This window comes from Paraburkholderia sp. RL18-085-BIA-A (genome assembly GCF_046027075.1).
GTDB lineage: Bacteria > Pseudomonadota > Gammaproteobacteria > Burkholderiales > Burkholderiaceae > Paraburkholderia.
Genome location: NZ_JARESU010000006.1, coordinates 1 through 193,005, shown reverse-complemented (window position 1 = coordinate 193,005; position 193,005 = coordinate 1). Strand labels below are relative to the sequence as shown.

The 193,005-nt window shown below is 63.2% G+C and carries 168 protein-coding genes and 9 pseudogenes; 86 read left to right on the top strand and 91 right to left on the bottom strand.

The annotated features are described in order from the left end of the window. Positions 1-146: 146 nt before the first annotated feature. A complete protein-coding gene (locus P0D89_RS06605; RefSeq protein ID WP_408355560.1) occupies positions 147-395 on the bottom strand; it encodes a hypothetical protein in 249 nt (82 codons plus the stop codon). A gap of 767 nt (positions 396-1,162) precedes the next feature. Between P0D89_RS06605 and P0D89_RS06600 the strand changes: the two are divergent. Beyond that, a pseudogene (locus tag P0D89_RS06600) lies at positions 1,163-1,475 on the top strand (OB-fold nucleic acid binding domain-containing protein); the annotation flags it as partial. A 356-nt stretch (positions 1,476-1,831) separates the two neighbouring features. On the opposite strand, the gene P0D89_RS06595 reads toward P0D89_RS06600, so the two are convergent. The 6 genes and pseudogenes from P0D89_RS06595 to P0D89_RS06570 form a co-directional block, all read right to left on the bottom strand. Continuing rightward, a complete protein-coding gene (locus P0D89_RS06595) occupies positions 1,832-2,512 on the bottom strand; it encodes a Cap15 family cyclic dinucleotide receptor domain-containing protein (protein ID WP_408355562.1) in 681 nt (226 codons plus the stop codon). Between the two features lie 127 nt (positions 2,513-2,639). After that, positions 2,640-4,046, bottom strand: coding sequence for an MFS transporter (locus tag P0D89_RS06590; protein WP_408355564.1), 1,407 nt, complete (start codon positions 4,044-4,046; stop codon positions 2,640-2,642). 228 nt (positions 4,047-4,274) lie between these two features. Further along, positions 4,275-4,793: pseudogene (locus P0D89_RS06585) on the bottom strand (MFS transporter); the annotation flags it as partial. 233 nt (positions 4,794-5,026) lie between these two features. Beyond that, positions 5,027-6,979, bottom strand: coding sequence for an aconitase family protein (locus P0D89_RS06580; RefSeq protein ID WP_408355566.1), 1,953 nt, complete (start codon positions 6,977-6,979; stop codon positions 5,027-5,029). A gap of 144 nt (positions 6,980-7,123) precedes the next feature. Beyond that, a complete protein-coding gene (locus P0D89_RS06575; protein ID WP_408355568.1) occupies positions 7,124-8,026 on the bottom strand; it encodes a LysR family transcriptional regulator in 903 nt (300 codons plus the stop codon). 214 nt (positions 8,027-8,240) lie between these two features. Continuing rightward, on the bottom strand, positions 8,241-8,990 hold the full coding sequence (locus P0D89_RS06570) for a 2OG-Fe(II) oxygenase (protein WP_408355570.1): 750 nt from the start codon (positions 8,988-8,990) through the stop codon (positions 8,241-8,243). A gap of 236 nt (positions 8,991-9,226) precedes the next feature. Between P0D89_RS06570 and P0D89_RS06565 the strand changes: the two genes are divergently transcribed. From P0D89_RS06565 to P0D89_RS06555, 3 genes are all read left to right on the top strand, one after another. Further along, positions 9,227-9,868, top strand: a complete 642-nt coding sequence (locus tag P0D89_RS06565; RefSeq protein ID WP_408355572.1) for a DsbA family oxidoreductase — start codon at positions 9,227-9,229, stop codon at positions 9,866-9,868. Between the two features lie 122 nt (positions 9,869-9,990). Continuing rightward, positions 9,991-10,761, top strand: coding sequence for a bestrophin-like domain (locus P0D89_RS06560; RefSeq protein WP_408355574.1), 771 nt, complete (start codon positions 9,991-9,993; stop codon positions 10,759-10,761). A gap of 314 nt (positions 10,762-11,075) precedes the next feature. Beyond that, positions 11,076-11,465 (top strand): BON domain-containing protein, encoded by a 390-nt coding sequence (locus P0D89_RS06555; RefSeq protein ID WP_408376229.1) that lies wholly within the window; start codon positions 11,076-11,078, stop codon positions 11,463-11,465. A gap of 168 nt (positions 11,466-11,633) precedes the next feature. On the opposite strand, the gene P0D89_RS06550 is transcribed toward P0D89_RS06555, so the two are convergent. Both P0D89_RS06550 and P0D89_RS06545 read right to left on the bottom strand, forming a co-directional pair. Next, on the bottom strand, positions 11,634-12,425 hold the full coding sequence (locus tag P0D89_RS06550) for a hypothetical protein (protein ID WP_408355576.1): 792 nt from the start codon (positions 12,423-12,425) through the stop codon (positions 11,634-11,636). Between the two features lie 559 nt (positions 12,426-12,984). Next, positions 12,985-15,252: a beta-glucosidase family protein gene (locus P0D89_RS06545; RefSeq protein ID WP_408376228.1), complete on the bottom strand. Its 2,268-nt coding sequence runs from the start codon at positions 15,250-15,252 to the stop codon at positions 12,985-12,987. Positions 15,253-15,644: 392 nt separating this feature from the next. Here P0D89_RS06545 and P0D89_RS06540 point away from each other — a divergent pair, with 392 nt between their 5' ends. Further along, positions 15,645-16,730 carry an AraC family transcriptional regulator gene (locus tag P0D89_RS06540; RefSeq protein WP_408355580.1) on the top strand — a complete coding sequence of 362 codons (1,086 nt, stop codon included), beginning with the start codon at positions 15,645-15,647 and terminating at the stop codon, positions 16,728-16,730. 66 nt (positions 16,731-16,796) lie between these two features. Here the strand turns inward: P0D89_RS06540 and P0D89_RS06535 are convergent, their stop codons facing one another. Further along, on the bottom strand, positions 16,797-17,495 hold the full coding sequence (locus P0D89_RS06535) for a GntR family transcriptional regulator (RefSeq protein ID WP_408355582.1): 699 nt from the start codon (positions 17,493-17,495) through the stop codon (positions 16,797-16,799). Positions 17,496-17,723: 228 nt separating this feature from the next. On the opposite strand from P0D89_RS06535, the gene P0D89_RS06530 reads away from it, so the two are divergent. Genes P0D89_RS06530 through P0D89_RS06515 form a run of 4 tightly spaced genes read left to right on the top strand, consistent with a single transcriptional unit; the run spans position 17,724 to position 21,984 of the window. Next, positions 17,724-19,019, top strand: coding sequence for an MFS transporter (locus tag P0D89_RS06530; protein ID WP_408355584.1), 1,296 nt, complete (start codon positions 17,724-17,726; stop codon positions 19,017-19,019). A 43-nt stretch (positions 19,020-19,062) separates the two neighbouring features. Next, positions 19,063-19,791 (top strand): maleate cis-trans isomerase family protein, encoded by a 729-nt coding sequence (locus P0D89_RS06525; RefSeq protein WP_408355586.1) that lies wholly within the window; start codon positions 19,063-19,065, stop codon positions 19,789-19,791. A gap of 10 nt (positions 19,792-19,801) precedes the next feature. Further along, positions 19,802-21,217: a dihydropyrimidinase gene (gene hydA, locus P0D89_RS06520; RefSeq protein WP_408355588.1), complete on the top strand. Its 1,416-nt coding sequence runs from the start codon at positions 19,802-19,804 to the stop codon at positions 21,215-21,217. Positions 21,218-21,231: 14 nt separating this feature from the next. Continuing rightward, positions 21,232-21,984, top strand: a complete 753-nt coding sequence (locus P0D89_RS06515) for an aspartate/glutamate racemase family protein (RefSeq protein WP_408355590.1) — start codon at positions 21,232-21,234, stop codon at positions 21,982-21,984. A 300-nt stretch (positions 21,985-22,284) separates the two neighbouring features. Here the strand turns inward: P0D89_RS06515 and P0D89_RS06510 are convergent, their stop codons facing one another. From P0D89_RS06510 to P0D89_RS06475, 8 genes are all read right to left on the bottom strand, one after another. Then, positions 22,285-23,259, bottom strand: a complete 975-nt coding sequence (locus P0D89_RS06510) for an alpha/beta hydrolase family protein (protein ID WP_408355592.1) — start codon at positions 23,257-23,259, stop codon at positions 22,285-22,287. Positions 23,260-23,608: 349 nt separating this feature from the next. After that, a complete protein-coding gene (locus P0D89_RS06505) occupies positions 23,609-24,466 on the bottom strand; it encodes a helix-turn-helix domain-containing protein (RefSeq protein WP_408355594.1) in 858 nt (285 codons plus the stop codon). 126 nt (positions 24,467-24,592) lie between these two features. Next, positions 24,593-25,141 (bottom strand): carboxymuconolactone decarboxylase family protein, encoded by a 549-nt coding sequence (locus P0D89_RS06500; protein ID WP_408355596.1) that lies wholly within the window; start codon positions 25,139-25,141, stop codon positions 24,593-24,595. Positions 25,142-25,353: 212 nt separating this feature from the next. Further along, a complete protein-coding gene (locus P0D89_RS06495; protein ID WP_408355598.1) occupies positions 25,354-26,574 on the bottom strand; it encodes a porin in 1,221 nt (406 codons plus the stop codon). A gap of 80 nt (positions 26,575-26,654) precedes the next feature. Then, a complete protein-coding gene (locus P0D89_RS06490; protein ID WP_408355600.1) occupies positions 26,655-27,197 on the bottom strand; it encodes a hypothetical protein in 543 nt (180 codons plus the stop codon). 89 nt (positions 27,198-27,286) lie between these two features. Further along, a complete protein-coding gene (locus P0D89_RS06485) occupies positions 27,287-27,448 on the bottom strand; it encodes a hypothetical protein (protein ID WP_408355602.1) in 162 nt (53 codons plus the stop codon). A 107-nt stretch (positions 27,449-27,555) separates the two neighbouring features. Continuing rightward, positions 27,556-27,915: a protocatechuate 3,4-dioxygenase gene (locus P0D89_RS06480; protein WP_408355604.1), complete on the bottom strand. Its 360-nt coding sequence runs from the start codon at positions 27,913-27,915 to the stop codon at positions 27,556-27,558. Beyond that, positions 27,912-28,757: a gallate dioxygenase gene (locus P0D89_RS06475; protein ID WP_408355606.1), complete on the bottom strand. Its 846-nt coding sequence runs from the start codon at positions 28,755-28,757 to the stop codon at positions 27,912-27,914. Before P0D89_RS06475 ends, P0D89_RS06480 begins: the two co-directional genes overlap by 4 nt. A gap of 389 nt (positions 28,758-29,146) precedes the next feature. Between P0D89_RS06475 and P0D89_RS06470 the strand changes: the two genes are divergently transcribed. After that, complete coding sequence (locus P0D89_RS06470; protein WP_408355608.1) at positions 29,147-29,848, top strand: GntR family transcriptional regulator; 702 nt, start codon at positions 29,147-29,149, stop codon at positions 29,846-29,848. Further along, complete coding sequence (locus P0D89_RS06465; RefSeq protein WP_408355610.1) at positions 29,845-31,152, top strand: LysR family transcriptional regulator; 1,308 nt, start codon at positions 29,845-29,847, stop codon at positions 31,150-31,152. Before P0D89_RS06470 ends, P0D89_RS06465 begins: the two co-directional genes overlap by 4 nt. A gap of 18 nt (positions 31,153-31,170) precedes the next feature. On the opposite strand, the gene P0D89_RS06460 is transcribed toward P0D89_RS06465, so the two are convergent. Further along, complete coding sequence (locus tag P0D89_RS06460; protein WP_408355612.1) at positions 31,171-32,055, bottom strand: NAD(P)-dependent oxidoreductase; 885 nt, start codon at positions 32,053-32,055, stop codon at positions 31,171-31,173. A gap of 293 nt (positions 32,056-32,348) precedes the next feature. On the opposite strand from P0D89_RS06460, the gene P0D89_RS06455 reads away from it, so the two are divergent. Further along, positions 32,349-33,017, top strand: coding sequence for an O-methyltransferase (locus tag P0D89_RS06455; RefSeq protein WP_408355614.1), 669 nt, complete (start codon positions 32,349-32,351; stop codon positions 33,015-33,017). 214 nt (positions 33,018-33,231) lie between these two features. Continuing rightward, positions 33,232-33,828 carry a putative pterin-binding protein gene (locus P0D89_RS06450; RefSeq protein ID WP_408355616.1) on the top strand — a complete coding sequence of 199 codons (597 nt, stop codon included), beginning with the start codon at positions 33,232-33,234 and terminating at the stop codon, positions 33,826-33,828. On the opposite strand, the gene P0D89_RS06445 is transcribed toward P0D89_RS06450, so the two are convergent. Next, the gene (locus P0D89_RS06445) at positions 33,767-35,956 is read right to left on the bottom strand and encodes a tetratricopeptide repeat protein (RefSeq protein WP_408355618.1); all 2,190 of its coding nucleotides are present in this window, start codon (positions 35,954-35,956) and stop codon (positions 33,767-33,769) included. The genes P0D89_RS06450 and P0D89_RS06445 overlap by 62 nt on opposite strands. 190 nt (positions 35,957-36,146) lie before the next feature. Here P0D89_RS06445 and P0D89_RS06440 point away from each other — a divergent pair, with 190 nt between their 5' ends. From P0D89_RS06440 to P0D89_RS06420, 5 genes are all read left to right on the top strand, one after another. After that, complete coding sequence (locus P0D89_RS06440; RefSeq protein ID WP_408355620.1) at positions 36,147-36,548, top strand: DUF2946 domain-containing protein; 402 nt, start codon at positions 36,147-36,149, stop codon at positions 36,546-36,548. Positions 36,549-36,630: 82 nt separating this feature from the next. After that, entirely contained in the window at positions 36,631-39,015 is a 2,385-nt protein-coding gene (locus tag P0D89_RS06435; RefSeq protein WP_408355622.1) for a TonB-dependent receptor, read from the top strand. A 68-nt stretch (positions 39,016-39,083) separates the two neighbouring features. Continuing rightward, positions 39,084-40,601 carry a PepSY-associated TM helix domain-containing protein gene (locus P0D89_RS06430; RefSeq protein ID WP_408355624.1) on the top strand — a complete coding sequence of 506 codons (1,518 nt, stop codon included), beginning with the start codon at positions 39,084-39,086 and terminating at the stop codon, positions 40,599-40,601. Between the two features lie 211 nt (positions 40,602-40,812). Continuing rightward, entirely contained in the window at positions 40,813-41,607 is a 795-nt protein-coding gene (locus tag P0D89_RS06425) for a DeoR/GlpR family DNA-binding transcription regulator (protein WP_408355626.1), read from the top strand. Further along, positions 41,604-42,770 carry an MFS transporter gene (locus tag P0D89_RS06420; RefSeq protein WP_408355628.1) on the top strand — a complete coding sequence of 389 codons (1,167 nt, stop codon included), beginning with the start codon at positions 41,604-41,606 and terminating at the stop codon, positions 42,768-42,770. The genes P0D89_RS06425 and P0D89_RS06420 overlap by 4 nt, the downstream gene beginning before the upstream one ends. 58 nt (positions 42,771-42,828) lie before the next feature. Here P0D89_RS06420 and P0D89_RS06415 read toward each other — a convergent pair whose 3' ends face one another. The 5 genes from P0D89_RS06415 to P0D89_RS06395 form a co-directional block, all read right to left on the bottom strand. Continuing rightward, positions 42,829-43,695: a sterol desaturase family protein gene (locus P0D89_RS06415; protein WP_408355630.1), complete on the bottom strand. Its 867-nt coding sequence runs from the start codon at positions 43,693-43,695 to the stop codon at positions 42,829-42,831. A gap of 882 nt (positions 43,696-44,577) precedes the next feature. Beyond that, a complete protein-coding gene (locus tag P0D89_RS06410; RefSeq protein WP_408376227.1) occupies positions 44,578-45,462 on the bottom strand; it encodes a M23 family metallopeptidase in 885 nt (294 codons plus the stop codon). 514 nt (positions 45,463-45,976) lie between these two features. Then, positions 45,977-46,204 (bottom strand): hypothetical protein, encoded by a 228-nt coding sequence (locus P0D89_RS06405; RefSeq protein ID WP_094780641.1) that lies wholly within the window; start codon positions 46,202-46,204, stop codon positions 45,977-45,979. Positions 46,205-46,555: 351 nt separating this feature from the next. Beyond that, positions 46,556-46,846 carry a hypothetical protein gene (locus tag P0D89_RS06400; RefSeq protein ID WP_408355634.1) on the bottom strand — a complete coding sequence of 97 codons (291 nt, stop codon included), beginning with the start codon at positions 46,844-46,846 and terminating at the stop codon, positions 46,556-46,558. A 288-nt stretch (positions 46,847-47,134) separates the two neighbouring features. Further along, positions 47,135-47,467 (bottom strand): DUF2322 family protein, encoded by a 333-nt coding sequence (locus P0D89_RS06395; protein WP_408355636.1) that lies wholly within the window; start codon positions 47,465-47,467, stop codon positions 47,135-47,137. A 928-nt stretch (positions 47,468-48,395) separates the two neighbouring features. On the opposite strand from P0D89_RS06395, the gene P0D89_RS06390 reads away from it, so the two are divergent. Continuing rightward, positions 48,396-50,588: a hypothetical protein gene (locus P0D89_RS06390; RefSeq protein ID WP_408355638.1), complete on the top strand. Its 2,193-nt coding sequence runs from the start codon at positions 48,396-48,398 to the stop codon at positions 50,586-50,588. 192 nt (positions 50,589-50,780) lie between these two features. Further along, entirely contained in the window at positions 50,781-51,437 is a 657-nt protein-coding gene (locus tag P0D89_RS06385; RefSeq protein ID WP_408355640.1) for an arylsulfatase, read from the top strand. A 44-nt stretch (positions 51,438-51,481) separates the two neighbouring features. Here the strand turns inward: P0D89_RS06385 and P0D89_RS06380 are convergent, their stop codons facing one another. The 6 genes from P0D89_RS06380 to P0D89_RS06355 all read right to left on the bottom strand — a co-directional run bounded on the left by P0D89_RS06380 (position 51,482) and on the right by P0D89_RS06355 (position 59,227). Beyond that, on the bottom strand, positions 51,482-52,396 hold the full coding sequence (locus tag P0D89_RS06380) for a PhzF family phenazine biosynthesis protein (protein WP_408355642.1): 915 nt from the start codon (positions 52,394-52,396) through the stop codon (positions 51,482-51,484). Positions 52,397-52,631: 235 nt separating this feature from the next. Beyond that, positions 52,632-53,483 carry a carbohydrate ABC transporter permease gene (locus tag P0D89_RS06375; protein ID WP_408355644.1) on the bottom strand — a complete coding sequence of 284 codons (852 nt, stop codon included), beginning with the start codon at positions 53,481-53,483 and terminating at the stop codon, positions 52,632-52,634. A gap of 11 nt (positions 53,484-53,494) precedes the next feature. Then, the gene (locus P0D89_RS06370; RefSeq protein WP_408355646.1) at positions 53,495-54,484 is read right to left on the bottom strand and encodes a carbohydrate ABC transporter permease; all 990 of its coding nucleotides are present in this window, start codon (positions 54,482-54,484) and stop codon (positions 53,495-53,497) included. Between the two features lie 253 nt (positions 54,485-54,737). After that, positions 54,738-55,994, bottom strand: coding sequence for an ABC transporter substrate-binding protein (locus P0D89_RS06365; protein WP_408355648.1), 1,257 nt, complete (start codon positions 55,992-55,994; stop codon positions 54,738-54,740). A 71-nt stretch (positions 55,995-56,065) separates the two neighbouring features. Beyond that, entirely contained in the window at positions 56,066-58,051 is a 1,986-nt protein-coding gene (locus P0D89_RS06360; RefSeq protein ID WP_408355650.1) for a beta-galactosidase, read from the bottom strand. A gap of 21 nt (positions 58,052-58,072) precedes the next feature. Further along, positions 58,073-59,227, bottom strand: coding sequence for an ABC transporter ATP-binding protein (locus P0D89_RS06355; protein ID WP_408355652.1), 1,155 nt, complete (start codon positions 59,225-59,227; stop codon positions 58,073-58,075). 193 nt (positions 59,228-59,420) lie between these two features. Here P0D89_RS06355 and P0D89_RS06350 point away from each other — a divergent pair, with 193 nt between their 5' ends. The 5 genes from P0D89_RS06350 (at position 59,421) to P0D89_RS06330 (ending at position 65,345) form a co-directional block, all read left to right on the top strand. Next, the gene (locus tag P0D89_RS06350) at positions 59,421-60,452 is read left to right on the top strand and encodes a LacI family DNA-binding transcriptional regulator (RefSeq protein WP_408355654.1); all 1,032 of its coding nucleotides are present in this window, start codon (positions 59,421-59,423) and stop codon (positions 60,450-60,452) included. A 569-nt stretch (positions 60,453-61,021) separates the two neighbouring features. After that, on the top strand, positions 61,022-62,026 hold the full coding sequence (locus tag P0D89_RS06345) for a sugar ABC transporter substrate-binding protein (RefSeq protein ID WP_408355656.1): 1,005 nt from the start codon (positions 61,022-61,024) through the stop codon (positions 62,024-62,026). An 89-nt stretch (positions 62,027-62,115) separates the two neighbouring features. Further along, positions 62,116-63,102: an ABC transporter permease gene (locus P0D89_RS06340; RefSeq protein WP_149672292.1), complete on the top strand. Its 987-nt coding sequence runs from the start codon at positions 62,116-62,118 to the stop codon at positions 63,100-63,102. A gap of 184 nt (positions 63,103-63,286) precedes the next feature. After that, positions 63,287-64,084, top strand: a complete 798-nt coding sequence (locus P0D89_RS06335) for an ATP-binding cassette domain-containing protein (RefSeq protein ID WP_408355659.1) — start codon at positions 63,287-63,289, stop codon at positions 64,082-64,084. A gap of 31 nt (positions 64,085-64,115) precedes the next feature. Then, complete coding sequence (locus tag P0D89_RS06330; RefSeq protein ID WP_408355661.1) at positions 64,116-65,345, top strand: ROK family transcriptional regulator; 1,230 nt, start codon at positions 64,116-64,118, stop codon at positions 65,343-65,345. Positions 65,346-65,402: 57 nt separating this feature from the next. Here P0D89_RS06330 and P0D89_RS06325 read toward each other — a convergent pair whose 3' ends face one another. Further along, complete coding sequence (locus tag P0D89_RS06325; RefSeq protein ID WP_408355663.1) at positions 65,403-68,486, bottom strand: transglycosylase domain-containing protein; 3,084 nt, start codon at positions 68,484-68,486, stop codon at positions 65,403-65,405. A 195-nt stretch (positions 68,487-68,681) separates the two neighbouring features. Continuing rightward, positions 68,682-69,665 (bottom strand): LysR family transcriptional regulator, encoded by a 984-nt coding sequence (locus P0D89_RS06320; protein ID WP_408355665.1) that lies wholly within the window; start codon positions 69,663-69,665, stop codon positions 68,682-68,684. A 192-nt stretch (positions 69,666-69,857) separates the two neighbouring features. On the opposite strand from P0D89_RS06320, the gene P0D89_RS06315 reads away from it, so the two are divergent. From P0D89_RS06315 to P0D89_RS06295, 5 genes are all read left to right on the top strand, one after another. Beyond that, positions 69,858-70,790 carry a dihydrodipicolinate synthase family protein gene (locus P0D89_RS06315; RefSeq protein WP_408355667.1) on the top strand — a complete coding sequence of 311 codons (933 nt, stop codon included), beginning with the start codon at positions 69,858-69,860 and terminating at the stop codon, positions 70,788-70,790. Positions 70,791-71,274: 484 nt separating this feature from the next. Further along, positions 71,275-71,844: an RNA polymerase sigma factor gene (locus P0D89_RS06310; RefSeq protein WP_408355669.1), complete on the top strand. Its 570-nt coding sequence runs from the start codon at positions 71,275-71,277 to the stop codon at positions 71,842-71,844. Further along, entirely contained in the window at positions 71,841-72,626 is a 786-nt protein-coding gene (locus P0D89_RS06305; RefSeq protein WP_408376226.1) for an anti-sigma factor, read from the top strand. Before P0D89_RS06310 ends, P0D89_RS06305 begins: the two co-directional genes overlap by 4 nt. Positions 72,627-72,790: 164 nt before the next feature. Beyond that, entirely contained in the window at positions 72,791-74,080 is a 1,290-nt protein-coding gene (locus tag P0D89_RS06300) for an NAD(P)/FAD-dependent oxidoreductase (RefSeq protein ID WP_408355673.1), read from the top strand. A 94-nt stretch (positions 74,081-74,174) separates the two neighbouring features. Further along, on the top strand, positions 74,175-74,870 hold the full coding sequence (locus P0D89_RS06295) for a TetR/AcrR family transcriptional regulator (protein ID WP_408225381.1): 696 nt from the start codon (positions 74,175-74,177) through the stop codon (positions 74,868-74,870). Positions 74,871-74,958: 88 nt separating this feature from the next. Here P0D89_RS06295 and P0D89_RS06290 read toward each other — a convergent pair whose 3' ends face one another. The 3 genes from P0D89_RS06290 to aroQ all read right to left on the bottom strand — a co-directional run bounded on the left by P0D89_RS06290 (position 74,959) and on the right by aroQ (position 77,762). Continuing rightward, the gene (locus P0D89_RS06290; RefSeq protein ID WP_408355675.1) at positions 74,959-76,320 is read right to left on the bottom strand and encodes an MFS transporter; all 1,362 of its coding nucleotides are present in this window, start codon (positions 76,318-76,320) and stop codon (positions 74,959-74,961) included. A gap of 84 nt (positions 76,321-76,404) precedes the next feature. Continuing rightward, a complete protein-coding gene (locus P0D89_RS06285) occupies positions 76,405-77,310 on the bottom strand; it encodes a shikimate dehydrogenase (RefSeq protein ID WP_408355677.1) in 906 nt (301 codons plus the stop codon). After that, the gene (gene aroQ, locus P0D89_RS06280) at positions 77,307-77,762 is read right to left on the bottom strand and encodes a type II 3-dehydroquinate dehydratase (protein WP_408355679.1); all 456 of its coding nucleotides are present in this window, start codon (positions 77,760-77,762) and stop codon (positions 77,307-77,309) included. The genes P0D89_RS06285 and aroQ overlap by 4 nt, the downstream gene beginning before the upstream one ends. Positions 77,763-78,075: 313 nt before the next feature. On the opposite strand from aroQ, the gene P0D89_RS06275 reads away from it, so the two are divergent. The 3 genes from P0D89_RS06275 to P0D89_RS06265 all read left to right on the top strand — a co-directional run bounded on the left by P0D89_RS06275 (position 78,076) and on the right by P0D89_RS06265 (position 80,989). Next, positions 78,076-79,959 carry a bifunctional sugar phosphate isomerase/epimerase/4-hydroxyphenylpyruvate dioxygenase family protein gene (locus tag P0D89_RS06275; RefSeq protein WP_408355681.1) on the top strand — a complete coding sequence of 628 codons (1,884 nt, stop codon included), beginning with the start codon at positions 78,076-78,078 and terminating at the stop codon, positions 79,957-79,959. A gap of 282 nt (positions 79,960-80,241) precedes the next feature. Beyond that, positions 80,242-80,574: a hypothetical protein gene (locus P0D89_RS06270; protein ID WP_408225363.1), complete on the top strand. Its 333-nt coding sequence runs from the start codon at positions 80,242-80,244 to the stop codon at positions 80,572-80,574. Between the two features lie 154 nt (positions 80,575-80,728). After that, positions 80,729-80,989, top strand: a complete 261-nt coding sequence (locus P0D89_RS06265) for a hypothetical protein (protein ID WP_408355683.1) — start codon at positions 80,729-80,731, stop codon at positions 80,987-80,989. 144 nt (positions 80,990-81,133) lie between these two features. Here the strand turns inward: P0D89_RS06265 and P0D89_RS06260 are convergent, their stop codons facing one another. From P0D89_RS06260 to P0D89_RS06235, 6 genes are all read right to left on the bottom strand, one after another. Further along, positions 81,134-81,463 (bottom strand): hypothetical protein, encoded by a 330-nt coding sequence (locus P0D89_RS06260; protein WP_408355685.1) that lies wholly within the window; start codon positions 81,461-81,463, stop codon positions 81,134-81,136. Positions 81,464-81,473: 10 nt separating this feature from the next. Next, positions 81,474-82,241 carry an AraC family transcriptional regulator gene (locus P0D89_RS06255; protein ID WP_408355687.1) on the bottom strand — a complete coding sequence of 256 codons (768 nt, stop codon included), beginning with the start codon at positions 82,239-82,241 and terminating at the stop codon, positions 81,474-81,476. Between the two features lie 142 nt (positions 82,242-82,383). Further along, entirely contained in the window at positions 82,384-83,676 is a 1,293-nt protein-coding gene (locus tag P0D89_RS06250) for an FAD-dependent oxidoreductase (protein ID WP_408355689.1), read from the bottom strand. Continuing rightward, entirely contained in the window at positions 83,673-83,948 is a 276-nt protein-coding gene (locus P0D89_RS06245; protein WP_408355691.1) for a 2Fe-2S iron-sulfur cluster-binding protein, read from the bottom strand. Before P0D89_RS06245 ends, P0D89_RS06250 begins: the two co-directional genes overlap by 4 nt. Further along, positions 83,935-85,071, bottom strand: a complete 1,137-nt coding sequence (locus tag P0D89_RS06240; RefSeq protein WP_408355874.1) for an NAD(P)/FAD-dependent oxidoreductase — start codon at positions 85,069-85,071, stop codon at positions 83,935-83,937. The genes P0D89_RS06245 and P0D89_RS06240 overlap by 14 nt, the downstream gene beginning before the upstream one ends. Next, positions 85,068-86,024 carry a 4-hydroxyproline epimerase gene (locus P0D89_RS06235; RefSeq protein WP_408355693.1) on the bottom strand — a complete coding sequence of 319 codons (957 nt, stop codon included), beginning with the start codon at positions 86,022-86,024 and terminating at the stop codon, positions 85,068-85,070. Before P0D89_RS06235 ends, P0D89_RS06240 begins: the two co-directional genes overlap by 4 nt. 347 nt (positions 86,025-86,371) lie before the next feature. Between P0D89_RS06235 and P0D89_RS06230 the strand changes: the two genes are divergently transcribed. Further along, on the top strand, positions 86,372-87,277 hold the full coding sequence (locus P0D89_RS06230) for a dihydrodipicolinate synthase family protein (protein WP_408355695.1): 906 nt from the start codon (positions 86,372-86,374) through the stop codon (positions 87,275-87,277). Positions 87,278-87,311: 34 nt separating this feature from the next. Here the strand turns inward: P0D89_RS06230 and P0D89_RS06225 are convergent, their stop codons facing one another. After that, positions 87,312-87,968, bottom strand: a complete 657-nt coding sequence (locus P0D89_RS06225) for a response regulator transcription factor (RefSeq protein WP_408355697.1) — start codon at positions 87,966-87,968, stop codon at positions 87,312-87,314. 11 nt (positions 87,969-87,979) lie between these two features. Here P0D89_RS06225 and P0D89_RS06220 point away from each other — a divergent pair. After that, positions 87,980-89,290: pseudogene (locus P0D89_RS06220) on the top strand (MFS transporter); the annotation flags it as partial. A 123-nt stretch (positions 89,291-89,413) separates the two neighbouring features. Here P0D89_RS06220 and P0D89_RS06215 read toward each other — a convergent pair. From P0D89_RS06215 to P0D89_RS06190, 6 genes are all read right to left on the bottom strand, one after another. Next, the gene (locus P0D89_RS06215) at positions 89,414-89,686 is read right to left on the bottom strand and encodes a hypothetical protein (RefSeq protein ID WP_408355699.1); all 273 of its coding nucleotides are present in this window, start codon (positions 89,684-89,686) and stop codon (positions 89,414-89,416) included. 48 nt (positions 89,687-89,734) lie between these two features. Further along, entirely contained in the window at positions 89,735-90,166 is a 432-nt protein-coding gene (locus P0D89_RS06210; RefSeq protein ID WP_408355701.1) for a DoxX family protein, read from the bottom strand. Positions 90,167-90,355: 189 nt separating this feature from the next. Then, positions 90,356-90,763, bottom strand: a complete 408-nt coding sequence (locus P0D89_RS06205; protein WP_408355703.1) for a VOC family protein — start codon at positions 90,761-90,763, stop codon at positions 90,356-90,358. A gap of 113 nt (positions 90,764-90,876) precedes the next feature. Then, on the bottom strand, positions 90,877-91,341 hold the full coding sequence (locus P0D89_RS06200; RefSeq protein WP_408355705.1) for an RbsD/FucU family protein: 465 nt from the start codon (positions 91,339-91,341) through the stop codon (positions 90,877-90,879). A gap of 78 nt (positions 91,342-91,419) precedes the next feature. Continuing rightward, positions 91,420-91,857 carry a hypothetical protein gene (locus P0D89_RS06195; RefSeq protein ID WP_408355707.1) on the bottom strand — a complete coding sequence of 146 codons (438 nt, stop codon included), beginning with the start codon at positions 91,855-91,857 and terminating at the stop codon, positions 91,420-91,422. 28 nt (positions 91,858-91,885) lie between these two features. After that, positions 91,886-92,254, bottom strand: coding sequence for a nuclear transport factor 2 family protein (locus tag P0D89_RS06190; protein WP_408355709.1), 369 nt, complete (start codon positions 92,252-92,254; stop codon positions 91,886-91,888). Positions 92,255-92,567: 313 nt separating this feature from the next. Here P0D89_RS06190 and P0D89_RS06185 point away from each other — a divergent pair, with 313 nt between their 5' ends. From P0D89_RS06185 to flhC, 7 genes are all read left to right on the top strand, one after another. Next, positions 92,568-92,939: a type II toxin-antitoxin system RelE/ParE family toxin gene (locus P0D89_RS06185; RefSeq protein WP_408355711.1), complete on the top strand. Its 372-nt coding sequence runs from the start codon at positions 92,568-92,570 to the stop codon at positions 92,937-92,939. Further along, positions 92,936-93,238: an addiction module antidote protein gene (locus P0D89_RS06180; RefSeq protein ID WP_149676623.1), complete on the top strand. Its 303-nt coding sequence runs from the start codon at positions 92,936-92,938 to the stop codon at positions 93,236-93,238. Before P0D89_RS06185 ends, P0D89_RS06180 begins: the two co-directional genes overlap by 4 nt. Positions 93,239-93,379: 141 nt before the next feature. Then, entirely contained in the window at positions 93,380-94,240 is an 861-nt protein-coding gene (locus P0D89_RS06175) for a helix-turn-helix domain-containing protein (protein ID WP_459252669.1), read from the top strand. 119 nt (positions 94,241-94,359) lie between these two features. Continuing rightward, positions 94,360-94,890, top strand: a complete 531-nt coding sequence (locus P0D89_RS06170) for a GNAT family N-acetyltransferase (protein ID WP_408355716.1) — start codon at positions 94,360-94,362, stop codon at positions 94,888-94,890. A 395-nt stretch (positions 94,891-95,285) separates the two neighbouring features. Beyond that, on the top strand, positions 95,286-96,509 hold the full coding sequence (locus P0D89_RS06165) for a YeeE/YedE family protein (RefSeq protein WP_408376225.1): 1,224 nt from the start codon (positions 95,286-95,288) through the stop codon (positions 96,507-96,509). A gap of 531 nt (positions 96,510-97,040) precedes the next feature. Beyond that, positions 97,041-97,361: a flagellar transcriptional regulator FlhD gene (gene flhD / locus P0D89_RS06160; protein WP_028194930.1), complete on the top strand. Its 321-nt coding sequence runs from the start codon at positions 97,041-97,043 to the stop codon at positions 97,359-97,361. 14 nt (positions 97,362-97,375) lie between these two features. Next, a complete protein-coding gene (gene flhC, locus P0D89_RS06155) occupies positions 97,376-97,945 on the top strand; it encodes a flagellar transcriptional regulator FlhC (RefSeq protein ID WP_281001627.1) in 570 nt (189 codons plus the stop codon). 95 nt (positions 97,946-98,040) lie between these two features. On the opposite strand, the gene P0D89_RS06150 is transcribed toward flhC, so the two are convergent. The 6 genes and pseudogenes from P0D89_RS06150 to P0D89_RS06125 form a co-directional block, all read right to left on the bottom strand. Beyond that, the gene (locus P0D89_RS06150; protein WP_408355720.1) at positions 98,041-99,369 is read right to left on the bottom strand and encodes an Nramp family divalent metal transporter; all 1,329 of its coding nucleotides are present in this window, start codon (positions 99,367-99,369) and stop codon (positions 98,041-98,043) included. Between the two features lie 477 nt (positions 99,370-99,846). Then, a pseudogene (locus P0D89_RS06145) lies at positions 99,847-100,058 on the bottom strand (ABC transporter permease); the annotation flags it as partial. A gap of 149 nt (positions 100,059-100,207) precedes the next feature. Continuing rightward, a complete protein-coding gene (locus P0D89_RS06140) occupies positions 100,208-101,785 on the bottom strand; it encodes an efflux transporter outer membrane subunit (protein WP_408355722.1) in 1,578 nt (525 codons plus the stop codon). A 13-nt stretch (positions 101,786-101,798) separates the two neighbouring features. Then, positions 101,799-104,984 carry an efflux RND transporter permease subunit gene (locus tag P0D89_RS06135; protein WP_408355724.1) on the bottom strand — a complete coding sequence of 1,062 codons (3,186 nt, stop codon included), beginning with the start codon at positions 104,982-104,984 and terminating at the stop codon, positions 101,799-101,801. Positions 104,985-105,040: 56 nt separating this feature from the next. Then, on the bottom strand, positions 105,041-106,249 hold the full coding sequence (locus tag P0D89_RS06130) for an efflux RND transporter periplasmic adaptor subunit (RefSeq protein WP_408355726.1): 1,209 nt from the start codon (positions 106,247-106,249) through the stop codon (positions 105,041-105,043). Between the two features lie 34 nt (positions 106,250-106,283). Continuing rightward, positions 106,284-107,138: an alpha/beta hydrolase gene (locus P0D89_RS06125; protein WP_408355728.1), complete on the bottom strand. Its 855-nt coding sequence runs from the start codon at positions 107,136-107,138 to the stop codon at positions 106,284-106,286. Between the two features lie 459 nt (positions 107,139-107,597). On the opposite strand from P0D89_RS06125, the gene P0D89_RS06120 reads away from it, so the two are divergent. Next, positions 107,598-108,077, top strand: coding sequence for a tyrosine-type recombinase/integrase (locus P0D89_RS06120; protein ID WP_408355876.1), 480 nt, complete (start codon positions 107,598-107,600; stop codon positions 108,075-108,077). Positions 108,078-108,199: 122 nt separating this feature from the next. On the opposite strand, the gene P0D89_RS06115 is transcribed toward P0D89_RS06120, so the two are convergent. The 4 genes and pseudogenes from P0D89_RS06115 to P0D89_RS06100 all read right to left on the bottom strand — a co-directional run bounded on the left by P0D89_RS06115 (position 108,200) and on the right by P0D89_RS06100 (position 111,635). After that, positions 108,200-108,460 (bottom strand): hypothetical protein, encoded by a 261-nt coding sequence (locus P0D89_RS06115; RefSeq protein ID WP_408355730.1) that lies wholly within the window; start codon positions 108,458-108,460, stop codon positions 108,200-108,202. 138 nt (positions 108,461-108,598) lie between these two features. Beyond that, a pseudogene (locus P0D89_RS06110) lies at positions 108,599-108,842 on the bottom strand (LysR family transcriptional regulator); the annotation flags it as partial. Positions 108,843-108,987: 145 nt separating this feature from the next. Next, entirely contained in the window at positions 108,988-109,263 is a 276-nt protein-coding gene (locus P0D89_RS06105) for a hypothetical protein (protein ID WP_408355732.1), read from the bottom strand. Then, positions 109,263-111,635 (bottom strand): DUF6531 domain-containing protein, encoded by a 2,373-nt coding sequence (locus tag P0D89_RS06100; protein ID WP_408355734.1) that lies wholly within the window; start codon positions 111,633-111,635, stop codon positions 109,263-109,265. The genes P0D89_RS06105 and P0D89_RS06100 overlap by 1 nt, the downstream gene beginning before the upstream one ends. Before the next feature lie 878 nt (positions 111,636-112,513). Between P0D89_RS06100 and P0D89_RS06095 the strand changes: the two genes are divergently transcribed. Further along, positions 112,514-113,518: a LysR family transcriptional regulator gene (locus P0D89_RS06095; protein ID WP_408355736.1), complete on the top strand. Its 1,005-nt coding sequence runs from the start codon at positions 112,514-112,516 to the stop codon at positions 113,516-113,518. A 255-nt stretch (positions 113,519-113,773) separates the two neighbouring features. Continuing rightward, positions 113,774-114,085: a DUF4148 domain-containing protein gene (locus P0D89_RS06090; protein ID WP_408355738.1), complete on the top strand. Its 312-nt coding sequence runs from the start codon at positions 113,774-113,776 to the stop codon at positions 114,083-114,085. Positions 114,086-114,419: 334 nt separating this feature from the next. Here P0D89_RS06090 and P0D89_RS06085 read toward each other — a convergent pair whose 3' ends face one another. Next, complete coding sequence (locus P0D89_RS06085) at positions 114,420-115,493, bottom strand: purine-nucleoside phosphorylase (RefSeq protein ID WP_408355740.1); 1,074 nt, start codon at positions 115,491-115,493, stop codon at positions 114,420-114,422. 237 nt (positions 115,494-115,730) lie between these two features. Between P0D89_RS06085 and P0D89_RS06080 the strand changes: the two genes are divergently transcribed. Further along, positions 115,731-116,711, top strand: a complete 981-nt coding sequence (locus P0D89_RS06080) for an aldo/keto reductase (RefSeq protein ID WP_408355742.1) — start codon at positions 115,731-115,733, stop codon at positions 116,709-116,711. A gap of 56 nt (positions 116,712-116,767) precedes the next feature. Here the strand turns inward: P0D89_RS06080 and P0D89_RS06075 are convergent, their stop codons facing one another. The 4 genes from P0D89_RS06075 to P0D89_RS06060 form a co-directional block, all read right to left on the bottom strand. Then, complete coding sequence (locus P0D89_RS06075; RefSeq protein ID WP_408355744.1) at positions 116,768-117,685, bottom strand: cation diffusion facilitator family transporter; 918 nt, start codon at positions 117,683-117,685, stop codon at positions 116,768-116,770. 154 nt (positions 117,686-117,839) lie between these two features. Continuing rightward, positions 117,840-122,675 (bottom strand): NAD-glutamate dehydrogenase, encoded by a 4,836-nt coding sequence (locus P0D89_RS06070; RefSeq protein WP_408355746.1) that lies wholly within the window; start codon positions 122,673-122,675, stop codon positions 117,840-117,842. 157 nt (positions 122,676-122,832) lie between these two features. Next, complete coding sequence (locus P0D89_RS06065) at positions 122,833-123,657, bottom strand: alpha/beta fold hydrolase (RefSeq protein WP_408355748.1); 825 nt, start codon at positions 123,655-123,657, stop codon at positions 122,833-122,835. Continuing rightward, positions 123,654-124,691, bottom strand: coding sequence for a M14 family zinc carboxypeptidase (locus tag P0D89_RS06060; protein WP_408355750.1), 1,038 nt, complete (start codon positions 124,689-124,691; stop codon positions 123,654-123,656). The genes P0D89_RS06065 and P0D89_RS06060 overlap by 4 nt, the downstream gene beginning before the upstream one ends. Positions 124,692-124,980: 289 nt before the next feature. On the opposite strand from P0D89_RS06060, the gene phnC reads away from it, so the two are divergent. From phnC to P0D89_RS06040, 4 genes are all read left to right on the top strand, one after another. After that, positions 124,981-125,883, top strand: coding sequence for a phosphonate ABC transporter ATP-binding protein (gene phnC, locus P0D89_RS06055; RefSeq protein WP_408355752.1), 903 nt, complete (start codon positions 124,981-124,983; stop codon positions 125,881-125,883). 41 nt (positions 125,884-125,924) lie between these two features. After that, entirely contained in the window at positions 125,925-126,902 is a 978-nt protein-coding gene (gene phnD, locus P0D89_RS06050) for a phosphonate ABC transporter substrate-binding protein (protein ID WP_408355754.1), read from the top strand. Beyond that, complete coding sequence (gene phnE, locus P0D89_RS06045; RefSeq protein ID WP_408355756.1) at positions 126,899-127,762, top strand: phosphonate ABC transporter, permease protein PhnE; 864 nt, start codon at positions 126,899-126,901, stop codon at positions 127,760-127,762. Before phnD ends, phnE begins: the two co-directional genes overlap by 4 nt. Before the next feature lie 276 nt (positions 127,763-128,038). After that, positions 128,039-128,875, top strand: coding sequence for an EamA family transporter (locus tag P0D89_RS06040; protein ID WP_408355758.1), 837 nt, complete (start codon positions 128,039-128,041; stop codon positions 128,873-128,875). A 77-nt stretch (positions 128,876-128,952) separates the two neighbouring features. Here P0D89_RS06040 and pdxR read toward each other — a convergent pair whose 3' ends face one another. Next, positions 128,953-130,497, bottom strand: coding sequence for a MocR-like pyridoxine biosynthesis transcription factor PdxR (gene pdxR / locus P0D89_RS06035; RefSeq protein ID WP_408355760.1), 1,545 nt, complete (start codon positions 130,495-130,497; stop codon positions 128,953-128,955). A 122-nt stretch (positions 130,498-130,619) separates the two neighbouring features. Here pdxR and P0D89_RS06030 point away from each other — a divergent pair, with 122 nt between their 5' ends. Together P0D89_RS06030 and P0D89_RS06025 are read left to right on the top strand one after the other, a co-directional pair. After that, a complete protein-coding gene (locus P0D89_RS06030; RefSeq protein WP_408355762.1) occupies positions 130,620-131,903 on the top strand; it encodes a 4-aminobutyrate--2-oxoglutarate transaminase in 1,284 nt (427 codons plus the stop codon). 103 nt (positions 131,904-132,006) lie between these two features. Continuing rightward, positions 132,007-133,467 (top strand): annotated as a pseudogene (locus tag P0D89_RS06025) (NAD-dependent succinate-semialdehyde dehydrogenase). A 7-nt stretch (positions 133,468-133,474) separates the two neighbouring features. Here P0D89_RS06025 and P0D89_RS06020 read toward each other — a convergent pair. Both P0D89_RS06020 and P0D89_RS06015 read right to left on the bottom strand, forming a co-directional pair. Further along, a complete protein-coding gene (locus P0D89_RS06020; RefSeq protein ID WP_408355764.1) occupies positions 133,475-134,968 on the bottom strand; it encodes a sensor histidine kinase in 1,494 nt (497 codons plus the stop codon). Further along, a complete protein-coding gene (locus P0D89_RS06015) occupies positions 134,965-135,714 on the bottom strand; it encodes a response regulator transcription factor (protein ID WP_408355766.1) in 750 nt (249 codons plus the stop codon). Before P0D89_RS06015 ends, P0D89_RS06020 begins: the two co-directional genes overlap by 4 nt. A 230-nt stretch (positions 135,715-135,944) precedes the next feature. Here P0D89_RS06015 and msrB point away from each other — a divergent pair, with 230 nt between their 5' ends. The 4 genes from msrB to P0D89_RS05995 all read left to right on the top strand — a co-directional run bounded on the left by msrB (position 135,945) and on the right by P0D89_RS05995 (position 139,400). Continuing rightward, positions 135,945-136,427 carry a peptide-methionine (R)-S-oxide reductase MsrB gene (gene msrB, locus P0D89_RS06010; protein ID WP_408355768.1) on the top strand — a complete coding sequence of 161 codons (483 nt, stop codon included), beginning with the start codon at positions 135,945-135,947 and terminating at the stop codon, positions 136,425-136,427. Between the two features lie 49 nt (positions 136,428-136,476). Then, complete coding sequence (locus P0D89_RS06005) at positions 136,477-138,342, top strand: cytochrome c biogenesis protein DipZ (RefSeq protein ID WP_408355770.1); 1,866 nt, start codon at positions 136,477-136,479, stop codon at positions 138,340-138,342. A 57-nt stretch (positions 138,343-138,399) separates the two neighbouring features. Continuing rightward, positions 138,400-139,143, top strand: coding sequence for a peptide-methionine (S)-S-oxide reductase MsrA (gene msrA / locus P0D89_RS06000; RefSeq protein WP_408355772.1), 744 nt, complete (start codon positions 138,400-138,402; stop codon positions 139,141-139,143). Positions 139,144-139,214: 71 nt separating this feature from the next. Next, positions 139,215-139,400: a hypothetical protein gene (locus P0D89_RS05995; RefSeq protein ID WP_408355774.1), complete on the top strand. Its 186-nt coding sequence runs from the start codon at positions 139,215-139,217 to the stop codon at positions 139,398-139,400. Here the strand turns inward: P0D89_RS05995 and P0D89_RS05990 are convergent. Further along, positions 139,389-140,669 carry an MFS transporter gene (locus P0D89_RS05990; protein ID WP_408355776.1) on the bottom strand — a complete coding sequence of 427 codons (1,281 nt, stop codon included), beginning with the start codon at positions 140,667-140,669 and terminating at the stop codon, positions 139,389-139,391. The two genes, P0D89_RS05995 and P0D89_RS05990, sit on opposite strands and share 12 nt — an antisense overlap. Positions 140,670-140,930: 261 nt before the next feature. After that, on the bottom strand, positions 140,931-141,614 hold the full coding sequence (locus P0D89_RS05985) for a GntR family transcriptional regulator (RefSeq protein ID WP_408355778.1): 684 nt from the start codon (positions 141,612-141,614) through the stop codon (positions 140,931-140,933). Positions 141,615-141,839: 225 nt separating this feature from the next. Here P0D89_RS05985 and P0D89_RS05980 point away from each other — a divergent pair, with 225 nt between their 5' ends. From P0D89_RS05980 to P0D89_RS05965, 4 genes are all read left to right on the top strand, one after another. Further along, the gene (locus tag P0D89_RS05980; protein WP_408376224.1) at positions 141,840-143,252 is read left to right on the top strand and encodes an MFS transporter; all 1,413 of its coding nucleotides are present in this window, start codon (positions 141,840-141,842) and stop codon (positions 143,250-143,252) included. Continuing rightward, a complete protein-coding gene (locus P0D89_RS05975; RefSeq protein ID WP_408355780.1) occupies positions 143,249-144,604 on the top strand; it encodes an MmgE/PrpD family protein in 1,356 nt (451 codons plus the stop codon). The genes P0D89_RS05980 and P0D89_RS05975 overlap by 4 nt, the downstream gene beginning before the upstream one ends. Further along, entirely contained in the window at positions 144,597-145,343 is a 747-nt protein-coding gene (locus tag P0D89_RS05970) for an MmgE/PrpD family protein (protein WP_408355782.1), read from the top strand. Before P0D89_RS05975 ends, P0D89_RS05970 begins: the two co-directional genes overlap by 8 nt. A gap of 98 nt (positions 145,344-145,441) precedes the next feature. Next, positions 145,442-146,893, top strand: coding sequence for an MmgE/PrpD family protein (locus P0D89_RS05965; RefSeq protein ID WP_408355784.1), 1,452 nt, complete (start codon positions 145,442-145,444; stop codon positions 146,891-146,893). Between the two features lie 423 nt (positions 146,894-147,316). On the opposite strand, the gene P0D89_RS05960 is transcribed toward P0D89_RS05965, so the two are convergent. Further along, positions 147,317-147,577 (bottom strand): hypothetical protein, encoded by a 261-nt coding sequence (locus tag P0D89_RS05960; RefSeq protein ID WP_408355786.1) that lies wholly within the window; start codon positions 147,575-147,577, stop codon positions 147,317-147,319. Between the two features lie 632 nt (positions 147,578-148,209). Between P0D89_RS05960 and P0D89_RS05955 the strand changes: the two genes are divergently transcribed. After that, positions 148,210-148,623 carry a hypothetical protein gene (locus tag P0D89_RS05955; protein WP_408376223.1) on the top strand — a complete coding sequence of 138 codons (414 nt, stop codon included), beginning with the start codon at positions 148,210-148,212 and terminating at the stop codon, positions 148,621-148,623. Between the two features lie 333 nt (positions 148,624-148,956). Here the strand turns inward: P0D89_RS05955 and P0D89_RS05950 are convergent. Beyond that, positions 148,957-149,145: pseudogene (locus P0D89_RS05950) on the bottom strand (IS6 family transposase); the annotation flags it as partial. Between the two features lie 274 nt (positions 149,146-149,419). Between P0D89_RS05950 and P0D89_RS05945 the strand changes: the two are divergent. The 3 genes and pseudogenes from P0D89_RS05945 to P0D89_RS05935 all read left to right on the top strand — a co-directional run. After that, the gene (locus tag P0D89_RS05945; protein ID WP_408355790.1) at positions 149,420-149,887 is read left to right on the top strand and encodes a hypothetical protein; all 468 of its coding nucleotides are present in this window, start codon (positions 149,420-149,422) and stop codon (positions 149,885-149,887) included. 133 nt (positions 149,888-150,020) lie between these two features. Beyond that, the gene (locus P0D89_RS05940) at positions 150,021-150,758 is read left to right on the top strand and encodes a DUF2968 domain-containing protein (protein WP_408355792.1); all 738 of its coding nucleotides are present in this window, start codon (positions 150,021-150,023) and stop codon (positions 150,756-150,758) included. Between the two features lie 88 nt (positions 150,759-150,846). Then, positions 150,847-151,004: pseudogene (locus P0D89_RS05935) on the top strand (IS6 family transposase); the annotation flags it as partial. Positions 151,005-151,189: 185 nt separating this feature from the next. Here P0D89_RS05935 and P0D89_RS05930 read toward each other — a convergent pair. Beyond that, entirely contained in the window at positions 151,190-152,152 is a 963-nt protein-coding gene (locus P0D89_RS05930; RefSeq protein WP_408355794.1) for a response regulator, read from the bottom strand. A gap of 537 nt (positions 152,153-152,689) precedes the next feature. On the opposite strand from P0D89_RS05930, the gene P0D89_RS05925 reads away from it, so the two are divergent. Continuing rightward, entirely contained in the window at positions 152,690-153,409 is a 720-nt protein-coding gene (locus P0D89_RS05925) for a hypothetical protein (RefSeq protein ID WP_408376222.1), read from the top strand. An 88-nt stretch (positions 153,410-153,497) separates the two neighbouring features. Here the strand turns inward: P0D89_RS05925 and P0D89_RS05920 are convergent, their stop codons facing one another. Next, a complete protein-coding gene (locus tag P0D89_RS05920; RefSeq protein ID WP_408355798.1) occupies positions 153,498-154,172 on the bottom strand; it encodes an HAD family hydrolase in 675 nt (224 codons plus the stop codon). Positions 154,173-154,806: 634 nt separating this feature from the next. Between P0D89_RS05920 and P0D89_RS05915 the strand changes: the two genes are divergently transcribed. After that, entirely contained in the window at positions 154,807-155,967 is a 1,161-nt protein-coding gene (locus tag P0D89_RS05915) for a porin (protein WP_408355800.1), read from the top strand. 68 nt (positions 155,968-156,035) lie between these two features. On the opposite strand, the gene P0D89_RS05910 is transcribed toward P0D89_RS05915, so the two are convergent. Continuing rightward, complete coding sequence (locus P0D89_RS05910; RefSeq protein WP_408355802.1) at positions 156,036-156,236, bottom strand: hypothetical protein; 201 nt, start codon at positions 156,234-156,236, stop codon at positions 156,036-156,038. A 178-nt stretch (positions 156,237-156,414) separates the two neighbouring features. Between P0D89_RS05910 and P0D89_RS05905 the strand changes: the two genes are divergently transcribed. Continuing rightward, the gene (locus P0D89_RS05905; protein WP_408355804.1) at positions 156,415-156,822 is read left to right on the top strand and encodes a TerB family tellurite resistance protein; all 408 of its coding nucleotides are present in this window, start codon (positions 156,415-156,417) and stop codon (positions 156,820-156,822) included. A gap of 23 nt (positions 156,823-156,845) precedes the next feature. On the opposite strand, the gene P0D89_RS05900 is transcribed toward P0D89_RS05905, so the two are convergent. Then, entirely contained in the window at positions 156,846-157,727 is an 882-nt protein-coding gene (locus tag P0D89_RS05900; protein WP_408355806.1) for a LysR family transcriptional regulator, read from the bottom strand. A gap of 121 nt (positions 157,728-157,848) precedes the next feature. On the opposite strand from P0D89_RS05900, the gene P0D89_RS05895 reads away from it, so the two are divergent. After that, entirely contained in the window at positions 157,849-158,598 is a 750-nt protein-coding gene (locus P0D89_RS05895) for a TerC family protein (RefSeq protein WP_408355808.1), read from the top strand. Between the two features lie 25 nt (positions 158,599-158,623). After that, a complete protein-coding gene (locus tag P0D89_RS05890) occupies positions 158,624-158,923 on the top strand; it encodes a TFIIB-type zinc ribbon-containing protein (protein ID WP_408355810.1) in 300 nt (99 codons plus the stop codon). An 11-nt stretch (positions 158,924-158,934) separates the two neighbouring features. Here P0D89_RS05890 and P0D89_RS05885 read toward each other — a convergent pair whose 3' ends face one another. The 4 genes from P0D89_RS05885 to P0D89_RS05870 are packed head-to-tail and all read right to left on the bottom strand — an operon-like array spanning position 158,935 to position 163,654. Further along, a complete protein-coding gene (locus P0D89_RS05885; RefSeq protein ID WP_408355812.1) occupies positions 158,935-159,600 on the bottom strand; it encodes a DUF2894 domain-containing protein in 666 nt (221 codons plus the stop codon). Continuing rightward, entirely contained in the window at positions 159,593-160,240 is a 648-nt protein-coding gene (locus P0D89_RS05880) for an OmpA family protein (RefSeq protein WP_408355814.1), read from the bottom strand. The genes P0D89_RS05885 and P0D89_RS05880 overlap by 8 nt, the downstream gene beginning before the upstream one ends. Continuing rightward, positions 160,237-162,855, bottom strand: a complete 2,619-nt coding sequence (locus P0D89_RS05875) for a DUF802 domain-containing protein (RefSeq protein WP_408355816.1) — start codon at positions 162,853-162,855, stop codon at positions 160,237-160,239. The genes P0D89_RS05880 and P0D89_RS05875 overlap by 4 nt, the downstream gene beginning before the upstream one ends. A 10-nt stretch (positions 162,856-162,865) precedes the next feature. Beyond that, a complete protein-coding gene (locus P0D89_RS05870) occupies positions 162,866-163,654 on the bottom strand; it encodes a DUF3348 domain-containing protein (RefSeq protein WP_408376221.1) in 789 nt (262 codons plus the stop codon). A gap of 462 nt (positions 163,655-164,116) precedes the next feature. On the opposite strand from P0D89_RS05870, the gene P0D89_RS05865 reads away from it, so the two are divergent. From P0D89_RS05865 to P0D89_RS05850, 4 genes are all read left to right on the top strand, one after another. Beyond that, positions 164,117-165,349: an NAD(P)/FAD-dependent oxidoreductase gene (locus P0D89_RS05865; RefSeq protein ID WP_408355820.1), complete on the top strand. Its 1,233-nt coding sequence runs from the start codon at positions 164,117-164,119 to the stop codon at positions 165,347-165,349. 500 nt (positions 165,350-165,849) lie between these two features. Then, a complete protein-coding gene (locus P0D89_RS05860; RefSeq protein WP_408355822.1) occupies positions 165,850-168,099 on the top strand; it encodes a TonB-dependent receptor in 2,250 nt (749 codons plus the stop codon). 11 nt (positions 168,100-168,110) lie between these two features. Beyond that, positions 168,111-168,911 carry a tetratricopeptide repeat protein gene (locus P0D89_RS05855; RefSeq protein ID WP_408355824.1) on the top strand — a complete coding sequence of 267 codons (801 nt, stop codon included), beginning with the start codon at positions 168,111-168,113 and terminating at the stop codon, positions 168,909-168,911. Beyond that, positions 168,908-169,591, top strand: coding sequence for a Fe2+-dependent dioxygenase (locus P0D89_RS05850; RefSeq protein WP_408355826.1), 684 nt, complete (start codon positions 168,908-168,910; stop codon positions 169,589-169,591). The genes P0D89_RS05855 and P0D89_RS05850 overlap by 4 nt, the downstream gene beginning before the upstream one ends. A 78-nt stretch (positions 169,592-169,669) precedes the next feature. Here the strand turns inward: P0D89_RS05850 and mctP are convergent, their stop codons facing one another. Together mctP and P0D89_RS05840 are read right to left on the bottom strand one after the other, a co-directional pair. Next, a complete protein-coding gene (gene mctP / locus P0D89_RS05845; protein ID WP_408355828.1) occupies positions 169,670-171,151 on the bottom strand; it encodes a monocarboxylate uptake permease MctP in 1,482 nt (493 codons plus the stop codon). Next, positions 171,148-171,345 carry a DUF3311 domain-containing protein gene (locus P0D89_RS05840; RefSeq protein WP_042329644.1) on the bottom strand — a complete coding sequence of 66 codons (198 nt, stop codon included), beginning with the start codon at positions 171,343-171,345 and terminating at the stop codon, positions 171,148-171,150. Before P0D89_RS05840 ends, mctP begins: the two co-directional genes overlap by 4 nt. 291 nt (positions 171,346-171,636) lie before the next feature. On the opposite strand from P0D89_RS05840, the gene P0D89_RS05835 reads away from it, so the two are divergent. The 7 genes from P0D89_RS05835 to P0D89_RS05805 all read left to right on the top strand — a co-directional run bounded on the left by P0D89_RS05835 (position 171,637) and on the right by P0D89_RS05805 (position 179,378). Continuing rightward, entirely contained in the window at positions 171,637-173,052 is a 1,416-nt protein-coding gene (locus P0D89_RS05835) for a cache domain-containing protein (RefSeq protein ID WP_408355830.1), read from the top strand. Next, a complete protein-coding gene (locus tag P0D89_RS05830) occupies positions 173,049-173,696 on the top strand; it encodes a response regulator (protein WP_408355832.1) in 648 nt (215 codons plus the stop codon). Before P0D89_RS05835 ends, P0D89_RS05830 begins: the two co-directional genes overlap by 4 nt. Positions 173,697-173,820: 124 nt before the next feature. Then, positions 173,821-174,363: a hypothetical protein gene (locus tag P0D89_RS05825; protein WP_408355834.1), complete on the top strand. Its 543-nt coding sequence runs from the start codon at positions 173,821-173,823 to the stop codon at positions 174,361-174,363. A gap of 168 nt (positions 174,364-174,531) precedes the next feature. Continuing rightward, positions 174,532-176,481 carry an arylsulfatase gene (locus P0D89_RS05820; RefSeq protein ID WP_408355836.1) on the top strand — a complete coding sequence of 650 codons (1,950 nt, stop codon included), beginning with the start codon at positions 174,532-174,534 and terminating at the stop codon, positions 176,479-176,481. 7 nt (positions 176,482-176,488) lie between these two features. Beyond that, positions 176,489-177,574 (top strand): formylglycine-generating enzyme family protein, encoded by a 1,086-nt coding sequence (locus P0D89_RS05815; protein WP_408355838.1) that lies wholly within the window; start codon positions 176,489-176,491, stop codon positions 177,572-177,574. Then, the gene (locus P0D89_RS05810) at positions 177,571-178,374 is read left to right on the top strand and encodes a MetQ/NlpA family lipoprotein (protein WP_408355840.1); all 804 of its coding nucleotides are present in this window, start codon (positions 177,571-177,573) and stop codon (positions 178,372-178,374) included. The genes P0D89_RS05815 and P0D89_RS05810 overlap by 4 nt, the downstream gene beginning before the upstream one ends. Further along, positions 178,368-179,378 carry a hypothetical protein gene (locus P0D89_RS05805; protein ID WP_408355842.1) on the top strand — a complete coding sequence of 337 codons (1,011 nt, stop codon included), beginning with the start codon at positions 178,368-178,370 and terminating at the stop codon, positions 179,376-179,378. The genes P0D89_RS05810 and P0D89_RS05805 overlap by 7 nt, the downstream gene beginning before the upstream one ends. Here the strand turns inward: P0D89_RS05805 and P0D89_RS05800 are convergent. Continuing rightward, positions 179,332-179,520: pseudogene (locus P0D89_RS05800) on the bottom strand (IS5/IS1182 family transposase); the annotation flags it as partial. The gene P0D89_RS05805 and the pseudogene P0D89_RS05800 sit on opposite strands and share 47 nt — an antisense overlap. Positions 179,521-179,756: 236 nt before the next feature. Here P0D89_RS05800 and P0D89_RS05795 point away from each other — a divergent pair. Both P0D89_RS05795 and P0D89_RS05790 read left to right on the top strand, forming a co-directional pair. Then, the gene (locus P0D89_RS05795) at positions 179,757-180,512 is read left to right on the top strand and encodes a COG4705 family protein (RefSeq protein ID WP_408355844.1); all 756 of its coding nucleotides are present in this window, start codon (positions 179,757-179,759) and stop codon (positions 180,510-180,512) included. 78 nt (positions 180,513-180,590) lie between these two features. Then, positions 180,591-181,010, top strand: coding sequence for a histidine kinase (locus tag P0D89_RS05790; RefSeq protein ID WP_408355846.1), 420 nt, complete (start codon positions 180,591-180,593; stop codon positions 181,008-181,010). A gap of 314 nt (positions 181,011-181,324) precedes the next feature. Here P0D89_RS05790 and cls read toward each other — a convergent pair whose 3' ends face one another. The 4 genes from cls to P0D89_RS05770 form a co-directional block, all read right to left on the bottom strand. Beyond that, complete coding sequence (gene cls, locus P0D89_RS05785; protein ID WP_408355848.1) at positions 181,325-182,587, bottom strand: cardiolipin synthase; 1,263 nt, start codon at positions 182,585-182,587, stop codon at positions 181,325-181,327. 161 nt (positions 182,588-182,748) lie between these two features. Further along, the gene (locus P0D89_RS05780) at positions 182,749-183,234 is read right to left on the bottom strand and encodes a hypothetical protein (RefSeq protein WP_408355850.1); all 486 of its coding nucleotides are present in this window, start codon (positions 183,232-183,234) and stop codon (positions 182,749-182,751) included. 22 nt (positions 183,235-183,256) lie between these two features. Further along, on the bottom strand, positions 183,257-184,156 hold the full coding sequence (locus tag P0D89_RS05775) for an H-NS histone family protein (protein WP_408355852.1): 900 nt from the start codon (positions 184,154-184,156) through the stop codon (positions 183,257-183,259). A gap of 208 nt (positions 184,157-184,364) precedes the next feature. Then, a complete protein-coding gene (locus P0D89_RS05770; RefSeq protein ID WP_408355854.1) occupies positions 184,365-184,703 on the bottom strand; it encodes a hypothetical protein in 339 nt (112 codons plus the stop codon). A 358-nt stretch (positions 184,704-185,061) separates the two neighbouring features. On the opposite strand from P0D89_RS05770, the gene P0D89_RS05765 reads away from it, so the two are divergent. Together P0D89_RS05765 and P0D89_RS05760 are read left to right on the top strand one after the other, a co-directional pair. Further along, the gene (locus tag P0D89_RS05765) at positions 185,062-185,367 is read left to right on the top strand and encodes a hypothetical protein (RefSeq protein ID WP_408355856.1); all 306 of its coding nucleotides are present in this window, start codon (positions 185,062-185,064) and stop codon (positions 185,365-185,367) included. Between the two features lie 53 nt (positions 185,368-185,420). Beyond that, entirely contained in the window at positions 185,421-185,657 is a 237-nt protein-coding gene (locus P0D89_RS05760; protein WP_408355858.1) for a hypothetical protein, read from the top strand. Between the two features lie 106 nt (positions 185,658-185,763). Here the strand turns inward: P0D89_RS05760 and P0D89_RS05755 are convergent, their stop codons facing one another. From P0D89_RS05755 to P0D89_RS05740, 4 genes are all read right to left on the bottom strand, one after another. Continuing rightward, entirely contained in the window at positions 185,764-186,837 is a 1,074-nt protein-coding gene (locus P0D89_RS05755; RefSeq protein WP_408355860.1) for a DUF6765 family protein, read from the bottom strand. Positions 186,838-187,141: 304 nt separating this feature from the next. Further along, positions 187,142-187,603: a DUF488 domain-containing protein gene (locus P0D89_RS05750; protein WP_408376220.1), complete on the bottom strand. Its 462-nt coding sequence runs from the start codon at positions 187,601-187,603 to the stop codon at positions 187,142-187,144. Positions 187,604-187,702: 99 nt separating this feature from the next. Then, positions 187,703-188,050: an FKBP-type peptidyl-prolyl cis-trans isomerase gene (locus P0D89_RS05745; RefSeq protein WP_408355878.1), complete on the bottom strand. Its 348-nt coding sequence runs from the start codon at positions 188,048-188,050 to the stop codon at positions 187,703-187,705. Positions 188,051-188,216: 166 nt separating this feature from the next. Further along, on the bottom strand, positions 188,217-189,089 hold the full coding sequence (locus tag P0D89_RS05740) for a carbon-nitrogen hydrolase family protein (RefSeq protein WP_408355864.1): 873 nt from the start codon (positions 189,087-189,089) through the stop codon (positions 188,217-188,219). Positions 189,090-189,309: 220 nt separating this feature from the next. Between P0D89_RS05740 and P0D89_RS05735 the strand changes: the two genes are divergently transcribed. Together P0D89_RS05735 and pdeM are read left to right on the top strand one after the other, a co-directional pair. Continuing rightward, entirely contained in the window at positions 189,310-191,955 is a 2,646-nt protein-coding gene (locus P0D89_RS05735; RefSeq protein ID WP_408355866.1) for a ligase-associated DNA damage response DEXH box helicase, read from the top strand. Continuing rightward, positions 191,952-192,623 carry a ligase-associated DNA damage response endonuclease PdeM gene (pdeM, locus tag P0D89_RS05730; protein ID WP_408355868.1) on the top strand — a complete coding sequence of 224 codons (672 nt, stop codon included), beginning with the start codon at positions 191,952-191,954 and terminating at the stop codon, positions 192,621-192,623. Before P0D89_RS05735 ends, pdeM begins: the two co-directional genes overlap by 4 nt. 105 nt (positions 192,624-192,728) lie before the next feature. Here the strand turns inward: pdeM and P0D89_RS05725 are convergent. Continuing rightward, positions 192,729-193,005 (bottom strand): hypothetical protein (locus P0D89_RS05725; RefSeq protein WP_408376219.1); only part of this gene is annotated, 277 nt, incomplete at its 5' end.

The following is a 193,005-nucleotide window of genomic DNA, read 5'->3' as shown; positions in this document are numbered from 1 at the left end:
TGTCTGCTTAGGGCCGTCGTTGTTATAAATTGGGACGACCCTCAGGGGCTTCCCGCCGACACGATAACCGCTGGTGCTTCAGGCAGCCGGCGGCCGGGAGCACCTACAGGTCTACTTGAGGAGACGATGCACAGCGCAGAAATCGCTCAGCTACCGAAGAAGATATTGCATTGCGGGTCCAACCTGCACTTCTCTGCGGCGCGCCTGCCGCTTTGTGTGTTTGTGGCGGGCACTCCACCATACGACTGCGAGTTCATGTCAGAGGACGCGGCCGGCGTAGCGGGGTTCTGCTGCTGCTGGGCCTGCGGCGCCGGCATCGTGTCCTGGGCGTTTGCGAGACCCGGCATGACCAGCAATCCGCCAGCAGCAAGCACGACCATCAACCGTGATTTCATGATTCACTCCTTGTAACCATCTTCTGTATTCCCCGAGGGTTTGCGCTATTCGCACACCTTTCCGCCAGATTCGCGCCCCTGGGAGGGCGACGACTACGGGCAGGTGCGGGCACTATTGGGTAGCTGATGCTGATGCGCAGTGCGCCGAGCCGAGGTACGGAGCGCAGTTCATCGGGGCGCGAAATCGCGATATCGACGGGGCTTGTGAACTCGCCGACGCGTCTCGCCCCTGCAGGTTTGTTATAGGGGGTGGGGCTGACAAACCGCCTGCTACACCAGGTGTAATGCGCAAATACCTTTGCACTGCCCCGGCCCGCACGACGGCGGGATAACCGAGCCGGAACCGATATGTAACTGGTTACCGGCTACCTGCGGCTGAAAGGTGCCTCAAAAATGGCGCCACATTTATATGATGTATCGAGGCCTCTGCTGTCGCCGGAACGAAGTTCCGGTAGTTGGCTTTTGAGTGCTGGTTTTTCTCTGCAGTACTGATGGAACGTGGCGCCCCCTTGCCCGTCCGCCCTAGTCACCGAACTCAAACCAGGGAGCCCGGAATGCCACTTGCTGCGGGTCGGCTCCCGGCAACTTTTAAGGAGAAGACGATGGCAGGCGACAACTCATATAAGCCCGGCGAAATTGTGAAGGTTTCGGGAATTTACTCGGTCGTTCATGACGATGGGAAGAACACGTTCGAGGTAACCTGCGTTGACGGCGAGCACTTTCCCCCGACGCGTAGCGGCAAGGGCGCGCACTTCGAACTGAAGTATGCGGCGACACACTCAAGCTATCGGGACGGGCGGCTCGCACGGGGTTGCGGGCTGGTTACCGTGCGTCAGCGCCCGGGCACAGCAAAGGGCGTGCTTTTTGTTACCCGTGGAAGACGAGACAGATAACGTCAATGTCATCATCTGGCCACGCCTCTTTGAGAAACAACGGAAGGAAGCGCTGGGTACGGCTCTGCTTGCCGTGTATGGGACATGGCAGTGCCAAGGCGAGGTTCGCCACCTAGTTGCCCAGCACCTTGTCGACATGTCGCATCTGCTTGGTGGTCTGACAACCGCAAGTCGGAATTTCTGTTGAGATGCAACGTCGCTGACCCGCCTGATGTGGACGTCCAGTGGCACGGAGCCCTGCAGTTTGAATTCGGCCTTGACGCCGGCGGTGTCTTGGCGATCACGCAGTTGATCCGCCACTCGGTCGGCAGTGACTACTGCTGACCTTGGTGTACGTCTTGCCTACCGCCTCCATCGCGCCGATCGCATACTTCGTCCAGCGTTGACTCGATGTTCCGCGTGTCTCCCAAGACTCGGGGCCCGCCGCATCTTCGGCAATACCGGCGTGGACCGAGTCCGCGCGAGAAAGAGACTCCGTCGTAATGGAGCTACCGGTACGCCGTTGCCGGAGTTGCGAAAGACGCTTGTCGATATCGGTGGTCATCAGTTCCTCTTCGTCCAGGTCATCGTGCCGAAGGTCATACGACCACGGCCAGTGAAATACTCGCCGGTTGCGGACTTAAGATCCTTGGCGACCGTCATGACGGAGCATCCGGTGTGGGCTTTCAATTCTGCGGCCTCCGGCTGGGGGTCGTTCCGGTAGTGATATAACAGCGCGACGCCGTCAACGCTGTCGTGAGCGAGTGCGGCGGAGATGCTGTTCGACCCGGAGGTTTTGGTGGTCAAGCGGATCCGGAGCTTGTCCCAGGACTGGACAATCTGCACTTCGGCAAGCCAGTCGAACTTGGTCGTTCCATCCGGAGCGAGCGTTTTGCCCAAGCAATCCCAGGTGCCCGACAGGTCGGGGACCTTCAGCCATATGTCGACGCCGTACCATTTCCAAGCCCACTTGCTCAGCACCCAGTACAGGGCGCCGAAGACGGTGCCGGCCCCAGCCAGCGACAGCAAGGTCGGAGGAACGTTGACGTTCCACCCCAGCTTCTTGGCAAGATCTACAAAGTGCAAGATAGAGAAGACCAAAGCGCGCGAAATCGCGCTCGCGGCAAAGCTTAGGAGCCGGCCGCCAGCCATTCGCAGGGCCGTGCTAAGTCCGCTGACTGAGCTCGCTATGTTGATGGTCCAGCCAGATAGCAGCCACTCGAACGATTTCTGTTGGTTTTGCATCGACCATGATCGGCGATGGTATGAACCGGGTGTAGTTCAATTGTTTCGCGGAGACTGCGCTGTCAATTACTGGGAGCGATTATTACGGCCGCTGTAAGCAGCCTTCTCACAGACTCGTCTCTCCAAGTTACTGAGATATTTTTTCCAGCTCAATACCCTTCGTACGCGGCCCCATCAACCCGATTGCCAGCATTACGATCAGCATCGCCCCAGCGATAAAGACGAAAACACCAGTGGTGCCAAACTGCTTCAAGACAGAGGCAATCAGAAAAGCTGTGAAGATCGCCGAAAAACGGCTCCATGAATAAACGAACCCTACCGCGCGCGCGCGAATGCTGGTTGGAAAGAGTTCGGTCTGGTAGGCATGGAAGCTGTAGGAAATGATATTGCCGGCAAGCGTCAGACACACCCCGAGGCTCACCAGCAGCACCGCGCCCGATGCCTGGCTGAACCACAGCCCGCAGACAATATTCACGGCAGCCATCACCACAATCACAGTCTTGCGCTCGAAGCGGTCGCCGATGAAAAGCCCAATAACCGGACCTACTGGCGCAGCCAAGGCGATCACACTCGAGTACATCAGGCTCGTCGTAATCGTGATGCCCTGCTTGATGAGCAGTGTCGGTACCCAGTTCGCAAATCCGTAGAAGCCCACCGTCTGGAAGATGTTGAAGAGGGTCATCATCACCGTGCGGCTGCGGTACGGCGGCACCCACATATCGCGGAAGCTGCCGCGCGGCGCAACCGGCACCGGCGGCGCGGGCGGCGGCAGCTCGCGGCCGTATTCGCTGCGCACTTTCGCTTCAAGTTCGGTCATCACGCGATCCGCATCTGCCAGACGTCCCTGCTGTGCGAGCCAACGCGGGCTTTCCGGCAATGCTCGACGAATCCACCAGACAAAGACTGCACCGTGCGCGCCGATCAACACGACCCAGCGCCAGCCGTCCAGGCCGAGGAATGTACGCGGCACGAGCAGGTAAGACAAAAATGCCACCACCGGCACTGCCGTAAATCCGACTGCCTGCTCGCACGCAAACGCGCGTCCGCGAATATCCTTGGGCACCAGTTCGGAGATGTATGTGCCGATCGTCACCAGTTCCACGCCGATGCCAACTCCTGCAACGAAGCGCCAGAAATTCAGACCGGTAGCTGATTGCTGAAACGCCATAATGACGTTTGCTGCGACGTACCAAAGCAACGAATAGGTAAAGACTGAGCGCCGTCCGAACCTGTCAGCGAGGAATCCGCACGCGATGGTGCCAACGAACAAGCCTGCAAACAATGCAGCAATAAAGCTCGCGATTCCGGTGGTACCGAAAAGGCCGTGAGTCGTGGCTGTCAGGAGGCCACTCTTAACCAACCCCGGCGCCACGTAACCGGTGTAGAGCAGGTCGTAGAGTTCAAAGAAAAATCCCAGACTCAAGAGGATAACTAACTTCCAAATGGTCCGGGTAGGCGGCAATCTATCTAACCGTGCCGAAATTGCACCTGCATCGACGATGCAGGTGCTTGGATCTAAATTTGTTGTGCTCATAAATGATCAGCTTCCAGATAGTCGGATGTCCGACGCTATTCACGGCTTGTGAACTGCTATTGAGCTTGGGAAATCACTGCCGCTCTTCTTAGACTTTCATTTAGAAGTGCGGTGCAGCATAGCATCGAATTTCACACTATGAAATCACAAAGCTTGAATTCCCCGAAACAACGAGGGGTTAAAAATTCTGTTTTTTCCCCCGACGTGGCCGACAGCAAAGGTAGAGGGTCCAGTATTAACCCCCCTAATTCCACACGCACAGGCAACGAAGCGCCAGAAGTTAAGACCGGTGGCAGTTTCCTGAAAGGCCATCACGACGTTGGCCGCCGTGTACCCCAGCAGCGAATAGGTGAACACGGCGCGGCGTCCGAAGCGATCCGCCAGGAAGCCGCACGCGATCGTGCCGATAAAGAGCCCGCTGAACAACGCGGCGATGAAGCTCACCACGCCGGTCGAGCCGAACAGACCGTGTGTGGTCGCGGTCAGCAGCCCGCTTTTGACGAGGCCCGGCGCGACATAACCGGAATACAGCAGGTCATAGAGTTCGAAGAAGAAGCCGAGGCTCAGCAGCACCACCAGCTTCCAGATGGAGCGCGTGGCGGGCAGCCGGTCGAGGCGTGCCGAAATGCTGCCGGCGTCGAGTGAGGCGGTGTTGGCCGCGCCGGCTGCCGAATTGGCTGTCGTGGCCGGGTACGCCGCGTCGCGGCCGCCGCGCGCGACGGAGCCCGCGTGATCTGGGGATGCCATGTTGTCTGTCTCCTGTGTCGACCGGAGTTAGCGCTTTAGCGCTTACTCCGGTCCCATGCAACCCGTATGTCGACCGGAGTTAGCGCTTTAGCGCTTACTCCAGCCCCATGCAAGCCACTTGCTCGTAATGCCGGCGAAAACTGAGCCTCGCCGAGGCCGGTCGGGTGCCGGCCTTTGGTACTTTCGCGCGACGCACGCACCACCATGCCGGCCCCCAGGGTCCGGCCAGCATTCTAGCCGCGAGCGCGCTTCAATTGTTCGAAGGTGGTGATTTTTCCGACCAGCGCGCTCGCCGCCACCGTGTACGGACTCGCGAGCCAGACATTGCCCGGCCCCGAACGGCCCGGGAAATTACGGTTGATCGCACTGATCGTCACGTCGCTCGCGTCGGCGGATTGACCAGGCCCGCAATTCGCGCACGACCCGCAGCCCGGCATCACGAGCGTCACGCCCGCACGCTCGAACACCGGCAAATAGCCTTGTTCCTCGCAATACGCGCGCACCGCCATGGTCCCGAATTGCAGGTAAAGACGTGTGCCGTCGGCCACACGCATGCCCTGCCCGACGCCCCAGCGCAGCACCTCGTGATAGAAATCGAAGTCCTCGCGCTTGCCCGCCGTGCACGAGCCGCCGTACGCGATATTGATCGCCACGTCTTCTTCCAGTTGCGGTGCCGGCACGCCGTTGCCGGGGTCGCCCGGACGCGCGAGCATCGGTTCGATCGCGCCGGCGTCGATACGGATCGTGTCGTGATAGGCGGCTCCCGGGTCGCTTTTCATCCAGCTTTCCAGCGTGAAATCGACGCCGCGCCGCTCCTTCAGAAACGCCACCGTGCGCTCGTCCGGCTCCACGATGCCGGTGAAGCCGCCCAGCTCCGCGACCATGTTGGTCAAGGTCGCGCGCTCGTCGATCGACATCGCGCGCACCGCCGCGCCGCCGTATTCGAACACGAGGCCGATCGCGCCGCCCGAGCGGATCGCGTCCATGTGCAGCAGATGCAACACCACGTCCTTCGCGGTCACGCCGTCGCGCAAGCTGCCGTCGATCTCGATGCGTAGCGTCTGCGGCACCTTGCAACGCACGTAGCCCGTCACCCAGCTATTGGCGATGTCGGTCGCACCCGCGCCGAACGCGAGGCAGCCGAGCGCGCCCGAATGCGGCGTATGCGAATCGGTGCCGCACGCGACCTCGCCCGGCAACACATACTGCTCGGCCATCAGCGCGTGACAGATGCCTTCGGAACCCGGCATCGTGTCGAGCGCGCCGTGCGAGCGCACCGGGTAGTCGCGCGAGAACGACGCGTGACCTTCCATCAGATTCGCGACGCCCGGCAACAGGCCGTCGCGCGCGTGCGGAATGCTCTGCGGCGCCAGCACCAGGTGATCCTGAAACGCGATGATGTGATCCGGCGCGTGCAACGGCGCGGGCTTGCCGAACGCGCGATGCATCAGATGCGCGCACATGCCGGTGAAGTAATCGTGGCTGAAGCGCCAGTCGGCGGCGATGAACACGCCATCGCCGCGCTGCGCGTGCGCGATGCCGGGGTGCAAGTGGCGCTCGATGATCTTCTCGACCAGCGTCCTGGGCTCGGCGGCTTGCGCGTCATTGTCTGCACGATCGCGCACACGCGGCGCGGGCCAGTCCGCGAAGCGGCTGTACGCCAGCAACCCGCCGCTGCGAATGATCTGCTGCGTGAGCGCGTCGCGGCCTTTGAGAAACTCGTCGATCGGCACCGCTTCGCCTGCGATCAGACGATCGAGCACGGAGAAATCGGTGGTCGTGAGAATGCCGATGTTGTCGCAGTTCTGCTGATAGATCCGCTCGAAGCTCTCCGCGACGATCAGCCGGATGCCCGCCGACAGTTCCGCGAGCGGACTCGATTCACGCGACGAGCCCTTGCCGTAGCGCTTGCCCGCCACCGTCACCTGGAAGCCGCCGTCCTTCACCGCATTGCGGCCGATCGGCATGCGCTCGCCCGTCTTGAAGCCGACATACGGATACTGGCCGAGGCGCTCGTCATAGGTGAGCATCACGGTGACCGGCGTGATCTCGTCGGTGGACACGTTATCGCGCAGCGGGCCCGCCGTGGCGCGCGTGAAATTACTGCCGGCGAGTTGCGCGTCGATCACTGCGGGGTCTTGGGACAGGTACAGCACGCGGCCGTCCAGACGAATCGTGTCGCTCATCAATGCATCCTCCTTCGCGCTTACTATACGGCGCGCAAGGCCGATGCCGAAGTGCCGGTGCGGCAACGCTGCCGTCTCGTTTGGCGAATGCCCGGGAGCCTAGGGGATGCGATGAGTTGCGATGCGCCGCCTCGCGGGTGCGCGCTACGGCTGATTGCCGAGAAACCCGACCAACGCCGCCGCGCTCGCGCTCAACTGCTCACGCGCCTTGAAGATCATGATGAGGCGGCGCACGGCCCATGCATCGGTCAACGACAGCAGCCGCACGTCGAGCGCATTCACGTACAGCAGCCCGACCTGCTCGGGCACGATCGCGATGCCGAGCCCGGCGTGCACCATCCGGCACAGCGCGTCGAGACTGCTGACGCGCATCCTCACGTCGAGCTGCCGCCCCGCACTACCCGCCTCCTGCTCGAGCAGACGCGTGAGCGCGCTCTCGCTGCGCAGTCCGACGAAGCGGTCTTCGAGCAACTCGCCGAACGCCACACGCGGCGCGCCGGCGAGCCGGTGGCCGCCCGGCACCAACACCGCGAGCCGGTCCTGCCGGTACGGCACCTGCTCGAACGCTTCGCTGCCGGCGACCGGATTGCAGATGCCGAAGTCCGCGCCGTGCTCGTCGACGATACGCAGCACGTCGGCGCTGTTCTCCTCTTCCAGTTCGATCGACACCTCGGGGAACGCTCGCCCGAACGCGGCCACGTCTTCCGGCAGAAACTGCACGATCGACGACAGATTCGCGACCACCAGCACGCGTCCTTTCGCGCCCGACGAAAAGCGCGACAACTCCGCGCTCATCTGCTCGATGTTGCCGATGATCGCCAGCGCGTAGCGCAACACGGTCTCGCCGACCGGCGTCACGGTGATGCCGCGCGACTGGCGCTGGATCACCGGCAAGCCGATCATCGCCTCGATCTCGGCGATGCGCCGGCTCACGGCGGACGACGCGATGAACTCGCGCTCGGCCGCCCGCGCGATGTTGCGCTCCTGGCAGACGGCGACGAACAGGCGCAGCGAAGTGAGGTCGAGTTTCTTGAGAAGGTTTTCCATGATGTCGGTCGGCGCTCGGTTACCCGATTGTGACGCGGGTTGCGGAATTCGCCAAAGCCGGCGGCGGGGGCTGGCGAACGAGATGCCGCCCATGCGGCTCATGTCACTCGTCCCACATCAAGCAACGCAGACGATGGCGGCCCGCAATCGCTCGCGTCCTGACGCGTCGATTTTCGCCGTCACGCAGGTTCAGCGTGACGGCGTTGCGACCAACTTACAGCGCGTCATGGAAAATGACACCCACCGTATACCGCCGTCCCGAGCGCAACCGGCTCACGCCGTGCCGCAGCTTCACGCGATATGGGCCTCGCGTTCCCTCTACCGGCCGGCTGTTCACCGTGAACACCACCGCATCACCCTTCGTGAGCGGCACCACCTCGGCGCGCGACTGCATCCGCGGACGCTGCTCCGTCATGACGAACTCGCCGCCGGTAAAATCCCGCCCCGGCTCCGACAGCAAAATGGCGACCTGAAGCGGAAACACATGTTCGCCGTAGAGATCCTGGTGCAGGCAGTTGTAATCGCCCTCGCCGTATTGCAGGATCAGCGGGGTCGGACGGACCTGTCCGGCGTCATGGCAACGCTCGATGAAATCCGCGTGCTTCGGCGGATAACGCACATCGATGCCCATCACGTCGTTCCACCGGTTCGCCACCGGCACCAGATGCGGATACATGGCCGTGCGCAATCGGCCAATCATGTCGGGCAACGGATAGTCGAAGTACTTGTATTCGCCGCGCCCAAAGCCGTGACGCGCCATGACGACCCGGCTTCGAAACAGATCGTCGCGTGAATAGAGCGCTGCCAGCGCGTCGCATTCGGGCAGCGTCACGAGTTGCGGCACGGCGGCGCATCCGTACAGGTCGAGATCCTGTTCGATGCCCGGCCAGTCCAACGCGTCGATGCGTTGCGCGATCGTCCCGGGCATCGTGGCGACGGGGGTCTTCGCTATAGATGAACTCATACTTGCGTGGCGGCTGCACTCGCAGCCGGCTCCTGGAATGTGGTTGGATGGAACCAGTGTACGGGCGCGGTGCAAACAAAACACTCCGGCTCTTGCGGTCCAATTCAGTGGTCCTTGCACCCAATCAGCAAGAAACATGCGATCCTGCAGGAGTTGCCGATTCAGGCTACGCTGTCGGCCTCTGCTGCGCCCGCCTCATGCGGGTCGCGCAACGTGTCATTCCCGTAAGGACAGCAATGAAACAAGCGCTCACCATTGATTTTGTCTCCGATATCGCGTGCCCGTGGTGCGCTGTCGGCCTCTCTTCGCTGCAACTCGCGCTAGCGCGTCTTGCAGACAGCGTCGACGCCCGGATCACCGTGCATCCGTTCGAGCTGAACCCGCAGATGGGTCCGGACGGCGAGGCCATTGTCGACTATCTCGGCAAGAAGTACGGCCGCACGCCGGCGCAAATCGCGGAGACGCAGGCCATGATCCGCGAGCGCGGCGCGAGCGTCGGTTTCGACTTCGGCCCGCGCACGCGGGTCTACAACACGTTCGATGCGCACCGCCTGCTGCATTGGGCCGGCATCAAAAACATGCAGTTGCCGCTCAAGCTCGCCCTGCTGCGGGCTTATCATTCCGAGGGCAAAGACCCGAGCAATCACGATGTGCTGATCGAAGCCGCGCAATCCGTGGGACTCGACGCCGCCGAAGCACGTGACGTACTAACGAGCGGCGCGTATGCCGACGAGGTGCGCGCGGAAGAACACAACAATCAGGAAATGGGCATCCAGTCCGTGCCCGCCATCATCTTCAACCGTCGATATCTCGTGACCGGCGGGCAACCGGTGGAGCAATTCGTCAAGGTTATCGAGCAGGTTCTAAGCGAGCAATAGCGTGTCACGGCGGTGGTTTTGCGTATGCCATCGGCGACCGGGCTGCGGACACGTTTGCGTCCGCCGCGCCGGCCGCAGGCCGACGCGGCTGGTCGAGGAAACTCTATCAATGGAGGCAACGCATGGCAGTAATTGTCGACTACCCGACCGTTCTGTTTATCTCGCTTCTCGTGCTTCTGGTCGCCGCAATGGCCATTGGCGCATTTATTCTCCGACACCGAGCGCCACTGCCCGAAGAAGAACGCGACGATTTCAGCGTGGTGCAAACATCGACGTTGACATTGCTCGCTCTGCTGATCGGCTTCAGTCTTTCGATGGCGGTCAACCGCTACGACCAGCGCAAAAGTCTCGAGGAAAGCGAAGCCAACGCTATCGGCACCCAATATGCGCGAGCCGATCTGACGGACGCTCCCATCAGTGCGCAGATGAAGGCAGCTTTGGTCCGCTATACGCAATTGAGACTGGCCGACTATTACACGCGCAATCCCGATGAGCTTACGCGCATCGGCCGCGAGACGGCACAAGTGCAAGCCGAGCTTTGGCGGCTGGCGACTCAGGTGGCGAAAGACAAACCGACACCCATCGCCGCCCTCGTCACAAGCGGGATGAACGATGTACTCAATTCTCAGGACTACTCCGAGGCCGCGCGCATCAACCGCATTCCGATCGGAGCCTGGGTACTGATGATCGTGATCGCCCTGCTCGGCTGCACCGTGCAGGGTTACGGCGCCAAGGGAAGACTGCGCCGAGGCTTGTTCGTCCTTCCAGTGACGGTCTCGCTCTCGCTCGCCCTCATAGCGGACATTGATAGTCCACGCGGCGGGATCATCCACATTCAGCCGCAGAATCTGGCGAGGCTTCTGCAATCGCTCGGGCATCCCACTGGGACCTGACGCTCATCGCAAGCCACCGCGCAGCGCGTTCGCGGTGGTGTCGTGGGCAGCCCGCGCCGGCCAACCGGGCCGCGGCTTCGCGGTGGCGGCTCGTCCATTCCGCGCCGTCTGCGACAAACAACGGCCACTCGGCAAAACCGCGAAGCCCCCGTTGATGCCGCCATCGCGGCATATAATCACAGCGGCGATCGAATACGCTTCTCGAGGCGGCATCGTGTTTCGTTGCCTCGCCCTCGCTGGCACCACGCAGCTTGAACGGCAAACGCCGGAAACCCGGCAAAGGAGGAACAGTGAAGACAAACGGCGCGAGAAGAATGATCGGCGCGATGGCCGCCGTGGCCATTGCGATTTGCGCAACCTACGCTGATGCGCAGACCGCCGGTGGCATGCAGAACGATGCGCCTACGCAAAGCCCGCCAATGAAGGCGGCGTCGCCGTCGTCGTCGCCGTCATCATCGTCATCGTCGCGAGCGAGATCCGACAGCCAGATTCTTCGCGACGTTCGCCGTGCGTTCACACGTACAACGGGGCTGAATTCGTCGGCTATTCATGTGCAGGTGCGCCACGGCGTCGTGACGTTGACCGGCCGCGTGCCCCAGCGCTCGCAGATCCAGCGGGCTGGCAACGCCGCAAGGTCGGTTCGAGGAGTCAGGTCGGTATCGAACAGGCTGACGGTGCAGACGAGGAGCAGCAGCGGCGCTTGATCCCCAGCACGCCGCCACCGATTCGATTCATGACCCGGCGGCATCGCTTCACGAGGAGCGTTGCCGCCTGGCATATTCGAAATCCGCAAATTGTTTTCCGCGTTTTCCGGCCGGCGCCTTCCCTGCCGACGCCGCCTCCTTAGCTTAGTTCAGCAAGCAGGCGACACGTTACCGCCACATGCGATAGCTCATCACCGGCGCCCGGTATGCATACACGCGCGGCGCACCCCAATAAACCGGTGGCCGATACATCTGATAGGCGACCGGCGGCGCAACGGGCTGGACCACGGTTTCCACTACGGGCATCTCTTCGTACTGCTGCTGTGCATAGACCGGGACATACTGGACGGGCGGCGGTGCGTATTCCTGCCGCACATAGACCGGCTGACTTTCGGCATAGATCGGCTGCGGCTGCGCTTGTGCATACTCGGGCATCTGCTGATACTGCATCGGCATAGCCGGCGCGTATTGCGGCTCCTGATAAGCCTGCCGATATTGGACCTGCTGCGGCGGCGGTTGCGGCACCTGACGCGGCTGCGCTACCGGGCGCTGCGCGTACTGGCGAGGTTGCGGCGGGATGGTTGTGTACTTCGAGTTGTCGTCTTCGGGGACCCCGGCTGGCAACGGCGGCACATCCACCCGCGCAACCTGCGTATTCGTGGGGTGCCGCTGGCCGTGGTTATGCGAGTCGATCATCGCGTCGTAACCCGCCTGATCTTCCTTGCCGCGATTGATATAGCCATTGCGATACGCGCGGGCCACGTCCGACATCTTCGCCTTCGGGTCTTCGTTCATGCCGTCGGCATTGACCTGATACTCGTCCGGACTGAGCGACCCAGTCGGCGCTTCGTCCGCGGCATACGCGGCTTCGGGGCCGTCGGCCCATGCGAAGCCACACTGCAGCGTGAGCATCGACGCGACCGTCGTCACCCCGCACCCTAACAGCGCTTTTATTCTCATGATCCACCTCGCGGCCGATTAAGATTTTTGAAAGCCTAAGATCGCTTGCTCGCTGGCCCCGTGCGGCTTTTGGTTGTGCCCCGTGCAATTGTTATTTTCTAGCACATTCTTTTGAAGTGGGCATAATTTTTCTGTGGATATGCGAGGTGCGGCGCATTGTCCGGTTGGAAGTATGCGGCGTGAGTGGCGTGGAATCGTTGGGGGCGGCTGTTAGTCGTTGGCTTGAGTCATCGGGTTGCAAGTTCGTACATGTGGTCGAGTCGTGGCGGCAACTGGGCTGGTGCGCCGAGCATCTGCTTTTGGGAATCGACGTCTGGATGCGAGACGGCTTTCCTGCGTCGTCGGGCGACAGCCTCGTTTTCCCCAAGTGCCACGTAGGCATTTTCGTGCAGATCAGCTCGAAGCGCACCCATTCGCAAGCACGGGGTACGGCCGCCAACATCCGTACCCCGCTTCGAGACGGCTCAGGCCTGCGCATCGACTTGAACCGCTCGAACCACTCGGATTGCTCAAGCCACTCACGCCACCCGAGCAACCCACCGCGGCCGCAGCAGCACGGTCAATGCCCCGCTATCGTGACCGAACCGGTCAACGCGTTCGGGTCTCGTGAGGACGCTCCAGCGATCAACTGATACGCACCGTTGTTAAGCTTCCACGCGTGCCTGGTGGCATCCCATGTGGAAAGCAGCTTCGGCGCAATCGATACGCTGACTTGCTGAGACTGCCCCGGCTGCAGCGCGACCTTTTCCCAACCGACGAGGCGTTTGGGCGGCTCGCCCAAACCGCTCGGCAGCGCGGCATAGACTTCGGCGATTTCCGAGCCGACACGCGAGCCGGTATTCTTGACGGTGAAGGTCACAGTCACATTGCCGCTGGCATCCGCATGCGTATCGAGTCCCGAGTAGCTATAGCTCGTGTAGGACAAGCCGTACCCGAACGGGAACAACGGTGCGATCTGCTTGCCGTCGTACCAGCGATAGCCCATCAGGAGCCCTTCGCTGTAGGTGACGGTGGTGTCGGTTGCCGAGATCGTCTGTTGCGGAAGGTCGGAGTCCTGTACCGGGAACGTGATCGGCAATTTGCCGGACGGGTTCACGTCACCGAACAGCAGATCGGCAATCGCCTGTCCGCCCTGAACGCCCGGATACCACGATTCGAGCACACCGTGCACATTGCCGAGCCATGGCATCAGGACCAGGCTGCCGTTTTCGAGCACGACGATCACGCGTTTGGCTTGCGCCGCCACAGCCGAAATCAGCGCGTTCTGATCGTAGGTCTGGTTAAAGCTGTCGGTCGTGTTGCTCGGCAGGCTCAGGCTCGGCAGGTCCGCACCCTCGGTTTCCCATTGCGTTGCAAAGACGATCGCCACGTCCGCCTTGGCGGCGGCGGTTGCCGCAGCCGCCGGGTTCGTGCCGTCGACGAACGTCACGGTCGCGTTGGGGGCCTTGGCTTTGATCGCGGCCAGGGGGGCCGACTTGTACCACGTCGCGCAAGTGCTCAGCAGAGGGGACGCCGATACGCAACCTGATACCGCATTGCCCGCGGCGGCCGGCACGGCGCCCGAACCGCCGCCCGAGAGTACGCCGGCGTCGGCATGACCGCCGATCACGACAATCGACGAAAGTCCCGCTGCGTTCAGCGGCAGCACGGGTTGCGCATCGCCGCTTGCCACGGCGTTCTTGAGCAGCACCGCCGATTGCTGCGCGACCTGCAGCGCAAGCGCATTGCCTGCGTTCTGATCGACGGTTCCGCCGGTTGTCGGCGGCGAATCGAACACACCCCACCGGATCATCGTGCGAAGTTTGCGCTGAACCATCTCGTTGAGCCGTGACATGGGCACACTGCCCGCCTTGACGGCGTCCGCGAGCTTCGTGTCGAAGTATGACGTGAGCGTAAAGCCGGGAATCGACGCTCCGCCGCTCAAATCACCGGGCTCTTCTTCATCCAGACCGGCCAGCGCCGAAGCGACCGTGCTATGGGTTGCGGTCCAGTCGGACTGGACCACGCCCTTGAACCCCCACTCGTTCTTGAGGACCGTGGTCAACAGATAGGGGTTTTCGCACGCATACACGCCGTTCACGAGGTTGTACGAGCACATCACGTTGCCGGGCAAACCTTGGGTGACGCCTAGCTCGAACGCCAGCAGTTCAGTCTCGCGCATCGTGCGTTCGTCGACAACCGAGTTGCTGGTCATCCGGTTCGTTTCCTGATCGTTCATCGCGTAGTGCTTGATGGTCGCGATGACCTTTTGCGCCTGCGTGCCGATCGTGCGCGCGGCGCTCATCGTGCCGGTCAGTACCGGGTCCTCGCCCATATACTCGAAGGTGCGGCCGTTGCGCGGCTCGCGCGCAAGATTGACACCGCCGCCCAGGCCTTCTCCATAACCCAGTACTCGCAACTCGGTTGCGATGCGCGCGCCGTACGCATTGGCCAGAGTGGGGTCCCAGCTTGCGGCGAGCGCCACCGGCGCGGGCAGTGCCGTCGCATTCGAGTTGGCGACATTGACGCCGCCGGCCGAGTCGGCCATCGCAAGGCCCGGAATGCCGAGTCGCGCAATGCCGGGGATATAGCCGGCCCCGGCGACGCCGGCCGGGTACGGGCCACCGAGTCCCGCGTTGGGTATGCCCACGCCGTGAACGAGCTGAACCTTTTCGGTAGTCGTCATCTGCGCGACGAGGGCGGCGGCACGCGAATCGGCGCTCGCATCGGGATCGGCCGGCGCGGGGCTGGAACTGATTTCGCTGCCGTTGCCGCAGGCGGCGACTACCAGCGCGACGCCGCATGCGATCGCGGTTCCGGCAAAGGGAATCGTCAGCTTCCTTCTCATCATCTCGCTCCGTTTGATCGTTGTTTGTAATGTGATTCGTATTGGCTGGCGTTATCCCGCGAGTATGCAAACGGGATGACCTGCCGACAGCGGCGTGAGGCGCTCGCTTCCGGCCGAACCCGAGTGCCACGGTCGATGGTCCGATGGCGACGCAGCACGTCGCGCCGGCGTATCGAAGCCGGTCGTTGCGCGAACACCGTTTGGCCGTAGTGATGACCCTGATACCGACGCGCTACCGACGCGTGATGTGTCCTGTTACGCTTCGCGGTGACCGTAACGCGCCGTAAGAAATTCTAGGGATGCGCCGAAAACGCGCTTGACCGACGGGTGCAAGGATTGACCGATACAGAGTCAGGAAAACCCGCGGACAGGATTCAATCAGAGGAGGCAATGTGAATCTGCGCCAGAAATCCGTATCAGGTCGTATCTATCGGCTGATGCTCGACGCAGCGGAACGCCAGGGCTTCGATCGAGCAAAAATAACGCGCGATATCGGCATCGACGAGGCGGATATCGCCGCATCGGATGCGCGAGTCTCCGGCGACAAGCACGTCGTGATGCTCAAGCTTGCGGAAACCTGCATGTCGCGCGGCAGCCCGCCTGAGGGCGATGTGTTGCACTGTCTGCTTTCTTTTCCGGAGCTGGCGGGCGTCGTCTGCAATAGCCCCACGCTGCGCGATGCATTGCGTAACTATGTCGAGTACCGTGACCTGATCGGCAATGTCGATTGGCTCGTCATGCAGGAGCAAGGCGATGAAGTCGAATTCGAGTATGTGCTGGAGGGCGAAGGCCGCAATGCGTCGAGCGCGCTGGGCAATTTCGCGTTGATCGCGAGCGTCGCGAGGCTTTACGATGCGCGGCTGCGCGTGCGTGACGCAGGCATCACCGATGCACGGATGAGTGCGGTCCCGGTGTTAAGCGACGCTTTGAGCGTGAGGGTGCAACTCGACCAGGCGCGCAATCGGATGGTGTTGCAGTCATCCGCATTGGATCGCGCGTTCGAAGTCTACAATGCGCCGCTCTCTAAGATCCACGTGCATGCCGCGCATGACATGCTGCAACGCATTCGCGAGCAGGGACGGTTTTCGCCCACGGTCGAACGTTGTCTGCGCGATGTGCTTCGCGAACAGGTGGATGCGATCGAGCCGAAAAGCCTCCAGGCGCTCGTCTGCGAACGGCTCGCGCTCACGCGCTGGACCTTGCAACGGAAGCTGGCGGCCGAACGCAAAACGTTCAGCGAAGTGCTGACGCAAACGCGTATCGACGAAGCGAGGACATTGCTCGCCCACACGCCGATGTCGATCAGCGAGATCAGCGAACGTGTCGGGTTCGCGTCGACGACGGCGTTCACGCGATTTTTTACCCGCGCGTGCGGCGCGCCGCCTGCGCGTTATCGGGGGCGGCAACGTGGCGCCACGCGGCCGATGGCACGAATTGATGGAGCCAGCGATGGCAGCTGCACAGGCGGAGACGGCTGAGTCTGATACGAGTCGCGGACGACCGGAAACCAGGGCACCGGCCGATGCGAATTTCACAGGCCTGCGCTACTTGCCGCTCGTGGCCTCCAGCACTTTCATCACTTCCGCTGCCGTGTGTTCCGAATGTTCGCGCAGCAACCGGGAGAGGCATGCCCCATCGCGCCTGGACAGTGCGTCCAATATCTCACTGTGTTCGCCGAGAGACTCGCTCCAGCGCAGCACATCTGCATTGGCCGCACCTCTCGCGCGGTGGATTTTGCTCATCAACGAAGCGTACAGATCGGATAGCACGGAATTGCCGGCAACATCGACGATCTGCTGATGAACTTTCTGGTTGGCGCGATAGTAGGCGGTACGCTTGCCCTCGCGGTGATAAGTCTCCATGGTGCGATGGCGCTCCAGCAGCACCTTCATCTGCTTGTCGTCAATACGCTGCGCAGCAAGCCGTCCAGCAGTTTCCTCCAGTCCATGCAGCACTTCGAAGATGGCGGCTATCTCATCCTTGCTGATAGGTGCGACCTGAAAACCCATGTGCTGCCTATGGGTCACGTGACCTTCGGTCACCAGCGTCTTGAGCGCCTCGCGTAAAGGCGTTCTGGAGATGTCGAACTGTTCGCACAGCCCTTTCTCGTCGATATGTACGCCGGGAGTCAATTCACCCTCGAGAATCATCTCGCGCAATCGCTCCGCAATCGCGGCGTACATGCCCGTGCCGCGCAGGCTGATGCGCTTGCGTGTCTCAGCCGGTAATGACTTCATGTCCATGTCGCCCCTGTTTTCGTGTTGCTGTTCCTGATTCGCTTAATTGTCTTACAGGTTGGCCCGACGATCCACAAAATTAAATATGTATAATTTTCAAGTACTTGCGACGCTTGTAATTCATAATTAGACATCATATACTGCTCTGGCGCATGCAGCGCACCGGACCGGGAGTGGTCCCGGCTACAAAACTGAACCCCAATGCCATGTTCAGGCATAACGGAGGAGACACAGATGCGACTCGTAGATGCAGCCGTGCAGGCCGAAGTCAGGACCGGCGTACGCTGGAAAATCTTTCTGATCATGCTGATGCTGATTTCGATCAACTATGTGGACCGGGCCTCGCTGTCCGTGGCTATGCCGCTAATCGCAAAGGAGTTCCATATTGCCCCTGCAATGCAGGGACTGATTCTCAGCTCGTTCTTCTGGACCTACGCGTTCATGCAGATCCCGGGCGGCATGCTGGCTGACCGCTTCAAGCCGCGCATCGTAATCGCGTGCGCTACTTTGTTCTGGGGCTTCTTTCAGGGCATTGCTGCCGTCTGCTCAACAGCGACCGGGCTGATTCTCACCCGACTGGGCCTGGGGGTTGCCGAAGCACCGATCTACCCGGCCGGCGGCAAGCTCAACGCAATGTGGATGACGCGCCACGAACGTGGCCGCGGGGCGACTCTGCTTGACGGTGGCGCCCCGTTGGGGGCGGCATTCGGTGCGATCATCATCTCCGGGCTGATCAGCGAGTTCGGATCCTGGCGCACCTCCTTCGTGGTGGCCGGTGTGGGCACCATGCTTGCCGGCCTGTTTGCCTGGTACTACATCCGAAACAACCCGAGCGAACATCCGGCAGTCAATCAGGCCGAAGCAGACTATCTCGAAGCGGCCCTGGAGGAAGAACACCGCAGCGAGCCGGTTCATGCCACCGGACGTAGCCTTGATTTTTTCCGGTACCGCTCGGTGTGGGGTATGTTCTTCGGCTGGATGTGCTTCAACTCGGTGTTCTACGGCTTGCTCACCTGGATGCCGAACTATCTGAACAAGGTACACGGCTTCAATATCCAGCAGATGGGCGGAGCCAGTTTCGCGATCTTCTTCAGCGGCTTCGTTGGTGAACTTGTCGGCGGATGGATCGCCGATAAGTGGAAGGCGGCCGGCGGTTCGCCCAACCGCGTGATGCGAACGCTTTTCGCTATCGCCGCCATCGCGGCCACGGCGTCGATCTTCTCGGTGGCTTATGTCGGGAATCCGGTGACGGTCGTGGTGCTGCTTGCATCCACGTTGTTCTTCCTGCGCTGGTGCGGTCTCTATTGGTGCCTGCCGTCCATCCTCGGTACGCGCAACAAGATCGGCTTTCTCGGCGGGCTGATGAACCTGGGCGGCAATATCGGCGGAATCCTCGTTCCGATCATTGTTGGCCTGATCGTGCAGACCACCGGCTCTTACTTTCTGGCCTTGATGTTTTTCGCTGCTGCAGGCGTAGGACTCTTCGTCTGTTCGACGCTCATCGACTACGAACGCAAGCTGCCGGTCTGAGCCGAGCTTTTTTCGCCAACCACCACTGACTACTGACTTCATCATGAGCAAACGCGTCCTGATCGGCATGCTTACTCCCTCGTCGAACACCGCGCTCGAACCGATTACGAGCGCGATGGTGGCCCAGCTGCCCGGTGTCAGCGTCCATTTCTCGCGCTTCACGGTCACCGAGATCTCTCTGTCCGAGTCGGCGCTCGGCCAGTTCGACACAACCCACATCATTCAGGCCGCCCGGCTGCTGGCCGACGCGAAGGTCGATGTGATCGCATGGAATGGCACTTCATCGGGCTGGCTCGGTTTCGAGACTGACCGCCGCCTGTGCCGCGAGATCGAGGAAGCGACCGGCATCCCCGCAACCACGTCGGTGCTGGCACTGAACGAGATCCTGGACAAGGCCGGCGTGAAAAAATTCGGTCTGGTCAGTCCATACCTCAAGGAAGTTCAGCAGAGGATCGTCGCGAATTACCGCGACAACGGCATCGACTGCTCTTCCGAAAACCACCTCGGCCTGAAGGTGAACTTCCAGTTTGCCGAAGTAACCGAAGATACGCTGCGCGGGCAGATCCGTGAGGTCGCGATGCACGGCCCGGAGGCGATCGTTACCTTTTGTACCAACCTGCGCGCCGCGCATCTTGCCTCAGAGGTAGAGCAGCACCACGGCATCCCGCTCTACGACACCATTTCCGCCGTGGTGTGGAAGTCGCTGAAACTCGTCGGCTACGATACGACCCGGCTCGCGGGCTGGGGTCGGCTGTTTTCCGAAGTCGCGTGAGGAGCCTGCCATGACAACGATGTACGACCTGGTAATCCGTAACGCTGACGTGGTAACCGCGTCAGAGCGCTTTAACTGCGATATTGGCGTGAAGGACGGCATTGTCGTCGCGCTGGGCCGCGATCTTGATGGAGGAAGGCGCGAGCTCGACGCCACCGGCCTGCTGGCGTTACCCGGCGGTATCGACGCACACTGCCATCTCGATCAGCCAATGCCTGACGGGCTGAAGATGGCGGATGACTTCCACACCGGTACGCGTGCTGCCGTGTGCGGAGGCACCACGACCGTGATCCCCTTCGCGGCGCAGGCGAAGGGCCAGTCGCTCAAGGCAGCGGTCGACGATTACCATCGCCGCGCCAACGGTCGCGCGGTCACCGATTACGCGTTCCACCTGATCGTTTCCGATCCGACGCCGGAGGTCCTTGAACACGAGTTGCCAGAACTGATCGCGGCCGGTTACACGTCGTTCAAGATCTACATGACCTACGACGACCTCAAGCTCAGCGACCGCGAGATCCTCGAGGTTATGGATGTAGCGCGGCGCAACCAGGCGCTCGTCATGGTGCATGCGGAGAATTCCGACTGCATCGCGTGGCTGACCGACAAGCTCACCGAAGCCGGAAAGCACGCGCCGAAGTATCACGCGGTATCGCGGCCGGCGGTAATCGAACGAGAGGCGACGCACCGTGCGATTGCCTTCTCCGAGCTCGTCGACGTGCCTATCCTTATCGTTCACGTGTCGGGCGAGGACGCGATCGAGCAGATTGAATGGGCGCAGCGACGCGGCCTCAACATTTACGCCGAGACCTGCCCACAGTACCTGTACCTGACCGCCGCAGACCTCGGCCATGAGGACGGTTATCACGGCGCAAAGTGCGTTTGCAGTCCGCCGCCACGCGACGCGTCCAACCAGAAGGCTGTGTGGAGTGCGCTAAAGCGTGGCGTTTTCAGTGTGTTCTCGTCTGACCACGCGCCATTCTCGTACGACGATCCGCAAGGCAAGAAGCCCGGCGGCAAAGAGGTATCGTTCGAGCACATCCCGAACGGCATCCCCGGCATCGAGACCCGGCTGCCGCTGCTGTTCGATGGTGTGAGCCGCGGCACCCTGTCACTGAACAAGTTCGTTGAACTGACGTCCTTGAACCCCGCCAAGCTGTACGGCCTCTACCCGCGCAAGGGTACGATCGCGGTCGGCGCCGACGCCGACATCGTGCTATGGGACCCGCTCAAGCACGTCATCATCGGCAACGACGCGCTGCACCACAACGTCGACTACACACCGTATGAGGGCCGAAGTGTGCAAGGCTGGCCGAAGCACTGTCTGTCACGCGGCGAACTGCTGGTCGAGAGCGGCCGCTATCTCGAGCCGGAGGCCGGTCGGGGCCGCTTTCTCGCCGCGGGCAAACCGCAGTTCGTCGACCTCTGATATCGGAGCGCAGCATGAAGATACTGGTGATCAACCCCAACATTTCAGAAAGTGTGTCGACGCTGATTCATGCGGAGGCGCAGCGCAGTGCGTCGCCTGGCACGGAAATCGAGGTCGCGACCGCACCGTTCGGCGTTGCGTACATCGAGACACGCCTTGAAGCACTGGTTGGCGCGTACGCGACCGCGTGCGTGGCGGCCGAACGCCATGGCACTTACGATGGTGTCGTGGTTGCAGCATTCGGTGACCCAGGCCTCCAGGGCATCAAGGAACTGATCGACGTGCCGGTAGTCGGCCTGACCGAGTCCTCTCTCATGACCGCGGCAATGCTCGGGCAGCGCTTCTCGATTATTGCGATCTCGCCGCGAATTAAGGCGTGGTACCGCGAGACTGTCGAACGCAGTCATCTGGCGAGCCGGCTCGCCAGTATCCGCGCGCTCGATGAACCGTTACGCGATATCGGCAGCGTGCAACAGGATTACGCCGGAAGACTAAAGGCACTCTGTAACCAGGTGGTCGACGACGACGGCGCCGACGTCATCATCATCGCCGGCGCTCCACTCGCAGGGCTTGCACGTGAGATCCGTGACGCATTGCCGGTGCCGGTGGTCGATGGCGTGTCGAGTGCGATTACCCAGCTTGAGGGCCTAATCCGGCTAAGCCCTAAAAAAGCGACGAAAGGCAGCTTCACCCATCCGCCAGTCAAGCCGAACCAAGGGCTGCCCGAACCGCTTGAACGGTTGCTGAACACTGGACAGAAAGACTAATCCAACCCCTTCCAGGTTCTGAGTCTTTGGCGGCTCCTGCCGCAGAGAACATCCAGACCGTATGTCGTAGCATTCATTTGGGCCCTCCGTTCCTCAAGTGGACGTGTTGAGACTCCACTCGGGCACAACGATGCCGTTCGGTTCTGGAGGGCCTCCGCGTTCCTGCCGGACTTCCTGCGTCCGCGAAGAGAGGACGGTGTCCATTCCATACATGGAGGGACGCCCGCCCGTGGTTCTCGAAAGGCAACGGTCAATGACCTCATGACTCGCGGTGCCGGCGCACGAAAGACGAGAAGTTTCCTATCGCAGCGTTGCCTGGAAAAACTTCACCACGTCGGCGTTGAATTGCTCATGGAACGCCGCGCGGTCGAAGCCCGGCAGGCTGTCGCAGACATCGGGCATCTTTCGGGACAGACGCGCATCGCAGGGTGGCAGGAAGTCGTAGTGGCCTGCGTTGGCGACCACGTGATATTCGGGCGTTCGGGGCAGGTCGGCGCGTACCGCCTCATCGTAGTAGGGATGCGGCTGATGACGATCGTCGGCGGCTCGCCAGAGCTGGATCGGAGCGCGCACGCTGCTTAGCCCTGCGCGGCCGAAGGCAAAGCCGAACGCGGGCGCAGCGGTGACGACGGCCTTGATGCGCGGATCGTGGACCCAGGCGCCGGCGGGAACATCCACGCCGAGATGGGGATCGACGCCGGCATGCTTCAGGGCCTCGCAGAGGTCATGGTCCGGGTGGGCGTCGCAATACGGGGCGATCTGCGCAAGGTCCGGGATCCCGCCTGCGGCCACGAGCACGGTAAAGCCGCCGTTGGAAAAGCCGAACGCGCCGATGCGGGCTGCATCCAGCCGCCCGTGCCAACGCCACTCATCGAGCATGTAGTCAACCAGGCGGTGAAGCTGGGCGGGACGGCGCCACAATTGCAAGACCCGGCTCTGGTCATTGGAAGTGTCGCCGGCGTGACTGATCGCCGCCGCCACGAAGCCCGCGTGAGCCAAGGCGAGAGCCGTGTCGTAATGGCCTCCGTACCACCCTCCGCCGCCATGCGACATCACCACCAGCGGCAGGCGATGGCCAGCGATCGGAGCGCCCGGCGCCACAGTCTGGGTGAATCTGTCCAAGGAGTGCGGTGTCGCCGGCGCGTCAGTCGGGTACCAGATCCCGGCCGTTAGCGGCGGCTCCGCGCCATTAGCTATCTTGACCTCCTCGAAGCCGACATCGGCGGCGAAGGCAGGCGCAGCAACCAGGGCAAAAAGGGTGGCGATCATGGCCATCAATCTCACGGTGGTCTCCTTTGTTGTCATTCAGACCGAACGGTATTGAGTAAGCGTTGCGAAACGGACCGTAGTGGTGCTCGGACTTTTCGATGGACCTGAAGCTCTGCGCGCCGAACACTCACTTGAGCCGGGCGCATGGGCATTGCACATGGGTTACCCTCGGCCGCAAACAGCATTCGCTCCATGTCGAGCAAGGCACGTCGCCACATTGCGCTACTGATCGATGTACGGATGCAGCCTGCCGCGAGCCTACTCAATCCGGTCCAACCTATCCGATCGACAACCCGTACTGCCGCGGCACCAACCGGTCAAACACAGCCAACCTGAAATCGATCACCGCGCCACGTCAACCATCCTGCGAAAGCGCATCAAGCATCTCCATATGCCGCCCTTCCGTTTCATCATCCGCAGGGAACATGCATTCGATACGCAACTCCTGCGCCGCGACGTTTTGCGGTGTCCCCACGCTCGCGACCATCGAGAAATAGTTCAGCACGTGACCGTTCCTGACGAAGCCGATAGGTATCACCGGCATCGCGGCAGCCGCGCCCGCATCAGCGCTGAACACGCGCGAGGAATGCGCGTCCGCAGGCACATCGGGATACGCGCGTAACGCCGCAAGCAACTCCCGCGTCGGGTCATCGATCACGCGGCCCACCGACTCGCGAGAAACGCGCCGAATCAGACTATCCGCAACGCTTTGCCAGTCGGCAACGAACGGCCGCATTCCATCCGGATCGAATATCAGGTGCAGCATGTTGCGCGGCCCCTTGCGCGCCGCCATATCAATGAAGCAATTGAAAAACTTCGGCGCGGACTCATTGGTCATCAACACGTTCCAGTAGCGATCCATGACCAGTGCCGGAAACGGCTCGTGTTGGCGCAGCATTCGCCCGAGCGCTTTCGTGACGCTCTGCATTTCCTGCGCATTCCACGCGGCGTCGGCGTACATCGGCGCGTAGCCGGCGGCCAGCAGCAGTGTGTTGCGTTCGCGCAGAGGGATGTCGAGTGTCTGCGCGATATCCAGCAACATCTGGCGGCTCGGCACGCTGCGTCCGCTTTCGATAAAGCTGATATGACGCTGCGAGACGCCGGCATTGAACGACAGGTCCAACTGGCTGATGCCGCGTAGGTCTCGCCAGTGACGCAACAACGCGCCGAGGTCGTTAGGCGGCGTTTTCTTGACTGGATTCGTAGGGTTCATCGCTTTCTTATCTGCAAGTCTGCATGCGCACAGAGTCTGGTGATCGGGCGACTTTGCCCGATCACCGACCTCAGCGAGTCAGCATACTCCCTGCCGCCGATCGATCCTGACTGAAAAAGAAAAGCCTCAGGCACTCCAGACGTGCGCCTGAAACTGTGCCTCCAATGGCGGCTGCGCGATGTTGCCGACGTAGTTCGTAATCGTCGACGCAGCGGCTACGGCAAGCACTTCGAACACCTGGTCGCGACGGAAACCGGCTTCGAGAAACGCGTTCACGTCCTGCTCGTTGAGATGACCACGCTTTTCGATCGACGTTTTCGTGAGTGCCGAGAGCGCCGCATGTTGGCGATGCGCAGGCGTCCCACCCGCGCGAATCGCGTCGACATCGGCGGGTGCGAGCCCCTCGTGCAGTGCCAATGCAGTGTGAAACGCAACCGCCCATGAACACGCGTTGGTCACTGCGTTCGTCAGCAGCAGGGTCTGGATTTGTGCTTCCGTGAAAGTGCCTGCATGGACCTTCTGGAACAGGTTCAGGAAAGCGTCGATCAGAACAGGCGATTCAGCCATGACTCCCGCGATATTGGGGATGAAGCCGAAGGTCTGCTGAAGTTGCCGCAATGCCGGTTTGGATTGCTCCGGCGCGGAGTCGATGGCGTAAACCTGGAACGTCGACATGATGTGTCCTCGATAGTGAGCGCGGCTCGAAATGAACTGCGCGACAACCGAAGACTAAGCGCGGAGAAGAGGCTCGCCAATTACCTCGGATGTAATAAGTTTGAATCAATTGAGCGATGCTCTCCTCAATGAAGTTGGCACCCATACAGATGACACCAACAAAAAAGCCGGGCTCAAAGAACCCGGTTTCACTCACTGCACGAACCTCAAAATTAGAAACGGTGAATGATGCCCACGCCAACCGCGAACTGGCTGCCCGAAGAAGACGGCGTCGTGTTGTAGCCGTCGCCGAGCGTCGCCGTAGCGTCGATGATCTGCCCTGCGCCATTGGTGCCGAGCGTCTTGCCCTTCGCCTTCTGATAAGCCTGCAGCGCATACAACCCGCTGCGCTTGGACAGCGAGTAGTACTCGGAGAGGTTGAACTGGTGGTACTGCGCATTGTCGTCGATACCGTTCGCGCGCGTCGCACGGGTGTAGCTGTAGCCCGCGCCGAGGTCCCACGCGGTGGCCGGCTTCCAGTGCAGCACGAGGCCGCCCGTGTTGAAGATCGCCGTGTCGTGGAACTTCGAACCCGTGCCCGGAATGTACTGCACGTTCGAATACGTCGCCGACACGTCCCATGCGCTGTTGAACGTGTAGCCGCCGCCGACCGCGAAGCGCTGTTGCGCCTGCGCGGTCTGGTAGCCGTTGGTCAGCGCGGACACGCCGATCTGCGCGCCGCCGTTCGTGGTGGTCGAATCCGCGCCCCACGCGCCGCCGCCGACGGTCGCGTTGTTGATGCGCGAGAAGCCGACCGCGAAGCCGACCGGACCCAGCGCATACTGTGCGCCGGTCGCCCACGTCGAGCCGCGGTTGAAGCTGCCCGGCACGCCGCCCAGCGAATACGAGCCGCTGACCGTCAGACCGAAGAGCTTCGGCGATGTGTACTCCAGCGTGTTGTTCGAGCGATAGATCGTGTCGAGGCCGTCGATATCGCCAGGGTGCGCGCCGTAGTAGCCGGTGAGCCAGGTCGTCGGGCTATAGGGCGAGAGCATCTGGTAATACGACGCGTACTGGCGGCCTGCCGTCAACGTACCGTAGGTCGCGTTGGTTACGCCAACCCACGCCTGGCGGCCGAACATCGCGTTGATGTATTGCTGCGCGCCGGTCGCCGAATTGAAGCCGGATTCGAGCTGGAAGATCGCCTTCGTGCCCCCGCCCAGATCCTCTGCACCTTTCAGGCCGAAGCGGCTGCCCGCCCACACGCCGGGGGTCATCTTGGTTGCCGATTTGCCGCCGCTGGTAGCGCCGAGCGACGCCTGGTTGTTGGTGTAGGACAGGCCGTTATCGACGATGCCGTACAGGGTCACGCTGCTTTGAGCGAAAGCAGGCACGGCGGCAGCCATCGCTGCGCCGAACATCACCGCGTCGACTCGTCTGATACTTTTAATCATTCTTAGGATCTCCAGGTTTTACGTCTCGTTGAAATACTTTTTTTCGGCTTTGCACCCAGCGGCTCGCCGAACCCCTCGCGCTAGTACCGTCGAGGCTGCAACAGTCGCTTGACGGTCAAAGCCAGCGGCACGGTAAAAAAGATATGCGACATGAACCCGCCGATAATCACCGCCGGGTCGTAGTAATCCGGGTGGTTGTCCGACGCGATCATGATCGCCACGTGCATGACGATCCACGCGATCACCGCGTAGAACAACGCGATCAGCGTCGCTTCATAACCGCGCTGGCGGAAGTAAGGCCAGATTGCCGCGAACAGCACACCCCACGCCGCCGCGAACACGAAGTGAATGCCGGTTCCCACGACGTACGCCCAGATGCCGAGCGACTCCTGCACGTGCTTGCCGAACACGAGACCGGTCGCGTTGCGCGGAATGCCGGCGAGCGGCATCAGCTGCTGCGCGCCGACCCACACCAGCGCCTCGTAAATCCAGATCACCACCGCACGGACCAGTCCGCCGATCACCCCAGCACGCAACGTCGCCTTGCACCCGGGCGATTCGGAATCCATCGATCTCAAACCCTTGCCGAGGTCCGTTCCGCTCACGCCGAAATTGCCACTCATGTCAGTTCTCCTCGAAACACGCTTCACATACAACGGGGCGCACGCGGCATCCGACCACGCGGACTCGCGTGACCTTGCCGCGCGCGGATTCAGGCTTCAGCCAACGGGCTGACCTCGAAACGCGGCGTGCTGTGTGGCAGCGGCGTTTCCTCGAATGCGCGAATGGAAGAACACAAAGCAAAGATGAGCCGCCGGCAACGCGGCGCTTCGCGCGCGTCGATGGACGACTCCAGAGGGTGTGCGAACGTCATGCGTGTCTCCGAGCAAATATTCTCCCGCCCCGGATTTCGATCGAATCCGGGGTCTTGTTGGTATCGAAGTGAAAACCTGCCGGACGGCCCGGCAGGATTGAGCGCGCTTACACCGCGTCAGGTACCCTGCGTGTCTTCAAAAATGCTTCGAGCGTTTCGCCGCGCATGCTGGCGTACATGCCAAGGTTCGTGATCTTCACCACGCGAGCGAATTTTTCGAGCACGAAGAAGCACACGCCGTAGCGAATCAGACAGATCCAGTCGGTGTTGTCGACCAGCGTGCGCTCTTGCGGCGTGAGCCCGGCCGCGTCATACGCGGCGCTGCGGTTTTCCAGCCACAGCTCGCGCGCCGGCGCTTCGCGCATCTGCCAGAAGAAGCGGTTCAGGCGCATCGCCTTCATGCTCTGGCGAATGTCGAACGGGTACGTGCCGGTCAGTTCTTCGACGCCGATCAGTTGCGGATTCATTGCGCCACCTCGTCTTCATAGATCGTCACGGCCATCGCGGTGCTGGTCGCAAGATAGTAGTTACGATGCAGTTCGCGGACCTTCGGCCCGAGCGCGCCGCGCATCGCGAGCCACATGATCGTCTCAACGCTTTCCGCGCCGCCCAGGCGCACGTAGTCGACATGCTTCATCGCCGCGAGACGCTGCGGGTCGCTGACGATCAGGTCGAGGAACTCCATGTCCCACTCGGTGTTGTTAAAGCCGCTGCGCTCGCCGTGCACCTGGTGCGAGAGGCCGCCTGTGCCGACCACCACCACGTCCAGATCCTGCTCGAACGATTCGATCGCGCGGCGCAGTGCCTGGCCGAGACGGTAGCAGCGGTTCGCGGTGGGCAGAGGATATTGCAGCACGTTGACTTCCAGCGGCACCAGCGACATCGGCCAGCCGCCGTCGTGCGGCAACATCAGCGAGAGCGGCGAATTGCAGCCGTGGTCGAGCGGCCGGTCCTGGAAGATCGTCAGATCGAACTCGTCGGCGACCATCTGCTCGGCGATGTGAATCGCCAGATCGGGATGGCCGGCGATGTCCGGCAACGGACGCTTGCCCGCGCCTTCATCCGCGAATTCATGATTGGCCGACACGCCCAGCGCGAAGGTCGGATAGCAATCGAAGAAGAAGCTGTTCGCGTGATCGTTGTAGAACATCACCATCACGTCGGGCTTGCGGTCCGCGAGCCATTTCGCAACCGGCTCGTAACCTTTGAACAGCGACGCCCACGCGGGATCGTTCTGCTTGCGCTTGTCGTACGCCATGCCGATTGTGGGCACATGCGAAGTGCCGATGCCACCGATGATCCTTACCATAATCGTAGTCTTCCGTTACTTCATGCCGCGCGCCAATCGGATAGGTCTTCGTGACCAACGACGTAGCCGGCGCGACCGTCTTGGGATACAAAGATAGGATTGTGCCGTCAGACAGGAAGTGCGGGTAAACCTCAGTCGGCCGTAGGATAATGGGTCGAAACCGCGCCCACCGCGGCTGCGCCGGGTGCGGCGCAGCGCTGCAAGCCGCGTCGCGTATGGCTCCGTTGGTATCCCGAGCCGCCTTCGCATGTTTTGGCCGCGCCCCTCTGCCATCCGCTTGCGATAAACAAAACCGATGGCCCCGAAAAGAAGTCGCAAGCAGCGATTAGAGGCGTGGTGCGGCGCTGCGCGCGTGGCTATACTTCGATGCTCCGGACGAGTACATAACGATGAACGAGACGACCCAGCAGACAATTGTCCAGACCTTACGCGAGAAGATCCTGGCCGGCGAGCTATCGCCGGGCCAGCGTCTCGTGGAAGCGCAACTCGCGCAGTGGCTCGGCGTGTCGCGCACGCCACTGCGTTATGCGTTGAGCGTGCTGTCGTCGGAAGGCCTGCTGGATCGCTCCGGGGGGCGTGGCTACATGGTGCGCCGCTTCAGCGTGCGTGACGTGCTCAACGCGATCGACGTGCGCGGCGTGCTCGAAGGACTCGCGGCGCGCTCGGTCGCCGAACAAGGCGTGGGCGCGGCGCTGGCGGCGTCGCTCGACGATTGCCTGCGCGAAGGCGACGACATCTTCAACCAGCGGCAACTGCAACCCGGCGACGACGTGCGCTACGCGCAGATGAACGGCCGCTTTCACGCGCTGATCGTCGACGCCGCGCAGAACGTGGCGGTCACGGCCGCGTTGAGCCTGAACGACAAGATCCCGTTCGTGTCGCCCTTCACGATCGCCTTCGACGAAGCCGCGCGCGAGCGCCAGTTCATGATGCTGATGTACGCGCATCGCCAGCATCACGCAATTGCGGATGCGTTGAAAAAAGGCGAAGGCGCGCGCGTGGAAGCGTTGATGAAGGAACACACGCACATCTCGAAGGAAAGCCTGAACCTGTCGCTGCCGTCACTGCATCTGATCGCGGGTGCCGCATGACGAGCGACAACCCATCCCTCGCCAGCAACGCGGCGCCTGTCAAAGCGCCGTCGTCCGAGAACAGCAAGGACCTGCTCAACCTCGCGCAACTGCGCGCGTTTCGCCTCGTCGCCGAGATGGGCAGCGCGACGCGCGCCGCGGCCGCGCTGTTTCGCGCGCAATCGGCGGTCACGCGTTCGGTGCAGGAGCTGGAATCGGCGCTCGGCGAGCCGCTGTTCGACCGCGGCCCGTCGGGCATGCTGCCGACGCCGGTCGGGCGCGCGGTGCTGCATCGTTGCGAGCGGATTTTCGCGGAACTGGAAGAGCTTGCGCGGTGGTGCGGCGCGCGCCAGGCGCGTCGCCGGCCGGCAGCGGAAGGCGCATTGCCCGCTTATCTGCTGAACACGCGGCGGCTGCAACTGTTCACGACACTCGCTCGGCACCGGCATATGCCGAGCGCGGCGAAGACCTTCGGCATCAGCCAGCCCGCGGTGAGTACCGCGATTCGCGTGCTGGAAAGCGGTTCCGGTTTGAGCCTCTTTCACCGCAGCCCGCGCGGGATTCTGCTCACCACTGAAGGCGAAACGTTTCTGCTGCACGTGCGCCGCGCACTGAACGAATTGCGGCACGTGCCCGACGATATCGCCGCGTTGTACGGCAAGATTCAAGGTCTCGTGACGGTCGGCGCATTGCCGCTCGGGCGCACGCTGATCCTGCCCAAAGCGATCGCGCGCATGAGCTCGGAGAATCCGGGCGTGCGCGTGGTCACCGACGAAAGCTCGTACGAGACGCTGGTGGCCGGCCTGCGCGCGGGCGACATCGACTTCATTCTCGGCGCGCTGCGCGACAACGACGCGTCGAGCGGGCTGAAGAACGAGCGCCTGATGTCGGAAGACATGGTGTTGCTGGTGCGCCGCGATCATCCGCTGACCCGCGAACAGGGCCTCACCATCATGGGCTTGCGCGACGCGCAGTGGATTCTGCCGCGCAGCCACTCACCGGCGCGCGGGCTGTTCGAAGCGCAATTCAAGCGGATGAAAGTCAGGCCGCCGCTGCCCACGGTCGAGACCGCCGACCTCGCAGTGATACGCGGGCTGCTGCTGGGCACCGACATGCTGGCCGCGCTGTCGGCGCAGCAATTGCATCATGAGGTTCGCTCCGGGCAACTGGTGGTGCTCGACGTGCAACTGCACAACACCCGGCGCGACATCGGCCTGACGGTGCGCGCGGCGGGCACGCCGTCGCCGGCCGCGCGCGCGTTGATCGACGCGATCCGGCTGTCGGTGGTCGACGTAACGCGCACCGTCACCATCGCCGCGACCTGAGCGCAGCGCGCCGCGCGTCTAGTCCGGCAGCTCGTCGAAGAAGGCGCGCCAGTCGAACGGCATGGGCAGCGCCCCGTAGTCGATGCCGCCCGCCTGCATCGCATCCACGATGCTGTCCTGCAAGCGCGCGCACGCGTCGCTCATGAACGGCGTGATACCGGCCTCCTGCAGCGTCTGCGAAACCTCGCGCATTTCCGCCGCGCGCCGGCGTCCATGTTCGGCGACGCGGCTGACCAGATAGCCGGGCACGTCGGCGTCGTCGCGCATTTTGCCGAATGTCTGCGCAAGCGAGGCCAGCACAATCGACTCCGCATCGTAGTGCCGCGCGGCGCGCAGACATTCCACGGTCAACGCTTCGATGCCCTTGATCATCACGCTGCGGCACATCTTCGCGGCCGATGCCACGCCGACCTTCTCCGACACTGCTCGCGCATCGAAGCCCAACGCGTCGAGCATGGGCGCGAGGCGAGCGGCCTCGGCGCCGCCCAGCAGCATCGGCACCGCGAGACCATACGGCGGCACGGGCGCCATCACGGCGGCCTCGACGTAGCGCGCGCCCGCGCCTTCGATGCAAGCCTGCGCGTGCTGCTTGGTGTGCGGCGAGACCGAGTTGATATCGAGGAACACCTGCTCCGCTTCGATACAGCGAGCGACCTCTTGCGCCACTTCGAGGTCGGCTTCGGCGGTCACCGCCGAGACGACGACTTGCGCGCCGTCGAGCGCGCTTTGCAATGTGTCGGCGACGCGAACGCCCGCGGCCAGCGCCTTGTCACGAAGAACATCGCGCCGCAGATCGAACATCGACACCTGCACGCCTTTCGCGGCAAGCGCCGCGCCGAGTATCCCGCCGGCCTCGCCGAAGCCGATGAAAGCGATCGCGGCGATGCGAGCCGGGCCGCTCATCGCCGCGCTTCCCGCATCGAAGAGAGTCTGCCGGTTGCGCCGTCAAAGCGACGCCAGATAGTGCGGAACGTCGCGCTGTGTGTCATTTCGAGCCACCCGTTTTAGCTGTGTGCCAGCCACCATTGTAGGATTTGGACGTGTTCTGGGAACACTTAAAGCAGCGTGCAATCCATCGCATTTGCTTATCGGTCAAACACCGCATCGCGAACATGCGCTGCGAAACAATGTCCATTGCGCTTTTCTGCTACAAACATACAAGCACATCCAGACTGACACGTAACCAGGGGGAGACGATGACTCAGAAACAATGGGACGCGATGGACGAATATCTGGCGAGCCGGCTGCTGGCGTCCGATGCCGTGCTCGATGCAGCGCTGGAGGCGAGTGCCGCGGCCGGTCTGCCGCCGATTCACGTGGCGCCAAACCAGGGCAAGCTGCTGCACCTGCTGGCGAAGCTGCGCGGCGCGCGCCGCATTCTCGAAGTCGGCACGCTGGGCGGCTACAGCACGATCTGGCTGGCGCGCGCGCTGCCGTCCGGCGGCCGCCTGATCTCGCTCGAAATGAATCCCGAGAACGCCGCGGTAGCGCGGGCCAACGTCGAGCGAGCGGGTTTGTCGGGCGTCGTCTCGATCGTGATCGGGGCCGCCGCGCAGACACTCAAGAAGTTCGTGACCGATGGCGTCGAACCTTTCGACATGATTTTTCTCGACGCCGACAAGAAAAATTATCCGGAGTATCTGCACCTGTCGCTGCAACTGAGCCAGCCCGGCACGCTGATCATGGGCGACAACGTGATTCGCGGCGGCCGGATCGCGGATCTGCAAAGCACCGATCCCGACGTCATCGGCTTGCATGAATACTTCAGACTGCTTGCGACGAATCCGCAGCTCGACTCGACTGCTGTGCAAACGGTCGGCACGAAAGGATGGGATGGGTTCTCCATGTCGATCGTGTCCGCCTAGCGCGAACGAGTCGATCGCACGACTTCGTCATCGACCTGCGGAAGAAGCGCAGGGGTTGCGACGGGCAGATGACACGGCATGCGCAAAGAAGATATGGAATCCTTGCCATATATAGGCATGACCGCGACACAAACGGCGGCATTGCTCCGACAATATGGGGCGCACCGGCGAGACCGATCACGTCGCCCCTCAATGACGCCCGGAGCATATGCAAATGGATAAACGCCAGTTCCTGACCCGCGCGGCGGTATTGAGCGCAACGGCCGCGCCCGCGTTCGGCGCGAAGCACGTGCGCAGCGAAAGCTGCGCGTCCGCGCCGGTGATCCTGACGATCTCCGGCTCGATCAGGCGCCACAATCGCGGCGCGCTCGATCCGGCATTCGACCAATTGCTCGCAAAGCATCAGGTGAAGTTCTCTCAGGCGTATGGCGTCGATCTGTCGTTGCTCGCCGGCATGAAGGCGGTGACGATCAAGACCACCCTCGAATATGACTCGCGTCAGCACACGTTCAGCGGCCCGTTGCTCACCGACGTGCTCGACTATGTCGGCGCGCCAGGCGCGGGCAGCACCCAGGTCCTGCTGCACGCGGTCGACGGCTATGCGGTGATGACGACACTCGACACCGTGCGCGCGTATCGCTTCATCGTCGCCACGCAGATGGATGGCAAGCCGTTGCCGCTCGGCGGCGTGGGGCTCTTATGGGCGATCTTCGATGCGGACAATATCCCGCAGTTGTCGGCCAAGCCGCTCAAGGAGCGCTTCGAACTGTCTCCGTGGGGCCTTTACCATATGCAGGTGAGCGAAGCGTAGCGGCGCCGAACTGCTCGACGCACGCCTGCCTCACCCGCTCGACCGACGCCGCCCAGTCCTCACCCCGCGCGCGGCGAAACAGGCGCAGCGTGTGCGGATACCACGGGGAATCGTCGCGCTCGTGCATCCAGCGCCAGTCCACATCTCTTTCCGGCAGCATCACCCAGCATGGCTTGCCGAGCAACGCGGCCAGATGCGCGATCGACGTATCCACGCAAATCACCAGATCGAGTTGCGCGATGATCGCGGCGCTGTCCGCGAAATCCGTCACCTTCGTGCCGAGATCGAGCAAGGGTTGACCGGCGGGCGGATTGCGCGCGTCGTCTTCGCCCTGCCCTTTTTGCAGACTCACGAAACCCAGACCCGGCACGCTCCAGAGCGGCGCGAGCGTCGCCAGCGAAGGAATCGAACGGTTCGCGTCGTTATGGTGTTTCGCGTTGCCCTTCCACACCAGACCGATCTTGCGGCCGGGCGGCAGCGCGACCAACGCCGGCCGCCATTGCTCGACGAGCGCCGGCTCGGGCGTGAGCTGCGCGGCGCGCGGAATCGTATCGATGGTTGTGTGCAGATACAGCGGTGCGCTCAACAGACTCGTCCAGCAGTCGTAATCCGACGCGCGCGCCTGTGCGCTCGTGTGATCGAGCACGGCATCGACGCCGTCCACCTGGGCCATCAGCCGATGCAGCGCCGGCGCGCATGCAAAGGCAATATGTGCGGCCCCTTGCGCTTTCAGCAACGCGAAGTAGCGGCTGAATTGAAGCATGTCGCCAAGGCCGTCTTCCTGCCAGACGAGCAGCGACTTGCCGGCGAGCGGCCCGCCCAGCCACTGCGGGCAGCCGAGCATCGCGCGGGTCCTGTGATGGACGAACGCGGGCTGTTCGTAGCGGCACTCGTACAGCGCCCAGCCCTCCTCGAAGCGGCCCATGCCGAGCAGCAGCCCGGCGAGACCAAAGCGCGCGTCGCCGTAATCGGCGCGCAATGCGAGCGCCCGGCGGTACGCGCTTTCCGCCTCGGGCAAGCGCCTGAGCTGGGCGAACGCGCCGCCGAGATTGGAATGCGCTTCGGCCATCTCGGGACACACGTCGAGCGCGCGTTGGAACGCATCGATCGCTTCGGGGAAACGATCGAGCACGCGGAGCGTGCAGCCGAGGTTGTTATGCGCATGCGCAATACCGGGCTGGCAGCGAATCGCTTCACGATAGGCCTGCTCGGCGTCGTCGAAACGCTCCTGCCTGAACAGCGCGATGCCGAGGTTGTAGTGCGCCTCGGCGTAGTCGGGGCGGCACGCGATCGCTTCGCGGTAAGCCGCTTCGGCTTCGGGCAGACGCGCGAGGTCCACCAGCACCGTGCCGAGGTTCAGATGGGCCTCCGCATAATCGGGCCGCACGGCCAGCGCGAGGCGGAAGGCCAGTTCGGCTTCCGTCAGCCGCTGAACCGCTTTCAGCACACCGCCGAGGTTATTCAGCGCTTCCGGATACTGCGGGCGCAGGGTCAGCGCCTGACGGTACGCCGCGTCGGCCTCCTCGATGCGCCCGAGCGCCACCAGCACGTTGCCGAGGTTGTTGTGCACCTCGGGGTAGTTTTGCAGTCCGGACAGCGCCCGGCGATAAGCGGCTTCGGCTTCCTGCGGGCGGCGCAGATCGCACAGCAGGATGCCGTGGTTGTAGTGCGCTTCCGCATAGTCGGGGCGAAGCGTCACCGCCTGGCGATACGACGCCTCAGCTTCCTCCTTGTAGCCGAGTCCGTAGAGCACGTTGCCGAGATGGTGATGAGCGGCCGCGTGATCGGGCCGCAGCGAGACCAGTTGCCGATACATCGCCTTCGCGGCGGACAGGCGCCCGAGCGACTGGAACAGCGAGCCGAGGCTGCCGTACACGTCGGCATAGTCGGGTTTGATGCGCAGACATTGGCGCCAATGGTTTTCCGCATGGGCCAGGTTGCGCAGCGCGAAACAACACGCGCCGGCGATATTCAGCGCGTCGGCCCGCGCGTCGTTCAGAAGCGTGGCGTCGTCGAGCCACGGCGTCACCATCGACAATGCCACGGCGAACTGTCCGGCCGAACATAACGCGACGGCCTGCTGGTTGAGGTCGGCTATCGGAGAGGCTGGCATCTGCGTGGGCGTCATGAGTTCTGGCGAGTGGGGTCGGCACCGTCGGTGGGATCGGCATTTCACCACGCAGCTTAAGGGATTCAAGGTGGTTTCAACACGGAGAAATGAGCGGCTTTTAGCCGTCTTATCCACCGCTATAACCGGCATCACGCGAAAAAAGATCGCGCGGCAATGTTAGAATCGCCCCGCCTTTATCCCGATCATCATGACTCTACGATCCTGCAACCGCATGACCGCATGGCTTGGCCTGTTCGCCATGTGGCTCGTCGTGTTCGCACCGCTCGTGAGTCAGATGCTGATGTCGAGCCGCGCGCACGAACCCGTCGCCGCGCTCTGTTCGGCATTGCACCCGTCCGGCGCGAGCGAAGCGGGCCTCGTCGCGCTCACCGCTCCGGAGCCGGTGCATCTGAGCCACGACGATGCATTCGGCGCGTGCGGATATTGTCATCTGCTCGAACATCACGTCGCGATGCCGACGGTCGCCGCCGTCGAGCCGCCTGCCGCTCTCGCGCTCTCCGGCATCGCGCCGCCCGCGCTCTCCACCCGCTTCACGCCACTCGGCGCGTTCCCGTCGGGACGCCCCAGAGCCCCACCTGTCGTTTCCTGATCGCTACCGGTTCTGATCGCGCATTCGTCGCACCCGTCGAGGGGGCGCGCGATCGCCTGTTCAATGCATCAAGGAAACGTTCATGTTCAACTTCGCCCTGCGAAGACTGCCCTTTTGCGTCCGCCGTGAAGCTCACGGCATCCCGTTTCGACGGCTATCCCAGCCGCTGTTTCCAGCGTATTGGCCCGCGCTGATCCCGGCGTTCGTGCCGGCCTTCGTCTCGTCGCCCGCCCACGCCGATAGCTCGACCACCGACGCCACGCTGCCCGCGGTGAGCGTCACCGCGAGCGCGAGTGCAAACGACTCGCCGCGCGCCGTCGATCCGAACCTGCCTGCGTCCGTCGAAACCGTCACCCGCGAGCAGTTCGGCAACTGGAACGTCGTCAACACCGAGGACGTGCTGAAGTACACGCCGAACCTCGCGGTGCGCAAGCGCTTCATCGGCGATCTGAATTCGCTCATCGCCGTGCGCGGCACCAGCAACGCGCAAAGCGCGCGCGGTCTGGTCTACGCGGACGGCCTGTTGCTTTCCAACCTGCTCGGCAACAACTTTGGTTTTGCGCCCCGCTGGTCGATGGTGTATCCGGACGAGATCCAACAGGTCGACGTGATCTACGGGCCGTTTCCCGCGCTATATCCGGGCAACTCCCTCGGCGCGACGGTGCTCATCACCACGCGCATGCCGAAGCAATTCGAAGTCAACGCGGATGTCAAGGCGTTCACGCAGCACTTCAGCCTGTACGGCGTGAACCGGAATTTCAACGGCAGCGAAATGAGCGCGTCGATTGGCGATCGGATCGGCAAGTTCTCGTATCTGCTCGGCGTGAACCATCTGGAGAACACCAGCCAACCACTGCAATTCGCCACGCTCGCACAATGGGGCACGCCCGTGAAACCCGGCGACACGCCCGTGACCGGCGCGTATTTCTACAACAACCAGACCAATACGCCAACCGCCGTACTCGGTGTGAACGGCGAAGGCATCGAGCACACGGTACAGGACCAGTTCAAGCTGAAGATGCAATACGACTTCACGCCAACGCTGCAGGCGGGCTTCACGCTTGGCTACTGGCACCAGACCTACGACAGCCAGACATCCAGCTTCCTGCGCGATGCGAACGGCAACCTGGTATACAGCGGCACGGTGTCGATCGGCGGCTATCGATACACGATTCCCGCTGCCGCGTTCGCGCCGAGTCTGGGTCACAGCGAGAACTGGCTGTACGGCGTGTCGCTGAAAACGCGCAACGCCACGGGCTGGAACGGGGAAGCGGTTGCCTCGTACTACGACATCGGCAATAGCGTCGCGCGCACCGCGAATTCCGGCGCGCCGGGCAATGGTCCTGGCACGGTCATCTTCGGCGACGGCACCGGCTGGAAAACGCTCGACCTGCGCAGCACGTACACGCCGGCGACGACGCAGACCGGTCTCGCGAATCACGCACTGAGCTTCGGCTATCACTACGACAACTACTTCCTCGACAACCAGAGCTACAACACGCTGAACTGGCGCGACGGCGACGCGGCCTCGTTTGCCAACGCGTTCGTCGGCAAGACGCAGACCCAGGCGCTGTACGCGCAGGACGAATGGCGTTTTCTGCCGCGCTGGAAGCTCGTCTACGGCGTGCGCTATGAGGACTGGCAAGCCTATGACGGATCGCAGTCGCTGCCCGGCAAGACCATCGCGTTCAGTGATGCGAGCGAGCGTCACTTCTCGCCGAAAGCCTCGCTGTCGTTCGACGTGAGCGACGATCTGATCTTGCGCGCGTCCATCGGCCGCGCGTACCGGTTCCCGACCGTCAGCGAATTGTTCCAGGGGCAAATCAATGGCTCGTCGATCGTCAACAACAATCCGAATCTGAAACCCGAGGACGACCTCTCGAAAGAACTGACCGCCGAATGGGCTCACTGGAACGGCGTGTTTCGCTTCTCGCTGTTTCAGGACGACGTGAAGAACACGATCTTCAGCCAGACCGACACGACCGTGATTCCCAACGTGACGAACTTCCAGAACATCGGCAAGGTCCGCTCGCGCGGGGTCGAAACGAGCTACTCGGGACAGGACGTACTGGTGCGCGGGCTGGACCTTCTGGCGAGCGTCGCTTACACGCAGTCGAAGATCATCGCCAACGCGCAGAACCATGCCACGGTCGGCAAGTACTTTTATCGGATTCCGCTGTGGCGCGCGGATATCGCCGCGACCTATCACTTCGACGAACGCGCGGCGCTCACGCTCGCCGCGCGCTATTCGGGTCGCCAATACAACACGCTCACGAATACCGACACCAATCCCGATGTATTCGGCGGCACCAGTTCGTACACGGTGGCGGACGCGAAGTTCACCTTCAGGCCGACCAAGCTGAGCGAAGTAGGCATCGGCGTCGACAACCTGTTCGACGCGCGCTACTTCGTTTATCACCCGTATCCGGGCCGCACGTTCTATGTGGAAGCGAAGCTGCGCATCTGAGTACGCGATTTGAGTACTTCATTCACGCGCGCAAACCGACCGACCTATTTCCGCTTGACGAGGATTCCATGTCCACCACTACCGCCGCCCAACGCGTTAGCTCTGCAACCGGCACGACGAACCCAGGCTATCGGACGCTTTGGCGATGGCACTTTTACGCCGGCCTCTTCGTGATGCCGTTTCTGGTTGTGCTCGCAATCACCGGCACGCTGTATTGCTTCCAGCCGCAAATCGAACCGCTGCTTTATCGTCACCGCCTGGTCGTCGAATCGCGGGCGGCGCCACGGCTGCCCGACAACGCACTGCTTGCGAAAGCGCGCGCGGCGATGCCGCCGGGCTCTGCCGCGGTGACCGCGATGATCACGAACGATCCGCGCCGCAGCGCCGAATTCATCTTCCGTCTCGCAGACGGCGAAAAACAAAGCGTCTATCTGAACCCGTACAACGGCGACGTGCTCGGCACCCTCAGTGTCGAGCGCCGCTTCATGCAGGTGGACCGGATGCTTCACCACAAGCTGCTGCTCGGCAAACCGGGCGAGCTGCTGATGGAGTTGGCCGCCTGCTGGACGCTGGTAATGATCGGCACCGGCATCGCGCTGTGGTGGCCGCGCGAGAAAACCACTGCGCGCGCCGCGCTGCTGCCGCGCTTCTCGCTGAACGGGCGCGCGTTGTGGAAGAACCTGCACGCGGTGATGGGCATCTGGCTCGCGCTCGGCGCACTCGCGTTCGTGTTGACGGGCCTGCCCTGGTCGGGTTCGTGGGGCAAGCAGTTCAAAGCGTTCGCGAGCGCCGCGAGTCTCGGCGCGCCGCCGGGCTCGTGGGGCGGCCTGCCGTTGCGCTCCGCGCTATCTGGCGAACGTGTCGAGCGAAGCCGGGCGGTCGAGACGAATGCCGCGAACGCCGCACATCACGCGCACGATGAACATGGCGCCCATTCGGCGCAAATGGACTCGATGCCCGGCATGGTGATGGACGATTTGCCGCTTCCGCTCACGCCGTGGGCGGTCGGCAATTCGCGCGTGCCCTCTTCCAACCCGGACTCTGCCGACGCCGACGCGCCGCAACCGTTGCCGCTCGGACGCATCGTCGCAATCGCCGCATCGCTTGGCGTGATGGACGGCTACAGCATCGTGCTGCCAACCTCCGCGACCGGCGTCTACACGGTGTCGTACTTTCCTGGCAATCCGAAAGAAGAGCGCACGCTATACATCGACCAATACAGCGGTGCGGTGTTGAAGGACATCCGTTACGCCGACTACGGCGCGGTGTCGAAGGCGGTGTCGTACGGCACGTCCTTGCATATGGGCCGCTATTTCGGCGTCGTCAATCAGATTCTCTGCGCGGCGATTTCACTCGGGCTCGCCGCGATGGCCGCGACCGGATGTGTGATGTGGTGGAAACGGCGGCCGCAGCGCTCGCTCGGCGGACCGTCGCGCGAACGCGACACGCCGCCGATGCGCGGCTGGAAAACCGGCCTTATTCTGCTCGGCATTGTGTTTCCGTTGATGGGCGCCACGCTCGTCGCGGCATGGGTCGTCGACCGGATGATTGTTGGGCGGACCACGCGGCGCCTGAACAGCGTCTAGTCGCCACACTCGGAAGTAGCACGGATGTGACGCGGCGCGGCAAGCTGATCAAGCTCTCGCACCGCGCATCCGGCACCGGCGCGCCGTAGCCACGCGGGACTTCAATCATCAGAAGATTTCGCGCGTTGCAATGCAAATTGCGCTCACTGCACATTTACGCTACATTTTGCTCGTTTATGATCGATCAACAGCCGACGGCAAGGTGGGCTCAATGCAGCGAACGCGAGAAGAAGCGATGAACGGACTGCTGCCCGAGCAGCGCGAGCAGGTGATTCTGGAGCGGCTACGCACGCACGGGCGCGTGCTGGCGGCGGCGCTGGCCGCCGAACTCCAGACCTCCGAGCACACGGTGCGCCGCCATCTGCGCGATCTGGCCGAACAGGGGCACTGCAAGCGCGTGTACGGCGGCGCCCTGCTGATCTCGCCCGCCGACAAGCCAGCCGCGGTCCGCATGAGCGAAGCCGTGGATCGCAAGGCCTGCCTCGCCGCCGCGGCGACTTCGATCGTCCGTCCGAAGCAGGTGATTCTGCTGGACGCCGGTTCGACCAACGCCGCGATCGCCGCCGCGCTGCCCGACAACGCGGGGCTGACCGTCGTGACGAATTCGCCCGAGGCATGCATCCGCCTGCTGAATCGGCCGGGCTTCGACGTGATCCTGATTGGCGGGCGCATCGCGCGTGGCGCGGCGGGCTCGCTCGGCGCGACCGCCCTGCTGCAACTCCAGCAAATCCGCGCCGACCTGTGCTTCCTCGGCGCGTGCGCGCTCGACCCCGACGAAGGCGTCGCCGCATTCGACGCCGAAGATGCCGAACTCAAACGGGCCATGGTGAAAGCTAGCGGTCAGATCGCGATCGCGCTGACCTCGGAAAAGCTGATGACCGCCGCGCCTTTCGCGGTTGCGCCGGCATCGGCCGTCGACTATCTGTTCGTCGAAGCCGACGTGCCGGCCGCGCGGCTCGCGAGTCTCGAAGCGGTCTGCGACAACGTGATGGTGGCGCGCTCATGACCTCGCTCGCCACTTCTCACATCAAGCCGCTGAAGGAGCGCATCGCGACCATCGGCGTATTTCTCGCGAACGGCTTCGGGATCGGCGCGTGGGCGGTCGAAGTGCCGCGCATCAAGGAAAGCCTGGCGCTCAGCGACACCTCGCTCGGCCTCGCGCTGTTCGCCTTCGCACTGGGCGCGATCGTCGCGATGCCGCTCGCGGGGCAACTCGCGCCGCGTTACGGCAGTGGCCGCGCGACCGCGCTGCTCGGCGTGGCGTTCGTCATCACGCTGCCGCTGCCCGCGTTCGCGCCCAACCTGGTCACGCTTTGCATCGTGTTGCTCGCGCTCGGCGCGGCGAACGGCGCGCTGGACGTGTCGATGAACGGTCACGCCAGCACCATCGAAACGCAATGGCGCGCGCCGATCATGTCGTCGTTTCATGCGGCCTGGAGCGCGGGCGGACTGCTCGGCGCGGCAACCGGCGCGATGCTGCTCAAAAGCGGCGTTAGCGTGAGCGGTGGTCTGCTGGCGCCGGCCGCGTTCATCGCAGTCCTGATCGTCTGCGCTGCACTGCTGGCATTGCGCGACCTCGGGCCGCGCGCGGCCGCGACGTCAAGCGGCTTCGCGTGGCCCAGCGGCGGCGTGATGAAACTCGCGCTGCTCGCGTTCCTCTGCATGCTGGTGGAAGGCGCGGTGGCCGACTGGAGCGCGGTGTATTTGCGTTCGACATTGAACCAGGAGGCCAGTGTCGCCGCGATCGGCTATTCCGCGTTCGCGTTCTCGATGGCGGCGTGCCGCATCGTCGGCGATGTGTCCGTGCGCCGCTTCGGCTCGAGCCGGGTGGTCGCGCTCGGCGGTCTGATCGCGATGGCCGGGCTCGCCCTGGTGCTCAGCCTGCCGACGGTGCTCACCGCGTGCGTGGGCTTTGCGATGGTCGGCGTCGGCCTCGCGAATATCGTCCCGGTGATTTTCAGCGCGGCGGGCCGCTCGACTGTCACGCCGGCGATTGGCGTGTCGATGGCGGCTACTGCGGGCTATGCCGGGTTCCTGGTCGGGCCGCCGTTGATCGGTCTCGGCGCGGGCCTGCTCGGCTTGCGCGTTGCGCTGTGTGTGCTCGTGATGGCTGCGTTGATTGTGTGCGTGCTCGGCGGCAAGGCAGTGCGCAGCGCGCGGCTCGCGTAGAGCGGCGCCGCTTGCCGCGCGTGAACTCCAACCGGTGCCTGCGCGCGGCCAGCGGCGATTATTTCGTCTCTTTGTCCAGCAGCGCGGCAGGTTCGCGACCGAGTACCGCCGCGCGTCCCGCATGCAGGTCCAACGGCCAGCTGATGGCGCCGAGCAGCGAGTGCGGCTGTGCGCCACCGTCGAGCCCCGTTGCCGGCCACTCGTGCTTCGCCGGCACCCACAGCGTGCCGAACAGGTGGTCCCACAACGGCAGCAGTTGCGTGAAGTTGTGGTCTAAATGTTCGGCGCGGATCGAATGATGCAAGCGATGATATTGCGGATTGTTGACCCACGTGACGTAGCGGCCCAGGTCCACGCGCAGATTCAGATGCGCGAAGTAATTGCCGAACATGAACACGAAGGAAGTCAGCCCGACGATCCACGGTTCGACCTTGAATAGCACGCCCACCAGCGGATAAAGCAGACAGCCTTTGATCAGAACTTCAAACCAGTGATGCCGCAGCGTCACCGTGACATTGAAGTCGACCGCGCTATGGTGCAGCGAATGCAGCTTCCACAACACGGGCCACGTGTGCTGCAGACGGTGAAACGCGTATTCGAGCAGGTCGATGGTGAGCAGCACGATCACGAACGACGCCAGCGCGCCCCATCCACGCGACACCAGCACGACCATGCCGCCGCCGAGCGCGTTCACGATGGCGACGCTGGCCGCGGCTGTCAGCGGCTTCACCGCTTCCACGAGCGCCAGATACAAAGCGGCATAGGCCATGTTCAGACGCTGCGTCGAGCGCGATTGCAGCAATGTGGCCGGCCAGCGGCGCTCCAGCGTCGCACCCACGGCCATCATCACCAGCACGAGCGCATACGCCTGGAGCCAAAGACTCGCGTGGTGCAGCAGGCCGGCAAACGGGCTTGACGCAAACATGTGATTCCCCGGTGATGCGGTGCACTCGGAGCCGCTGGTCTTGCGCTGCGCACCGTTGCGGTTGCGGGCAACCGCGCGGGAAGCGCGGAAACACTATACGTCGGCAGAGCAACGGGCGCGTTAATGCGATCTTCGCAGTCCGCTGGGCAGCGCGCAAGCGTCGTGTGAAGCGCGGCTCGTCGACAGGGACACGCTGCGAAGCAGCGCCCTGCCCCGTTCCTGGGCTCGGGAAAAAGTGGCGAGGTTACCGCGTCACGTCGTCACGATCACGGGCGGTCGATACCTTGAGTACCGGCCGCCAGTGTCGCCGTTTTATCGACATCCGTTCTATGTTAACCCCGCCGCACTTCGCAAACGCGTTGACCTCCCCGAACGCTATCCGCGAAGACAGTGCTGCTGCCGGAATTTATTCACTTCTTATGCTGGTCCGTTGCCGGCTGCAACGTGTTTTTGTTTTGTGACTGTCGTAACGCAACGGCCATGCCATGAGGCCTCAAATCCTTGCCCGACAATGGCGCTCGGGCCAATGCGCGGTTTGGAGCCCACTTAACGGCACTCGATGAATCGTGGTTGAGACGCTGTCGCGTCATGTGGCAGCGCTTCCGCGCGCTCGCCGGCCTGTCATCTCGCGGGCGCTGGAAAACCCGTAGGCGGCTTGACTGGCAAAGCGTCGCCGAACGCTTCGGTCAGATATACCGCTGCCTGATTGATCCAGGCAGCAGTTCCGGGCGAGGTCCGATGTGTCGCAAAACTGAGACGGCGACGGGGCCGCTCGAACAACCTGCAGGCAGGCGACGACTCACTATTTCATCGCAGACAGTTAGCGATCTGCAACCGCTCGGGTGCCCGCGAATACCGGGCCCGGCAATGGCACGCGCCGGTTCACAGCAGCGCTGTCAACTCCGCCACACGGGCCTTGAACTGCTGCATTTCGGCGGCGTGCAGCGGCGTCTTCTGCGGCAATTCGACCGTCAGCGGATCATGCGGCACGTGGTGCACGTGAACCTCGTAGTGCAAGTGCGGGCCAGTCGCCCAGCCGGTTTCGCCGACATATCCGATCACCTGATCGCGACTCACGTGGCTGCCGCGGCGCAGCCCTTTCGCGAAACGCGACAGATGGGCGAAGGTGGTCGAATACGGCGGCGGGTTCTGAATCACGATCACCTTCCCATAGCCGGTCTGCCGGCCGATGAAGCGGACCACCCCGCGCGCCGTCACGTGCACGGGCGTGCCGATCGGCGCGGCAAGATCGACGCCGTCGTGACTTTGCCAGCGATGCAGCACGGGATCGAAACGACGTAACGAAAATCCCGAGGACACCCGCGTAAAGTCCAACGGATAGCGGTCGAAAGAAGGGTTGGTATTCGCGCCGTCTTTCGAATAGTAGAAGGGCTTGCCCTGGAGATCCTTGTACAGGAATACGTCGTGCGCGGTTACCCCGCGAACGACGCGAACCGCCAGCGGTTCACGCGCGGCTTCGCTGTCGCTACTTTCTTCGAATACCGCGCTCACGCGGTCCCCTGGCCGCAGGTCGCGCGAGAAGTTGAGATCGCCGTGGAATGCGCGCGCCAGCATCGCCGTCGTGCCCGCATCGACGCCCATGCTTTGCGCGGCGGCCGAGAAGCTGTGCTCGATCGTGGCCTTCTTCACGGTGAACGCGAGGGGTTTAGTTGCGGGTGCGCTCGACGCGGCAGGCGCCGCTTCAACGGCAGCCGAGGACGCGGCGGCCTGCGAAGCGGCGGCAGGCCGAGCGGAATCTTTGCTCACCAGGGAGACGTCGGGTTCGTCGGTACGCGCGGTACGCTCATGGCTCACGAGGTAAGCCGCGCACACGGAACTGATCGCACACACAAAAACGATTTTGCCGGCGCGCCCAGGCAGGACGCGAGCTACAGATAGAGGCATTGACTAGAGCCAAGCGGTCGACCGTCACATGCGCCGACGACACGCACGTACAGGTGGGTTCATTGAATCAACGCCTGCGGGCACTGCGTAAGGCGCTGCGTAAAAACTGCTGGCAAGCCTAGGGATGCTTTCTTAAGTCGAACTTAAGCTGCCCCCTAATAAACCAGTGAGCGCGCGTGCGAACGCTTGATGTGCTGGATGCCAACGAGTTTGTGCGGGTGCGGGCGGCGCGAATTGTTGGCCGGCCGGCGTCTCATGTTCCCCGCGGTATACGCGCCCTTTCCTCGCGCGCGAATCGCGAGTCAATGCTGCTTCCGGCGGTTTCATTTGACGCTTGCTCTGTTCATCCCTCGATACTTCGTGCCGCCGTCTGCCGTCAAGACAACGAAGCCAGCATGTTCGACAGCCGTCGCATGTGAGCCTTGAACGCGTCGCTCGCTTCGCGATCGGTTGTCGGGTTCAGATGCGACGTTTCGGCGAGTTCGACCTGCTCGTGAAAATCGTTGGCGATGGTGCGTTTGATGTCGGCGGGCAACGACCGCACGATGGAGACCAGCAAAGCCTCTTCGGCATGCATCATGCCGAGAATCGAATGAGTGTCCATGCGAAAACCTCCGGTGAAGGCATCGTCAGTGCAAGCCAGCGTGAGCGCTGGCGCACTTCATGTTACCCCCGCCGGGTCTTGCCATGGCGGCATGCAACGGATGGATTGCCTGGCGCGCGCAAGTGCTAACGACCGGCCTGCGCGTGAACGCCGTTACTCCGCCATCGAATACCGCGACGGACGGCTTTGCGGCGATTTCGCCGGACGCTCGACGCGCGGACTGGCGCCACGGATAAAAAGTATCGCGCACAGGGCAACCATGGCCCAGATGCAGAGAACTATCGTCAAAGCGCTCATTTCGGTATTCGGAAGGTCGAGATTGCGATTGATACGGTCGGGCCAGGCGGTCGCTTAGTGCGTTGTCGGTTGGCCGGAGGCGCCGAACAGAAGCTCGTCGATCATCCGCGTGGTCTGCGTCAGTTGCTTTTCGAGCGACGCGCGCGCCACTTGCGCGCTAACCATGTCATTGCGCGCGACCGCTGCGTGCGTCTGCGTCGCGAGCTGCAACACCATTTCCGACGCGCGTTGCAGCTCGTGCATCGTGCTGGCGTCGGCGGCCGCCGACGGGCGGTTCCAGTCGGACGTGCCTATCTCCGGCAAGCCGGTTTCGAACGGATGATTTTTGTCGTGGCGGGAAGACATCGCAGGCTCCTGGCGGGATTGGCACGATGTCAGTTTGCAACGGACCCGCGATGTTCAATCTCTCGAACAGAAGCCGATTTTCAAGCCAATCCGAAGCGTTGCGGAAAACGTGGCTTTCTACTGAAGAATAAGTGGGCCGCCAAGGCCCGCGAGCCGCTTGCGTCAGCTCGCGGGTTCGCTTTGCGACGGGCCTGTTCGCCGCCCTCGTGCGGGGAAATCCGCCGAGGGCCACGGCGCACCTGACGTCAGCAAATAACGCCAACTATCCCGACCGCGAAACGCCTCGCCTCAAGCAGCGGGGATCACGTCGACGCGCAATGTGTCGCCGCCCGCCGCGATCGCGAGCAGCAGGTCGACGTTCGGATGCGCGCCGGGACGGGTGCGCGCGTCGGCCGTGTGTTCGGCGAACAACGCGAGACCGTGTTCAGCCGCGTTCGCGTCCAGCGAGCTGAATGTCTCGCGCAGATAGTTGTATACCGTGAGCGAGCCCTGCTTGCCCGGCTTGTTCTCGATGCTCGCGACCACGGCGCCCTTGCCATCCACCAGATCGATACGTGCGATACCGTCGATGGCGGGCATCTTGGCAAGGTTCTCCTTGAACACTTTGCTGGGTTGAATCATAGAAAAACACTCCTTCCGTTCTAAAAATTGCATGGCGGGCCGTATCTTATCCGATGGGGGTGCGCGGCGGCGTCGGAGTGATCGAGTGATTACAGCGAGCATAGTGTGCTCGACATAACCCGCTCGACCGGCGTGAACAGTGCGACGGAGTCCTACATAAATGAGCAAGAATGCTTGCAGCCTTGGGCATAGAACGGCAGCGTGGATTGATGGCGGTCTTTCTGCACACGTAACCTGTTCGATAGTGCAGGCCGGTTCGAATCCAGGCTCGCAAACGTTTCACTTCGCCCCTTCGAAGTGAACGGCAAACCTGCTCTGCGCGCGAACGTCGGCATCGTGACACGCGAGCATTTCGTTGCGCTTATGAATGTAGTTGCGCTGCGCGTCGCCAAATGCGAAATCAGTCCTTCGATGCGATGAAAATTGCATATGCATTTCCCACTCAATTCCGCATTCTCTTCCTTCAATTTAAACATCGCTGAAATCGGTATGCGGATTGATAACGGGGCGCCCGGCCGAACGCAGCGCTTCCCGGGCTTTCATCCGACTTGCCATTTTCCTTGAGATATGATCTCCTATGACTTACAAAATTTTTCTTGGGGTGGATTACGCGACCCTATCATTGCAATGGTGCGCCGCAGCGACACCCGCTTAAGTCTTTTATAGGCGATGTCGCAGGGCAAAGTGGAGGATGCGGTGACGGTGGCAGCCTATTGTCACCTCCGGATATGTTGTCTGACGACTGATGATATGCGCATATACCGCAATCCGGCTTACGAGGCGCAAAAGGTTGGATACGAAATTCGCGCCATAAATATTCAGGGAAAAGCTCTTATTCTCAATTTACTAAAGGAGATAAAAACGAATAAATAGCACCGCAATAAAAGGTCAATCAGGCATGAAATTAAATTAAAATCTGGAGACAAAAATGCTTTCACCACGAAAAACTTCGCTTGCATTTGCACTAAGCACCGCCACGGCTCTTCTATTCAGCGCATGCGGCGGCACGAGCGACGGCTCGAACAGTCCCCCGACCTCGCCTCCCACGTCGCCGGTCACGACCCCCGACGATCCGTCAAAAGGCGGCGCCATTTCGCTTCACGGGGTTGTCTACGGTGCGGCCGACACGAGCGTGCAATCAGGCGCGGGCATCCCCATCACGATGATGGGACAGATGAGAGCGTTATTCGATCTGATCAAGAAAGCGCCTGATTTCACGCAAGTGGTGATGGATCTCGGCGACGGCAGCCCGGTTCACGTGCTGGATACGAACACCGGCGATAAATTCCTGCCCGGCAAGCTGGCGCTCGGCCTGTCGTACATCCTGATCGACATGAAAACGAAGGGCGACCCGGCCTACGCCGATTACCTGGCGACCTACCAGAAAATAACGACCGCCATGATGACGCAGATGAACGGCGCCAATTACATGTATGCGAACACGTCCTGGGGCGAGTACTACTACCTTGTCGCGCTCAATAACTTCAAGGCGCACGGCATGCTCAACGAAATCTTCAGCGACGCGATGCTGGCAACGCTGCAAAACCGCCTGACCTTCTGCGACATGTTCGGCGCGGACGCGAGCGGCAAAACGAATACCTGCCCCGCTGCCGGCGTGCCGATCGACGTGGCCTCGCTGAACACCGCTCAAAACTACTACGCGGTCTCTTATGGCATTGCGGGGCTCAGACAAAAACTCGGCTGGAGCAATCCGACGTTCTCGTCCGCCACCGATCCGGCGGTCGCCACGATGGGCGCACGCGACGCGCTGCTGTACACGCTCACCAATCACATCCGCAACGATTCTTCCGGCGGCTTTTCCGACGAAGCCTCGAACACCCACACGACCTATTACGACCAGGCCCGTTTCGACCGCTACAGCACGCTGCTGATCGGCGAAGTCACCGAGCGAACGTTGGAAATGGGCAACGAGGCCAACCTGACGCCGGAATTGAAATCGTATCTGCGCAAATCGGTCGATCTGATTCTTCCGCAACTCAATGCCGACGGCGAGGGCTTCAACTATGGCCGCTCGATCGGCCCGTACGGCGATTCGGCATTCATGGAAGTCCTGACCGCGGCGGCCAATGCGGGCGTGTTGAGCCCGCAGGAAATGCAGGTGGCCTATTCGTTCATCTACAAGGCGGCCTATCGTTTCGACACCTTCTGGTACGACCCGACCTTGCCGACTCCGTCAGTGAACATGTGGGTCAAAGGGCGCGGCACCGACGCGTATCGCGGCAAGCCTCGCGTGATGGGCGAAAACTTCAGCCTGCTGCACCAGTACATGTATGTGAATGCGTGGTGGGACAAGCTCGGCTTCAACGGCAAAGCGCCGATGTCCGATTCCGACCTGCAAGCGTGGCTGAATACGAAGCCGCATTACACGCTCACCTGGTACAACCTGCCCACCGATACCGCGCATCCGTATAGCGCCGCGCTCATCACCGTGCGCGACGGCAAGCGGGTCATCAATCTGAATCTGAGCCAGGCGCCCGATTACAACTCGTACACGCCTTACTACCCGACTCCTTCTTCCGACAAGCTGATCTACGGCACGACGGATCTCGGCTACGCATTGCTGATTCCGCAGGTGTCCTATAACGGCAAAACCTATATTCCTGTCACCTATTACAAGAATCTGAACGTGCAGGAAAATAATGGCCAGGTGGTGGTGACGTTCGACACGGCCAGATTCAGGCAGGCCACGAAGAATGCAACGTACGCTTCGGATCTCGACCTGCAGGTTCATACCGTATTGACGTTCAGCCAGGGCACGATGACGCGAACCGATACGCTGAGTTCCACGACGTTGGCCGGCAACCTGTCGGTCGAGACGGACTTCACGTCTTTCGCGGACTTCCAGAACACCACCGCGAATAGCGATGGCTTCTCGGTCAACTATACGAACAGCAGCGCAACCAACTACGGCGCCACGGGCTTCGACAGTTGTGCGCTGTCCAACTTCGAAATGGCGGGCGGCGTCACCAATCCGCTGTCGACCACGCCGATCGGGCAGTTGCATTCGAACTTCGCTTGCACGACGCGTCCGTTCGCGCTGACGGGCGGCGGCAATCGCACATTGAGCTGGACGCTGAAATACGCTGACGTGGCCAACTGAGCGTAGCCATGTTGTGCCGGCCTTCTTTCGAAGGCCGGCATATGCACATGCGTTGCGAGCTTTTCAATTGTGGCTCGAACGAAGGGAGGTAGCAGCCATACCAGTAGCAGAGGTTGTCTTGTTGGCCACGCAAGTCCTCGCAACAATGACGGAATAGCGGTCGACCCAGACCGCTTCACCGAGGTAACGCCCATGCGCATTTCTTTTCTGCACACGATCGACGGAAACAGACAGGTATTCGAACAGGCCGCCCGTGACCTTGGTCTGCGGCCCGACGATCTTCATCATGAAGTAAGGCCGGATTTGCGCGAGGCGGTTCAGCAGGCGGGAACATTCCCCGTCGACGTGCGCAATCAGACAAGCCACTGTCTGCTGGGACTCGCAGCCAACGCCGATGCCGTCGTATTGACGTGCGCGACGCTTGGCCCCGCTGTCGCCGATGTCGAAAGTTCGCCTGCGCCGATCGTCAGAGCCGACGCCGCATTGGCCGCCGCGTCAGCGAGAGCTGGCGGAACAATTGTCGTATTGTGCGCCGCTGAATCCGCGATCGAGTCCACGCGCAAGCTGTTCACCGAGCATGCGCGCGAAAACACCGCGTCCGTCGAAATCGTCCATCTCGCACGGGCTTGGGCGCTGTTCCAGAGCGGCGATCTCGACGCATGCTTCGCGGCGATCGCAGCGTCGGCGGATGATGCGTATGACGCAGGCGCAACCGTCGTCGCGTTCGCTCATCCGTGGATGGCGCCGGCTGTGCAACTCGTCGGCAAAGGCAGGCGCCCGCTCGATAGCGCGCACGCCACGCTGCGCGCCGTGATGCAACAGTTCGGCGAACGTTCGGTGAGCGCCTGACAGGAACGCGCGTCCGGAACTTGAAACGTCGATGGAAACGACAGTCAGTGCTCACCCGCAAGTTCAAACGAGCCTTCCATCACACTCACGCATTTTCCGGCGACCCGAACCTCTGCCCGGTCATCGCGCGTATCGACCTTCACTGACAGGACACTCGGGCGTCCCATATCCACGCCTTGCGCGACGCACAACGACAATTCCGACAAGCCGCGAACCTCGGCAATGAGGGCGGCCGTCGCGGCTGTCGCGCTGCCGGTGGCGGGATCTTCGGTCATGCGCGGCGTGAACATCCGCGCGTCGAGATCGCAGATCGTTCCCGCGCTGGCGGTATCGGCATCGCGCGTATAAGCGTAAATGGACACCGCGCCGTCAATCGGCAGCAGACCTTTGTACGCGGCGAGATTCGGTATGCAGCGCCGCAACGCGTCGCGTGAAGCGAGTTCAACCACCAGAAACGGCAGGCCGACCGACGCAACCTGAGGTGCATGCGTGTTGACGAGAACATCGTCGGCGGTGAGCGATAGACAGGCCGCGACCCGTCCTGCGGAGACTTGCGACAATCGCGTCAACGGCTCCGGTGCGACGAGTTCGGCGCCGACGACGGTGTCGCCCTCTTTCAGTTGCCTCACCGGAACGAGGCCCGCTATCTCCTCGAAGACGAGCAAGTCCGGCAATGGCTGCTGCCGCAATGCCGCCTTTGCTGCGAGCACGAACGCCGTGCCGATGTTCGGATGTCCGGCGAAAGGTATTTCGCGGCTCGGCGTGAAGATTCTCACCCATGCAGTGTGAGCGGGATTGCGCGGCGGCAGCACGAACGTCGTTTCGCTGTATCCGAACTCGCTCGCGATGGCCTGCATCTGGGCGATCGACAAGCCTTGCGCATCGAGCACGATGGCAACCGGATTGCCGCTGAATTTCTTGTCCGTGAATACATCGGCGGTGACGTAGCGGCGATTCATAACGTTCCTCGACTGGGTGTTGGCTTTCCAATGTTATGCCTATTTTCGCCATGAGTCGCCGATACGACAGAGACAATTTCATTCACGCAGACCAGACCAACCCCGGCAATTGATCGTCTAGTCGACCTGACGAAGTCAGAAGAAAAAGACGCAAAAAAAAAAGCCCGCTTTCGCGGGCAACCCTTCTCCTGGCAACAAGCAACAGACAACAAAACAACACGCAACACCTACACCCTCACCCCTTCGTCGCCCCGAACGTCAAGCCGGCAACAAAATGCTTCTGCATTGCAAAGAACATCGCGACCGATGGCAGCGCGGCCAGAATCGAGCCCGCCGAAACGAGATTCCACGCCGTCGTCCACTGCCCTTTCAACGCGGCGACGCCGACCGTAATCGGCGCGGCATCATCGCCTTGTGTCAGACACAACGCCCAGAAATAGTCGTTCCACACGAACGTAAACACGAGAATGGCCAACGCCGCGAGCGCCGGACGAATCAACGGCAGTACGATCCTGAAGAACACAGTCCACTCGTTCGCGCCTTCGATCCGTGCTGCCTCGACCAGCTCGAACGGCAACTGCTTGATGAAGTTGCGCAGAAACAGCGCGCAAAAACCCGTCTGAAACGACACATGAAACAGAATCAGCGCGCTTACCGTATTGAACAAGCCGAGTTGCAACGACAGATCGCGCACCGGAATCATCAACACCTGCACCGGCACGAAGTTCCCCGCGACGAACGTCGCGAACAACGTCGAATTGCCGCGAAACCGGTAGATCGCCAATGCGAATCCGGCCATCGCCGCCAGTGCGATCGAACCCATCACGGCCGGCACCGTGATCAGCACGCTGTTCCAGAAGTAATGCAGCATCGGCGACGTGGTCAACGCCTCGCGATAGTTGTCGAACATCGCGAAGTGCTTCGGCCAACCCCAGTAATTGCCCTCGCTCAGTTCTTCGGTCGAGCGTACCGACGTGACGAGCACCGCGATCATCGGCAGCAGCCAGATCAGTAGCGCGATGGGCAAGGTCAGTTTGTACGTGCGGCGCGCGGCCGGCTTCCATTTTTCGATCGGAATCGGAAACATGATCGGTTCCTTTATTGCTCGGTGCGCAGCATCCGCCGCAAGTGATAGACGATGTACACCAGCATGATGCCGAACAGCACGACCGCCACCGCCGCCGAATAGCCGATGCGGTAATACTTGATCGCCTGGTCATACATGTAATACGCGAGCACGGTCGAACTTTCGAACGGACCGCCGCCGGTCATCACCGAGATCAGATCGAAACTACGCAACGCGCCGATGATGGTGACGACGATCGCCATGAACGTGGTCGGGCGCAGTTGCGGCAGGATCACGTGCCACAACATCGACCAGCCGTGCGCGCCTTCCATGCGCGCGGCCTCGATCTGCTCGGCGTTCAGCGCCGTCAGGCCGGTGAGGTACAGGATCATGCAGTACGCGGTTTGCGGCCAGAGCGCCGCGAACACGATCCCGAGCGTTGCGTAGCGCGGGTCGCCGAGCACCGGCACGCCGTGGCCGAGAATCAGCGCGAGCAGGCCGAACGTGGGGTCGTAGAACCACGAGAAGATCAGGCCGACCACCACACCCGACAACACGAACGGCGCGAAGAACAGCGACTTGACGATGCGAATGCCGGCCACCGCCTGATTCAGATACAGCGCGACCGCGAGCCCCATCGGCGGAGCGAGCAGGAACAGCACCAGCCAGATCAGGTTGTTCCTGAGTGCCGTGTAGAACGTCGGCGTGTGAAACAGCTCGATGTAATTCGCGAGACCGATGAACGACGGCTCGGTCATGCCGTCCCAGTTGAAGAAGCTCAGGCGAATGGTCGACAGGATCGGCCACACGACGTAGATCGCGACCATCACGCAGGCCGGCGCGAGAAACAGGAACGCGGCGCGCCGCTGCCGCCGCGCGGTCGGCGTGGGACGGCGCCGGCGCTGGAGTTGCGTGGCCGGCGGCCCGCCGCGCAGCGCGCCGCCCGATGCGGGCAGGCCAGGGCCGCCGGGTTCTACAGGACCGCCGACAGTGTGACGGCTGACGGAATGCGACACGATCATTCTCCTGTGTCGATCAGAGTTGGCGCTTTAGCGCCTACTCTGATCCCATGCAAAGCTGTCGATCAGAGTTGGCGCTTTAGCGCCTTACTCTGGTCCCATGCAAAGCTGTCGACCAGACTTGGCGCCGAGCATGAGACCGGAGTAGGTGCTAAAACACCAACTCCGGGTCGACACGCTTTAGCGCCTACTCTGATCCCATGCAAAATAGTTGCCGATCCAATGCAACAGATAGCGGCCTCACGGCCGCCACCGCTCACTTCTTGTAGATGCGCTTGCGGGTCTGCTCGAGTTGTGCGAGCACTTCGTCGAGCTTGGTGGGATCGGAGACGAACTGTTGCATCCCCTTCATCCCTTCGTCGGCCATTTCCTTGGTCATATCGCGATCGTAGAACTGCGCGATGCCGCCCTTCGTGTTGGCCAGAATCTGGAAGCCGATCTTCGAGATCGGCTCCTCGGGTTCGGGCGACTTGCTGTTCGCCGACAACGAGCCGAGCCCGGTCGCGAGCTGCGCGCCGATCTCGGGCGTTTCGACGAACGCGAGAAACGCGTGCGCATCCGCCTTGTTCTTCGCCTTCGACGGAATGTGCAGCGATTCGACCGGCCCGTCTTCCGCCGTCGGCACCTTCGAGTCGATCACCGGGAACTGGAAGTAGCCCATTTGCGGCTTCACGTTCGGCGGAAAACCCGCGGTGATGAACGTGCCCATCAGCATCATCGCGGCCTTGCCCTGGAACAGGAACGGCTGTACCGCGTCCAGATCGTACGACAGCGAGTTGTCGATGAAATAACCGGCGTCGAGCAGTTGCTTCCACGTCGTATAGACCTTCTTCACGCGCGGATCGGTGTACGGAATCTCGCCCGCCATCAGCTTCTGATGGAACGCGTTGCCGTTCAGCCGCAGATCCAGATAGTCGAACCAGCCGGCGAGCGTCCACGCATCACGCCCCGCGACGGCAATCGGCGTGATGCCGGCTGCCTTCAGCTTCTTGGCGGCATCGAGAAACTCATCCCACGTTTTCGGCTCGCCCTTGATGCCGGCCTTCTCGAACAGATCCTTGCGATAGAACATGCCCCACGAGTAGTACACGGTCGGCGCGGCATACTGCTTGCCCTTATACGACGACGCTTCCTTGGTCGACGCATACATGTCGTTCCAGCCGTTCTTCGCCCAGTCGCCGCTCAGGTCTTCGAACAGGCCGCGCTGGGCGTAATACGCCATGCGTTCACCGTCATGCCAGTTGACCACATCGGGTGCGACCGTGGAGAGCCAGCCGGGCAACTGCACCTTGTACGCTTCCTCGTCGACGAACGACACCTTCACGTCGACACCAGGATGCGCCTTCTTGAACTCGTCGATCACCGACTGCCACACCGCGCGCTGGCTGGCACCCTTGTACGCGATGTTGATCGCGAGCGTGCCGGCCTGCGACGCCGTACTCACGACCGAGGTCCCCACAGCCGCGGCGGCCAGCGCGAGTGCCAACAGAATCTTGCGTGGTTTCAGTTGCATGTTGCCTGTCTCCTTTATGCGTTGATTTTGCGTCGTTATCGTTACTGCGTGGAATCCTCGTCAAGCCCGCGTCAGCGCGACCGGTACACGGCCACGCCTTGCGGTGCGAGTGCGCGTGAACCTATCACGAACGCGTCGTCGGCGACATCGGTGAGCGTATGGGTATCGTCGCCGTAGTTGAACGCGTAGGTGAGCGCGCCACGCCGGCTGATGCGCACGTTGTCGCCCAACTGCATGGTCGTGACGCCGGCCTCAAGCGCGACCCGCTCGAATAGTCGCACCGTGAGCGCGTCGTCGAACAGGCTCGCGAAGTAATGGAACGCGCCGCTGCGCACATACGCGGGATGACCGTCCGCGAAACGAGCGCGCACGTCGAGCGCCACCGCCGCATCGCTGTCGATGAAATCGCGCCAGTGACGCGCGTGGCCGTCGTCAACGCTCGCATCCTGGCTGTCCGCGAGACGCACGCCTTCAGTCACGTTCGGCCGCAACGATTCGACGCGCCAGATGCGCGCCGGCAGCACCGACGCCAGCGCACCTGGCGGCAGATTCGTCGGAATGCGCAAGTCGCGGGTCTTCGAACCGGTGCGCGGACCGAGCACGACCTGCGCACCCGAGCGCGCGAGCCGCACCGCGAAATCGTCCGGTACGACCGGCAGCGGCGGCACGACGATCAGACTATAGCCGTCCAGCGACGCGTCCACCGGCACGATATCGACATCGAGTCCGAGCGCGCGCAACGCCGAGTAATACTCGAACGCGAAACGCGGATAGTGGAAGTCCGCCCCTTGCGGATGAATCTCGAACAGCCACTTCGCCTCGTAGTCGTAGACGAGCGCGACCTTCGAACGGATCACCGCGTTCGCGTCGGCATTCGCCGCCAGCACCGTGCGAATCTCGTCGGCAACCTGGCCCGCCTCGTTGCCGCCGACATCGAGCCGGTTATCGGGCGTGTTCAGCCCCGCATGCATCTGCTCCTGCGCGAACGGCGCCTGACGCCAGCGGAAGTACGACACGCAGCCCGCGCCGTGCGCGAACGCCTCCCAGCTCCAGAGGCGCACCATGCCGGGCAGCGGCGCCGGATTCCACATCGCCCAGTTCACCGGACCGGGTTGCTGCTCCATCACCCAGAACGGCAGCTTCGACATGCCACGGTAGACATCGTGATTGAACGACGCGAAGTCGGGATGGCCGCAGCGCAGCCAGCGCGCCTTCACGTCCGGCGCGAACCATTGCTCTTCGAGCGCGCCGAGCGGATAGCTGTCCCAGCTCGCGACATCGAGATCGGCCGCGACCTTGTAGTGATCGAACTCGGTGAAGAGCTGCATGAAGTTGTGCGCGACCGGCCGCCCCGGCGAATGAGCGCGAATGATCTCGACCTGCATGCGGTTGTAGCGCGCCACTTCGTCGGACGCGAAACGCCGGTAGTCGAGGCGGTGCGAAGGATGCGCTTCGGTCACGGTCGCCACCGGCGCGTCGATCTCGTCGAAGCTGCGGTACTCCATGCTCCAGAACACCGTGCCCCACGCGTCGTTCAATGCATCGATCGTGCGATAGCGCGCCTTCAGCCATTCGCGAAAGCGCGCGAGCGCCGCCGGCGAATAGCTGACAACCGTGTGATGGCAGCCGAATTCGTTATCGGTTTGCCAGAACGCGACCGCCGGATGCTGGCCGTAACGCTCGGCGACCGCCGTGCAGATACGTTGCGACGCCTCGAAATACGACGGCGACGAGAAGTCGTAATGACGCCGCGAGCCGAACGCGCGCGGGCGGCCATCCGCGCCGATCGGCAGAATGTCCGGATGACGGTCGATCAACCACTTGGGCGGCGTCGCCGTCGGCGTGCACATGACGACCTTCAGGCCGGCTGCGCCGAGCACGTCGATCGCGCGATCGAGCCAGCCCCAGTCATATTCGCCAGGCGTCGGCTCGATGCGGCTCCACGCAAATTCGGCGATCCGCACCTGTTCGATGCCGAGTGCTTTCATCCGGCGAGCGTCGTCTTCCCACATCGACTCAGGCCAGTGTTCCGGGTAATAACAGATTCCAAGGCGCATCCCAATGTCCCCTGATTTTCTTTACGCGTAGTGTTCGACGGATTCGAGCGAAGCGACGGCAAAGCCGTCTTCGGTGAATAGATGGCAAGCGGGACGGGGCGCGCGCAGGCTCGCGCGATCCCCGGGCGCGAGGCGCGTATCGCCCGGCGCTTTGGCGATCAACACGGCGCCGCCGGGCTGATCGAGGTGAACATAGCTGTGTTCGCCGAGTTGTTCGACGAGCGCCACCGTGCGCATGAGAACGCCGTCCGCGGGTGTGTCGGACGACGCGTCGACGAACTCCAGGTGTTCCGGACGCACGCCGAGCGTGACCGGCTGCGCGGTTTGCAGACCCTCTCCGCTCACCGGCACGCGCACGTTTTCCGCGGTGTGATCGAGCGTCACGACCACGCCTTGCGGATCGATCGAGGCCACTTTCCCCGGCAGAAAATTCATGCGCGGCGAGCCGATGAACCCGGCGACGAAGCGGCTCTTCGGACGGTGGTACAGCTCCAGCGGCGCACCGATTTGCGCGATGCTGCCGTAGCGCTCGGTGTCCTTGCCCGCGTGCAGCAGCACGATCTTGTCGGCGAGCGTCATCGCCTCGATCTGGTCGTGCGTCACATAGACCACGCTCGCTTTCGCGAACTGCTTGTGCAGCCGCGCGATCTCGACGCGGGTCTGCCCGCGCAGCGTGGCGTCGAGATTGGACAGCGGCTCGTCGAACAGGAACACGCCGGGTTCGCGCACGATCGCCCGGCCGATCGCGACACGCTGCCGCTGACCGCCCGACAACGCCTTCGGCCTGCGCTCGAGCAGCGCCTCCAGTTGCAGAATGCGCGCGGCTTCGCGCACCTTGCGGTCGATTTCGTCCTTCGGGGTTTTGGCGAGCTTCAGGCCGAAGGCCATGTTCTCGAACACGCTCATGTGCGGGAACAGCGCGTAGCTCTGGAACACCATCGCCACGCCGCGTTGCGCGGCGGGCACGTCGTTGACGACGCGCCCGCCGATCGACAGGTCGCCGTCGCTGACGTCTTCGAGGCCGGCGATCATTCGCAGCAAGGTGGACTTGCCGCAACCGGACGGCCCGAGAAACACGCAGAACTCGTTCTCCGCGATCTCCAGATCGACGTCGCGGATCACCGGCGCGCCATCGCCATACGCCTTCTGCACGCCTCGTAAGGAAATGCTCGCCATTGCATCGACTCCGTGATTTAATCAGCTCGAAGTCGGAGATTAAGCGCTTAATCAGCGAGGCCGAAAAAAGCGATCGCATGTGCGATCGTTGGGCCTTGCCTGTCTCCGATGTCGTTTGTCTGTGCGACAAATGGTGCCGCGCCTTGGGCGGCGACGCAAATGTCGGGCAGTCGTCCCAAATATTGAAAACACCATGCCCACACTCAGCGAAGTCGCGCGTCACGCGGGCGTCACCCCGGCGACGGTATCCAATGTGCTGCGCAATCGCGGCCGCGTCGGCGCGACGACCCGGCAGCGCGTGATCGATGCCGTCGAGGCGCTCGGCTACCGTCCGCATCTGGCCGCGCGCGCGCTCGCCGAGGGCCGCGCGCCGACCCTCGCGCTGATGGTGTCGAGCATCGCCAATCCGTTCTATCCGGAGTTCGCGCTCGCCGTCGAACGTGCGGCGCGCACGAGCGGCCACTTCGTGATCATCTGCAATACGAACGAAGATCCGCTGACTGGCCGCGCGTATCTCGACCAGATCGCCGGGACGCTTTCCGAGGGCGTGCTCGTGACGAACGCGAACCTCGACTTCGCCGACCTTCACACGACCGAAGCGCGCGGCACGCCGGTGGTGCTATGCATGTGGGAGCGGCCGAACGAGCCACCGGGGCTGCCGTGCGTCGCGGTTGATTTTCGCCGCGCGGGCGAGCTGGCCGGCGTGCATCTGCTGGAACTCGGGCATCGGCGGATCGGCGCGATTGTCGGCAGCAAGGTCTCGGGCATTCACGCGGCGCGCTACGAAGGTTTCGTCGATGCGTTGCGCGCGGCGGGCGCGCCGAAGAACCGCGTCCGACATGCAGCCGATACGATCCACGGCGGCTACGTCGCGGCGCGCGCGCTGCTCGAAGCCGATCCGAAGCTCACCGCGATTTTCGCGACCAACGACCTGCCTGCGCTCGGCGCGATGCACGCGGCCGCCGATCTCGGCCTGAACGTGCCCGGCGACCTCTCGGTGATCGGCATTACCGACATCCAGCTGGCGCGCGAATCGCGGCCCGCATTGACGACGGTGGCGGTGCCGACGGTCGAAGTCGCGGGACTCGCGGTGTCGCTGTTGCGCGAGCTGATCGAGTCGTCGTATGGCCAGGCGGGTCGCGGCGCGGCCAGCGTGCCGATGCGGATTTCGTCCGCGCCTGAACTCGTCGTGCGGGCTTCGACCGGCGCGCCGCGTGCGCGTTGATGTCGCCGCAACAGCGGCGCGCACGTTAGGTGGCGAAGGGTTCGAGCGCGGCTGAGCCCTACAGTCCTGTTGCCCGCAAAAGCCTGTGGCTAGCCGCTAAGTTCGCAGCGCGCGACATCCGCACCCGGTAGCGACGATTTTTTGCCGCCACCGCGCGCGTGAACCCGCACTTCAGGATTCGCTGAATACCCTCTCGACGCACTCCATGTACGATCGAAAACACATCGTTCAGCCTTCAAATACCTTTCACGTGAGCCAGGACTTTCCCGAAGCCCGACTACTCCACCTTGCATCGCACCACCCTGCCGAAGTCACGCCACATAAGCCTCGCGGCCTTCTAACAGGGTTGCGCGCGTCAACTTCCGTCCAAAACACCGCCTTGACGCGCGTCATCTGGCCTGCTGTACTAAATCAACCAAAGTGATTTAACCGGCCCGTTGCAAAGAACCGCGCTGCGCGCCGCCGTCGCTTCGGAGCAGACAGAAACCAGCTTGCGAGCGCGCAGCGTTCGTGCTCGCAAGCGCCAGGCAGTCCACAACGTCGTTGCGAATAACCGGAGGAGCAATTCCATGAATCTGAATTCCCGCAGGCATCCTGTCGCCAGGAAAATCGTGTCGATGTGCGTCGCGGCATCGGCGGTGTGGTGCGCGAGCGCGAGCCAGGCAGCCGATCAGCCGGTCATCGGCCTCATCACCAAGACCGACACCAACCCGTTCTTCGTGAAGATGAAACAGGGCGCCGAGGCGGCCGCGTCGAAAGACGGCGCGAAGCTGGTCACCGCCGCCGGCAAGTTCGACGGCGACAACGCGAGCCAGGTCACCGCGATCGAAAACATGATGACGGCCGGCGCGAAAGCGATTCTGATCACGCCGAGCGACACCAAGGCGATCGTGCCGAGCATCAAGAAAGCACGCGCCGCCGGCGTGATGGTCGTCGCGCTCGACACGCCGACCGACCCGCAGGACGCCACCGACGCCCTCTTCGCCACCGACAACTTCAAGGCTGGCGTGTTGATCGGCAAATACGCGAAGGCCGCGCTGAACGGCAAGCCCGCGAAGATCGCCACGCTCGATCTCGCGCCCGGCGTATCGGTCGGCGTGCTGCGTCACAACGGCTTCCTCGAAGGCTTCGGCATCAAGGAAGGCGATGCGTCGGTGGTCTGCAGCCAGGACACCCGCGGCGATCAGGCGAAGGGCCAGACGGCGATGGAAAACTGCCTGCAGAAGTCGCCCGACATCAACGTGGTCTACACGATCAACGAACCGGCCGCGGCGGGCGCGTACCGCGCGCTCAAAGCAGCGGGCAAGGACAAGAGCGTGATGATCGTGTCGATCGACGGCGGCTGCGAAGGCGTGCGCAACGTGAAGGCCGGCGCGATCGCCGCGACCTCACAGCAGTATCCGCTGAAGATGGCGTCGCTTGGCGTAAACGCCGGCGTCGAATACGCGAAGACCGGCAAGAAGGTCTCCGGCTATCAGGACACGGGCGTAACGCTGATCACCGACAAGCCGATGTCCGGCATCGATAGCAAGGACACGAAGTACGGCCTCGACAACTGCTGGGGCAACAAGTAACGCGCACTGCTAGCGGCCCGCAGCAACGGGCCGCCATCTGATTTGCCGCGTGGCCTCGCCGCCACGCTCATGTATCGAGGACATCCATCATGTCGACACCTTCCGCGCCCGCCGGTCATTCACGCTCTTTCACCGACCGATTGCCGTCGCTCGCCGAGGTCGGGCCGCTCATTGCGCTGGTGCTGGCGTGCGGCTTCTTCATCTCGCAGAGCAGCCGCTTCCTGTCGTTCCAGAACCTCTCGCTGATCCTGCAACAGACCATGGTGGTCGCGGTCATCGCGATCGGCCAGACGCTGATCGTGCTGACCGGCGGCATCGACCTGTCGTGCGGGATGGTGATGGCGTTCGGCTCGATCATCATGACCAAGTTCGCGGTCACGCTAGGCGTGCCGCCGATCCTCGCGATTCTGTGCGGGATCGCCGCGAGCACGCTGTTCGGCGCGCTCAACGGCGTGCTGATCACGCGCATCAAACTGCCCGCGTTCATCGTCACGCTGGGCACGCTGAATATCGCGTTCGCGCTCACGCAGATCTACTCGAATGCGGAGAGCGTGTCGAACCTGCCGGACGCGATCATGTTCTTCGGCAACACGTTCAAGCTCGGGCCGGCGGATGTCACCTACGGCACGGTCCTCACGTTGCTGATGTATCTGGCCACCTGGTTCGTGCTGCGCGACACGGTGCCCGGCCGGCATCTGTACGCGCTCGGCAACAACGCCGAGGCCGCACGGCTGATGGGCCTGTCGTCGCAGAAGATCCTGCTCACCGTGTACTCGCTGGCCGGCGCGATCTACGGCATTGCCGCGCTGCTGTCGGTGTCGCGCACTGGTGTGGGCGATCCGCAGGCGGGGCAAACCGAAAACCTCGACAGCATTACCGCGGTCGTGCTCGGCGGCACGAGCCTGTTCGGCGGACGCGGCTCGATTGTCGGCACGCTGCTCGGCGCGTTGATCGTCGGCGTGTTCCGCAACGGCTTGACGCTGATCGGCGTTTCTTCGGTCTACCAGGTATTGATCACCGGCATGCTGGTGATTCTCGCGGTGGCCGCGGACAAACTCTCCCATCGTCGCGGTTGAGCATTCACAGCAATTATCTTGCATGGGGCGAGAGTCAGTGCCAAAGCACTAACTCTGGCCGACCGCAACTATCTTGCATGGAGCCGGAGTAAGTGCTGAAGCACTAACTTCGGCCGACCGCAATCATCTTGCATGGGGCCGGAGTAAGTGCTGAAGCACTAACTCCGGCCGACAGGAGCACATCATGTCGACACCTAATACCGCTTCCGCCACGATGCCCGTTCTGCAGGCCCGTGGACTCATCAAACGCTATGGCAACGTGACCGCACTCGACGGTTGCGATTTCGAAGTGCTGCCGGGAGAAATCATGGCAGTGATCGGCGACAACGGCGCGGGCAAATCGTCGTTGATCAAGGCGCTGTCCGGCGCGACCGTGCCGGACGAAGGCGAGATTCTGCTCGACGGCAAGCCAGTCAAATTCCGCAGTCCGCTGGATGCGCGCGCGCAAGGTATCGAGACCGTGTATCAGGAACTCGCGGTGGCGCCGGCCATGAGCATCGCCGAAAATCTGTTCCTTGCGCGCGAACTGCTCAAGCCCGGCTGGCGCGGCTCGCTCTTCAAGATGATCGACAAGCGCCGCATGCTCGAAGAAGCGACCGCGCATATGAAGGACTTGCAGATTGGCATCCGCTCGATGCGCCAGGCGGTCGAGACGCTGTCGGGCGGCCAGCGGCAGGGCGTCGCGGTGGCGCGCAGCGCGGCTTTCGCCCGGCACGTGGTGATTCTCGACGAACCCACCGCCGCGCTCGGTGTGAAGGAAGGCAACATGGTGCTCGAACTGATCCGGCGCGTGCGCGATCGCGGGCTGCCGGTGATCCTCATCAGCCATAACATGCCGCACGTGTTCGAGATTGCCGACCGCATTCATATTCAGCGGCTCGGACGGCGCGCGGCGCTCGTCAACAGGAGCGACGTGCACATGTCGGAGGCGGTCGCGATCATGACCGGCGCGAAGGAAGCTGACGTCAAGGCGATTGCATGACGCGGGCTTCCTGCTGAGCGGGCTCGCGACCATGGACACCACTGGCGCCCGCTCCCCTCTCAAACGCACGGTCGGCTCGAATCAGGTCGGCATGCGGCAGTTCAACGAGCGCATCGTGCTGCAGACGATCCGCTTGCACGGGCCGCTGCCGAAGGCCGACGTGGGCCGCCTCACGCGTCTGTCGATGCAGACGGTGTCGATGATCGTCGACCGCCTGATCGACGACGGCCTGCTCGAAAAGCAGGCGCGCGTGCGCGGCAGGATCGGCCAGCCGTCGGTGCCGATCGCGTTGCACGCGGACGGCGCGTACACCATCGGCATCAAGGTGGGACGGCGCAGTCTCGACGTGCTGGCGATGGACTTCTCCGGCCGCGTGGTGTGCCGCGATGTGTTCGAGTACGCGTATCCCGATCCACGGACGCTGTTTCCCGCGCTCGAAAGCAAACTGGCGCGCGTGAATCAGACGCTCGGCGCGAAGGCCCGCAAGGTGGTGGGTGTAGGCGTCGCGGCGCCGCTGTGGCTCGGCGGCTGGCACGACTTTCTCGGTGCCCCGCCCGACGCGCTCGAAGCGTGGCACGAGATCGACTTGCGCACCCGTATCGCGACGATGACGGGCCTGCCCGTGGAGTTCGCCAAAGACACCACGGCCGCGTGCGCCGCCGAACTCGTGATGGGCCAGGGCCGCGGCATTCATAACTTCCTGTATCTGTTCGTCGGCACGTTCATCGGCGGAGGCCTCGTGATCGACGGCCGCTTGCATGGCGGTCCGCACGACAACGCGGGCGCGGTCGGCTCGATTCCGCTGCGCGACGGCAGCGCGCGCAAACCCGCGCGGCAACTGCTGCACGCGGCGTCGGGCTTCGTGCTCGAAAAGCTGTTCAGCGACGCGGGCGCGCCAGCTGCTGCCGCGCACGATCATCGCGCGCTGTCGCCGGAGTTGTGGCGGTATACGGAGCAATGGCTCGATAGCGCGTGCCCCGCCATCGCCAACGCGCTGACTAATGCGGCCGCGTTGCTCGACCTCGAAGCGATCGTGATCGACGGTGAACTCGACCGGCAACTGCTGCGCGAAATCATTCGACGCACCGAGCGCGTGCTCGATCGCTTCGAATGGGAAGGGATGGTGCGTCCGCAATTGCTGGAAGGCGCGATCGGCGCCGATGCGCGCGCGATGGGCGGTGCGATTCTGCCGCTCTATGCGCATTTCGCGCCGGTGCATGAGCTGTTTCTGAAGCCCGCTGCATCGGACGCGCAGCATTGAGCGCGGATAGGGTAGTCAGCGTCCGCGCTTTCTTATCCCGCCTCGCTGCTCAAGCGCTCACTGCACGGAGACCTTCGTGACCGACGCCCTCTTCTTCGCAGCGGGACTATCCAGCAACGGCTGCAATGCCGGCGCCAACGACTTCAGCAACTGCACCGACAGCGCGCTCGTGAACTCGTAACGCGCCGCATACGGTTCATGTACCCACGCGGTCAACGTGCCGTAGAAACGATCGCCCATCGCGAACACGAAGGTGGCGCTGCGGTTCACCTTGCGCGACTCGATCAGCCGGGCGCCTTTGGCGAACACATTGAAGCGCTGGTCGCCAGTGCCCGTCTTGCCATACACCGCCAGCGTCTGGCCGTCGGGGAACGTCATGCCTTGTGCGAGCCGCCTCGCCGTGCCGCCCGTCACGACATCGCGCAACAGCGTTCTTATCACGCCCGCGATTTCCGGCGACAACTGCTGCTGCGGCGCGACCGCCGCGCGCTGGAAGTGCGTTTCGTACGGCGTGTCCTTCGCGAAGTCGAGTTGCGTGAGGCTTTCGGTCGGCACCTTGTTGCCGTCGTTGGCGATCACACCGATCAGTTGCGCAAGCGCGGCGGGCCGGTCGCCCGATGCGCCGATCGCCGCCGCGTACGAAGGCGTGAGCGTCGCGAACGGATAGCCGAGCGCCTGCCACGATTTGCCGATCGCGTCGTACGCGCGCAATTCGACCATGCGTTTGATGCGGCGATCCTGGGTCGCGTGATAGCGCGTCTTGAAGAGCCACGAATACGTGGACAGACGCACGTCGCGGCTTGCGTTCTGAATCTGGTCGAGCGTGGTGGCCGGATGCGCGCGCAGATAGTTGAGCGTCCACAGTTCGAGCGGATGCACGCTCGCGATGTAGCCGCGGTCGTTCAGATTGAAGCGGTCAATCGCATATTTGGCGTACAGGTTCGCGAGGTCTTCATCGTCGAGCATCGACGCGGCTGGCGTGTTCTTCAACGCCGCGCGCATCTTCTCGTTGAACCACGCATTCGACTCGTCCGGCGCGACGCTGCGCAACACGGTCGCCACTTTGGGCGGCGACTTGCGCACGCCGAGCAGCAGCAGCGCCAAGGCCTGATCGGGCGGTTTGCCGTGATATTTCGTGTAGAAGCGTTTCATGTACACGCGGCTTTCCTGATCGGCGAAACGCGTCAGATACATTTTTCGCACCGCCGGGTCGCCCAGCCATTGCGCCGATGGGCCGGTGGTCTGCACCATCTCGTAGTGCACGATGTCGCGCATCAGCCGCACGAACACGAGATTCACCGAATGCTGGAATGCGCGATGAACGGTCAGAATACGGCTGTTGTCGTCGGACTCGAAATTGTTGAAGGTCTGCGCGCCGCCGCCCGTGTAGAACGTCTCGCCGGGGCTCGCCGAGTATTTGCGTTCCACGGCCGCGTCGAGCATCGCTTGCAGCGAGCGGTCCGAGGTATGCGAGAGATAATCGAGCGCCCAATGCGTCAACTGGTCGTTCGGATCGGGCTTCACCGCTTTCAGCTCCGCTGTGCTCAGCGGTGCATAACGCGCGTGCAGGTCGGACACGATCTGCAAATACGTGACCACGGTGCGCAGTTTCGCGGTGGAACCAAGATTCAGGCGCGCGCCGGAATTGATGTCGAACGGCTGGTTGACGCTGTCCGTTTGCACACGCACGAGGTTCGCGCCGTCGCGCCGTTCGAACAGCGTGAAGCTGTACGCGATTCTCGAGGGATCGTCCGAAGGGCGCAGCATTTCGAAACCCACGAGGCCCGCGGCTTTCGCGCCATCACGCGTCGCGGCGGCCGCGAGCCGTTCGCTGACGGCCTGCTGGACCGCGTTGTTGAGCGTGCCCTTCGCCTGCAGATCGAGTCGATCGAGTTCATAGAAACTCGGAATGCCGAGTGCCGCCAGCAGATGCGAGCGCATCGACGTGACGGCCTTGCGCGACACGAACGAATCGGTACTCGGCGTTCCGGCGGGCGCGCGGTGCAGTTCGACCTGCGCGGCCAGCGCCGCGTCGCGCAGCGGAATCGAAATTACGCCGCCGGTCGCCAGCAATCGCAGATAACTGTCGGTCAGCCGTTCGAGTTCGGCATAGCCGTGATTCAGGAAATGCGACGGCGCGCGTTGCGCGATCATCAGCGACAGCACTTCGCGGAACGCCTTGCCCTGCTCGGCCAGGTTCTGTTCGGTTGACGGCGCATTCAGCACGCGGTTGATGTCACCGAAATCGCGGCCGTACCACGCGGCGAGACCGTCGCCGATCCCGTTGATCTCGCCGATCCCAGGCTGCGCGGCAAGCGGCACCGAGTTCAGGTAGCGCACCACGATCTGTTGACGCGCGCTCAACGTCTGCGGCCCGTTCAGATACGCGCGCACCGAAGCGGATGCGATCTGCCGCAATTTCTCCGGCGGCGTCGCCGTGCGGCCGCCTGCGGAGTGGCGGAATTTTTCGATCTGCGTGGCGAGCGTGCTGCCGCCTGGCGTCGCCTGATGATGGTTGAAGACGCGCGCGCCCTGATCGGCCAAGGCGCGGCTGAAGCGTCCCCAGTCGATCGCCGGGTTGCGGTTCGGCTGGCTCGGATCGAGCAGATAGCGATCTTCGATGAACAGCAGCGAGTTCACGACCAGCGGCGGAATCGCGTCGAAGCTGGCGTACACGCGGCCCGGAAACTGTGCGCTGAATAGCGGTGAGCCGGTGCCGTCGAAAAGTTGCAGGCCTGCGGTATCTTTTTCCGCGTAAGGCAGGAAAAGCCCGTTGTCGGCTAATGACAACATCCGCTCAGAATCGCGCGCCTGCGAGCTGATTTCAAAGCCGCGTTGCAGCAAACGCTGCTGGATTGCAGGCAGCAACGCATAGCCGAGGCGGCTGTCGTAAGGACCTTTGTCTGCTTGAGGGAAACGGATCGAATGACTGGGACCGTCGTCGACGGAAAAGCCCACGTCGCGGGTCAACTCGGAAAGGTAGCGCGCCTGCAGCCGTGATGTTTCGATTTCGACCTGGACGAAGCGCGCCGCCAGCGCCAGCGCGATCAGCAATGCCGCCGCCAGCCCCCATTTGAGCCACCTCCGGACAGGTGTTGTGCTGGTCGCGCGAAGCGGAAACCGAAGCAGTGGCCTATTCATGGCGGCTCTCCCCGAGCGTTGCCAAATTTCCGGACCTGACTCACTTCGAAGGAGTGTAGCGCGGAACGCGAAACCACTACGGGTTCGGATTACCCCACAGTGTCGCGCCTACAACACCCTTCTTCACGACACATGGCAAAACGCGAACTACCGTGAGATATTGGGGGTCTTTCAGGGATCGACAAAACCGCCGCTTCAGGCGGTTTTGCGCTTGTGCGGCGTGCGTTTTTGCACTTGCGCGGGCGGTTGCTGCGTCACCCGCATTCGCAACAACTCGATGAACTGCCCGGCCGGCGGCGACAGCACGCCGCCTTTGCGCGTCACCACGCCGAAGGTCTGCGAAGGCGACTTCAGCGTGACCGGCACCACGCGCAGCATCTTCTGCCGCACGAACATCGCGGCGATCGCGCTCGGCAACAGCGAAACCAGTTCAGGGCTGCTTTGCAGCAGCGCGACCGTGACGAACGTGGAGGCCGTCGAGATGGGGTTATCCGGCATCTCGAGTCCGGCCAGATCCATCTCCCGTTCGAGCAGCGCGTGCAGCGGCATGTGCGACGGATACATCACCCAACGGTGACCCGCCAGATCGCGCAGTTGCACTTGCTTCTTCGGCAACGGCGGATGACTGTAGCCCACCACCACCGACAATGGCTCGTCGCCAAGCGGGCGATATTGATACTTCGACGGATCGGCCGCCACCGCCGCGCGCCCGATCACCAGATCGAGCCGGCCGTCGTCGAGTTGCGGCAGCATGCGCGCGCTGGTGTCTTCCACCACTTCGATCGACAGGTTCGGTTGTCCGGCATGCAAGCGGTTCAGCGCCGGCACCACGCACTCGGGAATCGCACCCATGATCGCGCCGATCGCGAGCCGCCCGCCGCGTCCCGAGCGTATCTCGGCGACGTCCTGGCACAGTGCGGTCAGATCCGTGGCGACGAGGCGCGCGTAGCGGATCACGCAGTGGCCGAGCTGGTTCGGGATCATGCCGGTCTTCGAGCGCTCGAACAGCGGCGCGTCGAACATCGATTCCAGTTCCTGCAGCGCCTTGCTGGCCGCCGATTGCGTCATCGACATCGCGCCGGCGGCTTTGTGCAGCGACTTGAGGTCATCGAGCGCGATCAGCAATTGCAGCTGCTTCATGCGGAGTTTCGACAGCAGGACGTTCAGGGTGTCTTTCATTGGCGCGCGCGCAGGTGCGTGGGTTGCGTGGGGAAGTCGCGGAGGTGGCTTGCGGGGTGAGTCGCTAGGTGAGTCGTAAAAGCGATCACAAGATGGAAACAATTCAATATACCTGCGGTGCGCGCCGCCGTATAGTCGGCGATGGAGACATTCAAACACCTTCGCGTTTCACTCACGGACGACGACATCACCATGACACAGGCATCCCATCCTGCCGCGTTGCGCGGCGTGTTCCCCGTCGCACCGACCATCTTCGACGAAGCCGGCCGGCTCGATCTGGAAGGCCAGAAACGCTGCATCGACTTCATGATCGATGCGGGTTCGAACGGCCTGTGCATTCTGGCGAACTTCTCCGAGCAGTTTGCCCTTTCCGACGACGAGCGCAACACGCTGATGCACGTCGTGCTCGAACACGTGGCCGGCCGCGTGCCGGTGATCGTCACCACCACGCATTTCAGCTCGTACCAGTGCGCCGAACGCAGCCGCAGCGCGCAGGCCGCGGGCGCCGCGATGGTGATGGTCATGCCGCCGTACCATGGCGCGACGATCCGCGTCGGCGAGCGCGGCATCCATGAGTTCTATCGTACGGTGTCCGACGCAATCCAGATTCCGATCATGATCCAGGACGCGCCAGTCAGCGGAACCGCGCTGTCCGCGCCGTTTCTCGCCCGCATGGCGCGCGAGATCGAGAACGTGTCGTACTTCAAGATCGAAGTGCCGCAAGCGGCGAACAAGCTGCGCGAACTGATCGAACTGGGCGGCGACGCGGTGGTGGGTCCGTGGGACGGCGAAGAAGCCATCACGCTGATGGCCGATCTCGATGCGGGCGCGACCGGCTCGATGACCGGCGGCGGTTACGCGGACGGCATCCGGCTGATCATCGACGCGTATGCGGCAGGCGATACCGAAGCGGCCGCCGCGCACTATCAGCAATGGCTACCGCTGATCAACTACGAGAACCGCCAGGGTGGCCTCGCATCGTGCAAAGCGCTGATGAAGGAAGGCGGCGTGATTCGCTCGGACGCGGTGCGTCATCCGTTGCCGGCGATGCATCCGGCCACGCGCGAAGGCTTGCTGAAGGTCGCACGACGGCTCGATCCGCTGGTGCTGCGCTGGGGCCACTGAAGCTCGTCTTTCGACGCACACGCCCGCGCATATCTGCGCACCGCAGAGCCTGAAGCGCGGGCGGACAAACCCATTCTGGCTCCCACGCTTGCCGATCAGTCGGCATGCGTCAGGATCTCTACAGGAATGAACCCTGCCCCGACGAACAGCCTCAATCCACCCGCGCTGCTTTATCCGTCGCGCCACGCGTGGCTCCGTTGCCGGCTGTCGATTCAGGCTCGCGCAACGGCACTTCTCTCACTGCACAAGCGCCCCTTGTCCCTGCCAACCGGCCGCGCCGCGCCGATCAATTCGCGTTCGCGCGATCGCGCATACATCGACTCATGCGCGATCGCACCGCATCACTCAGATCACACATATGACGCGAGCCTCTGCTGCCCTCTATGCGTCGAATCGTCGAACAGATACGGGCCACGAAAAAACCACACATAAGGTCGGGAAGAAGTGAGTAACATAGGCCCGCAAGCTCAACCTGCTTCCCTCCATGACCGCCCATCCCCGAGAACTGACGCCGGAAACCCTGGCCGACCTGCTCGAACGCATTGCCCGGGAAGATGCCGCGGCACTGCGCGAGCTATATGATCTCGCCGCCCCGAAACTGTTTGGCCTCGCGCTCCGTATATTGAGCAGGCAGGAGTGGGCCGACGAAGTCTTGCAGGAGAGCTTCATCAATATCTGGCGCTTTGCCGGCGACTATCGGCGCGCTATGTCCGCGCCGATGACCTGGATGTCGGCGATCGTGCGCAACCGTGCTCTCGATCATCTGCGGCGGCTCGACACGCAGGAAACGGAATGGAGCGATGCGTTGGACGATCTCGTGGCGACCGGCGACCCCGATCCCGAAGCACTCACCGCGGTCAGCCTGCAGGCGCGTTTGCTGGCCGGCTGCATGCAGCAGCTGGAACCGGCGCAGCGGCAGGCGGTTGCGCTTGCCTACCTGCGCGATCAGAGTCATAGCGAGATCGCCGCAATGCTGACGGTGCCGCTCGGCACCGTCAAGTCGTGGATCAGGCGCGGCCTGGCCAAGCTGAAGACCTGTCTGGGAGGCGAATGATGAATCTGACTCGCTATCCTCAGCTTGTCGACCGGCTGGCCGCCGAGTACGTGCTCGGCACGTTGCGCGGCGGCGCGCGGCGGCGCTTTCAACAGTACGCGGACGAGCACTCGGCAATCCGCCGCGCGATCGGCCAATGGCAACAGCGCCTCTCGCCGATAGCGGAACTCGCCGCACCGCGCATGCCGCCGGCGGCCGTGTGGGATGCTATCGAGCGGCGTCTTGGCCTGAGTGCTGCGCGCACCGCCGCGCGGCCGCGCAACGTGCTGAAAACGCCGGCGCGTCCAGCGCGCGGCCTGCTCGACAACCTCGCGTTCTGGCGCGGCTGGGCGATCGGCGTCACGGCATTGGCTGCCATCGCCGTGGTGGTCGCCGTGCGCTCGCTGTTGCCGGCCACGACCACGCCAGCCACTGCGCCGAGCGTCGCGCAGCAACCGGAAGCGGCCGTGTCGCACGTTGCCGTGCTGAACAACAAGGACGGGCATCCGGTCATGCTGGTCGCGTGGGACGAAGCCCACTCGACGATGACGCTGCATCCGCTCGGCCTGGTCGATCTGCCGCCGGGCCACGCGATGGAACTGTGGGGTATTCCGGCGAGCGGGCATCCGGTGTCGCTTGGCATGCTGCCGGACAACGCGAGCGGCAAGGTCGCCGCCGGTCAGCAGAAGCCGGAGAATTACGCAGCGCTGGCGGTGTCAATCGAAGCGCCGGGCGGCTCGCCCGATCACAACGCGCCGAGCGGTCCGGTGGTGTTCACCGGCAAGCTGCTGCCACTGTCCTGAACCGGGTGGTTCGCTGCCGGCAAGGCTGGCACTCGCAGGGAACGGACGCCGGTATTTTTCATTGCGCATCTGCTTTTGCTTGAGCAGCGACCTCCTCGTTCCGTTCGACACCGCCATCGCCAGGTGGCTGGACGCGAGCGCGCGATTGCCGCTACCCTAGCCGTATGCAAAGCTACTACGAAGCCACTGTCAGCCGCTCGTCAGCCTATGCGCCGCTCGCCGGCCGCCGCAGCGCCAATGTCTGCATCATCGGCGGCGGGCTTGCCGGATTGTCGAGCGCATTGGGACTCGCCGAGCGCGGCGTCGCGGACGTTGTCGTGCTAGAAGCGCAGCAGGTGGGCTTCGGCGCGTCGGGGCGCAACGGCGGCTTCGTGTTCGGCGGCTATAGCCTCGATTGCGCCGACCTGCTGAAAACCCTCGGCCCCGTTCGCGCGCGCGAACTCTATGCGCTGACCACCGACGCCGTCGACTTGATGCGCGAGCGCATCTCGCGCTACCGCATCGACTGCGACGTGACGGATGCCGGCGTGATCCTCGCGAACTGGTTCGACGACCCGGCCCGGCTCGACGCGCAGCGGCGCCTGATGCGCGATTCGTTCGGCGTCGACTGGCAACCCGTTTCCGCCGCGCAGCTCGCCGGGCAACTGAAGACTCGCCGCTATCACGGCGGGCTGTTCGAGCGCAACGCGTTCCACTTTCATCCGCTCAAATACGTGCTCGGCGTCGCCGCCGCCGCGGCTCAGGCCGGCGTGACGATCCACGAGGGCTCGCCGGTCGTGCGCTTGCAGCGCGCGGGCGCGGGCTTCGTCGTGCACACGCCGCAAGGCGCGCTCGAAGCGCGCCACGTCGTGATGGCGGGCGGCGGCTATTTGCGCAACGTCTACGCGCGCGTCGAGCGCGCCGTGCTGCCCATCGCCACCTACGTGATGGCGACCGAGCCGCTCGGCGCGCGCCTGCCAGATGCGCTCGACACGCCCGCCGCCGTCTACGATACCCGCTTCGCTTTCGACTATTACAGGCCGTTGCCCGACACGCGCATCCTGTGGGGCGGCCGCATCTCGGTGCGCGAGCGCGCACCCGGCACGATCGCCCGCCTGTTGCGGCGCGATCTGGTGAAGGTCTATCCGCAGTTGCACGACGTGCGCATCGAGCATGCGTGGGGCGGCTTGATGAGCTACGCGCGGCACAAGATGCCGCAAATCGGCCGCAGCGCCGACGGCGTCTGGTACGCGCTCGGCTTCGGCGGACACGGCATGGCGCCGACCACCGTGTCCGGCGAACTGCTGGCGGCCGCCATCTCCGGCGAGCGCCCAGTGCCCGATGCGTTCGGGGCCTTTGGTCTCACGCCGGCCTACGGTGCGCTCGGTCTCGCCGCCGCGCAACTGACCTACACTGCAATGCAGACGCGCGACGCACTCGCCGCACGCCGCAAAAGCGGGCGCCCTGTCGTATGACGCATCGCAGGAGGCCGCCATTTATGCCCGAAACCCGCGCCAGAGGCGCATTTCGCCATGCTAGAATGCGCCGTCACTGCCGCTCGAATACACAATGAAAAAGGGAAGCAAGGCCGCCGAGCCTGATACCAACGGCATCCCGTCCGACACGCCGCGTGGAGACGCCCGGCGCAAGTACGACCCCGAACAGACGAAGCGCAACATCCTCGACGTCGCGACGCAGGAGTTCTCCGCGATGGGGCTGACGGGCGCACGCGTAGACGCGATCGCCGAACGCACGAACACCACCAAGCGCATGCTGTACTACTACTTCGGCAGCAAGGAAGGGTTGTACCAGGCCGTGCTTGAAAAGGTGTACGGCGACATTCGCGCGCTCGAACAGGATCTGCACGTCAGCGAACTCGATCCGGTCGAAGGCATGCGCGCGCTGGTCGAATTCACGTTCGACTATCACGACCGCCAGCGCGACTTCGTGCGCCTCGTGACGATCGAAAACATTCACGGCGCGAAATACGTCGAGCAGGTCAAGTCGTTCAAAGGCCGCAACGTCACCGTCATTCACACCATCGAAGATCTGCTTGCGCGCGGTATCGCGGCGGGGCAGTTTCGCAGCGACATCGATCCGATCGATCTGCATCTGCTGATCAGCTCACTGTGCTTTCACCGTGTCGGCAATCGCCATACGTTCGGTACGGCGTTCGGCCGTGATCCGTCGCATCCGCGCCTGCGCGCGCGGCATCGCGCGATGATCGTCGACGCGGTGCTGCGTTTCGTGCGCAAGGACGATTGAAGCGCGCCCGCGCCGATGCGGGCTCCGCAATCAAAAACGGGACGTGGCTTGCGCCACGTCCCGTTTTCTTTTTAGTCCGACAGACCGCTCAATCCACCAGCACGATCCGCTTGATATCGCCGACGATGAAGATATACGACAGTGCGCCGATCAGCGCGATCGCGCCGATGAACACCAGCGCGCCGACGAACGAGCCGGTTGCCGCGACGATGAAGCCCACCACCAACGGCGTCACGATGCCGGCCAGGTTCGCGGCGAAATTGAAGATGCCGCCGGTCACGCCGAGCAGGCCGTCGGGCGCGATGTCCGACACCAGCGTCCAGCCCAGCGCGGCCATCCCCTGCGCGAAGAACGCCACCGACAGGATCGCGATCACCACCACGTTGCTTTCGACATAATTCGCGAGAATGATGGTTGACGCGAGCAGCAGACCGGCGATGATCGGCAGCTTGCGCGCCACGTTCGCCGACTTGCCGCGGCGCAGCAGCCAGTCGGAGAAGAAGCCGCCGAACATCACGCCGATCGACGCCGCAATGAACGGCATGATCGCGAAGAAGCCGATCTTCAGCCACGCCATATGGCGCTCGGTTGCCAGGTACGTGGGAAACCAGGTGAGGAAGAACACCAGCGTCGAATTGCCCGCGAACTGGCCGAGGCAGATGCCGGTCAGTTGACGATGCTTGAGCAGGCGGCCGATGGTGCGCCATTCGAAGCCGCTCTTCGCCGGTGCGTGCGCTGTGTCGGCGGCTTTCTTGCGATGCGTGAGGCCACCGCCGGCTTCGATATAGTCCAGCTCCTGCTGATTAGCGGACGGATGATCGCGCGGCTCGCGATAGAACATCCACCAGATCCCGCCAAACACGATGCCCGCGCCGCCCACCACGTAGAACAGCGAGCGCCAGCCGAACGCGCCCATCAGCATGAACAGGAACGGGCTGAAAAACGCGAGGCCGATATATTCGCCGACCGTGTACGTGCCGGTCGCCATCGCGCGTTCGCTCTGCGGGAACCACGTGGCCACCACCCGGCTGTTGGTCGGAAAGCAAGGCGCTTCCGACACGCCGAGCCCAAGGCGGAACGCGAACAGGCCGCCCACGCCATGCACCAGCCCTTGCGCGAGCGTGCACAGCGACCAGAACGTCATCGACAGGAAGTAGGTCAGCTTGCTGCCGAAGCGGTCGAGAAACAGGCCGCCCGGAATCTGCGCGGCCACGTAGCTCCAGGAAAAGACGGAAAACAGCAGACCCATCAGCGCGGCGTTGATGCCGAGCTCCTTGGTCAGTTGCGGGGCCGCGATGCCGAGCACCGTGCGGTCCAGATAATTGATCATCGTCCCTACTGCGAGCAGCGCGAGAATCTGATAGCGGGCTTTCGAGCGGCGTGTGGTGCTCACCGTGGCTTCCTTGCGAAGCGGGGCGTCGGCGGGACTGGATTGAATCGGTTGCGGCATGTCGGGCTAGTCTCCTCGATCTGGTTGTGTACCGGTCATACGCTACCGGTTAGCGGTTCATATGGGCGTCCCCCAGGGGGCTTCCTACGGGCGTTGCAACAACGACTGAAAGTGGGTGTACACGCGTTCGGCGTCCGGCTCGAGGCCGGTGAAGATGCGCATCGCGTCGACCGCTTGATAGACCGCCATGCCGCCGCCGCTCAGCGTGCGGCAGCCGAGCGCCTCGGCCGCCTGCAGCAGCGCGGTGCGGATCGGGAAGTACACGATGTCGGCGACCCACAGATCGCGATGCAGCAATTCGGCCGGCAACGGCAAGCCTGGCAGTTTCGCCATGCCGGTGGGCGTCGCGTGAATCAGGCCATTAGCAGCCGCGAGCGACTCCGCAAGCGAGCTGCCGGCGCTGACCTTGCTGGACGGGAAACGTTTCTGCAATTCGTCGGCGAGCGACGCGGCGCGCGCGGCGTCCACGTCGAACAGCGTGAGCGATTTCGCGCCCATTTGCAGCGCCGCATGCGCGACCGCCGCGCCCGCGCCGCCCGCGCCGAGTTGCACTACGCGCTCGAGCGACACGTCCGGCAAGCCGCGCTGGAACGCGCGCGCGAAACCGGACCAGTCGGTGTTGTGGCCAATGCGCTTGCCGTCCTTGAACAGCACGGTGTTGACCGCGCCAAGCGCGCGCGCGTCGTCGGACAGTTCGTCGAGCAGCGCAATGACCGCCTGCTTGCACGGGTACGTGATGTTCAGGCCGTTGAAGCCCATGCGTTCGGCGGCAAGCAGCAGGTCCGGCAGCGCGGCGACGTCGAGCTTCAACGCCTCCAGATCGATGCGCCGGTACACGTAGTGAAGACCGAGCTTGCTGCCCTCTTCCTCGTGCATCGCGGGCGTCAGCGACCCGCCGATGCCCGCGCCGATCAGACCGACCAGATACGAATGAGCAGTGGCCTGTGAGCCAGCTTGCGCGTTAGCTGATGTGTTTGCTTGTGCGTTCATTTTGCCGCCCTATTCTTGAGAATGGTCGCCATCCGCTCCAGAGCGAAGACGTAGCCCTGAGTGCCGCAACCGACGATGATCGCGTCCGCCACGGCCGACACGTATGAGTGATGCCGGAACGCTTCGCGGCGATGCACATTCGAAATGTGCACCTCGACGACCGGCTTCTCGATCGCGGTGAGCGCGTCGGCGATCGCGACCGAGGTGTGGGTGTAAGCCGCCGGATTGATCACGACGCCGTCGACCTTCGTGCGCGCCGCATGCAGCCAGTCGATCAGTTGATGCTCGGCGTTCGACTGGCAGAACTCGATCGCGAGTCCGAGGCGCTCGCCGGCATCGCGGCAGAGTTTCGCGACGTCGTCGAGCGTTTCCGAGCCGTACACGGCCGGCTCGCGCGTGCCGAGCAGATTGAGGTTCGGTCCGTTGAGGACCAGGACTGAGGCAAAACTCATGACAGCGGCTCCTGCGAAATAAGGCGCAAAGCACACCACGGCACCCGTGGCGCTCTGCAACGTGTAGCGAAGTGTGCGCGCATTGGCGGCTGCCGTCATTCGGGGTTTCTACGAATTTGTACCATCTAGTTAGTTTGTATAAACTGCCGCCACATTCCGTTAATGTGGGCAATTCTGGCCTGTGTCTTGCTCGCGCAAGTAACGGACTCGCTCATTTTGCGCATTGCAGCATGCCGAGCTGCAATGCCTTCGCGCGCGCCCGCCGCGGCGCGCGTTTTCCCATCGCCGTTCTGATTGTTTTGCAGGAGCCTCCATGCAGCGTTCGATTGCCACCGTGTCGATTAGCGGAACCCTCGTCGAGAAATTGACCGCGATCCGCGCGGCGGGCTTCGAAGGCGTCGAAATCTTCGAGAACGACCTGCTGTATTTCGACGGCTCTCCCGCCGACGTGCGCCGCATCGCGAACGATCTCGGGCTGAAGATCATGCTGTTCCAGCCGTTTCGCGACTTCGACGGCGTGAGCCCGGAGCGCCTCGAACGCAACCTCGACCGCGCGAAGCGCAAGTTCGACGTCATGCATGAACTGGGCACGGACCGCATTCTGGTGTGCAGCAACGTGTCGCCAGACACCATCGGCGACGATGCGCTGATGATCGACCAGCTCGGCGCGCTGGCGCGCGCGGCTGGAGCCGCCGGCGTGGTCGCCGGTTACGAGGCGCTGGCGTGGGGCAAGCACGTGAAGACTTATCGTCACGCGTGGAAACTCGTCGACGCGGTGAACCATCCGAACCTCGGGCTCGTGCTCGACAGCTTTCATACGCTTTCACTGAACGACACGGTGGATGCGATCGCGGAGATTCCGGGCGAGCGCATCGCGTTCGTGCAGATCGCCGACGCGCCGAAGCTCGCGATGGACGTGCTCGAATGGAGCCGCCACTACCGCTGTTTCCCCGGCCAGGGCGATTTCGATCTGGCGAACTTCACGGCGCAGATCGTGAAAACGGGCTACAAGGGGCCGCTTTCGCTGGAGATTTTCAACGACGGCTTTCGCGCCGCGCCCACCACCATCACGGCCGCGGACGGCCACCGTTCGCTGCTGTTCCTCGAGGAGCAGACCCGCGCGCTGCTCGACAAGCAGCAGCAACCGGTCGGCGACCTGTACCGCTCGCCGGCCGCGCCCGCGCACGTCGGCTATCAGTTCCTCGAATTCGCGGTCGACCACACCACGCGCGCCCAGCTTGCCGACTGGCTCGGCAAACTGCGTTTCCGTCAGGCGGGCGAGCATCGGTCGAAAGACGTGACGCTGTATCAGCACGGCTCGGCGTCGATCGTGCTGAACGCCGAGCCGGATTCGTTCGCCAACGCGTTCTTCCAGCAGCATGGCTTGTCGCTGTGCGCGTCGGCGTTTCGCGTGGACGACGCCAATCAGGCATTCGAGCGCGCCGCCGGCTTCGGCTACGCGCCGTTCTCCGGGCAGATCGGCCCGGACGAGCGGGTGCTGCCCGCGGTGCAGGGGCCCGACAGTAGCCTGAACTATTTCGTCGACGAAACCCCCGATCAGCCCACGCTGTTCGAAGCCGATTTCGTCCTCACCGACATCAACGGCCCGACCGAAGTGGGGCCGCTGTCCCGCATCGATCACGTTTGCCTGTCGGTGCCGGCGAACGCGCTGGATACGTGGGTGCTGTTTCTGCGGACCGCGCTGGGCTTCCAGGCCGAGCCGGGCGTGCTGGTGCCGGACCCGTACGGGCTGGTGCGCAGCCGCGCGCTGCGCAGCCGTGACGGGTCGGTGCGAATCGTGCTGAACGCGTCGGTGGATCGCCACACGGCGGTGGCCGAGGCGCTGCACACTTACCACGGCTCCGGGCTGAACCACGTCGCGTTCAGCACGGGCGATATTTTCAGCGCGATTCCCGAATTCGTCGCCGACGGTTTGCCGGTGCTGCGCATTCCGCGTAATTACTACGACGATCTCGCCGCGCGTTACGCGTTGCCGGACCACATGCTGGAGGCGATGCGCGCGAACCACATCCTGTACGACCGCGACGAGCGTGGCGGCGAATTTTTCCACGCTTACACGGAACAGCTGGACCAGCGCTTCTTCCTCGAAATCGTCGAGCGGCGCGGCGGTTATGACGGGTATGGCGCGGCTAACGCGGCGGTGCGTCTTGCTGCGCAGGCGCAGCGGCGGAAGTAGGCGGTTCGGATGGTTGCTGCGAAGGCAGGTCTCGGGCGGTTCTCGCGCATCTCCGACAATTCGGGCAGTTCGGAAGGCTCGGGTTGATCGCGCGGTTCGCGCGGTTCGACGCCCTTTAGCACTTCAACGCTCCAGTTCCCCAGGCACGCCACATGCGGCCTTGAATCGGCCAGCCGCGCCGCCCCGATATAATGGTCCCCTGATTTGCGGCCCACGCCGCGCGGCGGCGCCCTCTGCGGGCGCCGCACCCACCCGTCGGCCGAATGAAACGCCAGGAGAGATATGAAGAAGTTTGCTGTAGTCCTGTCAGTTCCCGTGCTCCTCAGCGCTTGCGCGTACTTCCAGAAAGATCCGGATGCCGGCGAGCCCGTCACGGACACCACCACCCAACGCTCGGTCGACGACGTCGTCGCCTGCATGACCCAAGTCGCCACCCGCCACGACGCCGCGTTCAAATCCACGGCGATCCCGCAGGGTCAGATGCTCGACTTTGGCGATTCGAATATCGTGAAGGTGCGTAGCGACAATGGCGCGACAACTTACCGCTTCTATGCGGGCAAGCGCCATGTCAACAACCTGTGGCTCGAGACGGCCGGCAAAACCTGCGCCCCGTAAGGCTTGGCGGCGTAAAAAACAGTAAGCGGGACGGTCGCGAAGCTGTTCCGCTGCCATCTTCATGTCACGGTGTTACAGGATAATGAAGTCTTAAGAATCGTTTAAGACTTCGTCCGCATCATCGCCGGACCCTATCCCGCACAAGGTGCGCACCATGAACCAACCCGATCAAAATACGAACGACATGTCGACGTCGGGCAAGCGGCCTACCATGCTGCGCCGTCTGCTGAGCCACCACGAACTGGCGACCCTGTTGCTTTTGCTGCACGCGCCGATCGACGCATCCGCGAAACCCGAGATTCCGCAACTGTACGAAGCGGGCCTCGTCGAAACAGTGTCGAGCGAGGCCGGTGCCTCGCACATTCGTCTGACGAGCGAGGGCAACGCGGTGCTGCGCGGGCTCGGCGTCAAGTAACGCGGACCGCCCGCTCGCCGTTGTTCCGTGGCACAAGGCACAAGAATCAAAGCGCAACCCGCAAAACCCAACGCTTGAGCACACGCATCCACCAGCACGCAGACCCGCAAGCATCCCGGCTCGCAAGCAACCAGACAAACCGCTTCAAGCCTGCCACACGCCATACCCCGCTTCACGCAGCCCGATCGCGAGTTCCACTTCCATATCCTGAGCCCCGCGATACGGCATCGGATTGAACACTTCATACAATTCGGGCACGAGGCGCAAGCCGTAATCGCGCACATAGCGATTGGCCTGAATGCCGGCCTTATGGCGGTCGAAACGCAGGTCCGGGTCCAGTCCCGTCATTCCCACATACACGCAAGGCTTGTCGAACCGGTAATCCGGATTCGCGCGGCGAAAGCGCGCCTCGTTCCAGACCGCATCGTCCAGCGTGACGACGTACACGTAGTAGTGATGCCTGCGACGGACCATGTGCGGCGGCTCAGCTCCGCGAAGTGCCGTGCAGCAGCATCCGGTATTCGGTCGGCGTAACGCCGACGGTCGCCTTGAATTGCCGGGTGAACGCGCTGTGGTCGGTGTAGCCGCACAGCGCGGCGACGTCCGTGACCTTGTCGTGCGAGACCAGCAGCGCGGTGGCCGCATCCAGACGCGTCTTCAGCAGCACCTGACGCGGTGTCAAATGAAACACTTTGTGAAAGTATCGTTCCAGCTGCGCAACCGACATGTCGGCCATCGCGGCGAGCTGTTTCAGATTCAACGGCTGCACGTAATTCTCCTGGATCGACTGCACGACCGCTGCAAGCCGGCTGTACGCCGGGTGGCTGCTTTCGTCCGCTTTGAGATCGCGGGAAATGCCGGCGAGGCCGACCACTTTGCCCGCCTCATCCCGCAGCGGCTGCTTGCAGGTCAGGCACCAGCCAGGCTGGCGGCCGGGATACAGATGCAACTCCAGTTGATCGAGCATCTGGCTGCCGACGCCGATGATCGCCTTGTCCTGCGCCGTATAGATGCGCCCGAAGCGGCGCGGAAACACATCCTCGGCGGTCTTGCCGAGCAGCGCGGCCTTCTCCTTGAAGCCGCAGCGCGAGGCCAGCGTGCGGTTGACGAGCGCATAGCGCGCGTCGGCGTCCTTCACGAAGAACACCACGTCGGGCATAGCGTCGAACACCGGCTCCAGCAACCGGAAGTGCGACAGCATGCCGGACAGCGTTGAGTCTTCGGGTTCGAGCGGATGAGCCGGCGTGTTCATCGTGTGGGTCCCGTTGGCCTGTGCATGGAAGACTGCATTCGCGAAGGGGTTCGTCGGTGCGGCCGCGTGGGTGGCGCGCGGCCCGTCGATTATAGAGCCGCGCCGTGGCCGACAATATCCGCGACGCGGGCGGGCACGGACTTCATTCGAGCGGCGGCGGCTCGATGCCCGGCGCCATCAATGTGCCGATTTGCGCGGGGCTGAACGGCGGGCGCGGCGCGGCCGCCGGCCAACCGAAGTACAGATTCGCCGCCGCGCCGCAGATTCTTCCCTGGCAGGCGCCCATGCCGCAGCGGGTGTGCAGCTTGGCATCGCGCCAGTCCGCGCAGTGGCGCGCCGCGCCGACGCTCACGTCCTCGCAGCGGCACAGCAGCGTGGTGTCGGCAGGCGGCGTGCGCGCGGCGTCCTGCAAGGCGAAGGCGGCTTCGACGCGCCGGCCGAAGCGGCGCCAGCGCGCTCGCCGCGCATGCAGCGCGTCCAGAGGGGCGCGCTCCGTGGCCGCGCCGCCGCTCGCCGCCAGACCGGCGATCTCACCTTCCACACCGGCCAGTTCCGCGCCGCCAATCCCGGTACATTCCCCCGCCGCGAACACATTGTCGACCGACGTTCGCTGCCCGCCGTCGACGACGATCTCGCCCGCGTCGTTGACCGCGCAGCCGAGCGCCTGGCCGAACGTGATGTTCGGCACCAGTCCATAGCCGCACGCGACACGGTCGCAATCGAGCGTCACGTCCCGCGCGCCGCGCCGGACGGTCACCCGCTGCACGCGGCCATCGCCCCGCGCCTCCCGCACGATGCTGCCGGTCCAGTAACGCACGCCCGCGAAACCGCGTGTCATGGCGATCGCCTGCCGCAACTTCGCGGGTTCGGTCAGCAGCGAAGCGCCGAAGCGCGCAACCTCGAACGCCGACGCCTGCTCGACCACCGCGACCACCCGCGCGCCGGCCTTGCGCGCTGTAGCAAGCGCGGCAATCAGCAATGGACCGCTGCCGGCAATCACGATCCGATCGCCGCGCACCGGCATCCCGCCTTTGATAAGCGCCTGCAATGCGCCCGCGCCGGTCACGCCCGTCAAGGTCCAGCCCGCGAACGGCAGCAGTCGCTCGCGCGCGCCGGTCGCGAGAATCAAGCGCTCGTAGGTGATGCACACGCCGCCCTGTCCGGCCGATTCGAGCAGCAGACCGCAGAGCCCAAGCGGCGCGATCACGCGAGTCGACGGCCAGTGCGTGACATTGCTGCACTGGTGCAATGCATCGAGCAGCGCGGACAGCGGCGGTTGCGGCGCATGCCCCGGACCTTGACGCCAGATCTGGCCGCCGGCGCGTGGATTGTCGTCGAGCAGCGCGACGGTGGCGCCCGCGCGCGCGGCGGCATGCGCGGCACGCAAGCCGGCCGGCCCGCTGCCGACCACGACGACGGCGAAGTGTCGCGTCATCGCGGGTCCGCCGGGTCGCAGGCTTGCACGGTCTGGCCTTCGCGGCACAGCGTCTGACAGGCCAGAGCGTGCGCCCGGCCGTCGATCGTCACCCGACATTCCTGGCACACGCCCATACCGCAAAACGCGCTGCGCGTGTCGCCTTGCACCGATCGCCGCGTGCCGCCGACGCCCGCGATCACCAGCGCCGCGGCCACGGTCGTGCCGGCTTGGACAGCGATGTCGCGGCCGTTTATCGTCACGTGGATGCGCACCGCGTCAAGACTGCTCATGGGCCACCTGTTCAGCGAAACGGACCGGCAGATACGGCTCGACCGGGATCGGCGGCGCGGCACTCGCCATTATCTGCGCGGCGAGCAGTTTGGCTGTGGCGAGCGAGGTCGTCACGCCCAACCCTTCATGGCCGACCGCGAGCCACACGCCTGGCGCGAACTCGCCGGCTGGACCGATCAGCGGCAGTCCGTCCGGCGACGCCGCGCGAAAGCCGGTCCACGCGCGAATGCCGTTGAGCGTCGGCAGCACCGGCAGATAGCGCGCGGCGCGTTGCAGCATCTGCGCGAGCACGGGCATCTCGACCGCGAGATCGGTGGTGTCGAACTGGCGCGACGAGCCGATCAGCAATTGTCCCGTGGGACGCGGTTGCGCATTGAACGCCACCGAGGTGCCCGGCGCATGATGCGCGCTCTTGATATACCCAAGTTCGAGCAGTTGATGATGGATCAGTCCGGGATAGCGGTCGGTGATCAGCAGATGGCCCTTCTTCGGTTGCAGGGGCAGCGACGGCACGAGTTGCCGCGCGCCCAGACCATTGGCGACGATCACGTGAGCCGCGCCGATGCGCTCGCCGCTGGCCAGCGTGACGCCGCCCACGCCGACCGAAGCGACCGGCGTCATCAGGCGCACGCGGATGTTCGCGGCGTGCGGCGATTGCGTGAGCAGCCATTCGGCAACGGTGGGCGCATACACGATGCTGTCGTGCTCGATGCGCAAACCGCCCGCCAGCGACGCCGCCAATGCCGGTTCGCAGGCGCGCAGTTCGGCCGCGTCCAGCAGCTGCGTGACGACGTTTTGCGCTGCGAACGCCGCCTGCATCGCGCGGGCGGCTTGCCATTCTTCTTCGTCTGCGGCGACCCACAGCGTGCCGCAGCGCGCGAACGCGTCGCGTGCACGCAGTCGCGGCGCAAGTTGCAGCCACAAGTCGCGCGAATAGCGGCTCAGCGCGAATTCCGCCGGCGAGTCGTTCATCACGACGATGTGGCCCATGCCCGCCGCCGTCGCGCCGCCGCCGATGCACTGCGCGTCGAGCACCTCGACGCGCATGCCGAGCGCGGCCAGTTCCGCCGCGCAGGCGGCGCCGACAATCCCCGCCCCGACGATCAACGCATCCGCGCTCATGCCGTGCGAATGCCCCACGCGAACGGATCGCGCTCGTCGAAACAGAGTTGCCCTTGCGCGGTGACATACGCGTGACCGGTGATGGTGGGGATCACGGAGACGCCGTCGCCCGCATGGCGATAGCTCGCTCCGAACACGCTGCCGATGATGCTTTCCTGCCGCCACACCGCGCCTTCGGCCAGCTTGCCGTCGGCCGCGAGACACGCGACTTTCGCGCTCGTGCCGGTGCCGCACGGCGAGCGGTCGTACGCGTTACCGGGACACAGCACGAAGCTGCGGCTGTCGATGCCGTCGCGCGAACCGGGTCCGAAGAGTTCGATGTGGTCGATCAGCGCGCCGTCCGCGCCGGTGATGCGCTGCGCGATCAGCGCATCGCGAATCGCCGAGCTGAACGCGGTCAACCCGGCGATATCCGCCGCATCCAGCGAGCGGCCGTGATCGGCGACGAGAAAAAACCAGTTGCCACCCCAGCCGATATCGCCCGTCAACGCGCCGTAGCCCGGCACGTCGACCCGCACGGCCTCGCGATAACGATAGGCCGGCACGTTGCGCACGGCGACGCTGCTGTCCTCGTTGAGCGTCGCCTCGACCACGCCGACAGGCGTCTCGATCCGGTGACGCCCCGGCCCGATCCGTCCCATATGCGCGAGCGACACGACGAGTCCGATCGTGCCGTGCCCGCACATGCCGAGATAGCCCACATTGTTGAAGAAGATCACGCCGGCCGCGCACGTGGGGTCGTCCGGCTCGCACAGTAGCGCGCCCACCACCACGTCCGAGCCGCGCGGTTCGGTGACGATGCCCGCGCGCCAGTCGTCGAAGCGCGTGCGGAATACGTCGAGCCGTTGCGCGAGCGTGCCGCCGCCGAGATCCGGGCCGCCTGCCACCACGAGGCGGGTGGGTTCACCGCCGGTGTGCGAGTCGATGATGTTCAAGGTTTTCATGACGCCCATGGTAGGAACGGCGAGCCTCGGGGTCTTGGTGCGCGTGCGCGTGGATTGTGACGATTTCGGCATAGTCGGGCGTTAAAATTGACGCGGGCTTCGCGCAGGAAATCGGCACGCGGCACATAGGTTCAACACGCGCGCGCCATGATCCCGCACACGCTTGCATGAGTGCGATCGCTCAGCTTCAATAGATCGCACCTGCTGTGGCGAATGCGCTGTCTGCCACCTTTCAGCAACGTTGCGCGCTGCCTGGCTATGCTGAAATCGTCATCCACCGCGCGCGATTCGCGCAAGACGTCGACATTTTCCCTGCTTACACTGCGCTACGACACATCACACTCAGGAGAGCATTCGTGGCGCATATCTGGGAAGGCGTATTGCCCGCAGTCACCACCAAGTTTCACGCGGATTTCAGCATAGACCGTGCATGGACCGGCAAGAATATCGAAGCGCAGATCGACGCGGGTGTGGACGGCATCATCGTGTGCGGTTCACTGGGTGAAGCGTCGACTTTGTCGCTCGACGAAAAGCTGCAGGTGCTCGACATCGCGGTCGACGCCGCGCGCGGCCGTGTGCCGGTCCTGTTGACGATCGCCGAAAACAGCACGCTCGACGCCTGCCGTCAGGCCGAAGCCGGCAGCAAGCACGGTGCGGCCGGCTACATGGTCCTGCCGGGGCTGCGCTATCTGTCTGACCGGCGCGAAACGCTCAACCATTTCCGCAGCGTCGCGCACGCAAGCGCTCTGCCGTTGATGATCTACAACAATCCGCTCGCCTATGGCGTCGACATGACGCCCGACATGTTCGCGGAAATCGCCGATGAGAAGAAGATTGTCGCGATCAAGGAATCATGCGGCGACGTGCGGCGCGTGACGGATCTGATCAACGCGGTCGGCGACCGTTTCGCGATTCTGTGCGGGGTCGACAATCTCGCGATGGAAGCGATGCTGATGGGCGCGCATGGCTGGGTGGCAGGTCTGGTGTGCGCGTTTCCGCGCGAGACGGTGGTGATCTACAAGCTGCTGAAGGCGGGACGCCTTGAGGAAGCCCGCGCGATTTACCGCTGGTTCGCGCCGCTGCTGGCGCTCGACGTGTCGCCGAAGCTCGTGCAGAACATCAAGCTGGCCGAAGCGATCGTCGGCCTGGGCACGGAGCCGGTGCGGCCCCCGCGTCTGCCGCTGGTCGGCGAAGAGCGCAAGGCGGCGGAGGCATTGATCCGTCGCGCGATCGAAACGCGGCCGGCGCTGCCGCCCATTTGACGTGGCGGCCGAGGCGGAGCAGGCGGCCGTGACTTCAGGCCGCCTGCTTCTGCGCATCGTCGACGGACCGCTCGACTGCTTCGTCCTGGCGCAGATGCAGCAGCCGGTAGCCGCTCTTGTAAACCGGCTGCAGCCGGAATTCGTTTTGCGGTTCGATTTCGAGCAGCAAGCGCAGCCGCGACACGTGGCTGTCGATCGTGCGGGTGAATTCGCGGAACTCGCGGCCCCACACCATCGCGAAGATGTGGTCGCGCGACATCACGCGGCCGATGTTGGAAAAGAACAGCGCGGCGAGCCGGTACTGCGTGCTGGATAGCGACACCGGCTCGCCGCGTAGCAGCACGAGCTGACGGCGAGTGTCGAAGTGGTACGGCCCGACCTCGAAGCTCGAAGAATCGGAGCGCGCCGGGTACGCACGCCGCAACAGCGCCGCGATGCGCTCGCGAAACTCAGCGGCGCGCAACGGCAACCCGACGTAGTCATCCGCGCCGGTGACGAACGCGCGCACCATGCTCTCCTCCGACGTGTCGTGCGACGCGAACACGACCGGCAAGCGATCGCCGCCGACCCCTCGCACCGACCGCAGCACGTCGGCGCCGGACAGACGTGTGCCCTGCCAGTCCAGCACCAGCAGATCCGCGGTGGAACGGGCGAGCGCCTTCGACATGGCGAGACCGTCGTCGTAAGCCATGCAGGTGTGGCGCGGTGCTGATGCTGTCGGCCGGCATGCTCGGCGACCGCTTCGGCGCGCGCCGCATGTACGCGGCCGGAATCGTGCTGTTCGCGCTCGCGTCGCTCGCCTGCGGCCTCGCGTTCAACGCCGCGATGCTGGTCGCCGCGCGCGCGGTGCAGGGCGTCGGCGCCGCGGCGATGCTGCCGAACTCGCTGGCGCTGCTCAATCAGTCGTATGGACACGATCCCAAACTGCGAGCGCGCGCGGTCGGTCTATGGACCGCCGCGGGCGCGATTGCAATCGCGGCGGGGCCGGTGGCCGGTGGCCTGCTGATCGCGGCGTTCGACTGGCGCAGCATCTTTCTCGTCAACCTGCCAATTTGTGCGGCCGGCCTGCTGGCGACGCTGCTCTGGGTGCCGCAGCCCAGGACCGCGCTTCAAGACCCGCAAACCGCGGGCGATGCAAGCGCGAACGGGAGCGCCGCAGCAAGCCCGAGCGGCATCGACCTGGGTGGCCAGTGTCTTGCGATCGTCGCGCTGACCGCCTTCGTCGCGGCGGTGATCGAATGGCGGCCGCTGGGACTCGGCCACCCGCTAGTGGCCGGCGGCTTCGTGCTCGCGCTGCTCGCCGCGTGCGCGTTCATCGTCGTCGAAGCGCGCGTCGCGTCGCCGATGCTGCCGCTCCCGCTCTTCAGAAAGCGCACTTTCAGCGCGGCGGTGCTGTTCGGCATCTGCGTGAATCTGACTTACTACGGCATGGTGTTCGTGCTGAGTCTTTACTTGCAGCGCGTGCGCGGCTATACGCCGTTACAGGCGGGACTCGCGTTTTTGCCGTTGACGGGCGGCTTCCTGCTGTCGAACGTCGCGAGTGGCTGGGTGGTCGGCCGCTTCGGCGTGCGCGTCCCGATGATTCTCGGCGCGATCTCCGCCGGACTCGGCTACGGCCTGCTGCATTGGGTCGATGCCGCGACGCCGCTCATCGGCCTGCTGGTGCCGTTCCTGCTGATTCCATCGGGCATGGGTCTGGCCGTGCCTGCGATGACCACCGCCGTGCTCGCGTCGACCGAAGCGCAGCGCGCGGGCACCGCGTCGGCGGTGTTGAATACGGCGCGGCAAGCCGGTGGCGCGGTGGGCGTGGCAGCCTTCGGCGCGCTGGCCAGCGGCGCAGCGGCCGCGCACATCGTCGCGGGGATGCAGGCGGCGAGCGCGATCTCAGTCGGTCTGCTGGCGTTGGGCGGCGTGTTGAGCTGCTTCGTGCATCCGCAGCCGCATGCTTCGGCGCCGGGCTCGCGCGAGAACAGGCGCGACGCGGGCGCGACACGCGTCGGCGAATCAAGGTGAGGGGCGCGCGAGGTCGTACGCGTAAAAAATAACCCCGCGATGCTTGCGCACACGGGGTCTGTAGCGGCTAGCGTAGCGCCGGCGAGTGTCAGCGGCGGACAGCGCCCGCCGACACTACATCATTCACAGCGAGGCTTCCTGAATCACGCCGGTGTCGATCGCGCGTTCGATCAGACCTTCGCCTTGCGCCTTGGCGATCGCGTCCGCGATCAACTTCTCCGGCTCCTCGATTTCGGCCTTGATCGTGCTGATGAGCCCCGACGCGTCCAGAATCACGAGTGTCTTAGCCGAATCGGCCAGGCTGATGATCACGCGATGCGGCGTAGGTCCCTCGCCGAGACTGGCGCACAACTGCGTGACCTTGCCACCGATGGTTTGCTCGAAAGTTTGGATCATTGTGTGCTCCCTTGGTTACAGCCAGAATCGAAAGCGGCATGCACCGCATCAACGCCCGAGGCCGCCGCGTGGCGCGCGCGCGCCGTCGACGCTGAGGCGGCCCGCGCCGGTCACGAACAGCAGCAGGAAGCCGCCGGCGATACCGATGTTCTTCCAGAAATGGATTACCGTGTTTTGTTGCAAGGCGGGATCGACGACGTTCCAGAAGTCGTGGCCCAGCACCGCCGCCGCCACCGTATAGACGGCCATCAGGATCGCGAGCGGGCGCACCTTGAAGCCGACGATCAGCAACAGACCGCCGAGCGCTTCGACGGCGGTTGCAATCGGCGCGGCAACCTGAACGAACGGCACGCCCTTCGAATGCAGGTAGCCGACAAAGCCCGCATAGCCCAGCAGCTTCATCACACCGCTCCACAGAAACAGCACGGCAAGGGCGATACGTGCGATGAAGATGATGCCGGAATCGACGGGACGCGTCATGAGGGGCTCCTGTAAATGAATAAGCAGCAGACCCGGCCGGGCCGGCGCAGTTCCCTACTGTGCAACTGAGAATATGTGCAACGGCTGCCTTTTCCAAGCACGGACGGGACGCCAGTACAACGGCGCGCCAGCCGTGCATGGACGTCCGCTTCGGTTCCGCTCGTGGCTGGTGCGGACCTTGCCGCTTCGCTAGGCGCGGGGATATGTGGCGACTTCGATCAGATTGCCGTCCGGATCGCGGCAATAGACCGAGGTCATCTTGCCCCGCGCACCGTCGCGCTCCACCGGACCCGCCTCGATGGCCACGCCCTCGGCAAGCCAGTGCGCCTCGACTTCGGCCGGGCTCGCGGTGGTGACGAAGCACAGATCCGCGCTGCCGGGCGCCGGCTCGCGCGCGGTGAACCACGCAACCGTATCGGCGGTTGCCGGACGCAGGTTGATCTTCTGATTGCCATAGGTCATCGCCACGCGTGTGCCGGTGCGCGACGCGAATTCGGTGCGTTGCATGCCGAGCATGCGCGCGTACCAGGCCGCGCTGGCTTCCACGTCGGCGACGTTCAGAACGAGATGATCGAGTGTGTCTATCGAGAAGCTCATGGGTCGTGTCACCGTGATGGGATGTGAAGAGCCTGGGTGAATCGGCTCGACTCGCTACCTGCATGCGCAAGCAAAGCCAACGGGGACGCAGCTTCGCCGCGTGCTCTCACGAGCTATGAACGCGGCGCATCGGGCGCCAGCAACACGCCTTTCGTGAACACGAAGCAACCATAGCCTCGCTCCTCGCCGGTCGCGATCACGCAATACGCTTTGCGGGCCCGCTCATAAAAAGCAAATCGCTCGATCGAAGCAAACGGCACCTCGCGCCCTTCCGCCGTGTTGACCTCGGCTTGCGCTTCGCGCTGCACCGCCGGAATCGTATGCGGCTCGCCCACTACCTCCATGCGCGACGCCGGTTGTTCGATGAAGGTATCCAGCGGCATCACCGACAGCACCGCGCGCACCGCGCGCGGCGCACTCACGCCGTCGAGATGGAGCAGCTTGCCGAGCACGGTGTCCTGCGCAATCGACGTGCCTGGGAAGTTGGCGTCGCAAATGACGAGTTCGTCGCCATGGCCCATCGAGCGCAGCGCATGAAGGATGTCGGCGTTCAGCAGCGGGTCCAGATTCTTCAGCACGGTGTCTCCTTGTCCGGTTGATCCCGATCGACGGCTCGCCGTCTGGGTTGGGGTAGCGCAATGCGAGCGCGCCGGCGTTCAGGTTCGGGCAGGCCCGCAAGACGCCGGCTTGACGGTAGCGCCAGGACGCGCCGCCGCATCGCATTGCGACGGTCGATTGTAGCAAGCAACGTCGAGCACATCCGTGCAGGGCGGCTGCATGCGGCGGGACATCATCGCCGCGCCGGCGCATGGTCCGCCGGCGCGATGCATCGTCGCGCGGCTCCGCGGCGCGGGGTGCGCGGCTGCGATGCCGCCGCAGCGCCACCGCAGCCAGCCGACCATCGCCAGCAGCACGAGCCCCGCGCCGCCCAGCACCGGCTCGCGCCAGCCCAGCAACGCGATGAACATGAACGCCCGCGCGCCGGCGAGCAGCGCGAAGCCGGCGATGATACCTGTCAGCGCGTCGAGCGCCGCCGACACGCGCGCGAAGGCGATGGCGGTTTGAAGAGGCGTCCGGGCAATGGGCTCGTGCATGATCGTCTCCGTGAGATAAGCGCGTGGGTCAGGCGCCCTCAGGCACCTGGTCAAGGAAGCCCGTGACCGCCTGAAGGCGGCCGTGCGGATCCACCACGCCGAAGTCCGAACCTTTGACGATCGCGTCGCCCGCGGGCGTGGCCAGCTCCCATGAAAAGCGCAGCCGGTCCGCGAAGCCGTCGACCTGAGTCGTGCGGCGAAACGTGTGCGCCGGGAAGCGCTCATGCACCGCGCGGATCATCGCGTCGATGCCGTCGTGGCCCGCGCCGGCAAGCAGCGGGTCGCGATAGTCGGCGTCGGCGGTCCACGTCGCGGCAATCAACTCGCGACGGCGCGCGCCATCGGTCTCGTTCCAGGCGTCGAAATAACGGTCGATGAGATCGGTATGGGCATTCATCTCAACACTCCTTGATTGGCATCACTGAGCACTACGCTCGGCATACGCGTCGTATGCGGCGGGCTCGGAGTGAAGATTGGCGGCTCGAACGCGCAACGTCGATTACGTCGCAGGTAAGCATTCGAATGCGCGGCCACGACGAGACGCGAGGTCGGCCGCCCTGTGCGCGTCGCCGGATTAGCCATCTGGCCGAATCGTCAGGAACTCCGCCGGCCGCTAACCTCATGGGACCAATGGGAGCTGCGCGGCGCGGGCGCGGGCGCGGCATGGGTCGCAATGAAACGGGAGTGCGGCGGCTAGTCGCTTTATTGATATGGCTTTTACACTTGCAGATAGGTATCCACAAGGATACAATCACAAACAGATCGGAACACCTCCTGTGTACACGGTCAACCGCACCGAGGTGTTCGATAACTGGCTTGCGGAACTCGCGGGTCTGCGAGCGAGGGCGAAAATCCTCGTGCGCATCCGGCGTGCGGAACGAGGGCATTTCGGCGACGTGAAGTTGCTGGAGGACGGTGTGTCCGAGATGCGCATAGATTGCGGTCCCGGCTATCGGGTCTACTTCGCGCGCGAAGGGCACACGGTGTATCTGCTGCTCTGCGGTGGCAACAAGTCCACGCAGCCGGCGGATATCAAGCATGCCAAAACTATGTGGTCAGCAATCAGAGAGGGATGGTCATGAGCAAGATCAAGACGGCACGGTTCGACGCAGCGCACTACCTCGACAGCGAGGAAATGATTGCTGAATATCTCAACGCAGCGCTCGAAGAAGGCGACGCCGACGTCCTGCTTGCCGCGATCGCAGACATCGCAAAAGCACGCGGCATCGCGAAGGTCGCGGCAGACGCCGGACTCGGGCGCGAAAGCCTCTATAAAACGCTCGCGCCCGGCTCCAAACCGCGCATGGACACGGTGTTCAAACTGCTACGCGCGCTCGGCGTCAAACTTAACGCAGTGCCGGAAGGTGTCGCGGCCGCATGATTCGTGCTGGCGATCGTCGCCGGGGGACGCAACTGCATATGCTCTTGCCCTGATGCTTCCGGCTATTCGTAGGAGTCGGCGGGGTTTTCCATTACCCACCAGGTAATGGATCGCCCACACGCTTTGGCTATCATCGGGTGCATGAACACACTCTCTCTTGCGCAAACAGGCGCTTCGCCTACGCCAGCGGCCAGTCGAACGGTCGGCGACTTGCTGCGTGAATGGCGGCAGCGTCGAAGAATGAGCCAGTTGCTACTCGCCACTGAAGCCGATATCTCGACCCGGCATCTGAGCTTCGTCGAATCGGGCCGCGCGCTGCCCAGCCGGGAGATGGTCATGCATCTTGCCGAACGGCTCGAAGTGCCACTGCGGGCGCGCAATACGCTACTGGTTGCGGCAGGCTATGCGCCGCTGTTCCGCGAGCGTCCGCTGTCAGATCCGCAATTGGCCGCCGCGCGCGAGGCAGTCGAGCTTGTGCTCAAAGGACACGAGCCCTACCCCGCACTGGCGATCGACCGGCACTGGACCATCGTCGCGTCAAACAGCGCGCTAGCGCCGCTGCTAACGGGCGCCAGTCCTGAGTTGCTGAAGCCGCCGGTCAATGCGCTGCGCCTGAGCTTGCATCCGGAAGGGATCGCGGCGTCGATCGTCAACTGGCATGCGTGGCGGGAGCACGTGCTGGCCCGGCTCCAGCGGCAAATCGACGTGAGCGGCGACGGGACGTTGAGCGCACTGCGTGACGAACTCGCTGCGTATCCCGCGCCTGCGGGCGCGGACGCGGCCGACAATGACGAAGCCGCCGCCAATCAGATTGCCGTGCCGTTGAGGTTGCGCACGCCGATCGGCGTGCTGTCGTTTTTCAGCACCACTACGGTGTTCGGCACGCCGGTGGACGTCACGCTGTCGGAACTTGCGATCGAAGCGTTTTTCCCGGCCGATCAACCAACCGCGGCGGCATTGCGGGAGTTTGCCGAAAGCCAACGCGTGGAGCCTGAACGATAGCTCGTTGCACGGCCTTGACCCAAAGCCGGAAAAGCGAGGCGAGCACGAACATCGCGCGCTCGGCCGTTATCCCCTCAGCCGTCATTTATTTTCGCCGACGCCCCACGCAGAGAGAGACCTTGAACAACGCCGCCCTGCTCATCCGTCAACTCGGCCCCGCCGATCGGGACGCCTATTTCCAGCTTCGCCTTCGAGGATTGAAAGCGCATCCCGAACTGTTCGGCCAAAGTTACGAGGAAGCGCTCGCAAAAGGCCCCGCGCAACACGACACGATCTTGCAGGGCTTGCATGCGGCCGAAGGGGACTTTCTGCTCGGCGCTTACATATCGGCCGACGCACCACTGATCGGCGTAGTCGGGCTAGCGCGCAACCAGCGCGATAGGGAGCGACACAAGGCTTCGGTCATCGGCATGTATGTCACGCCGGAAGCCACGGGCCGTGGCGTTGGGCGCGCGCTGCTCAACGAGTTGCTGACGCGGGCGGCACGCGTCGACGGTTTACGGCAGCTCCAGCTGATGGTGGACAGCCGCAACGAGGCGGCGCGCAAACTCTACGAGTCGTTTGGCTTTCGTAAATATGGTTGCGAAGTCGAGGGGCTGAATGTCGACGGCGTGTTTCACGATACCGATCTGATGATGCGGTTCATCTAGCCGATGGAGACAGCGTGCGCGCGAGGCGTCGTTCAAGCTCCGACGACCGGAAAGCAGTGACTACGGAGCCCGTGCCGGCGTGCGTCCGCGCGCTTGGGTGCCGACGGTAACGCGGGCGGCGAAGCTCAATCCTGGCGCTAGTGCCAAAGCCGTTGCCATACAAATAAGTAAAAAAACGCGCAGCGCCTCTCGCTCCCCGACCGATATCTCGTCAGCAGCCCCTCGCCCTCGCCGTCCAGTACTCCCGCTGTTCCACGGCCGCCAACCCAGCCCCGACGCCCGAAACGCGATCCATGTATACTTTTTTGGTTCCGTTTCTCCGCCACACCAACCCCAATCCGTCTCCCGGCCGCCTTCGGGCGCCTTAGATCCCCAGTTTGTCAGTCAACTCACCCATGTCCGATCTTTCCACTCCGCTTCCACGTGTGCCGCGCCGTTTCGACGTCAATCCGAAGCCCCTCGGCGCCGCGCTCGTTCTGATCGCGCTCGGCGCGATCTATCTGGCGCAAACCGTCAGTGGCCGTCAGGCGGCGCTCTATGTCGTCGGCGCCCTCTTGGGGATGTCGCTTTATCACGCGGCGTTCGGCTTCACTTCGGCCTGGCGGGTCTTTATCGCCGACGGCCGCGGCGCCGGCCTGCGCGCGCAGATGCTGATGCTCGCGCTCGGCGTGCTGTTGTTTTTCCCGGCGCTCGCCGCCGGCTCGCTGTTCGGCCAGCCGGTGGTCGGGCTCGTCGCGCCGGCCGGCACGTCGGTGCTGGTCGGGGCTTTCATGTTCGGCATCGGCATGCAGCTGGGTGGCGGCTGCGCGTCCGGCACGCTGTACACGGTGGGTGGCGGTAGCACCCGCATGCTCGTCACGCTGGCGGCGTTCGTCGTCGGCTCGGTCGTCGCGACTGCGCACATGCCGTTCTGGACCGCGTTGCCGTCGCTCAAACCACTTTCGATGGTGACGACGCTCGGCGCCGGCTGGGCCATCGCCCTGAACCTGGTGGTTTTCGCGGCCATCGCGGCGCTCACGGTGCTGGTCGAACGGCGCCGCCACGGCCGCCTGGTCAATGAGCCGGCCCGTCAGCCGCACTCGTCGCCGTGGCTGCACGGCCCGTGGCCGCTGTTTGTCGGCGCGATAGCGCTGGTCTTGCTCAATTTTGCGACGCTGGCGCTGTCGGGCCGTCCGTGGGGCGTGACCTCGGCGTTCGCGCTGTGGGGCGCCAAGATCTTCGCCGCGCTTGGAATCGACGTGGCTAGTTGGCCGTATTGGGCCGCACACGCTAACGCGGGTTCGCTGGCAGCCCCTGTTACACATGACGTCACGTCGGTGATGGATTTCGGCATCGTCCTCGGCGCCATGACGGCTGCGGCGCTTGCCGGCCGTTACGCGCCGGTCTGGAAGGTGCCGGCGCGCTCGCTGATCGCGGCGGTGGTCGGCGGTCTGATGCTGGGCTACGGCGCCCGGCTGGCTTATGGTTGTAACATCGGCGCCTACTTTAGCGGCATCGTCTCAGGCAGCCTGCACGGATGGTTGTGGCTGGTCGCCGCTTTTGCCGGCAATGTGCTCGGCACGCGTCTGCGGCCGGCGTTCGGCCTCGAAGTGGAACGCGTTCGCCAGACGGGTTGCTGAAAGCGCAGAAATCGTTACAAATGCGCCTCGGTTTGTAACCGGGGCTGCACCATCTCGTTACATCTCAGATTCGTCCCCAAAAGCGTATCAGAAGCAGGTATTTATTACGTGCCTTTGCTCGCGCTTTCTTTCTCCTTTCCAATTCAAGCGGCGTTTCCCGACGCACAGCCGGTTGCGATTCTTTGTTCAGATAATTTAGTCAAACGCCCGTGTTACAAAGGATCTCAACGGTCAGACGAAAATCCGGAACGGCAAAAAATTCGCTAAGCATCGCCTATTGCAATGGCGTGAAATAATTACCGAAAAATGATGTATCTTTTTGAGATATTTTTTTGAGAAGGGATTGATTTCTTGTTTTACCCTTCATACAATTCGATCCAAGCTGTTACGAAATGTAACGCGATGTATCAAAAGGTCGCCATCTGTATCAGATGGTGACATGTAGCCGGAGGTCTGCGTTTCCGGCGAGGCACAAAAGACATAACGGCAAAAAAGCCGACATAGTAATTCGGGGCTTCGGAAACACAGAAAATGGACCGTAGCAGCGAGACGCTGGATTCAATCCGCGAGATTAACTTGTCTTACATCATGCTTGCGCAGCGCATGTTGCGTGAGGACAAACCGGTCGGGATGTTCCGCCTGGGACTGTCGTCGGAACTGGCTGATTTGCTTGCCGGGCTGTCGCTCGCGCAGATCGTCAAGCTGGCCGCTTCCGATCAGCTTTTGTGCTTCTTCCGCTTCAACGACCACTCGATGTTGTCGGCGTTGACGCAAACGACGAAGCATGCGGCGGTTGCACCGACTCACGCGGCGATCCTGCTTGCAGGCCAGCCCGCTGAGCAGTTTGCTTAATCAAGGTGACTGCGATGCTCAAGCGTAGCCTGACGGAAGACGCACAAGAAGTATTCCGTGCAATCGCGCTGATCGAACTCGGCGCACGCATGCAGGTGCTCGAAAGCGAATTGACGCTCTCGCGCGATCGCATGATCCGCCTGTATCGCGAGGTCAAGGGCGTATCGCCCCCCAAGGGCATGCTGCCGTTCTCGGCGGACTGGTATATGACGTGGCTGGCGAACATCCACGCGTCGTTGTTCTACAACACGTACCTGTTCCTGAAGAACGAAGCGCGCTGCTCGCATCTGGACGCGCTGACCAAAGGGTATCGGCTATATCTGGAACATTGCCAGCACAGCGAAACCGAACCGGTGCTGGACTTGACGCGCGCGTGGACGCTGGTGCGTTTCTTCGACGCCGACATTCTGCAGTTGACCAAGTGCTGCCGTTGCACCGGCAAGTTCGTCGCGCACAAGCACGATTTGCAGCACAACGTGGTGTGCGGCGCTTGCCAGCCGCCCTCGCGCGCAGGCAAGACGAAGAAGGCCGCGGCCGCTCGCCAGGAAGCGCTCGAAGCCGCGCAGGTCGCGCAGGCCGCGTGAAGTAAGTTGAATCGTCGAGGGCTGGTCCGGCCCGATTCGAAGCCCTGAAAAATCCGCACACTGTGCGGATTTTTTTTCGCCATTGCGCGACCGGATCAGCCGGCCAATCCCACTGTCTGCACCACGAGCCAAAGATTAGCCGCACTGATCGCACCGAACAAAGACCAGGCAAGGAGTCGCGTCGGCAGCCTGTTGGCGAATTCGCCCATCAACGCGCGGTCGTTGGTCATGCGAATCAGCGGATAGAGCGCGAACGGCAGTTGCAGGCTCAGCACGACCTGGCTTGCGACCAGCAATTGACCGACCGCGCCGTTGCCGAGCATCCGCACGCCGATCAACGCGGGGATCAACGCCAGGGCCCGCGTGATGAAACGCCGCTGCCAGCACGGAATCTTCATCTTCAGGAAGCCTTCCATGATGACCTGCCCCGCCACCGTGCCGGTGAACGTCGAGCTTTGCCCCGACGCGAGCAGCGTGATCGCGAACAGCACCGCCGCGAAACCGGTGCCGACGATCGGCGCGAGCAGCCGGTACGCGTCTTCGATCTGGGTCACCTGGGTGTGGCCCGTCGCATGAAAAGCCGCGGCGGCGAGAATCAGGATCGCCATGTTGATCAGCAGCGCGAGCACGAGCGACGCGATGGTGTCGATCCGCGACATGCTGATGGCCGAACGGATGCCGGCCGAGTCGCGCTTCACCGCCCGAGTCTGCACGATCGACGAATGCAGATACAGGTTGTGCGGCATCACCGTAGCGCCGAGGATGCCGATCGCCAGATACATGGGCTCGCGCGAACTCAGCGCCTGCCACGACGGAATCAACCCCTGCGCGACGGACGGCCAATGCGGCTTCACCAGTGCCAGCTCGATGATGTAGCCCACGCCGATCGTCGCGACCAGGCCGAGCATGATGGCTTCGAGATCGCGGAAATTCTTGCCCTTCAGGCCGAGTACGATCAACGTGTCGAACGCGGTCAGCAGCACGCCGGTGGTCAGCGAGCAATTGAAGAGCAGATGGAACGCGAGCGCGCCGCCGAGCACTTCGGCGAGGTCGCAGGCGACGATCGACAACTCCGCGAGCAGCCATTGCACGCGCGCCACGCCTGGCGAATAACGCGCGCTCGACAATTGCGCAAGGTCGCGCCCGGTGGCAATGCCCAGACGCATGCTCAGACATTGCAGCGCCATCGCCGCGAGACTCGACAGCAGCACGACGAACAGCAGGCTGTAGCCATAACGCGAACCAGCCTCGATCGCGGTGGCCCAGTTGCCCGGGTCCATGTAGCCGATTGAAACCAGCAGGCCAGGCCCCGCGAATTGCAGGATCTTCTTCCAGAACGGTGCGCCTTGAGGGACCGCAACCGAGCCCTGCACCTCGGATGGGCAAAACGGCGCCGTAGCGGTGGTCGGTAGTTTGAACGGCAATCCGGGAATCTCTTGAAGGGGATAAACCGCGACGCTTTGTAAAGGAGGCGAAAGGCCGTCGCGAACCGCCTCAAGTGTACAAAGAAACCTCGGGCAATGTGCCGCGCAAGTTAGCCGGCCTAGGAACGCGTGAGCAGCTCCGCACCCGCGATCCATTGTTTTTCCTGTGCGGCGCCACCGCCTTCGAGATCGCGCTGCGCGGCGCTCGCACGCAAGATCGCGCACCACCGGCGCGGCGGATGCCTCACGCATTCGCAACGCGTCGGGTCGACGAGGTTCGCTCTGCGATGTCCAGGTGACGAAGTTGGATGAGCGGCAAATGGGTGAGGCTCGCGCGGCCACGAGGCTCTCGACGAACCAATCGCGAACTGTGCGGCGCCCGTTTCAAAAGTCGCATCACAAGTGCCAATGCCGACGCGCAAGATCCGTCATACTCGCGCCGGTTCTTCCCGCAAAAATTATTCTGGACTCCGATCATTACGCGCGCCGCGTAAGCCGCCGCGCGAAGCGGTCGCCGACGAACCGCACCGCCGTCACGATCATGTCCAGCAACACAATCATCGTCGCCATGACGGTCGTGTCGAAACGCTGATAACCGTTGCCCGCCCATCGCCTGCGCGGCTTCGATCGACCCACGATCCATTTCACGCAAACTCACTTCCGCGATGCGCGAAAAAAGGAATCGCCGCATGCGGTGCGAATCATCATAGAGGGCAGCAATCCGCTGGTCGACGAACGCATTTTCGAAAGGAAGGCGCGAAAAACGATCTGGACGAAAAAACGCCGGGTGCGCTATCGCGCGACCCGGCGTTCATTACGGCGTCGATGAGCCACTCGGTTACCGCTTCGCCACCTGCTGCGGTGAAGCCGAAGCCGAAGCCGCATCCGGCGCGACCGCCCCGACCGCCGTCTCCGGGGTCTTCGCGTCACCCCAGCCGCCGCCCAGCGCGCGAATCAGATTCACCGTCGCGACGGCCTGCGTGCCCGACAGATGGCTCGCCTGCAATTGCGAAATCAGCACCTGCCGCTCGCCGTCGATCACATCCAGATAGCTGACCGCGCCCTCCGTATACTGCGTGCGCGACAGATGCGCCGCCCGTTGCGAGGCATTGACCGCGTCGTTCTGCTCACGCATCTGATCGTCGAGCAGACGCAGATCGGCCAGGTTGTCCTCGACTTCGCGGAACGCCACCAGCACCTGCTGACGATACTGCGCGACGTCCTCGTCATACTTCGAACGCGCTTGCGCGAGGTTCGCCTTGCGACGCCCGCCGTCGAACAGAGGAACTGTCAGCGCGGTGCCGGCAAACGGACCGAGAATGAACGCGCGGCTCGACCACATGAACAGATCGCCGAGCGTCGCCGATTCAAAGCCGAAAGCACCGGTGATATCGAGCTTCGGGAAGAACGCCGACTTCGCGAGACCGACACGCGCATTCGCCGCCGCCATCGCGCGCTCGGCCGCCGATACATCCGGCCGCCGTTCGAGCAACGCCGAAGGCAAGCCGGGCGGCACACGCACCGTGACCGGCACGAGCGGCGCTTCCGCGAACGAGAAGTCCGCGGGCGGCTTGCCGAGCAGAATCGCGAGACTATGCTCGGACGCCGCGCGCTGACGCGCGACGCCGACCGCATCGGCACGCGCGCTCGCGAGTTCGTTGCGTGAGCGCGAAACATCCAGCTCGCCGATATCGCCTTCCCTGAAACGCCGCTCGACCAGCTTCAGCGTGTCTTCGCGCAATTCGACGGTACGGCGGTACAGCTCCTGATCCGTATCGAGCTCGCGCAACTGGAAGTAGTTCTGCGCGACGTCGGCCTGCAGCGACAGTTGCACCGAACGGAACAGTGCTTCGCTTTGCTGCTCGTCCGCGCGCGACGCGTTCACGTTCGAACTGACCCGTCCGAACAGATCCGCCTCATACGACGCGCCGACCTGCGCGCGCCAGATCGTGCCCGTCGTGCCGCCCGCGCTGTCCGGCTGGAATTGCGAGGCCGCCGACGCTCGCTCGCGCGTCGGGCCAAAGCCCGCGTCGAGTTTCGGGAACCAGTCGGACTTCGCCGCCTGGGTCACCGCGCGCGCCTGCTGCACGCGCGCCGCTGCTGCCTTCAGGTCCTGATTCGCGGCGGCCGCCTGCTCCTCGAGCGCGTTGAGTTGCGCGTCGCCGAAAATCGTCCACCATTGACCTCGATGCGCGTCGTCGGCGGGCTGGGCCTCCTTCCACGTGCCGGTGTCCTGTGCGGAAGGCGCGGACGCCGCCGAGGTCGCCGTTGCAACGGGCGCTTCCTTGAACGCGGCCGGCGTGTCCACTTCCGGCCGGTTATACGTGGGCTCGACCGAGCATGCGGCGAGCAGTGCCACCAGCAAACTACTGACGGCCGCCCGGCCCCATCGGCCTGAAAATTCAAAGCGTTTCATTATTGTTTTCTCCTCAGGCGTCCGTCACCGGCGCGCCGTAGTGCGGCGAATCCTTCTGTGCGACATGGATCGTTCCGCCCGCCATCGTGCGCAGCACCACATAGAACACCGGCGTGAGCATCAGGCCGAACAGCGTGACACCGAGCATCCCGAAGAACACCGCGATACCCATTGCGTGACGCATTTCCGAACCGGCTCCGCTCGACAGCACCAGCGGCACCACACCCATGATGAACGCGATCGACGTCATCAGAATCGGCCGCAGACGCAGACGGCTCGCCTCGATTGCCGCCGACAGCGGCGTATGCCCGTCGTGCTCCAGTTCGCGCGCAAACTCGACGATCAGAATCGCGTTCTTCGCCGACAACCCCACCAGCACCATCAACCCGATCTGCGTGAAGATGTTGTTGTCGCCACCCGTGAGCCACACGCCGGTCAGCGCGGACAGTACGCTCATCGGTACGATCAGGATCACCGCGAGCGGCAGTGTCAGGCTTTCATACAGCGCGGCAAGCACGAGGAACACGAGCAGCACGCTGATCGGGAACACCCACATGCCCGCATTGCCGGCCAGAATCTGCTGATACGTCAGATCGGTCCATTCGAGCTTCACGCCGTGCGGCAGCACTTCAGCAGCCACGCGTTCGGCTGCGGCCTGCGCCTGACCCGACGAGAAGCCCGGCGCCGGTCCGCCGTTGATGTCGGCTGCCGTGTAGCCGTTGTAACGCACCACCATTTCCGGGCCATACGTCGGCGTCACCGTCACCAGCGACGACAACGGCACCATGTCGCCCGCTGCATTGCGCGTCTTCAGTTGCAGGATGTCGTCGGCGCGTTGACGGAACGGCGCGTCCGCCTGCACCCGCACCTGATACACGCGGCCGAAGCGGTTGAAGTCGTTCACATACAGCGAGCCGAGATAGATCTGCATCGTGTTGAACACGTCCGTGACCGGCACGCCGAGTTGCTTGGCCTTCACGCGGTCCAGGTCGACGTTCAGTTGCGGCACGTTGATCTGATAGCTGGAGAAGGTGGGCCCGAGTTCAGGCGTTTGCGCCGCGCGCTTCACGAACGCTTCCGCCGCCTTGTTCAACTCCGCGTAACCGAGCGCGCCGTGATCTTCCAGCTGCATCTTGAAGCCGCCGAGCGTACCGAGACCGAGCACAGGTGGTGGCGGAAACACCGCAACGAACGAATCCTTGATCGCGCCGTACTGCTGGTTCAGCGCACCGGCAATCGCACCGGCTGAAAGCTTCTTGTCGCCACGCTCCTTAAAGGGCTTGAGCGTCACGAACACGATGCCCGCGCTCGAACTATTCGTGAAGCCATTCACCGACAAACCGGGGAACGCCACCGCGCTTTCCACGCCCGGCTGCTTCAGCGCAATCGCGCTCATGTCGCGAATCACTTTTTCCGTGCGGTCCAGCGATGCGCCGTTCGGCAACTGCGCGAACGCAATCAGATACTCCTTGTCCTGCGCCGGCACGAAGCCGCCCGGCACCACGCGCGAGATCAGCACGGTTGCGCCCAGCAGGATTGCGTACACCGCGAGCATCGCGCCCTTGCGGCGCAGCACGCCCTTCACGCCGCGGCCATAGGCGGTCGAGCCACGATGAAAGACCTTGTTGAAGCGCTTGAAGAAGCCGCCCAGCAGACGGTTCATCACACGCGTCAGGAAGTCTTCCTTCGCGCCGTGGCTGCGCAACAGCAGCGCGGACAAGGCCGGCGACAAAGTCAGCGAGTTGAACGCCGAGATCACCGTCGAGATCGCAATGGTCATCGCGAACTGCTTGTAGAACTGCCCGGTGAGGCCGGTCATGAACGCGAGCGGCACGAACACCGCGACCAGCGTCAGCGCAATCGCGATGATCGGCCCGCTCACTTCCTGCATCGCCTTGTACGTCGCATCGCGCGCACTCAGCCCGTTCTCGATGTTCCGCTCGACGTTCTCCACCACCACGATCGCATCGTCCACCACGATCCCGATTGCGAGCACCATGCCGAACAACGACAACGCGTTGATCGAAAAGCCGAACGCGAGCAGCAGCGAGAAGGTCCCGACAATCGACACCGGCACCGCGATCAACGGAATGATCGACGCGCGCCACGTCTGCAGGAACACGATCACGACGATCACCACCAGCGCGATCGCTTCGAGCAGCGTATGCACGACCGCTTCGATACTCGAGCGCACGAACTGCGTCGGGTCGTAGACGATCCGGTACTCGACGCCCGCCGGCATGTCCTCGGCCAGCTCCTTCATCGCCGCGCGCACCTGATCGGAAATCGCCAGCGAGTTCGCACCCGGCGCCTGATTGATCGCGAGCGCTACCGCCGGCTTGTTGTCGAGCAACGAACGCAAGCCGTATTCCGACGCCGCGAGTTCGACACGCGCGATCTCACGCAGATAGGTCACGCCGCCGTCCGGTGCGGTCTTGACGATGATGTCGCCGAATTCGCCCTCGGTCTTCAAACGGCCGCGCGCATTGACCGACAACTGCAACTGCGTGCCCGGCACCGAAGGCGATGCGCCGATCACACCGGCCGCCACCTGGATGTTCTGCTCACGGATCGCATTGACCACTTCGGTCGCCGTCAAACCGCGCTGCGCGACTTTCTGCGGATCGAGCCACACGCGCATCGCGTAGTCGCCCGAACCCCACAGCTGCACTTCGCCGACGCCCTGAATCCGCGCGAGCCGGTCTTTGACGTTCAGCAGTGCGTAGTTGCGCAGATACGTCATGTCGTAGCGATTGTTCGGCGAGATCAGGTGAACCACCATCGTCAGCGTCGGCGAACTCTTGATGGTCGTGACGCCGAGCCGTTGCACGTCTTCCGGCAAGCGCGGCAGCGCCTGGTTCACGCGGTTCTGCACCAGTTGCGTCGCGAGGTCCGGATTGGTGCCGAGCTTGAAGGTCACCGTGAGCGTGAGGTTGCCATCGCTATTGGCTTGCGACTGCATGTACAGCATGTTCTCGACGCCGTTGATCTGCTCTTCGAGCGGTGAAGCGACCGCCTCGGCGATCACCTTCGGATTCGCGCCCGGATACTGCGCGTGCACCACCACCGACGGCGGCACGACTTCCGGGTACTCCGAGATGGGCAGCTTGAAGAGCGAAATGATGCCCCCCAGCAGGATCAATACCGATAGCACGCCGGCAAAGATCGGCCGATCAATGAAGAATTTGGATATGTTCATGGGAAGCTCTTAACGTTGGAGCAAGCGCCGCGCTAACGTGCCGCGGCGCACGGGGCTCACGAATTCTTGTCGGCCTTCGCGCGGGTTTGTGCGAGCGGCGCGCTGTTCGGGTCCTGGTCGGTCGTCATCGGCACCATGTGCGCGCGCACCGTGTCGCCTGGACGCACGCGCTGAATGCCGTTAACGACGATGCGGTCGCCCGCCTTCAGCCCGTCCTTGACGACACGCAGGTTGCCCTGCATGCCGCCCACCGACACTTCGCGATACACGACGTGATTGCCCTGATCGACCACCAGCACGAACTTCTTGTCCTGATCGGTGCCGACCGCCGCGTCGTCGATCAGCAGCGCCGGATGCGGCGCGCTGCCGCCCACCTTCACGCGCGCGTACAAACCGGGAATCAACGCACCATCCTCGTTATCGAAACGCGCGCGCACGCGGATCGTGCCCGACGACGTGTCGAGCCGGTTATCGACCGATTCGATCGTGCCGCTGCGCGAGTAGCCGCTTTCGTCCGCGAGACCCAGTTCCACCGGCACCTTGCTGCCGTCTTTCGCGCGGCTCAGGTATTGCAGGTAGGTCTGTTCGTCCGCGTCGAACGATGCGTAGATCGGCGACACCGACACGAGCGTGGTCAGCGGCGCCGAGCTTGCGCCCGCCGACACCACGTTGCCCACGGTGATTTCAGCGCGCGACACGCGGCCCGCCACTTGCGCTACGATCTTCGTGTAGCCGAGATTGATGCGCGCGGTTTCCAGCGCGGCTTGCGCGGCCTTCAGGTTGGCGCTGGCTTCGCGCGCGGCGTTCTGCTTCTCGTCGTAGTCGCGCTTGGCGATCGCGTTGTCGCCGATCAGGCGTTGCGCGCGCTCCCAGTCGCTTTGCGTGTAACCGGTGCGCGCCTGCGCGGCCGCGAGCTGCGCTTCGGCGCGATCCACTTCGGCCGCATACGGGCGCGGATCGATCACGAACAGCGTGTCGCCCTTCTTCACGAGCGCGCCGTCCTTGAAGTTGACCGACACGATGGTGCCCGGCACCTGCGAACGCACGTCCACCTTTTCGACTGCTTCGAGGCGGCCCGAATAGCTCTGCCAGTCGGTGATCGTTTTTTGCACCACGCTGGCGACATCGACTTCCGGCACGATGGTCGGCGCGGCCGGTGAGCTTGCATCCACGCGAATCGCGCCGAAGGTGCCGAGCCCGGCCACCACGATGACGACTAATGCGCCGATCGCCAGACGGCGACGGGAAAGAGGAAGGATGGTCATGTGAAGCTCCCGGTATCGTTGATTAAGTTTTTGTTTATCGATGAGCGCGCGCATCGAAGCGCCACTGAAAAAATCGCACTGCTTCCTGCAAAGCGGGCGGATGATCGGCGAGCGCGGCGTGCGAGACGCTCGGATAGCGGACCACCTGGGTCTGCACGCCCGCGTCGATCAGACTGCTCGCGTATTTCTCCGCTTCCACATGCAGCACGTCGTTTTGCGCGGTCGCGATCAGCGTGGCCGGCAGGCCCGCAAGCCGCGACGATTCGAGCGGCGCCGCATACGGATGCATGCGTTGCGACGCTTGCGGCAGATACGCGCGATAACACGCCGCGCACTCACTTGCCGTAATGTCCGAACCCAAACGCTTTTCGTCGCCCAGACGCGTGAGGCTCGGGTCGAGCATCGGCCCGAACAGCGCCTGCGCGGCAATCTGAACGTCGCCGCGGTCCCGCGCGATGAACGCGAGGCAGTTGGCCAACTGCCCGCCCGCATCGTGGCCGGCCACGCCGACCTTTCTGCTATTGCCGCCAAACGCACGCGCCCGCGTTTGCACCCACAGTGCCGCACGATGTGCGTCTTCGGGCGCGGCGGGAAACGGAAACCGGGGCGCCAGCGAATAACCCACCGATACGACGAGCGCCGGTAAGTGTTCTGCGAAATAACGGGCGGCGAAGTCGGCCTGATCGATCGAGCCCTTCGTAAAGCCGCCGCCGTGGAAATAAAGCAGTACTGGCAATGCGGTCTTTTTCAATTGCCGGTACAAGCGCAACGTGATGTCCTGAGCGTGCCCTTCGATCTGCACGTCAGTGACTTCGAGTGCCGTGCTGTCTGCCTCTGCCGGGCCGCTGCCAAGGGCCACAAAGGAGTACGGCGGTTTAAATGCATCCATGTCGAGCCGCGCAATGCGCATAGAACTTCAATGGTGCGAATTGTGGGTTCGGCAGAGTCGTAAATAAATGCCTATAATCCGGCAACACAATTCGGTGCCCCTGAACAATCGGAAACGCACCAAATTAGATGGCTAGCAACAGCCAACCTGTTTGAGTTCAATAGCTGCGGCACGGACCATCAGCGAAGCGAGCCTGGCCGCACTCCTGGCTGCCGACAAGGGCCGCACCGCTCGCGACGGCAGAGGATCGGCGGGCAGGCGGCATGCGGGCAGTGTTTCGGTGCACCTCCGGTACCGTTACCTTTAGGACGGTGAACGCCGCGAAGCTGCGCTTGCTGCATGGCCGCGTAAAACGCTCGACAAGGTCCGTCAGACGTTTGCGGAAAATGCGGTTGCGTGTGTCACGAACCGTCACCACTCAGATAAAACTGAAACAAGCACAGGTCAAGCGTCAGCTCTCTGAGGAAGCTTGCTGTTTGGATCATGCTCGCCACGATGGCCCGTATCAACGAAATCTGCGCCGTACCTTGGACAAACCTTGACCTGCATGTTGGCACATGGTTTATTCCGGCAGACCAATCGAAAGGTCGCCGCGAGCACATGAGTTACCTCTCCGATTTTGCTTGTAGCTTTCTTCGAGACTTACATACGATGACCGGCCATACGCAGTGGCTGCTGCCGGGGAAAGGCGATAAGTCAGTTACAACCGATGTCGTACGGGGGCCAATAATCTCCGGCAATCTATCAATGGAATGGCAGATACGCCCCGCCGCTTCAGACGCAACGGCTGCATCGCCCTGCTGGCTGACGGCTGCTGGACTCCTCATGGCCGCCGTGGCACTGGCGCTACTTCTATGCTTACGCTTGGCGTTCCGCACGCTACGGTTGAACGTTGCCTCAATCATGCAACCGATGGGCAAGCAGGCGCGAACCAATTGAATCCCGTACTCCTGCGTGCATACCACGAATACCACTACGCCAAGAAAAGAGGCCATGCCTCGCAGCGCCTCTCGCCGCATCCGAGACACTTCATTTGGCTCGCTCCCTTACTGTCCAGACGATCAGTCGATTGGGTCCAGCGTAAAGTTCATGTATTGCTTGATGTCGGGCTGCCCCAAGGCAATCAGGCTGAGCATCCCGCCTCCAAGCCGACGCGCGAACGCGTCGTCAAGCCTGAAATTATGCTCGTCCATCAGGATTGGCACTTTTAACGTCCCATCCACAACTGGGGCCAGTTTAGCCCGATCCACAGCTTGCACCGCAAACTCCTGACGGTCTTCTAAATAGGTTAGAACCACAGAATATGGTGGATGTTTAGCCATTAATATCCTCTGCACGGTTGGTAGATTTGGAATGCCTTCTGCTTACCCGGCGTGGCGCCAGACTGTGCGTAAAGCGAGAAGCAGTCGCCGCGTGCACGATTGATAATCCTGGAATGCGTGCTGTTTTCACATCGCGACGCCCCGCTCGATCATGTCAAAAGCTTCAGAGAGACAGGGCAGGAACTGCAACCCCGCCGTGTCAATCGGATACCCTGTGGTCCCGCACAAACAGCTTTGCACCGAGCGATTCTTCAAGCAGCTTGATCTGTCCGCTCACTGCGCCCTGAATAACGCACGGAGCATTGATCGCACGGTTGAAGCTCAGGTGTCGGGCCATCTCTTCGAAGAAACGCAACCCGATAAGGGACCGCAATCGCCGCATAGGTCGCCACTGTTCTTTGATTAGTCATACGAACCTCACTACGCGTGTCAGGGGTCAGTCAGACGCTCCTGACTGCAATAAAAAGACCCCCGCATGAGCGATCGCATGAAGAAAGCGGCGCAGCAAGAATGCGCCAATCAGGCGTTTACTGTCCTGATGACTTAGCGACCGGGGTCTGCGTAAGCGTCATGTACTGCTTGATATCAGGCTGACCCAGGGCGATCATATTCAGCATCGTCGCTCCAAGCCCGTGCGCGAATTCGTCGTCAATCTTGAAATCCTGTGTTTCCAACGGGATCGGTACTGCGAATTTTCCGGCCACGAATGGCTCCAGCTTGGCGCGATCAATAGTCTGCAATGCAAACTCTTGGCGATCCTCCAGGTAGGTCAGAACAACACAGTACGGCGGATGATTAGCCATCAATAACCTCTACATGATTGGTAATTCTGAAATGCCTTCTGTTTACACAAGGCAGCCAACCTCTCGCCCCCTCGGGCGAAAGCAACCGCATTGCACATATCCACATCAACCTGATAGTCTGAGAAGCATTGATCCTCATGATCTTCCCTCGCACTGCACTTCACCATCCCACCACCGCCGTTCCCAGTTCCAACGACAGTGCTAAAAAGCATTGACCTCTTCGCAGAGCCCGTCACATCCGGTACGAGGGTCGGATAAGGAACCTGCGACTGATCACTCAGCATCAGTTCCGTTGTCTCGCCCCACTCCGGCAGTATATCGGTCAGTTCGCTACCAAAAAGCTTGCCCGACAAGTTGGCCTTCCACGCCATATAGCATTCAACGCAGACGCTTGGAACGAAGGCATCGGCGTCGGACTTGAGTCCTGTGAATTTAGCGGGTGGCGAAACCGGATCATTACCCAACTCCCAGTTGGTGAGCCATACGTCCAGTTCAGCGTCGCTGATCGGCTGCCACCACGCGCCGTTTGTCGACACATTCGCCGTGCGCGTTGACACTGTGCCGTTCGGGGCATACGTATAATCGACTCGCAATGTGCGGGCGAGTCCGGCGTTAGCCACACTCGCGGGTTCGTCGTAGGTAAAACGCTTTACGCGCCCGCGCTGATCGTAAGCAATGCCTGCCTGACCCGTGTTACCTGCGATCGTTCCTGCGCGATTTTCAGAGTCGCGAGCGAGCGTCCGCATCTGCCAACCCGACACGGCATCCCGTGTCGATGCGATGTTGCCCCGAGGGTCGTAGGTGTATGTCCAGTCTTCGGTCGTTTTGCCATCCTGAACGGCTGTCGCCGACAAGAGACGGCCCACTCCATCGTAGCTTGCGCCAACCGTCAACTGGCTGCCTGTCCCGACCGCCTGCATCCCCTGTTCGCCGGTCAGATCGGTCGTTTGCCTCTCTGCATAACCGGTGACATTGCCGCTCGCGTCATAGACGAACGCACGAATTTTTCCGGGCGTAGCGACCAGATGGGGACGCAGCGAAGTCGCATCGTTATATTCAATCGTCGTCACCGTCTTCGTTCCAGCGACTGTCGCGAACGCTTTCGTTGGCCGGTTGACGCTGTCCCAGGTGTACTGGATATTTCCGTCCGGGGTGACTCTCTGCTTCAGATTGCCAGCCGCATCCCATGTACGCGACAACGTGCCGCCTGGTGTGGCAATCGAACTGGGACGCAATGTGTCTGCGGCATCAAAGCTATACGTGCTGGTGCCGGACATATCAGTGACTGTCGTCCCGCCCGAAGCGTAACTCAATGACGTATTGCGCGTTGTGTCGGGATGAGTGACCGACACCGCGCGGCCGCTGGCATCGTAACTCCACGTTGCGATCCGTGAGCCGGATTCGTCCTTTACGCCTGTCAACGCATTGGGGAAACGCGCATCCTCGTACAGATACTGACGAACGTAGCCGTCCGGTTCTGTCACCGAAGCAAGATTGCCTTTCGCGTCATACGCATAATGTATGGCATTCCCGGTAGGAGGCACCACGCTTGTGATGCGACCGCTATTGTCGTAAGTCAGGCTGAGCACCAACCTGTTCTCCGCTGTACTTCCTGTGCTATCGACCGGCCGCTCGGCAATCTCCTCCACCTGCTGGCCGTTGTACGCAAGCTCGTGCAGCATCCCCGTGCGGGTCGTCTCGGAAATGAACTTGCCCGTGGTGTCGGAGTAGCGTTCCGTCGTACCAAGCTGTTCGTCTTTCAGGTTGTAGTATCCATCCCCAGCTTTCGTCAGGGACAGCCCGCGATTTCCTGGAATAGCCCACGCTCCCCCGCTCAACTTGAATGTCACAGGTTGCTCGGCACCGCGATAAGCAACGATGGTCGGTACGCTAGCGTTGACCCCAGCTAGATCAATCCTTCGCTGCCAGTTGTTAGTCCAGTTGCCCCCCATCAATGTCTGTGAGTGGTCGTAAGGCTTCGAAAGATAGATGCGCCTGAAGACAAGTGCAGATGCGTCGCCGCTCATGAAGTCAGCTTCGGAAAGCGTGACAATCCCCTTTGCCGGCAACACCGGGTCCGCCACCGCGCAAGAGTCATCAGGCGTGGAGTCGTCGGTCGGAGTGCTGGGGGTGTTGCACCACTGATCTATCTGGGCAAGGTCATCGATACAGGCGTAGTTGGCCAAACCACCCGGCGTACCGCTGGTCACGTCAAGCCTGCAACTCGGTGTACCCGGCGTGGCGCCGGACTGTGCGTAAAGCGAGAAGCAGTCGGCCGCGTTTGCTGCTGGCACCATCATGAGCAGCATCAATGCGGCTAGCAGGCGTGCTGCAATGCCTGACGCGTCGAGGTTCATTCCGTTTCTTTTCATAGTTGTCCCTACTGGTTGCACCTGGTTGTTTCCCAAGCACCCTATAGGGCGTGCGCCACGTCCATCAATCCGACGACTCTTAAAATTGCGATTTCCTTTTGAACGCACAAATAACCCCGTACGCGTTCTGACTCGATGCGTAAGTAAACGCGGCTACGCCTGTCAGGAATCTCTGTGGCACGATTACGACAAAAGGAAACGACTGACCAAGAGGGGGTTCTGAGGGGAGTCAAGCGAGGGAACTGAAAAAAGGCAATGCGGGGCCGCGATGCCCCCTGAAAGAACCATCGTGAACGCTGAGGCACACCCCTTGGGTCTGATGACCCGGAAAAGTTGGGAGTCGCACTCGTTGCTTCGCTGATAGTCCTCGGCGTTATCGACCAGCAACTCCAGTAATGTCCCCTTGCGGTGTCTTTCGTCGATCACTACAGCAGGATCCCTACATATTCAGGCCGCAAGTGTCGCGAGTTTGTCCAGTTGCTCTCCCCGCTGGTCACAGACGCGACTGACTGAACGAGTAAGGCGTCCAGACGATGGACGACGGAATGGAGAAGAGTCTGGGTATGTGTTGCATAAAACACACAATACATATTTTGATTTTCGGCTCGCTTGCTCCCCTTGCTCGCGCATTTCCAGTGCAACGCAGCGTATAGGGAGAAAATGGGGGAATGGGAAAAATGGTCGGTCCCAGCCACTCCCTAGAGTTGCCCAGCCCCCATAACCCTTATGCAGCAAGGCCCTAATCCCCACGCCGAGCAGGGTCTCGAATAAATGCCTATAATCCGGCAACACAATTCGGTGCCCCTGAACAATCGAATGCGATTGCTCTGCGGATTCGATCCCCGCCTGGTGCGCCTGCCCCTTTCTGGAGGTTTGCAATGGACCGGCTTCAGGCCATGCAAGTGTTCACGCGCGTCGTCGACACCAACAGCTTTACCCGCGCAGCGGAAACGCTCGATCTGCCGCGCGCATCCGTCACCACGATTATTCAGAACCTCGAAGCGTTCCTCGGCACGCGTCTGATGCACCGGACCACGCGGCGCCTTTCGCTCACGCCGGACGGCGCGGCGTACTACGAACGCTGCGTGCGCATTCTCGCGGACGTCGAAGAGACCGAGGCGAGTTTCCAGAGCGGCAACAAGAAGCCGCACGGCAAGCTGCGCATCGACATGCCGGGGTCGATCGGCCGCTTGCTGGTGATTCCTTCGCTGTGTGAATTCCACACCCGCTATCCGGACATCGACCTGCAACTCGGCCTGTCGGATCGGCCTGTCGATCTGCTGCAGGAAGGCGTGGACTGCGTGGTGCGAGTCGGCGCGTTGCAGGATTCATCGCTGGTCGCGCGGCGCATCGGCCTGTTCGAGGGCGTGACCTGCGCGGCGCCGGACTACATCGAGCGGGCGGGCATGCCGGCCTCGCTCGAAGATCTCGACAATCACAAAGCGGTCAATTACTTCTCCAGCCGCACGGGCCGCACGCTCGATTGGGCGTTCCTCGTGGACGGCAAAGAAATCGAAGTGAAGATGAAGAGCATCGTGTCGGTGAACGACGCGGACGCCTACGTGACTTGCGGACTCGAAGGCTTCGGTCTGATTCAGCCGGCGCTCTTCATGGTGCTGCCGCATCTGCGCTCGGGCCAACTGGTGGAAGTGTTACCCGAGCTGAAACCATTGCCGATGCCGATTTCCGTAGTCTATCCGCACAGCCGTCATCTATCGCCCAAAGTCCGTGTTTTCGTAGACTGGATTGCCGAGCAGTTCGATCGTTGCCCGTTGCTGAGCGGACGCGGCAGACTCGACGCGATGTGCACGAAGCGTACTTTCGAAGAACGCGAGTCGGCCCCGGCGCTCGATACGCCCGTGATTACCGAATGGGTCGCGTGATCGGCGCGTGATGTGTGGATATTGAAGGACGAAATCTGGAACAGTGAATTCCAACCGCGGCGCTAATGCCGCGGTTGCCTGAGTTAGCAACGCCATAGCCACGCACTAGCCCATCTCTGAACGCGATTACGCGATTGTTCCGGAATCGCGACAATTCATTTCGCGAAAGTGCGATTTATCCGCACGGCCTCGAAGTCTACATTTCACCCTGTCGCAGCGCGGCTCGTGCTGCAAACGAATCGACAGGAGTGAATCATGAAACGCAGTCTCTTGGCAGGTCTGGCTCTTTCGCTGCTCGCAAGCGCGCCGGTGTTTGCGCAAGGCAACGGCGGTGGCGGCATCGGCCGCGCGGGTACTTATCAAACACAACCCACGCCCACCACGAGCGCGAAAACGCGCGAGGAAGTGAAGGCCGAACTGGTCGCCGCTTATCGTGACGGTTCGCTGCCCGCACTCAATCGCACCAGCTATCCGAACAAAGGTCTGATCGGCCAGACGCAGGCTGATCGCATCGCGTTGCAGGAAGGCACGAACGGCGACGTGACGCGCGTCGCCAACGGTCAGTAACTCATGCGAATTCGCCGCAATGATTCGGTTTCCAAAATAAACAGTCGTTGCGGCGCTACACATGCACTTTTCAACAAGGAGCACATCATGACACCATCCGAACTGGACCAATGGGATACGGATGCGCCGGTGTGGACGCCATACCGCGCACCGCAGCACTAGAATTCGCTCATTTGCAATACAAGGTTGTTTCGGCGAGGCGCGTATTTCTTCTGCACGCGCCTCGCCGAGATGGGCCTGATGTTCAATTCGCCGTCAGGTTTGCGGGGCACATCATTCAAGCTGGATCTGGCTATAAACATGTGCCTCGCCCGCGCGAAGCCCTCTTCCGCGCTTACCGCTTCGGCACACCTTCACGCCACTCGACCCAATGCGTGGCGATCTCCTGCACCAGCGGATTCCCAGTGCGAAACAGGTTCTCGATAGCAATCGTAAAGCCGCCTTGTGCCGCATAGTTGAGCAGGTTGTCCGCGCTCGTCTGTCCATCGTAGGGCCGGTCGAAATCGGAACCGGCCCGCAGTACCGCGACGCGATTCAGATCGACCTTATGCACGGAAGCCGCGCGCTTGAGCGCTTCATACGTCGCATTGTCTTCCTGCTGCGTCGTGCAGTACACACCCTTGCCGTCCGTCAGAATCTTCGTCCAGTCGCGCGCCCGCTGACCGAGCAGCGTGCCTGACCACCAGGTGTCGCCAGCCAGCGTATCGCACTGAATCACCGTGGGCGGACGATTAGCCGGCGCATACGCATACTTCGCGCGTGCGGTCTGAGCCTGCGCGTCATCGGACAGCGCAACGCTGCGCGACAATGCAAATGCCGTATCGGCGAGTTGCGTGTTCAACTGAAACACCTCGGTGCGGTAGTCGAGCGGCGGCTTGTCCGCGGGACTCTTCGTGTTGATCCCCAGATAGCCGGTGTTCCAGCCAGGCGGAATCTCGCGCCCATCAATCTCCCACTGAATGCCGAAGTCGACCAGATACTTCGCCCACGCGGCCGACCCGACCGTGCCTTGCTGCGGGTCGATGCCGGCGATCCCGGCGACCATGAAATATGTATGCCGCAGATCGAAGCGCGGCGAGAAAGTCAGCGCCATGATCGATGCCGCTGCGTTGCTGTGCCCCATGCCGGTCGTCATCACGCACACGTCTTGCCGGTTGCAGTGAACGTTCGGGTAATCGGGCGACAAGCCGTCCACCGGGATGTCGCGCCATGGGCCGAGCCGGTCGAGCCACACCTGGCCTTCGGGGCCGAACATCGAGATGATCATCACCTTGACGGGCTGCCGATGCGAGCCACCGTCACCTTGCCAGGAACCATCGTTGTCGTCCGCGCTGGCCGGTCCGGCCGACATGGCCGCGCACGCCGCGAGTGCAAAGGCGCAGAACGCGCCGAGAGAACGAGTCAGCATCATGACCTTCCTTTTTGCTTGCAATGCAGGTTGGGAGAGAGTGCTGCTTTCAGACCGAAAGAAGTATAGGGGCGAAGAAATTATTTGCCACTACGCGACGCGCAAATTCTCCTCGGGCTGTGGATGTACCGGTATGGCGGCGTGAGTCGGCTCGCCACGTGATCGGCGTCATTTCCTTATAATCGAAAGTCCTCGGCGCGCACCGCCTCAGTGCACTTCAAAAACAGGAGCACCACAATGGATTATGTGAAACTCGGCCGCACCGGCCTCGATGTATCGCGTCTTTGTCTCGGTTGCATGAGCTATGGCGTGCCCGCGCGCGGCACGCATCCGTGGTCGCTCGACGACGAAGCCGCGCGGCCCTTCATCAAGCAGGCGCTCGACCACGGCATCAATTTCTTCGACACCGCCAATGTCTATTCGGACGGCACCAGCGAGGAAATCGTCGGCCGCGCGCTCAAGGACTTTGCGAAGCGCGACGAGATCGTGCTGGCCACCAAGGTGAATAGCCGCATGCATCCGGGCCCGAATGGCGCGGGTCTGTCGCGCAAGGCGATCATGTCAGAAATCGACCACAGCCTGCGGCGCCTCGGCACGGATTACGTCGACCTGTACCAGATCCATCGCTGGGACTACGGCACGCCGATCGAAGAAACCATGGAAGCGCTGCACGATGTCGTGAAGGCCGGCAAGGCCCGCTATATCGGCGCGTCGTCGATGTACGCGTGGCAGTTCGCGAAGGCGCTGCAAGTCGCCGAACGCAATGGCTGGACGCGTTTCGTGACGATGCAGAACTACGTGAATCTGCTGTATCGCGAGGAAGAGCGCGAAATGCTGCCGCTGTGCGAAAACGAAGGCATCGGCGTGATTCCGTGGAGCCCGCTCGCGCGCGGACGTCTGACGCGCGACTGGAACACCGAAAGCGCGCGCTCCGAGACCGATGAATTCGGCCGCACGCTCTATGCGCAGACGGAAGATGCGGACCGGCGGATCGTCGAGCGGGTCAGCAAGATTGCCGCCGAACGCGGCGTGCCGCGTGCGCAAGTCGCGCTAGCGTGGGTGTTGCAGAAGAAGCCGATCACCGCGCCGATTGTCGGGGCGACCAAACTGCATCATCTGGATGATGCGGTCGCGGCGCTGTCGTTGAATCTCAGCGCGGACGAAATACGTCAGCTCGAGGAACTCTATGTACCGCATGCGGTGACCGGGTTTAACTAAGCAGACGCGTCGATGGAGGCCAGGCGGAAACCGCAACGGAATCCGCCGGCCTCGTATCAGCTACCGCCTGACGCGCGCGGCACTTCCGGCTCGAAAAACACCCACCGCACTTGCGGAAACGTCGCCTGCAAATCGGCTTCGATCACGTTGATCGCATCGACCATTGCGCGGCCGCTCGCGTAATCGATCATCTCCGCCTGCACCGCCACCACCACGTGGCGCCCCCATTGCAGCGTAATCAGGTTGATGACGCCGCGAATCTCGGCGCGCGCGCGCAGATGCGCCTCGATTGCGCGGCGCACTTCCGGGCTCGCCGATTCGCCGACAATCATCGACTTTACTTCGCGCGCCACCAGCCACGCGATCGTCATCAGCAGGAAACCGACGCCGACGGAACCCAGCGCGTCATGCACGGGATTGCCGGTCACCATCGTGAGCAGCACGGCGACGAACGCAATTGCGAGGCCCGCCAACGCGGCGATATCCTCTCCCGCGACGACCAGCAGTTCGGACTCGCGCGTCTCACGGAACCAGCGCCACATGCTTTTGTCCGGATGCGTCTTGCGAATCTCCTTGACGGCACCCCACAACGACAGCGCTTCGAGCACGACCGACACGCCGAGCACGACCAACGCGATATACGCATGCTGCAACGGTTCGCGCGCGATCAGACGATGCACGCCCTCATACACCGAAAACGCGCCGCCGACGAAGAACAACAGCAACGCGACGAGCAGCGAATAGAAATTGATTTCACGTCCGCTGCCCATCGGGTGTAATGGACTCGCCGGCTTGCGCGCTTCGCGCAGCCCGAACAGCAGCAGCAGTTGATTGCCGCAGTCGGCGGTCGAGTGAATCGCTTCAGCGAACATCGACCCGGAGCCGGTAAAGGATGCAGCGGCGAACTTGCAGATGGCGATGCCCAGGTTGGCGGCGAGCGCATAAAAAATGGCTTTCGGCGATTCTTCTTTCATCGTCGGCAGGACGTCCGTGAATTTGCAGTGAGCTTGCGCGCGGCAAGAAGCCGTATTATGGACACGCCGGGTGGCATGCGTCCAACGCCGGTGTTGTTTGCACCGCACTCCTGTTCATCTTCACGGCGTCCCTCCGCGCTCGCGCCGCGTCTCGCTAGACCCTTTCGAGCGCCGCCATCTCGCGCACGATCACCAGCAGCATCGACAGACTCGCGCCGCCGGTGGCGCGCAGATCGGCCAGGAGCCGCGTGTAGCGTTCGAGTTGTGCGGCGCGCTTGTCGCGCCATGCGTGCACCAGAGCATCCGGTGTCGATGCTTCGTCAGCATCAGCCAGCGCGCTCGTGGTCAGCGCGCGCTTGAGGCGTGTGAGTTCGGCGAGAGCCGTGGCGCGCGCGAGCATGTCCCAGTGCGTAGGCGCCGGCAACGCGGCCGCGCGCTCGCTGATCCAGCCGTAGTTCAGCAGCGTGCCGAGCGCGAAGTACACGCCCGCCACCAGTTCGAGACTGCGCCCGCAGGTCGACGCCACTTCGGCGATGTCGAGCAGCGACGCCGAGATCTCGCCGCTGGCGATCCGCACCGCCAGTTCGCTATCCACACCCGCATCGGTGAGCACGCGCCGCCGCTCGGACAGCGCTTCGAGATCGGCAGCCGGCAACAGCGCGGGCCATTGCGGCGCGAGACGCCCGGCCGCTTCGCGGCACCGCGCGAGCAGGCCGGGCACGTCGGCGCCGCCGCCCACTTGCAGGTGCCGCAGGAACCATAGCGCCGAGTGTTCGACAAGCCTTGCGACTTCGACGAACATGCGCGCCTGCACATCGTCGGCGACGCGGTTGTCGAGGGCGTCGATGCTGCGCCACACGTCGTCGAGATCGAATACGTCGCGCGCCATGATGCACGCGCGCGCGATGTCGCCGGGCTGCGCATCGGTTTCTTCCATCAGCCGATGCACGAACTCGCAGCCGACGCGGTTCACCAGCGCATTGGTCAAATGCGTCGCGAGAATTTCGCGGCGCAACGGGTGGCGCTGCATCGGCACGCTGAAGCGTTGACGCAGCGGCTTCGGGAAATACTCGACCAGCATGTCGGCGACGAGCGGGTCTTCGGGCATCGACGATTCGAGCAGCGCGTCGTACAGCCACATCTTGCTATAGGCGAGCAGCACCGCGCGCTCGGGCGTAGTGAGGCCTTGCTTCGCGGCGAGCCGTTCGGCGACTTCCTCGTCGGTCGGCAGGAATTCGATCACGCGATTCAGGCGCCCCGCGCGTTCGAGGTAGCGCATCAGACGCGCCTCGGCGTCGAACAATTCGACGCCATAGCGGCCCGCAATCGACAACGCCTGGGTCTGGTAATAGTTGTCCTGCAACACCAGCAGCCCGACTTCGTCGGTCATTTCCGCGAGCAGCGCATTGCGCTGCTTCTCGGTCATCTCGCCATCGGCGACGACGAGGCCCAGCAGAATCTTGATGTTGACCTCGTGGTCCGAGCAGTCGACGCCCGCGGAATTATCAATCGCGTCGGTATTCAGGCGCCCGCCGCGCTGCGCAAACTCGATGCGCCCGAGTTGCGTCAAACCGAGATTGCCGCCTTCGGCCACGACCTTGCAACGCAGGTCCGCGCCGTTGACGCGGATCGCGTCGTTCGCGCGGTCACCCACTTGCAGATGCGTTTCGCGGCTCGCCTTCACATAGGTGCCGATGCCGCCGTTATAAAGCAGATCGACCGGCGCCTGCAGAATCGCGCGCATCAGTTCAGCGGGCGCGAGCGCCGCCGCGCTGATGCCGAGCACCGACTGCACCGCCGGCGACAACGGAATCGTCTTGGCGGCGCGGGCAAACACGCCGCCGCCCGCCGAGATCAGCGACGGATCGTAATCGGCCCAGCTCGACCGGTCGAGCGCGAAAAGCCGCGCGCGTTCGGCGAGGCTCACGGCCGGATCGGGATTCGGATCGAGGAAGATATGCCGGTGATCGAACGCGGCCACCAGTTTGATATGCGGCGACAACAGCATCCCGTTGCCGAACACGTCGCCCGACATATCGCCAACGCCGACCACCGTGAAGTCCATCGTCTGCGTATCCACGCCCATCTCGCGGAAGTGCCGTTTGACCGACTCCCATGCGCCGCGCGCGGTGATCGCCATCTTCTTGTGGTCGTAGCCGACCGAGCCGCCCGACGCAAAGGCGTCGTCGAGCCAGAAGCCGTATTCCTGCGAGATCGCGTTCGCGTAGTCGGAGAACGTGGCCGTGCCTTTGTCGGCGGCGACCACCAGATAGGGATCGTCGGGATCGTGGCGCACCACGTCGGGCGGCGGCACCACGTCCGTGCCGGAAAGGTTGTCGGTCAGATCGAGCAGGCCGCGCAAAAACGTCTGGTAGCACGCGACGCCTTCGCGCATCCACGCATCGCGCTCGCTCTGCGGCGGCGGATTCTTCACGACGAAGCCGCCCTTCGAGCCGACCGGCACGATCACCACGTTCTTCACCATCTGCGCCTTCATCAGGCCGAGCACTTCCGTGCGGAAGTCCTCGCGCCGGTCCGACCAGCGCAAGCCGCCGCGCGCCACGCGGCCGCCGCGCAGATGCACGCCTTCCACACGCGGCGAATAGACCCAGATCTCGAACATCGGCTTGGGCTCGGGCAACCCGGGCACCTGCGCGGGATCGAACTTGAACGACAGATACGGCTTGGGCCGGCCCTCCGCATCGAAGCGATAGTAGTTGGTGCGCTTGGTCGCCTTGATCACGCCGAGAAATTGCCGCAGGATCCGGTCCTCGTCGAGATTCGGCACCTGGTCGAGCGCACTGTCGATCGTGCGCAGCCAGCCGTCCACGCGCGTCTCGCGCGTGTCCCCAAACACCGGATTGAAGCGTGCGATGAACAGCTCGACCAGCATCCGCGCGATCGCCGGATTGCCGGTCACCGCGCGCTCAATATACGCGTCGCTGAAGGTCGAACCGACCTGGCGCAAGTACTTCGCGTAGGCGCGCAGAATCGTCACCTCGCGTGCGTTCAATTGCGCGCGCAACACGAGGCGATTGAAGTCGTCGCTTTCGATTGCGCCGGTCCACACCTGCTCGAACGCTTCCTCGAAAAGATCCTTCACGCGTTCGATGTCGAACTCCGCATCGTCCGCGAGTTCGAGCCCGAAGTCGTGAATCCACGCGGGCATGGCGCCTAGCGCCTCGATCAGATACGGCCGCTCTTCATCGACACGCACGCCCAGATGTTCGAGCATCGGCAAGCTGCGCGACAACGCGATCGGCTGGTCCGCGCGATAGACCTTGAAGCGGAAGCTGCGCGGCCCGGCTTCGATCGGGCGGTACAGATTCATCGCGAGCCGCTCGCTGCCCTGCACGCGCTCGATCAGTTCGATATCGCGCACCGCCGTGCGCGCCGGATAGTCGTCGCGGTAGCCGGCCGGAAACGAATCCGCGTAATGCTGCAGCAGGCGGTTGCCGTGCTCTTCGCCGAATGCGTCGAGCAAGGCGTCGGCAAGATCGTCCTGCCAGCGGCGTGCGACCTGCACGAGCCGCGCCTCCAGTTCGCGCGTGTCGACGTTGGGCATGCCGCCCGGCTTCGCATGCACGACGAAGTGGATGCGCGCGAGCGTCGACTCCGAAAGCAGCGGCGTGAATTCGACGCTCTCGCCGTTGAACGCGGCGGCCAGCAGGTTCGCGATGCGCTGCCGCAGATCGGTGTTGTACTTGTCGCGCGGCACGAACACGAGGCACGACACGAAGCGGTCGAAGCGATCGCGCCGCACGAACAGGCGCGTACGCTGATGCTCCTGCAAACGCAGCACACCGAGCGCGATCTCGTAGAGCTGATCTTCGTCGGCCTGGAACAGTTCGTCGCGCGGATAGGTTTCGAGCACGGTCACCAGCGATTTCGCCAGATGACCTTTTGGCAGGAAACCGGCCCGCCTCACGATATTCGCGCACTTGCGCCGCACGATCGGAATGTCCGCGGCCGACAGAAAATACGCGGTGGACGTATAGAGGCCGATGAAGCGCCGCTCGCCGGTCACCTTGCCGTCCGCGCCGGTCAGCTTGATGCCGACATAGTCGAGATAGCCCGGCCGGTGCACGGTGGCGCGCGAGTTGGCCTTGGTCAGAAAGATTGGCGACGCACTCGCGATGATCTCGGCGGCGGCCGGCGGCAACGCCGTGACTTCGGCGGAGCCCGCGGGCCGCAGTGCATCGCGCAGAATGCCGAGACCGGAGCCGGGCACCGCGCGCAGGCCGTAGCCGTTCTCGTGCTGCAGCAGTTCGTAGTCGCGCTGACCGAGGAAGGTGAAATGATCGGCCACCATCCATTCGAGAAACGCGCGCGTTTCGACACCTTCCGGGCCGCCGTCGCCCGCCTTCATGCCTTTGATCGTCGTGCGCGCGAGTTCGACGATCTTCGGCCAGTCCTCCACCGCGGCGCGCACGTCGCGCAACACGTGCGCGATGTCGTCGCGCAGCGCGTCGAGTTTTGCGGCATCGCCGCAACGGTCGACTTCGAAATGGATGAACGAGGTCAGATGCGAGCGCGTGTCGGCGGCTTCCTCGGCGCCCTGGCTGACCCGCGCGATGCCGCCGTCCGGAGCGCGCCAGATGCGAAACACCGGATGCACGACCGAATGCAGCGCGAGCCCCTGGCGGTTGACCGCCATCGACACCGAATCGACGAGGAACGGCATGTCGTCGTTGACGATTTCGACCACGGTGTGATCCGAGTGCCAACCGTGCTGTTCGAGGATCGGGTTGTAGACGCGCAGCCGTTCGGCGCCGGGCGCAAAGCGCTGCGCCGTTTGCCAGTGCGCGAGCGCCGCGCCGTACAGATCGGCGATCGAGCGGCTTTGCAGGTCGTCGGCGTCGACGAAATCGTAGTAGTGCCGCAGGAAGGGCTCGACGACGTTGAAGGTTGGCTCCGGCAGCCGTCCACGCGCGAATTCGACGACATCGTTCAGCAAGTGCGTGACGGCTTGTTCGTTCTTTGCTTGCATGATCAACTCCCCCGGCTGGCTGCATTGGCGAGTACGGCTTGATTCACATGCATCGTCTGAAGGGGAATTATGCGCCTGCTGCCCCGAAACCGATCGACGAGCGCTGCCAGGTTATACCCGCTGACGATTGTCATGCTGCGGTCGCACGACAGGCTGTTTAAAGCGTAGGCTTCGGCGCGGGCTGCGCGGGCGCTTGCCGCTGCGCCCGGGTTTGCGTTTGCGCGGGCTTTTGCTGTTGATCGAGCCATGCGCGGACCTGTTCGGCGGTCCATGCAGGATCGTCGTGCGGCAGGTCGTGGCCCGCCCACGGATGCTCGCGCTGCGGCGCGCCCCATGCCGCCGCGAGCTTCGCCGAACACACCGGGTCGACCAGCCGGTCGGCGCGCGACGACAGAATCAGCAGCGGACAACGCGGCGCAGCAAAAGCGGCAGTAAAGCGCGCGGCGGCCCACAGTTGCCGCAGCGCATTGGCGCGGCTCACCGGCGCGCTGCGGCGAATCTCGCTCCACGCGTCGAGATCCGCGTCCAGCGTGTCGGCGCGATTGCACGTCAGCCGATGAATGCCGCGCTCGGCGCGTGGCGCGTCGCTCCAGTGGGCGGCGACGCCCAGCAAGCCCGGCCATGCCGACGGCCGCAGCCGCTCGTGCATGCGGCTGAACGGCCGCATGCTGGTATTGATGAGCACAAGCCGCTCGATTTCGGCAGGGTGGCGTTGCGCCCAGGCCGTCGCCACCATGCCGCCGAGCGACATCGCCAGCACCGAATACGGACCGGGCTCGCCGGTTTGCAAAGCGGCATGCCGTATGAAATCGACCATGTCGCCGACTGCGTTCGGCGCACGCAGATGCGCGAACTCGCCGTTGCCCGGCAGATCGATCAGCAGCAGGTGGTTAAAGCCAGGCGCGGCGCGCAGCGCGTCGGGCAAACCGCCCCAGTGACGCGTTTCGCGCGTGAGTCCGCGCAGCAGTATCCACGTGCTCATGCAATTTCCGCTTTATGCCAGTGGTCGATTGCGCTTTGCAGCAGTTGCTCGCGACGGCCGCCTTGCGGCAACCAGCGCTGCGCTGAAAACGCCGCGCGCGCCAGGAAGTCGAGCAGGTTCGCATGACGCCGCAACACGCGCTCGGTACGATGCGCCTTCACGGGATTGAACATCCCCTGACGCGAAAACAACTGCCGCGGGTTCTTCTTGATCCATAGCCACGAGCCGAGTTCGAGCGTCATCGGCAAGAAGATGTGCGGTGCCGGCGCGCGGTCGTATGCGTAGTCCCACAGATCGCCATGCAGCAGATACTGGTGGCTCTGCGGTTCGAACGCGTAGCCATGATGCGGATGCGCGCGTTCGAACATCGTTTTCAGCACATACATCTCCGGCAAATGCGGCATCAGCTTGCGGGTTCGCGCGTAGGGAAACCAGATGCTGTCGCTCCAGCCGTAACCCGAGTGGCAATCTAGCGCGATGCTCAACGGCCGTGTGACCAGTTGGGTTTCGACCACCTGCAACAGCGCGGCGGCCTCCGGCTCCATCGGCGCGCCTTCGCGACCGCGATACCACGGCAGCCATGCGCCCAGACGCTGACCGCCGGCGAGCAGCGGCACGCGTTCGTCCGCGTTCTGTGGCGCATTGCGCATCAGATCGACGCCGTTCGGATTCGCGCGCGTGGACGCCCACATACCGCCCGGATTGACGATCGGCATGAAGATCAGACGAATCGACTGCAATTGGCGCACCAGCAGTTCGTCCCATTCGAGCCGAGCCAGCAGCGCGCGCATGTAGTCGAGCACGAGTTGCGAGCCGATCCGCTCGAGCCCATGAATGCCGCCGAAAAAACCGATTGCCGGCGCGAGCGGATCGGTCGAACCGATGCTCGCGGTGTGAACGGCAAACTTCCGACCGCGCACCGCAGTCTCGCACACCGTGCGGATTTCGAAGCTCGCGCTGCCGTAGTCGAGGATCGACATGAGGTCTTCGTACTCCGCGAAACTGTCGGGAAGGAAGCTCAAAAAAGGCTGCATGGCGACGTCGCAAGGAATGGCTGGGTTATTGGGGACGGCACATGGATGACGCAATATAGCCTGGCCGCGCACCCTCATGAGTGAGCGGCATGCAGGGCCGCGAACCCTGTCATCCGGATGTCATGATCCAGTCGAATCAGTGACTTGAATTTGCCTTCATAACGACGCAAAAAAGACACGTAAAGATATAGTCGTCTAGATGTCGAAATGCTTTCACTCAACCGTCACAGACGCTTCCTAGAATGTGCCCACACATGCCGGCAGCGCCCGGATGCATCAAGGGGTCCTTATGGAAGCAATTCGCATCGAACGGCTGAGCAAGACGTTCGGCAACGGCCGCAAAGCGCTCGACGAGATTGATCTACGCGTCGAGCCCGGTGAAATGGTCGCGCTGATCGGCGCATCAGGTTCGGGCAAGTCGACGTTGCTTCGGCACATCGCGGGCTTCACGGCGTCCGACCCGCAGCCGTCGCAGATCGCCATTCTCGGGCGGCCGATCCAGCAGAACGGCCGCATTGTCAGGGAAGTGCGCAACATTCGCCGCGACATCGGCTTCGTGTTCCAGCAATTCAATCTGGTGAACCGGCTCTCCGTCGAAACCAACGTGCTGATCGGCGCGCTCGCGCGGCTGCCCTGGTGGCGCCGTCTGACCGGCCGCTTTCCGGGCGCCGAGCGCGCGTTGTCGCTCGCCGCGCTCGACGAAGTCGGCATCGGCGACCATGCGCGTGAACGCGCCGCCAATCTCTCTGGCGGCCAGCAGCAACGCGCGGCGCTGGCGCGGACGCTGGTGCAGCGCGCGCGCATCGTGCTCGCCGACGAGCCGATTGCGTCGCTCGATCCCGAATCGTCACGCCGCGTGATGGACATGCTGCGCGCGCTGAACGTCGAACATCAGCTCACCGTACTGGTGTCGCTGCATCAGGTGGACATCGCGTTGCAATATTGCCCGCGCACGATTGCGCTGCGTCGCGGCAAGGTGGTCTATGACGGCCCGTCCGCCGCGCTCACGCCGGAGTTGTTGAAAAAGCTCTACGGCGACGACGCCCGAGAACTGCTCGACGAAGCCGCGTCATCGCGCACGGAACCCACTGACGCAGCGCATCACACTACCGCCAGCGCGCCGACGCAAAACGAAGTCACGTCCGCCGCCACACGCTACGCATTCGCCCTCAAACCGGCGCACTCGAACTGAGCGCACCGCCCCACTCCGCCCACTCACCCGGATCTCAACCGATGAACTTCCTGCGTTCACTGATCACGCTGACCGTCGGTGCAGCCGCCTTCGCCTGCGCCGCCACCGCCTATGCCGAGGACATCAACCTCGGCATCATTTCGACCGATTCGTCGTCGGTGCTGAAACAGCGCTGGGAACCTCTGATCCAGGACATGAACAAACAGACCGGCCTGAACGTCAAGGCGTTCTTCGCGACCGACTACGCGGGCATTATCGAAGGAATGCGCTTCAACAAGGTGCAGGTCGGTTATTTCGGCAATGCTTCGGCGGTCGAAGCGGTAGATCGTTCGGATGGCGAAGTATTTGCGAAAATCCAGAACGCGAACGGCGACGCCGGTTACTACTCGGTGCTGATCACCAACGTGAACAGCCGCTTCAAGACGCTCGACGACGTGTTCAAGAACACCAAGGATGTGACGCTCGGCTACGGCGACCCGAACTCCACGTCGGGCACGCTGATTCCCGGCTACTACCTGTTCGCGAAGCACAATACGCCGGTCAACACGTCGTTCAAGACCGTGCTGCCGTCGAGTCACGAAGCGAATCTGCTGGCCGTCGTGAACAACAAGATCGACATCGCAACCAACAACACCATAGCGCTCGGCACACTGGAGAGGCAGCATCCGGACAAGTTCGCGCAAGTGCGCGTGCTGTGGACCTCGCCGCTGATTGCGTCAGACCCGCTGGTGTGGCGCAAGGATCTGCCGCAAGCGACCAAGGACAAGCTGCGCAATTTCTTCCTGAACTACGCAAAGACCGATCCGCATGAAAAGGCTGTGATGGCGGCGATCTCGGGCTACTCCGGCTTCACCGCATCGTCGGATGCGCAGTTGCTGCCGATTCGCCAGGTCGCGCTGTTCCAGCAGAAGCAGAAGATCGAGAGCGACGCGCATCTTTCCGTCGACGACCGCAAAACCCAGCTGGCCGCGCTCGACGCGAAGCTGAGCGCGCTCAGCGCCGCGCAAGCGAAGCAATGAATAGCGCCGATCTGATCGCGTCGCCCGAGCGCGCGAGCGAAGCGGCCGCCAACCAGGCGGGCCCTCGCTCAGCGCCGGTGGCAGGCCAACCCGGGGCCGCGGCGGGCAAACGCAGCTGGTGGTCGCTGCTCGGCTGGGTCGCGGTGCTGGCGGTGCTGGGCGGCGCATGGCATGGCGCCGACATGCGTCCGCTGGATCTGCTGAGCGACTCCGGCAACATGGGTCAGTTCGCGAAAGACTTCTTCCCGCCTGACTTCAGCGAGTGGCGCAGCTATCTGCACGAGATGGCGGTGACGCTGTCGGTGGCGGTGTGGGGCACGGCGCTGTCGCTGGTTTGCGCGGTGCCGTGCGGACTGATGTCGGCACACAACATGGCGCCGATGTGGATCGTCCAGCCGATGCGCCGCGTGATGGACGCCTGCCGCGCGATCAACGAAATGGTCTTCGCGATGCTGTTCATCGTCGCGGTCGGGCTCGGTCCGTTCGCCGGCGTGCTGGCGCTGTGGGTGCATACCACCGGGGTGCTTGCCAAGCTCTTCGCCGAAGCGGTCGAGGCCATCGATCCGCGTCCGGCCGAAGGCGTGCGCGCGACTGGCGCGACCAGCCTTGACGAGATCATCTACGCAGTGCTGCCGCAGGTGCTGCCGCTGTGGATCTCATACGCGCTGTACCGCTTCGAATCGAACGTGCGCTCGGCGATGGTGGTGGGCATGGTCGGCGCAGGCGGGATCGGCGTGGTGCTGTACGAGGCGATCCGCTCGTTCAACTACGCGCAGACCGCGGCGGTCCTGATCATGGTGGTGGTGGTCGTGACGGTGATCGACCTGGCGTCCGCGTGGTTGCGCCAGCGCGTTACCTGAGCCTGGGGCGCGCCGACGTTACCGGCAAGGTTGGTGGCGGTGGCGAAGCACAGCGCTGCTTCGCCACCGCCGTCATTTGAAATCGCGCTGCAACGACACGTCAACCCGCCAACCACCCCCATCGCCTCAACTTCACCGTCGCCATAAATTGCCGCCTTTCTCCACATAAAGCCCCTTCGCTTTAGTCGTCCACTCCTCCATTCCGGCGTTCGGCTGGAATAATCACGGGCTTGCGGCCGCTCCCCCCGGCTTTTCCCCTCCTCTCCCTGGTAGTCGATGGAACCCTTTGTCGTCCTGCTGGTGCTGCTTTCGGCACTGCTTCACGCCACCTGGAACGCGTTTCTGCACCTGTCCGAAGACCGCGTCTGGCTGCTCGGCATGATGGCAATGCCGTATATCGCCGTCAGCGCGGTCGGCGTGCTCGTGCTGCCCATGCCCGCGCCTGCGGCCTGGCCGTACATTTTCGCGTCGGTGGTGCTGGAGTTCGGCTACCTGCTCGCGCTGATCCGCGCATATAAAAGCGGCGACTTCGGTCAGATCTATCCGATTGCCCGCGGCCTCTCGCCGATCCTCGTGTTCGTCGGCGCGCTGGTGTTCGCGGGCGAAGCGCTCAAGCCGCTGGCGGCGTTCGGCGTCGCGCTGGTGTCGCTCGGCATCGTGTCGCTCGCGTTTCGGCGCGGCATGCGCTTTTCCGGCGAGAGCGTCCCGTTCGCGCTATTGACCGGCCTCTTCATCGCCGCGTATTCGGTGGTCGACGGGATCGGCGCGCGCGTGGGGGGCAATGGCCTGAGCTACATCATGTGGGTCTATCTGATCTGGAACATCCCGCAGTTTCTGCTCGCCTGGCATTGGCGCGGCGGCGCGAAGGGGCTGTTCATCGGGCGCACGGTGGTGTGCAAGGGCATCGCGTCGGGCGTGCTCGCGCTCGGCGCGTACTGCCTGATCATCGAGGCTTACCGGTATCTGCCGATCGCGATGGTCTCGGCGCTGCGCGAACTGAGTTCGATCTTCGCGGTGCTGATCGGCTGGCTGTTCATGCGCGAGAAGCTCACACCGCGTCGCATCGCGGCGTGCGCACTCGTGACGCTGGGCGCTGTGCTGATCCGGATATAGCGCGTCGCGGCGCCGTTCTGACACGGGGAATTCAGGGGCACGGCGAAGCCGCTCGACGAGGCCACCCCGCCCCGCGCTCACGCAAACTGCGGCAATGTCGCGTCGATCGCGTTGGCGAGCGTATCGAATGCCGGCGCGATCTCCTCGTCCGGCACGCACGCGTAGCCGATCAGCAAGCCCGATGGCGCCAGCGACGGCTGCGCGTAGTACCCCGACAACGGCCGCACGATGATATTGCGCTCCAGCGCGGCGGCCGCCACCAGACGGTCGTCGCTGCCTTCGGGCAACTGCATCACCAGATGCAGGCCGGCGTCTCCGCCCACGGCGGGCAGCGCATCGCCGTAGCGTTGCGACGCGGCGTCCAGCAAGGTCTGCCGACGCTGCCCATAAAGCGTGCGCATTTTGCGGATATGCGACGTGAAGTGCCCCTCGGCGATGAACTCGGCGAGCATCGCCTGTTGCAGCAGTTGTCCTTCACGATACAACTCGGCGCTCGCGGTGGCGAAGCTCTCCGCCAGCGCTTCCGGCACGACCAGATAGCCGATGCGCAACCCCGGAAACAGCGTCTTGCCGAAGCTGCCCACGTAGATCACCTGGCCCGACGTATCCAGCCCTTGCAGCGACGCCAGCGGCCGGCTGCCGTAGCGGAACTCGCTGTCGTAGTCGTCCTCGATGATCCAGCACTGGTGCTGACGCGCGTACTCGAGCAACATGCGGCGCCGCGCGAGGCTCATCACCATGCCGAGCGGATACTGATGCGACGGCGTGACGAGCATCAGCTTGGGCGGCTGCGCGAGATCGTCGGGCGAAGGATTGATGCCTTCGGCGTCGACGGCAATCGGCCGCGATTGCAGGCCCGACACGTGCAGCACGCTGCGCACGCCCCAATAACAGGGGTCTTCGGTCCAGATCACATCGCCCGGATCGGACAGCAGACGCACGGCAAGGTCGACCGATTGGTGAATCCCGGTCGTGACGATGATCTGCTCAGGCGTGCAGCGCACCGAGCGCGAGGTGCGCAGGTAGTCGGCCAACGCGTGGCGCAGCGCGGCGAGTCCGCCGCCCGGCGCATACGTGAGCAGGTCCGGGCGCAGCCGCCGCCAGTATTTGTTGTGCAGGCGGCTCCACACGCGCGCCGGAAACTTCGTGACGTCCGGCACGCCCGGCATGAACGCGCCCCATTGACGCTTCGACACGCCCGCACCGGCGATCAGCCGCGCGCCGCGCGTGGAGAGCGCGCGCGCCGCCTGCTGCGGCAACGGCGATGACGACGCCGCCGCTTGCGCTGCCACCGCGTTCGGCAGGCGCGCCGCATCGGGTGGATCGGCGTCCGGCGCGCCGACGATCTCGTCAGGCGCGCTGTCGGCGACGAACGTGCCGCGCCCGGTCGCCGAACTCACATAGCCTTCGAGCACCAGCTGCTCGTACACCTGCGTGACGGTATTGCGCCCGATCCCCAGCTCCTGCGCGAGCAGGCGCGACGACGGCACCTTGCTGCCCGCGGGCAATTCCCGCGACAGGATCGCCTGCTGCAACAGCCGATGCAGCTGGCGATAGATCGGCTGGCCGTTGCCCCGGTCGAGGCGCTGCGCCAGCCAGTCGGACAACACGCTCGTTCGCATGATTGGCCCCTACATTTTTACCGGAATGGCTCTGAAATTAAGAGCCAAATCTCATTATAGTCAATGGGTGTGCCGCGCCGTGGGCGCGGCGTCCGTCAGAAACCGGGAGCGAGGGGATATCGATGAAAAATGCCGAACTGAAGAGCCGCAAGGACGCCGCCACGCCGCGCGGGGTCGGGGTGATGTGCGATTTCTACGCAGAACGCGCCGAGAACGCGGAACTGTGGGACATCGAAGGCCGCCGCTTCATCGACTTCGCCGCGGGTATCGCGGTGTGCAACACGGGGCATCGCCATCCGAAGATCGTGGCCGCGATTCGCGACCAGCTCGATCATTTCACCCACACCGCGTATCAGATCGTGCCGTACGCGTCGTATGTCGAGCTGGCCGAGAAGATCAACCAGCGCGCGCCGGGCGACTATCCGAAGAAGACCGCCTTCTTCACGACCGGCGCCGAAGCCGTCGAAAACGCGATCAAGATCGCGCGCGCCGCCACCGGCCGGCCGGGCGTGATCGCGTTCACCGGCGCATTCCACGGCCGCACGCTGATGGGCATGGCGCTGACCGGCAAGGTCGCGCCGTACAAGACTGGCTTCGGCCCGTTCCCGTCGGACGTGTTCCATGCGCCGTTCCCGAATCCGCTGCACGGCGTGAGCACCGCCGATTCGCTGCAGGCGATCGAATTCCTGTTCAAGGCCGACATCGATCCGAAGCGCGTGGCCGCGATCATTTTCGAACCAGTGCAAGGCGAAGGCGGCTTTTATCCGGCGCCGGCCGAGTTCGTGCGCGGGTTGCGCAAACTGTGCAACGAGCACGGCATCCTGCTGATCGCCGATGAAGTGCAGACGGGTTTCGCGCGCACCGGCAAGCTGTTCGCGATGCATCACTACGACGTGGTGCCAGACCTGATGACGATGGCCAAGAGTCTCGCGGGCGGCATGCCGCTGTCGGGCGTAGTCGGCCGCGCCGATGTCATGGACGCCGCCGCGCCGGGCGGCCTCGGCGGCACTTACGCCGGCAATCCGCTGGCGCTCGCCGCCGCGCATGCGGTGCTCGACATCATCGATGAAGAAGGGCTTTGCGAGCGCGCCACCGTGCTCGGCGATCGCGTCAAGGCGAAGCTGTCCGCGCTGCAACGCGACGTGCCGCAGATCGCGGACGTGCGCGGGCCGGGCGGAATGGTGGCGGTCGAGTTCTGCAAACCGGGCGGCACGGAGCCGGACGCGGAATTCACGAAGCGCGTGCAGGCGCGCGCGCTCGAACGCGGCTTGCTGTTGCTGGTGTGCGGCGTCTATTCGAACGTGGTGCGCTTCCTGTTCCCGCTGACGATTCAGGACACCGTATTCGACGAAGCGATGGCGATTCTCGAAGACGTGTTGAAGGAAAGCGTCGCGGTGTCGGTTTAAGGTCTTCGCCTTCGCCCCGCGCGTCGCATGCCTGAACGCTTGCGGTGCGCGCGGCAATGCATGACCGCATGACCGGATTCGACGACCTCACGGCAAAACCCAGATGACCTCATTGACCCTGAAAGACCCGACTCTTCTGAAAACACGCGCGTACATCGCGGGCGAATGGCAACGCGCCGACCACGGCGCGACGTTCGAAGTCACCAACCCGGCCACCGGCGCAAGCATCGCGACGGTGCCGCTGATGGGCACGGCGGAAACCCGTCGCGCGATCGACGCCGCCAACGCCGCATGGCCCGCCTGGCGAGCCCTCACCGCCAAACAGCGCGCGACGATCCTGCGCAAGTGGCACGACCTGATGCTGGACAACGCCGACGATCTCGCGCTGATCTTGACCACCGAGCAAGGCAAGCCCCTCGCCGAAGCCAAAGGCGAGATCCAGTACGCCGCATCGTTCCTCGAATGGTTCGCGGAAGAAGGCAAACGCGTGAACGGCGACACCATTCCCACGCCCGCCAGCGACAAGCGCATTGTCGTGACGAAGGAACCGGTCGGCGTCTGCGCGGCCATCACGCCGTGGAACTTCCCCGCTGCGATGATCACCCGCAAGGTCGGCCCCGCGCTCGCGGCGGGCTGTCCGATCATCGTCAAACCGGCTTAGGCCACGCCGCTTTCCGCACTCGCGCTCGCCGTGCTGGCCGAACGCGCGGGCGTGCCGCGCGGCGTGTTCAACGTGGTGACCGGCGAGCCGAAAGCGATCGGCGCGGAGCTGACCGGCAATCCGGTCGTGCGCAAGCTGTCGTTCACCGGCTCGACGCCGGTCGGCCGTCTGCTGATGGCGCAGTGCGCGCCGACGGTCAAGAAGGTCTCGCTCGAACTGGGGGGCAACGCGCCGTTCATCGTGTTCGACGACGCCGATCTGGATGCCGCGGTAGCCGGCGCGATCGCATCGAAGTATCGCAACAGCGGGCAGACCTGCGTGTGCACGAACCGCTTCTATGTGCACGATAAAGTCTACGACGCGTTCTCCGAAAAACTGCGTGTCGCCGTCGAGCAGCTGAAGGTGGGCCTCGGCACCGAAGACGGCGTCACGCAAGGTCCGCTGATCAACGAAGCCGCCGTGCTCAAGGTCGAGTCGCACATCGAAGACGCGCTCGCGCAAGGCGCGCGCATCGTCACCGGCGGCCGGCGTCATGCGCTCGGCCACGGCTTCTTCGAGCCGACCGTGCTCGCCGGCGTCACGCCGGCCATGAAAGTTTCGCGCGACGAAACCTTCGGCCCCCTCGCGGCGCTCTTGCGCTTCTCGTCGGACGAAGAAGTGATCCGCCTCGCCAACGACACCGAGTTCGGCCTCGCGTCGTACTTCTACAGCCGCGATATCGGCCGCGTGTGGCGCGTCGCCGAAGCGCTCGAATACGGGATGGTCGGCATCAACACGGGCCTCATCTCGAACGAGGTCGCGCCGTTCGGCGGCGTCAAGCAATCGGGCCTGGGCCGCGAAGGCTCGCATTACGGCATCGACGATTATGTGGTGATCAAGTACCTGTGTATGGGCGGCATCTAGCCTTCGCTCACAGCCGCAGGCCGGCGGCGCTCGACTGATCCGCCGTCGGCAATTCGAAGCAGAACGTCGTACCCGCTCCCGCGCGATCGACCAGACGTATCTGACTGTGATGCAATTGCAGCATGCGCTGCACGATCAGCAAGCCGAGTCCGCCGCCGCGATGCGGACCGCTCGGGTTGAACGGGCGCTCGAACAGACCCGCGCGTTGTTCGGGGGGAATGCCGGGGCCGGTATCGCTCACCGTCACCGCTACCTTGCCGTCCTGATACGCAAGGTCCACGTCGATCGCGCCTTCAGCGGGTGTGTGGCGAATCGCGTTGTCGAGCAGATTCGTCAGCACACGCTCGATCATCCCCAGATCGGCGCACACGTTCGGCAGGCGCGGCGGAATGCCCGCCCGCAAGCGGATGTGCCGCGCCTCGGCCGGCAACTCGAATTTCTGAAAGACGTCCTGCACCAGATCGACCAGCGAGAACGGTTCGAGCATCGGCTGCACGTTGCCGTGTTCGAGCCGCGCCAGTTCGAATAGCGACTGCGCGAGCCGCCCTACCTTGACGCTTTGCGCGAGCGCGATCGCGAGATAGCGGGCGCGCTCCGTTTCGCCGATGGTGTCGGACTTCAACGAGAGCGTCTCCAGATAGCCGTGCAGCGAGGTCAACGGCGTGCGCAGGTCGTGCGAAATGTTGGCGATCAGCTCGCGCCGTTGCTGGTCCTGCCGCGTCAGCGCGCGCCACTGGTCGCCGATGCGCTTCGCCATCTGCGCGAACGTCGCTTCGAGCACGGCGATTTCGTCGCGCTGTCCGGCCGCCGCCGAGCGCGGCACGCTGGGCTGTGTGTCTGGCTCGCCTTCCGCGTCGAAACGGCGCATCGCGTCGGTGAGACGTCGCAGCGGCCGCGTGATCAGCCCGAATGCCGTCAAACCCGCGAGCAAGCCCAGCAGCGCGACCAGCGCCATTGACCACAACGTGGTGCGCAGCACCGAGCTGGCCGCCACGCGCGCGGCGAGCGCGTCGTGCTCTTCGCCGAGCAGCACCACGTAGATATAGCCGGACGGCGGCTGGCCGTTCAGTCGCAACGGCGCGGCGCTAAACACCTTTTTGCCGTCGACGCTGCGCGGGTCGTCGCCGAGGATCGGCAGCGGGTCGCCCGCAATGAAGCGCCGGATCGGCGCGAGGTCCACCTGTTCGCGCTTGACGTGACCCGCCGGGGCGTCGTCACCCTGGATGCGCCCCTGGTTGTCGAGCAGGTAGACCTCGACGCTCGGATTCACCATCATCAGTTGCCCGAAAAGTTGGCGTACCGCATCGGGCCGCAAGCCGTTCGCGTCCATCAGCGTGGTGCGGTGCGCGATATGGTCGGCGAGGTCCTTCGACAGGCTCTGCACCACTTCTTTTTCGTGCAGATCGCTCGAACGGATTTGCAGCCACGCCGACGCGCCGCAGCATGCGAGCAACAGCGCGGAGAAAACGAGCGAGAGCCGCTGGGTGAGCGTCAGCTTCACGGCGCGTCCTTGTGAGTGCCGCCCGTGGCCGGCGCATCGCCACCGGCCACGGCCAGCTTGTAGCCGCGCCCCCAGACGGTGAGGATGCGCTCGGGCTGGGCCGGATCGGCTTCGATCTTCGCGCGCAGCCGGTTGATGTGGGTGTTGACGGTGTGCTCATAACCCTCGTGCTGATAGCCCCATACGGCATTGAGCAGGTCCATCCGCGAGAACACTTTCCCCGGATGCTGCGCGAAGAAATACAGCAGGTCGAATTCGCGCGGCGTCAGTTCGATCGGCGCGCCGTCGACGGTAGCCTCGCGTGTCAGCGGGTCGATCGTCAGTCCGGCGATCCGCAGGCTGCCTGCGTCGATGCGCGAATCTTTCGCCAGCGCCTCGACGCGCCGCAGCAGCGCCTTCACGCGCGCCACCAGTTCGAGCACCGAGAACGGCTTGGCCAGATAGTCGTCGGCGCCGAGTTCGAGGCCGAGAATCCGGTGCACTTCGCTCGACCGCGCGCTGGTGATGATGATCGGCGTGTAGCGCGTCATCGCCCGCGCGCGCCGGCAGATTTCCAGCCCGTCGACGCCGGGCAGCATCAGATCGAGGATCAACGCGTCCCAGCCGCCTTGCTCAAGCAGGCGCAGCCCTTCGTTGCCGTCGGCGCTGTGCACGACTTCATAGCGTTCATCGCGCAGATGAAGGCTCAGTACGTTGGCGATGTCGACGTCGTCTTCGACGATCAGGATGCGCTTCGGTTGGTCCATGGAGGGCTTCGGGTGCCTGAAGGAACGTGCAGGGAGCGTGATTCGGCGCGTTGGCGGAAGACCCTTCAGCCGACGCAAGCCGTGGCGTCATTGTGCAAAATTTTCGGGCGGCGAGTTATCACATTTAATTTAACTTTTTGTGAGGACTTCGACACCCGCGGCGCCCTACGATGAGGCCACTTTTCATCACTTTGCGCAACTACGCACGAACACTCGCCAAGGGGCTCATCATGCAATGCAGAAGGCGCTTCCTTTTTTCAGGCGCGGCGGCGCTCGCCGCGCTGGCCGCCGCGGCGCAGGCCGCCACGCCATCCGAAAGTTTCGAAGTCACCCGCACGGACGCGCAATGGCGCCAGTCGCTGACGCCGGCTCAGTATGACGTACTGCGCCACGAAGGCACCGAGCGGCCATACAGCAGTCCGCTGAATGACGAGCATCGCGCGGGCGTGTCCGGCTGTGCGGGATGCCGGCTCGACCTGTTCGCGTCGCACACGAAATTCGACAGCCATACCGGCTGGCCGAGTTTCTGGGCGCCGCTCGATCACGCCGTGGCGACCCGCGAGGACCGCTCGTTCGGCGTCTCGCGCACGGAGGTGCATTGCCGGCGCTGCGGCGGCCACCTCGGTCACGTGTTCGACGACGGCCCGCCGCCGACCGGCCTGCGCTACTGCATGAACGGTGTCGCTCTGATATTTACCCCGGCTGCCGCCTGAGCCGGCCCACTCCCGCTGAACGACCCACACACCCACGTCTGGAATCGCCATGCTACTCATCGTTCTCGCCTATCTCGGCGGCGCCCTCACGATCCTCAGCCCGTGCATTCTGCCGGTGCTGCCGTTCGTTTTCGCGCGCGCCGATCAACCGTTCGTCCGCAGCGGCCTGCCCTTGCTCGCCGGCATGGCGCTGACGTTCGCTCTCGTGGCGACGCTGGCCGCGGTCGGCGGCGGCTGGGTCACGCAGGCCAACCAGTATGGCCGCTGGCTCGCGATCGCGTTGCTCGCCATCTTCGGCCTGACGCTGCTGCTGCCGCGTTTCGCCGATCATCTGATGCGCCCGTTCGTGAGCGCCGGCAACCGGCTGTCGAACTTCGCGCAAGCCGACGGTCAGCAGGCTCGCGCGGGATCGTCGTTTCTGCTCGGCATCGCGACCGGCCTGCTGTGGGCGCCGTGTGCCGGCCCGATTCTCGGGCTGGTGCTGACCGGTGCCGCGCTGCGCGGCGCGAGCGTCGGCACCACGCTGTTGCTCGCGGCCTATGCGGCCGGCGCCGCGACTTCGCTCGCGGTGGCGTTGTTGATCGGCGGCCGGGTGTTCACGGCAATGAAGCGTTCGCTCGGCGCGGGTGAATGGATTCGCCGTGGGATCGGCGCGGCGATGCTGCTCGGCGTCATAGCGATCTCGCTGGGTCTCGACACCGGCGTGCTGGCAAAGGTGTCGACGGTCGCCACTGGCGGTCTCGAACAGAAGCTGGTGGACCGGTTTTCGCCCGCAGCAGCGCCTGCGAAGCAGGCCGCGGCAGACAACAACCGCGCGATGATGAGCGGCAACGCGCCGGCGATCGCGGCTGCTGACGCCAATGCAAGTGCGACCTCCGGCGATGCATCCGGCTCGATGATGCGCGCGACGCACGCCGCTTCCGGCGACGCTGCGCCGCTGCCCGTCGAAGGCGTGCTGCCGTCGCTGAACGGCGCGGTTCAGTGGCTGAATTCGCCGCCGCTGACCACTCAGGACTTGCGCGGCAAGGTCGTGCTGGTCGATTTCTGGACTTACTCGTGCATCAACTGTCTGCGTTCGCTGCCGTATGTCAAAGCGTGGGCACAGAAGTACAAGGACCAGGGGCTCGTCGTGATCGGCGTGCACGCGCCGGAGTTCGCGTTCGAACGCAATATCGACAACGTGAAGAAGGCCACCCGCGACCTCGGCGTCGACTACCCCGTGGCAATCGACAACAACTACGCGATCTGGCGTGCGCTGAACAACCAGTACTGGCCGGCGCACTATTTCGTCGACGCGCAAGGCCAGATCCGCTACCACCATTTCGGCGAAGGCGACTACGCGGAATCGGAGAAGGTGATCCAGCAACTGCTCGCCGAAGCGGGGCATACGAGTGCGACGAAGGTCGCGCTCGGCATCGCGGGCACGAACGCGCAAGGCGTGCAGGCAGCCGCCGACAACGCCGATCTGCAATCGCCGGAAACCTACATCGGCTATCAGCGCGCGGAGAACTTCGCGTCGCCCGGCGGCGAAGCGCAGGACAAGGTGCGCACGTACACGGCGCCGTCGCAGCCCGGCGTCAACGATTGGGGATTGGCCGGCGCATGGAAGGTCGGTCCCGAGCACGCGAGCCTTGCGGCGGCGAACGGGCGCATCGTCTATCGCTTTCATGCGCGCGATCTGCATCTGGTGCTCGGCCCGGGCAAGGACGGCAAGCCGGTGCGCTTTCGCGTGAGCGTCGATGGCGCGGCGCCCGGCGCGGCACACGGCGCCGACAGCGCCGCCGACGGCAGCGGCACGGTGACGGAACAGCGCCTTTACCAGCTCGTGCGGCAAAGCGGCGATGTGGCGGACCACACGTTCTCGATCGAGTTTCTCGATCCGGGCGTGCAGGCGTATGCGTTCACGTTCGGCTGATCTGAACCGGACGGCATCAATTAACCACGATCAATGACTATTTGAGGAACCGGCATCATGAACACGACATCTGCCATCAAGACTTCCTTGCGCAAGCGCTCGACCCTCGCCCGGATCGCGGGTTGTGTCGCGATTGCGGCAAGTGTGCTGGCCGCGCAGCGCATCGCCAATTCAGCCGAAGCGGCGACGAAGATTCCACCGCCCGTTCAGGACGAACAGGTCGGGGCCACGCATAGCGAAACCGCAGTGCTGGCGGGCGGCTGCTTCTGGGGCGTGCAGGGCGTTTTCGAACACGTGCGGGGCGTGAAGCAGGTCGCGTCGGGCTATTCCGGCGGCGCGGCCGGCACCGCGCAATATGAAACCGTCAGCGAAGGCGATACCGGACATGCTGAGTCGGTGCAGATCACGTATGACCCGACGCAGATTACCTATGGGCGTCTGCTGCAAATCTTCTTCTCGGTCGCGCACGACCCGACCGAGTTGAACTACCAGGGCCCGGACCACGGCACGCAATACCGGTCGGCGATTTTCCCCGCGAATGCGGAGCAGCGCAGCGTCGCGAAGTCGTATATCGCGCAACTCGACAACGCGCATGTGTTTCCCCGGCCGATCGTCACGCGTGTGGAGGAGTTCAAGGGCTTTTATCCGGCGGAGAGCTACCACCAGAATTTCCTGGCGCTTCATCCGGACTATCCGTATATCGCCATCAACGATCTGCCGAAGGTGAGCGGCCTGAAGCGGATGTTTCCCGACTTGTATCGCAACGATCCGGTGTTGCTGAAAACGGATGCTTCATCGTGAGCGCTTGGGCGCTGCCGCGCGTATGGATTTTTTCCTTATGACGGCGCAGCGCCTGGTTCTCAGATCGACATATGTGTGTCGCCGATACGATTGTCGAGTTTGATCCCGACGACCACCGTACCGGCGACCCGCAAGCACATCAGAACCGATGCCGGATACCCGCCTGCACCAGCGTCTGCGAATGGCTGCCCGCCGCCGATGCTCGCCGTGGCAGCGAGCTGATGATGAAGCGCAGCGTTTCTCAATCAAGCAACTGAACGGATCGCGCCTGCATCGCGCGAACGCACCCAGTAATTGAGCCCTGCGCAGCACACCAGCAGCAACCCAGTGACAAAAAACACCGGCTGCAACCCGAGATGCGCGCCAATCTGTCCGCCGATCAACGGCCCGACCACCTGCCCGCTGAACTGCGCCGACTGCAGATAACCCAAGGTCGTTCCCGACTGGCTTTCATCGACCGACTGACGCACCAGTTTCGCGATCGACGGCAGCAACCCGGCGATCGTCATCCCCATCAGCCCGCGCAGCAACGCGAGCTGCCACCAGTGTGTAACGAAAGCCTGCGGCAGCATGACCAGCGCCGTCGCAACAAGGCAGCCGATGATCACGTTCCAGCCGCCGACACGGTCCGCGAGCGCCCCCAGCCGTGGCGCGGTCAGCATGCTGCCGAACGCGGACGCCGCCATCACGATGCCCGCGACGCGCGCAAGCTGCACGTGCGGCACGCCCAACTGGCCGATGTACACCGTGATGATCGGCTCGATGGACATGTTGGCGAGCAGCACCATCATCGCCGTGACGAGCAGCGCCGGGATCACCGCGCGATTCACGCTCACGCGTGGCGACGCTTTCGCGGCGAGCCGGTGCTTCGCATCGACGGTCTTGTCGAAGTCTTCGCGCACCAGCAGCATGGTCGCCACCGCGGCCACCGCGATCATCGCGCCGCCGACGAAGAACGTGCCGCGAATCCCGACCCAGCCAGGCAGAAAGCCGCCCACCAGCGGCCCGATCAGATTGCCCGCCAACGCGCCGATCGACAGCACGCCGAGCGCCCAGCCGGCGCGTTCGCGCGGCGCCTGCGTGCCGATCATCACGATCGACGCCGATGCATAACCGCCGATCAAGCCGGCCACCAGCCGAAGCGCGACGAGGTCGGTCACGCTGCGCGCGACGCCGATCAGCGACATCACCACCGCCATGCCGATCGCCGCGCGCACGAGCATCGGCTTGCGTCCATAGCGATTGGCGAGACGCCCCCACAGCGGCGCGGTCACGGCGGTGCCGAAGAAGGTCGCGCCGAATGCGACGCCGGACCATTGAACCACCGCGGCCGGCGAACTGACGCCGAGCTGCTCGACGTACAGCGGCAGAAAAGGCAGCAGCATGCTCAAGCTCACCAGCGTGGTGAACGAGCCGAACACGCAGACCGCGAGATTGCGCTGCCAGTACGCCGTGTTGCGTTCCGCGTAGCTGGATTGACTGGGCCGAGTCGCCAATGCGTCGAGCCGATTCGCCGGGGAGTTCATGGGGTCGCTCAAGATGGTGGAACCGCGCCCGTGATGGAGCGGACCGTTTTCCGAATGGATGTGATCTGAACATCGGGCGCGCAAAGCCGAAGCCGTTGACGCCGCGCTGTTGCAGCCTCGTTCAAAGCTGAAGGCTACGCAGGATCATCCATCTTGAAAAATGAATTTATCTGATCGGACCGTTCTTATTTACTGATTTCACTGGCAAACCGCTGGCGTGCGCCGCGCGGGCCATACCGACGGCTGGCAACTCTATGCGGATCAGGACTGAACAGGCCACGCCTGCTCGATCGCGTGCAACGCACTCAGCACGATCGAGCGATTCAAAGCGGCCGCGAGCGTGCCGTCCCGTTCGGCATACGCTTCGCACAGCCGTTGATGGTCCGAACACGAGCGTTGCAGGCGGCCGGGCAGCGTCGTGCTGAGGTGCCGCAGACGGTTGGTCCGCATCCGCATCGAGTCGAGCACTTCCTTGAAAATGCCGTTGCGGCACACGCGCAATTCTTCGTCGCGGAACGCGACGTTGGCCCAGAAATAACCGTCGACGTCCCCTTTCGCGGCGACCTCGGCCAGACGTTGATGAGCGCGCCACAGCGACGCAATGTCGTCGTCGGTGGCATGCTCGACGATCGCGAGCGAGACCTGCGCGTAGAGAATCGCCCGAAGCTGATAGATCTCCCGCACGTCCTTCAGATTGACCGCCGACACGCGAGGCCGCCGGCGCGGCGACCAGTCGACCAGTCCTTCGCGGCTCAGCACGAACAGCGCCTCGCGCGCCGGCGTGCGGCTTACGCCGAAACGTTTGGCGAGATCGACCGAGTTCAGATCGTCGCCGGCCGCCAGCCTGCCTTCGATGATCGCGCGCGCCACCCAGTCGACGATTTCCGCCACAGGCGACGCTTCGCCGTCGTCCGCGAGCGCGCTTTTGTCGACATCCTGGTCCATCGCGGGTCCTTTCCTGAAAGCGTGCCGGGGCGGGCACAGCAGCGGATTCTAGCAAACCGCCGTGGCCTCCTTTGCCATTAGCCTTACGGGCTAACGAGAACTAAGTGTACACATTTAAGTTCGCAAAGCCTTGAAATTAGCCGCTGCGTCGCATTATCATGCGCTAAGTGTCGACACTAAAGACAAAAAGCCGACACGCTGTTTCCATACAGACCAGGAGACGTCATGTACATGGAAAAGGAAATCGCCGGGACCGCGCAGGCCGCGCCCAGCGTGTCGGCGCGGCTCGACCGCTTGCCGCCTACTCGGTATTTCAGCGGCCTGGTGGTGCGCATCGCGATCGGCGGCTGGTTCGAGTTCTACGAAATGTTCATGGCCGCCTATATCTCTCTGGGCCTGATCGGCAGCGGCCTCTACCGTGCCACCACGGCGGGTCTGTTCGACGTGAACGGCTTCGCGAGCTTTCTCGGCTCGTTCTTCGCGGGCATGTTCGTCGGCACGGTCGCGCTGGGCGGTTTCACCGACCGCTTCGGACGGCGCGCGGTCTTCACCGGCGCGATGCTGATCTACTCGGTGGCGACCTTCGTCGCGGCCTTTCAGACCTCGCCCGAAGCCATGGACGTGTGGCGCTTTTTCGCGGGCGTCGGCATCGGCGTGCAACTGATTACCGTGGATACCTACATATCCGAACTCACACCGTCTCGCGCGCGCGGACGTTATTCGGCGTTCAGCATTCTCGTCATTCTGACTTCCGTGCCGGTCGTCGCGGTGCTGTCGTATCTGCTGGTGCCGCACACGGTGCTCGGACTCGACGGCTGGCGTTGGGTGATGATCATCGGCTCGGCCGGCGCGATCCTGATCTGGTTCATGCGGCGCGGTCTGCCCGAGTCGCCGCGCTGGCTCGAAAGCAAGGGCCGCGAGGCCGAGGCTCACGCGATCGTCGATGCGATCGAGGCACGCGTCATCGCGGAGACTGGCCGCACGCTCGCGCCGCCGGGTTTGGACGCGCCCGCGTCGAGCCGTGGCGAGCAAGGCTCGTGGGCGGAAATGTGGCAGGGCCGCTATCTCAGACGCACCGTGATGCTGTCGATGTTCAACTTCTTCCAGACCTTCGGCGTGTATGGCTTCGGCGCATGGGTGCCGGTGCTGCTTTACTCGAAGGGAATCACGATCACGCATTCGCTGCTTTATACGATGGTGATCGCGTTCACGACGCCGCTCGGCGCGCTCGGCGCGATGCTTTGCGCCGAGCGCGTGCAGCGTAAATGGCAACTGGTCGGCTGCGCGATCGTGGTGGCCGTGGCCGGCGTGCTGTTCGGCATGGTGCGCGAGCCGGTGCTGATCGTGCTGTTCGGCGGCATCGTGACGATCGCGAACAACTGGATGATCGGCATCTTTCACACCTATCAGGCGGAGCTGTATCCGACCCGCATCAGGGCTCGCGCGGTCGGCTTCGTGTTCAGCTGGAGCCGGGTCAGTTCGATCTTCGTCGGTTTCTGGGTGGCGGCGCTGCTCAAGCATTCGGGCGTGCCCGCCGTATTCGTGCTGATTTCGTCAGCCATGCTTGTGATCGTCGTGATGGTCGGCCTGTTCGGGCCGCGCACCAACGGCGTTCGTCTCGAGGAGTTGTCTCAATGAGTTCCATTGCCGCCGCGTTCGCGCAGGGCCTTCACCAACTGGCGCAGCGTCCGTTGCCGTATCACGTCGCGCGCGAAGCCAGGCGCTCGCTCATCAACGTGATCGGAACGTCGATCGGCGCGTGCCAGCATCCGGGTGTCGATGCAATTCTCGCGGCCGCCCGCGAACTGGGCGTCGCCGAAACGGCACCGGTGCCGGGACGCGGCGAACGTGTCGACAGTCATTTCTCCGCGCTGGCGACCGGCTTCGCGGGCCACCTCGACGATTTCGACGACACCCATCTCGCCACCGTGATCCATCCGGCCGCGTCGGCGTTCGCTGTGCTGACCGCGCTTGCGTCCGAAACGCGGCCGAGCGGCGCGCAGGCGCTGAGTGCGTTCGCGCTCGGTTGCGAGGCGCAGTTGCGGGTCGGCGTGTCGATCTCACCGGAACACTACGACCGGGGCTGGCATATCACCGGCACGTGCGGTGTGATCGGCTGCGCGGTGACGGCGGCGTTGCTGCTTGGCTTCGATGAAGCGGCGCTGGCCCAGGCCGTTTCGATTGCCGCTTCGATGTTCGTCGGGCAGCGCGAAGCGTTCGGCACGATGACCAAGCCTTATCACCCGGGCAAGGCCGCCGCGAATGGCATTGCCGCCGCGCGTCTCGCGCAGCAAGGCGCGCGCGCGCCGGTGGATATCTTCGAAGCGCAGGGAGGTTACTCGCACTCGCTGTCGACCCGGGTCGACTTCGCGCAGATGAACGACGAGTTCGGCGAGCGCTGGGAATTGCTCTTCAATACCTACAAGCCGTATCCGTGCGGGATCGTCGCGCATCCGGCGATCGACGGCGGACTCGCGCTGTCCACGCGAATCGATGACGTGGCGTCGATCGGGACGATCACGCTGCGCTGCCATCCGCTCGTGCCCGAACTGATGGGCAACCCGCAGCCGAAGGACGGACTGCAGGCGCGTTTCAGCGCGATTCACGGCGTCGCTGCGGCGCTCTGCGACCGGCAGGTCGGCCTCGCGCAATACGAGGATCAGCGCGTGGTGCGCGACGACGTGCGCGCGCTGCGCGCAAAAACGACGCTCGCACCGGATGCGTCGGTGCAGCGCGACGAAGTGTTCATCGAGGTGCGTCTCCATGACGGCTCGACTCTCGCGCATCACGTCGAGCATGCGCGCGGCAGCCTCGCGCGCCCGCTCACCGACGATGAACTGATGGACAAGGTCCGCTTGCTGGTGGACCCGCAACTGGGCAATGACGCCGCCGCGCGACTCGCGGCCATCGTCGAAGGTCTCGATGCCGCGCCCAATCTCGACCCGCTGTTCTCGCTCTGCACTTCGAACAAGGAATTGAATCATGCATAACCCCGCCGCTCAGTCCGCCGTGTCCGATGCGCTGATCGGATTCGCCGCCATCCCGTTGATGGATCAGCGCGTGCAGTCCAGCGCCAGACAGGCCGTGCGCGAAGCGCGGGAGCGCCTCGCCACTGCCGGCGACGCCGGAGATGCCGGGCGCGAACTCGCCGCGCTGCTGCAATCGCAAGGCCATGCGCCGAACGACACGCGCGTACGCGCATGGGTGATCGGCTCGACGCTCGCCAGGCGTGCGCCGGCTTCGACAGCAACGCCCGTTCTTGCGGCGGTGATCGCGATGGGCGACACGCTCGCGGCGTCCGATGACGAGATCGCAGCGGCGGCCGCCGTCGGTATCGAAGCGGCGGCGCGGATTCTTGCCGCCGTCGATAGCGACGAGTTCCGCGCGCGCTGGAACGTGGCATCCGCCGTCGGTATTCTCGGCGCGGCGCTGGCGCTCGCGCGTCTGCACAAGCTCGATCAGTCGCGCACGCGTCACGCGCTCGGCATTGCGGCGACCCAGACGGCGGGACTCGCGCGTAACCAGGGCGAGGCGTTGGGCGCGATCGAAACCGGCAAGGCCGCCGCCGATGCGATCGAAGCCACGCTGCTCGCCAAACATGGCTTCACCAGCGCGCCCGCATCGATCGATGGCCGCCGGGGGTTCGCGGCCTTGATGGCTTACCGGTTCGATGCGGCGTCGATCGCTGACGGGCTCGGCACACGCTGGGTGTCGATGAACCGAGATTGAATAGACGGCACACGTAACGGGTCGACGGAATCCGCCGCGACCAATACGAGCGCCGCCTCGCCCGTCCAACTGACTATCGAAAACGATAAGGAATCTGCATGTCCGAGTGTCACAGGATGGCGCGCCGCCGCGTGCTTCAATCGGTCGGCGCAATCGCCGCCCTGACGCTGTCTCCTACCCGACTCTTCGCCGCCGACAATGCCGACGTGACCGGCAGGCTCGCGCGCTACATGGTGTCGGCACGCAGCAACGCGCTCCCCGATGCGGTCGTGCTCGCATGCAAGCATCGCATCCTCGACACCTTCGGCGCGATGGTGTCCGGTTCCCGCATGAAACCGGGCACGATGGCGGTGAACTACGTTCGCGGACTCGGCGGCGAGCCGCAAGCCTCGGTGATCGGCGCGACGTTTCGCACCACGGCGATCAACGCCGCGCTCGCCAACGCGATGTGCGCGCACTCCGACGAAACCGACGACTTCGAGCCCGTCACCAAGGCCCATCCCGGAAGCTCGGTCGTGCCGGCCGCGCTGGCGCTGGGTGAACGCGAAGGCAGCAGCGGCGAAGCACTGATTCGCGCGGTCACGCTCGGCTACGATCTGGCCTGCCGTCTGCTGATGGCGCTCGGGCCGGATCTGGTACGCGGCACGCATCGCAGCGCCGAAGGCACCGCGTCCACCTTCGGCGCGCTCGGCGCCGCGGCGTCGCTCGCGCAACTGGATGAACTGCGGATGCGCTATGCGATCTCCTATTCCGCACAACAGGTGTCGGGCTTATGGAGCTGGGTGAAGGACAAGGACCACATCGAAAAGGCGTTCGACTTCGCGGGCATGGGCGCACGCAACGGCGTGACGGCGGTCGACATGGTGCAGGCCGGTCTCACCGGCGTCTACGATGTGCTCGACGGCACCAACAATCTGTTCATCGCGCTATCGACCAGCCCGAAGCCGGAAGCAATGCTCGACGGGCTCGGCAGCCGCTTCTACGTCACCGAGACGGCGATCAAGACGTACTCGGTCGGCTATCCGATCCAGTCGCCGCTCGACGCATTGCTGACGCTGCGCAAGCAATACGGCCTCACCCCGGACAACGTACGCAGCATCATCGTGAAGATTCCCACCGACGCCGAGGGCATTGTCGGCGACAGCGCGATGCCCGACGTCAATTGCCAGCATCTCGTGGCGCTCGCGCTCGTCAAAGGAGCGGTGTCGTTCGCCGACAGTCACGATGTCGCGCTGATGCACGACCCGCGCATTCTCGCGCAGCGCGCGAAGGTCACCGTGACGCCGGACGCCGCGTTGATGGACCCGGCCGCGCCACGTGGCGCCATTGTCGAAGTCACGCTGACCGACGGCCGCAAGGTCGATCACTTCACTAAATTCCCGCCGGGCACGAAAGAAAACCCGTTGAATACCGAAGCGGTCAATGCGAAAGCGCGCGACTTGATGGCGCCGGTGCTTGGCGCTCGAAAGACCGATCAATTGATTGAACGGATCAACACACTGGAGAGCGTGGACAACGTTCGGCAGTTGCGCCCGTTGTTCACGGTGTGATTCGCCGACGCGCGCGATGCGCGGTGGCGAGCCGGCGCGACCGGCAAGCGGACCGAAACGAACAACTGGTTGCGGGTTTCTATTCACGGGGATGGCACGAGACCACTGCCGCGAAGAAGGGCGGTGACAAACCCGGCTTCAGCCGGCACAAAAAGCTCAAAGGCGACAAGGTTGTCGCCTTCTGCGATCGGCGCTGCAACGTGATCGCGCCGTCCGTGAGCGCTCCGGGCAATCGGAATGAATCGCCGCTGTTGCGAGACGCACTGCCTCGGCTCACATGCATCGCCCGGGCGGTGGTTGGACCTGCGGGCACCATCGAGAGCCTCGATGGCGTGTACGACTGCCGAAAGAACCGCAAAGACGTTTTCAACCGCGACATGGTTCCCAATATCAACCCGAATTCACGCGGTCGAAAGCACTCAGTCAAGGACGCAAGCTGCGGTTCGACCCGGCCATCTTTGAAGTGCGGTTCTGTACCATCGAGCGGCTTTTTTCGGCTGGGAAGACAGGTTCCGTCACCTGCTGCTGCGCTTCGAGCGCCTCAGCCATCTGCACTACGCCTTCAAGACGCTGGCCGATACGATGATCAATCTGCGGCACTACAGCCGCAGCTGATTGCGTTGTCGATGTTCGTGTTTCACGTCCGGCGCATGGAGAAAAACCGCTCGTGAAGGCGTCAATCATTTCATCGCCCGCTTTGCCACACCTGATTCCCGTAATACTTCGTTTTCCTTGACTATCGCCTCTGTAATTCAGATCCAAATCCGCAAGCAGTTACCAGAAATGCAGCCAGCATCATGAATACGTGGAAGAAAACCAAATCGTGTCCTCCCCCGTTCAGCGGCAATTGCAGGCCGGGCGACGTGAAGCCAACAGCTTTCGCAGTACGGAAAACAGGCGCAATGGATTCAGGCGGAAGTGGCTGTGGCGCGTAATGCCCGCGCGGCTGTGCAGATGCGTCACGTCAAGCAGAAAAAGTGGCTCATGACAATCTCCTCAAAAAATACAAAAAATGCTTATGCGAACATGGATGGAAGCACCCCTCTTTCCAATGGGTGTCACTGATGGCCACGCCCATGGACGGAGACAGGTATCGCAATCAGGCGGCATTTGCGTGAAGCCCTAATGTCAGGCGAGCTGGCTCAGGTGGGAACACGTGCCACGCACCGTCACCATGCCGGAAGAAAAAAAGTACCACCGGACCTTTCGGTCGAAGTGCCTCAACGCATACGTAGCGACTCTGATCGGAACCTGTCCGGCCGTATCGGGTTACGCGAGCCGGCGTCGCTGGGGTTGGCGAAAGCCATTTTTCAACCATGAAACGCAAGGACTTTTGGGCGGTGTTCATAAAGGCGCTCATAACAGTCTCCGCTGGTATCTCAAAAATGTTCAATGAGAGGGTAAGCCTGAGGGGTATTGCCTGGTACAGGACTGGTCCGAAACAACCGTGCCCCCAATTCCTGGACCTGCGACAAGACAGCGCATCAAGGTCATTCTTGAATCCCACGGTCATGAACATCGACTATCCGCACCCGGCGTCGCGGCCGTTTAACATGCCGCTCGCGATCACGCTTCAGAAGATCGGGATCATCATGGCCGCGCTCGATGCCGGATGCGGCGCAGGCGAGCCTGTCCGCGACCGCGCGTATCAGGTGGTCGAAGGAGTCGCCATCATCCTGTGCTCATTGAACACGTCCTGTTTTGCGACCGTTTTCGTCTGTTCAAACTGAGAGGATGGCTTGCAGCTTTCTATCCGGCCTTCACGCAACCGGTAATGCCGCTGCTGGCCCGTATGAAATCCGCTCACTCGCTCCTCATTCAGGCAACGAGCTCGAAGAGATGTTGTCGGCCCGTGAGGGTCCACCTTCCGCTGCCTACTCATCCCCGAGTGGGACGCGCTCATTTCATTCAGGCATGGTGTACGGTTCGCAAAGTACTCAAGAAACTATGCTCGTTTGATCGGCCTGTTCACGATCTCGCCAGTTTCCTCATCAACGTAGTGCATCTAAAACACGCTGTTGAAAATATCGATTGGGAGGAGTTCATTTCATTGACTTCGATTCGGCGAGGGTGATGCGCGCGCAACGCAGATCCTTGAAGCCCATCATGGATTTGATGATGCGTTTGATGGCACGATAGTCCTGCTCGATGATGTTGTTCCGGTATTAGTTCTGCTGGATCCTGATCGGTGTCGGCCGCCCTGCGTTGAGCGCTTCGAGCGCGGCCAGATTGGCACCGCGCCTGTCCACGGTTGCGACTCGTCTTATGGCGAAGCATCTCCTGCCTGCATACAATCCACCACAGTCTTTGACGGCAAAGGAGCCATGTCGCTCCGATAGCCGTCGCAACCGAAGAGTGCCGCCCCCTTGCAGAACGGGGGCGTGTCGCGCGCGAAGTTGAACGTGTTCTCCGAGAGATCAGGCAGTGATCTGTAATGTTGGGCAATACCAGAACCGGCTTTCCACCCGTCGCCACATGGCGCATCCTCCGGCAATTCGCTGGCAACTTCACCCTGCGGAGTAAGGAATGCGCTATCCATACCAGATGAAATACATGTCCCCGCTCGCTGGAGGCTGGAATCCCAATCCTCTTTCTTCGACTGAAACAGCAGACGATGTTCTGTCCATGCTCTCACGGCTGAAAGAAGACGCGAGTTCGCTGGAGTCGTACGCCACCGAGCTTGAAAGTGAGCTAAAGCGTATCCAGGTCGAACGAACCGTGTTGGGCAAGAAGCTGCGCGTGCTGGCGGAACTGATCAAGGATGTCGAGGCACTCCGCGCGGAACCGGCGGCCGCGCAGCAAATGACGGTGCCTGCCCGGGAAGCAAACGTCGAGCCTGTGCGGCCACGTTCACGCCTGAAATGCGTACTGTCCGTTGGGTTGCTGGCGGTCGTGGCACTCGCGACTGCTTTCGTCGTTCTGGAAAGAACAGGTCGAATCCCGTCCCATATCACCTGCGCATTTATTGCGTGCAACGGACACCTCCGGCCTTGATGCGGCCGCTGCATCAAATGCAGCGCGCGAGGAAGATCAGCACGTCCCTGCGGACGGCAGCGGCGAGAGCGTCAAGCGGGAAAGTAACAATAGCGGCGGCGAACCGTTGCGGGACGCGCCTTAAAAAAATGTCATGAAAAGTATCCTGGAACTATGTAGCACATGGCTTGACCATGATTCGCCGAAAAGCTTGCCGGTAGCGCACGACGACGGCTCTTCCTCGCGAACAGAGTCAGCCGGGCCAGAAAACGGCGAAACGGGCACTCTTTCCGCACAGCCGCCGACAGTCGAGCCCGCCAGGCCCGCAAACGTCCAGTCTCCGGTCAGCGTCACACCGAACAGAAGAAGTCGGAACGTGGAATCCGGAGACATGTCGGCGATCAGGCAACTGATCGAGATGAAGGCACTCACCCCCTTCCGGCTATTTCAGTGTTTTAACTATTCCGCCAACCTGTTCTTTCACGAGAACGAGCTGACGTACTATGTCACGCTCCATCAGGACAACGAGCTATCCCGCGCGCTAAAGACCGTCGACCTCGCATCCGCCGAAAGCGTCTTTCACATCTTCGAGCAGCAGGTGAGACGTCTGGCCACAAGAGTGGCGCGCCGCGTACATCTCGAAGCGGAAAACAGGCATCTTGCACGGCTTATTGCCCAATCGGAAGCCGAGTTCGAGCATTTGCGCGCAAATCTGCGGGAAGAATCGGAGCAGGCAAGGTCCATTACCGCCAGGCAACGTCAGATACACAAGGATGTTACCCAACTGGAATTGCAACGCGTTGCAACGCAGGCTTATCTCGGCAGAATGGAGCGCGAGATCAGGCGCCTGACATTGATAAGCAACGAACGCCTGCCACGACTATCCAGTTAGCGCCCGCCGGGTACGAGCCGGGGATCTGGTGCAAAGAGGGGCTGCGAATCGGTTAGAGTTGCGGGACTAACTGAAGTGATGGTCGAGGATGAGCAAACTGAAGAGTCTGGACGAGCTGTTCGACGGGCGACATTTTGATCGCGAGATCATCATTCTGTGTGTCCGCTGGTAACTGCGCTTCAGGCTCAGTCTGCGGAATCTTGTCGACATGATGCTGTACGCGGTTTGTCGTTCGCCCACACGTCGACCTTCATTTTCGCGCACCAAGCGGTGCGAGGCGGCATAACCATCGAGCGTGATGGACTTCGGCGGCTGGTCTGCCGCCCGAGGATACGGTGATTCGATTCTCGAAGAATTTGAATAACCTGATCGAATAGCGCCGACACGAAAGCGGTTGGAATGGCGCACATGTGGCCTAAGTGTCAGCCGCCTCAGCGATTGCGCTCATTCCTCCATTGCGAAAACGTCACGAGGTCCAGACCCACCTCGTCCGGGTCGATACGGGTCCACCCATAGAAGGCGTCGTCCCAGCCCGGGATGCCGCGCGGCGTCAGCTTTCTGAACTCCATCCCGCCACGGTAGGCGAGGTCCGGCCAGAACAGCGGCATCACCTCGCGCACGGCCAGTTGTCTCAACAACTCGGCCGGGCCGCCCTCGTCGGCCACGATCTCACCCTGCGAAATCCAGTCGTTCTCGGCCCACGCAACGAACACGCTCGGCTTGCCGTTGCGGTCGAACATCAGAATCGCGTTCTGCTCCGGACGCCAGTAGTATTCGACGATGCCTTCCGCGGCCACCACCTCGTCGATCACCTTTCGCGTGCGCGGATCGCAATACGTCATGCCGTTTTCGCCGAGCGCCAGCCAGCCCGATTCCGAACAATGGCGGTTCTTGGCGTCCTTCAGAAAATGGACCAGCCGGTTGGCCGAATCCGCTTCCGTCTTCCTCAGATACAGATCGACGATGCCGGCATTGAAGGCCTTGACCGCGACGGTTTCGTTCGCGACCCCGGTCAACAGCACTTTCGCGCAGCGCAGGTGCGCAATCGAAGAGAGGAATTCGACGCCGCTCATGCCCGGCATGTCGTAATCCACGACGACCGCGGCGACTTCTTCGAAGCGGGAAGGCCGCGCGACGATATCGCGCTCGGCGGAGGTTTCGACGAACCGTTCGACGCCCGGCTCGCTCAGGCAAACCGACGCCGACGCGAACTCCAGCGAATTCTCGCGCGCATGCTGACGGATATAGCCGAGCGCTGTTTGCGGCCGCGTGAAGAACAGATTGGTAAACGTGTCCGGAAAGAAGCGGCGCAGCGCATCGAGGTAACTGTCGTTGTCGTCGACGAAAACAACCGTTGCCGGATAAAAAACAGGTGGTCGAATAAAGTTGTTCATATTTTCACGTGGATCTTCACGCCGCCGCTGTGGCACCCCCAGGCAGCAGCAAACCAGCGAAAGGCGTGGCCGCGCAACATGCCTCGGCGCGACAGCCCCCGGGCTTGCGGCACGCGCGGATCTTCGCCGTAAGCCGCATTGTCAGCGCGTTTTGGTTGCCATTGCCGGCCATTGCCTGTTCTTTTGGGGACACACCGGTGCGCCGCGTGCTGATTTTATGCGCGGCCTGCTCGAACGCTGGCTGCCCGGGCGGTCTCCCGCTGAAACGTATAGTACAGGGCTATAAGCGCCAGCAGTGCAAACTGGCGTTGCATTGCAACACCGCGTGTGAATCGGACGCGGCCGATTGAATTGGGGCGAAATGGCAAAAAATCGCCGCACACGCAACGAATGGCGATCGGAAAGGCGGTGCGCGCGACCTGACCCGTTCAAGGCGCATTCAGACATCAGCCATCGTTACCGCACGGCGCGCGGCTCCTATGAGAACAGTCGTTTATCATCTATTCATTGCAGCTTCGAATGACTTGTTGGTTAAATATGACGAATACCGGCAAGGTATTGATAATCGGCCTGCTCGTCATTGACCTGGGCGTCGCCGGTTATCTACTTTTTCCGAAAGACGAGCGGCCGCCGGCCGCGACCGGCGCGGTGACTGGCAGCGCCGACGCCATTATGGCGCCAAGGGTCGATTCGCGAGCCGGCGAGACACATGTGGTGGCCGGCAGTGTGGTTCCGACCACGCCGTCTGTCCGCGGCTCGGAGCAGCTTGCGATGGCACCGCCGTCGCGGCCGATTACCGTTGCGCCTGTCGTGCCCGCTGCGCCGGCTGCACCGGTTGCGCAACCTGCACCCGTCGCCCCCGCTGCGCCAGCCGCGACAGTAGCGACGGATGCGGGTCGGACAGCCGCGCCTGCCGCGAATAGCGCGGGAGCCCGACCCGCTAACCCCACGGTCGCGTCAGGCAAAGTCAAAGTCCAACAACAAACCGCCCAGGCGAAGCCGAAACCGGTGCTGCGTACCGCGCAGACTCGTGGGCACAAGCGTGAGGAACCGCGCCACAACGGCGCGAATTCGCTATCGGCGGCGATGACCGCGCAACTCGTCAAGGAATCCGCCAAGCCCGACCCGTCGCTGCCGCTGCCGCCACCGACCCACAGCGGCCCGACCGGCCGGAGTTCGAATCCGGTCGCTGCGGCGATGACCGATCAACTGGTCAGGGAGTCCTCGAAAGTGAACTCGCATTATGACAAGCACTAAACACTGACCCGGCGCGCGTGGTGCGTATCATCGCGGGAACGCGGCTGGCATTTCAGGCGCATGCGTCACGCGCATTCATGCCGGACAGTCATGGCCGCGAGGCCACCTCATCGAGGTGCTCGAGCAGGTCGGACGGATCGTCGTAGACCCGCAACGCGCCCGCCCGTTCGAGTTCCTCCGTACCGTATCCTCCCGACAGCAAACCGACACCCAGCGAACGGCAGCGCCGCGCGGCAAGCATGTCCCAGATGCTGTCCCCGACCACGACCGTATGCTCGATCGGGACGCCAAGGCGCTGCGCGGCAGCAATGAAGAGGTCCGGGTCCGGCTTTGCGTATTTGACGTCATCGCGCGTCACGACGACCGCTTTCGCGGGGTCGACCCCGAGCGCCTCGAGATTGAGCGCGGCGGTTTCCATCCGGCCGCTGGTCGCCACCGCCCACGGCGTTCCGGCCTGCGTCAGCGCGTCGAGCAGTTCACGCGCGCCCGGCAGCGGACACACCTGCGCGCGCAAGCGCTGATACGCGGCGGCATGTGCGCGACGCAGTCGCTCCCCGCGCTCGACGCTGAGTTCACCATGCGTCTCGCGCAGCAACTGATTGGTGAACAAGCCGCCGCTCATGCCGATCTTGCGATGAATGCGCCACACGGACAGTGGAATGCCTTCGCTATCCAGCGCTTCTTTCCAGGCCAGCACATGCTGGTACACGCTATCGACGAGCGTGCCGTCGAGATCGAATAAAAACGATGTCTGGATTCGCATGGTGGGCTCCGGTAGTGACGGGTTCCGTCAATATGCCATGTATTGGCGAGCAAACAGGCGAGTGATGGCACAGCGTGGCGGCGAGGTGCTCTCGTGATCGCGAAGGCGGATCTGAATGCCATCGAATAGCGCACGGGCGGATTTGAGCACAGTTTCACGCACCCTATTACATCGGCCTTTCTCTTCTATTTCAAGGAAACAAAAAGTCATATAAGCCAATGCGGCGCCATGCCGCCACGCCGGGAAATTCGTGTTGTGAACCGGACCGCGCCAGTCCCGGCGTGCGCCAGAAACCGGTATGCTTCGGCCCCTCATTGTTCTTTCAACGTCACGCGAATTTATTTTTTGACACCATCTTTATTTTCACCGCCCTATGATTGATGCGCAGTTTTCGCCACTGTGCTGATGACTCGCGCATCGCGCCCGAGCCGGCGAACCCGCACGTCATTGCAAAGCCATTGGCATCGCGTGACGCGCAATCAACACCAATTAACTAGCCTGACTTACCGCACTTCTCGCAACAACGGGTAATAAATGCATTGCATGCGCGCTCGCGGCGTTGGTGGCAACAGTGGCGTTGTTGAACAGAGCAACTGATTCCCTCACTCGCTGTTTAATCACGGATCCAACAACCATGAAAAAAACTTTGTTCGCGGCCGCGTTGTGCGGCGCCTTTACGATGACCGCGCATGCGCAAAGCAGTGTGACTCTTTACGGTCTCATCGATGCAGGACTGGTGTACACGAATAATCAGCTCGGACACAGCAACTGGCAGCTCGGAAGCAGCTCGACGCAGAATACGGTGTTCGGCCTCAAGGGTTCGGAAGATCTGGGCGCGGGCTTGCACGCGATCTTCAAACTGGAGCAGGGCTTCCTGCTGAACAACGGCGCGCAGGCTTTTTCGGGTGACGCGTTCGGCTCGCAGGCCTGGGTGGGACTGCAAAGCGACCAGTACGGCACGTTGACGTTCGGCCGCCAGTTCGACGTGATGAACGACCTCGTCGGACCGATCTCGTCCACCTTCAACACGTGGGGCGGCAGCATTGCCGCGCATCCGTTCGACAACGACAACCTGGCTGCGAATTCGGTCGTGTTCAACAACTCGGTCAAATACGCGAGCCCGGTCTATCGCGGCGTGACGTTCGAAACGATGTACTCGTTCAGCAACAAGGCCGGCGACTTCGCAAATAACCGCTCATACGGCTTCGGCCTGTCGTATTCGCAAGGCCCGCTGAATCTCGCCGCCGGCTACCTGCAACTGAACAACGCGGGCAACGGCACCGGCGCGGTGACCACCAGCGATACGAGCGCGAACTTCATCGCTGAACGCCAGCGTATCTGGTCGCTCGGCGGCAACTACACCTTTGGGGCGGCCACCGTCGGCCTGCTGTGGAGCCATACGCAGATCGACAACGCGGCGGGCGTGTTCTCGTTCGGCACGGGCAGCTACCTCGGCGCGACCGACAGCTCGGCCGGCTCCCTCGCCGGTTCGCTGCGCCTCGACAACTACGAAGTGAACGCGAAGTACGCGCTCACGCCGGCGTTGAGCGTGTCGGGTGCGTACACGTTCACGCATGGCGCGTATAACGGCTCGTCGCCGGGCTGGAACACGGCAATGCTGCAAACCGATTACGCGCTGAGCAAACGCACCGACTTCTATCTCGAAGGCGTGTATCAGAACGTGCATGGCGCGCCTGCGGATTCCGTGCTGTCGCATGCGATGATCAACACACTGTCGCCGTCGTCCACGAATACGCAGGTGGCCGTCACGGTGGGCATGCGCCACGCGTTTTGAGCGGCTTTTTAACGCGTAGTTGATGAAGACGTATGGCCGGCTTTGGGCGGCCATACGTTGAATTCTCTCTATGCTGATGGGTTTGCGTGAGTACGCATGCGGGAACGACGATGATCGTCGTGCTCGCAATCGACCGGCTGCGCCGTAACCGCATCCTTCAGCCCCGCGCAAGCAAGCCCGATCGAGTCCTTGCGCACCACCGCCACCGAGGCGCCCACCACGGATGTTTCGGCCAGCAATGCCTGAAGCCGCATTACCAGCGGTGACACTGCGTCCTCCATATTCAGCTTTCTCCGTGTCCTCAGAGTCGATACTGCCATCCGCGCGCGCTCACTTCGCCTTTTCCGAAGCTTCTCTCCCTGATTAGCAGGTTTATCCGATCCCTGTGTCAACGCAGACTAAGGCTCCTCACCACTGCGGACCGCGTCCGCGAAAAGGAACCCTATCATGCGAACCTATCCGCGCAACAGTCCTCAAGCCGCTGCACGCATCGTGGCGCTGGCCCTGACTTCCGACGGGCACGTGTGCAGCTCCGAGGAACACGCGCTCGAAAGTCTGGGCATCGCCGGCGAACTCAGTCTCGCACCGGCGCAATTCGCGCAGATCGTGCAGACGCTGTGCGAGGATCGCTCAGTCGCGCAGGTGTCGCCCGAGCTGGCGGTGGGCCACCTCGACGCGGCGCTGCTTGCCACGTTGATCGACGAAATCGACGACCCCGCGTTGCGTCGCAAGATCATGCGCCTGTGCATGGCCGTGACGATCGCGGACGGGCATTTGGCAGATGGAGAGATCACCGTGCTCGCAGCGGTGTTCAACGCGTGGGGCGTCCGACTCCCCGAATCACCCCACGCCTGAACGCGATGCAAGCCGCCGCGCAACTACGATCGCGCGGCGGCCAGCACCTGCGACGCCAGCGCATGATGCTGCCCGCGCCGCGACCGGATCGCGTGAATCTCCTCGACCACGCCTTCCGCCCGCCCTAACCGGCGCAGGCCGCGCAGCAACGACAAGTCCTCCGCGCCCAGTTCCGCGAGCGGAAACACACCGAGGCCGCGCGCGGCGAAGACCGCCATCAGCGCGCTGTCCTCGAACTCGCCGACGATTCGCGGCCGGATGCCTTCCGCCTCGAACCACCGGTCGAGCCGCGCGCGCAACGCGCCATGCCGGGTTGGCAGAAGCACGGGTATATCAGCGAGACAGCGCGGAAAACCGGCGCGGACAGATTTGCGGACCACCTCCGCGGGCCCGTACCAGTCCACCGGCGAGCCCACGAGACGCTGGCTCTGCACGCGCAGATCCGCGTTGTGCGGCGCCGGCTGGCATGCGAGCACGAGATCGAGCCGATGCAGCGCGAGTTCCGACAACAGGTGCGCAGGTTCGCCCTCGTGACAGAGCAGCCTGAGCGACGGCGTATTCAGCACCGGCGCAAGCAGCGCGTGTGCCGCAAGCTTTGAAATGCCGTCCGACAGGCCGACTGCGAGCCGCGCGACACCTTCCCCGCCCGCGTCACGCATCTCGTCGAGCAGCGCCTCGCCGAGCTGAAAAATCTGCTCCGCACGATTAAAGGCCGTCTCGCCGGCCTCGGTCATTGTGACGCCGCGCCCGGCGGGCTTCAGCAACTGACGCCCGATCGACTTCTCCAGCTCGCGCACCTGCGCGCTGATGGTCTGGACGGCCATATCGAGCCGTTCAGCCGCGCGCGCAAAGCCGCCCTCCTTCACGACGATCCAGAAATAGTACAGATGGCGGTAGTTGAGCATTCGTCGGACAGTTCGAAATAAACGATATGTTCTTCAGCTTATCACTGATTTATCCGAACCCCGAACAGGCCGAAGATGACGGCTTCGCGATTCTCATCGCATTGATTTTTCACGGTGCCCTATGGATTCCCTGCTCGCACTCATAGTCGACCCTGCCGCGTGGGCAGCGCTTCTGACGCTGGTCGTGATGGAAATCGTGCTCGGCATCGACAACCTGATCTTCATCTCGATCGTCAGCAACAAGCTGCCCGAAGCCCAACGCGCGCGCACTCAGCGCATCGGCATCCTGCTCGCGCTGGTCATGCGCCTCGCGCTGCTCGGCACGGTCGCGTGGATCGCGCAACTGACCGAAGCCGCGTTCACGCTTTTCGGCCACGAATTTTCATGGCGCGATCTGATCCTGCTCGGCGGCGGCCTGTTCCTCGTATGGAAAGCGACCAGTGAAATCCGTCACCACGTGACCCATACGGACGAAGCCGGCGACAAGGCCAGCACGACCGTCCAATTGACGGTGGCGGCCGCGATAGGCCAGGTCCTCCTGCTCGACATCGTGTTCTCGATCGACAGCATCATCACTGCGGTGGGGATGACCGAGCATATGCCGATCATGTTTGCCGCGGTGATCGCGGCAGTCATGGTGATGCTGTTCGCTGCGCGTCCGCTGTCGCGCTTCATCGACCGCAATCCGAGCGTCGTCATGCTTGCGTTGAGCTTCCTGCTCGTGATCGGCATGGCGCTGATCGCCGAAGGCTTCGGCTCGCATGTGCCGAAGGCGTACATCTACGCGGCGATGGCGTTCTCCGCGTTTGTCGAGGCAATGAACATGCTGGTGCGCCGCGCGAAATCGAAGCGCGCGGCGAGCGGCGCATAACTGGTACCACTCAAGGAGCGACATCATGAAATGCCCCCTTTGCAAGACGACCGACCTGCTGATGACCGAGCGCCGCTCGATCGAGATCGACTACTGCCCGCAATGCCGGGGCGTATGGCTCGATCGCGGCGAACTCGACAAACTGATTGCGCAGGACGTGGCGGACGCCGACGCGCCCTCTAGCGCACGCGCCGGTCGCGATGAGCGCCGCGACCGGGAACATGCGCATGACAACGAGCGCAGTCGCGGCTACGACGATCATCGGACGGGGTATCGAGCGCATAAAAAGAAGCGCTCGATCTTCGATATGTTCGACTTCGACTGAACTCGTCGGGGTTAGCGTGCTTTACCGCGCACGCCTTTACCGCTGGTTGCGGCGCGCGGCGTGTCTTTATTCGTGGGCGCGCCGCCGTTCATCTGCTCGAGCCACGACAAGGTGTCGACGTAAGACAGAAACTGCTTCAGATACCGCGGCGACAACTCGCGCATCAACGAGAGCGAGCGGTGTACGAGGCTGCTCGAATTGAGCGGGCCGGCGTTGCCGGGCACCTGCGCGAGCGACTGGCGCAACTGTTTCTCGGTGCGGACCTTGGACCAGACTTCCCTGAAGTAATCGAGCGCGGGCAGTTCGGGATACGAAGGAATCCCGTCATGACTTGCAGGCGCATGCCGGGCAATGTGGTCGATCAACCCGGCAAGTGATTCTTGAGCTGCCTCGCTTGAGGCCGATGCCGGCGTCGCAGCCGCATCCGCTTGCGCCGTTACGGCCGTGGCGCGTTCCAGATCGGTCGCATACGCATCGAGCAAGCCCCGCAGCCTGTCGTCGAGAATACGTCGCGCTGCGCCGCTGTGGCCCGCCGCACGCCGCTCCAGCGCCGCGATGAATTGGAAGCGCACAGGGTTCAGACGATCCGCACCGCGCTCGCGCCACGCGTCGAGCGTCGCGCGCGCTTCGCTCGTTACGCCGCGATCACTGCGATCGCCGTTGCCGTCGCTACGCACCTGGCTTCACCGTTGCAGTCGACGGCCTCGGCACAGGCGCAATTTCCACGCGACGGTTTTTCGCCCGCCCCTGCTCGTCGGCATTCGAACTCACCGGCTGCCCGGAGCCGAACGCGGCGGCAAACACCGACGACACCGGCACGCCCGCGTCGATCAACGCACGCGTCACCGTCAACGCGCGCTGCGCGGACAGCTCCCAGTTGTCCGCGAAACGGCGATTGCCTTCGCGCAAGCGCTGGTCGTCGGTAAAGCCGCTCACCATCAGGATCTGTTCGTTGGCCTGCAAATAGGCCGCCAGCGGTCCGGCCAGGCTCTTCAGCAGATCGCGGCCTTGCGGCTGCAACTGATCGGAATTCAGGGCGAACAGCACGTTGCCGCTAATGCCGATGCGTCCGTTGACGAGCGTCACGCGCCCTGCGGCCAGCGGCCCGGCGAGCGCCTGCTCCAGCGTCTTGCGGCGCTGCGTTTCCGCCTCGCGCTGCTTGACCTCCTGGTCCAGCTTGCTCGACAGTTCTAGCTGCACGCCGATCACGCCGACCAGAATCAGCACGAAGGCGCCGAGCAGCACCGACATCAGATCGCCGAACACCGGCCAGATCGGCGCGACCGGCTCCACGCCGCCGTCGATTTCGTCGCTCATACCGCGTCGGCTCCGGCGGAAGCACGCTGGATTGCAAGCAGTTGCAGGTCTTCGACGATCTGTTTCTGCGACATCACGCTCAGGTCGACGACTTCACGCGCCTGCGCGACGTAATAGGCGAGTTGTTCGTCGCTGCGCGCGAGCGACTTGTCGAGCGCTGTTTCGATACGTTGCAGATGCGCCACCAGCTTGTCGTTCGATTCGCCGAACGTCTGCACGGCCGAGCCGAACGCTTCGCCCAGACTCGCCACCTCGACGGCGCTCCCGGTCACCTGCGCGGCGACCGCGCCGAGCTTGCCGGTTTGCAGTTCGACGTGATCGGTGAAGCGCGTGCCGACGCGCTCCAGCAGATCCGCCGACGTCGCGACCAGCGCGTCGACGGCCGTGCGCTGCTCGGTGGATGCATGGTTCACCGCATCGAGCAGCGTCTCCAGCGTTTCCAGCAGACGGCTGCGCTCCTGCAGCATCGCGGTATCGCGGACCATGCTGTCGGAGAGTTTCTGGCGCAGTTCGGCAACGACTTCGGCTGCGGCCTTCGGTGCTTCCGACGCCGCCTGCACGAGCCGGCCGATTTCGCCGATCGTTTCGCTGGCATGCGCCTGCGTTTGCGCCGAGATATCGCGCGCGGTTTGCGCCAGCGTTTCGCAGATTTCCTGCTGACGGCTCGCGGTGCGCGCGCCCGTTTGCTCCCACTCTTCGCTCAACCTGCGCGCCATCGCGCCGAGCGTATCGGTCCATGTGGCCAACCGTTGCTGATCTTGCGCCGCCAATTCCGCTTGCAAGTTCGCCGCGGCCTTCGGCGCTTGCGCCGCAGCCTGCACGAGCCGGTCGATTTCGCCGATCGTTTCGCTCGCATGCGCGCGCGTCTGCACCGAGATATCGCGCGCGGTTTGCGCCAGCGTTTCGCAGATTTGCTGCTGATGGTTTGCAGTGCGTGCGCCTGCCTGCTCCCATCGCTCGCTCAACTTGCTCACCATCGAGCCGAGCGTCTCGGTCCACGCGGCCAGCCGTTGCTGATCCTGCGCGGCCAATTCCACTTGCAGATTCGCCGCCGCCTTCGGCGCTTGCGCCGCAGCCTGCACGAGCCGGTCGATTTCGCCGATCGTTTCGCTCGCATGCGCGCGTGTCTGCGCCGAGATATCGCGCGCGGTTTGCGCCAGCGTCTCGCAGATTTCCTGCTGACGGCTCACGGTGTGCGCGCCCGCCTGCTCCCACTGTTCGCTCAACCTCCCCGCCATCGATCCGAGCGTCTCGGTCCAGACAGTCAGCCGCTGTTCGTCACGCGACGCCAATTCCGCCTGCAAGCCCGCATGCGACTGACCAACCGTACTCAACAGCGACGCCGCATGCTGCTCGAAGGTCGCCGCGGCCGTAGCCAGCGCTTGCTGATTGTGCGCCGCCAGCTTTTCGCCGACGCTTTCCTGCCGCGACAACGCGTCCTGCCACGCCTGCGACACACTGCCCGCCGTCGTCTCGAGCCGCGCGGACACGCCGTCCAGCAGCGCGGCCGAGCGTTGCTCGAAGGTCCCGACCACGTGCGTGAGCGAGGTGCGCAACTGTGCGGCCAGTTCATCGTTCGATTGCCGATGTCCTGCCAGCGCGTTGTTCCAGATGTCTGCGACATTCGTGGCCGTCGCCTCGAAACCGCTCGACAGCCCGTCGAGTTGCCGCTGCACCGCGTGCGAAACCGTCTCGCGCAACGCCGCCGTTTCGCGTGCGAGACCGGCCAGCGTCGCTTGCATGACCGGCTGCAGCGCCGCGCCCGCGGCGCGCGCGCTGTCGGCGACGCTGTCCTTCAGCGACTGCTCGACCGCGCCCGCAAGGCGCAGGTACGCGGTCTCGGTGTTGCGATGAAACGCGTGCTGGCTCGCGATCTGCCGCTCGCTCGACGCGGCGCTCTGTTGCTCGATGGCCGCCATCATCGTTTGCAGACGATCGACCAGCGTCGGCATCACTTCGGCCTGGCGCTGCAAAAGTCTGAAGCTTTCTTCGCGCTGGTGACTTTGCGAGTACACGCGCAAGCTCGTCGCGATCTTCACGTCGAGCATCTGCGCCGCTTCGAGCCGCTCGCGCCGATACAACGCGGACAGCAGCCCGAGCATCGCGGACGTCGCGACGCCCGCAATCGAGGTGCCGAACGCGAAGCCCAGCCCCTTGACCGGCGCCGCCAGCGACGCACGGATCGCTTGCAGGTCGGTGGCGCTTTCCAGCGCGATGCCGGTGCCGCGCAGCGTGGCCACCATGCCGAGCAGCGTGCCCAGCATGCCCAGCAACACCAGCAGGCCGACGAGATAAGGCGTCAGCGCCGGCCCCGGCAAGGCCACGCGCTCGCCTTCGACGCGCAGCCGCGCCGTGTTGCGCAGGCTCGGATGCAACGGTTCGAGCCACGCGGCGAGACTCGGCGGTGGCCCCGACAGCCCCGCGACCGCACGCGTCAACGTGGCGGTCGCCTGGCTGTAGCGGCGCAATTCGAGCGCGCCCGTCACGTAGCACGCGACGATCAATAGCGTGACGGCCAGCGCGAGCAGGTTCGAACCGACATAGCTGGCGGCGATCCAGCACGCAGCGGCCAGACCTGCCAGAAACACAACGAGATCAATACGATATCTGGACATAGTGTCCCAGTTAGCGGGTGCGAAGGGCCGCGAGCAACCCTTCGACCGGTTGAAAACGAACTTCCAGTTCGGCCAGCAAGACGCTCTGCATGTCCTTGCGGAATACGTCGAGCCATGCGCCGGGGGTGATAGGCGCGGCGTCTTCGGAGGCTTCCGGGGCTTCGGTGGCGTCGGAGTCGGCAACGGCGGCGGCGAGCGCTTGCAGCTCGGCCTCGCGCAACCGCTCGAAATGCCCGGCCAGCATGCCGGGCACCGCGCCCAGCAGATTCCGCTCGCGCTCGCCGAGCGCGCGTTCCATCACGGCATCCACCACCGCGAGCCTGGCCATCGCCGGCGTCTTCGCCGCAAGCATGCCGCGCAGCCGGCCGCGCAGATTGGCGATGCCCCTTTCCATCGACTGCTGGATCGCCTGGTAGCGTTGACGGAACACGGCGTAGTCGACCGGCGCGTCCACGGCGCTCTGCACTTGCGCGTGCGTCTGCCTTTGCATTGGCGCCCGTCCATTTCGCCGCGCGATGGCGAACACGCTGTCGCCGACGACGGCCTTTGTCAGCGAACTGCGCAGACGCACGCAATCGGCTTCTTCGGCGCTGCCGAACACGCGCGCGCCGGCCGCGACGGCGGGCGGACTGCCGTTCAGCGCGGACGACAACGCGATCGCGTCGGTCCAGCCGAGCCATTGACTCAGCCGGTCCGACAGCGACTGCCTGGATTCGGGAACTTCGACATCCGCCAGCCGCGCCAGTAAGCGAACGAGCGCCGGGCCGCTGAGCGTTGTGCGCTGGGGGGCTTGCAACATACCACCGGAGGCAAAAAGTCAGCAGTTTACACGCTGCCGAGCTGGACGCAGATGTTGGGGGGGTTGTCGGTGATTTGAGAGTGGGTCGAACATGGCTGACGGGCGCTTGCGCGAGTCCTTCAGCGGGTCGGCCGTTGGCCGGTCAGGCGGGCTCCTGTGCTCTTACAGCGCGTCTACCGTGGACCTTCAGCCGCCTGCCCGCCTTCGACGCGCTGCACGATCGTTCCGCTTGCCACCAATGCCGCTCACAAAGCCACTGGAGTCGCCAACGGATCACTGTAAGATGAAACCCCGCTCCGGACCGCCCGCCGACTGCGCGCCGCACGAACCAGACCGACGCCCCGCTCGCGAAAAGAAAAGACCGTCACGCGAGCGAGGCGACGCGCAGGTGAAGCGCACGTTCGTCGACCGGATCGCGGCGATGTTTGAACCCACCGACTTCAAGCGAGGCAAACAGGCAGCATGAAATTCGATACCGTCGTGCTCGGCGCGGGCATTGTGGGCGTGTGCGTCGCCGTGCATCTGCAGAAACGCGGCCGCCAGGTCGCGCTCGTCGACCGCAAACTGCCCGGCAACGAAACGTCGTTCGGCAATGCCGGGCTGATTCAGCGCGAGGGCGTTTATCCATATGCCTTCCCGCGCGACCTTGGCACCCTGCTGCGCTACGCGCGCAACCAGTCGCCGGACGTTCGCTACCATGCCGACGCGATGCTCAAGACCGCGCCGTTCCTCTGGCAGTACTGGCGCAATTCCCATCCCGCGCGGCACGCCGAAATCGCGAAGTCGTACTCGACGCTGATCGAACATTGCGTGAGCGAACATCGCGCGCTCGCCGACGCTGCCGGCGCGAGTACGCTATTGCGCCCGATCGGCTGGATCAAGGTGTTTCGCAGCGGCGCGGCACAGGATGCCGAAAACCGCGTCGCCGAACAATGGCATCGCGAGTACGGCGTCGCGTTCGAAACACTCGACGCGGCACGCCTGCAGCAGATGGAGCCCGACCTCGACAAGCGCTTGCGAGGCGGCCTGCGCTACCCCGAATCCGACTCGGTGAGCGATCCGAATGCGCTCGTTACCGCCTACGCGAAGTATTTCGAAGCACTGGGCGGACGGTTTTTTATCGGCGACGCGGACACGCTTCGCGAAGGCTGGCAAGTTGATACGGATACCGAAACGATCATGGCCGAGTCGGTCGTGGTCGCGTTGGGACCGTGGTCGGATCGCGTGAGTTCGCGGCTCGGCTATCGCGTGCCGCTGGCCGTCAAACGCGGCTACCACATGCACTACGCGCCGCGTCAATCGGCGCGGCTGAATCATCCGGTGCTGGATGTCGAGAACGGCTATCTGCTCGCGCCGATGGCGCGAGGCATTCGCCTCACCACCGGCGCGGAAATCGCGCGACGCGACGCCGAGAAAACGCCGACGCAGCTCGAAGCGGTCGAGCCGATCGCTCGCACGCTGTTCCCCTTGGGCGAGCGCCTCGACGCCGAACCGTGGATGGGCGGCCGCCCCTGCACGCCGGACATGATGCCGGTCATCGGGTCCGCGAAAAATCATCGGGGATTGTGGTTCGCATTCGGCCACGCGCATCACGGACTGACGCTAGGGCCGGTGACGGGCCGGCTGATCGCCGAAATGATGACCGGTGAGCCGACCATCGTGGACCCGCAGCCGTTTCGGGTGGAGCGGTTCTAGCGCTCTGGCCGCACGCGTTCGGCTTGCAATGACGCGTTGCCCGCCGACCCCTCGCTGAAAACGAACCGGAGGCGCACCGATTCCCGAATCGCGGGGGCATCGGCCGCTTGCTGTTCGCGTGAAAGAAACCGCTTGAGCCAAGCTCCCCACCTGGCCCATCTAGCGGTGGATTTTCGTCGTCTCCACGTTTCGAAACGCGTAATGCCCTCGCTCAACTCCGCCGTTCCGCTCCGATGCGTCCGCGCCACGTCACTCATAAACTCGCGAACGACCATCAAAAATCGCGCCTAAATCGCCCAATTCCATTTATCTGCGTCGAATCGTACCGACCGATTCCGACCTGAATTAAGCGTTCTCTAAAAATTTTGTTGAGAACGCTTCTCAATTACACTCCGATTGCATAGAATGCACGCCGAAACGCCTTTGTAATAAATATGGAATCACGGAGTAAGGATTACCACGCCTGCTCCGGTCTCAGAAACTTGACGACGGGGATGAAAATGAAGTTGCGGTCCGACGAACCAAAGCTCGGCAAAATCAGCACGACGCTGTGCAGCATGTTGGCTGCCGGCCCTGCCCTCGCACAGGGCACCGCGGGCACGGCGCCGCCTGACAAGGAAGCGCAACTCGCACCGATCGCCGTGCAAGGCCAGACGGACGACGGCTTCAAGACGGATCATTCGGCGTCGGTCAAATTCACCGCGCCGCTGCTCGATACGCCGAGGTCGGTGACCGTGATTCCGCAGGAGTTGATCCAGAGCACCGGCGCCTCCACGCTGACCGAAGCGCTGCGCACCGTGCCCGGCATCACCTTCGGCGCGGGCGAAGGCGGCAACCCGCTCGGCGACCGGCCGTTCATCCGCGGCTATGACGCGCAAGGCAGCACCTTCGTCGACGGCATGCGCGACGTCGGCGCGACCACCCGCGAAGTGTTCAACATCGAAAGCGTCGAAGTGACCAAGGGGTCGGACGGCGCGTTCGGCGGACGCGGCGGCGCGGGCGGCAGTATCAACCTGATCACCAAGACCCCGCACCTGGGCACGTCCGCCGACGGCAGCGTCGGTCTGGGCACCGACCGCTACCGCCGCTTCACCGCCGACGGCAACTGGCAAGTGGCCGATCACGCGGCGTTCCGCCTGAACCTGATGAGCCACAACAACGACGTGGCCGGCCGCGACGCGGTCAACAACGAACGCTGGGGCGTGGCGCCGTCGTTCACGTACGGTCTCGGCACGCCGACCCGCGTGAGCGCGAGCTACTACCACGTCACGACCGACGACCTGCCCGACAGCGGGATTCCGTACTTCTACACGACCACCAACAGGCCGGCGAACGTCAGCACGATCTATCCGGCTCCTGTTGACCGTCACAACTTCTACGGCCTGATCGACCGCGATTTCCGCAAGACCGCGTCGGATATCGGCACGGTGCGTGTCGAGCACGACATCAACAGCAACCTGACGATCCGCAACACGACCCGCTACACGAAGTCGAGCCAGGACTACATCTGGACCCAGCCGGACGACAGCCAGGGCAACGTCGTGAACGGCATGGTGTGGCGCCGCGCGAACACGCGTGCGAGCGACGTCTACAGCCTCGCGAACCAGACCGAACTGTTCGGCGAGTTCAAGACGGGCTTTCTCAAGCACAGCTTCACCACCGGCCTCGAAGTGTCGCGCGAAACCAGCGTGAACGACTCGTACACGGTGGCGGCGGCTTCCGGCGCGATCTGCAAGACCGCCGGCATCGGCGCGGCGTCGGGGTATAACTGCACGAGCCTGTGGTCGCCGAATCCGAACGACCCGTGGGCGGGTTCGGTCAAGCAGACCAACGACCCGAGCGAGCAGCGCACCACCACCAAGTCGCTGTACGCGTTCGACACGATCGAGTTGACCAGGCGCTGGCAGGCCAACGTCGGCCTGCGCGTGGACGACTACTCGACCGACTTGCGCACCACCGTCGCCAACGGCGCCGGCCGCGTGTCGCGCGACGATACCCTGTTCAACTACCAGTTCGGCCTCGTCTTCAAGCCGGCTTCGAACGGCAGCATCTATACGTCGATCTCCACCTCGTCGACGCCGGCCGGCGCTCTGCTCGGCCAAGGCAGCGAAACGCAGTCGCTGACGCCGGGCCGGGGTGGCGTCGGCAACAACGCCGCTCAGCTCGCGCCGGAGAAAAACCGTAGCGTCGAAGTCGGCACCAAGTGGAACGTGCTGAACAACAAACTCTCGCTGACCGGCGCGATCTTCCAGATCGACACGACCAATGCGCGCGTCACGCTGCCGGACAACAGCTACGCGATGGTGGGCAACAAGCGAGTGCAAGGTTTCGAATTCGGCGTGGCCGGCCAGTTGACCAGCAAGTGGCACGTGTTCGGCGGCTACACGTATCTGAAGAGCGAGTTGCGCGACAACGGCAAGACCACATCGGATAACGGCCATCAGTTCCCGAACACGCCGAAGAACAGCGTCAGCTTGTGGACCACCTATGACGTGCTGCCGAAGTTCACGATCGGCGGCGGCGCGTTCTACATGTCGCAGGTCTACGGCGACACGGCGAATCTGCGCGCGGTGCCGTCTTACTGGCGCTTCGACGGCGTGGCGACGTACCGGATCAACAAGAAGGTCGATCTGCAGTTGAACGTGCAGAACATCTTCAACCGCACGTACTACGACCAGGCCTACGCGGCCCACTATGCGTCGATCGCGCCGGGACGCTCCGCGTTCCTGACGCTCAACGCGCACTACTAGGCACTAGCCCGATGGAACAGGTGACGTTGAAGGCGTTGGCGAACGCGTCGCACGACCAGCTCGCCACGATTCTCTCAGGACCACCCGTCCAGGCCGCCGCCTGGGTGGCCGCGGCCGCGCAAAACGGCATCGTCGAAGCGCAGGCCGTGTACGGGCAGTATCTGCTCGATGGCCACGGCGTCGAGCGCAATGCCGAAGAAGCGTTCACCTGGTTCAGGCACGCGGCGCGACGCGATCATCCGATGGCGATGAACATGCTCGGCCGCTGTTATGAACACGGCTGGGGCACGGCCGCGTGCGCGCCGGTCGCGGTGTACTGGTACCGCCTCGCGGCGCGGGCCGGACTCGACTGGGGCATGTACAACTATGCGTCGGCACTGGCGCTCGGCAATGGAGTCGAGTGCGATCGCGTGGAGGCGTTGCAGTGGTTCCAGCGCGCCGCCGAACTGGGGCACGCGAAATCGCTGAACTTCGTCGGCAGCTTTTACGAAGATGGCTGGGAGGTCGAAATCGACGCGAACATCGCGCTCGACTATTACCGGCGCGCGGCGCAAGGCGGCGATTTCCGCGGCCAATTCAACTGCGCGCGGCTGCTGGCCGAACGCGGCGACATCGACGGCGCCCTGCATTGGTTGCAGCGCGTGCCGCACTCGGCAACGGCGGCGTTCATCACGAAGATGCAGCGCTGGCTGGCCGCGTCGCCTATCGGGGCGTTTCGCGCGCTGGGTGAGAACATCACTGCGAACGCAAGCTCGAACCCCGGCGTTCAACTCGGCGCCACGATGCATCCCACGCAGGAGTCGCGCGCATGATGCTGCATCTGCAACGCGTACTCAGCAAACAGCAGGTCGCGCAATGCCGCGAAGTGCTCGACGCAGCGCAATGGATCGATGGTAATGCGACTTCCGGCATGCAGTCGGCGCAAGCCAAGCGCAACCAGCAGTTGCCTGAAGGCTCACCCGCCGCGCGCGCGGTCGGCGATGCGATTCAGGACGCGCTCGGCGTCAATTCACGCTTCTTTTCCGCGGCATTGCCGCTGAAAGTGTTCCCGCCGCTCTTTAACCGCTACTCAGGCGGCGACGGGTTCGGCACGCACGTGGACAACGCGATCCGCCTGCTGCGCGGCACCGATTTCCGCGTTCGCAGCGATCTGTCGGCCACGCTCTTCCTGGCCGACCCGGACACCTACGACGGCGGCGAACTCTGCGTCGAAGACACCTATGGCGTGCATCGCGCGAAACTGCCCGCCGGCGATATGGTGCTCTACCCGGCTTCCAGTCTGCATCACGTGAGCCCAGTCACGTGCGGCGTGCGGGTCGCGTCGTTTTTCTGGATTCAGAGCATGGTGCGCGACGACGGCGAGCGCGCCGTGCTGTTTCAACTCGACAACGACGTGCAGCGTCTCGCCGCCGAGAAAGGCCCGAACGACCCAACGGTAGTCAGCCTCACCGGTATCTATCACAATCTGCTACGTCGCTGGGCCGATGCCTGAAACGAACCAGGCGAACCCGAAATAAAAACCGCCGCGAAGCAACTGCTCCGCGGCGTTCTATTCAGACCAACACAACGATCAGGCCGTGACCGCCGCTCTGCGCGGCGACACCACCGACACGCCAAAGCTCACGACGATATTCGCCACCAGCGCGATCAGGCCGATATACAGCGGATAAGCCGTATCGCCGAAATGCAGCGCATACACCGGCTTGAGCCCTTGCGACATCGCGAGCCCGGTGCCGATCACGATACCGACCAGCCAACCGAGGAACAGGCCCGGCGTATTCAGGCGGCGCGTGTACAGCGTGAACACAATAGCCGGGAAAATCTGCAGGATCCACACGCCGCCGAGCAGTTGCAGGTCGATCGCATACTGCGTCGGCAGGAACACGATGAACAGCAGCGCGCCGAACTTCACGACCAGCGAAACGATCTTCGCGGTGGAAGCCTCGCTCGCAGGCGAGATATTCGGCGACACCAGTGGACGCCACAGATTGCGCGTGAACAGATTCGCTGCGCCGATCGACATGATCGCTGCAGGCACCAGCGCGCTAATCGCAATCGCCGCAGCCGCGAAACCGACGAACCACGCCGGGAACAGCGTGCCGAACAACGCCGGCACCACGTCCGAGGCCGACTTGACGTTCACGTCGGCGGCAATCGCCATGTAACCCAGCAACGCGATCAGACCCAGCAGCAACGTGTACGCCGGCAGGAAAATCGCATTCTTGCGCACCGTCTTCGCCGACGCGGACGACAACACCGCCGTCATCGTATGCGGATACATGAACGCCGCCAACGCCGAACCCAGCGCGAGCGACGCGAACGCGGTGAACTGCGTCGGCTTCAGAATGATGCCGGTCGCGCCGCCCTTGGCCTTGAAGTGCGCGTCGGCCGCGTCGAACACATGCGCGTAGCCGCCCAGCTTCGCCGGAATCAGCCACACCGCCGCGATCACGACGATGTAGATCATGATGTCCTTGACGAACGCGATCATCGCCGGCGCGCGCAGGCCGCTTGCATACGTGTAGAGCGCGAGCACCACGAAGGCGACGATCAACGGCATTTCACCACTCACGCCGAGTCCTTTGATCACCACCTGCATGCCCACCAGTTGCAGCGCGATATACGGCATCGTCGCGACGATGCCGGTCAGCGCGACCGCCGCCGGGAACCACTTGCCACCGTATTCGCCCTGCACGTAGTCGGCCGCCGTGATGTGGTTCTTCGCGTGCGCGACCTTCCACAACTTCGGCATCACCGCGAACACGAACGGATAGACGATGATCGTGTACGGCAACGCAAAGAAGCCATACGCGCCCACCGAATACACCAGCGCGGGCACCGCGATCACCGTGTAGGCGGTATAGAAATCGCCGCCCACGAGGAACCACGAGATGATCGTGCCGAACTGGCGGCCGCCGAGACCCCATTCGTGCAATTGCGTCAGGTCGCCCCGCTTCCAGCGCGCGGCGAAAAAGCCGATCACGGTAACGAGCACGAAGAACGCGATGAACACGGTCATCGCAATCGGGTTCACGGGATTCAGATCATTCATTTGACACCTCGATACACGATGTAAATCAGCAGCGAGGTCAACGGCACCCACAGAAACTGATACCAGTAGAAGAATGGAAAGCCGAACAACGGCGGATGCGTGTCGTTATAGAACGGCAGCCACAATAGCGCGATATAAGGGATCAGCAGAATGAGCCAGAGCCATGAACGGCCGGCGGATGGGGAGGTCTCCACAAACTTCTCCTAGGTCTATTAACGACACCGCACGCCAGGCTTGTGGCCTGGCGTGCGGAAAACCGGTTGGGTGATATCAGGCAATCAACCGGGGGGCAGGCGTCTCCCGCCTGCTTATAAAAGTACCGGGGGACCCGGGTCACGCGGCGGCGCGAGCCCCCACGCGCAATGAGCCGCCGCGCGCGGTACGCCGCGGGGATGTAGTATTCGCCTTCGTAAGCGTCCTCACAAGCGCGCAACTACGTAAGCCGGTTACGTAATACTACGTAGCCCGTCAGCAGTTTTCCTACGATGAAACTCAAAGCCAAGATTGTCCTGCTGGCGATCGTGCCGTTTCTGGCGGCCATCGCCAGCATCGAAACCGGTGTGCGCCGGGAAGCCACGGCGCTCGCCGAAACGCAGCACGCGACCACCCAGGCCGCGTACATGGCGAGCAAGGAAATCGAGCTCAAGCATTACGTCGAGCTTGCCACCACGGCGATCGCACCGCTCTACGACGCCGGCCAGGACAATGCGCGCGACGACGCGCTGCTGCGCACCCGCGCGCTTGACGTGCTGGAGAAAATGGATTTCGGCAAGGACGGCTACTTCTTTGTCTACGACATGCATGGCCGCTCGCTGATGCATCCGCGCGAGCCCGACCTGGTCGGCCGCGATCTGTGGGCGCTGCGCGACAGCCAGGGCGTGCCGACCATCCAGCAACTGATCGCCGCGGCCGCGCGCGGCGGCGGCTACGTGCGCTATTTGTGGCATCGTCCGTCGACCGGCAAGATCGCGTCGAAACTCGGCTACGTGGTGCCGCTCGAACGCTGGGGCTGGATGGTCGGCACCGGCATCTATCTCGACGATGTCGACACGACGCTCGCGCATATCGATGCGGGCGCGGCGGCCAACATCGATCGCACGATGAAGTGGATCGACGCGATCGCGATGGCCGGGCTCGCGGTGATCGCGCTGTGCGCAGTGGTGCTCAACTTCACCGAGTATCGCAGCGCCGACGCGAAACTGAAGCGGCTCGCGCAGCAGGTGGTCGAGTCGCAGGAAAACGAACGCGCACGCCTGTCGCGTGAATTGCATGACGGCATCAGCCAGATGATGGTCTCGGTGAAGCTGCTGCTCGAATCCGCGCTGGCGCGCTTCGAGCGCAGCGAAGCGCGGGTGCCCGCCGCCGAAGCCGCGCTCGCCACCAGTCTCGTGCGGCTCGGCGACACCTTGCGCGAAGTGCGGCGCATTTCTCACGCGCTGCGGCCGTCGATGCTCGACGATCTCGGCGTGGCCGCCGCGCTGGAACAGCTGACGCGCGAACTCAGCGAGGAGTCCGGCATCGAGATCGGCTTCACGCAGATCGCACACACGCACGCGGCGACGCTGCCCGATGCGGTCAATACCGTACTGTTTCGCATCGCCCAGGAAGCGCTGACCAATATCGTGCGCCACGCGCAAGCGTCGAGCGCGGCACTGGCGCTCGAAATCTCACACGACACGGTCACGCTGACGATCGCGGACAATGGCCGCGGTTTCGACGTGACGCACGCTTTCGTCGGCAGGCGCTCGGGCGTGGGTCTGCGCAATATGCGCGAGCGGCTCGAAGCGCTCGGCGGCACGCTGTCGCTCGCTTCACAAGCGGGCCATACCGTCGTCAGCGCGCGCGTGCCGCTGCAAACATCCGACGCGCCGCTGTCGCCCTTGCTGGACATCCGACCATGAACGACACCTCTCACGCCATCGCGCGCCTGCTTCTCGTCGACGATCATCCGCTCGTGCGCGACGGTTTGCGCGCGCGCCTCGAAGCGGTGCGCCACTTCGAAGTCGTCGGCGAAGCGGGCAATGCGCAGGAAGCGCTCGCGCTCGCCGCGAGCGAAACGCCTCATCTGGTGCTGATGGATGTCGGCATGAACGGGATGAACGGCATCGCGCTCGCCGGCCTGTTTCATGAACGCTTTCCCGCGATTCGCGTGCTGATGCTGTCGATGCACGACAACCTCGAATACGTGACCCAGGCGGTTCGTGCGGGCGCGAGCGGCTACGTGCTCAAGGACTCGCCCGCCACGGAAATCATTCAGGCGATCGGCGCAGTGCTCGACGGCAAGACCTTTTTCAGCGCGGGACTGGGCGCGCGGCTGATTCAGGCGTCGGCGACGCAATCACCCATCGAACGTCTGACGCCGCGCGAGCGCGACATTCTCGATGCGTTGGCCGAAGGCTTGTCGAGTAAGCAGATCGCCCAACGCAACGATCTGTCCGTGCGCACGGTGGAAACGCATCGGCTGAATCTGAAGCGCAAGCTTGAGATTGAAGGCCAGGCGGAGTTGATCAAGTTCGCGGTGGAGAACCGGCGAGCGACGCGCTGACGCGCTGATGCGTCGATGCGCTGTGCGGCGTGACGCGCGACACCGGTTACGCATGGCGCGATAATGAGCGCACAGCAACGGGTGTTCTTCACACTTGAACGCCCAGCACCCGGAGCGGTTAAGGATGAATCGCCTGATCAAACTGCGGCTCGCCGGTCTGCTGATCGCTATCGGCGTCACCCACGTGCATGCCGAGCAAGCGCGCATCAATCGCGGCCACGACCCGTTCTTTCAGATCTCCAAAGCAATTGCCGCCTGCCCCACGCCGCTCGGTCCGTTCGAAACGGAGAAGGAATGGCTCGACGACAGCCATTATCGGATCGAACGTGGCAATAGCTGCTGGATCGAGGGCCGCTGCCGTTTGCCGAGCGCGTATCTGTACGACCCGGAAATCGCCGACGCCGTACAGCGGCGTCTCGCCAATCTGAACGTCGCCACGCACTGGCGCGAACAGTCGACGCTGTGGCTCACGCTGCAACGCCGCTTCATCTATGTGGAAGGCTGCGTCGCGCCAGGCTTCGACAAGCATACCTTTCTCACCGAGTTGGCAAAAACGGCGGACGTCGAACGCGTGATCGACAACACGACATCCGATCCGCATGCCGCGCGACTGCCCTATCGGACGCTTGCGGACCCCGACAAGCCGGTGCTCGATCCCGGCAACTAGCGCGTGCGGCTAGCGGCGCAAAACAGCACGCCGCGACTCCACGATCACGCCGCGATCAAGCCGCCACGGCTATATCGGCAATCGTTAATAGCAACGCAGAAATCGAACTTTGGCCCGGCCAACGTCATTGCTAACATCGGCGACCCGACATATCCGGTCAGCACAACAATGACAACACAGAGATCGCATCGCTCCGCATTTCGGCTCGGCCTCATCGGCGCGGCCGTCGCCAGCCTCGTCACGCTCGCTTCGTGCGGCGAGGACAATCTGCCCACCAGCGCGGCGCCGGCACCCGTCGTCGCGCAGAAGCGGCCCAACATTCTGTACATCATGGCCGACGACCTCGGCTATTCCGACATCCACGCGTTCGGCGGCGAAATCAACACGCCCAACCTCGACGCGCTGGTGCAGTCGGGCCGCATCCTGACGAATCACCACACCGGCACGGTCTGCGCGATCACGCGCTCGATGCTGATCTCCGGCACGGATCACCACCTGGTCGGCGAAGGCACGATGGGCGTGCCGACCGACGAACGCAAAGGCCTGCCCGGCTACGAGGGATACCTGAACGACCGCGCGCTGTCGGTCGCGCAATTGCTGAAAGACGGCGGCTATCACACGTACATGGCCGGCAAATGGCACATCGGCTCGGGCATCGTCGGCAGCACGACGGGCGGCGGGCAGACGCCGGACCAGTGGGGCTTCGAGCACAGCTACGCGCTGCTCGGCGGCGCCGCGACCAATCACTTCGCGCACGAACTCGCGGGCTCGCAGAACTACACCGAGGACGGCAAGTACGTGCAGCCCGGCCAGCCGGGGCAACCGGGCGGCGCCGGCGGCAGCCCCGCCGTGTTCTACTCGACCGACTTCTACACCCAACGCCTGATCTCGTACATCGATTCGAACAAGGGCGACGGCAAGCCGTTTTTCGCCTACGCCGCGTACACGTCGCCGCACTGGCCGCTGCAGGTGCCCGAGCCCTATCTGCATAACTACGTCGGCAAATACGACTCCGGCTACGACGCGATCCGCAACGCGCGCATCGCGCGGCAAAAAGCGCTCGGCATCATTCCGAACGACTTCGTGCCGTACGGCGGTGCATCGGAGACGCTCGTCGCGAGCCCACCCACCGCGAACAACGGCACGGCGAACGCGAAGTACGTGAGCGCCGTTCATAGCGCGGCGCAGGGCTACACCGACTACGGGCCGGGCACGGTGAACAAGACGTGGGACAGTCTCTCGCCCGCGGAGAAGAAAGCGCAGGCGCGCTACATGGAAATCTACGCGGGCATGGTCGAGAACCTCGATCACAACATCGGCCTGCTGATTCAGCATCTGAAGGACATCGGCGAATACGACAACACGTTCATCATGTTCCAGTCGGACAACGGCGCGGAAGGCTGGCCGATCGACTCGGGCGCCGACCCGAGCGCGACCGACACCGCCAATGCCGCCGACCCGGTCTACTCGGCGCTCGGCACGGACAACGGCAAGCAGAACGCGCAACGGCTGCAATACGGTTTGCGCTGGGCCGAAGTGAGCGCGACCCCGTTCCGTCTGACCAAGGGTTATTCGGGTGAAGGCGGCGTGTCCACGCCGTTGATCGTGCACCTGCCGGGTCAGATTTCGCAGAAGCCGACGCTGCGCGACTTCACGCACGTGACCGACAACACCGCCACGTTCCTCGCCGTCGCACAGATCTCGCCGCCTTCGCAGGCCGCGCCCGCATTGATCAACACGCTCACCGGCGTCGATCAGAACAAGGGCAAGGTGGTCTACAACAATCGCTACGTGTATCCGATCACCGGGCAGTCGCTGTTGCCGTTGCTCAACGATCAGGCCACGACCACGGTGCACACCGCATCGTTCGGCGACGAAGCCTACGGCCGCGGCTATCTGCGCAGCGCCGACGGCCGCTGGAAAGCGTTGTGGACGGAACCGCCGCTCGGTCCCGTGGACGGTCACTGGCAACTGTTCGACATGAGTTCGGATCGCGGTGAAACGCAGGACTTGGCGACGCAGAATCCCTCGGTGATCGATGGTCTCGTGCAGCAGTGGAACAACTATATGAGCAGCGTCGGCGGTGTCGAGCCGTTGCGTCCACGCGGTTACTACTGAGCACGCCATGACGCTTCGATTCAAGCTCAAGAGCGGCGCGGCGCTGTACGGCGCCTACGCCGCAATCGCGGCGGCCGCGTTCGCCGCCGCATTCGGGGCCGCGACGGCCGCTTCGGCGGCATTCGGCGGCAGCGGCAAACAAAGCGCGTTCGACGATCTGAACCGCTCGCGCCCGCTGGCGGCACTCGGCTCAGAGCAGCAATGCGAGCGCTATGGCGGTCTGCCGTCGCGTTGGCGCGACGATCCGCAAGCGGGCATGGTGCATCTGCACGGCGGCGACTTCGTGTTCGGCAGCAAGCTCGGCTACGAAGACGAGCGCCCCGCCGGCGACGGCAGCACGCATGTCACCGGCTTCTGGATCGATCAGACCGACGTGACGAATGCGCAGTTCGCGGCCTTCGTCAAAGCGACCGGTTATGTCAGCGATTCGGAACGCCAGGGCGGCGCCGTGGTGTTCCACTCGCCGACGCGCGACGAGATGAACGCGCGCGATCTGGCGTGGTGGACCTGGGTAAGAGGTGCAGCGTGGGATCATCCGACCGGCCCGGGCAGCAACCTCGACGGCCGCATGAATCAGCCGGTGACGATGGTCACGCAAGCCGACGCGCTTGCGTACGCGCGCTGGCTCGGCCGTGATCTGCCGACCGAAGCCGAGTGGGAATACGCCGGCAAAGCCGGCCACGAAGGCGCGGACCTCGACACCGCGCCGCGCGACGAACACGGCCGGCCGAGTGCGAACTACTGGCAAGGCGTGTTTCCCGTGTTGAACACCGACGAGGACGGTCACGTCGGGCTCGCTCCGGTTGGTTGCTATGCGGCTAATGATTTCAGGCTGTACGACATGATCGGCAATGCGTGGCAATGGACCAAAGATGTCTACAGCGGTCCGCATCAATCGCACACCAATGGGGATACGGCGGCGGTCGCGCCACTCAACCGTCGACACGACACGCCGATGGTCATCAAGGGCGGCTCGTTTCTCTGCTCGCGCGACTATTGCGTGCGTTATCGCGCGGCTTCGCGCGAACAGCAGGAAGCGGATTTGCCGGCCGCGCATATTGGCTTTCGCACGGTGTTGAGGGACGCGTCATGAAACCGCGTGCCGTCACGGCGGCGGCGCTGCTGGTCGTGGCCGCGCTGCTTCAACCCGCGCTTGCCAGCGCTGCCACTGCAACCCAGATCATCAAGGTCGGAGTGAGCGCGGGCGCGCACTCCGAGATCATGGACGAAGTGCGCCGCGTCGCGGCCACACGCGGACTCGCGCTCGATGTCGTCGTATTCGACAAACCCGCGGCTATCGATGCCGCACTTGTCGCCAAACAGATCGACGCCGCGAGCTTCGAAGACGAGCCGAGTTTCGACGCACAACGCAAACAGCATGCCTACGCGTTGATGAGCGTCGCCACGACGGTGACGTTTCCGATCGCACTGTACTCGCGCAAGCTGAAGAACCTCGGCGAGCTGCAACTCGGCGCGACGATCGCGATTCCCGCGGATCGCGAAGGCGCCGCACGCGCGCTGATCCTGCTGCAGAACTTCACGTTGCTGACGTTCAAGGACAGCGCGGGCTTGCACGCAACGCCCGCCGACATCACGAGTAACCGGCTGAATCTGAAGATCCGCCAGGTGCCGCGCGCGCGTCTATTCGACTCGCTGAACAGTGTGGCCTTCGCAGTGATTGACAGCGACGACGCGACGCGCGCGGGCCTCTACCCCGCGCGCGACAGCCTCGGTCTCGAAGACGCGCGCTCGCCCTACGCCAACGTATTGACCGTACGCGACAGCGACCGCAGCGAGGTGTGGGTCGCGCAACTGATCGCCGCTTATCACTCGAACGACGTTGCGCATTTCATCCTCACGCGCTACCAGGACTCGGTGCGCCGGCCATGGTGAACGCGTTTTCGTTTGCGTGCGCGGCGTGCGGCAAATGCTGCAACAGTCCGCCGGCGATGACGTTGGCGGAGCTATTCCGGCATCGTGATCTGTTCATCGGCTGCATTGCGATTGGCCGCATGCCGCGCAAGCGCACCGGCGATCGGTTGCGCGTCGGGCAATATGAAAGCGTGCTCGACGCGGCGGACGTTGCCGCGTTCGATACGCTCGCGGACACGTTGCTGCATCGCGCGGGCGACACCTTCAGCATCACCGCGCAAGGCTACGATTACCCTTCCGTCGCACGCTGCCCCGCACTCCAGGACGACGGACGCTGCGCGATTCATCTGCACGGCAAGCCGCTCACGTGCGAAGTGGTCCCGCTCGACCCGCTGGTGCCGGACACGCTGCAACACCTGGTATTGGCCGCGCGCAATCAGAGCGCCGCCTACCTCGGCGCCGACTGCATTCACGAAGGCGAACGTGACGGCGCTGCGTTGCTGGTCAAGCAGGGGCGCATCGTCGATGCGAACGCGAAGGACGCGCTCACGCGCCGCCGCAATGCACTCGCAAAGGAACGCGAGGTGTGGGGACAAGCCGTATTCGAAGCGCTGCGCAAAGAGTTGTTCGACTCGCCCGCCGCGTCGGCGCGCATTCCTGCCGGCGGCTTTCTGACGATCTCGATCGTGCCCGCGCTCTTGACCATAGCGGCGGCTTGCGCGCGCTGCCGCCAGTTGTGTATCGACTATATCGATAGCCAACTCGCATTGATCGAACGTTGCATCGCGCAGGCGCTATTGCGACACCGGCTGGACGATCGGCCGATCACCCGCGAGTTGCGCGGCTTCGGCGACGCTTATCGGCGTGCCAAAGCAGCGCTGGAAGTTCCCTTGTCCGCCGCAACCGGTAGCGCTGTTGGCTCGACACCTTGTGCCGTCGAAGCCTATCTGAGCGGCACGATCTGCCAGGCGCCGTCCACATTTTCACGAATGACCCAAACACACAGGCAAGCGACGCGAACATGAGGTAGGTATCAGCGAGCTTGTCGTAACGAGCGGAGACTCGACGAACATACTTGATACGGTTGAAGAAGCGCGCGACTACATTGCGTGTGTGGTGCAGCGTCCGGCTGTATCGGCGTTTCGACTCGCGGTTCGAGCGTGCCGGTCTATTTTTCCGGCCCTTAAGCAGCGCTTAAGGGTTTGATGCGAGCGAGTCATTTCATTGCAACGCATTCGGCAATTGCACTTTAGCGAGTTCTTTCCGTAAGGCTTTCATAAGGTTCTCCGACGCATATTCGACGCACGCGCTTAAGCGGCGAGTGTATGGCTCGAAGCGTCGAATCAGACGGCGATCAACAGGAGAACGGCTTGTTAGAGACCTCGAATTATCGTGTCGCGAAAATGAGCAACAAAGTGCCCGAGGCGACACTCGTTTTCTGGGCAATCAAGATCATGGCGACCACGGTCGGTGAGACAGGTGCCGATTTTCTGGCGGTCCACGTCGGTCTCGGCACCGCCTTCACCGGCGCCGTGATGCTCGTGCTCTTATTGCTTGCACTCGTGGCACAGCTTCGCATGCGCAAATACGTGCCATGGATCTACTGGCTGACGGTGGTCCTGGTCAGCGTGGTCGGCACGCAGATCACGGATGCGTTGACTGACAAGCTCGACGTCACTCTTTATGTCAGTGCGATCGCATTCGCGCTGGCACTGGCCGCGGTGTTCGCGCTGTGGTACGGCATCGAAAGGACGCTTTCGATTCATACGATCCATACGACGCGCAGAGAGCTTTTCTATTGGGCCGCCGTGTTGTTCACCTTCGCGTTGGGCACCGCGGCGGGCGATCTCGCAACCGAAGCGCTGGGACTCGGTTTCATGATCGGTGTCGTGGCATTCGGCACGCTGATCGTGCTGATAAGTGCGATCTACTATGCCGGCGGCAACCCGGTGCTGACGTTCTGGCTTGCGTACATTCTGACGCGGCCACTAGGTGCTTCGTTAGGCGATCTGCTTTCGCAGTCGCGTGCATACGGCGGTCTCGGTCTGGGCACGATCAACACGAGCGTCCTTTTTCTGACGGTAATTGTGGTGCTGGTCATTTTCGCCAGCTCGATCGAACAGCGTTCCGCGCGGGCGGCTATAGCACGTGAACCTTAGCCTCGAGTTGGCCTCGCTCGAAAAGCCGTCCAGGCAGCCCGTTTTAGTCAACGCCAAATCAAACGGAAGACGATCATCATGAATCAGCGCACACTCAAACAAGCCGTCATCGCTTCGTTCGTCGCTATGTCCGCGATGAGTTTCGGGCATGTGGATGGGGGCCGGGTTAGCCTTTCTCGGGCCGAGGCGGCCGAGCCGGCCAAGGCGTCGAAGCTCGGCGACCTGGCTCCGTTCCGCAAGATAGCGGCCGATACCGCCGTACTGGTCGACAAAGGCGACCTGGCGGGCGGCAAGGCGCGTATCAAAGATCTCGAACTCGCATGGGACGACGCCGAGCCGTCGCTCAAGCCACGCGCCGCAGCGGACTGGCATACGGTCGACAAGGCCATCGACCGCGCGCTAAGCGCGCTGCGCGCGAACACGCCGAATGCCGCCGAATGCAAGCAATCGCTCGCAGAACTACTGGCCACGATGGACCGGATGAGCGGCAAAGCCTGAATTGCGGCGGTATCAGAATGAAATAAGGCGTTCTGATCCGCTGCTCGATTGCTCGGGGTCACTCACGGGAATGAGATCATTCACCTGCTCCAGGACGCCCGTTTCTTCCACGTCATACACCGGAGATAACACGTCCGTTGCGGTGGAAACGCTCCCGGAAGCCTGTGCCACTCTTCTTCTCTGCAACGAGGATCTCGTCGAGGATATCGCGGTCGCTGCGGCGGGGCTGTCACTGCCCGGAGCGGCTACCACGCCGATGCGTTTGTGCAGGCAGATCGCTCCGCCGGCGCCAAAGTCGTCATTCCGCGTTTTTGTCAAAGCTGCGTGTCCAGCAACCAGACACACTTTTCAATCAGCTTCTCCGTGAGAGGACGATGCAGCCATGCTTCAAGTGTGATGCGCTGCGACTTCTTGACGTCGTCCGCGAAGGTAGCGGTTTGCTGCTTCGCGAAATCGCGGTCGTAGATATTCAGGTTCGCTTCGTCGTTCAGTTTGAATGAACGGTTATCGAAATTGGTCGATCCGACCGAAACCAGGTACTCGTCCACGATCAGCAATTTGCAATGGAACATGGTCGGCTGGTACTCGTATATTTCGACCCCGGCTTTAAGCAGATTGCCCCAACAGGCGCGCGACGCCTCGCGCACCGTGTGCGTGTCGATGCGTTTGCCCGGCGTGATGATCCGCACTTTCACGCCGCGTTTCGCCGCCTCGACGATTGCGTTGATGGTCAGCTTGTCAGGCACGAAATACGCGCTCTCGAGATGAATGCTGTGCGTGGCCGCCGTAATCGCCATCAGGTACATCAACTGCATGTCGTCGCTGCCACCCGACGGCGAGCTGCTGAACATATGCGCGAGACCGTCGCCCGCCGCTTCGACGTGCGGAAAATAGCCAGGGCCGTGCAGTACATTGCCGGTCGCCTTGACCCAATTGTCCATAAACACAGCTTGCATGTGACCGACCACCGGACCGGCCACACGAAAATGCGTATCGCGCCAGTGCTTCTCGTCCTGCGCGTGACCGGTCCACTCCGGCGCGATGCCCACGCCGCCAGTAAAGCCGACATGGCCGTCGATCACCAGCAGCTTGCGGTGCGTGCGATCGTTCATGCGGCCGAGCCCGGTCCAGTGCGGTTTGTGATACTGGATCACTTCCGCGCCGGCTTCGCGCAGCAACTCCAGATAGCGCTTATCCATTTTCGCCGAGCCGACCCAGTCGAGCAGTACATGCACCGCGATGCCTTCACGCGCCTTGTCCGCGAGCGCATGTGCGATCTGTTCACCAATCTCGCCGGACCAGTAAATGAACGTTTCAAACGTGATGGTTTTACGCGCTGACCGAATCCCGTCGAGCATCGACGGAAAAATGCGGTCGCCGTTGAGCAGCATCTCGAAGCGATTGCCGGAGATGACCGGCGGCCCGAGCAGCAATCCCATCGATCGCAGGAATTGCGGATCGTCACTTGCATATAGCCGCTCGATCTTGTGCTCGATCTTCTTCTCGCCGCTCGATAGATTGGCGATCACCAATATGATAACGAGCGTGACGAACGCGGTAATGACAATACTCAGCATACGTGGCCTCGATGCTAATCGGCAGGACGCCACCTACGCGTCCCGCGGTTTGACGGAGAGTACCGGACCGGGGTCCGGCTTTAACCACGAATGCAAGACGCATTGCGCATGCCCATTGCGGGACCGCGCTTTGCTACTTCCGCTTCTATCAGGTGTAAAACTTATCTGACCAGCGAGAACGCTTCCCGGCTGGCAATTTCACCCGCGCCATATACGCCGACCACGGTATAGTCCGACGCCACGCATTCAAATGTCGAATCCTGAAACGTAATCACGAAATGGCGCTGCGCCAGCCCCACCGATCCGACTGCCGCAATTTCCGCGGCCAGCGACGAATTCTCGACTTCATGCGCCGAATAGCCAGACAAACCTTGCCCGACCAGTGGATGAATGTCGAGATTGCCGTCGCCCGGCGGACCTAGCCGATGAAACACGGTGTCGGGAAATAGCACCGCGCAGAAGGGATCGTCATCGGCATCGAATGGTCCGAACCGTTCAAAGTCGGCTTCCGCAATCGGGTAAGCGAGAATCACGCGGCGATCACTCGCGACAATAAAAGGTTCGGCGGCATCGGCTGCCGGACGAGGAACGGAATCCAGCAGGACGACCAGGTCTTCCTGCTGGGGTGATTCAACCGTGCTAGTCATCTACTTCACGACTCCGTTGCGCTCATGCGCTGGCTTCAACCGGGGCGGTTTGCGACGCTGCCGGGGCGCTGGGCGGGACAGTTTTCGCGGCAGCTTTGCGAGTCGGCGCTTTTCTGGCCGCTTTCACTGCCGTGTTCTTCGCAGTGATCTTTTTAGCGGCGGGTTTCGCTGCGCCTTTCTTTGCCGCTACTTTCCTGGTCGCCGCCGTTGCCTTCTTCGCGGCCGTCTTTTTAGCAGCGACCGCCTTTTTCGCCACGACTTTCTTTGCCGCCGCTTTCTTGCTCACGGCACCGCTGGTTGCCGCCGATTTCGCTTTGCCGGCTTTGGTTGCAGCTTTAGTGGCGACCTTCGAGGCTGCTTTCGCGGCTTTATGGCCAGCACCGCTCGCCGCGGCGGTTGCGCCGTCGATGAGGAATTTGGTGCGGTCTTTGACCGTCGCGAGCCATGCGGGCGCCGGACCACGGCCACTCCAGGTCGCGCCGGTCTTCGGATTGAGGTACTTAGGCGGCTGTGCGCCTTTCGGCTGACCTTTAGTGCGCTTTGCACGCGTCACCAGGGCCTTTGCCTCGGACTTCAGTTCGCTCGCGCCTTCGATCAGGAATTGAGTGCGGTCTTTTACGCCGGCAATCCAACCCGGCGCACGGCCATGGCCCGTCCAGGTGGCGCCGGTTTTATGGTCGCGGTATTTCGCCGCTTTAACGGTGCCGGTGCTTTTCGACTTGCCGACTCCGGCATGGCCGTTCAGGCCTCGCGCCGCGCGCGACGCTTTTGCCCTGGATTCGATATCCTCAGTAGTCAGGCCGTGCTTGATCATCAGTTCGCGAATCTGGTCGACCGCGACTTGCGCTTTCCTGGCAATAAGCGCGTCGGCTTGCGTCTGAAGTTTCTTAAGCTTTGCCTGGATTTGCTCTAACGTTGGCATTTTGATTCCTCCCTATGTGGTAATCGTCAAACTATGCCATGAATGGCAGAAGAAAGGCAGATCAATGTGGCCTTTAAGACACTGCTCGACCCAATTACTTGCCGTCCGAGTAACAAACTTTCAGGTTCACTACTCAATTACCCAATCTCTCTTCCTTTTCCTTTCCTTCAGACTCTTCTATTTGCCTTTCCAACTCCAGTCCCGGAGTTCAGGTTGGTGTAAAAACGACGGCCTGGCGATCGGCTATGTACCGCACGCTACGAACAAAACGGTACTGTTGACCGTCCGCCGTTATCCGGTTGAGCCCGAGGCGGGTCAAGGTCAGCATTTCGTCCGCCTGAAACGCGTCGACCACCCCCGAATCCGTCATATCCTCCAACGCACCGGACGGATCGCCGACATAAACACTACGCACCTGGGCGCCAATCCGCATCAAAACCACGCTTTCCCCTTCGTCGAGCGCCAGTTCGAGATAGCCGGCGAGCGTGCGTAGCGACGCCGGCGTGCAAGTCTGCGACTGATAGATCGCGGCATTCGATGGTGTCATTTGTGTTTTCCCGTCACCGGCATCAACGAAAAGGCGCTAGCCGTGCTTCTCAGCAATGGTCGCTTCTACTATAGGCAAGCATTCGAATATTCAAAGGACAGTAGTTCATTTTTCATTCGAAACGGAGTTTCCCGACAGCCGGGTTTAGAAATCGAGGCTATTGGCAGTGACAAAAACCCATTCGTCAGCGACAAAAAGCGCGTGCGCGGACAACCGTAACTCGGCGTTACGGATCTCGCAGCACTGTTTCACCTGTGTCCGCGCCACGCTCCTACACTCCAAACCGTATTCAGCGGCAAGCTGATTCACTGGGAATCAACCGGCAGCATCGCGCTTTGACGCGCAAGGAGAACGGAAAATGAACAGGAAGATCATTGGCGCGGCATTGGGTCTGGCAGTTCTGGCGGCATCTTCGGCCGCCTCGGCACACGTGGACGTGGCCGTCGGGCTCGGCGTACCCGTCGCGGTCGAGGCAGCCCCGCCTGTCTATGTGGGCCGTCCGGCAGCGTATGGTCCGGCGCCGGTGCCGGTCGTCTACCGTGGCTACGGCGACTGGCGCGAACGGGAATGGCGCGAACGCCGTGAATGGCGGGAACACGAATGGCGCCGCGAACAATGGCGCGAACATGAATGGCGTGAACACAATCGCTGGGGTGGCTATTGAAAAGAAGTCGAGTAGCACCACCTTCGGGCATCTCAACCAAACGGTACTTCCAGATGAAAGCTGGTTTTATTAAAGCCGCTCTTGCAGCAGTGGCACTCACTTCGGCAACGGCCGGCACGGCGAACGCGGCCGGTTGCCTGAAGGGAGCGGTCGTGGGCGGCGTTGCGGGGCATTATGCCGGGCACCACGCGGTAGTGGGCGCGGTGGGCGGTTGCCTCGTGGGACGGCATATGGCGAAAAAACACGCTGAGGAGCAGGCCGCGCAACGTCAGCAGGCGAAGATGCAATAAGCCTGGCGAGTCCCGGCAAACTCCGGCAAGTTCCGGCGAGCCGCCGCGCAAGTCTTGTCGCAGGATTCAAGACATTGTTTGCGGCGGCGATTCTTCTTCCGCTCTTTCACGCGATCCGCAGTCCGCGGGCAGGCAGGATTTCCTGAGTCGTGACGAAACGGTGCTGTTTGACAGCATCGTGAAAGAGCCGGTAGTCGCTTTTCTCGAATGCGCTGGTCCACTCCGGTCTGTCCCCGGTGTCGTCGTCGCATTGCAGGCCGGTGGCTTTGAATTTCCAGGAGCCGCGTCCCTTGGCGATATAAGCCGGGACCGCCTCTTTCAAACCTGGAATGCGGCCGGCTCTCACCCATTCGCAAACGATCCGCAAGCGCTCGTTATCGTCCATGTTCCGGTTCGTATCGAGCAGATGGGTAAGCGTGTCTTTTACATCGTCCGGCAGACCGGATTGCGCTTCAAAATCTTCCCGCCCCGCCAGATACGCGCGGACCGCACGGCAAGCCATGTCGGCCGCCTGCACGAAGTCCGGCAAATTGTGTCTGGAGATGAAGTTGTTTCGACCATCGATGTAATGCCAGCGCGCCCACGGCTGGTCGGGATAGTGCAACGCGGCGCCGTGCCCCACAGGCAGCGCAACCGTCAGCACGTCTTGCTCGATGCGCTCCAGCAGATGTTCGGTGGCGAGCTGAAGGCTGGCGAGCCAGCCTTTGCGCGTGCAATCCTGGGCCTCCAGCAGATGCACGCGGTTCCACGGACTTTCGATACCCGCGAATCCCTGATGCGCCCAGGTGTCGACGTATGAGTGCAGCGTCACGCCCAGCCGATGCAAACCCGTCTCCGAGTCGCGTTGCCGGATCGCACGCCGCACCACTTCGCGCGCGACCTCGCTATCCGGCCGACAAATGGCTTTTTCTTCGAGTGTCTCGCCTTCTCCGGCCGGCAAGAAATGAAACGGCGTCCATACCAGGCGATTCTGGTCGTTCTCGGTATTGGCGTAGTCGAATAACTTGTGCGCGGTGGCAAAGCGCTCGAAGGTTTCGCCGCCTTTGAAACGCAGTATGCCCCGGGTTGTCGCATCGTCGACGTATTGGCAGGCATGCGCGACGGTCAGCGCATCGGCCGCCGTCATTCCGCCGACGCGGGCGGCAATATAGACCACACCATAGTGAAAGTCGATATTCATGGCTAGCGCTCCTGACGCGCGGCGAGCGACGGCGGGGGTCTTCTCGACCGCGCGCAGAAGCGGATGCGGGGCCGGCGCGTGAGTAGATAGTAGACGAGCGAGCGCCGCGCGGCTTTAAAATGACGTTTTATTAGTGTTTGCAAACGAGGCGAGCGAGTGCGTTTGGGCATGCCCTTCGACATGCCCAGGCGCATCGAACCATTAAATTTTCGGGCTACTGAGAGAACAAAGCGCAATGCCGCGGCAGTTCAGCGCGACCAGGTAGAGAAACGATCGCTCCGGAAGATCGGCAGTGCCATCCGCGTCAGGTCAGGTGAGTAATCGTCATCCGGCCATTCCATTGCGCATTCAGATACTCGATTGCGAGACTCCGGTGACAGCGATGGGGTAAATGTTCACTGCAAAGCAGGCAGGCCGAGCGAAATAGATCGACATCCAGATTGCTTTCCACCCGGCGTTTGGCAATCAGCTCGACGTACTCCGCCGTGAAATCGTCCCATTTCAATTGTTTGGCCTGGTAGCGTTTCAACAAGTCCGGCTCGGGCGCCAGTTCCGGCATTTCCATATACGCTGCGCCGCACAACTGCTCGAGGAAGTATGGCAAATCCTGCTTCTTCGCGAAGCCCGCCAGTTGCGACGTGTTATTCAGGCGAATGTCGAGAACCGTGCGCACCTCGGCACTTTTCAGCAGATCGAAAAAGTTCTGCGCACTCTTGCCGGCGAAACCGATCGTGGCAACCCGCACTGCATTGTTTTCACGTTTCATGACGAATACCCAACGGTGAGCGATTCAGCGCCAAAAAAACGAAAAGCCCCGCAGCGCTATCCGGTGCGGGGCTCGATTCTCAAAACATGTCGCGCGGTTTTACTTGACGATATCGACCAGCTCGACTTCAAACGTCAGGTCGGTGTTCGGCGGAATCATACCGACGCCACGGTCGCCATAAGCAGTTGCTGCCGGGCAGGTCAGTTTGGCCTTGCCGCCGACTTTCATCTTCTGAACGCCTTGAGTCCAGCACGGAATCACGCGATTGAGCGGGAATGTCGCCGGACCGCCATGCTTTGCGGAACTGTCGAACTCGGTGCCGTTCGGCAGCGTGCCGCGGTAATTGACCTTCACGACATCGGTTGCTGCCGGTTGAGCGCCTGTGCCCACAGTCAGATGTTCGACGATCACGCCGGAAGGCAGCTTCTCGGTGGTGGCTGCAGCCATCGCCGTTGTGGAAAGAAGAGCCGCGGCAACCAAAGCAACGATAGATTTCAAAGCAAGTCTCCAGTTGAGTAACCCGCGCCATTGTAGCGGATCGTCTGTTGCATACCGGTGGCTTGCGCGCCGTTTATATCCGGCTGCTGAGGAAAGAATGCCTTGCACACGCGTTTTAGTCGAGGCTTTGCACCACGCATCGACCCGCCGCCGGCGCTTCGACCCGCGCATTGAAATCCGCGAGCACCGTTTCTCGCTCACGGATGTCGGCCAGCACTTCTGGATCGAGTAGCCCGGTGATCACTTCGTCGCGATCACGGCCCGCTTGCGCGATCACGTCGCCGTAGGGATTCCAGATCGCACTCGCGCCGCACGCGGCCCAGCCGCCGGTCGTGCCGACATGATTCGACAGCAGCACGTATATGGTGTTGTCGAAAGCACGCGCGGGGAACCAGATGCGCGACTGGTGATAGCCGGTCTTCGCGCTGAAGAGCGCGCTCGCCAGATACGCGTGCGCGCCGTTGACCGCCGCGAGCCGCGCGTGCTCTGGAAAGCCCGAGTCGTAGCATACGCTGGGAGCAAGCCGCCATCCGTCGAGTTCCAGCAGCATGCAGCCTTGCGAGCCCGGCTGATAAATGCGGGACTCGCTGCTAAAGAGGTACTGCTTGTGGTACGGCTCGATCTGATCGCCGGACCGGTTGAAAATCAGCGACGAAATGTGGAGAGCACCTGGGTGGCCCTGATCGCGCGTCGCCGCGCCGACGATCACCGCGATCTCGCGCTCACCGCAGATCGCGCGAATCGGTTCGAGCCGCGGATCGTGCGCGTCGAACGCGTACTTCGCGGGGTCGTTGGCAATCAGATCCGGTTCATAGCCGCTTAGGAATTTTTCGGGAAAAACCACCAGCTTCGCGCCGTGCCCGGCGGCGAGATCGGTCAGTTCGACCGTTCTGGCGATGTTGGCCGCCACGTCGCCGGAAACCGGTTGTGCCTGCGCGGCTGCGATTCGCAATGACGTCTGCGGCAGCGATGCCTGTGAATGATTCAACGCGAACTCCATGATCAATGAGTCGTTGCAATGCGCCCGCGCGGATTCAAGGCAGGAATGTGCGCGAGCAAAGCCCCGGCATTTAATCACGGACGGACCGCACCCGCGAAGTAAGTGCGAACCTGCGGACGTGAACCACCGGCACGGTTCCGCAGTCCACACAAGAGATCCCCGCGAGCCATTGATCGACACGTGACTCCGACTCCAAAGAGTACTTTCGATGACCGAACCGGCTGATTCCGACGAGCCCGTCGTTCCCTTGTCCACTGCCGTGGCCGCATCACGCCGCGCGCCCCGACCGCGTCGGATTCCGCGCAGCCGCGAGCAGCAGGCACGGCTCGACGCACGCGAGCCGCCCTTCGAGCCGATCCCCTTCACACTCGACGAGGCCGCCGCGCGCCGCCCGTTCGCCGACAAACTCAACGAGTGGTTCGAAGCACGCCCCTGGCAGCCATTCGAATTTCAGCGCGAAGTCTGGGCGGAAATTGGCCAAGGCGCGAGCGGCTTGCTGCACGCCACCACCGGCGCGGGCAAGACGTGGGCCGTGTGGTTCGGCGCGCTGGCCGCCTTCGCGGCCACACAATCGCCGGCGCGAAAGCGCGCTCCGCGCACGCAGCCGGAGCCGCTCACGGTGCTGTGGATCACGCCGATGCGCGCGCTCGCCGCAGATACCGCGCGTGCGTTGCAGAGTTCGGCGGTCGAGCTTGCCGTGCCATGGAGCGTCGGATTACGTACCGGTGACACGTCATCGGCCGAACGCTCGCGGCAGAACCGGCGCATGCCGTCGGCGCTCGTGACGACACCCGAAAGCCTCACACTGATCCTCACGCGGCCCGACGCGCGCGAAGTACTCGCACACGTGCGCCTCGTGATCGTCGACGAGTGGCATGAGCTGCTTGGCAACAAGCGGGGCACGCAAACGCAGCTCGCGCTCGCGCGTCTCGTTCATTGGCGGCCCGATGTGCAGGTGTGGGGCTTGTCGGCGACGCTGGGCAACCTCGCCTTCGCCGCCGACGTATTGCTCGCGCCCGTGAAGACGCCGCGCGTCAGCGTGCATGGAGCGCTGCCCAAAACGTTGATTGTCGATACGGTGATTCCCGAGACCATCGAGCGCTTTCCGTGGGGCGGTCATATGGGCATGCGCCAGGTCGGCGCGGTGGCCCACGCGATCGGCGACGCGCAAACGTCGCTCGTCTTCACTAACACCCGCTCGCAGTGCGAGGTCTGGTACCAGGCGCTGCTCGAAGCGCGGCCCGAGTGGGCCGGGCTGATCGCGCTGCATCACGGCTCGCTCGATCAGGCAGTTCGCGAGTGGGTCGAACGTGGACTGAAAAACGGCTTGCTGAAAGTAGTGGTGTGCACGTCGAGCCTCGATCTCGGTGTCGATTTCCTGCCCGTCGAACGCGTGTTTCAGATCGGCTCGCCCAAGGGCGTCGCACGTTTGATGCAACGCGCGGGACGCTCGGGGCATGCGCCGGGACGTCCGTCGCGCGTGACGATCGTGCCGACGCATGCGCTCGAACTGGTCGAAGCCGCCGCCGCGCGCGAGGCCGTCGAACAGCGCCGGATAGAAGGCCGCGAAACGCCGGAGAAACCGTTCGACGTGCTGGTCCAGCATCTCGTCACCGTGGCGATCGGCGGCGGCTTCGACGCGCGTGAGCTGTACCGTGAAATTCGCGGCACCTACGCGTACCGGCAACTGACGCAAGCGGAGTTCGATTGGGCGCTCGGTTTTGTCGAAGGCGGCGGTGCGGCGCTGCGCGCATATCCCGACTATCACCGCGTGGTACGCGAAAGCGACGGACTGTACCGTGTCCCGCGCGAGGACCTGGTGCGCAGGCATCGCAACAACATTGGCACGATCGTCGCGAACGGCACGTTGAATGTCGCTTATCTGTCGGGCGGGCGAATCGGCGCGATCGAGGAGTCGTTCATTTCGCGGCTCAAACCCGGCGACATTTTCACCTTCGGCGGACGCGCGCTCGAATTGATCCGCGTGCAGGACATGACCGCGTGGGTACGTCGCGCGACTTCATCGCGGGGAGCGATGCCGCAATGGGCGGGCAGCCGCATGCCGCTGTCGTCGGAACTCGCCGACGCCACGTTGACGATGCTCGCACGCGCCGCCGCCGGCATCTACGACGAGCCCGAAATGCGCGCGGTACGGCCGCTGCTCGAATTGCAGCAGAAGTGGTCGGCTTTGCCCGAGCCTGGCGTGCTGGCGGTCGAGTTGGTGAAATCGCGCGAGGGACATCATTTCTTCTGCTATCCGTTTGCCGGGCGCACCGCGCATGTCGGCCTGGGTGCATTGCTCGCATGGCGTGCCTCGCGTGAAAAGCCCGGCACCTTTTCGATTTCAATGAACGACTACGGGTTCGAACTGCTCTCAGCGCAACCCTTCGATTGGGCCGCGCAATTGCAAGGCGGCCTGCTTTCACTCGACGAACTGGAGCACGACATTCTCGCGAGCCTCAATTCTTCCCAACTCTCGATGCGGCGCTTTCGCGAGATTGCGCGCGTGTCGGGACTCGTGTTTCAAGGACATCCCGGACAGCAGAAAAGCGCGCGGCAGTTGCAGGCGTCGAGCGGGCTGTTCTACGAGATCTTCCGCAATCACGATAGCGGCAACCTGCTGCTTGATCAGGCCGATGACGAAGTGCTGTTGCAGGAACTCGACGCGCAGCGCATTCGCATCGCGCTCGAACGCATGAACGCGAGCCGCGTCGTCGTGAACCGGCCCAGGAAGCCGACGCCGTTTGCGTTTCCGTTGATCGTCGGACGCTTGCGCGAGAAGGTGAGCACCGAGAAGCTCGCGGATCGCGTCGAGCGGATGCTCGCCGAACTCGAAAAGGCGGCGCGCAAATGAAGCCTGCTTCGTTGACCGTCGAGATCGCCGGGCATCCACTTGTATTGTCGAACTTGCGGGCGTGTTTCGATCCGGTGCTGCATTGCCTCTTCGTCGCCGATGCGCATTTCGGCAAGGACGCGGTGTTTCGCGCGCGCGGCATCCCGGTGCCGGTCGGTTCGACGGCCGACAATCTGATGCGCCTCGATATTCTGATCGCCGAATTCGAACCGGCCATGCTCGTGTTTCTCGGCGACCTGCTGCACGCGCGCGAGTCGCATGCGACGCAGACGCTTGATGCGTTGCATGCGTGGCGCGTGCGGCATGCGGGACTGCGGGTGGTGCTGGTGGAAGGCAATCACGACCAGCATGCGGGTGCGCTGCCGGGGACGTTGGGTGTCGAGTATGTGCAGGAGCCCTGGCTTATTGGGCCGTGGGCGTTGTGTCATCAACCGCAACGGGTTGAGGGTGCGTATGTGCTTGCGGGTCATCTGCATCCGGTTTATCGGATCTCGACGCGGACCGATTCTGTGCGGGCGCCGTGTTTCCGGTTCGGTACGGAGTGTGGCGTGTTGCCGGCTTTTGGAAGCTTTACGGGCGGAGCGCGCGAAGAAGGACGTGTGGCTGGGGAGAGGGTGTTTCTGGTGGTGCAGGAGCGGGTGATTGAGTTGGGTGCTGGGGTGAGGTGAGTGGACGGGGGCCGTCCACTCCTTCCTGTTCGTTCGGCCTGGTTTTGGGGCGGAGGCCGGTGGTTGCCGGCCTCCGCTTCTTCTTGCGGGAAGTACTGCTTCGCTTTAGTGGTTGCCGCCGCCGTGACCACCGCCATGGCCGCCGCCGTAACCACCACCGTGGCCTGCGCCGAAGCCGCCGCCGAAACCGCCGCCGGGGCCTGATCCGAAGCCGCCGCCGAAACCGCCGCCGTGGCCTTGGCCGCCGTTGCCGGAGCCGCCGGGGCCGCCGTTGCCGCCGTTGCCTTGGCCACCGTTGCCCGAGCCGTTGCCGCCGTTGCCGCCGTTTCCGGGACCACCGTTGCCCGAGCCGCTACCGCCGTTTCCGGAGCCACCGTTACCC

Coding starts and splice junctions, on each gene's coding strand:
- P0D89_RS06605 (WP_408355560.1), bottom strand. CDS start 395: ATGAAATCACGGTTGATGGTCGTGCTTGCTGCTGGCGGATTGCTGGTC.
- P0D89_RS06595 (WP_408355562.1), bottom strand. CDS start 2,512: ATGCAAAACCAACAGAAATCGTTCGAGTGGCTGCTATCTGGCTGGACC.
- P0D89_RS06590 (WP_408355564.1), bottom strand. CDS start 4,046: ATGAGCACAACAAATTTAGATCCAAGCACCTGCATCGTCGATGCAGGT.
- P0D89_RS06580 (WP_408355566.1), bottom strand. CDS start 6,979: ATGAGCGACACGATTCGTCTGGACGGCCGCGTGCTGTACCTGTCCCAA.
- P0D89_RS06575 (WP_408355568.1), bottom strand. CDS start 8,026: ATGGAAAACCTTCTCAAGAAACTCGACCTCACTTCGCTGCGCCTGTTC.
- P0D89_RS06570 (WP_408355570.1), bottom strand. CDS start 8,990: ATGAGTTCATCTATAGCGAAGACCCCCGTCGCCACGATGCCCGGGACG.
- P0D89_RS06565 (WP_408355572.1), top strand. CDS start 9,227: ATGAAACAAGCGCTCACCATTGATTTTGTCTCCGATATCGCGTGCCCG.
- P0D89_RS06560 (WP_408355574.1), top strand. CDS start 9,991: ATGGCAGTAATTGTCGACTACCCGACCGTTCTGTTTATCTCGCTTCTC.
- P0D89_RS06555 (WP_408376229.1), top strand. CDS start 11,076: ATGATCGGCGCGATGGCCGCCGTGGCCATTGCGATTTGCGCAACCTAC.
- P0D89_RS06550 (WP_408355576.1), bottom strand. CDS start 12,425: ATGAGAATAAAAGCGCTGTTAGGGTGCGGGGTGACGACGGTCGCGTCG.
- P0D89_RS06545 (WP_408376228.1), bottom strand. CDS start 15,252: ATGAGAAGGAAGCTGACGATTCCCTTTGCCGGAACCGCGATCGCATGC.
- P0D89_RS06535 (WP_408355582.1), bottom strand. CDS start 17,495: ATGGACATGAAGTCATTACCGGCTGAGACACGCAAGCGCATCAGCCTG.
- P0D89_RS06530 (WP_408355584.1), top strand. CDS start 17,724: ATGCGACTCGTAGATGCAGCCGTGCAGGCCGAAGTCAGGACCGGCGTA.
- P0D89_RS06525 (WP_408355586.1), top strand. CDS start 19,063: ATGAGCAAACGCGTCCTGATCGGCATGCTTACTCCCTCGTCGAACACC.
- hydA (WP_408355588.1), top strand. CDS start 19,802: ATGACAACGATGTACGACCTGGTAATCCGTAACGCTGACGTGGTAACC.
- P0D89_RS06515 (WP_408355590.1), top strand. CDS start 21,232: ATGAAGATACTGGTGATCAACCCCAACATTTCAGAAAGTGTGTCGACG.
- P0D89_RS06510 (WP_408355592.1), bottom strand. CDS start 23,259: ATGGCCATGATCGCCACCCTTTTTGCCCTGGTTGCTGCGCCTGCCTTC.
- P0D89_RS06505 (WP_408355594.1), bottom strand. CDS start 24,466: ATGAACCCTACGAATCCAGTCAAGAAAACGCCGCCTAACGACCTCGGC.
- P0D89_RS06500 (WP_408355596.1), bottom strand. CDS start 25,141: ATGTCGACGTTCCAGGTTTACGCCATCGACTCCGCGCCGGAGCAATCC.
- P0D89_RS06495 (WP_408355598.1), bottom strand. CDS start 26,574: ATGATTAAAAGTATCAGACGAGTCGACGCGGTGATGTTCGGCGCAGCG.
- P0D89_RS06490 (WP_408355600.1), bottom strand. CDS start 27,197: ATGAGTGGCAATTTCGGCGTGAGCGGAACGGACCTCGGCAAGGGTTTG.
- P0D89_RS06485 (WP_408355602.1), bottom strand. CDS start 27,448: ATGACGTTCGCACACCCTCTGGAGTCGTCCATCGACGCGCGCGAAGCG.
- P0D89_RS06480 (WP_408355604.1), bottom strand. CDS start 27,915: ATGAATCCGCAACTGATCGGCGTCGAAGAACTGACCGGCACGTACCCG.
- P0D89_RS06475 (WP_408355606.1), bottom strand. CDS start 28,757: ATGGTAAGGATCATCGGTGGCATCGGCACTTCGCATGTGCCCACAATC.
- P0D89_RS06470 (WP_408355608.1), top strand. CDS start 29,147: ATGAACGAGACGACCCAGCAGACAATTGTCCAGACCTTACGCGAGAAG.
- P0D89_RS06465 (WP_408355610.1), top strand. CDS start 29,845: ATGACGAGCGACAACCCATCCCTCGCCAGCAACGCGGCGCCTGTCAAA.
- P0D89_RS06460 (WP_408355612.1), bottom strand. CDS start 32,055: ATGAGCGGCCCGGCTCGCATCGCCGCGATCGCTTTCATCGGCTTCGGC.
- P0D89_RS06455 (WP_408355614.1), top strand. CDS start 32,349: ATGACTCAGAAACAATGGGACGCGATGGACGAATATCTGGCGAGCCGG.
- P0D89_RS06450 (WP_408355616.1), top strand. CDS start 33,232: ATGGATAAACGCCAGTTCCTGACCCGCGCGGCGGTATTGAGCGCAACG.
- P0D89_RS06445 (WP_408355618.1), bottom strand. CDS start 35,956: ATGACGCCCACGCAGATGCCAGCCTCTCCGATAGCCGACCTCAACCAG.
- P0D89_RS06440 (WP_408355620.1), top strand. CDS start 36,147: ATGACTCTACGATCCTGCAACCGCATGACCGCATGGCTTGGCCTGTTC.
- P0D89_RS06435 (WP_408355622.1), top strand. CDS start 36,631: ATGTTCAACTTCGCCCTGCGAAGACTGCCCTTTTGCGTCCGCCGTGAA.
- P0D89_RS06430 (WP_408355624.1), top strand. CDS start 39,084: ATGTCCACCACTACCGCCGCCCAACGCGTTAGCTCTGCAACCGGCACG.
- P0D89_RS06425 (WP_408355626.1), top strand. CDS start 40,813: ATGCAGCGAACGCGAGAAGAAGCGATGAACGGACTGCTGCCCGAGCAG.
- P0D89_RS06420 (WP_408355628.1), top strand. CDS start 41,604: ATGACCTCGCTCGCCACTTCTCACATCAAGCCGCTGAAGGAGCGCATC.
- P0D89_RS06415 (WP_408355630.1), bottom strand. CDS start 43,695: ATGTTTGCGTCAAGCCCGTTTGCCGGCCTGCTGCACCACGCGAGTCTT.
- P0D89_RS06405 (WP_094780641.1), bottom strand. CDS start 46,204: ATGGACACTCATTCGATTCTCGGCATGATGCATGCCGAAGAGGCTTTG.
- P0D89_RS06400 (WP_408355634.1), bottom strand. CDS start 46,846: ATGTCTTCCCGCCACGACAAAAATCATCCGTTCGAAACCGGCTTGCCG.
- P0D89_RS06395 (WP_408355636.1), bottom strand. CDS start 47,467: ATGATTCAACCCAGCAAAGTGTTCAAGGAGAACCTTGCCAAGATGCCC.
- P0D89_RS06390 (WP_408355638.1), top strand. CDS start 48,396: ATGCTTTCACCACGAAAAACTTCGCTTGCATTTGCACTAAGCACCGCC.
- P0D89_RS06385 (WP_408355640.1), top strand. CDS start 50,781: ATGCGCATTTCTTTTCTGCACACGATCGACGGAAACAGACAGGTATTC.
- P0D89_RS06380 (WP_408355642.1), bottom strand. CDS start 52,396: ATGAATCGCCGCTACGTCACCGCCGATGTATTCACGGACAAGAAATTC.
- P0D89_RS06375 (WP_408355644.1), bottom strand. CDS start 53,483: ATGTTTCCGATTCCGATCGAAAAATGGAAGCCGGCCGCGCGCCGCACG.
- P0D89_RS06370 (WP_408355646.1), bottom strand. CDS start 54,484: ATGATCGTGTCGCATTCCGTCAGCCGTCACACTGTCGGCGGTCCTGTA.
- P0D89_RS06365 (WP_408355648.1), bottom strand. CDS start 55,994: ATGCAACTGAAACCACGCAAGATTCTGTTGGCACTCGCGCTGGCCGCC.
- P0D89_RS06360 (WP_408355650.1), bottom strand. CDS start 58,051: ATGCGCCTTGGAATCTGTTATTACCCGGAACACTGGCCTGAGTCGATG.
- P0D89_RS06355 (WP_408355652.1), bottom strand. CDS start 59,227: ATGGCGAGCATTTCCTTACGAGGCGTGCAGAAGGCGTATGGCGATGGC.
- P0D89_RS06350 (WP_408355654.1), top strand. CDS start 59,421: ATGCCCACACTCAGCGAAGTCGCGCGTCACGCGGGCGTCACCCCGGCG.
- P0D89_RS06345 (WP_408355656.1), top strand. CDS start 61,022: ATGAATCTGAATTCCCGCAGGCATCCTGTCGCCAGGAAAATCGTGTCG.
- P0D89_RS06340 (WP_149672292.1), top strand. CDS start 62,116: ATGTCGACACCTTCCGCGCCCGCCGGTCATTCACGCTCTTTCACCGAC.
- P0D89_RS06335 (WP_408355659.1), top strand. CDS start 63,287: ATGTCGACACCTAATACCGCTTCCGCCACGATGCCCGTTCTGCAGGCC.
- P0D89_RS06330 (WP_408355661.1), top strand. CDS start 64,116: ATGGACACCACTGGCGCCCGCTCCCCTCTCAAACGCACGGTCGGCTCG.
- P0D89_RS06325 (WP_408355663.1), bottom strand. CDS start 68,486: ATGAATAGGCCACTGCTTCGGTTTCCGCTTCGCGCGACCAGCACAACA.
- P0D89_RS06320 (WP_408355665.1), bottom strand. CDS start 69,665: ATGAAAGACACCCTGAACGTCCTGCTGTCGAAACTCCGCATGAAGCAG.
- P0D89_RS06315 (WP_408355667.1), top strand. CDS start 69,858: ATGACACAGGCATCCCATCCTGCCGCGTTGCGCGGCGTGTTCCCCGTC.
- P0D89_RS06310 (WP_408355669.1), top strand. CDS start 71,275: ATGACCGCCCATCCCCGAGAACTGACGCCGGAAACCCTGGCCGACCTG.
- P0D89_RS06305 (WP_408376226.1), top strand. CDS start 71,841: ATGATGAATCTGACTCGCTATCCTCAGCTTGTCGACCGGCTGGCCGCC.
- P0D89_RS06300 (WP_408355673.1), top strand. CDS start 72,791: ATGCAAAGCTACTACGAAGCCACTGTCAGCCGCTCGTCAGCCTATGCG.
- P0D89_RS06295 (WP_408225381.1), top strand. CDS start 74,175: ATGAAAAAGGGAAGCAAGGCCGCCGAGCCTGATACCAACGGCATCCCG.
- P0D89_RS06290 (WP_408355675.1), bottom strand. CDS start 76,320: ATGCCGCAACCGATTCAATCCAGTCCCGCCGACGCCCCGCTTCGCAAG.
- P0D89_RS06285 (WP_408355677.1), bottom strand. CDS start 77,310: ATGAACGCACAAGCAAACACATCAGCTAACGCGCAAGCTGGCTCACAG.
- aroQ (WP_408355679.1), bottom strand. CDS start 77,762: ATGAGTTTTGCCTCAGTCCTGGTCCTCAACGGACCGAACCTCAATCTG.
- P0D89_RS06275 (WP_408355681.1), top strand. CDS start 78,076: ATGCAGCGTTCGATTGCCACCGTGTCGATTAGCGGAACCCTCGTCGAG.
- P0D89_RS06270 (WP_408225363.1), top strand. CDS start 80,242: ATGAAGAAGTTTGCTGTAGTCCTGTCAGTTCCCGTGCTCCTCAGCGCT.
- P0D89_RS06265 (WP_408355683.1), top strand. CDS start 80,729: ATGAACCAACCCGATCAAAATACGAACGACATGTCGACGTCGGGCAAG.
- P0D89_RS06260 (WP_408355685.1), bottom strand. CDS start 81,463: ATGGTCCGTCGCAGGCATCACTACTACGTGTACGTCGTCACGCTGGAC.
- P0D89_RS06255 (WP_408355687.1), bottom strand. CDS start 82,241: ATGAACACGCCGGCTCATCCGCTCGAACCCGAAGACTCAACGCTGTCC.
- P0D89_RS06250 (WP_408355689.1), bottom strand. CDS start 83,676: ATGACGCGACACTTCGCCGTCGTCGTGGTCGGCAGCGGGCCGGCCGGC.
- P0D89_RS06245 (WP_408355691.1), bottom strand. CDS start 83,948: ATGAGCAGTCTTGACGCGGTGCGCATCCACGTGACGATAAACGGCCGC.
- P0D89_RS06240 (WP_408355874.1), bottom strand. CDS start 85,071: ATGAGCGCGGATGCGTTGATCGTCGGGGCGGGGATTGTCGGCGCCGCC.
- P0D89_RS06235 (WP_408355693.1), bottom strand. CDS start 86,024: ATGGGCGTCATGAAAACCTTGAACATCATCGACTCGCACACCGGCGGT.
- P0D89_RS06225 (WP_408355697.1), bottom strand. CDS start 87,968: ATGGCTTACGACGACGGTCTCGCCATGTCGAAGGCGCTCGCCCGTTCC.
- P0D89_RS06215 (WP_408355699.1), bottom strand. CDS start 89,686: ATGATCCAAACTTTCGAGCAAACCATCGGTGGCAAGGTCACGCAGTTG.
- P0D89_RS06210 (WP_408355701.1), bottom strand. CDS start 90,166: ATGACGCGTCCCGTCGATTCCGGCATCATCTTCATCGCACGTATCGCC.
- P0D89_RS06205 (WP_408355703.1), bottom strand. CDS start 90,763: ATGAGCTTCTCGATAGACACACTCGATCATCTCGTTCTGAACGTCGCC.
- P0D89_RS06195 (WP_408355707.1), bottom strand. CDS start 91,857: ATGCACGAGCCCATTGCCCGGACGCCTCTTCAAACCGCCATCGCCTTC.
- P0D89_RS06190 (WP_408355709.1), bottom strand. CDS start 92,254: ATGAATGCCCATACCGATCTCATCGACCGTTATTTCGACGCCTGGAAC.
- P0D89_RS06185 (WP_408355711.1), top strand. CDS start 92,568: ATGGCTTTTACACTTGCAGATAGGTATCCACAAGGATACAATCACAAA.
- P0D89_RS06180 (WP_149676623.1), top strand. CDS start 92,936: ATGAGCAAGATCAAGACGGCACGGTTCGACGCAGCGCACTACCTCGAC.
- P0D89_RS06175 (WP_459252669.1), top strand. CDS start 93,380: ATGAACACACTCTCTCTTGCGCAAACAGGCGCTTCGCCTACGCCAGCG.
- P0D89_RS06165 (WP_408376225.1), top strand. CDS start 95,286: ATGTCCGATCTTTCCACTCCGCTTCCACGTGTGCCGCGCCGTTTCGAC.
- flhD (WP_028194930.1), top strand. CDS start 97,041: ATGGACCGTAGCAGCGAGACGCTGGATTCAATCCGCGAGATTAACTTG.
- flhC (WP_281001627.1), top strand. CDS start 97,376: ATGCTCAAGCGTAGCCTGACGGAAGACGCACAAGAAGTATTCCGTGCA.
- P0D89_RS06140 (WP_408355722.1), bottom strand. CDS start 101,785: ATGAAACGCTTTGAATTTTCAGGCCGATGGGGCCGGGCGGCCGTCAGT.
- P0D89_RS06135 (WP_408355724.1), bottom strand. CDS start 104,984: ATGAACATATCCAAATTCTTCATTGATCGGCCGATCTTTGCCGGCGTG.
- P0D89_RS06130 (WP_408355726.1), bottom strand. CDS start 106,249: ATGACCATCCTTCCTCTTTCCCGTCGCCGTCTGGCGATCGGCGCATTA.
- P0D89_RS06125 (WP_408355728.1), bottom strand. CDS start 107,138: ATGGATGCATTTAAACCGCCGTACTCCTTTGTGGCCCTTGGCAGCGGC.
- P0D89_RS06115 (WP_408355730.1), bottom strand. CDS start 108,460: ATGGCTAAACATCCACCATATTCTGTGGTTCTAACCTATTTAGAAGAC.
- P0D89_RS06105 (WP_408355732.1), bottom strand. CDS start 109,263: ATGGCTAATCATCCGCCGTACTGTGTTGTTCTGACCTACCTGGAGGAT.
- P0D89_RS06100 (WP_408355734.1), bottom strand. CDS start 111,635: ATGAAAAGAAACGGAATGAACCTCGACGCGTCAGGCATTGCAGCACGC.
- P0D89_RS06095 (WP_408355736.1), top strand. CDS start 112,514: ATGGACCGGCTTCAGGCCATGCAAGTGTTCACGCGCGTCGTCGACACC.
- P0D89_RS06090 (WP_408355738.1), top strand. CDS start 113,774: ATGAAACGCAGTCTCTTGGCAGGTCTGGCTCTTTCGCTGCTCGCAAGC.
- P0D89_RS06085 (WP_408355740.1), bottom strand. CDS start 115,493: ATGCTGACTCGTTCTCTCGGCGCGTTCTGCGCCTTTGCACTCGCGGCG.
- P0D89_RS06080 (WP_408355742.1), top strand. CDS start 115,731: ATGGATTATGTGAAACTCGGCCGCACCGGCCTCGATGTATCGCGTCTT.
- P0D89_RS06075 (WP_408355744.1), bottom strand. CDS start 117,685: ATGAAAGAAGAATCGCCGAAAGCCATTTTTTATGCGCTCGCCGCCAAC.
- P0D89_RS06070 (WP_408355746.1), bottom strand. CDS start 122,675: ATGCAAGCAAAGAACGAACAAGCCGTCACGCACTTGCTGAACGATGTC.
- P0D89_RS06065 (WP_408355748.1), bottom strand. CDS start 123,657: ATGAGCACGTGGATACTGCTGCGCGGACTCACGCGCGAAACGCGTCAC.
- P0D89_RS06060 (WP_408355750.1), bottom strand. CDS start 124,691: ATGCAGCCTTTTTTGAGCTTCCTTCCCGACAGTTTCGCGGAGTACGAA.
- phnC (WP_408355752.1), top strand. CDS start 124,981: ATGGAAGCAATTCGCATCGAACGGCTGAGCAAGACGTTCGGCAACGGC.
- phnD (WP_408355754.1), top strand. CDS start 125,925: ATGAACTTCCTGCGTTCACTGATCACGCTGACCGTCGGTGCAGCCGCC.
- phnE (WP_408355756.1), top strand. CDS start 126,899: ATGAATAGCGCCGATCTGATCGCGTCGCCCGAGCGCGCGAGCGAAGCG.
- P0D89_RS06040 (WP_408355758.1), top strand. CDS start 128,039: ATGGAACCCTTTGTCGTCCTGCTGGTGCTGCTTTCGGCACTGCTTCAC.
- pdxR (WP_408355760.1), bottom strand. CDS start 130,497: ATGCGAACGAGCGTGTTGTCCGACTGGCTGGCGCAGCGCCTCGACCGG.
- P0D89_RS06030 (WP_408355762.1), top strand. CDS start 130,620: ATGAAAAATGCCGAACTGAAGAGCCGCAAGGACGCCGCCACGCCGCGC.
- P0D89_RS06015 (WP_408355766.1), bottom strand. CDS start 135,714: ATGGACCAACCGAAGCGCATCCTGATCGTCGAAGACGACGTCGACATC.
- msrB (WP_408355768.1), top strand. CDS start 135,945: ATGCAATGCAGAAGGCGCTTCCTTTTTTCAGGCGCGGCGGCGCTCGCC.
- P0D89_RS06005 (WP_408355770.1), top strand. CDS start 136,477: ATGCTACTCATCGTTCTCGCCTATCTCGGCGGCGCCCTCACGATCCTC.
- msrA (WP_408355772.1), top strand. CDS start 138,400: ATGAACACGACATCTGCCATCAAGACTTCCTTGCGCAAGCGCTCGACC.
- P0D89_RS05995 (WP_408355774.1), top strand. CDS start 139,215: ATGTGTGTCGCCGATACGATTGTCGAGTTTGATCCCGACGACCACCGT.
- P0D89_RS05990 (WP_408355776.1), bottom strand. CDS start 140,669: ATGAACTCCCCGGCGAATCGGCTCGACGCATTGGCGACTCGGCCCAGT.
- P0D89_RS05985 (WP_408355778.1), bottom strand. CDS start 141,614: ATGGACCAGGATGTCGACAAAAGCGCGCTCGCGGACGACGGCGAAGCG.
- P0D89_RS05980 (WP_408376224.1), top strand. CDS start 141,840: ATGTACATGGAAAAGGAAATCGCCGGGACCGCGCAGGCCGCGCCCAGC.
- P0D89_RS05975 (WP_408355780.1), top strand. CDS start 143,249: ATGAGTTCCATTGCCGCCGCGTTCGCGCAGGGCCTTCACCAACTGGCG.
- P0D89_RS05970 (WP_408355782.1), top strand. CDS start 144,597: ATGCATAACCCCGCCGCTCAGTCCGCCGTGTCCGATGCGCTGATCGGA.
- P0D89_RS05965 (WP_408355784.1), top strand. CDS start 145,442: ATGTCCGAGTGTCACAGGATGGCGCGCCGCCGCGTGCTTCAATCGGTC.
- P0D89_RS05960 (WP_408355786.1), bottom strand. CDS start 147,577: ATGATTGACGCCTTCACGAGCGGTTTTTCTCCATGCGCCGGACGTGAA.
- P0D89_RS05955 (WP_408376223.1), top strand. CDS start 148,210: ATGAAACGCAAGGACTTTTGGGCGGTGTTCATAAAGGCGCTCATAACA.
- P0D89_RS05945 (WP_408355790.1), top strand. CDS start 149,420: ATGCGCTATCCATACCAGATGAAATACATGTCCCCGCTCGCTGGAGGC.
- P0D89_RS05940 (WP_408355792.1), top strand. CDS start 150,021: ATGAAAAGTATCCTGGAACTATGTAGCACATGGCTTGACCATGATTCG.
- P0D89_RS05930 (WP_408355794.1), bottom strand. CDS start 152,152: ATGAACAACTTTATTCGACCACCTGTTTTTTATCCGGCAACGGTTGTT.
- P0D89_RS05925 (WP_408376222.1), top strand. CDS start 152,690: ATGACGAATACCGGCAAGGTATTGATAATCGGCCTGCTCGTCATTGAC.
- P0D89_RS05920 (WP_408355798.1), bottom strand. CDS start 154,172: ATGCGAATCCAGACATCGTTTTTATTCGATCTCGACGGCACGCTCGTC.
- P0D89_RS05915 (WP_408355800.1), top strand. CDS start 154,807: ATGAAAAAAACTTTGTTCGCGGCCGCGTTGTGCGGCGCCTTTACGATG.
- P0D89_RS05905 (WP_408355804.1), top strand. CDS start 156,415: ATGCGAACCTATCCGCGCAACAGTCCTCAAGCCGCTGCACGCATCGTG.
- P0D89_RS05900 (WP_408355806.1), bottom strand. CDS start 157,727: ATGCTCAACTACCGCCATCTGTACTATTTCTGGATCGTCGTGAAGGAG.
- P0D89_RS05895 (WP_408355808.1), top strand. CDS start 157,849: ATGGATTCCCTGCTCGCACTCATAGTCGACCCTGCCGCGTGGGCAGCG.
- P0D89_RS05890 (WP_408355810.1), top strand. CDS start 158,624: ATGAAATGCCCCCTTTGCAAGACGACCGACCTGCTGATGACCGAGCGC.
- P0D89_RS05880 (WP_408355814.1), bottom strand. CDS start 160,240: ATGAGCGACGAAATCGACGGCGGCGTGGAGCCGGTCGCGCCGATCTGG.
- P0D89_RS05875 (WP_408355816.1), bottom strand. CDS start 162,855: ATGTCCAGATATCGTATTGATCTCGTTGTGTTTCTGGCAGGTCTGGCC.
- P0D89_RS05870 (WP_408376221.1), bottom strand. CDS start 163,654: ATGTTGCAAGCCCCCCAGCGCACAACGCTCAGCGGCCCGGCGCTCGTT.
- P0D89_RS05865 (WP_408355820.1), top strand. CDS start 164,117: ATGAAATTCGATACCGTCGTGCTCGGCGCGGGCATTGTGGGCGTGTGC.
- P0D89_RS05860 (WP_408355822.1), top strand. CDS start 165,850: ATGAAGTTGCGGTCCGACGAACCAAAGCTCGGCAAAATCAGCACGACG.
- P0D89_RS05855 (WP_408355824.1), top strand. CDS start 168,111: ATGGAACAGGTGACGTTGAAGGCGTTGGCGAACGCGTCGCACGACCAG.
- P0D89_RS05850 (WP_408355826.1), top strand. CDS start 168,908: ATGATGCTGCATCTGCAACGCGTACTCAGCAAACAGCAGGTCGCGCAA.
- mctP (WP_408355828.1), bottom strand. CDS start 171,151: ATGAATGATCTGAATCCCGTGAACCCGATTGCGATGACCGTGTTCATC.
- P0D89_RS05835 (WP_408355830.1), top strand. CDS start 171,637: ATGAAACTCAAAGCCAAGATTGTCCTGCTGGCGATCGTGCCGTTTCTG.
- P0D89_RS05830 (WP_408355832.1), top strand. CDS start 173,049: ATGAACGACACCTCTCACGCCATCGCGCGCCTGCTTCTCGTCGACGAT.
- P0D89_RS05825 (WP_408355834.1), top strand. CDS start 173,821: ATGAATCGCCTGATCAAACTGCGGCTCGCCGGTCTGCTGATCGCTATC.
- P0D89_RS05820 (WP_408355836.1), top strand. CDS start 174,532: ATGACAACACAGAGATCGCATCGCTCCGCATTTCGGCTCGGCCTCATC.
- P0D89_RS05815 (WP_408355838.1), top strand. CDS start 176,489: ATGACGCTTCGATTCAAGCTCAAGAGCGGCGCGGCGCTGTACGGCGCC.
- P0D89_RS05810 (WP_408355840.1), top strand. CDS start 177,571: ATGAAACCGCGTGCCGTCACGGCGGCGGCGCTGCTGGTCGTGGCCGCG.
- P0D89_RS05805 (WP_408355842.1), top strand. CDS start 178,368: ATGGTGAACGCGTTTTCGTTTGCGTGCGCGGCGTGCGGCAAATGCTGC.
- P0D89_RS05795 (WP_408355844.1), top strand. CDS start 179,757: ATGAGCAACAAAGTGCCCGAGGCGACACTCGTTTTCTGGGCAATCAAG.
- P0D89_RS05790 (WP_408355846.1), top strand. CDS start 180,591: ATGAATCAGCGCACACTCAAACAAGCCGTCATCGCTTCGTTCGTCGCT.
- cls (WP_408355848.1), bottom strand. CDS start 182,587: ATGCTGAGTATTGTCATTACCGCGTTCGTCACGCTCGTTATCATATTG.
- P0D89_RS05780 (WP_408355850.1), bottom strand. CDS start 183,234: ATGACTAGCACGGTTGAATCACCCCAGCAGGAAGACCTGGTCGTCCTG.
- P0D89_RS05775 (WP_408355852.1), bottom strand. CDS start 184,156: ATGCCAACGTTAGAGCAAATCCAGGCAAAGCTTAAGAAACTTCAGACG.
- P0D89_RS05770 (WP_408355854.1), bottom strand. CDS start 184,703: ATGACACCATCGAATGCCGCGATCTATCAGTCGCAGACTTGCACGCCG.
- P0D89_RS05765 (WP_408355856.1), top strand. CDS start 185,062: ATGAACAGGAAGATCATTGGCGCGGCATTGGGTCTGGCAGTTCTGGCG.
- P0D89_RS05760 (WP_408355858.1), top strand. CDS start 185,421: ATGAAAGCTGGTTTTATTAAAGCCGCTCTTGCAGCAGTGGCACTCACT.
- P0D89_RS05755 (WP_408355860.1), bottom strand. CDS start 186,837: ATGAATATCGACTTTCACTATGGTGTGGTCTATATTGCCGCCCGCGTC.
- P0D89_RS05750 (WP_408376220.1), bottom strand. CDS start 187,603: ATGAAACGTGAAAACAATGCAGTGCGGGTTGCCACGATCGGTTTCGCC.
- P0D89_RS05745 (WP_408355878.1), bottom strand. CDS start 188,050: ATGGCTGCAGCCACCACCGAGAAGCTGCCTTCCGGCGTGATCGTCGAA.
- P0D89_RS05735 (WP_408355866.1), top strand. CDS start 189,310: ATGACCGAACCGGCTGATTCCGACGAGCCCGTCGTTCCCTTGTCCACT.
- pdeM (WP_408355868.1), top strand. CDS start 191,952: ATGAAGCCTGCTTCGTTGACCGTCGAGATCGCCGGGCATCCACTTGTA.